This window comes from Dyella sp. BiH032, from assembly GCF_031954525.1.
Taxonomy (GTDB): domain Bacteria; phylum Pseudomonadota; class Gammaproteobacteria; order Xanthomonadales; family Rhodanobacteraceae; genus Dyella_D.
Window position 1 is genome coordinate 3,137,207 of the sequence record NZ_CP134867.1, and the last position, 230,686, is coordinate 3,367,892.

195 protein-coding genes, 6 tRNA genes and 1 pseudogene (1 of these 202 only partly in view) are annotated in these 230,686 nt (G+C 67.2%); 91 read left to right on the plus strand and 111 right to left on the minus strand.

All coding sequences use genetic code 11. The annotated features are described in order from the left end of the window. Both RKE25_RS13770 and RKE25_RS13775 read right to left on the minus strand, forming a co-directional pair. On the minus strand, positions 1–442 hold the beginning of the coding sequence (locus RKE25_RS13770; RefSeq protein ID WP_311838676.1) for a phosphoglycerate mutase. Its footprint begins 473 nt before the window's first position; only the first 442 of its 915 coding nucleotides appear in the window; the start codon lies at positions 440–442; its stop codon lies beyond the left edge, outside the window. Positions 443–446: 4 nt separating this feature from the next. Continuing rightward, positions 447–2,342: an ATP-binding cassette domain-containing protein gene (locus tag RKE25_RS13775; RefSeq protein WP_311838677.1), complete on the minus strand. Its 1,896-nt coding sequence runs from the start codon at positions 2,340–2,342 to the stop codon at positions 447–449. A gap of 299 nt (positions 2,343–2,641) precedes the next feature. Here RKE25_RS13775 and RKE25_RS13780 point away from each other — a divergent pair, with 299 nt between their 5' ends. From RKE25_RS13780 to RKE25_RS13805, 6 genes are all read left to right on the plus strand, one after another. Next, entirely contained in the window at positions 2,642–2,980 is a 339-nt protein-coding gene (locus RKE25_RS13780) for a hypothetical protein (protein ID WP_311838678.1), read from the plus strand. A gap of 146 nt (positions 2,981–3,126) precedes the next feature. Beyond that, positions 3,127–4,164, plus strand: a complete 1,038-nt coding sequence (locus RKE25_RS13785) for an agmatine deiminase family protein (protein ID WP_311838679.1) — start codon at positions 3,127–3,129, stop codon at positions 4,162–4,164. 110 nt (positions 4,165–4,274) lie between these two features. Then, positions 4,275–5,054: a helix-turn-helix transcriptional regulator gene (locus RKE25_RS13790; protein WP_311838680.1), complete on the plus strand. Its 780-nt coding sequence runs from the start codon at positions 4,275–4,277 to the stop codon at positions 5,052–5,054. A gap of 86 nt (positions 5,055–5,140) precedes the next feature. Then, on the plus strand, positions 5,141–5,668 hold the full coding sequence (locus RKE25_RS13795; protein ID WP_311838681.1) for a YbhB/YbcL family Raf kinase inhibitor-like protein: 528 nt from the start codon (positions 5,141–5,143) through the stop codon (positions 5,666–5,668). Positions 5,669–5,783: 115 nt separating this feature from the next. Beyond that, on the plus strand, positions 5,784–6,674 hold the full coding sequence (locus RKE25_RS13800) for a carbon-nitrogen hydrolase (RefSeq protein ID WP_311838682.1): 891 nt from the start codon (positions 5,784–5,786) through the stop codon (positions 6,672–6,674). 77 nt (positions 6,675–6,751) lie between these two features. After that, positions 6,752–7,987: a TraB/GumN family protein gene (locus RKE25_RS13805; protein ID WP_311838683.1), complete on the plus strand. Its 1,236-nt coding sequence runs from the start codon at positions 6,752–6,754 to the stop codon at positions 7,985–7,987. Positions 7,988–8,043: 56 nt separating this feature from the next. On the opposite strand, the gene RKE25_RS13810 is transcribed toward RKE25_RS13805, so the two are convergent. Further along, positions 8,044–9,186, minus strand: a complete 1,143-nt coding sequence (locus RKE25_RS13810; RefSeq protein WP_311838684.1) for a glycoside hydrolase family 18 protein — start codon at positions 9,184–9,186, stop codon at positions 8,044–8,046. Positions 9,187–9,318: 132 nt separating this feature from the next. On the opposite strand from RKE25_RS13810, the gene RKE25_RS13815 reads away from it, so the two are divergent. Together RKE25_RS13815 and RKE25_RS13820 are read left to right on the plus strand one after the other, a co-directional pair. Then, positions 9,319–9,642, plus strand: coding sequence for a cytochrome c (locus RKE25_RS13815; protein WP_311842390.1), 324 nt, complete (start codon positions 9,319–9,321; stop codon positions 9,640–9,642). A 27-nt stretch (positions 9,643–9,669) separates the two neighbouring features. Beyond that, a complete protein-coding gene (locus RKE25_RS13820) occupies positions 9,670–10,026 on the plus strand; it encodes a cytochrome c (protein ID WP_311838685.1) in 357 nt (118 codons plus the stop codon). Positions 10,027–10,084: 58 nt separating this feature from the next. Here RKE25_RS13820 and RKE25_RS13825 read toward each other — a convergent pair whose 3' ends face one another. Then, positions 10,085–10,693 (minus strand): NfuA family Fe-S biogenesis protein, encoded by a 609-nt coding sequence (locus tag RKE25_RS13825; RefSeq protein WP_311838686.1) that lies wholly within the window; start codon positions 10,691–10,693, stop codon positions 10,085–10,087. A 151-nt stretch (positions 10,694–10,844) separates the two neighbouring features. On the opposite strand from RKE25_RS13825, the gene RKE25_RS13830 reads away from it, so the two are divergent. After that, positions 10,845–11,186: a 4a-hydroxytetrahydrobiopterin dehydratase gene (locus RKE25_RS13830; protein ID WP_311838687.1), complete on the plus strand. Its 342-nt coding sequence runs from the start codon at positions 10,845–10,847 to the stop codon at positions 11,184–11,186. A gap of 2 nt (positions 11,187–11,188) precedes the next feature. After that, a complete protein-coding gene (locus RKE25_RS13835; protein WP_311838688.1) occupies positions 11,189–12,694 on the plus strand; it encodes a CPBP family intramembrane glutamic endopeptidase in 1,506 nt (501 codons plus the stop codon). On the opposite strand, the gene RKE25_RS13840 is transcribed toward RKE25_RS13835, so the two are convergent. Next, positions 12,672–13,664 carry an RluA family pseudouridine synthase gene (locus tag RKE25_RS13840; protein ID WP_311838689.1) on the minus strand — a complete coding sequence of 331 codons (993 nt, stop codon included), beginning with the start codon at positions 13,662–13,664 and terminating at the stop codon, positions 12,672–12,674. The genes RKE25_RS13835 and RKE25_RS13840 overlap by 23 nt on opposite strands. Before the next feature lie 337 nt (positions 13,665–14,001). Between RKE25_RS13840 and RKE25_RS13845 the strand changes: the two genes are divergently transcribed. Beyond that, a complete protein-coding gene (locus RKE25_RS13845; protein WP_311838690.1) occupies positions 14,002–17,151 on the plus strand; it encodes an Rne/Rng family ribonuclease in 3,150 nt (1,049 codons plus the stop codon). A 69-nt stretch (positions 17,152–17,220) separates the two neighbouring features. On the opposite strand, the gene RKE25_RS13850 is transcribed toward RKE25_RS13845, so the two are convergent. From RKE25_RS13850 to RKE25_RS13915, 14 genes are all read right to left on the minus strand, one after another. Next, positions 17,221–17,874, minus strand: a complete 654-nt coding sequence (locus RKE25_RS13850; protein WP_311838691.1) for a response regulator — start codon at positions 17,872–17,874, stop codon at positions 17,221–17,223. Positions 17,875–18,542: 668 nt separating this feature from the next. After that, positions 18,543–18,770: a hypothetical protein gene (locus RKE25_RS13855; protein ID WP_311838692.1), complete on the minus strand. Its 228-nt coding sequence runs from the start codon at positions 18,768–18,770 to the stop codon at positions 18,543–18,545. A 238-nt stretch (positions 18,771–19,008) separates the two neighbouring features. Further along, positions 19,009–19,095 (minus strand) — tRNA-Leu (locus tag RKE25_RS13860). Positions 19,096–19,277: 182 nt separating this feature from the next. Beyond that, positions 19,278–19,351, minus strand: a tRNA-Cys gene (locus RKE25_RS13865). An 81-nt stretch (positions 19,352–19,432) separates the two neighbouring features. Beyond that, positions 19,433–19,508 (minus strand) — tRNA-Gly (locus RKE25_RS13870). A gap of 159 nt (positions 19,509–19,667) precedes the next feature. Next, positions 19,668–19,743, minus strand: a tRNA-Gly gene (locus RKE25_RS13875). Positions 19,744–19,791: 48 nt separating this feature from the next. Then, positions 19,792–20,409, minus strand: a complete 618-nt coding sequence (gene pgsA, locus RKE25_RS13880) for a CDP-diacylglycerol--glycerol-3-phosphate 3-phosphatidyltransferase (protein ID WP_311838693.1) — start codon at positions 20,407–20,409, stop codon at positions 19,792–19,794. A 63-nt stretch (positions 20,410–20,472) separates the two neighbouring features. Beyond that, positions 20,473–22,299, minus strand: a complete 1,827-nt coding sequence (gene uvrC / locus RKE25_RS13885) for an excinuclease ABC subunit UvrC (protein WP_311838694.1) — start codon at positions 22,297–22,299, stop codon at positions 20,473–20,475. A gap of 65 nt (positions 22,300–22,364) precedes the next feature. Then, a complete protein-coding gene (locus tag RKE25_RS13890; protein ID WP_311838695.1) occupies positions 22,365–22,832 on the minus strand; it encodes a low molecular weight protein-tyrosine-phosphatase in 468 nt (155 codons plus the stop codon). Further along, positions 22,829–23,605 (minus strand): 3-deoxy-manno-octulosonate cytidylyltransferase, encoded by a 777-nt coding sequence (kdsB, locus tag RKE25_RS13895; RefSeq protein WP_311838696.1) that lies wholly within the window; start codon positions 23,603–23,605, stop codon positions 22,829–22,831. Before kdsB ends, RKE25_RS13890 begins: the two co-directional genes overlap by 4 nt. A 57-nt stretch (positions 23,606–23,662) precedes the next feature. Then, positions 23,663–24,967 carry a 3-phosphoshikimate 1-carboxyvinyltransferase gene (gene aroA / locus RKE25_RS13900; protein ID WP_311838697.1) on the minus strand — a complete coding sequence of 435 codons (1,305 nt, stop codon included), beginning with the start codon at positions 24,965–24,967 and terminating at the stop codon, positions 23,663–23,665. Positions 24,968–25,009: 42 nt separating this feature from the next. Beyond that, a complete protein-coding gene (gene pheA / locus RKE25_RS13905) occupies positions 25,010–26,098 on the minus strand; it encodes a prephenate dehydratase (protein ID WP_311838698.1) in 1,089 nt (362 codons plus the stop codon). Between the two features lie 83 nt (positions 26,099–26,181). Continuing rightward, positions 26,182–27,267 carry a 3-phosphoserine/phosphohydroxythreonine transaminase gene (gene serC / locus RKE25_RS13910; protein WP_311838699.1) on the minus strand — a complete coding sequence of 362 codons (1,086 nt, stop codon included), beginning with the start codon at positions 27,265–27,267 and terminating at the stop codon, positions 26,182–26,184. Positions 27,268–27,344: 77 nt separating this feature from the next. After that, on the minus strand, positions 27,345–28,115 hold the full coding sequence (locus RKE25_RS13915; RefSeq protein ID WP_311838700.1) for an FHA domain-containing protein: 771 nt from the start codon (positions 28,113–28,115) through the stop codon (positions 27,345–27,347). 98 nt (positions 28,116–28,213) lie between these two features. Between RKE25_RS13915 and RKE25_RS13920 the strand changes: the two genes are divergently transcribed. Beyond that, on the plus strand, positions 28,214–28,489 hold the full coding sequence (locus RKE25_RS13920) for a polyhydroxyalkanoic acid system family protein (RefSeq protein WP_311838701.1): 276 nt from the start codon (positions 28,214–28,216) through the stop codon (positions 28,487–28,489). Positions 28,490–28,572: 83 nt separating this feature from the next. Continuing rightward, positions 28,573–28,791, plus strand: coding sequence for a translation initiation factor IF-1 (gene infA / locus RKE25_RS13925; protein WP_019466733.1), 219 nt, complete (start codon positions 28,573–28,575; stop codon positions 28,789–28,791). Positions 28,792–28,911: 120 nt separating this feature from the next. Here infA and clpA read toward each other — a convergent pair whose 3' ends face one another. Both clpA and clpS read right to left on the minus strand, forming a co-directional pair. Further along, positions 28,912–31,182 carry an ATP-dependent Clp protease ATP-binding subunit ClpA gene (gene clpA, locus RKE25_RS13930; protein WP_311838702.1) on the minus strand — a complete coding sequence of 757 codons (2,271 nt, stop codon included), beginning with the start codon at positions 31,180–31,182 and terminating at the stop codon, positions 28,912–28,914. Positions 31,183–31,245: 63 nt separating this feature from the next. Then, entirely contained in the window at positions 31,246–31,572 is a 327-nt protein-coding gene (gene clpS, locus RKE25_RS13935; protein ID WP_311838703.1) for an ATP-dependent Clp protease adapter ClpS, read from the minus strand. Positions 31,573–31,708: 136 nt separating this feature from the next. Between clpS and RKE25_RS13940 the strand changes: the two genes are divergently transcribed. From RKE25_RS13940 to hflD, 3 genes are read left to right on the plus strand one after another with little or no spacing between them, the layout of a single operon-like run. After that, positions 31,709–32,197 (plus strand): NUDIX hydrolase, encoded by a 489-nt coding sequence (locus tag RKE25_RS13940; protein WP_311838704.1) that lies wholly within the window; start codon positions 31,709–31,711, stop codon positions 32,195–32,197. After that, a complete protein-coding gene (gene mnmA, locus RKE25_RS13945; RefSeq protein WP_311838705.1) occupies positions 32,194–33,327 on the plus strand; it encodes a tRNA 2-thiouridine(34) synthase MnmA in 1,134 nt (377 codons plus the stop codon). The genes RKE25_RS13940 and mnmA overlap by 4 nt, the downstream gene beginning before the upstream one ends. A gap of 10 nt (positions 33,328–33,337) precedes the next feature. Further along, positions 33,338–33,961, plus strand: coding sequence for a high frequency lysogenization protein HflD (gene hflD / locus RKE25_RS13950; RefSeq protein ID WP_311842391.1), 624 nt, complete (start codon positions 33,338–33,340; stop codon positions 33,959–33,961). A gap of 11 nt (positions 33,962–33,972) precedes the next feature. Here the strand turns inward: hflD and RKE25_RS13955 are convergent, their stop codons facing one another. Together RKE25_RS13955 and acnB are read right to left on the minus strand one after the other, a co-directional pair. Further along, positions 33,973–34,881, minus strand: a complete 909-nt coding sequence (locus RKE25_RS13955; RefSeq protein ID WP_311838706.1) for a LysR family transcriptional regulator — start codon at positions 34,879–34,881, stop codon at positions 33,973–33,975. A 277-nt stretch (positions 34,882–35,158) separates the two neighbouring features. Further along, on the minus strand, positions 35,159–37,750 hold the full coding sequence (gene acnB / locus RKE25_RS13960) for a bifunctional aconitate hydratase 2/2-methylisocitrate dehydratase (protein WP_311838707.1): 2,592 nt from the start codon (positions 37,748–37,750) through the stop codon (positions 35,159–35,161). A 383-nt stretch (positions 37,751–38,133) separates the two neighbouring features. Here acnB and acnA point away from each other — a divergent pair, with 383 nt between their 5' ends. Continuing rightward, entirely contained in the window at positions 38,134–40,884 is a 2,751-nt protein-coding gene (acnA, locus tag RKE25_RS13965) for an aconitate hydratase AcnA (protein WP_311838708.1), read from the plus strand. Between the two features lie 69 nt (positions 40,885–40,953). Here acnA and RKE25_RS13970 read toward each other — a convergent pair whose 3' ends face one another. Beyond that, positions 40,954–41,388 (minus strand): hypothetical protein, encoded by a 435-nt coding sequence (locus tag RKE25_RS13970; protein ID WP_311838709.1) that lies wholly within the window; start codon positions 41,386–41,388, stop codon positions 40,954–40,956. Between the two features lie 137 nt (positions 41,389–41,525). Between RKE25_RS13970 and RKE25_RS13975 the strand changes: the two genes are divergently transcribed. Next, positions 41,526–43,214, plus strand: coding sequence for a long-chain-fatty-acid--CoA ligase (locus RKE25_RS13975; protein WP_311838710.1), 1,689 nt, complete (start codon positions 41,526–41,528; stop codon positions 43,212–43,214). 63 nt (positions 43,215–43,277) lie between these two features. On the opposite strand, the gene RKE25_RS13980 is transcribed toward RKE25_RS13975, so the two are convergent. Together RKE25_RS13980 and RKE25_RS13985 are read right to left on the minus strand one after the other, a co-directional pair. Further along, positions 43,278–43,646 (minus strand): PilZ domain-containing protein, encoded by a 369-nt coding sequence (locus tag RKE25_RS13980; protein WP_311838711.1) that lies wholly within the window; start codon positions 43,644–43,646, stop codon positions 43,278–43,280. A 78-nt stretch (positions 43,647–43,724) separates the two neighbouring features. Continuing rightward, complete coding sequence (locus RKE25_RS13985) at positions 43,725–44,900, minus strand: DNA polymerase IV (RefSeq protein WP_311838712.1); 1,176 nt, start codon at positions 44,898–44,900, stop codon at positions 43,725–43,727. A 570-nt stretch (positions 44,901–45,470) separates the two neighbouring features. Here RKE25_RS13985 and RKE25_RS13990 point away from each other — a divergent pair. From RKE25_RS13990 to arsC, 4 genes are read left to right on the plus strand one after another with little or no spacing between them, the layout of a single operon-like run. After that, positions 45,471–46,295 (plus strand): ScpA family protein, encoded by an 825-nt coding sequence (locus RKE25_RS13990; RefSeq protein WP_311842392.1) that lies wholly within the window; start codon positions 45,471–45,473, stop codon positions 46,293–46,295. A gap of 36 nt (positions 46,296–46,331) precedes the next feature. Then, a complete protein-coding gene (scpB, locus tag RKE25_RS13995; RefSeq protein ID WP_311838713.1) occupies positions 46,332–47,228 on the plus strand; it encodes an SMC-Scp complex subunit ScpB in 897 nt (298 codons plus the stop codon). Then, positions 47,225–48,655 (plus strand): pseudouridine synthase, encoded by a 1,431-nt coding sequence (locus RKE25_RS14000; protein WP_311838714.1) that lies wholly within the window; start codon positions 47,225–47,227, stop codon positions 48,653–48,655. The genes scpB and RKE25_RS14000 overlap by 4 nt, the downstream gene beginning before the upstream one ends. A gap of 14 nt (positions 48,656–48,669) precedes the next feature. Beyond that, complete coding sequence (gene arsC, locus RKE25_RS14005; RefSeq protein ID WP_311838715.1) at positions 48,670–49,020, plus strand: arsenate reductase (glutaredoxin); 351 nt, start codon at positions 48,670–48,672, stop codon at positions 49,018–49,020. A gap of 111 nt (positions 49,021–49,131) precedes the next feature. On the opposite strand, the gene RKE25_RS14010 is transcribed toward arsC, so the two are convergent. From RKE25_RS14010 to RKE25_RS14020, 3 genes are read right to left on the minus strand one after another with little or no spacing between them, the layout of a single operon-like run. Further along, entirely contained in the window at positions 49,132–49,932 is an 801-nt protein-coding gene (locus RKE25_RS14010) for an amidohydrolase (protein ID WP_311838716.1), read from the minus strand. Further along, positions 49,920–51,065, minus strand: a complete 1,146-nt coding sequence (locus RKE25_RS14015) for a pyridoxal phosphate-dependent aminotransferase (protein ID WP_311838717.1) — start codon at positions 51,063–51,065, stop codon at positions 49,920–49,922. Before RKE25_RS14015 ends, RKE25_RS14010 begins: the two co-directional genes overlap by 13 nt. Before the next feature lie 50 nt (positions 51,066–51,115). After that, positions 51,116–52,081 (minus strand): LysR substrate-binding domain-containing protein, encoded by a 966-nt coding sequence (locus RKE25_RS14020; protein ID WP_311838718.1) that lies wholly within the window; start codon positions 52,079–52,081, stop codon positions 51,116–51,118. A 118-nt stretch (positions 52,082–52,199) separates the two neighbouring features. Between RKE25_RS14020 and RKE25_RS14025 the strand changes: the two genes are divergently transcribed. After that, positions 52,200–52,784 carry an NAD(P)H-dependent oxidoreductase gene (locus RKE25_RS14025; protein WP_311838719.1) on the plus strand — a complete coding sequence of 195 codons (585 nt, stop codon included), beginning with the start codon at positions 52,200–52,202 and terminating at the stop codon, positions 52,782–52,784. Positions 52,785–52,835: 51 nt separating this feature from the next. Here the strand turns inward: RKE25_RS14025 and RKE25_RS14030 are convergent, their stop codons facing one another. The 4 genes from RKE25_RS14030 to RKE25_RS14045 form a co-directional block, all read right to left on the minus strand. Next, entirely contained in the window at positions 52,836–54,515 is a 1,680-nt protein-coding gene (locus RKE25_RS14030; protein WP_311838720.1) for an amidohydrolase, read from the minus strand. 81 nt (positions 54,516–54,596) lie between these two features. Then, positions 54,597–54,836: a hypothetical protein gene (locus tag RKE25_RS14035; RefSeq protein WP_311838721.1), complete on the minus strand. Its 240-nt coding sequence runs from the start codon at positions 54,834–54,836 to the stop codon at positions 54,597–54,599. Positions 54,837–55,421: 585 nt separating this feature from the next. After that, a complete protein-coding gene (locus RKE25_RS14040; RefSeq protein ID WP_311838722.1) occupies positions 55,422–55,967 on the minus strand; it encodes a putative glycolipid-binding domain-containing protein in 546 nt (181 codons plus the stop codon). Continuing rightward, positions 55,964–56,455, minus strand: coding sequence for a GNAT family N-acetyltransferase (locus RKE25_RS14045; RefSeq protein ID WP_311838723.1), 492 nt, complete (start codon positions 56,453–56,455; stop codon positions 55,964–55,966). Before RKE25_RS14045 ends, RKE25_RS14040 begins: the two co-directional genes overlap by 4 nt. 550 nt (positions 56,456–57,005) lie before the next feature. On the opposite strand from RKE25_RS14045, the gene RKE25_RS14050 reads away from it, so the two are divergent. After that, on the plus strand, positions 57,006–57,662 hold the full coding sequence (locus tag RKE25_RS14050; protein ID WP_311838724.1) for a DUF6766 family protein: 657 nt from the start codon (positions 57,006–57,008) through the stop codon (positions 57,660–57,662). A 160-nt stretch (positions 57,663–57,822) separates the two neighbouring features. Here RKE25_RS14050 and RKE25_RS14055 read toward each other — a convergent pair whose 3' ends face one another. From RKE25_RS14055 to tpiA, 5 genes are all read right to left on the minus strand, one after another. Continuing rightward, entirely contained in the window at positions 57,823–58,347 is a 525-nt protein-coding gene (locus RKE25_RS14055; RefSeq protein ID WP_311838725.1) for a hemerythrin domain-containing protein, read from the minus strand. 135 nt (positions 58,348–58,482) lie between these two features. After that, positions 58,483–58,935, minus strand: coding sequence for a nuclear transport factor 2 family protein (locus RKE25_RS14060; protein WP_311838726.1), 453 nt, complete (start codon positions 58,933–58,935; stop codon positions 58,483–58,485). Between the two features lie 316 nt (positions 58,936–59,251). After that, positions 59,252–59,336 (minus strand) — tRNA-Leu (locus RKE25_RS14065). A gap of 10 nt (positions 59,337–59,346) precedes the next feature. Continuing rightward, on the minus strand, positions 59,347–59,808 hold the full coding sequence (gene secG / locus RKE25_RS14070; protein ID WP_311838727.1) for a preprotein translocase subunit SecG: 462 nt from the start codon (positions 59,806–59,808) through the stop codon (positions 59,347–59,349). A 24-nt stretch (positions 59,809–59,832) separates the two neighbouring features. Then, positions 59,833–60,582 (minus strand): triose-phosphate isomerase, encoded by a 750-nt coding sequence (gene tpiA / locus RKE25_RS14075; RefSeq protein ID WP_311838728.1) that lies wholly within the window; start codon positions 60,580–60,582, stop codon positions 59,833–59,835. Positions 60,583–60,710: 128 nt separating this feature from the next. Between tpiA and RKE25_RS14080 the strand changes: the two genes are divergently transcribed. Beyond that, the gene (locus RKE25_RS14080; protein WP_311838729.1) at positions 60,711–61,523 is read left to right on the plus strand and encodes an SDR family oxidoreductase; all 813 of its coding nucleotides are present in this window, start codon (positions 60,711–60,713) and stop codon (positions 61,521–61,523) included. A gap of 6 nt (positions 61,524–61,529) precedes the next feature. Here RKE25_RS14080 and RKE25_RS14085 read toward each other — a convergent pair whose 3' ends face one another. From RKE25_RS14085 to orn, 6 genes are all read right to left on the minus strand, one after another. Continuing rightward, positions 61,530–62,228 (minus strand): VIT1/CCC1 transporter family protein, encoded by a 699-nt coding sequence (locus RKE25_RS14085; protein ID WP_311838730.1) that lies wholly within the window; start codon positions 62,226–62,228, stop codon positions 61,530–61,532. Between the two features lie 73 nt (positions 62,229–62,301). Next, a complete protein-coding gene (locus RKE25_RS14090) occupies positions 62,302–62,790 on the minus strand; it encodes a hypothetical protein (RefSeq protein WP_311838731.1) in 489 nt (162 codons plus the stop codon). Positions 62,791–62,870: 80 nt separating this feature from the next. Continuing rightward, complete coding sequence (locus tag RKE25_RS14095; protein WP_311838732.1) at positions 62,871–63,812, minus strand: 2-oxoglutarate and iron-dependent oxygenase domain-containing protein; 942 nt, start codon at positions 63,810–63,812, stop codon at positions 62,871–62,873. Between the two features lie 127 nt (positions 63,813–63,939). After that, the gene (gene glmM / locus RKE25_RS14100) at positions 63,940–65,289 is read right to left on the minus strand and encodes a phosphoglucosamine mutase (RefSeq protein ID WP_311838733.1); all 1,350 of its coding nucleotides are present in this window, start codon (positions 65,287–65,289) and stop codon (positions 63,940–63,942) included. Between the two features lie 41 nt (positions 65,290–65,330). Beyond that, on the minus strand, positions 65,331–66,239 hold the full coding sequence (gene folP, locus RKE25_RS14105) for a dihydropteroate synthase (protein WP_311838734.1): 909 nt from the start codon (positions 66,237–66,239) through the stop codon (positions 65,331–65,333). A 33-nt stretch (positions 66,240–66,272) separates the two neighbouring features. Then, positions 66,273–66,833 carry an oligoribonuclease gene (gene orn / locus RKE25_RS14110; RefSeq protein ID WP_311838735.1) on the minus strand — a complete coding sequence of 187 codons (561 nt, stop codon included), beginning with the start codon at positions 66,831–66,833 and terminating at the stop codon, positions 66,273–66,275. Between the two features lie 125 nt (positions 66,834–66,958). Here orn and sbcB point away from each other — a divergent pair, with 125 nt between their 5' ends. Beyond that, entirely contained in the window at positions 66,959–68,410 is a 1,452-nt protein-coding gene (gene sbcB / locus RKE25_RS14115; protein WP_311842393.1) for an exodeoxyribonuclease I, read from the plus strand. A gap of 15 nt (positions 68,411–68,425) precedes the next feature. Continuing rightward, entirely contained in the window at positions 68,426–69,112 is a 687-nt protein-coding gene (locus RKE25_RS14120; RefSeq protein ID WP_311838736.1) for a DUF2461 domain-containing protein, read from the plus strand. A 51-nt stretch (positions 69,113–69,163) separates the two neighbouring features. Here the strand turns inward: RKE25_RS14120 and RKE25_RS14125 are convergent, their stop codons facing one another. Further along, complete coding sequence (locus tag RKE25_RS14125) at positions 69,164–70,477, minus strand: MFS transporter (protein WP_311838737.1); 1,314 nt, start codon at positions 70,475–70,477, stop codon at positions 69,164–69,166. Positions 70,478–70,682: 205 nt separating this feature from the next. On the opposite strand from RKE25_RS14125, the gene aqpZ reads away from it, so the two are divergent. Continuing rightward, entirely contained in the window at positions 70,683–71,381 is a 699-nt protein-coding gene (gene aqpZ, locus RKE25_RS14130; protein WP_311838738.1) for an aquaporin Z, read from the plus strand. A 71-nt stretch (positions 71,382–71,452) separates the two neighbouring features. Here the strand turns inward: aqpZ and RKE25_RS14135 are convergent, their stop codons facing one another. The 3 genes from RKE25_RS14135 to ligA form a co-directional block, all read right to left on the minus strand. Continuing rightward, positions 71,453–71,614, minus strand: a complete 162-nt coding sequence (locus RKE25_RS14135) for a DUF5668 domain-containing protein (RefSeq protein ID WP_311838739.1) — start codon at positions 71,612–71,614, stop codon at positions 71,453–71,455. 135 nt (positions 71,615–71,749) lie between these two features. Next, positions 71,750–72,736: an EF-P lysine aminoacylase EpmA gene (gene epmA, locus RKE25_RS14140; protein ID WP_311838740.1), complete on the minus strand. Its 987-nt coding sequence runs from the start codon at positions 72,734–72,736 to the stop codon at positions 71,750–71,752. Further along, positions 72,733–75,123 (minus strand): NAD-dependent DNA ligase LigA, encoded by a 2,391-nt coding sequence (gene ligA / locus RKE25_RS14145; RefSeq protein WP_311838741.1) that lies wholly within the window; start codon positions 75,121–75,123, stop codon positions 72,733–72,735. The genes epmA and ligA overlap by 4 nt, the downstream gene beginning before the upstream one ends. Before the next feature lie 102 nt (positions 75,124–75,225). On the opposite strand from ligA, the gene RKE25_RS14150 reads away from it, so the two are divergent. After that, positions 75,226–75,864, plus strand: a complete 639-nt coding sequence (locus RKE25_RS14150) for a phosphatase PAP2 family protein (RefSeq protein WP_311838742.1) — start codon at positions 75,226–75,228, stop codon at positions 75,862–75,864. Here RKE25_RS14150 and RKE25_RS14155 read toward each other — a convergent pair. Then, positions 75,861–76,328: a GreA/GreB family elongation factor gene (locus tag RKE25_RS14155; protein WP_311838743.1), complete on the minus strand. Its 468-nt coding sequence runs from the start codon at positions 76,326–76,328 to the stop codon at positions 75,861–75,863. The genes RKE25_RS14150 and RKE25_RS14155 overlap by 4 nt on opposite strands. A gap of 197 nt (positions 76,329–76,525) precedes the next feature. On the opposite strand from RKE25_RS14155, the gene RKE25_RS14160 reads away from it, so the two are divergent. The 4 genes from RKE25_RS14160 (at position 76,526) to RKE25_RS14175 (ending at position 80,640) form a co-directional block, all read left to right on the plus strand. Continuing rightward, positions 76,526–77,995 carry an MFS transporter gene (locus RKE25_RS14160; protein ID WP_311838744.1) on the plus strand — a complete coding sequence of 490 codons (1,470 nt, stop codon included), beginning with the start codon at positions 76,526–76,528 and terminating at the stop codon, positions 77,993–77,995. A 140-nt stretch (positions 77,996–78,135) separates the two neighbouring features. After that, entirely contained in the window at positions 78,136–79,341 is a 1,206-nt protein-coding gene (locus RKE25_RS14165) for a cation:proton antiporter (RefSeq protein WP_311838745.1), read from the plus strand. 211 nt (positions 79,342–79,552) lie between these two features. Continuing rightward, positions 79,553–80,251, plus strand: a complete 699-nt coding sequence (locus RKE25_RS14170) for a GNAT family protein (RefSeq protein ID WP_311838746.1) — start codon at positions 79,553–79,555, stop codon at positions 80,249–80,251. Further along, complete coding sequence (locus tag RKE25_RS14175; RefSeq protein WP_311838747.1) at positions 80,248–80,640, plus strand: hypothetical protein; 393 nt, start codon at positions 80,248–80,250, stop codon at positions 80,638–80,640. Before RKE25_RS14170 ends, RKE25_RS14175 begins: the two co-directional genes overlap by 4 nt. Before the next feature lie 30 nt (positions 80,641–80,670). Here RKE25_RS14175 and RKE25_RS14180 read toward each other — a convergent pair whose 3' ends face one another. Next, complete coding sequence (locus RKE25_RS14180; RefSeq protein WP_311838748.1) at positions 80,671–82,089, minus strand: deoxyribodipyrimidine photo-lyase; 1,419 nt, start codon at positions 82,087–82,089, stop codon at positions 80,671–80,673. A 195-nt stretch (positions 82,090–82,284) separates the two neighbouring features. Here RKE25_RS14180 and RKE25_RS14185 point away from each other — a divergent pair. After that, positions 82,285–82,374: transfer RNA gene (locus RKE25_RS14185), tRNA-Ser, on the plus strand. 457 nt (positions 82,375–82,831) lie between these two features. On the opposite strand, the gene serS is transcribed toward RKE25_RS14185, so the two are convergent. From serS to RKE25_RS14220, 7 genes are all read right to left on the minus strand, one after another. Then, positions 82,832–84,112, minus strand: coding sequence for a serine--tRNA ligase (gene serS / locus RKE25_RS14190; protein WP_311838749.1), 1,281 nt, complete (start codon positions 84,110–84,112; stop codon positions 82,832–82,834). Between the two features lie 115 nt (positions 84,113–84,227). Next, entirely contained in the window at positions 84,228–84,803 is a 576-nt protein-coding gene (locus tag RKE25_RS14195; protein WP_311838750.1) for a hypothetical protein, read from the minus strand. 89 nt (positions 84,804–84,892) lie between these two features. Next, a complete protein-coding gene (locus RKE25_RS14200) occupies positions 84,893–85,519 on the minus strand; it encodes a DsbA family protein (RefSeq protein ID WP_311838751.1) in 627 nt (208 codons plus the stop codon). A gap of 46 nt (positions 85,520–85,565) precedes the next feature. Beyond that, the gene (locus RKE25_RS14205; protein WP_311838752.1) at positions 85,566–86,900 is read right to left on the minus strand and encodes a replication-associated recombination protein A; all 1,335 of its coding nucleotides are present in this window, start codon (positions 86,898–86,900) and stop codon (positions 85,566–85,568) included. Positions 86,901–86,971: 71 nt separating this feature from the next. Next, positions 86,972–87,637, minus strand: coding sequence for a YoaK family protein (locus tag RKE25_RS14210; RefSeq protein WP_311838753.1), 666 nt, complete (start codon positions 87,635–87,637; stop codon positions 86,972–86,974). 10 nt (positions 87,638–87,647) lie between these two features. Next, a complete protein-coding gene (gene lolA / locus RKE25_RS14215; RefSeq protein WP_311838754.1) occupies positions 87,648–88,307 on the minus strand; it encodes an outer membrane lipoprotein chaperone LolA in 660 nt (219 codons plus the stop codon). Positions 88,308–88,377: 70 nt separating this feature from the next. Further along, positions 88,378–90,645 (minus strand): DNA translocase FtsK 4TM domain-containing protein, encoded by a 2,268-nt coding sequence (locus RKE25_RS14220; RefSeq protein ID WP_311842394.1) that lies wholly within the window; start codon positions 90,643–90,645, stop codon positions 88,378–88,380. A 473-nt stretch (positions 90,646–91,118) separates the two neighbouring features. On the opposite strand from RKE25_RS14220, the gene trxB reads away from it, so the two are divergent. From trxB to aat, 4 genes are read left to right on the plus strand one after another with little or no spacing between them, the layout of a single operon-like run. Next, on the plus strand, positions 91,119–92,075 hold the full coding sequence (gene trxB, locus RKE25_RS14225; protein WP_311838755.1) for a thioredoxin-disulfide reductase: 957 nt from the start codon (positions 91,119–91,121) through the stop codon (positions 92,073–92,075). After that, positions 92,075–92,734 carry a DsbA family protein gene (locus RKE25_RS14230; RefSeq protein ID WP_311838756.1) on the plus strand — a complete coding sequence of 220 codons (660 nt, stop codon included), beginning with the start codon at positions 92,075–92,077 and terminating at the stop codon, positions 92,732–92,734. Before trxB ends, RKE25_RS14230 begins: the two co-directional genes overlap by 1 nt. Next, entirely contained in the window at positions 92,735–93,934 is a 1,200-nt protein-coding gene (locus RKE25_RS14235; RefSeq protein ID WP_311838757.1) for a GNAT family N-acetyltransferase, read from the plus strand. Between the two features lie 2 nt (positions 93,935–93,936). Continuing rightward, positions 93,937–94,674: a leucyl/phenylalanyl-tRNA--protein transferase gene (gene aat, locus RKE25_RS14240; RefSeq protein ID WP_311838758.1), complete on the plus strand. Its 738-nt coding sequence runs from the start codon at positions 93,937–93,939 to the stop codon at positions 94,672–94,674. 191 nt (positions 94,675–94,865) lie between these two features. Here the strand turns inward: aat and RKE25_RS14245 are convergent, their stop codons facing one another. After that, the gene (locus tag RKE25_RS14245; protein ID WP_311838759.1) at positions 94,866–95,510 is read right to left on the minus strand and encodes a cysteine hydrolase family protein; all 645 of its coding nucleotides are present in this window, start codon (positions 95,508–95,510) and stop codon (positions 94,866–94,868) included. 109 nt (positions 95,511–95,619) lie between these two features. Here RKE25_RS14245 and RKE25_RS14250 point away from each other — a divergent pair, with 109 nt between their 5' ends. Further along, positions 95,620–96,582, plus strand: coding sequence for a helix-turn-helix domain-containing protein (locus RKE25_RS14250; protein ID WP_311838760.1), 963 nt, complete (start codon positions 95,620–95,622; stop codon positions 96,580–96,582). Positions 96,583–96,586: 4 nt separating this feature from the next. On the opposite strand, the gene RKE25_RS14255 is transcribed toward RKE25_RS14250, so the two are convergent. The 3 genes from RKE25_RS14255 to ispG all read right to left on the minus strand — a co-directional run bounded on the left by RKE25_RS14255 (position 96,587) and on the right by ispG (position 99,464). Further along, entirely contained in the window at positions 96,587–97,399 is an 813-nt protein-coding gene (locus tag RKE25_RS14255) for an HD domain-containing phosphohydrolase (protein ID WP_311838761.1), read from the minus strand. An 84-nt stretch (positions 97,400–97,483) separates the two neighbouring features. Then, a complete protein-coding gene (locus tag RKE25_RS14260; protein ID WP_311838762.1) occupies positions 97,484–98,173 on the minus strand; it encodes a methyltransferase domain-containing protein in 690 nt (229 codons plus the stop codon). Positions 98,174–98,204: 31 nt separating this feature from the next. Beyond that, the gene (ispG, locus tag RKE25_RS14265; RefSeq protein ID WP_311838763.1) at positions 98,205–99,464 is read right to left on the minus strand and encodes a flavodoxin-dependent (E)-4-hydroxy-3-methylbut-2-enyl-diphosphate synthase; all 1,260 of its coding nucleotides are present in this window, start codon (positions 99,462–99,464) and stop codon (positions 98,205–98,207) included. A gap of 202 nt (positions 99,465–99,666) precedes the next feature. Between ispG and RKE25_RS14270 the strand changes: the two genes are divergently transcribed. The 9 genes and pseudogenes from RKE25_RS14270 to RKE25_RS14310 all read left to right on the plus strand — a co-directional run bounded on the left by RKE25_RS14270 (position 99,667) and on the right by RKE25_RS14310 (position 108,126). Then, the gene (locus RKE25_RS14270; protein ID WP_311838764.1) at positions 99,667–100,446 is read left to right on the plus strand and encodes a helix-turn-helix domain-containing protein; all 780 of its coding nucleotides are present in this window, start codon (positions 99,667–99,669) and stop codon (positions 100,444–100,446) included. 678 nt (positions 100,447–101,124) lie between these two features. Continuing rightward, a pseudogene (gene ccoN, locus RKE25_RS14275) lies at positions 101,125–102,568 on the plus strand (cytochrome-c oxidase, cbb3-type subunit I). Between the two features lie 5 nt (positions 102,569–102,573). After that, entirely contained in the window at positions 102,574–103,248 is a 675-nt protein-coding gene (gene ccoO, locus RKE25_RS14280) for a cytochrome-c oxidase, cbb3-type subunit II (RefSeq protein ID WP_311842395.1), read from the plus strand. Beyond that, positions 103,245–103,424, plus strand: a complete 180-nt coding sequence (locus RKE25_RS14285; protein WP_311838766.1) for a cbb3-type cytochrome c oxidase subunit 3 — start codon at positions 103,245–103,247, stop codon at positions 103,422–103,424. Before ccoO ends, RKE25_RS14285 begins: the two co-directional genes overlap by 4 nt. After that, positions 103,421–104,344, plus strand: a complete 924-nt coding sequence (ccoP, locus tag RKE25_RS14290; RefSeq protein WP_311838767.1) for a cytochrome-c oxidase, cbb3-type subunit III — start codon at positions 103,421–103,423, stop codon at positions 104,342–104,344. The genes RKE25_RS14285 and ccoP overlap by 4 nt, the downstream gene beginning before the upstream one ends. After that, entirely contained in the window at positions 104,341–104,829 is a 489-nt protein-coding gene (locus tag RKE25_RS14295) for a hypothetical protein (protein WP_311838768.1), read from the plus strand. The genes ccoP and RKE25_RS14295 overlap by 4 nt, the downstream gene beginning before the upstream one ends. Next, on the plus strand, positions 104,826–107,234 hold the full coding sequence (locus tag RKE25_RS14300) for a heavy metal translocating P-type ATPase (protein WP_311838769.1): 2,409 nt from the start codon (positions 104,826–104,828) through the stop codon (positions 107,232–107,234). Before RKE25_RS14295 ends, RKE25_RS14300 begins: the two co-directional genes overlap by 4 nt. Continuing rightward, positions 107,231–107,410, plus strand: coding sequence for a cbb3-type cytochrome oxidase assembly protein CcoS (ccoS, locus tag RKE25_RS14305; RefSeq protein ID WP_311838770.1), 180 nt, complete (start codon positions 107,231–107,233; stop codon positions 107,408–107,410). Before RKE25_RS14300 ends, ccoS begins: the two co-directional genes overlap by 4 nt. After that, entirely contained in the window at positions 107,407–108,126 is a 720-nt protein-coding gene (locus RKE25_RS14310; protein WP_311838771.1) for a sulfite exporter TauE/SafE family protein, read from the plus strand. Before ccoS ends, RKE25_RS14310 begins: the two co-directional genes overlap by 4 nt. A gap of 1,024 nt (positions 108,127–109,150) precedes the next feature. Here RKE25_RS14310 and RKE25_RS14315 read toward each other — a convergent pair. The 6 genes from RKE25_RS14315 to RKE25_RS14340 all read right to left on the minus strand — a co-directional run bounded on the left by RKE25_RS14315 (position 109,151) and on the right by RKE25_RS14340 (position 118,142). Continuing rightward, positions 109,151–111,415 carry a heavy metal translocating P-type ATPase gene (locus RKE25_RS14315; protein ID WP_311842396.1) on the minus strand — a complete coding sequence of 755 codons (2,265 nt, stop codon included), beginning with the start codon at positions 111,413–111,415 and terminating at the stop codon, positions 109,151–109,153. A 338-nt stretch (positions 111,416–111,753) separates the two neighbouring features. After that, positions 111,754–112,179 (minus strand): heavy metal-responsive transcriptional regulator, encoded by a 426-nt coding sequence (locus RKE25_RS14320; RefSeq protein WP_311838772.1) that lies wholly within the window; start codon positions 112,177–112,179, stop codon positions 111,754–111,756. Positions 112,180–112,444: 265 nt separating this feature from the next. Beyond that, positions 112,445–114,400, minus strand: coding sequence for an acyl-CoA synthetase (locus tag RKE25_RS14325; protein ID WP_311838773.1), 1,956 nt, complete (start codon positions 114,398–114,400; stop codon positions 112,445–112,447). A 2-nt stretch (positions 114,401–114,402) separates the two neighbouring features. After that, complete coding sequence (locus RKE25_RS14330; protein ID WP_311838774.1) at positions 114,403–115,356, minus strand: fumarylacetoacetate hydrolase family protein; 954 nt, start codon at positions 115,354–115,356, stop codon at positions 114,403–114,405. Between the two features lie 27 nt (positions 115,357–115,383). Beyond that, positions 115,384–116,454 carry a VOC family protein gene (locus RKE25_RS14335; protein ID WP_311838775.1) on the minus strand — a complete coding sequence of 357 codons (1,071 nt, stop codon included), beginning with the start codon at positions 116,452–116,454 and terminating at the stop codon, positions 115,384–115,386. Next, positions 116,451–118,142, minus strand: a complete 1,692-nt coding sequence (locus RKE25_RS14340; protein WP_311838776.1) for a bifunctional 3-(3-hydroxy-phenyl)propionate/3-hydroxycinnamic acid hydroxylase — start codon at positions 118,140–118,142, stop codon at positions 116,451–116,453. Before RKE25_RS14340 ends, RKE25_RS14335 begins: the two co-directional genes overlap by 4 nt. A 119-nt stretch (positions 118,143–118,261) precedes the next feature. On the opposite strand from RKE25_RS14340, the gene RKE25_RS14345 reads away from it, so the two are divergent. The 7 genes from RKE25_RS14345 to RKE25_RS14375 all read left to right on the plus strand — a co-directional run bounded on the left by RKE25_RS14345 (position 118,262) and on the right by RKE25_RS14375 (position 126,671). Next, entirely contained in the window at positions 118,262–119,014 is a 753-nt protein-coding gene (locus RKE25_RS14345; protein ID WP_311838777.1) for a TetR family transcriptional regulator, read from the plus strand. A gap of 590 nt (positions 119,015–119,604) precedes the next feature. Beyond that, on the plus strand, positions 119,605–120,621 hold the full coding sequence (locus RKE25_RS14350) for a glycosyltransferase family 9 protein (RefSeq protein WP_311838778.1): 1,017 nt from the start codon (positions 119,605–119,607) through the stop codon (positions 120,619–120,621). Further along, entirely contained in the window at positions 120,621–122,372 is a 1,752-nt protein-coding gene (locus tag RKE25_RS14355) for a glycosyltransferase family 39 protein (protein ID WP_311838779.1), read from the plus strand. The genes RKE25_RS14350 and RKE25_RS14355 overlap by 1 nt, the downstream gene beginning before the upstream one ends. A gap of 221 nt (positions 122,373–122,593) precedes the next feature. Further along, the gene (locus RKE25_RS14360) at positions 122,594–123,322 is read left to right on the plus strand and encodes a DUF3348 domain-containing protein (protein ID WP_311842397.1); all 729 of its coding nucleotides are present in this window, start codon (positions 122,594–122,596) and stop codon (positions 123,320–123,322) included. Between the two features lie 10 nt (positions 123,323–123,332). Beyond that, positions 123,333–125,426, plus strand: a complete 2,094-nt coding sequence (locus RKE25_RS14365) for a DUF802 domain-containing protein (protein ID WP_311838780.1) — start codon at positions 123,333–123,335, stop codon at positions 125,424–125,426. After that, complete coding sequence (locus RKE25_RS14370; RefSeq protein WP_311838781.1) at positions 125,423–126,070, plus strand: OmpA family protein; 648 nt, start codon at positions 125,423–125,425, stop codon at positions 126,068–126,070. Before RKE25_RS14365 ends, RKE25_RS14370 begins: the two co-directional genes overlap by 4 nt. Further along, a complete protein-coding gene (locus RKE25_RS14375) occupies positions 126,063–126,671 on the plus strand; it encodes a DUF2894 domain-containing protein (RefSeq protein ID WP_311838782.1) in 609 nt (202 codons plus the stop codon). The genes RKE25_RS14370 and RKE25_RS14375 overlap by 8 nt, the downstream gene beginning before the upstream one ends. A gap of 27 nt (positions 126,672–126,698) precedes the next feature. Here the strand turns inward: RKE25_RS14375 and RKE25_RS14380 are convergent, their stop codons facing one another. Further along, complete coding sequence (locus tag RKE25_RS14380; RefSeq protein WP_311838783.1) at positions 126,699–127,775, minus strand: LacI family DNA-binding transcriptional regulator; 1,077 nt, start codon at positions 127,773–127,775, stop codon at positions 126,699–126,701. A gap of 427 nt (positions 127,776–128,202) precedes the next feature. Here RKE25_RS14380 and RKE25_RS14385 point away from each other — a divergent pair, with 427 nt between their 5' ends. The 8 genes from RKE25_RS14385 to RKE25_RS14420 are packed head-to-tail and all read left to right on the plus strand — an operon-like array spanning position 128,203 to position 136,655. Further along, entirely contained in the window at positions 128,203–129,402 is a 1,200-nt protein-coding gene (locus tag RKE25_RS14385) for a Gfo/Idh/MocA family oxidoreductase (protein WP_311838784.1), read from the plus strand. Beyond that, on the plus strand, positions 129,399–130,604 hold the full coding sequence (locus tag RKE25_RS14390; protein ID WP_311838785.1) for a nucleoside permease: 1,206 nt from the start codon (positions 129,399–129,401) through the stop codon (positions 130,602–130,604). The genes RKE25_RS14385 and RKE25_RS14390 overlap by 4 nt, the downstream gene beginning before the upstream one ends. 53 nt (positions 130,605–130,657) lie before the next feature. Continuing rightward, a complete protein-coding gene (locus tag RKE25_RS14395; protein WP_311838786.1) occupies positions 130,658–131,551 on the plus strand; it encodes a sugar phosphate isomerase/epimerase in 894 nt (297 codons plus the stop codon). A 43-nt stretch (positions 131,552–131,594) separates the two neighbouring features. Next, positions 131,595–133,289, plus strand: coding sequence for a GMC family oxidoreductase (locus RKE25_RS14400; protein ID WP_311838787.1), 1,695 nt, complete (start codon positions 131,595–131,597; stop codon positions 133,287–133,289). An 11-nt stretch (positions 133,290–133,300) separates the two neighbouring features. Continuing rightward, the gene (locus RKE25_RS14405; protein ID WP_311838788.1) at positions 133,301–133,891 is read left to right on the plus strand and encodes a gluconate 2-dehydrogenase subunit 3 family protein; all 591 of its coding nucleotides are present in this window, start codon (positions 133,301–133,303) and stop codon (positions 133,889–133,891) included. Between the two features lie 3 nt (positions 133,892–133,894). Next, complete coding sequence (locus RKE25_RS14410; protein ID WP_311838789.1) at positions 133,895–134,950, plus strand: sugar phosphate isomerase/epimerase; 1,056 nt, start codon at positions 133,895–133,897, stop codon at positions 134,948–134,950. Beyond that, positions 134,947–135,852 carry a TIM barrel protein gene (locus RKE25_RS14415; protein ID WP_311838790.1) on the plus strand — a complete coding sequence of 302 codons (906 nt, stop codon included), beginning with the start codon at positions 134,947–134,949 and terminating at the stop codon, positions 135,850–135,852. The genes RKE25_RS14410 and RKE25_RS14415 overlap by 4 nt, the downstream gene beginning before the upstream one ends. A gap of 20 nt (positions 135,853–135,872) precedes the next feature. Further along, positions 135,873–136,655 (plus strand): DUF1080 domain-containing protein, encoded by a 783-nt coding sequence (locus RKE25_RS14420; RefSeq protein WP_311838791.1) that lies wholly within the window; start codon positions 135,873–135,875, stop codon positions 136,653–136,655. A 241-nt stretch (positions 136,656–136,896) separates the two neighbouring features. On the opposite strand, the gene RKE25_RS14425 is transcribed toward RKE25_RS14420, so the two are convergent. Continuing rightward, on the minus strand, positions 136,897–138,882 hold the full coding sequence (locus RKE25_RS14425) for a peptide-N4-asparagine amidase (RefSeq protein WP_311838792.1): 1,986 nt from the start codon (positions 138,880–138,882) through the stop codon (positions 136,897–136,899). Between the two features lie 358 nt (positions 138,883–139,240). On the opposite strand from RKE25_RS14425, the gene RKE25_RS14430 reads away from it, so the two are divergent. Continuing rightward, positions 139,241–140,407 carry a phosphatidylinositol-specific phospholipase C1-like protein gene (locus tag RKE25_RS14430; protein WP_311838793.1) on the plus strand — a complete coding sequence of 389 codons (1,167 nt, stop codon included), beginning with the start codon at positions 139,241–139,243 and terminating at the stop codon, positions 140,405–140,407. A 78-nt stretch (positions 140,408–140,485) separates the two neighbouring features. Continuing rightward, positions 140,486–141,781, plus strand: coding sequence for a histidine-type phosphatase (locus RKE25_RS14435; protein ID WP_311838794.1), 1,296 nt, complete (start codon positions 140,486–140,488; stop codon positions 141,779–141,781). 540 nt (positions 141,782–142,321) lie between these two features. Here the strand turns inward: RKE25_RS14435 and RKE25_RS14440 are convergent. The 6 genes from RKE25_RS14440 to RKE25_RS14465 form a co-directional block, all read right to left on the minus strand. Beyond that, positions 142,322–144,724: an excinuclease ABC subunit UvrA gene (locus RKE25_RS14440; protein ID WP_311838795.1), complete on the minus strand. Its 2,403-nt coding sequence runs from the start codon at positions 144,722–144,724 to the stop codon at positions 142,322–142,324. Between the two features lie 993 nt (positions 144,725–145,717). After that, positions 145,718–146,011, minus strand: a complete 294-nt coding sequence (locus tag RKE25_RS14445) for a hypothetical protein (RefSeq protein ID WP_311838796.1) — start codon at positions 146,009–146,011, stop codon at positions 145,718–145,720. 113 nt (positions 146,012–146,124) lie between these two features. Further along, complete coding sequence (locus tag RKE25_RS14450) at positions 146,125–146,544, minus strand: hypothetical protein (protein ID WP_311838797.1); 420 nt, start codon at positions 146,542–146,544, stop codon at positions 146,125–146,127. 162 nt (positions 146,545–146,706) lie between these two features. Continuing rightward, positions 146,707–147,060 (minus strand): GIY-YIG nuclease family protein, encoded by a 354-nt coding sequence (locus RKE25_RS14455; RefSeq protein WP_311838798.1) that lies wholly within the window; start codon positions 147,058–147,060, stop codon positions 146,707–146,709. Beyond that, positions 147,057–147,401 carry a DUF2239 family protein gene (locus RKE25_RS14460; RefSeq protein WP_311838799.1) on the minus strand — a complete coding sequence of 115 codons (345 nt, stop codon included), beginning with the start codon at positions 147,399–147,401 and terminating at the stop codon, positions 147,057–147,059. Before RKE25_RS14460 ends, RKE25_RS14455 begins: the two co-directional genes overlap by 4 nt. Beyond that, the gene (locus RKE25_RS14465) at positions 147,398–147,841 is read right to left on the minus strand and encodes a DUF1330 domain-containing protein (RefSeq protein WP_311838800.1); all 444 of its coding nucleotides are present in this window, start codon (positions 147,839–147,841) and stop codon (positions 147,398–147,400) included. The genes RKE25_RS14460 and RKE25_RS14465 overlap by 4 nt, the downstream gene beginning before the upstream one ends. A 233-nt stretch (positions 147,842–148,074) precedes the next feature. Between RKE25_RS14465 and RKE25_RS14470 the strand changes: the two genes are divergently transcribed. Next, entirely contained in the window at positions 148,075–149,016 is a 942-nt protein-coding gene (locus RKE25_RS14470; protein WP_311838801.1) for a helix-turn-helix domain-containing GNAT family N-acetyltransferase, read from the plus strand. A gap of 4 nt (positions 149,017–149,020) precedes the next feature. Here the strand turns inward: RKE25_RS14470 and RKE25_RS14475 are convergent, their stop codons facing one another. Beyond that, a complete protein-coding gene (locus tag RKE25_RS14475) occupies positions 149,021–150,139 on the minus strand; it encodes a sensor domain-containing diguanylate cyclase (RefSeq protein WP_311838802.1) in 1,119 nt (372 codons plus the stop codon). A gap of 191 nt (positions 150,140–150,330) precedes the next feature. Here RKE25_RS14475 and RKE25_RS14480 point away from each other — a divergent pair, with 191 nt between their 5' ends. The 3 genes from RKE25_RS14480 (at position 150,331) to RKE25_RS14490 (ending at position 152,222) form a co-directional block, all read left to right on the plus strand. After that, the gene (locus tag RKE25_RS14480) at positions 150,331–150,636 is read left to right on the plus strand and encodes a TetR/AcrR family transcriptional regulator (RefSeq protein ID WP_311838803.1); all 306 of its coding nucleotides are present in this window, start codon (positions 150,331–150,333) and stop codon (positions 150,634–150,636) included. Next, positions 150,633–151,241, plus strand: a complete 609-nt coding sequence (locus RKE25_RS14485) for a DNA-3-methyladenine glycosylase I (RefSeq protein WP_311838804.1) — start codon at positions 150,633–150,635, stop codon at positions 151,239–151,241. The genes RKE25_RS14480 and RKE25_RS14485 overlap by 4 nt, the downstream gene beginning before the upstream one ends. Before the next feature lie 123 nt (positions 151,242–151,364). Continuing rightward, the gene (locus RKE25_RS14490) at positions 151,365–152,222 is read left to right on the plus strand and encodes a hypothetical protein (protein ID WP_311838805.1); all 858 of its coding nucleotides are present in this window, start codon (positions 151,365–151,367) and stop codon (positions 152,220–152,222) included. Here the strand turns inward: RKE25_RS14490 and RKE25_RS14495 are convergent. After that, positions 152,210–153,007: a MipA/OmpV family protein gene (locus tag RKE25_RS14495; RefSeq protein ID WP_311838806.1), complete on the minus strand. Its 798-nt coding sequence runs from the start codon at positions 153,005–153,007 to the stop codon at positions 152,210–152,212. The genes RKE25_RS14490 and RKE25_RS14495 overlap by 13 nt on opposite strands. Before the next feature lie 88 nt (positions 153,008–153,095). Then, positions 153,096–153,638 carry a 2Fe-2S iron-sulfur cluster-binding protein gene (locus RKE25_RS14500; RefSeq protein WP_311838807.1) on the minus strand — a complete coding sequence of 181 codons (543 nt, stop codon included), beginning with the start codon at positions 153,636–153,638 and terminating at the stop codon, positions 153,096–153,098. A gap of 181 nt (positions 153,639–153,819) precedes the next feature. Here RKE25_RS14500 and RKE25_RS14505 point away from each other — a divergent pair, with 181 nt between their 5' ends. From RKE25_RS14505 to RKE25_RS14515, 3 genes are all read left to right on the plus strand, one after another. Further along, the gene (locus RKE25_RS14505; protein WP_311842398.1) at positions 153,820–154,452 is read left to right on the plus strand and encodes a response regulator transcription factor; all 633 of its coding nucleotides are present in this window, start codon (positions 153,820–153,822) and stop codon (positions 154,450–154,452) included. Beyond that, entirely contained in the window at positions 154,452–155,882 is a 1,431-nt protein-coding gene (locus RKE25_RS14510; RefSeq protein WP_311838808.1) for an ATP-binding protein, read from the plus strand. Before RKE25_RS14505 ends, RKE25_RS14510 begins: the two co-directional genes overlap by 1 nt. A 130-nt stretch (positions 155,883–156,012) precedes the next feature. Further along, positions 156,013–157,170 carry a hypothetical protein gene (locus RKE25_RS14515; RefSeq protein ID WP_311838809.1) on the plus strand — a complete coding sequence of 386 codons (1,158 nt, stop codon included), beginning with the start codon at positions 156,013–156,015 and terminating at the stop codon, positions 157,168–157,170. Between the two features lie 9 nt (positions 157,171–157,179). Here RKE25_RS14515 and RKE25_RS14520 read toward each other — a convergent pair whose 3' ends face one another. Beyond that, a complete protein-coding gene (locus RKE25_RS14520; RefSeq protein WP_311838810.1) occupies positions 157,180–158,742 on the minus strand; it encodes an alpha-L-arabinofuranosidase C-terminal domain-containing protein in 1,563 nt (520 codons plus the stop codon). 338 nt (positions 158,743–159,080) lie between these two features. Between RKE25_RS14520 and RKE25_RS14525 the strand changes: the two genes are divergently transcribed. Then, a complete protein-coding gene (locus tag RKE25_RS14525) occupies positions 159,081–161,456 on the plus strand; it encodes a xylulose 5-phosphate 3-epimerase (protein ID WP_311842399.1) in 2,376 nt (791 codons plus the stop codon). Positions 161,457–162,051: 595 nt separating this feature from the next. Beyond that, positions 162,052–163,029, plus strand: coding sequence for a hypothetical protein (locus tag RKE25_RS14530; protein WP_311838811.1), 978 nt, complete (start codon positions 162,052–162,054; stop codon positions 163,027–163,029). A gap of 1,418 nt (positions 163,030–164,447) precedes the next feature. On the opposite strand, the gene RKE25_RS14535 is transcribed toward RKE25_RS14530, so the two are convergent. Genes RKE25_RS14535 through wecB form a run of 4 tightly spaced genes read right to left on the minus strand, consistent with a single transcriptional unit; the run spans position 164,448 to position 171,615 of the window. Further along, positions 164,448–165,347, minus strand: coding sequence for a DUF4434 domain-containing protein (locus RKE25_RS14535; protein WP_311838812.1), 900 nt, complete (start codon positions 165,345–165,347; stop codon positions 164,448–164,450). After that, positions 165,341–168,238, minus strand: a complete 2,898-nt coding sequence (locus tag RKE25_RS14540) for a tetratricopeptide repeat protein (RefSeq protein ID WP_311838813.1) — start codon at positions 168,236–168,238, stop codon at positions 165,341–165,343. Before RKE25_RS14540 ends, RKE25_RS14535 begins: the two co-directional genes overlap by 7 nt. Then, positions 168,235–170,478 (minus strand): glycosyl transferase family protein, encoded by a 2,244-nt coding sequence (locus RKE25_RS14545; protein ID WP_311838814.1) that lies wholly within the window; start codon positions 170,476–170,478, stop codon positions 168,235–168,237. The genes RKE25_RS14540 and RKE25_RS14545 overlap by 4 nt, the downstream gene beginning before the upstream one ends. Before the next feature lie 24 nt (positions 170,479–170,502). Next, entirely contained in the window at positions 170,503–171,615 is a 1,113-nt protein-coding gene (wecB, locus tag RKE25_RS14550) for a UDP-N-acetylglucosamine 2-epimerase (non-hydrolyzing) (protein ID WP_311838815.1), read from the minus strand. A 399-nt stretch (positions 171,616–172,014) separates the two neighbouring features. Here wecB and RKE25_RS14555 point away from each other — a divergent pair, with 399 nt between their 5' ends. Beyond that, a complete protein-coding gene (locus RKE25_RS14555; RefSeq protein WP_311838816.1) occupies positions 172,015–173,820 on the plus strand; it encodes a polysaccharide deacetylase family protein in 1,806 nt (601 codons plus the stop codon). Positions 173,821–174,636: 816 nt separating this feature from the next. Here RKE25_RS14555 and RKE25_RS14560 read toward each other — a convergent pair. From RKE25_RS14560 to RKE25_RS14600, 9 genes are all read right to left on the minus strand, one after another. Next, positions 174,637–175,722: a hypothetical protein gene (locus tag RKE25_RS14560; RefSeq protein WP_311838817.1), complete on the minus strand. Its 1,086-nt coding sequence runs from the start codon at positions 175,720–175,722 to the stop codon at positions 174,637–174,639. A 1,075-nt stretch (positions 175,723–176,797) separates the two neighbouring features. Beyond that, complete coding sequence (locus RKE25_RS14565; protein WP_311838818.1) at positions 176,798–177,268, minus strand: hypothetical protein; 471 nt, start codon at positions 177,266–177,268, stop codon at positions 176,798–176,800. Positions 177,269–177,786: 518 nt separating this feature from the next. Then, on the minus strand, positions 177,787–178,116 hold the full coding sequence (locus RKE25_RS14570) for a hypothetical protein (protein WP_311838819.1): 330 nt from the start codon (positions 178,114–178,116) through the stop codon (positions 177,787–177,789). 1,760 nt (positions 178,117–179,876) lie between these two features. Continuing rightward, the gene (locus RKE25_RS14575; RefSeq protein ID WP_311838820.1) at positions 179,877–181,100 is read right to left on the minus strand and encodes a TolC family protein; all 1,224 of its coding nucleotides are present in this window, start codon (positions 181,098–181,100) and stop codon (positions 179,877–179,879) included. Then, complete coding sequence (locus RKE25_RS14580; protein WP_311838821.1) at positions 181,097–181,405, minus strand: DUF3240 family protein; 309 nt, start codon at positions 181,403–181,405, stop codon at positions 181,097–181,099. The genes RKE25_RS14575 and RKE25_RS14580 overlap by 4 nt, the downstream gene beginning before the upstream one ends. Beyond that, entirely contained in the window at positions 181,402–184,482 is a 3,081-nt protein-coding gene (locus RKE25_RS14585) for a CusA/CzcA family heavy metal efflux RND transporter (RefSeq protein ID WP_311838822.1), read from the minus strand. Before RKE25_RS14585 ends, RKE25_RS14580 begins: the two co-directional genes overlap by 4 nt. Before the next feature lie 7 nt (positions 184,483–184,489). Beyond that, on the minus strand, positions 184,490–185,545 hold the full coding sequence (locus RKE25_RS14590; RefSeq protein ID WP_311838823.1) for an efflux RND transporter periplasmic adaptor subunit: 1,056 nt from the start codon (positions 185,543–185,545) through the stop codon (positions 184,490–184,492). Positions 185,546–185,608: 63 nt separating this feature from the next. Next, positions 185,609–187,036 (minus strand): ATP-binding protein, encoded by a 1,428-nt coding sequence (locus tag RKE25_RS14595; protein WP_311838824.1) that lies wholly within the window; start codon positions 187,034–187,036, stop codon positions 185,609–185,611. Further along, positions 187,023–187,688: a response regulator transcription factor gene (locus RKE25_RS14600; protein ID WP_311838825.1), complete on the minus strand. Its 666-nt coding sequence runs from the start codon at positions 187,686–187,688 to the stop codon at positions 187,023–187,025. Before RKE25_RS14600 ends, RKE25_RS14595 begins: the two co-directional genes overlap by 14 nt. 107 nt (positions 187,689–187,795) lie before the next feature. Between RKE25_RS14600 and RKE25_RS14605 the strand changes: the two genes are divergently transcribed. From RKE25_RS14605 to RKE25_RS14630, 6 genes are all read left to right on the plus strand, one after another. Further along, positions 187,796–188,263, plus strand: coding sequence for a nuclear transport factor 2 family protein (locus RKE25_RS14605; RefSeq protein WP_311838826.1), 468 nt, complete (start codon positions 187,796–187,798; stop codon positions 188,261–188,263). A gap of 130 nt (positions 188,264–188,393) precedes the next feature. Beyond that, entirely contained in the window at positions 188,394–189,086 is a 693-nt protein-coding gene (locus RKE25_RS14610; RefSeq protein WP_311838827.1) for a sigma-70 family RNA polymerase sigma factor, read from the plus strand. Then, positions 189,083–189,445: a hypothetical protein gene (locus tag RKE25_RS14615; RefSeq protein ID WP_311838828.1), complete on the plus strand. Its 363-nt coding sequence runs from the start codon at positions 189,083–189,085 to the stop codon at positions 189,443–189,445. The genes RKE25_RS14610 and RKE25_RS14615 overlap by 4 nt, the downstream gene beginning before the upstream one ends. Beyond that, the gene (locus RKE25_RS14620) at positions 189,442–190,008 is read left to right on the plus strand and encodes a hypothetical protein (RefSeq protein ID WP_311838829.1); all 567 of its coding nucleotides are present in this window, start codon (positions 189,442–189,444) and stop codon (positions 190,006–190,008) included. Before RKE25_RS14615 ends, RKE25_RS14620 begins: the two co-directional genes overlap by 4 nt. 36 nt (positions 190,009–190,044) lie before the next feature. Continuing rightward, positions 190,045–190,401: a hypothetical protein gene (locus tag RKE25_RS14625; protein ID WP_311838830.1), complete on the plus strand. Its 357-nt coding sequence runs from the start codon at positions 190,045–190,047 to the stop codon at positions 190,399–190,401. 108 nt (positions 190,402–190,509) lie between these two features. Next, entirely contained in the window at positions 190,510–192,330 is a 1,821-nt protein-coding gene (locus RKE25_RS14630; RefSeq protein WP_311838831.1) for a S41 family peptidase, read from the plus strand. A gap of 71 nt (positions 192,331–192,401) precedes the next feature. On the opposite strand, the gene RKE25_RS14635 is transcribed toward RKE25_RS14630, so the two are convergent. From RKE25_RS14635 to RKE25_RS14645, 3 genes are read right to left on the minus strand one after another with little or no spacing between them, the layout of a single operon-like run. Beyond that, positions 192,402–192,749 (minus strand): hypothetical protein, encoded by a 348-nt coding sequence (locus tag RKE25_RS14635; RefSeq protein WP_311838832.1) that lies wholly within the window; start codon positions 192,747–192,749, stop codon positions 192,402–192,404. A 31-nt stretch (positions 192,750–192,780) separates the two neighbouring features. Further along, positions 192,781–193,551, minus strand: a complete 771-nt coding sequence (locus RKE25_RS14640; RefSeq protein ID WP_311838833.1) for a LytTR family DNA-binding domain-containing protein — start codon at positions 193,549–193,551, stop codon at positions 192,781–192,783. Then, a complete protein-coding gene (locus RKE25_RS14645) occupies positions 193,544–194,797 on the minus strand; it encodes a histidine kinase (RefSeq protein WP_311838834.1) in 1,254 nt (417 codons plus the stop codon). The genes RKE25_RS14640 and RKE25_RS14645 overlap by 8 nt, the downstream gene beginning before the upstream one ends. Before the next feature lie 226 nt (positions 194,798–195,023). Here RKE25_RS14645 and azu point away from each other — a divergent pair, with 226 nt between their 5' ends. Continuing rightward, positions 195,024–195,473 (plus strand): azurin, encoded by a 450-nt coding sequence (gene azu / locus RKE25_RS14650; RefSeq protein ID WP_311838835.1) that lies wholly within the window; start codon positions 195,024–195,026, stop codon positions 195,471–195,473. Between the two features lie 19 nt (positions 195,474–195,492). Further along, positions 195,493–196,623: a PLP-dependent cysteine synthase family protein gene (locus tag RKE25_RS14655; RefSeq protein ID WP_311838836.1), complete on the plus strand. Its 1,131-nt coding sequence runs from the start codon at positions 195,493–195,495 to the stop codon at positions 196,621–196,623. Between the two features lie 55 nt (positions 196,624–196,678). On the opposite strand, the gene hemN is transcribed toward RKE25_RS14655, so the two are convergent. Then, complete coding sequence (hemN, locus tag RKE25_RS14660) at positions 196,679–198,079, minus strand: oxygen-independent coproporphyrinogen III oxidase (protein WP_311838837.1); 1,401 nt, start codon at positions 198,077–198,079, stop codon at positions 196,679–196,681. A 1,503-nt stretch (positions 198,080–199,582) separates the two neighbouring features. Further along, positions 199,583–200,068 carry an Lrp/AsnC family transcriptional regulator gene (locus RKE25_RS14665; protein WP_311838838.1) on the minus strand — a complete coding sequence of 162 codons (486 nt, stop codon included), beginning with the start codon at positions 200,066–200,068 and terminating at the stop codon, positions 199,583–199,585. A 166-nt stretch (positions 200,069–200,234) separates the two neighbouring features. Between RKE25_RS14665 and ald the strand changes: the two genes are divergently transcribed. Then, positions 200,235–201,353 (plus strand): alanine dehydrogenase, encoded by a 1,119-nt coding sequence (ald, locus tag RKE25_RS14670; RefSeq protein ID WP_311838839.1) that lies wholly within the window; start codon positions 200,235–200,237, stop codon positions 201,351–201,353. Between the two features lie 289 nt (positions 201,354–201,642). Beyond that, positions 201,643–202,959 (plus strand): hypothetical protein, encoded by a 1,317-nt coding sequence (locus tag RKE25_RS14675; RefSeq protein ID WP_311838840.1) that lies wholly within the window; start codon positions 201,643–201,645, stop codon positions 202,957–202,959. 120 nt (positions 202,960–203,079) lie between these two features. Here the strand turns inward: RKE25_RS14675 and RKE25_RS14680 are convergent, their stop codons facing one another. The 10 genes from RKE25_RS14680 to RKE25_RS14725 all read right to left on the minus strand — a co-directional run bounded on the left by RKE25_RS14680 (position 203,080) and on the right by RKE25_RS14725 (position 221,974). Continuing rightward, complete coding sequence (locus RKE25_RS14680) at positions 203,080–205,518, minus strand: GH92 family glycosyl hydrolase (protein WP_311838841.1); 2,439 nt, start codon at positions 205,516–205,518, stop codon at positions 203,080–203,082. Positions 205,519–205,564: 46 nt separating this feature from the next. Further along, complete coding sequence (locus tag RKE25_RS14685; RefSeq protein ID WP_311842400.1) at positions 205,565–206,977, minus strand: glycoside hydrolase family 125 protein; 1,413 nt, start codon at positions 206,975–206,977, stop codon at positions 205,565–205,567. A gap of 26 nt (positions 206,978–207,003) precedes the next feature. Beyond that, the gene (locus RKE25_RS14690; RefSeq protein WP_311838842.1) at positions 207,004–209,655 is read right to left on the minus strand and encodes a glycoside hydrolase family 2 protein; all 2,652 of its coding nucleotides are present in this window, start codon (positions 209,653–209,655) and stop codon (positions 207,004–207,006) included. Positions 209,656–209,807: 152 nt separating this feature from the next. Continuing rightward, positions 209,808–211,163, minus strand: a complete 1,356-nt coding sequence (locus tag RKE25_RS14695; RefSeq protein WP_311838843.1) for an alpha-L-fucosidase — start codon at positions 211,161–211,163, stop codon at positions 209,808–209,810. Between the two features lie 89 nt (positions 211,164–211,252). Next, positions 211,253–214,153, minus strand: coding sequence for a TonB-dependent receptor (locus RKE25_RS14700; RefSeq protein WP_311838844.1), 2,901 nt, complete (start codon positions 214,151–214,153; stop codon positions 211,253–211,255). 81 nt (positions 214,154–214,234) lie between these two features. Then, positions 214,235–216,451 carry a family 20 glycosylhydrolase gene (locus RKE25_RS14705; RefSeq protein ID WP_311838845.1) on the minus strand — a complete coding sequence of 739 codons (2,217 nt, stop codon included), beginning with the start codon at positions 216,449–216,451 and terminating at the stop codon, positions 214,235–214,237. Further along, on the minus strand, positions 216,448–217,494 hold the full coding sequence (locus tag RKE25_RS14710; RefSeq protein WP_311838846.1) for a glycosyl hydrolase family 18 protein: 1,047 nt from the start codon (positions 217,492–217,494) through the stop codon (positions 216,448–216,450). The genes RKE25_RS14705 and RKE25_RS14710 overlap by 4 nt, the downstream gene beginning before the upstream one ends. Continuing rightward, complete coding sequence (locus RKE25_RS14715) at positions 217,494–219,134, minus strand: alpha-L-fucosidase (RefSeq protein ID WP_311838847.1); 1,641 nt, start codon at positions 219,132–219,134, stop codon at positions 217,494–217,496. The genes RKE25_RS14710 and RKE25_RS14715 overlap by 1 nt, the downstream gene beginning before the upstream one ends. Then, positions 219,109–220,704, minus strand: a complete 1,596-nt coding sequence (locus tag RKE25_RS14720) for an alpha-L-fucosidase (protein ID WP_311838848.1) — start codon at positions 220,702–220,704, stop codon at positions 219,109–219,111. The genes RKE25_RS14715 and RKE25_RS14720 overlap by 26 nt, the downstream gene beginning before the upstream one ends. Positions 220,705–220,828: 124 nt before the next feature. Further along, on the minus strand, positions 220,829–221,974 hold the full coding sequence (locus RKE25_RS14725; protein ID WP_311838849.1) for a glucokinase: 1,146 nt from the start codon (positions 221,972–221,974) through the stop codon (positions 220,829–220,831). 305 nt (positions 221,975–222,279) lie between these two features. On the opposite strand from RKE25_RS14725, the gene RKE25_RS14730 reads away from it, so the two are divergent. The 6 genes from RKE25_RS14730 to RKE25_RS14755 are packed head-to-tail and all read left to right on the plus strand — an operon-like array spanning position 222,280 to position 228,435. Then, on the plus strand, positions 222,280–223,308 hold the full coding sequence (locus tag RKE25_RS14730; RefSeq protein ID WP_311838850.1) for an aldo/keto reductase: 1,029 nt from the start codon (positions 222,280–222,282) through the stop codon (positions 223,306–223,308). Then, positions 223,305–224,180 carry an amidohydrolase family protein gene (locus tag RKE25_RS14735; RefSeq protein ID WP_311838851.1) on the plus strand — a complete coding sequence of 292 codons (876 nt, stop codon included), beginning with the start codon at positions 223,305–223,307 and terminating at the stop codon, positions 224,178–224,180. The genes RKE25_RS14730 and RKE25_RS14735 overlap by 4 nt, the downstream gene beginning before the upstream one ends. A gap of 37 nt (positions 224,181–224,217) precedes the next feature. After that, positions 224,218–224,964 (plus strand): SDR family oxidoreductase, encoded by a 747-nt coding sequence (locus tag RKE25_RS14740; RefSeq protein ID WP_311838852.1) that lies wholly within the window; start codon positions 224,218–224,220, stop codon positions 224,962–224,964. A 10-nt stretch (positions 224,965–224,974) separates the two neighbouring features. Continuing rightward, entirely contained in the window at positions 224,975–225,841 is an 867-nt protein-coding gene (locus RKE25_RS14745) for a fumarylacetoacetate hydrolase family protein (protein WP_311838853.1), read from the plus strand. A 48-nt stretch (positions 225,842–225,889) separates the two neighbouring features. Further along, positions 225,890–227,221 (plus strand): L-fuconate dehydratase, encoded by a 1,332-nt coding sequence (locus RKE25_RS14750; protein ID WP_311838854.1) that lies wholly within the window; start codon positions 225,890–225,892, stop codon positions 227,219–227,221. Between the two features lie 14 nt (positions 227,222–227,235). Continuing rightward, positions 227,236–228,435 carry an alpha-hydroxy acid oxidase gene (locus RKE25_RS14755; RefSeq protein WP_311838855.1) on the plus strand — a complete coding sequence of 400 codons (1,200 nt, stop codon included), beginning with the start codon at positions 227,236–227,238 and terminating at the stop codon, positions 228,433–228,435. A gap of 55 nt (positions 228,436–228,490) precedes the next feature. On the opposite strand, the gene RKE25_RS14760 is transcribed toward RKE25_RS14755, so the two are convergent. The 4 genes from RKE25_RS14760 to RKE25_RS14775 form a co-directional block, all read right to left on the minus strand. Continuing rightward, a complete protein-coding gene (locus tag RKE25_RS14760) occupies positions 228,491–229,015 on the minus strand; it encodes a DNA-binding protein (RefSeq protein ID WP_311838856.1) in 525 nt (174 codons plus the stop codon). A gap of 3 nt (positions 229,016–229,018) precedes the next feature. Beyond that, entirely contained in the window at positions 229,019–229,258 is a 240-nt protein-coding gene (locus tag RKE25_RS14765; protein ID WP_311842401.1) for a hypothetical protein, read from the minus strand. A gap of 248 nt (positions 229,259–229,506) precedes the next feature. After that, positions 229,507–229,959: a phytanoyl-CoA dioxygenase family protein gene (locus tag RKE25_RS14770; RefSeq protein ID WP_311838857.1), complete on the minus strand. Its 453-nt coding sequence runs from the start codon at positions 229,957–229,959 to the stop codon at positions 229,507–229,509. Between the two features lie 334 nt (positions 229,960–230,293). Continuing rightward, on the minus strand, positions 230,294–230,596 hold the full coding sequence (locus RKE25_RS14775) for a hypothetical protein (protein WP_311838858.1): 303 nt from the start codon (positions 230,594–230,596) through the stop codon (positions 230,294–230,296). Between the last annotated feature and the right edge of the window lie 90 nt (positions 230,597–230,686).

The following is a 230,686-nucleotide window of genomic DNA, read 5'->3' on the forward strand; positions in this document are numbered from 1 at the left end:
GCTCGGGCGAAGCGAACGGAGGCAGCCGGGCATCGGGCGGCAGGCGCACATGCCAGCGGTCCGGAGAACTCACTTCCAGCGTCATGCCGGCGTCGCCGAAGACCGGCTTCAAGGGTCGCGCCAGATCGAGCGCGTCGTCCATGCTCAGTTGCATCTGCCCACAGGCCAGCAGTCGCGCGCCGTTGAGGTCGGGCTGGATCCAGGCCGGGTCGGCGCTCAGCCAGGCGGCGTCCGCGGCGTCGCCGGCCAGCAGTTCGCGGGTGAGCGCGGCCGGCGCGAAACCGCCCACGCATTCGAAGTAGCTGGCCAGGCCGGCAAGGTAGCCACGCGGTGCGTCGCCGGCCCGGTCCGCGCGCGCCAGCCAGGCGCGCAGCGGATGCCCTGGCTCGAAGCGCGGCAGGTCGGGCAGCCAGAGTTCGAGCGGTCTCGCCGTGTCCGCCATGCGCTCAGGCCTCCAGTTGTTCGTAGAGTTCCAGCCACTCGCCCTCGAGCATTTCCTTCTCGCGGCGCAGCTCGCTCTGGCGCTGGCCCAGTTTCATCAGTTCGGCCGTGGGGCCGTTGTAGGTGTCCGGGTCGGCCAGTTTGGCTTCCAGCTTGGCCAGTTCGTCGTCGATCGCGGCGACCCGCGTCTCGATCTTCTTCACGCGCTGGCGCGTGGCTTTCTCGTTCTCGCGCTGCGCGGCGGCGGCGCGGCGGCGATCGGCGGCGGATACCGCCGGCGCACCTTCCGGTTCCTCGGCTTTCTTCTGGGCGTTGCCGCGCGCGCGGAGCCAGCGCGCGTAGTCGTCCAGGTCGCCGTCGAAATTCTCGACCCGGCCATCGGCCACGCGCCAGAAGCTGTCGCAGACCATGCCCAGCAGGTGCCGGTCGTGCGAGACCAGCACCAGGGCGCCGTCGAACTCGGCCAGCGCGTCGGCCAGCGCCTCGCGCATGTCCAGGTCCAGGTGATTGGTGGGCTCGTCGAGCAGCAGCAGATTGGGCTTGTCCCAGGCGATCAGCGCCAGCGCCAGTCGCGCGCGCTCGCCACCGGAGAAACCGTCCACCGATTCGAAGGCGCGGTCGCCGGCGAAGTTCCAGTTGCCGAGGAAATCGCGCAGCACCTGCGCGCCCACGCCGGGGGCCTTGTCCTGCAAGTGGTCGAATGGGCTCGCGCCCTCGCGCAGGCTTTCCACCGTGTGCTGGGCGAAGTAGCCGATCTTCAGGTCCTTGTGCGCCTTGCGCTCGCCGCCCAGCGGCGCCAGCTCGCCGACCAGGGTCTTGACCAGGGTCGACTTGCCCGCGCCGTTCGGGCCCAGCAGGCCGACGCGGTCGCCGGCTTCGAGGCGGAAGCGCACGTCGCGCAGGATCACTGCGGGTGCGGCGCCCTGCTCGCCCGGATAGCCGGCGTCCACCTCTTCCAGCTGCAGCATGGAATCCGGCAGGCGGTCGGGGACAGCGAACTGGAAGCGGAACGGTCGTTCTGCGCGCACTGCCTCGGTACCGGCCATCTTCTCCAGCCGCTTCATGCGCGACTGCGCCTGCTTGGCCTTGCTGGCCTTGGCCTTGAAGCGGTCGATGAAGGATTGCAGATGCGCGCGCTCGGCCTGTTCGCGTTCGTGGGCGATCTGCTGCAGGCGCAGCTGCTCGGCGCGCTGGCGCTCGAAGGCGCTGTAGTTGCCGGTGTAGAGCTTGGCCCGGCCTTCGTTCAGATGCAGGGTGTGGGTAATCACGCCGTCGAGGAACTCGCGATCGTGCGAGATCACCAGCAAAGTACCCTGGTAGCGGCGCAGCCATTCTTCCAGCCACAGCACCGCGTCGAGATCGAGGTGGTTGGTGGGCTCGTCCAGCAGCAGCAGCTCGGACGGGGCCATCAGCGCGCGGGCGAGGTTCAGGCGCACGCGCCAGCCGCCGGAGAACTCGCGTACCGCGCGCTCGTGCGTCTCCGGCGGAAAGCCCAGTCCGTGCAGCAGCCGGCCGGCGCGCGCGCGGGCGTCGTAGCCGTGCAGTTCCTCGATGCGGTGGTGTGCCTTGGCCATCGCCTCGGTGTCGCCGCGGGCCTGGGCATCCAGTTCGTCGCGCAGTGCGATGGCCAGTTCCTCGTCGCCCCCCATCACGTAGTCGATGGCCGGATCCGGCAGCGCCGGCGTTTCCTGGGCCACCGAGGCCAGGCGCAGCCTGGCGGGCATGTCCAGCTCGCCCGCGTCGGCCTCCAGCTTGCCCTGCAGGGCGGCGAACAGGCTGGACTTGCCGCAGCCGTTGCGGCCGACCACGCCCAGCCGCCAGCCGCTCTGGATCACCAGGTCGATGTCGGAAAGCAGCAGCCGGGCGCCGCGGCGCAGGGCGAAATGGCGAAAAGAAATCATGGGAACAACGTATCCGGCATAGCGATGGGAGGGGGCGTCCAGCCGCCCGCGGCCGACCATGATAGCGGACGCTTCGCGCCCTCCCGCGGCTGTCCGCCGCGCCGCCCACACCCGGAATGCCCACCGCATCGCAGTCGCGCATCCTGCACGTAGCGCCCCCGGGGCGGTTCTGCTACAACGACGCCGCACTGCGCAGCGGCCACGTACCGCTGCCGCTTGGGGGCATCGAGATAATCGACATATAGATAACGTGCGGAGGCGCAGCCTTGGCTGGTCTCCGTTGCCGTGGAGAGGGGACCATGACCAAGTTCAGCATCAGCCTGCCGATGATCGCGCTGCTCGCCGTCGGCGCCGCCGCGCCGCAGGCCGTCCGGGCGGACAATCTGCTGATCAACCGCGTGAAGCAGGAACAGGGCATGGACCTTCCCGCCCGCGGCATGAGCATGGCGCAGGTGGAGCAGAAATACGGCGCGCCCAAGCGCAAGCTGTCGCCCCGCGGCGGCGACACCGCCAAGCATCCGGTGATCAATCGCTGGGACTACGCTAGCTTCATCGTGTACTTCGAGCACAGCCACGTGATCCATGCCGTGCTCAACACGCCGGCCGGCAACAACAAGAGTCCGGAATCGGTCAACTGAGGCCATTGCCCCGGGCCCTCAGGCACGCCGGGCAAGCGTAAGGCCGGCGCTGCCGGCTCGGGGCCTCTGGCGTCGGCCCGATCCATTCCCTATTCGCGGCCCCCTCGCCCTACAATTCGCGTTTCCCTCTGAAACGCGAGTCCCCCATGAGCCAATCCACCCTGCGCCTGCCGGCGGAATGGGAGCCGCAGTCGGCCGTCCTGATCGCCTGGCCGCATGAGGACACCGACTGGGCCGATCGTCTGGCCGAGGTGGAGACCACTTACGTGGCCCTGGCTGCCGCGGTCACGCGCTTCGAGCCGCTGATCGTCGTGGTGGCCGATGCGGCGCTGCGCGCTCATGTCGAGAAGGAACTGCGCGCAGCGGACGTGGACCTGGGCCGCATCCGCTTCGTCGAGCTGCCGTATGACGACACCTGGCTGCGCGACTCCGGGCCGATCACGCTCAAGGACGCCCAGGGGGCGTTCCAGCTCACCGACTTCCGCTTCACCGGCTGGGGCGGCAAATTCGGCGCCGAGCAGGACGACGCCCTGGTGGCCGGCCTGGTGCAGGCCGGCGTGTTCGGCGGCGCGCGGCACAAGCGCATCGACTGGGCGCTGGAAGGCGGCGGCATCGAGAGCGACGGCGCCGGCACGGTGCTGACGACCTGGCGCTGCCTCGTGCAACGCCATCCGGAGCAATCGCGCGAGGAGATGAGCGCGATCCTGCGCGACGGCCTGCATGCCGAGCGGATCCTGTGGCTGGACTACGGCTATCTGGAAGGCGACGACACCGACGCGCACATCGACACGCTGGCGCGCTTCGCGCCGGGCGAACGCATCGTGTTCCAGGCCTGCGACGATCCTTCCGACCCGCATCACGAGGAGCTCGGTCGGATGGCCGCCGAACTCACCGCGCTGCGCACGCCCGAGGGCAAGCCCTATCAGCTGTATCCGCTGCCCTGGGCGCGGCCGATCATCGACGAGGGGCGTCGCCTGGCCGCGTCGTATGCCAATTACCTGATCGTCAACGGTGCCGTGCTGGTGCCCGCGTACGGCGACGCGGCGGACGACGAGGCGGCGCGCATCATCCGCGAGGCGCATCCGGGGCGCGAAGTGGTGCAGGTACCCTGCCGGCCGCTGATCTGGCAGAACGGCAGCCTGCACTGCATCACGATGCAGCTGCCGGCAGGCATCGCCGGCTGAGACGACGGGGCGCCTGCGGGCGTCCCTGCTTTTTCGCTCGGAAACGACGACCCGCCACGTGCGCCCGCCGGGCATACACTGATCGCCCCTTTCATGTCGTGCATTCGCGCATGAGCAGCCTCGCCCGCCTGGACGTCTACACCCGGCATCGCCAGCGCATTGCCTCCGCTCCATTCGCGGAGCTGAGCGTCGTGCGGATTCTCCGCGGCAGCAAGCGCGTCGATGACGGCCACGACATGGCCGAGGTCATGGCCGGGCAGTATCTCGTGGTGGCCCCGGGGCAACTGTTGAATGTGGAGAACCTTCCCGCGGAAGGTGTCTACGCGGCCAGCTGCCTGTGCATTGCCGCCGATGTTCCGCGGCCGCGCGTCGACGTTCCGCCGCGACGCTGGGCCGGAATGCCGGCGCGCACCGTCCTCGACCAGGCGTTCGATCACGCCGAGCAAGGACTGCGGGAAGGGCTCGCGCCGTCGCTGCTGTCCTATCGCATCGGCGAACTGCTCGAAGCCCTGGCGCTGTGCGGTTTCGTACCGCTGCCCAGTGATGGCGAGCCGACCACCGAGCGCGTCCGCATGCTGCTGGCGATGGCTCCCGCCGAAGACTGGCGTGCCGAGACCGTGGCTTCCCGCCTGGCGATGAGCCCGGCCACCCTGCGCCGGCGATTGGCGGCCGAGGGCTCCGGCTTTCGCGACCTCCTGGAAGAGGTTCGCCTGGGGCATGCGCTCGCGCTCGTGCAGGGAAGCGCGCAGCCGCTCAAATGGGTGGCGCACGCCTGCGGCTATCAATCCGCCTCGCGCTTTGCCGAACGCTTTCGCGAGCGGTTTGGCTGTCTTCCATCGGAACTGCGCGGGGACGATGCCGGCACCATCCGGAACGGCGTCGCCGCCTGAGCGTTTCAGGCGACCGCTTGCGCGTTCGCGGGCACGCGCCGTGCGGGCGGGAGCGCATGATGCGCGCCACCTGACGGAGGAACCCCATGCGCAAGTTACTGAGCGTTTTTCTTTTCGCCGCCGCACTGTCGGCCCATGCCGAGGACTTCAGACTCAAGGTCGATGCCGATGCACCGAACGGCGGCATCGCGCCACGCTTCACCTATCACGGCTTCGGTTGCACCGGACAGAACCTGGCGCCGGCCGTGCATTGGGAAGGCATGCCCGCGGGCACGAAGAGCCTGGCGCTCACCGTCTACGACCCGGATGCCCCTACCGGCAGCGGATGGTGGCACTGGGTGGTGATCGATCTGCCGACCGCCACCGCGGGCCTGCCGCAAGGCGGCGCCCTGCCTGCGGGAGCGCATGCGCTACGCAACGATTACGGCGATGCGGCCTGGGGCGGCCCTTGCCCGCCGCAGGGCGACAAGCCGCATCGCTACGTGTTCACCGTGCATGCGCTGGACGTCCCCAGCCTGGGCTTGCCGGCCGATGCCTCGGCGGCCAAGGCGGGCTTCCTGATCGGGCAGCACACCATCGGCAAGGCGCAGGCGACGCTGCGCTACGGGCGCTAGCAGCCTACGGGCGTCGCTGCCCTTACCTGCGGTCGCGCCGGCGTGCTTGACGGAACGCCGGAGCGACTCCGGTACACTTGCGTCCTTTTCGCCCCCAGCGAGCAGGACATCCCCCATGACCCGCAAGACCCTCAAGGTCGCGCTGCTGCAGGAAACCCACCGCGGCAGCCGCGACGCCAATCTCGACGCCATCGAGGCCGGCCTGCGCGAAGCCGCCGCGGCCGGCGCCGAACTGGTGCTGCTGCAGGAACTGCATAACGGCCCGTACTTCTGCCAGCACGAGTCGGTGAGCGAGTTCGACCTCGCGGAAACCATTCCCGGCCACAGCACCGAACGCATCGGCAAGCTGGCCGAGGAGCTGAAACTGGTCGTGGTCGCCTCGCTGTTCGAGAAGCGCGCCACCGGGCTGTATCACAACACGGCGGTGGTGTTCGACCGCTCGGCGAAGATCGCCGGCAAGTACCGCAAGATGCACATCCCCGACGACCCGGCGTTCTACGAGAAGTTCTACTTCACGCCGGGCGACCTGGGCTTCGATCCGATCGACACGGCGGTCGGCCGCCTCGGCGTGCTGGTGTGCTGGGACCAGTGGTATCCGGAGGCCGCGCGCCTGATGGCGCTGGCCGGCGCGGAGCTGCTGCTCTATCCCACCGCGATCGGCTGGGATCCGAACGACGAGCAGGCCGAGAAGGATCGCCAGCGCGAAGCCTGGGTCACCGTGCAACGCGGCCATGCGGTCGCCAATGGCGTGCCGCTGCTGGCCTGCAACCGCACGGGATATGAGCCGGACCCCGCCGGCGTCGGCGCCGGCATCCAATTCTGGGGCACCAGTTTCGTGGCCGGACCGCAGGGCGAGTTCCTAGCCCGTGCCGGCACCGATCAGCGCGAGCTGCTCGTGGTCGAGATCGACATGGCGCGCAGCGAGCACGTGCGTCGGATCTGGCCATTCCTGCGCGATCGCCGCATCGACGCGTATGGCGACCTGCTCAAGCGCTTCCGCGACTGAGCAGCCGGTTTCCGGCCGCTTGCGCCGCGCGGAAACCGACCCCATGCAGTGACTCTCCCGACATCGACGAACGACGCATGAGCCTGGACGCCTCCGCCGAACCACTCCCCACCGCCCTCGAAGGCCAGCCCATCGAACGGGTCGTACGCGATGGCGTGGAGTATGTGGTGCTTGGCACCGCGCACGTTTCCCGCGCCAGCGTCGATGCCGTGCGCGAACTGCTGGTGCGCGAGTCGTTCGATGCCGTGGCGGTAGAACTCTGCCCAAGTCGCGCGCAGGGCATGCGCGATCCGGACGCGCTCAAGAAGATGGACCTGTTCCAGGTGATCCGCCAGGGCAAGGCCGGCATGGTCGCCGCGAGCCTGGTGCTGTCGACCTTCCAGAAGCGCCTGGCCGATCAATTCGGTATCGAACCGGGCGCGGAAATGAAGGCGGCCATGGATGGCGCCGAACAGCGCGGAGTGCCGGTGTGGCTGGTGGACCGCGAAGTGGGCACCACGCTCAAGCGCGCCTGGCGCAGCGTCGGATTCTGGCAGCGCTTCGGCCTGATGGGCGGCCTGTTCGCCAGCGTGTTCGAGCGCGAGGCGATCGAAGAAAAGGAAATCGAGAAACTCAAGCAAGGCGACATGCTGGAAAGCGCCTTCAGCGAATTCGCCAGCCAGTCCGAACCGCTGTATCGCAGCCTGATCGCCGAGCGCGATGCCTATATGGCGGCGCGCCTGCGCGAGGAAGCCGGCCGCGCGGGATATAGCGGTGAGCCTCGCCGTGTGCTGGTGGTGATCGGTGCAGGCCACCTCAAGGGACTAAGCGAACAGTTGCGCACGCAGGAAGGCGATCCGGGCGCGGAGGCCACGGAACTGGCGAAGCTGCCTGCGCCGTCCAAGTGGCCGAAGTGGATCGCCATCGGCTTGGTGTTGCTGGTCTTCGCAGCCATCGCGGTGGCGTTCCACCGCAACGCTGCGCTCGGCGCGCAAGCCTTGCGCGACTGGGTGATGTACACCGCCGGCTTCTCGGCACTGGGTGCTGTCGTCGCGGGTGGGCATCCCTTGAGCGTGTTTGCGGCGGCCGTGGCCGGGCCGATCAAGCCGTTCCGCCCCGGCGTTCCGTCCGGCGCGATCAGTGCGATGACCGAAGCCTGGGTACGCAAGCCGCGCGTGGCGGACTTCGAAACCCTGCGCGACGACATCGGCCACTGGACCGGCTGGTGGAAGAACCGCGTGGCGCGCACGCTGCTGAATTTCCTGCTGGTGTGCGTTGGCACCATCGCCGGCGAGTACACCGCCGGCATCCATATCTTCAAGAGCTTGTTCTGACGCCTCCGCGGCGCACGCCGCACCAGGGTACGCTGCGGCCCGTTCGAGTATTCCGTTTACGGGTGATGCAAGCCCGCATCGAGGACGTCCAGCAGTTCGTCGTCCTTGTCTAGGCTCTGTTCCCAGTACATCGCGCCGCCTAGGCGATGCTGCCGGATGAAGGCAGTCTTGATGCGCAGCGATGCCGGATCCTCGTAGCTGACGAAGGTGCGCGTCTTCGCGTTCCACAAGAACGGGACCTGCGCCTGTTCGTCCCAATGCCGGGCATAGCCATTCTTGCCGATATAGTCGGCCACCAGTTCGCGCCACGATGGCGCGCCGAAGAATTTGCCGTAGGGCTGCTGCAGTCCATCGTGGTCCGGCGCGACGTCGGTGAACGCCCTTCCGTAAAACGGCACGCCCAGCACGAGCTTGGCGGCAGGCACGCCGGCGTCGAGGTACTGGCGCACAGCCTTGGACGCAGCGCGATCGCCGGGCGGATCGGCCTTCGACGGATACAGGCCCGCATGGTGGCCGGTCCTTGGGGTCAGGCTGTTGTGGAAGTCGTACGCCATCAGGTTGAACCAATCCAGCGAACGCGCCACGCGCGCCAGCTCGATGCCGGCGACGAATTCGTTGTCGGCCGAGGCGATGGTCAGGAAGTAATGCCGGCCGCCATGCTGCTTGCCTAGCTGGTCCAGACGGTGGCGCACGGTTTCCATCAGCAGGCTGAAGTTGCGCTTGTCTTCGGGACGATGGCTGATGCCGCCGCCGGGCAGCGTCGGGTATTCCCAGTCGACGTCCAGGCCGTCGAGCTCGTGCTGCTCGATCAGCCGGGCAGCATCGTCGGCGAACTGGCGGCGCGACGCCTCGCTGAGCGCCGCTTCCGAGAAGTGTCCGGCGCCCCAGCCGCCCACCGAGAGCAGCACCTTCAATCCGGCGTTGTCGCGGCGCAGGGCGACGAGCCTGGCCAACGAGGCCTCGGCATGCGGACTGCGCAGCACGATGCGGGCCTGGTCGTCCAGCGTGCCAAAGGCGTAATTGATGACGTCGAGCTTGGACGCGGAAATGGGCGGCAGCGGATCGGCGTCGGCCACGTAACCGACGATGCGGTAACTACCGGACGTCTCCCTGGCACCCAGCGCGCCGGCGAACGATGCAAGCAGCACCGCCCAGAAGCGCCCGGCCGCCAGGCGACCCATCGACCACTTTCCACGCATACCCCTCTCTCCTCTCCGTCCCTGCCGGCGGGGCCCGCGGACTACCGTCGGCGTTATTGTCCCTGCTCGGACCGTCCCACTATACTTCCGAGACTTTAACGCCATGTACCCGCCGGAATCGTGGGAATGATGATGACTCGACTGCACATGCTCGGCCTGACCGTCGCTGCCGCACTACTCGTCACTGGCAGCGTTCATGCCGAAGGCGACAAGGCCGCCGGCCGCAAACTGGTCTATACCTGCAACGGCTGCCACGGCGTCACTGGGTACGAGAACGCCTATCCGCGTTATCCGGTACCGAAGATCGTCGGCCAGAACGCTCAGTACATCGTTAACGCCCTGCACGGCTACAAGAACGGCGACCGCCACCATCCGACCATGGTGGCCCAGGCGCAGAGTCTGTCCGACAAGGACATCGACGATATCGCCGCCTACCTGTCCAGCCTCGCCAAGTAAGTAGCCCCCGGGAACCAAGGATTCCGCATGAATCGTGCGCTCACCCTGATTTCGTTCGGCGCCGCCCTGGCGTTCGCTTCCGTCCAGGCGCAGGCCGCCGGCAACATCGAAGCCGGCAAGCAGAAGGCCGCCGCCTGCTTCGCCTGCCATGGCACCGACGGCAACGCCATCGACCCGCAGTACCCCCGCCTCGCCGGCCAGTACAACATGTACATCCAGCAGGCGCTGCACGAGTACAAGAGCGGCCAGCGCAACAACGCGATCATGAAGGGCTTCGTCGCCACTCTGTCCGACCAGGACATCGAGGACGTCGCCGCCTACTTCTCGTCGCTGCCGACCAAGCTGGACAATCTCGACGGCCACATCCAGGGCGACAAGAAGTAATTGCGTCGCCACGAAAAAAAGGCCCGCGCGAGCGGGCCTTTTTTCTTGCTGCCAGCGCTCAGCCCATGGCTGAGCGCCCTTCCCGCTTGTCGTAGTAAGGATTGGCGCCGCCCGCATGGTCGGTCGCGTCGCGCACCTCAGTGACTTCGGGAATGCGCTCGCGCAGCGTCTTCTCCACGCCATGCTTCAGCGTAACGTCGACCATGCCGCAGCCATGGCAACCACCGCCGAACTGCAACACCACGACCCCCTCCGCGCTGACTTCCAGCAGGCTGATGCGTCCGCCGTGCGCGGCGACGCGCGGATTGATCTCCGCGTCGAGCACGTAGCGCACCCGCTCCACGAGGCTGGCTTCCATCCCCGGCATGTCGCCCTTGATGCGCGGCGCGCGGATGTTGAGCTGGCCGCCGGTGGCATTGGGTTCGTAGTCGATGCTCGCGCCATCCAACCAGGGTGCACTGGCACCTTCGACGTGGAAGAGGAAGCCTTCGCACTCGATGGTCCATTCGTCGCCGGAGAGTTCGTCCGGCTCGCAGAACTCCAGCTCGCAGTTGGCTGCCGGGGTGCCTGGCGCGGTGACCCGCACGCGGATGCTCAAACCCTCGATGCCCTGCTGGGAAAGTAGGCGCAGGAAGTGCTGCTGCGCGCGTTCGGAAATATCGATCATGCCTGCTCCGGAAAGACGGCCGGCCTTGCAACACGTCGCTGGCCGGAAAACAGCACCATTTTAGTCCTCTTTCCGCTGGACTGCATGGTTTTGACTTTTTCGCGCGCAGCTTCGACGCTTCGCGCTTTCGATAACGCCCGGAGCCTCGACCATGAGCCAAGCCGAACTCGCCAGCCAGCACTGCACTCCCCGTCGAGGCAAGGAGCACGCACTGGACCGCGCCCAGGTCGACGCGATGCTTGCCGACCTGCCTGGCTGGCAGCTGGCGGACGGGGGCAAGGCCATCGTGAAGGACTTCAAGTTCAGCGATTTCCACCACACCCTGGGCTTTATCAACGCCGTCGGCTTCATGGCCAACCAGGAAGACCATCATCCGGACCTGGAAGCGGGCTACGGCCATTGCCAAGTGCTGTGGTCGACGCATGACGTCGGCGGCCTCTCGCTGAACGATTTCATCTGCGCGGCACGCGTCGAGGCCTTGCTGGCGCGCTGAGCTTGGATGCCCGCCTGCCAGCATGGGCCCGCGCTGCCGGATTCGTGCTGGCAGCCGTGTTGCTGTCGTTTGGACTGCGTGCGCTCGCGGGATTCGTGGTGGAAACCCGATTGCGCCACGACGCCGAGCGCGAGCTGGACGCCCTGCAGAAAGGCGAGCCGCTGTGGCGCTGGACGCTACGGCAACCACGCGACCTCGTCGCGGGACGACCGTTCGGCAACGCCACGGCTGACGGCACCGCATCCGGACTGCGCCTGACCAGCCGCGACGGTCAGCCCTTCGAAGTGGGGCTGCCCGTCATGCAGCCGCTTGACCTGGCACATTGGCCGCTGCTGCGCCTGGACATGCCGGTGATCGAGAGAGCGGGAGCACTCTCGCTCATCGTGCAGAGCCGACCCGGCGAGGCGGTGTGTTCGTCGGCTGGTCTCGCGATACCGGCGCACGGCGACGGCTTCACGGTCGATCTGCGCGGCTTGGCCTGGAAGCGCGAAAACGGCGAAGCCTGCCCGCCACCGGGCGTCGTCACCTACATGCTGCGGTTGCGACTGCAGCTTCCGGCTGGCGGGACGGTCGAACTTCGCGAGGCGGCGCTGCTCGCCGCCGGGACCATTGCTCCGCCTAGCCAGACCGCTGGAACATTACCGACCGACAATGCCTCAGCCTTCCTGGCGTCGCTGGGACGTTCCTCGCCGTCGATGCCGGCCGCCCCGCTCCTGTTGCTGCCACACGACGCCCCGGTAGAAACCTGGCTCGCCCAGCGCGACCGCATCCGGGATCGTTGGCCGGCTGCGGCCGTCATTCCGGAGGGGGCCGCGCTTGTGCCTGGTACGCGCACAGCCGCGCCGGAGTGGGTGGCCTGGGCGCTCACCGCCGTCTACGGGCTGTTGCTGCTGCATGCCGGCCTGCGTCGGACGCATCCGGCCTGGCAGCTGGCTCTACTGGTCGGGGGTTCGCTGTGGTTGATCGCCGGCATGCAATGGGGCATCCGCGCGTCTCCCCCGGCCGTAGCCGCTTTCGTGGCGGCCCTGGCGTGGGCCGCCTGGCAGGAAAGACGCGATCGTTCCTCGGATTGGCGCTGGCTGGGGGAAACACCTGGGGAGTGGCTGCTGCCCCTGATCCTGATTCCCGTGGCCTGGGGACTGGCGGCCGGATGGGGCAATGGATTCGCTGCCCCGAACGGCAGGCATGCGCTTCTTTATATCGCCTGGGCGGGATTGCAGCAGTGGCTGATGCTCGCGGTCGTGCTGCGCCGCTTGGAACGGTGGCCGGGCGGCCGCGCCCTGCCGATGCTGGCCACCGCCACCTTCTTTGCTCTCCTGCACACCCCCAACGGGGTGCTCATGCAGCTGTGCTTCGTGGCCGAACTCTGGTGGGCCTGGTGTTTCCTGCGTTCCCGGCGCTTGCTGCCGATCGTGCTCGCCCACGCCGGAAGCGCCTTGCTGGTCGAAGCGGGCCTGGTCGGCGGAGCGCTGCGCTCGCTGGAAGTCAGCGCGCGCTTCTTGCTCTAGACGAGGTCGGATTTCCTTTAACGGCAAGCACATCCAGAAAATTCTTCAGGTCATCTGGCAGGGGAGCGGAGAAGCCGTAGGCCCGCCCGTCCAGCTCGAAGCTCATGTGCGAGGCGTGCAGGAACAGGCGATGCAACCCCATTTCCCGGAAGCGCTTATTGGCTTCCTTATCGCCGTATTTGGCGTCGCCGGCCAGGGGATGGCCGACGTGCGCGGCATGCACGCGGATCTGGTGGGTGCGCCCGGTGCCCAGGGTCGCCTGCATCAGGCGGGCTCCCGGGTACTGCTCCATCTCGCGGAAAAAGGTGAGCGATGGCTTGCCGTTATCGGACACTCTTACCATTCTTTCTCCGCCCTGGAGCACCGACTTCTGCAAGGGTGCGTTGACGTCGAACTTGGCCTTGGGTGGATGACCGGCCATGAGGCAGAGGTACTGCTTGGTCACTTCCCCCGAACGGATCAACGCCTGCAGGCCGGTCAGGCCGGCCCGGCTCTTGGCGAACACGAGCACTCCGCTGGTGTCCCGGTCGAGACGATGAACCAGTTCGAGATGGTCTTTCGGGCGCGCGGCCCGGAGCAGTTCGATCGCCCCATGGCTCACACCGCTTCCACCGTGGCTGGCGATGCCGGCCGGCTTATCGATCACCAGGAAATGCTTGTCTTCGAAAATGACCGCGTCCGCGACCGCATGGACCAGTTCGGCCGATGGCGGCTGCTCGCCGGTTTTTTCGGCCGCCATCCGAACCGGGGGAATGCGCAGGATATCGCCTGCCGTGAGACGAGTCTCAGGCTTCGCGCGCTTGCCATTCACCCGCACCTGGCCGGTGCGCAGCAAGCGGTAAATCATGCTTTTCGGCACCCCCTTGAGCAGGGTGACCAGTGCGTTGTCGATCCGCTGGCCGTCCCTCTCCGGGCCGATCTCGACTTGACGCACTCCGTGAGGTGCGTCGTGGGAAGTTGCCGTCTGCATTGAAAAAAACCTGACTAGATAGGATACTCGACCGGCGCTACGCCCTAGCCCGCCGAAGTTCGGTCCGGGCCCGGGGCGCCCGTCCGTGACGCCGGCGAGGATAGCGCCGGCCGCTCTCCCGGCAGCCGGTCGCTGCTCCCTTTCATCGTAACGGTTCGGGTTGCCGTTTGTCCGATGCTTCTTAGGAATCGGCACGGCAGGCGTGATGCCACGAATACCCCGGAGCCGGTAACGGCGCCGTCTTTTCGCCGCTTCACCGCTGCGGCGCGATCCCCGGCAGGCCGCCCCTCGGGCGCCACCGCGGCACGCGACGCGCGGCAAGCCAAGGAACAACACAATGAAACGTATGTTGATCAACGCAACTCAGCGTGAAGAGTTGCGTGTGGCCATTGTCGATGGCCAGACCCTGTACGACCTCGACATCGAAATCCCGTCCCGGGAACAGAAAAAGGCCAACATCTACAAAGGCCGCATCACTCGCGTCGAACCCTCTCTGGAAGCCTGCTTCGTCGATTACGGCGCGGAGCGTCATGGCTTTCTTCCGCTCAAGGAAATTGCCCGGGAATATTTCACCCCGGGTCTGGACCCCAACAAGTCCAACATCCGCGACCTGCTGAAGGAAGGCCAGGAAGTGGTCGTGCAGGTGGAGAAGGAGGAGCGCGGCAACAAGGGCGCCGCCCTCACCACCTACATCAGCCTCGCCGGCCGGTACATGGTGCTGATGCCGAACAACCCGAAGGCCGGCGGCGTCTCGCGCCGGATCGAGGGCGAGGACCGCCAGGCGCTGAAGGAAGCCCTGGAACACCTCACCGTGCCCGACGACGTCGGCCTGATCGTGCGCACCGCCGGCATGGGCCGCGACGCCGAAGAGCTGCAGTGGGACCTGGACTACCTGCTCCAGCTCTGGAAGGCCATTTCGGCCGCCGCCAGCGCGCAGAAGGCGCCGTTCCTGATCTACCAGGAATCGAAGCTGTTCATCCGCGCCCTGCGTGACTACCTGCGCAACGACATCGGCGAGATCCTCATCGACGAGGAAGCGCTGTACAACGACGCGCGCGAGTTCATGCAGCAGGTCATGCCCAATGCGCTGCGCAAGCTCAAGCTGTATCGCGACGACACCCCGCTGTTCTCCCGCTACCAGATCGAGACCCAGATCGAGAGCGCGTTCGACCGCCAGGTGCGCCTGCCGTCCGGCGGCTCGATCGTGATCGACCAGACCGAAGCGCTGACCGCGATCGACATCAACTCCTCGAAGGCGACCAAGGGCAGCGACATCGAGGAAACCGCATTCAACACCAACTGCGAGGCGGCGGTGGAAATCGCCCGCCAGCTGCGCATCCGCGATGCCGGCGGCCTGATCGTGATCGACTTCATCGACATGGACAGCCCCAAGCATCAGCGCGAAGTGGAGGAGCGCCTCAAGGACGCCCTCAAGCTGGACCGCGCCCGCGTCCAGGTCGGCCGCATCTCGCGCTTCGGCCTGCTGGAGATGTCCCGCCAGCGCCTGCGCCCCAGCCTGGGCGAGGCCACGCAGGTGGTCTGCCCGCGCTGCGAAGGCCATGGCCACATCCGCAGCGTGGAATCGCTCGCGCTGTCCACCCTGCGCCTGATCGAAGAACATGCCATGAAGGACAACACCGGCCAGGTGCTGGTGCAGGCCCCGCCGACGGTGGCCAACTTCATGCTCAACGAAAAGCGCGCCGGCGTGGTCGAGATCGAGCTGCGCAACAAAGTCCACGTGGTAATCGTGGCGGACGACAAGCTCGAGACGCCGCATATCGAGATCCAGCGCATCCGCGAGTCGGAGATGGGCGAGCACAGCAAGCCCAGCTACGAGCGCCTCACCGCCGTCGAAGCGTCGCCGGTCCCGAAGATGGGCCAGGCCCTGGGCAGCGGCGAACAACCTGCCGTCAGCGGCATCGTGCCTGCCTCGCCCGCCCCGGTCCGCGAAGACATCGCGCCGGCGCCCGCGCCGCAACAGCCGCAGCCGTCGGCTCGTCAGGCCGCCGCACCGGCGCCGCATGGCGGCCTGATCTCGCGTTTCCTGGGCTGGTTCCGCGGCGCCCCGACCCCCGCCCCCGCTACTGAAGCCAAGCGCGAAAGCGCCCAGCCCGCGCGCCAGCCCCGTCGCGATGAACGCGGTCGCGGCCAGGCGCAGCAAGGTCGCCAGCAGCAGCCCCAGCAGCGTCGTGAGCAGCCGCAGGCCAAGCAGGGCCAGGCTCAGGCGCAGCAGCAAGGCAAGGGCAATCGCCAGCGCGGCAACGAACAGCAGCCGCGGCAGCAACAGGCCCAGGCCCCTGCCAAGCAGGAGCAGCAGCGTCAGCAGCCCAAGGCCGCCGACAACCCGCAGAACGAACGCAAGCCCACGCAGCCCCGCCAGGAGCAAGGCAAGCCCGCACAGCAGCAGGCCTCGCAGGAACCGCGCCAGGCCCGCGCACCGCAGCAGGCCCCGCAACAGCAGCAGGCTCCGGCCCAGCCGCAGCCGTCGCATCCCGCACAGCCGACCCAGCGCCCCGCCGCCGCGCCCGCGGACCAGGCTGCCGAGGAAGCGGCGCTGGCGAACAAGCCGGTGACCGATGCCGTTGCACCGGACGGTATCGATGCGGCGCAGGCGGAGACCGAAGCCGGACAGCCGCGCCGCCGTCGTGGCCGTCGTGGCGGGCGCCGCCGCCGGCGCCATGACGACGCGACCCAGGCCGGCGCACCTGAAGCGCGCCTGGAAGGCGATCTCGATCTGGATGATGAAGACCGCGACGAAGACGTCGCTCCGTCCGCTTCGCCCTCGACCGAAGGCCGCCAGGCTGCTGCCGTATCCCCTGCGATCACCATCGCCGCTGCCGCCGCCGCCGTGACTGCCGAGGCAGCAGAGACGATCACTGCGGAATCGACTGGATTTGCGCGCACTCCCGAGCTGGAGCTTCCGGTGGTGGAGACGCCGGCACCCGCGCCGGTGTCGTTCAACCTCCCCGCGTTGCCGCCGATTCCGGTCAGGTCGGAAGCGCAGGAACCCGTCGCGTCCGAGGCCGAGTCGACGGCTTCGGAGCCGACCGCTTCCGAGTCGGTCGTCGAACCCGGCGAACCCGTCGTCGCGCACGTACCGCCGATCGAAGCCGTGCCTGAAGCGGCCGCCGTGTCGGCAGCGCCGGCGCCGGTCGTCGAGAGCACCATCATCGAAGCCACGCACGTCGAGGTCACCACGCCTGAGTCGGCGCCGTTGTTTGCGCAAGAGGAACCCGCGGTCATCGCGGAGCCTGCGGCGGAGCTTCCGCAGGAGGCCCATGCGGAGACGGCCGCCCCCCGGTTCGAAGAGCCGCAGGTGACGCAGAATCACGAACCCGCCGCCACGCCGGCCCCACAGTCTCCCGCCCAGGGCGATCTGCTGGGTCATGTGGACAGCCATGCTTCGCCGTCGCAGGAAGCGACCGACGCCGAAGGCGCCGCGAACGACCTCGAAGAGAAGAAGGACGGTCACGCCTCTCACGGATAAGAGGCGGATCATCGCGAAACAAACAAAAAAGCCGGGCTGATGCCCGGCTTTTTTGTTTCGCCCCAGCGGTCAGCCGCCGATCTGATTGTTGTACGTATCGAGCAGGCCGTGGATCGTCATCAAATGGGCGAGGCTCACGATGTGATCCACCTGCAGTTTCTCCATCAGGCGTTGCTTGTAAGTGGAGACGGTCTTGGGGCTCAGATTGAGCTGCTCGCCGATCGTCGTCAGCGCCTTGCCCCTGACCAGCATCATGGCGACTTCCAGTTCGCGGCTGGACAGCGCATCGAAGGGTGATGCCTCGCCGTCCAGGGTCGCCAGAGCGAGTTGCTGCGCAACCGCAGGTGCAAGGTACCGGCGACCACTGGCGACCTGGCGCACCGCGCACAGAAGCTCTTCGGCGGTGCAGCCCTTGGTGAGGTAGCCGGTGGCCCCTGCCTCGAGCAGACGCTTGGGAAAGCGCGCATCGTCGACCACGGTGATGATGATGATCTGTGTGGCGAGCTTGGCACGCGCGACGCGCTCGGTGAGCTCGATGCCGCTCATGCCGGGCATGTGCACATCGACCAGGGCGATATGCGGATCGTGGGCCCGGATCAGTTTGAGCCCATCCTCGGCCGTACCCGCCTCGCCGCAGATATGTACGTCGGGCTGCTGCTGCAAAATCATTCGAAACCCGGTGCGGACGAGCTCGTGATCGTCGATAAGCACAAGATTGATCACTTCGCCGCCCTCCGTGGGTCAAGATTCTGAAAGTAGGCGGCATGCGCAAGCGATGCAAGCGCCCCCCTGTAAGTGGCGTCCAACAACATAGATGCTTCTTCTAGCCTCCCTTTCCCGGACAGCCCGCCCGCCGCCTGTTCTTGTGCGTAAGTATCTTCGATCCCCTGCGCCAGGTCTGTCAGTCATGGCCTACGGAATGTCGTCATAAGCCGGCGCGCGTTATGTCTTCGTGACGACGTTCGCGCTTTCTGCTTCTCCGCAAAACCGCTTGGCACAAGGCCACGCCGCCGTTTTCGTGAGCGCATCTGCCTACAGGCAATATCCGAAGAGGCTGCCGCATTTAGGAGTGGTCCCAACCTCAAAATGAGGTCATGGGGCCGGACGCCCCCGCCTCTGCGAGATAGACGCACTGGGGGCATGCGGGAGGTGCCGCCGATTAGCAGGACATATGCCGAGCGCCTGTCTGTTTCGCCCATCCGCGTCCAGCAATCGGCCGAATGAGCACGAACAGTGCTCCCAATCTCCTATCCCGCTCCGCGGCGACAACCGTCAATGGATCCGGCAGGCCATATCCCGGGATACGGTATTGCCCCCAAATGCATGAGCCCGCCAAGGCCTCGCCGACGGAAACTCAAACGTTCGTTGGCGGACCATGGCGCGCGTGCTCTTTAGGGATGTGGGGCCGATCCCGCCCAGCGATCGATGTGATCCTGGATCGCCTGCCGAATAGCTAGCTCCCCCTCCACTCCTGCGGGAAGCTGATGGAAGATTTCAGATCGTAAATCGACGATTTCTCCTCCGTAGGCAATGGCAAAAACGCAGATGGTTTTCTCGCCATCGGGAATGAAGGACATGTCGTATTGAAAGCCGTTGTACTCGCCCGTGAGTTCTCTCATCAGCAACCTCCATGGACCATTGTCCGCAGGCGCGAGCCAGGGGCAACGCAGGTTGTGAAGGAATACGAACAAGGACGCTCGTCGTGTTCACCATCGTGATCGCGCGTTCCCGAGCCCATTGACGCGCGCACAACGAGCCGGCCAGGACAGCTTCAGCAGCGTAGTGCCGATGTGGAAAAACAATGTGGAGACCGGACGATGCGAATCAGCATCGAAGCGGCAGGGAGAATCCGATGCCTGGTGCCCGGAGCGGGGATCGAACCCGCATAGCCTTTCGGCTGAGGGATTTTAAGTCCCTTGCGTCTACCAGTTTCGCCATCCGGGCGTGTGGATGACTGCCACATACAGGGCTTTATCGCGGTGCGGCATCCTAGCATGCGCAAATCACCCCGGGTCCCGGTCGATGCATCCGTGCCGTCGCCCTGCACGCGGACGCGCGAAGGAAATGGGCCGTGCGACATCCCAATAAAAAAGCCCGCGCTTGGCGGGCCGAAAGAACTTGGGCAATGGAGGCCAGGGTCGGAATCGAACCGGCGTACACGGCTTTGCAGGCCGCTGCATGACCACTCTGCCACCTGGCCATTGCCGGCGAATCGTAACCGGAAAGGTCACGCTTCGCCTTAAAAAACAAAACCCCGGTGGTCCGAGGTTTTGCTGAAGACTGGAGCGGGAAACGAGACTCGAACTCGCGACCCCGACCTTGGCAAGGTCGTGCTCTACCAACTGAGCTATTCCCGCATCGGAGTCAGAAATCATAGCAGAAGATCCGGGTTTGTGAAGAGGCTGCGACGGCTTTTTTTACCGGCGGTTACCGCCGCCTTCTGCCGTCGAACTTCAATTCCGGAGCATCGCCCAAAACGAAAAAGCCCCGGGGTTACCGGGGCTTTCATCGAAATCTGGAGCGGGAAACGAGACTCGAACTCGCGACCCCGACCTTGGCAAGGTCGTGCTCTACCAACTGAGCTATTCCCGCATCGGAGTCGCGCATTTTAATGGCTAAATGGCGGTCGTCAACCCTCCGTCACGAAGATCCGGCATCGTCATTGGCCGGCGCGCGGATCGGCGGTTCGCCGCGCAGCATCGGCCACGCCGCGCGCAGGTAATACAGGCCGGACCAGATGGTCAGCACGCCCGCCACGACGAGCAAGGCCTCGCCGATGTGATACAGCCGCAGCGCCTCGGCGCTCTTCTCATGCTGCACGATCAGTACGACCAGGGCGACCATCTGCATGGCCGTCTTCAGCTTGCCCACGAAGGCGACCTTCACTGCCGCGCGCATGCCGATTTCGGCCATCCATTCGCGCAGCGCCGAGACGCTGATTTCGCGCCCGACGATGACGGCCGCCGTAACCGCCATCAGCACACCCGACCAGCCACCGCGATGCGATTCCACCAGCAGGAACAGCGTCACCGCCACCATCAGCTTGTCGGCCACCGGATCGAGGAACGCGCCGAACGCCGACGTCATGTTCAGACGACGCGCCAAGTAGCCATCCAGCCAGTCGGTGATGGCGGCCAGCAGGAACACGATCGCCGCGGTGATGTTGTGGCCCGGAAACTGCCAGTAGAACACCACCACCATCACCGGCAGCAGCGCCACGCGGAACAGAGTGAGCCAAGTAGGCAGGTTGATGCGCATAGGTTCCTTGGTCCTCATGAACGCAGTGTCGCATGCGTCCGGCTTGGCCATGACAACGGGCGTTCAGCCGTGCAGCGCCGCATAAATGCGCTCCGCCAGCCCGCGATCGATGCCTTTGACCTTCGTCAATTCCTCCACACCCGCCGCTTCGACGCCGCCCAGGCCGCCGAACGCCTTCAACAGCGCGGCGCGTCGGCGCGCGCCGATGCCGGGGACTTCTTCCAGCACACTGCGCTCTCTCGCCTTCTCGCGCCGCTTGCGGTGGCCGCTGATGGCGAACCGATGCGCCTCGTCGCGCACCGCCGCCACCAGGTGCAACGCCGGCGATGCCGGTCCCGGATGAATCTCGCGGCCGGCGTCGGCCAGGATCAGCGTCTCTTCGCCAGCCCGCCGTCCCGGCCCTTTCGCCACGCCGACCACGCGCACGCCGGTCACCTCTAGCGCCTTGAGCACATCCAGCGCCTGTGCCACCTGCCCCGCGCCACCGTCGATCAGCAGGATGTCGGGGCTGGCCCCGTCACCTTCCGCCACCTTGCGAAAACGCCGCGTGAGCGCCTGGTGCATAGCCGCGTAGTCGTCGCCCGGGGTGATGCCGGCGATATTGAAGCGGCGGTAATGCGACTTCTCCGGCCCTTCGGGACCGAAGACGACGCAGGACGCCACCGTGGCCTCACCCATGGTGTGGCTGATGTCGAAGCATTCGATGCGCCGCGGGGACTGGTCCAGTTCCAGCAGTTTCTGCAAATCGTCGAAGCGGGCGCCCAACGTCTGCCGGCTGGCCAGGCGCGCCGTGAGCGATGCCTGCGCGTTGCGTTCGGCCATCTGCAGGAACCGCGCCCGCTCGCCGCGGACGCTGGACTTCAGCTCGACGGCATGGCCGGACTGCTGGGTGAGCAGCTCGCCCAGGATGTCCTGGTCGGGAATCGCCTCGCACAACACCAGCTCCCGGGGCACGGGGCGATCGAGGTAGTACTGGGCGATGAACTGCGCCAGCACGTCGGCCGGCTCGGCATCCAGCGGCAGGCGCGGGAAGAAATCGCGCGTGCCCAGACTGATGCCATTGCGGAAGAACAAGACGCTGACGCACGCCATGCCCGCCTCGATGCGGCAGGCGATGACGTCCATGTCCGCGCTGGCGCCGTGCACGTGGTGCTGCGCCTGCAGGCCGCGTAAGGCGGCTACCTGGTCGCGCATGGAAGCGGCACGCTCGAACTCCAGCGACTTGCTGGCCTGCTCCATGGAGACGACGAGCTCGTCGATCACTGCACTGCTGCGTCCCTCCAGGAACATCTCCGCATGGCGCACGTCGCTGCGGTAATCATCCACAGTGATCAGCTTCACGCACGGCGCCGTGCAGCGCCCGATCTGGTGCTGCAGGCAGGGACGCGAGCGGTTGCGGAAGTAGCTGTCCTCGCACTGGCGGACCTTGAACAGCTTCTGCATGAGATTGAGGCTTTCGCGTACCGCGAACGCGCTTGGATACGGCCCGAAGTAACGGCCCGGCAGGTTCTTGGCGCCGCGATGAAAGGCCAGGCGCGGGTAATCTTCCTTGCTGGAAAGATAGATATAGGGGTAGCTCTTGTCGTCGCGCAGCAGGATGTTGTATCGCGGCTTCAGCGATTTGATCAGCTGCGACTCGAGCAGCAGCGCCTCGCCTTCCGTGCGCGTGACAGTGATTTCTGCGCGCGCGATCTGCGACACCATGGAGGCAATGCGCGGCTCCATGCGTGGCTTGAGGAAATAGCTGCCGACGCGCTTCTTGAGATTGCCTGCCTTGCCCACGTAAAGCAGGTCGCCCTCCGCGTCGAAGTAGCGGTAGACGCCGGGCGAAGTGGTCAGGGTGCGGACGAAGGCCTTGCCATCGAAGACCTGCGGCGGAGTGGGCTGCATGAGGGGAATTCTAGCGGGATTCGCCTCGTTCTTATGGAGGCCAACCGCCGCATTGCAATGCCCAGTCAGCGCTGCCGCAGCCGCCTGATCAGGCCGGCTACGCCTTGTTCGGCCAGGGCCACCGACGCCGTGAAGCCATCGAATGCCCCGTGGTAAGGATCGGGGAAATCCTCCGGAGGCGCCGCGCCCGTCCAGGCCAGGAACAAGCCCGTCTCGGCCCGAGAGCGAGGCGACACGTGGCTTGCGATGCCGCGCAAGTTGTCCCGGTCCATCGCCAGCACCAGGTCGTATCCGTCCAGGTCCGCCGCCTGCAGCTGCCGCGCGCGATGCGGCATCAGGTCGTAACCGGCCGCAGCCGCGGCGCGCACCATCCTCGGGTCCGCGCCATGGCCGACGTGCCAGTCGCCCGTGCCGCACGAGGCGACCTCCACGGCCAGCCCGGCCTCGGCGCAGCGCTGGCGCGCCACGGCCTCCACCAGCGGAGAACGACAGATGTTGCCCAGGCAAACGAAAAGAAGGCGCGGCGCACTCATGGCTGCGTCGCCAGCCACTGCTCCGCGCGCGCCAGATCGGCTTCGGTATCGATGCCCGGCGGGAACGGCTCGGGTGTGAGCCGCACGGCGATGGCATGGCCATGTTCGAGCACGCGCAGCTGCTCCAGGGATTCGGCCTGCTCCAGCGGGGTGCGGCCGAGGCCGGCATAGCGCTTCAGGAAACCCGCGCGATACGCATAGATGCCGATGTGCCGCAGGAAAGGCACGCCCTGCGGCAGCGCGTCGCGGTTCGCGGCGAAGGCGTCGCGCGCCCATGGCAGCGGCGCACGGCTGAAATACAACGCCCGTCCGGACACGCTCCGCACCAGCTTGACCGCGTTCGGGTCGAATAGCTCGTGCATGTCGGCAATGGGCGTGGCCAGCGTCGCCATCGGCGCGTCGTCCTCGGCCAGCGCGCGGGCGACCTCGCGGATACCGGCGGCTGGCGCGAACGGTTCATCGCCCTGCAGGTTCACCACGATGACGTCGTCCGCCCAGCCGTAATGGCTGGCGCATTCGGCCAGGCGGTCGCTGCCCGAGGCATGATCGCTGCGGGTCATGCAGATATCTACGCCCTGCCCGCTCAACGCATCGGCGACACGCGGGTCGTCCACCGCCACCACCACCCGCGAGGCACCGGCCTGCAGGGCACGCTCCGCCACGCGCACCACCATCGGTACGCCTGCGATGCGGCGCAAGGGCTTGGCAGGCAGACGGGTCGACCCGTAGCGGGCGGGAATGGCGACGATGAAAGGCGGAACCTGGACGGACATGGCGACCTCTGCTGCGGAGGCCGCCAAGCCTACCCCAATGAGACTCTCGCGAGCGCCTCAGCCAGCGCGGAGGTCGAAACCGCAACCGTTGGCGAGTTCGAGGAAGCCGGGGAATGAGGTGGCAACGTTGGCGCAGTCCGCAATGCGGATCGGCCCGCCTGCGCGCAAACCGGCCACGGCGAAGCTCATGGCAATGCGGTGGTCGCCGTGGCTGTCCACGTCGCCGCCGCGCAGGGTGCCGCCATCGATGATCGCGCCGTCCGGCGTTTCCTCGATCGCCGCACCGATCGCCTTCAGGCCTGCCGCCATGGTGGCGATGCGATCGGATTCCTTCACCCGCAACTCCGCTGCGCCGCGCACCACGGTACGTCCATCGGCGACGGCCGCGGCCACGAACAGGGCCGGGAATTCGTCGATCATGTCCGGTACCAGTGCCTCCGGCAGTTCCACGCCGTGCAGGCGGGCATGACGCACGATCAGGTCGCCCACCGGCTCGCCACCGCTTTCACGTTCGTTTTCCACGCGGATATCGGCCCCCATCAAGCGCAAGGCCTGGAGCAATCCGGTGCGGCGGGGATTGAGGCCCACCGCCGGCAGGCGCAGCTCCGAGCCCGGCACGATGCTGCCGGCGACCAGGAAGAACGCGGCCGAGGAGAAATCGGCGGGGACCTCCACGTCGGTGGCGCGCAGGCGGTGACCGCCCGAAAGCCTGGCCCGGCCCGGCGCGAAGTCGATGGGCCAGCCGAACGCGGCGAGCATGCGCTCGGTGTAGTCGCGCGTCGGATGGGGCTCGATCACCTCGGTCTCGCCGTCCGCGTAGAGACCGGCCAGCAACAGCGCCGACTTCACCTGAGCGCTGGCCACCGGCAGCGTGTAGCGGATGCCCTTGAGCTTCTGACCGCCGCGCACCTGCAGCGGCGGCAGGCCGTCCTGCGTGTCGATGCGCGCGCCCATCGCAGCAAGCGGCTCAGTGACGCGCCGCATGGGGCGCTTGGACAACGATTCGTCGCCGACCAGCGTGCTGTCGAAAGCCTGCCCTGCGAGCAGGCCGGCGAGAAGACGCATGCCGGTGCCGGCATTTCCGCAGTCGAGCGGGCGGTCCGTGCCGCGCAGACCATGCAGGCCCACGCCGTGCACTACGCGTTCGCCTTCGCTCGGCGTCTCGATCTGCACGCCGAGCTGCTGTAGCACCGCCGCCGTGGCGCGAGTGTCTTCGCCTTCAAGGAATCCGCGGATGCGGGAGCGCCCTTCCGCCAGGGCGGACAGCATCAGCGAGCGATGGGAAACGGACTTGTCGCCCGGCACGCGCACATGGCCGTGCAGCGCGCGGGCGGGCTGGCTCAACCAGTCAATTCGACTCACGAACGATCTCCGGGCGGCGACGCCAGGCCGCCGCGCAATTCATCAGGGCAAGGCCACCGGGTAGGAACCGAGCACGCGCACCTGGGCAGCGGCGCCATCCATTTCCTGCATCGCGGCCTGGATCGGCGCGTCCTGCACGTGGCCGGACACATCGATGAAGAAGGCGTACTGCCATTTGCCGGTATGCGCCGGCCTCGACTCGATGCGATTGAGGCTCACGTCGTGCTTGGCGAACGGACTGAGCACGTCGTACAACGCGCCCGGCTTGTCGTTGACAGTGATCAGCAGCGAGGTGCGGTCGTTGCCGGACGGCGGGAACAGCGAGCGGCCGATCACCAGGAAGCGGGTGGTGTTGTCCGCGCGGTCCTCGATGCCGGAGGCCAGCGTCTTCAGTCCGTACACGCGCCCGGCGGTCTCGCCGGCGATGGCGGCCGCGTCGTCGGCATGGCGCGCCAGCCGTGCGGCCTCGGCGTTGCTGGCGACGGCGATGCATTCGACGTTGGGCAGGTTGATGCGCAGCCAGGTCTTGCACTGCTGCAGCGATTGCGCGTGCGCGTAGACGCGGCGGATGTCCTCCATCCGGCCGCTCTGCGAATGCAGGCACTGGTGTACCCGCAATTCGATCTCGCCGCAGATGGTGGCCTCGGAGGTAAGGAACATGTCCAGCGTCACCTGGATCATGCCCTGCCCCGAGTTCTCCACCGGCACGACACCGAAGTCGGCATGGCCGGCGGCGACCTCCTGGAACACCTCTTCAATACTGCCGAGCGGCAGCCCGTAGGCGGCGTGGCCGAAGTGCTTGCGCACGGCCTGCTCGCTGAAGGTGCCCTCAGGACCGAGGAAGCCGACCTTCAGGGGATCTTCCTGGGCCAGGCAGGAGGACATGATCTCGCGGAACAGCCGCACCATCTCCGTGTCCGACAGCGGCCCCTTGTTGCGGTCGACCACCATGCGCAGCACGTGCGCTTCGCGTTCGGGACGGTAATAGTCGATCGCCGAGAGGCCCTCGCCCTTCACGCGCGCCACTTCCTGCGCCCAGGTAGCACGCTCGGCGATGAGCTCCTGGATCTGGCGGTCGATGCTGTCGATGCGGTCGCGCACCTTCTCTAGCGAGAGCTTTTGGTCGGTCATGAGCAGCGTGGTAGGAGTAAAGATGTCCAAACGGGGAAACGCATAGTGCCTCATCCCCGCCGGGAATAGCACGTCGCCGGCGCTCAGCCGTGGCGGGCGGCGAAGTCCTTCATGAACTGCACCAGCGCCTGCACGGCTTCCGGCGGCACGGCGTTGTAGAGCGAGGCTCGCATGCCGCCGAGCGCTTTGTGCCCCTTCAGCGCCAGCAGGCCGGCGGCCTCGGACTCGCGCAGGAAGTCGGCATCCAGCGCGCTGTCGTGCAAGGTGAAAGGAACATTCATGCGCGAACGGGCGGCCGGATCGACCGGGTTGCGGTAATACCCGCCGGACCCGTCGATGGCCTGGTAGAGCAGCGCCGCCTTGGCCTGATTGCGCTGGGCCATCGCTTCGAGTCCGCCCTGCTCCTTCAGCCACTGGAAGGTCAGCCCGGCCAGATACCAGCCCCAGGTGTTGGGCGTGTTGAGCATCGAATCGTTCGCCGCCTGCTCCGCATAACGGAAGATCTTCGCCATCGGGCGCGAAACACGCTGCAACAGGTCGCGACGCACGATCATCACCACCAGTCCGGACGGTCCGATGTTCTTCTGCGCGCCGGCGTAGATCAGGCCGAAGCGGCTGACGTCCAGTGGTTCGGACAGGATGTTCGACGACATGTCCGCCACCAGCGGCACATCGCCGACAGCGGGGGCGTCGCGGTATTCCACGCCGTGAATGGTTTCGTTCGACGTGTAGTGCACGTAGGCAGCGCGCGGGTTCAGCGTCCACGTCTCGTGCGCCGGCAGGCGCAGGTAGCTGTCGCTCTTGCTGGTCGCGGCGATGTTCACGCGCACATAGGGCGCCGCTTCGCTGGCGGCCTTCTCGCCCCAGTGACCGTTGACGATGTAATCGGCGCTGTCGCCCTCGCCCGCGAGGTTCATGGGAATCTGCGCGAAATGCTGCGTCGCCCCGCCCTGCAGGAACAGCACGGCGTAGTCGGCCGGGATCTTCAGCAGCTCGCGCAGGTCGGCTTCCGCCTGCTGGGCCAGGCCGATGAACAGCTTGCCGCGGTGGGACAGCTCCATCACCGAGGCGCCACTGCCGTTCCAGTCGAGCAATTCGCGTTGAGCGCGTTCCAGCACTGCCGTGGGGATGGCGGCCGGCCCTGCGCTGAAATTCCAGACCCTGCTCACGTATGACGCCTCTCGAGGGATAAGCCCAGCATTATGCCGCGCCGCAACAACCCAGCGTCAACCGTGAAATGGTTGCGTCAGAAACGAACCAACAGGATGAGCGCGATGCCGAGCGCCAGTACCGCGGCCGTGATGATCAGCCACCACACTTCGCCGCGCGGGCCGGCGTCCTCTTCGGGCAGATGCAGCGGCGCGGGCGGTGCGGCCGGCGGCTCCGGTTCGCGTTCCATGCCGGGCGCGTCCACCACGAAGCGATGCATGGCCAGCCCGATCTGGTCGCACGGGTGCAGGACGCCTCCCTCGGTCGGGACACCGTTGATGCGCAGCGGATAGCGCGCCGAAGCCTGCAACAGCTCCAGCCGGAGCTGGCCGTCCTTCCAGCTCACCCGCAGTGAGGCCGATTCGCCTTGCGGAAGCTCCAGCGGATAACGCCCCAAGGGCCCGAATTCGATCGCGCCACCCAGCGGCAGCACTTTGCCGGACAGCGGGCCGGCCACCGCACGCAGGGCCACGGCGCACCGCTCCGGCCCGGGCAGGCCATCGAGCGCGGCACGGGAGTCCGGCGCCTGATCGGCACGCAGCATCATCCGGCAGTCGCCGACGCTCAAAATGTCGCCCGGCCGCAGCAGGGCCCGCTCGCGCACGGGGCGGGCATTGACGTAGATGCGATTGCCCTGCGGCAGCACCTGCAGCACCCAGCCGCGGCGGTCCTGGTGAATGCGCAGATGGTGGCTGCCGGCCTGCTTGGCGGCCAGCACGAGATCGTTATCCGGCGCACTGCCGATCCTCAGCAGCGGCTGCTCCCAATGGAAGTCTTCGCGGGCCGAATGAGGAAACTCGATGCGCATCTGTGAACCAGTCGATAGACGGCGGGACTCTAGCAGATGCATGCGACGAGTCGACGCGATCGTCGCTACCATGTGCGGTTTCTCGTCAGGAAACACCCATGCCCAAGATCGATATCCGCCGGCCGCACCAGCTGTCCATACCCGAGGCGCGTGCCGTGGTCGAACAGGTGGCGGCCCGCATGCGCGAAAAGTTCGGCATGGAAGGCCAGTGGGAGGGCGATACCCTGCGCTTCGCCCGCTCGGGCGTCAGCGGCTCGATCGAGGTCGGCGCCGAGGCCATCCAGGTCCGGGCCGAGCTCGGCATGATGCTGGCGCCGCTCAAGGGCATGGTGGAACAGGAGATCCGCCGCAAGCTGGACGAGCATTTCGGCTGATGAATCTTTAACCATCCCCGATTCCGTGGCATAATCGCCCGCTTACGCGGCCGCGACGGCCGCTCCTTCATCGACCGGAACGCATGGCCAAAGACGACGTCATCGAAATGGAAGGCACGGTCCAGGAGACCCTGCCCAACACCATGTTCCGCGTGCAGCTGGAAAACGGGCACGTGATCACCGCCCATATCTCCGGCCGCATGCGCAAGCACTACATCCGCATCCTCACCGGCGACAAGGTGAAGGTGGAGATGACCCCGTACGACCTGACCAAGGGCCGCATCACCTACCGCATGAAGTGAGCCTCGTCTTGCGGGCGGGCCCGGAGATCCAGGGGGATATCCAGGGAACCGTTCCAGGACCAAGAAAAAGGCCGCGCTGAGCGCGGCCTTTTTCGTTTCCCTATCGCTTCCGGCCTCGCGTCAGGAGACCACTGCCGGCAGCTTTTCGGCCGCCTCGGTATCCACCTTCAGCTCGCCCTCGGCGACGCTCAGCTTCACCTTGCCGCCATCGGCCAGCTTGCCGAACAGCAACTCGTCGGCCAGCGGGCGCTTGACCCTCTCCTGAATCACGCGGGCCATCGGGCGCGCACCCATCTGCGGATCGAAGCCGTGCTCGGCCAGCCAGCGGCGGGCATCGGCATCCACGTCCAGCGCGACGTGCTTCTCCGACAGCTGGGATTCCAGCTCGATCAGGAACTTGTCGACCACGCGCAGGATGTGTTCGAAATCCAGCGGGTTGAACTGGATGACCGCGTCCAGGCGATTGCGGAATTCCGGGGTGAAGGTGCGGCGAATCACTTCCATCGCGTCGGTGACATGGCTCTGCTTGACGAAACCGATGCCGCGCCGGGCCGCCTGCTGCGCACCGGCATTGGTCGTCATGACCAGGATGACGTTCTTGAAGTTGGCTTCGCGGCCGTTCGTGTCCGTGAGCACGCCGCGATCCATGACTTGCAGCAGGATGTTGTACACGTCCGGATGCGCCTTCTCGATCTCGTCCAGCAGCAGCACTGCGTGCGGATGCTTGGTCACCGCTTCGGTCAGCAGGCCGCCCTGATCGAAACCGACATAGCCCGGAGGCGCACCGACCAGGCGCGAGACAGAGTGCGCTTCCATGTACTCGGACATGTCGAAGCGGATCATCTCGATACCGAGCTGCATCGCCAACTGGCGCGTGACTTCCGTCTTGCCCACGCCGGTCGGGCCGGCGAGCAGGAAAGAACCGATCGGCTTCGCCGGATCGGCCAGGCCGGAGCGAGCCATCTTGATCGACGAGGCCAGGGCCTCGATTGCAGCATCCTGCCCGAACACCACCATCTTTAGGTTGCGCTCGAGGTTGCGCAGCACGTCGCGGTCGGAAGCCGACACCTGCTTGGCCGGAATGCGCGCCATCTTGGCCACGATGTACTCGACTTCGGGCACGTCGATCTTCCCGGTGCGCTGGTCGACCGGCAGCAACCGCTGGCGGGCACCGGCTTCATCGATCACATCGATCGCCTTGTCCGGCAGCAGCCGGTCGGGAATGTGCTTCACCGACAGATCCACCGCGGCCTTCAGCGACTCGTTGGTGTAGACGACGTTGTGGTGTTCCTCGAAGCGCGAGCGCAGCCCCTTGAGGATCTCGATGCTGTCGGCCACGGTGGGCTCGACCACGTCGATCTTCTGGAAGCGGCGGGCCAGCGCGCGGTCCTTTTCGAAGATGCCGCGGAATTCCTGGAACGTGGTCGAACCGATGCAGCGCAGCTCGCCGGAAGCCAGCATCGGCTTGATCAGGTTCGATGCGTCCATGGTGCCGCCCGAGGCGGAACCGGCGCCGATGATGGTATGGATCTCGTCGATGAAAAGGATCGAACCCGGCTGCTTCTTGAGCTGGGTGATCACGGCCTTCAGCCGCTTCTCGAAATCGCCGCGGTACTTGGTCCCGGCCACCAGTGCGCCCAGGTCGAGCGACCAGATGGTGGCGTTCTCCAGCACCTCGGGCACGTCGCCGTCCACGATGCGCTTGGCCAGGCCCTCGGCCAGGGCCGTCTTGCCCACTCCGGCTTCACCCACGTACAGCGGGTTGTTCTTGCGACGGCGGCACAGCACCTGGATGGTGCGCTCGATCTCGTCCTGGCGGCCGATCAGCGGATCGATCTTGCCTTCCAGCGCCAGTTCGTTGAGGTTGCTGGCGTACTCGCTGAGCGGGTTGCCCTTGGGATCGCCGCCTTCCTCGCCATCGCGGTCCGTCCCCGGCATGCCGGAGGACGGCTCGTCGCCGATCTTGGCGATGCCGTGCGAAATGTAGTTGACGACGTCCAGCCGGGTGATTTCCTGCTGGTGCAGGAAGTACACCGCGTGTGAATCCTTCTCGCCGAAGATCGCTACCAGCACGTTCGCCCCGGTAACTTCCTTACGCCCGGAGGACTGCACGTGGTAGACGGCACGCTGCAGGACGCGCTGGAAACCCAGCGTGGGCTGCGTGTCGCGCTCGTCGCCGTGCGGCAATACCGGCACGGTCTCGGCGATGATCTTTTCCAGCTCGTGCGTGAGCCGCGGCAGGTCGACGCCGCAGGCGCGCAGTGCCCCCAGGGCCGACTGGTTTTCGGTGAGCGCGAGCAGCAGGTGCTCCACCGTCATGAATTCGTGGCGCTGCTCGCGGGCCTGCTTGTAGCACTGGCCGATGGTGACTTCGAGATCCTTGCTGAACATCCGGACCTTCTCCGCTTGGATGGCAGGGCGGCTGACGCCGCGATGACCACGAAATGGGGGCGCTCAGAGCTTTTCCATAGTGCACAACAACGGGTGCTGATGAGCACGTGAATATTCGTTCACTTGGGTCACCTTGGTTTCGGCCACCTCCCTCGTGAAGACCCCGCACACACCCTTGCCGCGAGTATGCACGTGAAGCATCACCTGCACCGCACGTTCCTGGTCCAGGCCGAAGAAGCTGCGCAGGACCTCAACCACGAAATCCATAGGGGTGAAATCGTCGTTGAGCAGGACCACCTGGAAGAGCGGCGGCCGTGCCACCTCCGGCCGGGAGGTTTCCAGCGCCAGGCCATGTCCGGTGCCCTGCTCGTGTTCGGGTTCGTGCGCCATGAGTTCCGATGTCTCGATCTTGTGGGCCAGTATACCGCCCGACCCGGGGAATGGTTTCCGCGGGTCGGAATAGCTCTTTCAGGTAATGGCACAATGTCGCCTTTTCCAGTGCGGCTTTCGGCGCCATATACCGCTCATGAATCACCCGTCGTCCTCCACCAAAGTCTGGTGTCCCCGCGTCACCGTCGCCTGCGTCGTCGCCGACGGGGGGCGCTACTTGATGGTCGAAGAGGAAGTGAACGGCCGCCTCGCCTACAACCAACCGGCTGGCCATTTGGACGACGGCGAAAGCCTTGCCAGCGCCGCGGTGCGCGAAACGCTCGAGGAAACCGGCTGGACGGTCCAGCTCGATTCGCTGGTAGGCGTACACCAGTGGCGCAGCACCGAGCATGGCGAAAGCGTCCTCCGTTTCACCTTCTCCGCCCGGCCCCTGCGCCACGATCCCGACCGTCCGCTGGACGATGGCATCCGCCGCGCGCTGTGGCTGAGCCGCGCCGACGTCGCCGCGCTGGGCGACCGGTTGCGCAGTCCGTTGGTGCTCCAGAGCATCGATGCCTGGCTGGCCGGCCAGCGCCTTCCGCTGTCCGCGCTGGGCAGCTTGCTGGCCGAGGACCGCTATCCGTGAAAGTCATGCTCGGCATCTCCGGCGGGGTCGATTCCTCGGTGGCGGCCTTGCTCCTGCAGCAGGCCGGCCATGAGGTCGAGGGCCTGTTCATGCAGAACTGGGAAGAGGACGACCGCGCCGGCCCCTGCACGGCAGACGCCGACCGCAAGGACGCCGTAGCAGTATGCGGGCGCCTGGGCATTCCCTTTCATGCCCGCAATTTCGCCGCCGAGTACTGGGACGGCGTGTTCGAGCATTTTCTTGCGGAGTACCGCGCCGGTCGCACGCCCAACCCCGACGTGCTGTGCAATCGCGAGATCAAGTTCAAGACTTTCCTCGACGAAGCGCGCGCCCTCGGCGCGGAAAAGATCGCCACGGGCCACTATGCGCGCGTCGATTGCCGGGACGGCCGGTACCGCCTGCTCCGCGCGATCGATGCGGCGAAGGATCAGACCTACTTCCTGCACGCCCTCGGCCAGCGGCAGCTGGCGGCCACGCTGTTTCCGGTCGGGGAGATCGAAAAATCGGACGTCCGCCGCATGGCGCTGGAGGCCGCACTGCCTACGCATGCGAAGAAGGACTCCACGGGTATCTGCTTCATCGGCGAGCGAGATTTCCGCGAGTTCCTCGGCCAGTACATCCCGGCCCGCCCGGGCGAGATGCGCACGCCGGAAGGCCTGCGCATCGGCGAACACCAGGGCGTCATGTACTACACGCTGGGCCAGCGCAACGGCCTGGGCATCGGCGGCCGCCAGGGCGCCAGCGGGGAGGCATGGTACGTGGTGGGCAAGGATGTCCACGCGAATGTGCTCTACGTCGCCCAGGGCGGCGAAAACCATTGGTTGCACTCGCATCGCCTGTACGCGGAGACGCCGACCTGGGTGGACGGTGACCCACCCGCGCGCGAATTCCGCTGCACGGCGAAGACGCGCTATCGCCAGCAGGATCAGGCGTGCACCGTTCGCATCGAAGCCGCCGGACTGGAAGTGCGTTTCGACGAACCGCAGCGCGCGGTCACACCCGGGCAATCCGTCGTCTTCTACGATGGCGAGGCCTGCCTCGGCGGCGCCGTGATCGCCCGCACCGACGCCCCCTACGGCGGCTGGAACGCCGCCGCCTCTGTCCCCGAAGAGTCCGCACAACGTGTTTGAAGCCTATGCCATGACCGAGGAGCGCGTGCTCGCCCTCGCCGGCCTGTTCCAGGCCACCGCGCTCGCCCAGCAGCTGGCCAACGACGGCCGCTGCGACGAGAACGCGTTCGAGAGCAGCCTGAGCAGCGTGTTCCGCATCGATGCTCCTTCGGTGGTCGGCGTCTACGGCAACGTCGGCGGCGTGCGCCTGGGCCTGCGCCAGCTCATCTCGCAACTGGACGACACCGGCCGCGACATGGCCGTCACCCGCATGGCCGTCACCGTGATGCGACTGGAGCGCAGCCTGTCGCGCCAGGGGCACCTGCTGGACGACCTGCAGAAAGGCATCGTCGCGGCGCAGCGCCAGGTGGAGCACTTCGGGCAAGACTCCCCCCAGGTGATCAAGCGCCTGGCCGAGCTGTATGCCTCCACGCTGTCCACGCTCAAGCCGCGCGTGATGGTGACGGGCAATCCCCAGCAACTGCAGCAGCCCCGGGTGGTGGAGAAAGTCCGGGCGAGCCTCCTCGCGGCGGTGCGTTCGGCGGTGCTGTGGCGCCAGATCGGCGGCCGCCAGTGGCAGCTGCTGGTTTACCGGCGCCAGTGCAGCATGCTGGCGCGCGGCCTGCTGACCGGCGTCACCCTGGACAACGGCTGACGCGCCGCCGCTCAGGCGGCATCGATCACCTTGAGGCCCGGTCGCTGCCGGGCCAGCTTGCGCAGCAGGCCGGCGAAGGCCTGCAGGTCCGCCTCCCAGGGTGAGGCTTCGCGCCAGTAGAGCGCGATTTCCCGCCCCGGAGCCTGTCCCTTGAATTTGGCCAGTGCCACGCCTGGCATCGAGGCGAGCCGCTCGTGCGCCAGCGCAGGCACCAGGGCGTAGCCGCCGCGCAACCCCACCAGGGCGGCCAGGCTTTCCAGGCTCACATCCTGTACGTGGCCGCCGCCGAGCACGTCGTCGGCGCGGCTCTCCGCCATGAGCGTGGCATCGGCCGCGTCGAGCTGTTCCAGGGTGATGGCGCGGCGGTTGGCCATGGGGTGGTCGGTCCGCAGCATTACCTCCCACGGCTCGAAGAACAGCGGCCGTACCGCGATGCCGCTCACCGGCGGCGAGGGCTGCGCCAGCACTGCATCCAGCTCGCCTTCCTGCAACCGGCGCAGCAAGCCGCGCGGCTTGCCCTCGGACAGGCTCAGGCGCGCCCCCGGGAAATGCTGGGGAAACGGCGCAATCAGATGCGGAAGCAGATAGGGACCGAGCGTGGCCAGCACCCCAAGACGCAGCTCCCCGCCGAACGCGGTCTCGCCGGCCCGCGCAGCCTGCTGCAGATGCTCGGCCGCCAGCAATACGGCATCGATCTGCTCCAGCAGCCGCTGTCCACCGGCGGTTGGCACCACGCGCCGGCCGCCGCGCTCGAACAGGGGCGTGCCGAGCGCCTGCTCCACTTTCTGCACTTGGTGCGAAAGACCAGAGGGGCTGATGTGCATGGCGCGCGCGGCGCTGTTGAAGCTGCCGTGCCGGCGCACGGCCTGCACCAGGATCAGGTCGCGCAGGGAGACGGCCGATAAGTGGGTGGAGATCATCCTGCAGCCTGCGCCTTGTCGCCTGCCCCGCATCGAGGCGGCGCAAAGCATAAACGACGAAGCCCGGCACAGGGCCGGGCTTCACCTTCGCTCCCTCTCCCTTGCGGGGAGAGGGTCGGGGTGAGGGGAACTCACGGAGCGAATGAAGCGGACGCTTTAGAGCACGCCACGCTTCATCGCATTTCTTCCGCAAGCCCCGCCGCCCTCATCTGTTGCGACCCACGGGATTCCCCGTGGGATCGACATCTTCTCCCCCGGAGGGGAGAAAGTTTCACGATCAAGCAGTAACAGTGTCCGCCACGTCCTTGAAGTCGGCGATCTGATCGAAGTTCATGTAGCGATAGATCTTCTCGCCATTGGCATTGATCACGCCGATGTCCGCCATGTACTCCTCCTTGGTCGGGATGCGGCCGAGGCGCGAGCAGATCGCCGCCAGCTCCGCGGAGCCGAGGTACACGTTAGTGTTCTTGCCCAGGCGGTTCGGGAAGTTGCGGGTGCTGGTCGACATCACCGTGGCGCCCTCGCGCACCTGCGCCTGGTTGCCCATGCACAGCGAACAGCCCGGCATTTCCATGCGCGCACCCGCCGTGCCGAGTACGCCGTAGTGGCCTTCCTCGGTCAGCTGCTGCTGGTCCATCTTGGTCGGCGGGGCCACCCACAGGCGGGTCGGGATGTCGCGCTTGCCTTCCAGCAGCTTCGATGCCGCGCGGAAGTGACCGATATTGGTCATGCAGGAGCCGATGAACACCTCGTCGATCTTGGCGCCGGCCACGTCGGACAGCGACTTCACATCGTCCGGGTCGTTCGGGCAGGCCACGATCGGCTCGTGCACGTCGGCCAGGTCGATCTCGATCACCGCCGCATATTCGGCGTCCGCATCCGGCTCGAGCAGCTGCGGATTAGCCAGCCACTCTTCCATCTTCTTGATGCGGCGGCTCAGCGAGCGGGCGTCCTGGTAGCCCTGGGCGATCATGTACTTCAGCAGCGTGATGTTGCTGTTGAGGTATTCGATGATCGGCTCCTTGGCCAGGCGCACCGTGCAACCCGCGGCCGAACGCTCGGCCGAGGCGTCGGACAGCTCGAACGCCTGCTCCACCTTGAGGTTCGGCAGACCTTCGATTTCCAGGATGCGGCCGGAGAAGATGTTCTTCTTGCCCTGCTTGGCGACCGTGAGCAGACCCTGCTTGATCGCGTACAGCGGGATCGCGTTGACCAGGTCACGCAGCGTCACGCCCGGCTGCAGCTCGCCCTTGAAGCGCACCAGCACCGATTCGGGCATGTCCAGCGGCATCACGCCGGTGGCGGCAGCGAAGGCCACCAGACCGGAGCCGGCCGGGAACGAAATGCCGATCGGGAAGCGGGTATGGCTGTCGCCGCCGGTGCCGACGGTGTCGGGCAGCAGCATGCGGTTGAGCCAGGAGTGGATCACGCCGTCGCCCGGACGCAGCGAGATGCCGCCGCGGGTGGAGATGAAGGCCGGCAGCTCGTGGTGGGTCTTCACGTCCACCGGCTTCGGATACGCCGCCGTGTGGCAGAACGACTGCATCACCAGGTCGGCCGAGAAGCCCAGGCAGGCCAGGTCCTTCAGCTCGTCGCGGGTCATCGGGCCGGTGGTGTCCTGGGAGCCGACCGAGGTCATCTTCGGCTCGCAATAGGTCCCCGGACGCACACCCTCGCCTTCGGCCAGGCCGCAGGCGCGGCCGACCATCTTCTGCGCCAGCGTATAGCCCTTGCCGGTATCGGCCGGGTTCTGCGGCAGGCGGAACAGCGTCGACGGCGCCAGGCCCAGCGCCTCGCGCGCCTTGGCGGTGAGGCCGCGGCCGATGATCAGCGGAATGCGGCCGCCGGCGCGCACTTCGTCGAACAGCACGTCGGACTTCACCTGGAACTCGGCGATCACCTGCCCGTTCTTCAGCGCCTTGCCTTCATAGGGGCGCAACTCGACCACGTCGCCCATCTCCATCTTGGAGACGTCGAGCTCGATCGGCAGCGCGCCAGCGTCTTCCATGGTGTTGTAGAAGATCGGGGCGATCTTGCCGCCCAGGCACACGCCACCGAAGCGCTTGTTCGGAATGAAGGGGATGTCCTCGCCGGTCCACCACAGCACCGAGTTGGTGGCGGACTTGCGGCTGGAACCGGTGCCCACCACGTCGCCCACGTAGGCGACCAGGTGGCCCTGCTTGGCCAGGTCCTGGATCTGCTGGATCGGGCCGCGCTTGCCATCTTCTTCCGGTTGGAACGGCGCGCCTTCGCGCTTGTTCTTCAGCATCGCCAGCGCATGCAGCGGGATGTCCGGGCGCGTGGTGGCGTCGGGGGCCGGCGACAGGTCGTCGGTGTTGGTCTCGCCCGGCACCTTGAACACGGTGACGGTCAGGCTCTGCGGCACTTCCGGACGGCTGGTGAACCATTCCGCGTCGGCCCAGCTCTGCAGCACGGACTTGGCGTGGGCGTTGCCCTTGTCGGCCTTGTCCTTGACGTCGTGGAAGGCGTCGAACATCAGCAGGGTCTTCTTCAGCGCTTCGGCAGCGATGCCGCCGACCTGCGCATCGTCGAGCAGATCGATCAACGGATGGATGTTGTAGCCGCCGAGCATCGTGCCCAGCAGTTCCGTCGCCTTCTCGCGGCTGATCAGCGGGCACCGCTCCTTGCCGAACGCCACAGCGGCCAGATACGAAGCCTTGACCTTGGCCGCATCGTCCACGCCGGCCGGCACGCGGTGGGTGATCAGGTCCACCAGGAAGGCCTCCTCGCCTGCCGGCGGGTTCTTCAGCAGCTCGATCAGGTCGGCGGTCTGCTGGGCCGTCAGCGGCAGCGGCGGAATCCCGAGGGCGGCGCGCTCGGCGACGTGTTGGCGATAGGCATTGAGCATGTGGTTCTCGTCCGTTGAATGGCGGAAGGCGGGTCCGGCGCGCGTGGACGCGGCGGCCTCTGAAGAACGATGCCCTTGTGCGGCGAGGGAGCGCAAAGCCAGTCCCCACGCCGTTTCCGGGTGTCATTTCAGCCGCTCATTTTGCCAGCCGCACGCCATGCGCCGCAACGCAAGACGTTGTTTCCGGGAGCGTTCGATATCTTGCAATGACGATGGGGCGAATTAGCCCAATGGGTAACTTGCGCATAGCGCCTTTTGCCTCAAACTCCCCCGAATCGATGGAACGGGATGCGCCGCCTCTGCGCCTTCCGCTCACGTCCGCTGCTCTAGGATCCCCCGGCCACGCACCCGTGCGCCGCAGACTCAAGCAACAGGAGCTACCCATGCTGGACTCATTCGCCACCCGCGACACCCTCAAGGTCAACGGCAGCTCGTACCAGATCGCCAGCCTCGCCAAGCTCGGCCAGCGCTTCGACATCAGGCACCTGCCGTACTCGATGAAGATCCTGCTGGAGAACCTGCTGCGCCACGAGGATGGCGTCAACGTCACCGCCAAGGAAATCGAGGCGGTCGCCCGCTGGAACCCAAAAGCGGAGCCGGACACCGAAATCGCCTTCATGCCCGCCCGCGTGGTGCTGCAGGATTTCACCGGCGTCCCTTGCGTGGTCGACCTGGCGGCGATGCGCGACGCGGTGGTCAAGCTCGGCGGCGATGCGAAGCAGATCAACCCGCTGGCGCCGGCCGAGCTGGTGATCGATCACTCGGTGCAGGTGGACGTGTACGGCTCGCCCTCGGCGCTGGACGAGAACGTCAAGATCGAATTCCAGCGCAACCAGGAGCGCTACGCCTTCCTGCGCTGGGGCCAGAAGGCGTTCGACAACTTCAAGGTGGTGCCGCCCCGCACGGGCATCGTGCACCAGGTCAACCTGGAACATCTGGCGCGCGTGGTGTTCACCACGGACAAGGACGGCCAGCCATGGGCCTATCCGGATACCGTGTTCGGCACCGACTCCCACACCACCATGGTCAACGGCGTGGGCGTGCTGGGCTGGGGCGTAGGCGGCATCGAGGCGGAGGCCGCCATGCTGGGCCAGCCCTCGTCGATGCTGATTCCGCAGGTGGTGGGCTTCAAGCTCACGGGCAAGCTCTCCGAGGGCGTCACCGCCACCGACCTGGTGCTGACCGTCACCCAGATGCTGCGCAAGCTCGGCGTGGTGGGCAAGTTCGTGGAGTTCTTCGGCCCCGGCCTGAAGGATCTCGCGCTGGCTGATCGCGCAACCATCGGCAACATGGCGCCGGAATACGGCGCGACCTGCGGCATCTTCCCGATCGATCAGGAGGCCCTGAACTACCTGCGCCTGTCCGGCCGCAGCGAGGAACAGATCGAACTGGTGAAGGCCTATGCGCAGGCCCAGGGCCTGTGGCATGACGAGAACACGCCCCACGCGCAGTTCACCACCACGCTGGAGCTGGACCTGGGCGACGTGCGTCCCTCGCTGGCCGGCCCGAAGCGCCCGCAGGACCGCGTGCTGCTGCAGGACGTGGAAAAGAGCTTCCGCGACGCGCTCGGCCCGCTCACGGCCAACCGCCGCCCGCGCAATGGCGAGACGTCCAACTTCATCAGCGAAGGTGGCTCGGCGGCGATCGGCAATCCCGCCAACGCCGTGTCCGACAGTGGCGTGCTGGTGGAGAAGGACGGTGAGAGTTTCCGCCTCACCGACGGCGCCGTGGTGATCGCCGCGATCACTTCCTGCACCAATACGTCCAATCCGGCCGTGATGCTCGGCGCCGGCCTGCTCGCCAAGAAGGCGGCCGCCAAGGGCCTGAAGGCGCAGCCGTGGGTGAAGACCTCGCTCGGGCCGGGCTCCAAGGTGGTCACGGATTATCTGGAGAAGACCGGGCTGCTGAAGGAGCTGGAGAAAGTCGGCTTCTATGTCGTCGGCTACGGCTGCACTACCTGCATCGGCAATTCCGGCCCGCTGCCGGTGGAGATCAGCAAGGGCATCGCCGAGGGCGATCTGGCGGTGGCGTCGGTGCTCTCCGGCAATCGCAACTTCGAGGGCCGCGTGCATCCCGAGGTGAAGATGAATTACCTCGCCTCGCCGCCGCTGGTGGTGGCCTATGCGCTGGCGGGCTCGCTGGACGTGGACCTCAGCAAGGACCCGCTCGGCATCGGCAGCGACGGCCAGCCGGTCTACCTGAAGGACATCTGGCCGAGCAACCAGGAAATCTCGGACACCATCGCGGGCGCGATCAGCCCTGCCATGTTCGCGAAGAACTACGCCGACGTGTTCAAGGGCGACGACCGCTGGAACCACATCGCCTCTCCGGACGGCGCGGTGTACCAGTGGGGCGATTCCACCTACATCAAGAACCCGCCTTACTTCGAAGGCATGACCCGCGAGGTCGGCACGGTGGACGACATCCACGGCGCCCGCGTGCTGGGCCTGTTCGGCGATTCCATCACCACCGACCACATCTCGCCGGCCGGCTCGATCAAGAAGGACAGCCCGGCGGGCCGCTTCCTGATCTCCAAGGGCGTGGAGCCGAAGGACTTCAATTCCTACGGCTCGCGCCGCGGCAACGATGACGTGATGGTGCGCGGCACGTTCGCCAATATCCGCATCAAGAACCTGATGCTTCCCGGCGTCGAGGGCGGCTACACCCTGCACGTGCCCACCGGCGAGCAGATGGCGATCTACGACGCGGCCATGAAATACAAGGCGGAAAAAACGCCGCTGGTGGTCCTCGCCGGCAAGGAGTACGGCACCGGCTCCTCGCGCGACTGGGCGGCCAAGGGCACCCTGCTGCTGGGGGTCAAGGCGGTGATCGCCGAGAGCTTCGAGCGCATCCATCGCTCCAACCTGGTCGGCATGGGCGTGCTGCCCTGCCAGTTCCAGGATGGCGAGAACGCGCAGACGCTGGGCCTGACCGGCAAGGAAGTCTTCGACATCACCGGCTTGAACGACGGCGAGTCGAAGGAAGCGAAGGTGACCGCCACCGCCCCCGACGGAAGCCGCAAAGAGTTCACCGTCAAGGTGCTGCTGCTGACGCCGAAGGAGCGGGAGTTCTTCCGCCATGGAGGCATCCTGCAATACGTGCTGCGCCAGCTGGCAGGGCGGAAGGCGGCCTGAGCACGCCCCCGCCTTCGACGAAGACGCCGCCCGAGGGCGGCGTCTTTCGTTGCGGCGCCTCCGTCGTCGCTACAGCTGGTGTTTCCAGCGCGCGGTATAGCAGTGCCATTCGCGCCCTTCCCTGCGCCAGCCGGTCTCCACTTCGAAGACGCCGAGCTCTGCGGGAAAGAGCTTGCCTCCGCTGCCGAGCGTGATCGTGAACGTCGCCACGTAGCGGTCGCCGCGCGGCTCCACCGTGATGGGCCCCATGACCGCGCGCACGCTCTCGCCGCGGAACCGGGCCAGGCGCAGCAGATTGCCCAGGTCCTTGCGGCTCATCGTGCCGTCGTTGCCGTCGAAATCCTCGCTCAGCACGTCGGTCAGCCGACCCGCATCCGTTTCGGTGGCCGCGAGGCGCGCCGATTCGATGGCCTGGCGGATGCGCACCTCGTCGGGCGCGCGATGACAACCGGCAAGACCGGCTGCCAGCACGATGGAAAACAGCGCAGAAAAAACCTTCCGCATCACTCTGGATGTCCCCGAAATCCCGCTGCGGCGCGGCTTGCCGCTGTACGCGGGCGTATGCTCCAATGCCGCGTCACCATGATGCCCTACGCGCGCGCCGGCGGCGAAGGCATCCGATACAGGAGCAGGGAACAAACATGAGCAACGAGCGTCCGTGGCTGGCCCATTACCCGGAAGGCGTACCCGCACAGATCGACCTCAATGCCTACGCCTCCGTCGCCGCGGTGCTGGACGAAGCGTTCTCGAAGTTCCGCGACCGCCCCGCGTTCCACAGCTTCGGCAAGGAGCTGAGCTATGGCCAGATCGATGAGATGAGCCGTCAGTTCGCCGGCTATCTCACCGGTGTGCTCAAGCTAGTCAAGGGCGACCGCGTCGCCATCATGATGCCGAACGTGCTGCAGTATCCGATCGCGCTGTTCGGCGCGCTGCGCGCCGGCCTGGTGGTGGTCAACACCAATCCCATGTACACGGCGCGCGAACTCAAGCACCAGCTCGAGGACTCCGGGGCCAAGGCCATCGTGGTGCTGGACAACTTCGCCGCCACGCTGCAGCAGGTCGTGGCCGAGACGGAAGTGAAGCACGTCGTCACCACCGGCATCGGCGACCTGCTGGGGCTCAAGGGCGCGGTGATCAACTTCGTGCTCAAGCACGTCAAGAAGATGGTGCCGCCGTACCACCTTCCGCAGGCCGTGCGCTTCCGCGACGCGCTGGCGCAGGGCGCCGCGCATCCGGTGCCGCAGGTCGCGCTCACTCATGACGACCTCGCCTTCCTCCAATACACCGGCGGCACCACCGGCGTGGCCAAGGGCGCGATGCTCTCCCACGGCAACATGGTGGCGAACATGCTGCAGGCCGGCGCCTGGATCGGCGGCAACGCCAAGCCGGGCGAAGAGGTGATCATCACGGCGCTGCCGCTGTACCACATCTTCTCCCTGACCGCGAACGGCCTGGTGTTCATGCGGCTGGGCGGGCTGAACTGGCTGATCACCAATCCGCGCGACATGCCCGGCTTCGTGAAGGAACTCAAGAAATCCCGCTTCACCGCCCTCACCGGCGTCAACACGCTGTTCAACGGGCTGCTCAATACACCCGGTTTTTCCGAGGTGGATTTCTCCCGCCTGCACCTGACCCTGGGCGGCGGCATGGCCGTGCAGCGCGCCGTGGCGGAACGCTGGAAGAAGGTAACCGGCGTGACGCTGGCCGAGGCCTACGGCCTGACGGAAACCTCGCCCGCGGCGTGCATCAACCCGCTGGACCTGAAGGACTACAACAGCTCCATTGGCTTGCCCATTCCCTCCACCGACGTGGCCATCTGGTCCGAGGAAGGCAAGCCGCTGTCGGTCGGCGAAGTGGGCGAACTGATGGTGAAAGGCCCGCAGGTGATGAAGGGCTACTGGAACCGCCCGGACGAGACTGCCAAGGTACTTGGCGACGACGGCTGGCTGCATACCGGCGACATCGCGCGGATGGACGAGAATGGCTACTTCTATATCGTCGACCGCAAGAAAGACATGATCCTGGTGTCCGGCTTCAACGTGTATCCGAACGAAGTCGAGGACATCGTGATGACCCACCCGGGTGTCGCGGAAGTCGCCGCGGTGGGCGTGCCGGACGAGCATTCGGGCGAGGTGGTGAAGCTGTTCGTGGTCCGCAAGGACCCGAACCTCACGGTGGAGACGCTCAAGGAGTTCTGCCGCGAGAACCTCACGGGCTACAAGCGTCCCAAGATCATCGAGTTCCGCGATTCGCTGCCCAAGAGCAACGTGGGCAAGATCCTCCGCCGCGAACTGCGCGAAGAGAAGAAGCCGGCCGCCTCGGCGGCCTGAGGCCTCGACGAAAGGCCACGCTGCACGGCGCGTGCCTCAGCTCTGTAAAGACGCGACGACTGCTCAGTCGTCGTGCCATGTCTCCAGGATATCGGCGTAGCCGCCCAGCAGGTTCCACAGCGGGACCTGCTTGTCCTCCGGAATGCGCGTGTAGGCGAAGCCGACATGGCGATCGGAAATCCGCGCTACCTGGGCTTCCAGATGGATATGCAGGTCGTGGCCGAAGATCATGTCCAGCATCCAGCTCTGCCCCACTTCGCCCTGCCATCCCAGCGGCCGGCGCAGCAGCGCGCCCGTCGCCGAGATGTCCACCAGCTCCGTCGGCTGCGACTGGCTGCCGCGGCTCATCAGTACGGTCGTCTCGATGCGCATGCGCGCCGGGCGCAATTGCTCCGGACTACCGTTGTGGTGCTTGCCGCCGGCTTTGGTCATGCACTTCCCTCCCATCCCACTGCTGCGCAGTGTCCACCCAACTTATCCGCGACCGGCGAAAAGCGGTCGTGAACGGGTCTATCCTCGCCCTCGCGTGCGCAAACTCCCCGCGCGCACCAGGCTGCCCGTGCCGAAGCGCAGATTGATCCGGTCCTGCACCTGGTCCGTCGCCGCCGCCATGGGCGCCGAGGCGAACATATCCTCCTGCGGACGCCGGTCGAAACCCGACAGGCTCACGCCGAGCAGGCGCAGGCGCGGGGTGGGCTGCGTCTGCCACCACACGTTAAGCAAGCGTCGTGCCACGTCATAGATGTCCGCCGCCGACGCACTCGGCGCGCCCAACCTGGCCTGGCGCGTGTGCGTGACGAAAGGCGGCTCGCGCAGCTTCACCGTAACCGTGTGGCCGGCCAGGCCGCGGGCACGGGCGCGCTCGGCCACACGCTCGCATTGGCGCAACAGCCAGGCTTCGGCCATGTCCAGGCGCACCACGTCTTCATCGAAGGTGTGCTCGGCGCCGATCGACTGCTCCGCCCGGACCGGCTCGACTGCACGCTCGTCCTCGCCGCGCGCCAGCGCCTGCAGCAAGGTGGCCTGACGCCCCAGCGCCCGGGTCAGACGCGCCGGGTCACATGCTGCCAATTCACCGATGGTGCGGATGCCCAGGCGGTGAAGCGCCTGTTCGGTCACCTTCCCTACGGTCCACAGTCGTCCGATCGGCAGTGGAGATAGCCGCGCCGGCGCCTCGTCCGCCCGGATGCGCAGCAAGCCGTCGGGCTTGGAGAGTTCGCTGGCCAGCTTGGCCAGCCATTTGTTGGGTCCGATGCCGACCGAGGCGGTCAGGCCGGTACGGTCGCGGATGTCCTGCTTGATGCCCCGGCCGATCGCTTCCACCCCACCCAGCAGGCGCAGGCTGGCGGTCACGTCCAGGAAGGCCTCGTCGAGGGACAAGCCCTCGATCTGGGGCGTGATGCCCTCGAAAACGGCGAAGACCTCCGCGGATACCTCCTCATAGCGGTCCGCCCGCGGGCTCAGGTAGACGCCATCGGGACACAGGCGCCGCGCCTGGGCGGTGGGCATGGCCGACCGGACGCCGTAGCGCCTTGCCTCATAGCTGCAGGTAGAAACCACCCCGCGCCGCCCCAGCCCGGCGACGATGACGGGAAGGCCCCGCAACTCCGGACGGTCGAGCTGCTCCACCGACGCATAGAACGCGTCCATGTCGACGTGGATGATCGAGCGCTCGGCGGTTGGCATGCGCGGCATTCTGCCGATGCGCCATGGCGCTTGGTAGCCGGCCATGCGCAAGCGGCACACTGGACTTGGCCGGATGCAACCGCTAACCTTGATCGCACGTGGGTCAAAGGGTGCGCCTGCCGATCGAGCCAGCGGCGACCGGAGCACCCGCCCGATGCACTCAGCAGACCTCTTGTTCAGTCCGTGACGCAGTCCATCGCGCGTCCCGGTTCGCCTTTGCTGCGGATCGTCTCCCGGCGCAGGCATGCAGAGGTCGCTCACGGCCAGCCTGATCGATGCCGCCGCCGGTGCGGTCTCGTCATGCAATCGCCGCGACGGGCGCCATCGCGCCACGGCTGATGATCGAGCCAAGGGAAATTCACGGGTGTCCGCCGGATGGCCGCCACCCAAGCGGGGGACATTCCTCGAGCGAATGCCGGTGGAATCTATCGGTTCCGAACGTGTTGAACGCACTGCAAGCCGTCTCAGGCGGCCCAACGACATGCATTGATGAGTACTGAGCCAGTCGAGCCTCAGCAGCCGGTCGCAGCGCCGCAGGACGCTTTCGCGTCCGTTCCGCAACAGCAGGAAATGCCGCTTGCCATCGTGCGCGGCGAGCCCGTGCTGCAGATGCCGCAGGACCTCTACATCCCGCCGGATGCGCTGGAAGTCATCCTCGAGGCGTTCGAGGGGCCGCTGGATCTGCTGCTCTACCTGATCCGCCGGCAGAACATCGACATCCTGGACATTCCGATTGCCGAGATCACCCGGCAGTACATGGAATACATCGACATGATGCGGGACATGCGGCTGGAACTGGCCGCCGAGTACCTGCTGATGGCCGCGATCCTGGCCGAGATCAAGTCGCGGCTGCTGCTGCCGCGGCCGCCGGCGGAAGAAGGCGTCGAGGAGGACCCCCGCGCCGAGCTGATACGCCGGCTGCAGGAGTACGAGCGCTTCAAGAAGGCCGCGGAAGACATCGACACCCTGCCCCGCGTGGAGCGCGACACGGTGGTGGTCCATGCGGACAGCGGCGAGCGCACGGTGGTGAAGCTGCCGCCGCCGCTGGACCTGAAGGAAATGCTGCTGGCGCTCAAGGACGTGCTGCGCCGCGCCGAACTGTTCGGGCACCACGCCATCAAGCGCGAGGCGCTCAGCGTGCGCCAGCGCATGGGCGAACTGCTCAGCAAGCTCAACGACACCAGCTTCCATCGCTTCGAGACGTTGTTCGACGTCAACGAAGGCCGGCTCGGCGTGGTGGTCACCTTCCTGGCCATGCTGGAACTGGCCAAGGAAATGCTGGTGGAAATCGTGCAAGAGGAGCCGCTGGCTCCGATCTACGTGAAAGCTAAGGTCATCCAGGCCGAGGAATCCGTCGAAGCCGATGCGCCCGAACGCGCCTCGGCCGCCGACTGAGGCCGGCTCCCGACAGCATCCGCATCCGACAAGGCCATGCAGATCGAGCAACTGAAAAACATCATCGAAGCGGCGCTGCTCGCCGCCACCCAGCCGCTCACCGTACAGCAACTGGGCGACCTCTTCGGCGAAGAGGACGAGATCGACCGCGAGCAGATCGCGCGTGCGCTGGAAGTCCTGGCCGAGGATTGCGCCGGGCGCGGCGTCGAGCTGCGCGAGGTGGCTTCGGGCTTCCGCTACCAGGTGCGCCAGGAGGTCCATCCGTGGATCTCGCGCATGTGGACCGAGAAACCCAGCCGCTATTCGCGCGCCCTGCTGGAGACCCTCGCGCTGATCGCCTATCGCCAGCCGATCACGCGCCCGGAAATCGAGCAGATCCGCGGCGTGGTGGTGTCCTCCAACATCATCAAGACGCTGGAGGAGCGCGAGTGGATCCGCGTAGTCGGCTACCGCGACGTCCCCGGCAAGCCCGCGCTGTTCGGCACCACGCGCGCGTTCCTCGACTACTTCAACCTCAAGTCGCTGGACGAGCTGCCGCCATTGTCGGAAATCCGCGACATGGAAGACCCGCAATTGCGCTTCGCCGAAGAGCCCCTCCCCGTCCGCGTCGCGCGCGACCTGCCGATCGATCCGGATGCGGAGGCCGAGCAAGCCGGCGAACAGCCGGCCGAGACGGCCGCTGCGGAAAACCAGGGCGGCCACGTCGAGGGCGATGCGGAGTTCCACGTGGCCGGCGAGCATCCGGAACAGGAAACCGCCGTCGCCGAACCGCCCCATGAACACGACGACGTCGCCGCGATCGAAGCGGCGCCGTCCCCCGCCGGCGAGGAAGCCCCCGCCGAACCTTCCACCGTCACTGCCGCCGAGGCAGAGAACCCAGCGGACGCCGACCACGGCGCCGCCACGAAAGATACCGAGGAGTACCGCGCATGAATGCGCCGCAGAAATCCGTCCTGACCCTCAAGCGCGACACACGCCCGACCGCGCCCGCGATCGAAGAACGCCTCCATAAGGTCCTCGCCAACGCCGGCCTCGGCTCGCGCCGCATGCTGGAACAGCGCATCCAGGCCGGCGAGGTCGAAGTCAACGGCGCGCCGGCTGGCATCGGCGCCAGCGTCCACGCGGGCGATCGCGTGGTGATCGACGGCAAGCAGTTCGTCGTCGCCACCGACAACCGCGACGAGACCGAGGTGCTGGTCTACCACAAGCCGGAAGGCGTCGTGACCACCCGCGAAGACCCCGAAGGCCGCCCCACCGTGTTCGAGCAGCTGCCGCGCCTGAAGGGCGCGCGCTGGGTCGCCGTGGGCCGCCTGGACATCAATACCACCGGCCTGCTCCTGCTCACCACCGATGGCGAGCTGGCCAACGCGCTGATGCATCCGCGCAGCGGCATGGAACGCGAGTACCTGTGCCGCGTGCATGGCGAAGTGCCGGACGAGATCATCGAGAAGCTGAAGTCCGGCGTGGAGCTGGAAGACGGCCCCGCCCGCTTCGACGAGATCGGCATTATCAGCAGGGGCGGCAGCCACAGCTGGTTCCGCGTGGTCATCCGCGAAGGCCGTAACCGCGAGGTGCGCCGCCTGTGGGATTCTCAGGGTTTCCTGGTCAGCCGCCTCAAGCGCATCCGCTACGGCAGCGTGGAACTGCCCCGCGCCCTGCGCCGCGGCGATTGCGAGGCGCTCGGCGAAGAGGCGGTCAAGGAGCTGCGCCAGGTCAGTGGCCTGGGCGCGCCCCAGCCCGTGCTGACGCTGAGCCCGGTACTGCATCAGCGCCGCGCTACCCGCAACGTCACCGAATACCGTCCCGAGCGTGGCGCTGGCGGCTCCTGGAGTGGCGCGTACCACGACGAAGCACGCGAACTGCGCGCCTTCGACCGCATCCGCGAGGAGCCCGCGCGCGGCAAGCAGCAGCGCCGCCGTCCGGGCAAGGAAGTGAATGGCAACGTCGCACGTCCCGAGCGCACGCCCAACGCCAACGCCGGTCGCCGCAAGGGCAAGCGCGGCGTCGCGCCGGGCCAGGAATTGCCCTCCGTGCGCACCTGGTTTGCCGGCGAGAGCCGCGAAGGCGGTAGCCAGGGCCAGGGTCAGGGCTACGGTGGCGGCGGCAACCGTCGCGGCGGCGGCAAGCGCGGCCCGGCCGGCCAGGCCCAGGGCGGCGGCAACCCCTATAGCGGCTTCGGCGGCGGTGCCAACCGCGGCCAAGGCGGCGGCAAGGGCGCCGGGCGTCCGCAGGCACGCGGCGGCAATCGTCCCGGCCAGGGCGGCGGCAATCGCCCGGGCCAGGGTGGCGGCAATCGCCAAGGTGGCGGCGGGCGTCCCCACGGCGGCGGTCGCGGTGGCCCGCGCGGCGGCAACCGCTGAGGGCAGCACCGGCGATGAATGCGGTCCGCATCTATCACAACAGCCGCTGCTCCAAGTCGCGCGCGACGTTGGCACTGCTGCAGGAGCGCGGCTGCCAGTGCGAAGTGATCAACTACCTCGACACCCCGCCGAGCATCGAGGAACTGGCCCAGTTGCTCGGCCAGCTCGGCATGACCGCGCGCGAGCTGATCCGCAAGGGAGAGACGGAGTACGCCGAGCTGGGGCTGGACGATCCCGCGCTGAGCGAGCACGACCTGCTCGCGGCGATGGCGCAATATCCGCGCCTGATCGAGCGGCCCATCGTGGTCGCCAATGGCAAGGCCAAGCTTGGACGTCCTCCGGAGTCGGTGCTGGGCATCCTCTGATACCGCGCTCCGTTATCCGAGCCCGCACGAGTCTGCGATTCGCTCATCCAAGCTTCGCGAACCATAAAAAAAGGCCGCCCCAAGGCGGCCTTTTTTTCCTGCTCATGAAGCTTACGGCTGCAGCGTGAACTCGTCCGCGTCCATCCATGCGGGAAAGCGTTCCCGATGCGCCAGCAGCGGCGCCGGATCCAATGTCACCGTCGCCACCTGCTCCTGCGGCCCCAACTCGATCAGCGGTTCGCCGACCGCATCGATCACGGCGCTGTCGCCCGCATACGGCAAGTCATTGCCGTCCACGCCGACGCGATTCAAGCCCACCACATAGCTAAGATTCTCGATCGCGCGCGCGCGCAGCAGCGTGCGCCACGGCTGACGGCGCGGGGCCGGCCAGTTGGCGACGAACACCGCCAGGTCGTAGTCCATGCCCCCGACAGCCTCCTCCATACGCCGGTTGCGCAGCCATACCGGAAAGCGCAAGTCATAGCAGACCTGAGGAAGGATGCGCCAACCTTTGAGCTCCACGATCAACCGTTCGCGGCCGCCGCCATAGCGGGTATGTTCGCCGGCCATGCGGAATAGGTGGCGCTTGTCGTATTGCGCATAGCTACCGTCCGGGCGTACCCACAACAAGCGGTTGTACACGCTGTCGCCCTCGCGGATCGCAAGGCTGCCGCACAGCGTCGCTTCCACGTCGACGGCCAGCGCGCGCAGCCAGGCCACGCCCTCGCCTTCCATCGTTTCCGCACTGGCGCGCGTGTCGTTGCTGAAGCCGGAAAGAAACGTCTCCGGGAGCACGATCAGGTCGCTCTTTCCGGCCAGCGGCCGCACCAGCGCGCCGTAGTATTCGCGGTTGGCGGGCGCGTCGTGCCAGCGCGTGGCTCCCTGCACCAGGCTGACGGTCAGAGCTTGCATAGACGCTCCGCCGCGGCTTCCATGGTGGCGTCGCTCTTGGCGAAACACAGGCGAACCAGCCGCGTATCCGGCGCTGTTTCGTAGAACGGCGCCAGCGGGATCGCCGCCACGCCGCCTTCCTTGACCAGCCATTCGCAGAAGGCGACGTCCGCCTCGTCGCGGATCGCCGAGTAGTCGACCAGCTGGAAATAGCCGCCGGGCACGTCCAGCAGCTTCAGGCGAGAGGGCTTGAGCAGCGCGCGAAAACGATCGCGCTTGGCCTGATAGAACGCAGGCAGTTCCAGGTAGTGCTCCGGCGTACTCGCCATGAATTCGGCGAACGCCACCTGGGCGGGATGGAAGGTGCAGAAGGTCAGGTACTGGTGCACCTTGCGGAACTCGGCGGACAGCGCGCGCGGCGCCACGGCGTAGCCCACCTTCCAGCCGGTGCAGTGGTAGGTCTTGCCGAACGAAGACACCACGATGCTGCGCTCGGCCAGTTCGGCATGCCGCAACACGCTCTGGTGCAGCGCGCCGTCGAACACGATGTGTTCATAGACCTCGTCGGAGAGCACCACGATCTCGGTGTCGCGCACGATGGCGGCCAACTCGTCCAGATCGCCCGCCGACAGCACGGCACCCGAGGGATTGTGCGGACTGTTGACCAGGATCATCCGCGTGCGCGGCGTGACGGCATCGCGCACGCGCTGCCAGTCGACGCCGAAGCTGGGCACGGTCAGCGGGATATGCACCGCCTTCGCGCCCTGCAGCTCGATCGCCGGTTCGTAGCTGTCGTAAGCCGGATCGAACACGATCACCTCATCGCCCGCACGCACCACCGCGGCGATCGCTGCGAACAAGGCCTCGGTGGCACCGGAGGTCACGGTCACATCGGTGTCGGCGCTGATGCGGCGCCCGTACATGCGCTCGGTCTTCAGCGCGATCTGCTCGCGCAGCGGCGGCAGGCCGATGCCGGGTGCGTACTGGTTGCGCCCTTCGGCCATCGCGCGCGTGATGGCTTCGCGCAACGCTTCCGGCGGTTCGAAATCGGGAAAGCCCTGCCCCAGGTTGACTGCACGGTGCTCGACGGCGAGCTGGCTCATCACGCTGAAGATGGTGGTGCCCACCTTCGGAAGCTTAGTGTCGATATGCATGGGACTCGGTGTTTGGATGTCTAAACGAAAATGCTAGCACGTCCGATGTTTCAGACTTCCGGACAGGGCCGCTTGCGACACTCTTCGTGCTTCTGCAGGGTCGTCTTCGGCAGGCGGTCGGCCAGGAAATCCACGAAGGCGCGCACGCCCGGCAGCAGGCCGCGCCGGCTGGGGTACACGAAGTGCATGGTGCCTTCGGGCAGGCTCCAGTCCGGCAGCACCACTTCGAGATCGCCCCGGGTAATTGCCGGCGCGCAGACGAACTCGGGCAATAGCGTCACACCGATGCCGCGCCGGGCCGATTCCAGCAGCACGGAGAAATCGCCGCAGACCAGGCGCGGCTGGATGTCGACCACGACGCGCTCGCCGTCAGCGCCGATCAGCTCCCAGCTCTGCGCGCCCTCGTGCTCGTTCATGGCGAGCGCAGGAATGGTGGACAGGTCGGACGGGACTTTCGGCCGCCCCGTCTGCTTGAGCAGCGTGGGGCTGGCGACCAGCAGCACGCGCGACTGCCCGAAGGTGCGCATCACCAGGGTCGCATCCGTATCGAGCTTGCTGCGCACACGGATCGCCACATCCACACCTTCACCGATCAGGTCGACGCGGCGATTGGTGGCTTGCAGGCGCACCTGCACCTTGGGATGTTGCGCGAGGAAGTCGGGCAGGACGTGCGCCACGATGGTCTGCGCCAGCGAATTGGGGCAGCTCACGCGCACCACGCCGCGCGGTTCGGCGCGCAGCTCGTCCACCGCGTCCTGCGCGGCGCGCGCCTCTTCCAGCACGGCGCGGCAATGGGTGTAGAAGCGCTCACCCACCTCGGTGACGACGAAGCGGCGCGTGGTCCGCTGCAGCAACCGCACGCCCAGGCGCTCCTCCAACTGCGCGATGCGCTTGCTGAGGCGCGATTTCGGAATGCCCAGCGCCCGCCCGGCGGCCGAGAAGCCGCCATGCTCCACCACGGAGGCAAAGAAGTAGAGGTCGTTGAGATCCTGCAGGGCGCCGTCGAGTACGGTCATCTTCGTTTCCAATGAGAAACAATTTGTTCGATATCACCCATCTTATCGGGCGATTGTTCCAAGAATATCGTTATTCCCGTCGCCGGCATACCGCCCGGCCCACGATTGAGGAATAGCCATGAAGCTCCTGCACATCGATTCCAGCGCCCTGGGCAACCATTCCGTCTCCCGCGGCCTGACTGCCGCCATCGTAGCCGAGCTGGTCCGTGAGCAGCCCGGTCTGCAAGTGACCTACCGCGACCTGGCTGCCCAGCCCCTGCCGCACTGGAGCCCGGTGGCCGATGCCGCTGATCCGGCCGCCATGCTTGGTACCGAGGTGCTCGAAGAGTTCCTGGCGGCCGACGTGGTCGTCATCGGCGCCCCCATGTACAACTTCTCAATTTCCAGCGCCTTGAAGGCTTGGATCGACCGCGTCGCGGTCGCCGGCAAGACCTTTCGCTACACCGCCAACGGCCCCGAAGGACTGGCGGGCGGCAAGCGCGTGATCATCGCGTCGAGCCGCGGCGGCTTCTATGGCGAAGGCAGCGCCGGCCAGCCCATGGATTTCCAGGAGCCGTACCTGCGGGCGGTGCTGGGCTTCCTGGGCGTCACCGACATCGAGTTCGTCCGCGCCGAAGGCGTGAACGTGAGCGCCGATCACAAGGCAGAAGCCTTGAAGACCGCGCAGGCCAGCATCGGCGTCGTCGCCCGCAAGGCGGCCTGAGCCGCCTCCCTCCCCGGTATCGATCGTCCCCCCCAGCCGACGCCGCGCAGTTCATCGCGCGGCGTCGGCCCGTTCGCCGGCGCGATAGACCGTCTTGCCGTCCACCCAGGTGCTGAGCGGCTTGAGGTCAGCGATCTGGCGCGGCGAAATGGTCAGCGGATCGGCATTAAGCACCACGAAGTCAGCGCGCATGCCCTGCTTCAGCATGCCGACCTCACGCTCCATGAACGCCGCGTACGCCGCGGTGCGGGTGAAGCCCGCCAGCGCCTGGATGCGGCTCACCTTCTGGTCGGACAGCCATCCGCCCGGCGGCTGGCCCTTGAGATCCTGGCGGGTGACCGCCGCATAGATACCCAGCATCGGGTCGGGGCTTTCCACCGGGAAGTCGGAGCCGAACGCCAGCGGCACCTGCTCATGCAGGAAACGCTGCCACGCATAGGCGCCTTTCAGGCGCTCGTTGCCCAGGCGCTGCGCGGCCCACGGCATGTCGGACGTGGCGTGGGTCGGCTGCATCGAGGCGATCAGGTGCAGCTTGGCGAAGCGTGGGATGTCGTCCAGCGCCACGATCTGCGCATGCTCGACGCGCCAGCGGTGATCGCCCGCGGCCTCCTGTCCCAGCACCGCCTGGTAGGTATCGAGAACCATGCGGTTGCCGCGGTCGCCGATGGCATGCGTCGCCACTTGAACGCCGCAGCGATGCGCCTTGTCCACGGCGACGCGGTAGTCCTCCGGCGAAGTGACCAGGATGCCGCGATTGCCGTGGTCGTCGCTGTAGTCCTGCAGCAATGCCGCGCCGCGGCTACCCAGTGCACCATCCATGTACAGCTTCACCGTGTGCATGCGCAGGCGGCCACTGGCGTCGATCCATTGCCCGCCCTGCATGCACAGCCATTCCAGCGCGCCATGATTGCCATCAGCCATTTCGTACAACCGCAGCGGGATGTCGCCCTCCTTCGCCATCTGCTGCAGCACTTTGAAGTCGTTCATGCTCACGCCGGCGTCGTGCACGCCGGTGAGGCCCTGCGCCACCAGTTCCTTGAACGCGCGGCGATACGCATCGCGGGTCTGCGCCGGCGTCAGCGGCGGCACTGCATCGGCAACCAGCGCCTGCGCACCGTCGATGAGAATGCCGGTCGCGCGCTTGCCAACGCGGACGATGCGGCCACCGTCCGGTTGCCAGTCGCCATCGAGCGACTTAGCCGCATGCTTCATCGCCGCCGTGTTCGCCCATGAGGCGTGGCCATCGATACGCTCGAGAAAGACCGGGCGATCCGGGAATGCCTCGTCCAGATCTCCCGCGCTGGGAAATTGCTTATCCGCCCACCGGTTCTGGTCCCAGCCATGGCCGATCAGCCAGACGTCCTTGGGCAGCTTGGCGGCGAAGTCCTTCAGCCGCTGCAGCACCTCGGCCTTCGAGTCCGCGCCGACCAGGTCGGCCTGGCTGCGGATCTTGCCCAGGCCCAGCACATGACCGTGGGCGTCGATCAGCCCTGGTATCACCGTGGCGCCATGTGCGTCCGTCGCCGCCGCACCCGGGTATTTGGCCTGCAGTTCGGCGGTCGTGCCCACGGCCAGCAAGCCGCCCTGGTCGTCCCAGGCCAGTGCGGTGGCTTGGGGATTGTCCGGATCCATCGTATGAATGCGGGCGTTCACCAGCAGCGTGGCGGCCTGCAACGGCGCGAAGGCGAAGGCCAGCAGCGCGGCTGCGGCAAGACGGCGTGGCATGGGCATGAGCGGCTTCCTGACGACGGATCGCCGCACTTTGCCCGGCCCGGGGCGGAAATGACAAGAAGCGGATGGCGCGGCGCCGGTTCAGACGGCGTCCGCGACGGCAGCCATGGCGCACCGGTCGTAATGCGCCAGCCGTATCGCCGAACCCAACCCCGGCATCTCGACGCAGACCGACCGCCCCGAGCGCGCGTGTTCGTCGCGGGCCACTTCGCGGGCCAGCGTGATCGCCGGTCCCAGGCGGAGGCCGCTGAACAGGCAGAAGCCGGAACGGCAGATATTCCACTGGCCTTCCATCGACGGCTTGAGCGTGTAGATGATCATCCGCACCCCCGCGAGATGAAGAAATAGCGTCGTCCCCGGTGGGCTTCCATAGCCCAGCCGCCGACCAAGTAAGCATGCCCCGATGCCGCTTACGGTCCTATCAGCGTCTTGCACGATGTGTTGTAGGGATGGGCCTACATCGGCGTCAGTCGAGGATGAGCGAGCGCGGAGCGCGCGATCTTCTGCGCAAGCGCCATGTTTCTTGCTGCCATGACAGTAAAGACATTTCCTTCACCACAAGTCGCTGCGCTTCAGATATCGCGACGACGGCGCGCACGTGCGCGCCACCCCGGAATGACCGAAGAACGAACGCAGAGGTGTTGGCGCCCCATAAAAAAGCGCCCCGATCACGGGGCGCCAAGTCGGGCTCAGGGGCGTGAGCCATACAGAAGAACGCCCCGGTCATCGGCTGTCGCGAGTGATCGAACTCACCGCCTGACTCGCGGGGCAGACATAGACTGCGCCTTTTTCGCAGTGACCACCTAGCGGCGAATAGCGCATGTTCGTGTAGGGGATTTCCGATTGCGCGCCTCGGCTTCGGCCGGCGGCGCCGGCCGCACGCTGCGACATGGCTCGACGGCAGCTTCAACATAGAGACCACAAGCCCGGGTATCGGGCGACGACGCCATGATCCGCCAGCTCCAGCAAACCCTGATAGCCCGCGGTAGGCGCTTCGTACCAAAAGCAGTTTTCGCCTCGCCGCTCGTAGCGTTGCGGCAGGACGTCCAGCCGTTCCATGCCGATGTCGAACCAGGCGACCGGAAGCTCGACTGCCGGCCCGCCGTCGAGTATGACGCGCTGCATCTGCTGCAAATTGGTCGCCGGCGTGAAGCCGAAATCCAGATCGACCAGCGCTTCCAGCCCTGCCTGACGATGCCCGTCCAAGTACCAGCCATCGGGCCGGCGCTCGATGCGATGGTGAAAGAGCCGCCCTTCCTGATGGCCCCGAAGCTCGCCCCGGCGAGTCGACCAGTCCTGTGCCAGGGCTACTTCGTAAGCGACACAGGTCGCGCCGGCGCCATGACCGAAGACCGCCATGCCGCGCAGCATCCTGTCCTCGCCCGCCGTCGTCACGAAAGCCGCGTCATGGCCTGGCACGTCCAGCCGGCGCCATAGCGCATGGATTCTCATGCGGGAGCGCCTAAGGCTGCCAGCCGCTTTTCGTACCGCCACACCTTCAGGTCGAACGGGCCTGCTGACGTTTCCAAGCGCGAAACGAAAGGTCCCACATAGGTCCACCCACGTTTCCGATAAAAACGCGCCGCGCGTTCGTTGCCGATGGCACAGGCCAGCCAGGCAGTGACATGTCCGCGCGCCGCGAGACGGGCTTCGCCATCATCCATGAGCGTCGCCGCCACGCCCCCGCCGCGCGCCTCGGGGGCCACGAAGAGCTGGTACAGCTCGTCGTCCTTGAGCATGCAGAAACCCGTCGGAGCTCCTGTCGAGCCAGCGACCCGGACATCCTCAAGACGTACGGCCAGGCGCTGCGCGAAACTTTCCAGAGTGCGCAGCCGCGCCAGCTCCTTCGGCAGGATGGCCGCGTGGGCGTCCTGCCATCCGTCATGCCACAGGCGCGCCAGGGCGGGAATGTCACTGGGCAGCGCGGCACGGAGGGTCATAGCGGGTCTCGGCGCGGTGGTAGCACGCGCCAAGGTAATCGAGCACGATCGGCCTCACTAGAGGTGCCGGCGGGAACACCGTTTGCCGGAACCTGGCCCAGCAGCAGCGCGTGGCCTTCGGTCACCGCGCCCGGCGGTGCCGCGCCCAAAGCGGACTCCCACCCCTCGAAAAAGAAAAAGCCCCATCCATGGGGCTTGCAGCCATCCTTAGCCGCTACGTCCTGTGTCCGGGGCATCGGCAAAGGAGCCTGACTTACCGGACAAGGACAGTTTGCGGTTTTGTCCGAAGTCCGTGTAGAGGTGAACGTCGCGTCGACGTGTAGGGGAATTCCTACAAGATCTTCCTGAGCTCTTTTGAGCCCTCGGGGATGGATAGCCGATGGCCCGGAAGACCATCCGGGGCAACAGCCTTTCCGCCATAAGGCCAGGCCCCGCGACTGCTCGCCACGCCAGGCATACCGCACCTTCATGCCCTCTTCCTATGGCCTACGCGTTCTCCTAGCGACCGCGGAACGATGATGAAGCCGACAGGACCGCGGCAATCATCACCATGACCGAATCTTCGTTCCTGAAACGCAACGGCTTGAGCATCGCCGCCATCCTCATGATGCTCGCCGCCTGGCTCGGACAGGCCGCGATGGGCCATACGGCGCACAACGACGAGCTGCGGGAGCACGGCCAGGCGGCGATCGGCTTCGCGGCCTACCTGGCTGGCGGAGACTTCTGGTCCGCCACTTTCGAGAACTGGGAAAGTGAATTCCTGCAGATGGGCGTCTATGTGCTGCTGACAGTCTGGCTTCGACAAAAGGGCTCGGCCGAATCGAGGCCTTTCGAAGAAGATGAAGAGCCTTCCGCGCCGACGCCTCTCTCTTCACAGCCCAGGGCATGGCGGCGCACCGGTTTCGTACGCTTGCTCTATGCCAATTCGCTGTCGATCGCGTTCCTGACGCTATTCGTCCTCTGCTTCGGTGGCCACTTGATCGCCAGCTGGCACAAGGGGCTCGGTGAAGCCGCGGCGCATGGAGAGCCAGCCATGACCTTAGCTGCCTACGCCATGGGCCCGGAGTTCTGGTTCGAGTCCTTCCAGAATTGGCAAAGCAAATTCCTTGCCGTCTTTTCGCTGATCGTGCTTTCCATCTTCCTGCGCCAGAAGGACTCTCCCCAATCCAAGCCGGTGGATGCTCCGCATAGCCAAACCGGCGGTTGAGTCAGGAAGCCGGCATTCCATGTTGCGAAGCACCCGTGCTTGGCCAGGAACGCCTTGCCCATACCTGTGCGAAGCCCAAGACGAGGAGCCGCGGCGATGCACGGTCAATGGCGCGCCATCGAGAGACTAGCGGGCCTGGTGCATTCCGGTGGCTATTCGCTCAGCCGGGCGACTGAGGCGAATGCATCGTGCCCTTGATGGCAGTCTTTACCTTGGCAAAGCCGCTGACCGCCGCCGCTGCGGAGGACTTCTTCCACTCCGCATACTTGGTATCGAAGTCGGCGAGCTCGGCCGCACTGAACAGCTGGCGGGCGGCCGCGAACATGACGGTCTCTTCCTCGTGGGCATGGTGCTCGATCATCTGCGAAAGCACCTTCACCGAACCGGCGAACTGGCGCGAGTCGAAATCCGCGGCATGGATGTCCGGCAGGACAGCTTTCTCGACCGCGCGATGCTCCTGGATCGCCTCAGCCTGGATGAGCTGCTCGTCGAACGTGGCGCGCTCGGCGAATGCCGGATAGAACACGGTCTCTTCCCACTTGGCGTGCGGAATCAGCGCAGCTTCGATCTGCTTGAGCAGATCCTTGCGTGCATCCTTCTCGCTGTCGGCAGTGGCGTTGATCTTGGCGAAGAGCTCGCGCAGTGCACCGTGTTCCTGCTTCAATGTATCGAGAATGTCGGTCATGGGAGTTCACCTGGAGAAAGGCGACGCTCCCATTCCACATCCGCGACCGTCATCCGGCTGTGAACCTTATCTCGCGTGCTCGGCGATGGAGGCGCAGCTTTCTCGCACGGCAAGCTGGACCAGAAAGCTGCATCTTCATTCGGCGATCCGCGTCGTCTGCACATTCACCACTTTCCAGCCACCGCCCTCCTTCACGTAGGTATCGGTATATCGATAGTGGAGGCGAAAGGGCTTCCCTTCGTAGGTGCCGTGCATGTCGGTAACGCCGTTGATAAGCGCGGTGTTCCCGTAGGTGCGGATCTTGAAGTCTTCGACCGTGTACGGAGCGATCACCAGCTCGGGCGACATGATGTTCTGCAGGAACTGCGTCTTGTCCGCCGTCTTTCCATCGCTGCCGATCTGAAAGAACGTCTCGGACATATTCTTCGCGATCGCTTCCCGATCCTTCCTGATGATCGCGGCATCCCATGCATCGGCTTGCGCTTTCAACGCGGCATGAAGATCCGCGTGATCGTCGTTCTTGGCGGCCACGGACGTGGAAACCAGCGACACGACAAGCGATACGAACGCGGCTTTGAACATGGCCATCGATGTTCCTCCTTCATTAGGCACCCGGATCGGTCGAACGTAAGGGAAGTTGAAAGGCTTTCGCCTGCATCCACACATCGGCGATGGCGCGATCGATGCGCGCCCTCAAAAAGCGGTAGCCCATGAAGTGCCGACTCCCAGTGGCTTCAACCCCAAAAGACTCGACCGGTGCCACCTCGCACCGCAAGTGCCGCACCCATCTCGTGATGCCGAATCCAGACGCCCGCGTCGCTAGGACAAACAAAACAAAACCCCGCATCGCTGCGGGGTTTCGTGTATTCCCAGGGATGTCCTGAAGACGTCCTGGAACTTCGATTGGTGCCCAAGGGGGGACTCGAACCCCCACGACTTGCGTCGCTACCACCTCAAGGTAGTGCGTCTACCAATTCCGCCACCTGGGCAGGTGTCTTGTTACTTCTTCTGCGAGGCCGGGGCTTCGCCGTTGGCTTTTGCCGGGGCGGTCGCCGAGGGGACTTCACCGCTGTTCTGGGCCGGCGTCGTCGCCGTGGGAACGTCGCCTACCGGCTTGGTGGCCTGCGGGACGCTGGCCGGCGCCGAGGGCTGCGCATTCTGCGTGGCCGCCGGCGGATTGGCAAGCCCGGACATCACGCCGAGATCGGCGCCACTGTTCTGCGGCGCACCATGCCGGCTCAGGTAGATACCCATGCCGAGGCTCAGCAGGAAGAACAGCGCGGCAAGCACGGCCGTCGCGCGCGTCATGAAGCTCGACGAACCACGCGCGCCGAACACCGTGGCGGAGGCACCGCCGCCGAAGCCCGAACCCGCGTCGGCACCTGCGCCGCGCTGCATCAGGATCAGCACGATCATCGCGGCGGCGATCAGGATGTAGAAGACGCTGAAGATGACGAACATGGGTTTCCAGAGAATCCGTGCGCGTTAGTTCGCTGCGGCGCAGATCGCGAGGAAGTCCGCCGAGGTCAGGCATGCACCCCCGACGAGCCCCCCATCCACGTCCGGCTGCGCGAACAATTCCGCGGCATTGGCCGGTTTGACGCTGCCGCCGTAAAGCAGCCGGGTCAGACGGGCAATCATAACATCCTCTTTCGCCAATTGGCTACGGATGAACGCGTGCACCTGCTGGGCCTGTTCCGGCGTCGCGGTGCGCCCGGTGCCGATGGCCCAGACCGGTTCGTAGGCGATTACCGCCGTGTCGAAACTGGCCACGCCGTTGAGAGCCAACACCGCCTGCAGCTGGCGGCCGATCACCGCCTCGGTCTCGCCTGCCTCGCGCTGTTCCAGCGTCTCGCCCACGCACAGCACCGGGGTGAGCCCGCCGGCGCGGGCGGCGGCAAATTTGCGGGCGACCAGATCGTCGCTCTCATGGTGGTATTGCCGGCGCTCGGAATGACCTACCAAGGTCCAGTTGGCACCGACGTCGGCGAGCATGGCTGCGGAAACCTCACCGGTGTAGGCGCCCTGCCCCTCGTGCTCACTCACGTCCTGTCCGCCGAAGCCCAGGCCGGAGCCCGCGTGTTGCCCAGCCAGTCCGGCAATGTACGGAAAAGGCGGAAACACCACCACGTCGACCGCCGACGGCATGCCGGCCGCGATATCGCCCGCCAGGGCCTCGGCCATTGAGCGGCTGCCGTGCATCTTCCAGTTACCGGCGACGAGCTTCTTGCGCATGGCGTGCTCCCTCATCCAAAACGCAAAAGCTTACTGAGCGCCCCCGGAGGCGGCAACGGAGCGCCCGCTGGCGCATTCGGCAAACTGACAGCAAGATCGCGCTTCCCATCGGCCCACAAGGAACCGGCATGTCGCGCTCCCGCCCTCTCAGTCTCGTCACCGGCGCCTCCGCGGGCATCGGCGCGGCTTTCGCGCGGGAGCTGGCCGCACGCGGCCATGACCTGGTACTCACTGCCCGCCGCGCGGACCGCCTGGAGGAGCTTGCCGCCGAACTCCAGGCCAGGCATGGGACCCACGCAACGGTGCTGCCGCTGGACCTGGCTGACCCGGATGCTCCCCGCCAGCTCGCCGAAACCCTGGCCGCACGCGGCCTCGCCGTGGACTGGCTGATCAACAATGCCGGCTACGGCGTACCCGGCACGTTCGAGGCGAACGCCTGGGAAACCCATGCCGCCTTCATCCAGGTGCTGATGACCGCGCCGACCGAGCTCGCATGGCGCCTGCTGCCGGGTATGCGCGAGCGCGGCTATGGCCGCATCGTCAATGTGGCCTCGCTCGCCGGCCACGTGCCCGGCACGGCGGGCCATACGCTCTATGGCGCTTCCAAGGCCTACCTGATCAAGTTTTCGCAATCGCTGGCGCTGGAGAACCGGCACCTTGGCGTGAACGTCTGCGCGCTCTGCCCCGGCTTTACCTGGTCGGAGTTCCACGACGTCACCGGCACCCGCGACCTGATGAACCAGATGCCGCGCTTCATGTGGCAGACCGCCGAAGACGTGGTGCGCGAAGCCTGCGAAGCGGTCGAGCGCGGCGACATCGTGCGCGTGACCGGACGCGTCAACCGCTTCATCAAGTCGCTGGTCAAGCTGATGCCGGACCGCCTCGCGCTATGGCTTTCGGCGCGCGAATCGCGACGGTACCGCCACGCCGCCTCGCACTGAAGCCGATCAGCCGCCGATCAGGCGCGCCAGCAGGAAGGCCGCCGCGGAAGCGAGTCCGCCCACCAGCATAGTCTGCATCGCGCCGCGCAGCATGCCGATGCCGGTGAACTTCGCCTTGGCGGCGCCGAACAGGCCCAGCGCGATCAAGGTGCACACCACGGACAAAGGCAAGGCGCGCGACATCTCGCCGACCAGCATGTACGGCAACAGCGGCACCAGGCCGCCGATGATGTAGGCCCCGCCGATCGTCAGGGCACTGCGCAAGGCGCGCCCCGGCTCGGGCTGGTCGAGCCCGAGTTCGAAACGCATCATGAAATCCACCCACTTGTCGGGGTGCGCGCGGAAATGGGTGAGGATCGGTGCGCATGCCGCCCGGTCCAGGCCGTAGTGGGCAAAGATCTGCACCACTTCGTCCTCTTCGCGATGCGCGAGCTCGCGTACCTCAAAATGTTCCCGCGCCCGCTCCGCGCGGTAGTGGTCCGCGTCGCCACGGGCGGCCAGATAACCCCCAAGCCCCATCGCGATCGCGCCGGCCGCGATCTCCGCCACGCCGGCCACCACCACCAGCCGGCTCGCAGCCACGGCGCCGGACAGGCCGGCCGCCAGCGCGAACGGCACGGTCAGGCCGTCCGCCATGCCGATCACCAGATCGCGAACGGTGTCCGAAGCGGTGAAGTGCTTTTCCGTGTACGGGGTCACGGGCATGGTGGCGCTCCCTGGTGAAATTGCCCGCCACTCTAGCGCCGGCTTTGCCGGCCCGCCGGCATAAGAAAACGAATTACTGGCGTTTGCAGGTCAGCGTGTCGCCCACCACGAATTGGTTGCCACGCATGATCTGCCAATCGACGCGCAACGCGCCGCCCGCCTCGCGTACATAGATGAACTTCTGGGCCGGCTGGACGTCGGGCGCCGAGGTCCAGGTCAGCGTGTCGCCTTCCCAGCCCGGCGCACTGAACAGGCGCATGCCGCCCGAGCCGTCCACCACCGCGGCGCGGAACTGTCCGGCCTTGGCGTCGTACGCCCAGGTTTCCAGTGCGCGATAGGTCGACGGCGGCAGATCGTCATGATGCTTGAGCACGACCGCGCCACCCAGCGAGGATTCCAGGCGCAGGGTCGAAGCGATCCTCTTGCCGCTGATGGGAAAGACGCCCTCGCACTTCCAGCTGCCGAGCAACGGGTCCATGGCGCGGATGGGCAAGACGGATTCCGCGGCGCAGCAGATGCCGCCGGCGAGCAGGAGGGCAAGGGCAGGCAGGGCGCGCAGCATGGCTGTTCCACGGCAAGGAAGAGCCATGAGGCTAGCGGACTCCCGGCCGGCGCGAACCGACCGGAAGTCACGGCCGCACGTCAGATCAGCTTGATCTCGCGCAGGCGCTGCTGCAGGTACTCGTGCGAGGTGATCGACGTGTCGTAGCGGCGGGGATTGTCCGGCGTCACGCACTGCGGCAACGGGTCCAACACCACGTCCGGGTTGGGATGCAGGAAGAACGGCACCGAGTACCGCGGCTTGCGCGCGTTCTCGTTCTGCGGGTTCACCACGCGATGCGTGGTGGACGGATACACGTGGTTGGTCAGGCGCTGCAGCATGTCGCCGATGTTCACCACGATGGCATCGCCCTGGGTGGTGATCGGCAGCCACTCGCCCTCGCGGGTCAGCACTTCCAGGCCTTCGGCGCTGGCGCCCACCAGCAAGGTGATGAAGTTGATGTCCTCGTGGGCACCGGCGCGCACGTTCGGGATGTTGTCCTCGGTGATCGGCGGGTAGTAGATCGGGCGCAGGATGGAATTGCCCTGGTCGGTCTTGTCCTCGAAATAGTTCTCCGGCAGGCCGATATGCAGCGCCAGCGCGCGCAGCACGCGCGTGCCCAGATCGTCCAGCGCCTCGTACAGCCCATAGCCGTACGGCTTGAAGGCGGGCACTTCTTCCGGCCAAAGGTTCGGCGCCATCACGTCCGCGAAGCGCGAGTCGCGCGGAATCTCGCGGCCGACGTGCCAGAACTCCTTGAGGTCGGCGTGCTTGCTGTCCTTGGCCGTTTCCACCTTGAACGGCGTGTAGCCGCGCGCGCCGCCGGTGCCGGGCACGTGGTACTTCATCTTGGTCTCGGCAGGCAACGCGAAGAACTGCTGGAACGCCTGGTAGGCGTGGTCGATCAGCTCGGTGGGGATGCCGTGGCCGCTGATGCCGCAGAAACCGTATTCGCGGTAGGCCGCGCCCAGTTCCGCCACGAAGGCCTCGCGGTCGGTGTCGTAGCGGCGGATGTCGAGGGTGGGAACCCGTTTGGTCGTCATGGTGTCGTGATCCACAGGTAGGCGTGCGGTCGATTTATCGAACCCGCCACCGCAGGGGCGGGGCACGTCGGGCCAATCCTTGGCGACCTGGGCAGGACGCGGGTCTTGCAGACCCCGCCCCGCTGGCTCACGAGCGTTCGGCGACGGATTTTACGACCTCGGCCAGCTTCTCCGCCATCCGCCTCACCTCGGCCTCGTCGGCCGCCTCCACCGTCACCCGCACCAGCGGCTCGGTGCCGGAGGCGCGCAGCACTACCCGGCCGCGGCCGCGCAGGGAGGCTTCCGTGTCCGCCAGCGCCTGCTTCACTTCGTCGCTCTGCAGCGATTCGCGCGCACCCTGGGCACGCACGTTGATCATGATCTGGGGCATCTTGTGCAGGCCCTGGCGCGCTTCCGCCAGGTCGCGTCCGCCCAGTGCCTCCAGCACGGCAAGCGCCGAGACGATGCCGTCACCGGTGGTGGCGCGGTCCAGGCAGAGAATATGGCCGGAGGTCTCGCCGCCGAGCTGGCCGCCGTGCTCCTTGAGCTTCTGCAGCACGTAGCGGTCGCCCACATTGGCTCGGATGAGCTCGACGTCCAGCGCGCCCAGCGCCTGCTGCAGGCCGTAGTTGCTCATCAGCGTGCCCACCACCGGCCCCTGCAGGCGGCCCTGGGCCTGCCACGCGCGGGCGAGGATGAACAGCATGTCGTCGCCGTCGGCCAGTACGCCTTCGCGGTCCACCATCTGCACGCGGTCACCGTCGCCGTCGAAGGCGATGCCCAGGTCCGCATGGTGCTCGAGCACGGTCAGCTGCAGCGTCTGCGGATGCGTGGACCCCACGCCGCGGTTGATGTTGAAACCGTCCGGCCGATCGCCGATCGCGATCACTTCCGCACCCAGCTCGGCGAATACCTTCGGCGCCACTTGATAGGTCGCGCCATTGGCGCAATCCAGCACGATGCGCAGGCCGCGCAAAGTGAAGTGTTCGTCCACCGTGGCCTTGCAGAACTCCGCATAGCGGGCCACGGCGTCGTCCACGCGGCTGGCCTTGCCCAGGCGCTCCGAAGGCTCGGTGGTGAACTCGGCGTCCAGCTCCTGTTCGATCGCCAATTCCAGTTCGTCGGAGAGCTTTTCGCCGGTCGCCGAGAAGAACTTGATGCCGTTGTCCTGGTGCGGATTGTGCGAGGCGCTGATGACGATGCCGGCCTGGGCGCGCAGCGAGCGGGTCAGGAACGCCACCGCTGGCGTCGGCATCGGGCCGAGCAGGCCCACGTCCACGCCGGCCGCCACTAGGCCGGCTTCGAGCGCCGCTTCGAACATGTAGCCGGACACGCGCGTGTCCTTGCCGATCAGCACTTTCGGCCGGCGGCCCTTGGTATCGCGCGCCAGCGCCACGCCGGCGGCGCGGCCCAGCCGCAGCATGAAGTCCGCGCTGATCGGCCACTGGCCCACCGGACCGCGGATGCCATCGGTGCCGAAGTACTTGCGTTCGCTCATAGGGGATCCTGTCGGCGCGCCACGTGGGCGCGGTTGCATGTTTATTCGTCGTCCGGCCAGCGAGGCGCGGCCGGACGCGTTTCCCGGCGCACCGTAGGCTCCCCTGCAGCCACGGCATGCCAAACGGCCAAAGCGTCGACCGTAGCGATCACATCATGTACGCGCACCATACGCGCGCCACGTTGCACGGCGATGAGCGCCGCGGCCACCGAACCGGCCGCCCGCTGGGCGGGCTCCTCGCGACCGGTCAGCCGGCCGATCATCGATTTGCGCGAGAGGCCGACGTAGCAGCCACTGCCGAGGTTGCCGAAGCGCTCGATCGCGCGCAGGAGGGCCAGGTTGTGCTCCAGCGTCTTGCCGAAGCCGAAGCCCGGGTCGACCATCACCTGCCGCTTGTCGATACCCGCCAGCTCGCAGGCGAACAGGCGATCCGCCAGGAACCGGTGCACCTCGCCCACCACGTCGTCGTAGCGCGGCTCGTCCTGCATCCCGCGCGGCTCGCCCTGCATGTGCATCAGGCACACCGGCACGCGCAATTCGGCTGCCGCGTCCAGCGCGCCTTCCCGGCGCAAGGCGTAGACGTCGTTGATCATGCCCGCGCCGGCCGCCACCGCGGCGCGCATCACTTCGGGCTTGGAGGTATCGATCGCGATCGGCAGCGACGTACGCGCGGCCAGCTGCTCGATCACCGGGATCACCCGGCGCAGCTCCTCGTCGAGCGGCACGTCCTCGGCGCCCGGGCGGGTCGACTCGCCGCCCACGTCGAGCATGTCGGCACCCTCTTCCGCCAACCGCAGGCCATGCGCGACGGCCGCGTCGACGGTGGCGTGGCTGCCGCCATCGGAGAACGAATCGGGGGTGACGTTGAGGATGCCGACCACGCGCGGGCGGTCCAGCACCAGGCGGCGGCCGGCGCAATCGAGTACGGGGGCGAGAAGATCGGCGGACATGGCGGCTCCTGACTCGGGTGCGCGGGCGGAACGTCAGCCCGCGCCGCCCAGCGCGCCCATGAACTGCCGGTAGTACCGCAGCTCCTCGATGGAGTCGCGGATGTCCGACAGCGCGGTGTGCGCGGATTCCTTGCTGAAATTCTTGCAGATGCTCGGTGACCAGCGGCGCGACAGCTCCTTGAGCGTGGACACGTCGAGGTTGCGGTAATGGAAGTAGCGCTCCAGCCGCGGCATCTGCCGATGCATGAAGCGGCGGTCCTGGCAGATCGAATTGCCGCACATCGGCGATTTGCCGGCGGGCACCCAGGCCTTGAGGAAATCCAGCGTGGCCTGTTCGGCGGCGGCATGGTCGTCGGCGGACGCCAGCACCTGGTCCCACAAGCCGGATTTGCGGTGCTGGTTGCGGTTCCAGGCGTCCATCGCCTCCAGCCGGTCCACCTCGTGGCGGATGGCGAACACCGGGCCTTCGGCCAGGATGCTCAGCTCCTTGTCGGTCACGATGGTGGCGATTTCCAGAATGGAGTCGTTGTCGGTGTCCAGACCGGTCATCTCCAGATCGATCCAGATCAGGTTCTCTTCGTTAGGTTGGCTCATGCTCCCTCCTGGCCGCGCAGTCTAGCAGCAGGCGCCGCAAGGCCCGAGTCCGGCAAAGCTGCCCGGCGCGCCGGGCCGTGCGCGCGGTCGCATGGTGGCTGGTCCGCCGTGCGATCATCCGCGCCATGCAGACCTTCTTCTGGCACGACTACGAGACCAGCGGCGCCGACCCTTGGCGCGACCGTCCGCTGCAGTTCGCCGGCATCCGCACCACCATGGACCTGGAGATCGTCGGCGAGCCGGTGATGTTCTACGGCCGCCCGCCGCGGGACATGCCGCCCCACCCGGACGCCTGCCTGATCACCGGCATCACGCCGCAGCGGGCCGAGCGCGAGGGACTGTCCGAAGCGGCCTTCGCGGCCCGCGTGCACGAACAGCTGGCGGCGCCGGGCACCTGCGGCGTGGGCTACAACTCGCTGCGCTTCGACGACGAATTCACGCGGCAGATGCTCTACCGCAATTTCTATGAGCCCTACGGCCGCGAATGGGAGAACGGCAATTCCCGCTGGGACCTGATCGACCTGGTGCGCATGTGCGCGGCGCTGCGCCCCGAAGGCATCGAATGGCCCAAGCGCGACGACGGCGCGCTCAGCTTCAAGCTGGAACACCTGGCCGCGGCCAACCACCTGCGCCAGGAACGCGCGCATGACGCGCTCTCCGACGTCTACGCGCTGATCGACCTGGCCCGGCTGATCCGCGTCCGCCAGCCACGGCTGTGGGACTGGCATTTCGCGCTGCGCCGCAAGCAGAAGGTGTTCGAGCTGCTGGACGTGGTGAACATGACGCCCGTCCTGCACGTCTCATCCCGCTACCCGTCCAGCCGCTACTGCCTGGCCATCGTCGCGCCGATCGCGGCGCACCCGACACGGCAGGGCGAAATCATCGTGTACGACCTCTCGGCCGATCCTTCGCCCTTGCTGGCTCTGGGCGAAGAGGAGATCGCCGATCGCGTCTTCACCGCCCGCGCCGATCTGCCCGAAGGGGTGGAGCGCATTCCGCTGCGCACGGTGCGCGCCAACCGTTCGCCGGCGCTGGCGCCGCTGTCGGTACTCAAGGGCACGGACACCGCGCGCCTCCAGCTCGACGTCGACCAATGCCTCGTCCACCGCGACGCGCTGGCCGCCATCGACGGCCTCGCCGAGAAGCTGCGCCGCGTCTTCCAGCGCGCCGCCGACCTGCCCCCGCCGGCCGATCCGGAACTGGCGCTCTACGGCGGCTTCCTGCCCGACGCCGACAAGCGCCTGCTCGCCGAGGTGCGCGCCACGCCGCCGGAACAACTGGGCACCCGCGCGTTCCCGTTCCGCGACGGGCGCTATCCAGAACTGCTGTTCCGCTACCGCGCCCGCAACTGGCCCGAAACGCTGTCCGCCGAGGAACGCGAACGCTGGGACGCCTTCCGGCGCGACCGCCTGCTCAAGCCCACGCCGCTGACCGCTCTCACCCTCACCGATTACTTCGCGCGCATCGCCCAGTTGCGCACGGAGCATGCAGGCGATGCCGGCAAACTCGCCCTGCTCGATCAGTTGCAGGTCTGGGGCGACCAGCTCGCCGCCGACCTCGCCCCTCTGCCCGCCTGACACCACACGATCTCCATGGCCAACGCTTACTTCACGCCCGCCACATTCCGCTTCCTCCGCGCGCTCGAGCGCAACAACAATCGCGAATGGTTTCTGGCGCACAAGCCCGAGTACGAGCGCGACGTGCGCGACCCGTTCCTGCAGCTGATCGCCGACATGCAGGCGCCGCTGACGAAGATCAGCAAGTATTACCGTGCCGACGCGCGCAAGAACGGCGGCTCACTGTTCCGCATCCACCGCGACACGCGCTTCTCCAACGACAAGCAGCCGTACAAGCCCTGGCAGGGTGCGCGCTTCTTCCACGAGCGCCGGCATGAAATACCGGCGCCCTCGTTCTATGTACACATCCAGCCCGGCGACTGTTTCGCCGGCGGCGGCATGTGGCATCCAGAGCCGGACGCCCTCAAGCGCATCCGCGCCTTCCTCGCCGACAATCCCGCCGCCTGGAAGCGCGCCACGCAGAGCAAGACCTTCCGCGAGCACTTCGGCTTCTGGGGCGAAGCGCTCACCCGTCCGCCACGCGGCTTCGATCCGGCGCACGAGCTGATCGAGGACATCAAGCGCAAGGATTTCGCGGCCGGCGAAGGCTTCGACGAAAAGCTGGCCTGCTCGGCGGAATTGCGCCCGTGGCTGGTGGAAACCTACAAGCGCCTGGCGCCGATGATCGACTACCTCTGCGCCACCCAGGAACTGGATTTCTGAGCGCTGCCCGCGGCCGGGGCAAAGCCGGCCGCGGCCTACGCGCATACGGCGTCAGCGCTCGTGAAAAGCGCGCCGCGTGGTCAGCAGGTACAGCGCGCACAGCACGCCCACCACTGCGGTGATCGCGACGTAGTGCGCCGGCGCCATCGGTCCCAGCCGGGCGGCGAGATAAGCAATGAGCGGCGGCGTGATGGCGCCGAAGATCGCGTAAGCGACGTTGTACGAGAACGACAGGCCCGAAAAACGCACGGCCGGCGGGAACGCCGCCACCATCACGGCCGGCACCACGCCAACCACGCCGACGCACAGGCCGGCCAGGGCGTACAGCGCCATGAAATGCGCGCCCCCCTGCTGCAGATCGCGATACAGCAGGTACGTGCTGGCCAGCAGCGCCAGCGACCCGACCAGCAATGAACGGCCACGGCCGAAACGGTCCACCGCCAGCCCGCCGAGGATGCAGCCGAAGCACAGCATCAAGGCAGCCAGGCTGTTGCCGTGGAACGCCAGCGACTGCGGCAGGTGGAAGCTGCTCTGCACCAGGGTCGGCGTCATCAGGATCACCACCACGATCGCCGCGGTGAGCATCCAGGTCACCATCATGCTCAGCAGTACGCCATCCAGGTGGCCGGTCACCGCCTGCTTGAGAGGCAGTTCGCGCGCCAGCTCCTTGCGCTCGCGCAGGGCGGCGAACACCGGCGTCTCGCTCAGCCAGCGGCGCAGCCACACCGCGAAGAAACCGAATACGCCGCCGAGCACGAACGGGATGCGCCAGCCGTAGGCCAGCACCTTCTCCGTCCCCATGCCGGCGATGCCCGCGGCGACCAGCGAGCCGATCAGGATGCCGGCGGTCAGCCCCGAGGTGAGGCTGGCGCAGGCGAAGCCGATGCGGCCGACCGGCGCGTGTTCGGCCACGAAGACCCACGCGCCGGGCACTTCGCCGCCGATCGCTACGCCCTGCACCACGCGCAGCAGCAACAGCAGCATCGGCGCCAGCACGCCCAGCTGCGCGTACGTGGGCAGCAGGCCAATGCACAAGGTCGGCAGCGCCATCAGGAAGACGCTCAGCGTGAACATCCGTTTGCGTCCCGAGCGGTCGCCGAAATGCGCCATCACGATGCCGCCCAGCGGACGCGCCAGATAGCCGGCGGCGAAGATGCCATACACCTGCACCTGCGCCAGCCATTCCGGCATATCGGCCGGGAAAAACAGTTGGCCCAGCGTCTTCGTGAAGAACACGAACACGACGAAGTCGTAGAACTCCAGCGCGCCGCCGAGCGCGGCGAGCGCCAGAGTGCGCAGATCGTTGCGGGAGAGCGGCGAGGCGGACGTATCCACCGAGGAAACGGACGGAGCGGCTTGCGTCATCGTCGGAAGCGGGGACGGTCGGAAAGGTCCGCGGACCATAGCACCGGGACGCCGCGATTGCTGCCGCTTCTTTTGGATCATTGCGATGTCGCTTTATTTCTGCCGTTTGCTAGGCTAGCGACCGCGCCGGACAGGACGACCGGGGCCGTAGGGGCAACAAGCACATTCCGACTTTCCCTTCCTGCCTTCGCAAGGAGACCTGCTCATGAGCATTGGCAAGCGTTTGACCGCCGAATTCTTCGGCACTTTCTGGCTGGTATTCGGCGGCTGCGGCAGCGCGGTCCTGGCCGCCGCGTATCCGGACCTCGGCATCGGCTTCGCGGGCGTGGCGCTCGCGTTCGGCCTTACCGTGGTGACCATGGCCTACGCCGTCGGCCACATTTCCGGCGGCCACTTCAATCCCGCCGTCACCGTCGGTCTGTGCGCCGGCGGCCGCTTCCCGGCCAAGGACGTGCTGCCTTACGTCGTGGCGCAGGTGATAGGCGCCATCGCCGCGGGCGGCGTGCTGTATCTGATCGCCAGCGGCAAGGCCGGCTTCGATGCCAGCGCGGGTTTCGCCTCCAACGGCTACGGCGAGCACTCCCCCAACGGCTATTCCCTGCAGGCCGCCATCGTGGCGGAACTGGTACTCACCGCGTTCTTCCTGCTGGTGATCCACGGCTCGACCGACAAGCGCGCCCCGGCCGGCTTCGGCCCGCTGGCGATCGGCTTGGCGCTGACCCTGATCCACCTGATCAGCATCCCGGTCACCAATACCTCGGTGAATCCGGCGCGCAGCACCGGCGTGGCCATCTTCCAGGGCAGCTGGGCACTGCAGCAGCTGTGGGTGTTCTGGCTGGTGCCGCTGATCGGCGGCGCGATCGGCGGCCTGATCTACCGCCATCTGCTGGAAAGCAAAGACTGATTCCAGCAGAACGAAGGCCGGTCGCCTGGCATCGGGAGGATGCCAGGCGACCGGCCTTTTTCATGAGCGCATCAGCTGGTGCGGCGGAACATCATGCCGGCGCCCAGCGCGATCAGCGCCACCGGCCACCAGGTAGCGAACAGCTGGCCTAGCCTCAGGTCGAAGCCCAGGTTGCGCAACAGGAACAGCACGCCGATCACGATCAGGATGACGCCGGGTACGCTGGGTTTCATTGCAGCCTCGCGGTGATTAAGCACGGCGGCCACTCTGCGGGCGCGTCGCGAACGAGTCAATCGGACGGCTGCCGCTCATTCACGCAAGCCGTGGAATCCGAGCCACCGGGGCTGCTTCGGCCTGACCCATACCGGTCACGCTTCGGCAAACGGGAACGCCAGCACATCCGCGATCGCGTCCGTCCCGGCCAGGCACATCAGCAGCCGCTCCATGCCCAAGGCCACGCCTGCGCAATCGGGCATGGCGTCCAGCACCGCCAGCAGGTGCTCGTCCATCGGGACCTCGCGCAGGCCGCGCTCACGGCGCACCGCGTTGTCGCGCTCGAAGCGCCGGCGTTGCTCGGCGCCGTCGTTCAACTCGTGATAGCCGTTGGCCAGCTCGTAGCGTCCCAGGAACAGCTCGAAGCGCTCGGCCATCGGCGGATCGCCCGGCCGGATCTTCGCCAGCGCGCACTGGCTGGCTGGGTAATCGTGGATCACCGTGATGCGGTCGCGCGGAAATACCGGCTGCAGCTTGTGCGTGATCAGCAGGTCCAGCCAGTCGTCGCGGCCCAGCCCTTCCGGCCCGATGCCGTAGTCCTCCAGCGGCGCCCGCAGTTCGTCGATCGGCGCATGGAGCGGGTCCAGCCCCAGTTCGTCCAGGAACAGCTGGCGATAGCTTTCGACGACTACTTCCGCACGCCGACCAACCAGGGCCAGCCCCGCCTCGACCAGGGCAATGGTCTCTTCCATCAGCTGCCGGTGGTCCCAGCCCACGCGGTACCACTCCAGCATGGTGAATTCGGGATTGTGCCGCCCGCCAGCCTCGCCGTTGCGGAAGACCCGTCCGAGTTCGTAGCAATCGCCGATGCCTGCGGCCAGCAGGCGCTTGAGCGGGTACTCCGGCGATGTGCGCAACCAGCGTTCGCGCGCGCCTGCGTCGACGTGCCCGTTGAAGGACACGGTGAAGCTTTCGATGTTCGGATCGGTGTTACCCGCAGCCGAAAGGATCGGCGTCTCCACTTCAAGCACGCCGCGTTCGGCGAAGAACTGGCGCACCATCGCATTCAGCCGCGCGCGCAGCTGCAAGGACGAGCGATCGCGCGGGAGCGGCACCACGCGCGGCGTTTCCCTGGCCGTCATGCACCGCCCTCGTGTTCGGCCAGCAGCGCCACCAGCCGTGCTTCGTCCCACACCTCCACGCCGAGCTCCTGCGCCTTGTCCAGTTTGGAGCCGGCCGCCTCGCCGGCGACCACGAAACTGGTCTTCTTGGACACCGAGCCGGATACCTTGGCGCCGAGCGCTTCCAGCCGCTCCTTGGCCTCGTCGCGGGTCAGCGACGACAAGGTGCCGGTGAGCACCACGGTCTGCCCCTCGAGCGGCGCTGCGGCCGTGCTGGCGGATTTCGGAATAGCCTCCAGCAGGCGGTGCATCGCCGCCTCGGCCTCTTCCAGCGCGGCCAGGTTTTCCTTGTCGGCGAGGAAGTTCTCCAGGTTGCCGGCGGCAGCGGAAGGCACGCCCGCCACCACCCAATGCGCGGCACCGGCACGGACCAGTTGCTGCAGCGTCGGATAGTGCTGCGCCAGGAGCTGCGTGCTCTTCGGCCCGAGCTTGGACACCCTGGCCGTATCCAGCAGCACGTCCAGGCCGAGCTTGCCGCGCAGCTTGGGCGACGGCGTGCCCTCGTCGCTGAACACGATGCCGGAGGCGAGCAGCTGATCGACCACGTTCTGGTTGCCTTCCTGCGCGAAGAAACCGTCGATGGAACTGGCCACTTCGTCGCCGATGTCGGGCAGCACGCGCAGCACCGGCGCCGGCGTCGAACGCACCAGGTCCAGCCGCCCGAGCCAGGTCGCCAGGGTCTTGGCCGTGCTTTCGCCGATGTGCATGATGCCCAGCGCATAGAGAAAACGCGGCAGCGTGGTGCGCTTGCTGGCCTCGATCGCCTCGATCAGGTTCTCCGCCCACTTGGTGGCGACCTTGCCCTGCTTCACGGTCTCCGGCGTGGTGCCGTCGCGCTCGTCGGCGCGGCGCTTCATCTCCAGGAAATCGTCCAGCGTCAGCTTGTACAGATCGGCCGGCGTGTGCACGTAACCGAAATCCACCAGCGCATCGACGAAGCGTTCGCCGATGCCTTCGATGTCCATCGCGCGGCGCGCAGCGAAGTGGATCAACGCCTCCTTGCGCTGCGCCGCGCAGATCAACCCGCCGGAACAACGCCACACCGCCTCGCCCTCTTCGCGCAGCAGTTCCGAGCCGCATACCGGGCAATGGGATGGCATGTGCCAGGCCTTGGTGTGCGGCGGCCGCAGCTCCGTCATCACGCGCACGACTTCGGGGATCACGTCGCCCGCGCGGCGCACGATCACGGTGTCGCCCACGCGCACGTCCAGGCGCGCCACCTGGTCGGCGTTGTGCAGCGTGGCATTGCTGACCGTGACGCCGCCCACCTGCACTGGCGTCAGGCGCGCCAGCGGCGTAGCCGCGCCGGTACGGCCGATATTGATCTCGATGGCTTCGACGACGGTCGTCTGCTCCTGCGCCGGGAACTTGTGCGCGATGGCCCAGCGCGGCGCGCGCGAAACGAAGCCCATCTCGCGCTGGCCCTCGTAGTCGTCCAGCTTGTAGACCACACCGTCGATGTCGAACGGCAACTGGTCGCGCTTCTCGCCGATGCGGCGGTAATAGGCGATCAGGCCTTTGAGGCCGCGCGCCGTGCCCACTTCGTGCGAAACCGGAAAACCCCAGTCGCGCAGTTTCTGCAGCGTGGCCGAGTGAGTGCCGGGAATCTCGCCGCCCTCCACCACGCCGATGGCGTAGGCGAAAAAGCTCAGCTTGCGCTTCTTGGTAATCGCCGGATCCAGCTGCCGCAGCGAACCGGCCGCGCCGTTGCGGGGATTGGCGAGTACTTTCTCGCCGTGAGCGCGCGCATGGGCGTTGAACGCCTCGAAATCCTTGCGCAGCATGATCACTTCGCCGCGCACTTCCAGCACCTTCGGCCAGTCCTCGCCGCGCAGGCGCAGCGGGATCGCGTCCACCGTGCGCAGGTTGGCAGTGACGTCCTCGCCGGTTTCGCCGTCGCCGCGCGTGGCACCCTGCACGAACACACCGTTTTCGTAGCGCAGGCTGATCGCCAGGCCGTCCAGCTTCGGCTCGACCGAGAACACCGGCTCGCGTCGATGCAGAGTCTGCTCGATGCGCCGTTCGAAATCCGCCACTTCGCGGAAACGCTCCTGGTCGGTCTCACCTTCCTGCTCGAACGCATTGCTGAGCGAGAGCATGGGAATCGCATGCCGCACCTCGGCGAAGCCGCCCACCGCCCGGGCGCCCACCCGCCGGGTCGGCGAATCGGGCGTGGCCAGCGCGGGGTATTGGTTCTCCAATGCCTCCAGTTCGCGCAGCAGGCGATCGAATTCGGCGTCGGTGATCTCCGGCTCGTCGAGCACGTGGTAGCAATAGTTGGCACGCTCTATCTTCTCGCGCAGCTCGGCGGCGCGGGCCTGGACGTCGGGGGCGGGGGGATGGCTCATGCGGGGCTCCTCATGCCGCGGAGTTTAGCGAGTAAGCGGACCGAAAGCGGCGGGGATTACCGTAGTTCCCGGGGGTGTCCGAGCTTTTCCGGAGGTTCGGTTATGCGTGCCACCAGCGTTACGGTCCGTCTGCTCGCGATCGCTGCGGCGGCCTTTTGCCTACCCCATTCTGCTCTAGCGGCCGGGGGCCCCTTCGGCATCGATCACAAGCTCCACTACGACGACAGCGGTATCTGGAAACGCCGCAACCAGAACATCGTCTACTACGGGACCATTGTGTCCGCAGGAGCCGGCGCCCTCTGGCTGGGCGACGACGACGAACTCGGCGATACGCTCTGGCGCTCGGTCGATTCCATGGTGGTCACCGCCGTCGGGACGCAGGCGTTGAAATGGACGTTCCAGCGTGAACGCCCCTCGCAGACCGACAGCCCCAACCAATGGTTCAAGGGCTGGCACGCGCAGAGCTTTCCCAGCGGCGAGGTCGCCGCGATCACAGCCGCCGTCACCCCGATCATGGCCCACTACGGCGGGGAGCACCCGGCCATCTACGCCCTGGCCCTCCTGCCGGCCTACGACGCCGTGGCTCGCGTAAAAACTCACGGACATTGGCAGAGCGACGTCCTGGTCGGCGCGGCGATCGGCGTGGGCGTTGGCCTATGGGCCGAGCATCGAAAATCCCCATGGATCGTCAGTTTCCTGCCGCATGGCGTGCAGGTGGGTTTCTCCAAGCATTGGGATTAGGCGTGACGGTGCGAGGCGTCTTCACGTTTCCTGCACGACGTCAGCGATGGAAATCCCCGGCCGCCTCCGGCTGGTAGCCGATGTCGCCCCGCAGCAGCCGCGCGGCCGTCCGGCATCGGCCAACCTAGGTGCTGCTCCTTCGCCAGGCCCAGCAGCGCGCTCCCCACCGGCACCAGTATCGAGACGCGCCCCGCCTCGCCGGCGCCGGCCGGATACACCAGGGTGGGCGCGACTCGCTCGCCGGTGGTTTCGTCCCCGGCGGTGACCTGCGAATTCATCGTCACTACGTCCGGTGGGATCTCCGTCGGCTCGCGCACTTCCGCACGGTCCAGTTCGGCCTGCGGGACGATATGCCCCTGCGCCTCGGCGGTAGACATGCGTTCGAGCAGGGCTTCGGTGCGCTCCAGGTCGGCCGAGGCTGGAAATGACGATCGGCGGCTGCTGTTCAATAGCGGGGCGATCATGACGTGGTCATGGCGATATCCCGGCAAGGTTCCATCCGCGACGCATGCGCGCCGTGTACAAAAAAATTCGCGCCGGACGCTGGAAGCGCCCGGCGCGGGAAATAACGGTGGCCGGCAAGCGGCCCTAAGACGAGTGCCCAACCCTGGCCATCGCGTCCACGAAAAGCAATTGCTGTAGCCGCTATCATGCACGGGTCATGTCCGATACCCCCGCAGCCACGGAAGTGCCTCCCCAGCTCGGCACGCCCGGCAACACGCCTCCCGCTCCGCCGACGCTTTCCTCGCGCGAACGCTACCGCGGACTCATCTGGCTGGTCGCCGCGGCGTTCTTCATGCAAGCGCTGGACTCCACCATCGTCAACACAGCGGTGCCGGCCATGGCCGAAGCGCTCGGCGTCACGCCGCTGGGCATGCGCATCGCGCTCACCAGCTACGTGCTGACGCTGGCGATCTTCATCCCCGCCAGCCCCTGGATGTGCGACCGCTTCGGCACCCGCCGCATCTTCGCCGCCGCCATTGCCGTGTTCACGGTCGGCTCGCTGCTCTGCGGCGTGTCGCAGACCCTGCCCCAGCTGGTCGCCGCCCGCGTGCTGCAAGGCCTTGGCGGTGCCGCGCTGATGCCGGTCGGGCGTTACGTGCTCGTGCGCAGCATCGACAAGCGCGACTTCGTGCGCGCCATGAGCACAGTGGCCACCGTCGGCCTGCTCGGCTCCGTGATCGGCCCGCTGCTGGGCGGCGTGCTGGCCGAGTACACCTCGTGGCGCCTGATCTTCCTCATCAACGTGCCGGTCGGCGTGATCGGCTACTGGATGAATGGCCGGGAGATGCCCGATTACCGCCTCGCGGATCCGCATCGCTTCGATCTGCCCGGCTTCCTGTTGTTCGCCACCGCGTCCGCCATGCTGCTGACCGCCTCCGAGGTCGCCAGCGGCGGTGGTGGCCAATGGCCGCAGATCGCCATCAGCGGCACGCTCGCGCTGATCTTCGGCGGCGTCTATGTGTGGCACAGCCGGCGCACTGAGTACCCGGTGGCGGACCTCACCCTTCTGCGCATCCGCAGCGTGTGGGTGTCGCTGGCCGGCAATCTGTTCACGCGTTTGGGCGTGTCGGGCATGTTCCTGCTGCTGGTGCTGTTCCTGCAGGTGGGCTGCGGCTGGTCGCCGACCATGGCCGGCCTGATGATGGTGCCGCAGGCGCTGGGCTCGATCTGCGCGAAGTGGGTAATCAATCGCCTGCTGCAGCGCATGGGCTACCGCCGCTTCCTGCTTTCCAACACGCTGATCGTGGCGGTGCTGCTGGCATCCTTCGCCCTGCTGGGCAAGGACTCGCCGATGTGGGTGATCGCCCCGATGGTGTTCGTCTACGGCGGCTTCATGGGGCTGCAGTACACCGCCATGAACACCCTGATCTACAACGACCTGGACGTGAAGTACGCCTCCATGGCTTCCTCGATGGCTTCGACGGCGCAGTACCTGTCCATGAGCTTCGGCATCGCGCTCGCCTCGCTGCTGATGGAAGCCCTCCTGCAAGGCCATGCGCACGACGACTACGTGGCCTCCTTCCGCTGGACGGTGCTGCTGCTGGGCGTGGTCACCGCCACCGCCAGCTGGGTCTTCAGCCGCCTGGACCGCCAGCCGGCGAAAGCGCCGGCCGAAACCGCGACCTGATCCGCGGAAGACATCCTGGCCGGTACGCCGGGTGAAGCATCCGCGTTCCCGCCGTGCGTCCTAAGCCGGACCAAGAGGCGCCCCAACACACTTGCCAGCATGTAGCATGGACCGGTTCGCGCCTCCGGAAGGACCCCTGCATGCATCACGCAGCCGACATCCTGCTCACCCTCTTCATCGTGTTCGTCGCCGCGCAGATCGGTGGCGAAATCGCCCAGCGGTTCAAGCTGCCCGGCGTGGTCGGCGAGATCGCCGCCGGCTGCGTGGTCGGCCCCTCGGTGCTGGGTTGGATCACCCCCGAGCAGATCGCCACCGGCACCCCGCTGGACGTGCTGGCCGAGATCGGCGTGGTCCTGCTGCTGTTCGCGGTGGGTCTGGAAACCCGCCTGGAGGACTTGAAGAAGGTCGGCAAGGTCGCCTTCCTCGTCGGCGTGCTGGGCGTCCTCGTGCCGTTTGGCCTGGGCGGCATGTGGGCGCATACGAGCGGCTACGACTGGGGCAAGTCGCTGTTCATTGCCGCCGCCTTCGTCGCGACGTCCGCGGGCATCACTGCGCGCGTGCTGCAGGAACTCAATGCGTTGCAGCGCGTGGAGAGCAAGGTGATCCTCGGCGCCGCGGTGATCGACGACATCCTCGCGATGCTGCTGCTCGGCGTGGTGGTGTCGCTGCAGGGCGGCGAAGGCTTCAACGCCATGCATCTGGTCACCACGCTGGTCGGCGCGATCGGCTTCATCGCGGTGATCGGCTTCGGCGGTGCGCGCGCCATGCGCTGGAATTCCAGCTGGCTGGACAAGCCGCGCGCGCAGAACTCCGCGCTGGGCATCGTGCTGGCGCTGTGCCTGGGCCTAGCCTACGTCTCCACGCTGTTCGGGCTCGCCGCCATCATCGGCGCCTTCCTGGCCGGCATGATCGCTTCGGAAACCCGCCAGCAGCACACGCTGGAAAAGCAGGTCCAGCCACTGCTTTCGCTGCTCACGCCATTCTTCTTCGTCATCACGGGCAGCAAGATCGACCTGCAGCAGCTGGCCAGCGGCGACGCCATCCTCACGCTCTCCATCGTCACCGCCATCGCCATCGTGTCCAAGCTCGCCGGCGGCTTCCTCGGCGCACTGTCGCTGGGCAAGCGCAGCGCCACCATCGTGGGTTTCGGCATGGTGCCGCGCGGCGAGGTGGGCGTGGTGATCGCCAGCCTGGGCCTGGCGGCGGGCGTCTTCAGCGACCGCACCTACGCCATCATCGTGGCCATGTCGCTGCTGACCGCGATGGTCACGCCGCCGGTGCTGGCCTGGATGCTCAAGCGCAGCGGCAGCGCGAGCGCCGTGGCGGAGCCCGATACGCGCGGTTGATAGCCACGCCGGCGTGTGCGATTCCACACGGCGCCGTGACGGAAAGCTCTCAGCCGGCGTGTCGCCGATCCGCTGAAATGGCCTGAATTCGCGGCAGAACGCGCTCCGGGCACCTGGCACGCCTTTTGATTCCTTCCATGCAAACGCCCCGGGCGGCGATGGTCGCCGCCGATGGCAAGCGCATGAATGGAAACCCATGAACGCAGGGACGATGGCAGCCGCGCCAAGTCGGGGCAATCGCTTCGCCGCAAGCGATGAGCCGGCTTCCGGCGAGCTGCGGTTGCAACGGCTGGCGCACGCCGATGTCGAGCATTTCCATCGCCAGTACGCCGACCCGGCGATCGCCGCCCTGTGCTGCTGGCCCAAGTTCGCGGGCGCCGACGCATGGCACGACTGGCTCGACGCCATCCAAGCCGCGCCGGAGCACGCCTTGTTCGGCATATGGCACCGGCAGCAGGGATTCATCGGTTGCGCCGGATTGGTCCTGCACGACGGCCTGGGCTTCTTCCATTACTGGCTGGGCCGCGACTTCCGCGCGCAGGGCCATGGCACGCGAACGGGCCTCGCGCTGCTCGCCTTCGCGCGCGAGCACTGGGGTCTGCGCGCCTGCTACGCCAAGGTTTTCGCAAGCAACCATGTTTCGCGGCGAAGCCTCGGCAAGATCGGCTTCCACGACACGGGCGTGCCGATCACCAGCCCCGCGGCACATGAAGAGCAGCTGCTGCGCTGGCCATCCAATCGCCACGACGCAGCCGACGAGGCGCGACGACTGTTCGCCGCCCTGGAGGCCGATGTCCACGTGGCCGACCGACCATCCGACAACAGCCCGCCGCCAGATGTTCTCCACCTCGCGGAGACCGCCGCGAGCCCATTCCGTCCCATGACGTTCGAGGGAGCGAAAACACCATGAGCTTCTTTCAGAAGATGGCCAGCAAGATTCTCCCGCCCGCGGCAGCCAAGCATCTCGCCGAAACCGCCACCGCCGCGGTTCAGGCCACCCTGGCGCGCAAGAACATCCCTCACACCAATACGGTGATCAATCCGACAACTCATTACACCAGCGGCCAACACCACCACGTCGGCGGACAGGCCTGGAACGTGATTTCCGGTCCGGAAAAGGGAGGCCAGCGGGCCTTCATGATGGTGCAGAACCTGGGATACCAGCTCAACAAGTTCCTGACCGGCGGCGTAGGCCATCGTGTGGGCAACAGCAATGCGCTGGTGCCATACCAGCCGAAGTCGACCGCACTGACGGTGCGCAACGACTCGAACGCGCCCGGCAAATTTCCCAAGCTCTAGCCCGCAGCGTGCTTGCGCAGGCGCGAGCGATCAGCCGCGCCCGCGCATGGCCTGGTAGGCAGCGAGCGCGTCATGGCGCGAAGCCGCCAAGTCGATCATCGGTGCCGGATAGCCGCTGCGCGCGAGCAGCGCGGCATCTTTCCATGGCTCGTGCAGCAGCGGCAGCGGTGCGTCCTTCAGTTCCGGCAGCCAATGCCGCAGATAGTCACCCTCCGGATCGAACTTCTGCGCCTGCGACACCGGATTGAACACGCGGAAGTACGGCGCCGCATCCGCACCGCAACCGGCCACCCATTGCCAACCAAGCGTGTTGTTGGCGAGGTCCGCATCCACCAGCGTGTCCCAGAACCAGCGTGCACCCTCCCGCCAGTGCTGGCGGAGATTCTTGGTGAGGAAGCTCGCCACGACCATGCGCACGCGGTTGTGCATCCAGCCGGTATGCCATAACTCGCGCATGCCGGCGTCGACCAGAGGAATGCCGGTACGGCCTTGGCGCCAGCGTTCCAACAGCGCCTCGTCGGGCTCGGCCCAGCGGAAACTGGCGAAGCCGGGGCTGAAGTTCTCGGTAGGTGTCTGCGGAAAATGGAACAACAAGTGGTGCGCGAACTCGCGCCAACCCAGCTCGCGCAGGAATGGCTCCAGATCGAGCCTACGTTTCGCATCGAGCCGCTGCGTGTCTCGTTGCAGGATATGGTGAATCTGACGCGGGGAAATCTCGCCGAAATGCAGGTGCGGCGACAACCGCGAAGTGCCATGTCGTGCTGGCAAGTCACGCAGCCGCGCATAGCCGTTCAAAGCGTCGTCCGCGAAGAGCTCCAGCGCATCCAGCGCCCCCTGCTCGCCCGGCGTCCACGATTCGCGCAGGCCGCCGTCCCAGCGGATGCGCGGCAGCAGACCCAATGCTTCGAGCTGGAGGCCGCCCGACACCGTGGCGAACCGCATCGCCTGCGGCGCGGGGAGTGGCGCATCCGGCGCCAACTGCGCCCGCACGCTCCGCCAGAACGGCGTGAACACGCGGTACGGACCGTCCTGCTTCGTCGCCACCTGCCACGGCTCCACCCACAAGGCAGCGTTGAAGCTCTTCGCATCGATGCCCTGCTCCCGCAACGCCGCCTTGATGCGCTTGTCGCGCGCGATAGCGCTGGGCTCGTAGCAGCGGTTCCAATACACCGCGGTGGCGCCCGAAGCCTTGCACAGTGCGAGCAGCGTCTCCAGGGAGTCACCCGCGCGCAGGTGCAGGCTCCCGCCATGACCCACCAGCGCCCCTGACAGCGCCTCCAGCGAGCCATGCAGCCACCACCGGCTGGCCGCACCGGGCGCCCACTCGCCATCCTCGTCCGGCGCATGGATGTAGACGGGCAACACGCGCTCATGCGCCGCGCAGGCAGCCGAGAGGGCCGGGTTGTCAGCCAGGCGGAGATCGCGGCGGAACCAGACGATGGCGGTCATGTCGTGGGTGATATCGAAAAGACTGTCGCTTATACGCGAAACCTGCCGGAATAGTTGCGCCGTTCCCTCAGCGCTACCCATGCCGCCCTTTTTCGGCGCGATACCCTCGCGCACCGGAGCTCACCACCATTCGTAGACCGGGCCATTCCTGATAGGATGTCCGGCCTGGATACCCCTGGTATCCACAGCGCTTACGGAGAGATGGCCGAGCGGTTTAAGGCACCGGTCTTGAAAACCGGCGAAGGGTCAAACCTTCCGTGGGTTCGAATCCCACTCTCTCCGCCAGATACCAGAACGCCCCCGATTGGGGGCGTTCTGGTATCTGGCGGAGAGACGGGGTGAGCACCCACCCGGGTTCGACGAATTCCCCGGGAGCGAATTTGGACAGCCGCAGGCTGGCCCCGTAGCGCGCAAGCGCGGAGGGGTTCGGCCCACGGATGGGCCGAACCATCCCACTCTGCACGGCAAAGCGCGCCCGCCATCGAGGCCGAATGCAAAACGCCCCGAGAGGGCGTTCTGGTATCTGGCGGAGAGACGGGGTAAGCACCCACCCGGGTTCGACAAATTCGCCGGGAGCGAATTTGGACAGCCGCAGGCTGGCCCCGTAGCGCGCAAGCGCGGAGGGGTTCGGCCCACGGATGGGCCGAACCATCCCACCCTGCACGGCAAAGCGCGCTACGCAATCAAGCTAAAAAAGAGCCCGGCGAACGCCGGGCTTTCTCATGTCCGGACCCACGCCCTTTCAGGCGATCTTCTCCAACCCACGCATATACGGCCGCAACACCTCCGGCACCGTGATCGAACCATCGTCGTTCTGATAGTTCTCCATCACTGCCACCAGCGTGCGGCCCACGGCCAGGCCGGAGCCGTTCAAGGTGTGCAGGAGTTCCGGCTTGCCGGTGGCGGGGTTGCGCCAGCGGGCCTGCATGCGGCGGGCCTGGAAGTCGCCGCAGTTGGAGCAGGAGGAAATCTCGCGGTACGTGTTCTGGCTCGGCAGCCACACTTCGAGGTCGTAGGTCTTGATTGCGGCGAAGCCCATGTCGCCGGTGCACAGCAGCACCTTGCGGTACGGCAGACCCAGCTGCTGCAGCACCTTCTCGGCGTGGCCGACCATTTCCTCGAGCTGCGCGTGCGACTGCTCGGGCGAGGCGATCTGCACCATCTCGACCTTCTCGAACTGATGCTGGCGGATCATGCCACGCGTATCGCGGCCGTAGCTGCCGGCCTCGGCGCGGAAGCACATCGAATGCGCGGTGAGGCGCATCGGCAGCGCGTCGGCCTCGACGATGGTGTCGGCCACGAGATTGGTGAGCGCCACTTCCGCGGTCGGAATCAGGTAGCGCTTGCTGTCGCCGACCTGGGTCGAAAACAGGTCTTCCTCGAACTTCGGCAACTGGCCGGTGCCCTGCATGGTCTCGGCATTGACGATCAGCGGCACGCTGCATTCGAGGTAGCCGTGCTCAGCCGTGTGCAGGTTGAGCATGTATTGCGCCAGCGCGCGATGCAGCTGCGCCAGCTGACCGCGCAGCACGGTGAAGCGCGCGCCCGAGAGCTTGGCGCCGGCGTCCGCGTCCAGCCAGCCGTGGCGGGCGCCGAGGTCGACGTGGTCCTTCACCTCGAAATCGAACGCGCGCGGCGTGCCCCAGCGCAGCTGTTCGACGTTCTCGGTCTCGTCCTTGCCCAGCGGCACGGACTCGTGCGGAAGATTGGGAATGCCCAGCGCGATCTGTGCGAGCTTGGCCTGCACCTCGGCCAGGGCATGTTCGTTGGCCTTCAGCTTGTCGCCGATGCCGGCGACCTCGGCCATCAGCGCCGCGACGTCCTCGCCCTTGGCCTTGGCCTGGCCGATCGCCTTGGAACGCGTATTGCGCAGGTTCTGCAGCTCCTGCGTCTCGGTGGCCAGCCGCTTGCGCTCGCTTTCCAGCGCTTCCACGGCAGCGACGTCGAGGTCGTAGCCGCGGGCTTCCTTAAGGCGCGCGGCCGTATCGGCCAGGCGCGAACGCAGCAGTGCGGGGTCCAGCATGATCGGATCCGGGTGATGGCTTGAGAACGCCGGATTATGGCGGCCGGGCCCGCATGGCCGCAATGCGACAAGGCCGCGGCGGAGCGATCTCCGCCGCGGCCCGCAAGCGTTTCGCTCAGATCGTCCGGCGCTCCCCGCGCCCCAGCCACCACGCGATCGCGGCGCCGGCCAACAGCCAGCCCACCAGCTGCTCGACCAGCGCGGCCAGGGTGAAGTCCAGCGGGAAGCGGTACCAGTTCCAGTACGGCACCATGCCGCTCAGCCAGGCGAACAGCGCCGCCGCCGCGGCGATCGCCAACCGCTTGCGGAAACCGAACGCCGCCAGGCCCATCACGAAAGCCAGCGCCAGCGCGGAAAGGGTGTCGGAAGCCCATTGCCGGCCAAGCTGCGGCCCCATCTGCATCATGTCGTCGCCTTGCGGCATATAGACGACCCATGCGTACGGCGCGGCCTTCGCCTTCTCGCTATACGCCTTGGCCACGGCCGGATCGGACAGCTTCGCCGGATCGACGGACGGCAGGATGTAGACCCCCGCCTCCATCCCCAGCCCCTGGTGCAACGAGCCGAGCACGGTGTCCTCGGCGACGGGCTGCCGGATACCTACGTTGCCCAGCCCCAGCGCCATGTGCGCCACGGCACCCCAGATGAACATCACGATGCCGCCGATCAAGGCGGCCACGAGTACGCGCATATCCCTTCCTCCCCCCGGTCGAAAACGTTGCGGTGGCCGGAATCTATGCCCGGCCGCCGAAATCCCGCAAGGGTGGTCGCAACAGGCGATCAGAGACGCGATGCGCCGACCGGCAGGTGGGCCACGCGGTGCATTTCCGCTTCTTCCCACAGGTCCGGATCGCGCAGGCAGGCCAGCGCGAAATCATGGGCGTCGCTGCCCCAGAAAAGCCTTCCATCGATCGACAGCGTCGGGACGCCGAATACGCCTTCGGCCATGGCCGCTTCGAAGTTGGCCTTGAGCTGCGCCTTCACCGCGGGATCGGCCACGGCGGCCGCCGGTTCGGCGATACCCAGGCCGGTCGCCACGGGGGCGAGCGCCTCGATCGTGTCGCCTTCGCGCCCCTGCCCCCAGATCCAGTCGAAGATCGCTTCCGTCGCCGGCACGCCGCTGCCCGCGGCGATGCACAGGCGCAGCGCGGCCAGCGGATTGAACGGATGCCGCGGCGGGAAATGCAGCGGATACCCGGCCTGCCGCGCGCGCCACAGCACGTGGCGATAGATGAATTCGCGCTTGGCCGGAATCTCCGCCGGCCCCTTCTGCCCGACGCGATCCAGGACCCCGGCGAGCAGCACCGGGCGTAGCGTCACCGGCCGTTCTTCCGCCAGCGCCTTGATGTGCGGCCACTGCAGCCAGGCGAAGGGAGAGATGAAATCGAAATACCAGACGACGGACATGCGGGCCTCGTTGGTTCGCCGCGCGACGCCATGCCGCGCCGTGGCGTTACTCGCTCTTCGCTCGCGCCTGGCGTCGCGCTTCGCGCAGGCTCAGCAGCTTCTCGCGCAGCTTCAATTCCAGGCCGCGTTCCACCGGCTCGTAGAACACAGTGCCTTCGAGCGCCTCCGGCAGGCATTGCTGGTCCAGCGCAATGCCGCCGACGGCGTCGTGGTCGTACTGGTAGCCCTTGCCGTAGCCCAGACCCTTCATCAATTTGGTGGGCGCGTTGCGCAGGTGCATGGGCACGTCCAGGGTGCCGGTCTCGCGCACCACCGCGCGGGCCTGGTTGTAGGCCGTGTAGGCCGCATTGCTCTTCGGCGCGATGGCGAGCCAGATCGCGAGCTGTGCCAGCCCCAGCTCGCCCTCGGGGCTGCCGAGCCGTTCGTACGTATCCCACGCGTCCAGCGCCATGCGCCATGCGCGCGGCTCGGCCAGGCCGACGTCTTCTACCGCCATGCGGGTCATGCGCCGCGCGAGGTACAGCGGGTCCACGCCGCCGTCCAGCATGCGGCACAGCCAGTACACAGCCGCATCCGGATCGGACGATCGCACGGACTTATGCAATGCCGAGATCTGGTCGTAGAACTGCTCTCCGCCCTTGTCGAAACGGCGCGTGCGATCGGCCAGCACCTGCTCGAGCGTCGCCTCGTCGATGCGGCCGTCCTCGGCCAGCTCGGCGGCGATTTCCAGCAAGGTCAGCGCACGCCGGACGTCGCCGTCGGCGGCTCGCGCGATCAGGTGCAGCGATTCGTCGCTGACCGAAAGCCCCTGCCCGCCCAGGCCACGCTCCGCATCATCGAGCGCTCGCTTCAGCGCACTGACGATGTCGTCCGCCGATACCGCCTCCAGCACATGCACGCGGCAGCGCGACAACAGTGCGGAATTGAGTTCGAACGAGGGGTTCTCGGTGGTGGCGCCGATGAAGATGATCACGCCGCGCTCGATGTGCGGCAGGAACGCATCCTGCTGCGCCTTGTTGAAACGGTGCACCTCGTCCACGAACAGCACCGTGCGCCGCCCCTGCGCGAAGTTGGCCTCGGCCTCGGCCAACGCCTTGCGTACCTCCGGCAAGCCGGACAGCACGGCGGAGATCGCGCGGAAATCGGCATCGGCGTAGCGCGCCACCAGCAACGCCAGCGTGGTCTTGCCGCAGCCCGGCGGCCCCCACAGCACCATCGAATGCACGCGGCCGGCTTCCAGCGCGCGGCGCAAGGCCTTGCCCGGCGCGAGCACGCGCTGCTGGCCCACGATCTCATCCAGGCTGCGCGGCCGCATGCGCTCGGCCAGCGGCTTGAGGTCGTCGGATTCGGGGAAGAGGTCGGAGGAACCGCGGGCGGACATGCGGGGAATCATAACGCGGGGAAGCCGCGGGGCGCGGCAAGGGCTGGGTTCCCCCCAGGCGATTTCGCTACTCAATCCGTCAGATGGCGATGTCGATACACGGCATAGACCAGCCCGATCGCCCCGGTCATCACTGCCGGCAACAGCAAGGTACGCTCGGCCAGCGTGCCGAATGCCAGCGCGCCCACCGCGCTACCTGCGATAAAACTGCCGGCCACCAGCACGCACACCTGGATGCGCAGCATGTCCACCTCCAGCCCGCGCAGGCGTTGGCCGAGATAGATGCCCAGGTCGGTGAAGATGCCCGAGAGATGCGTGGTGCGGAACGTGGCGCCGCTGTAGGTGCTGGCCATGGCGTTCTGCAGGCCGCAGGCGATCGAGGCCAGGTACAGGCCGATGTCGTTGCCGGCGTGGATCAAGGGCACCGCCGAAAACAGCAGGGCCGATTCCACCATCAGTGCCACGCCGTAGCGCCGCCCGAGCTTCAACGTATGCTGCTGCACGATGAAGCCGCTGAGCACCGCGCCGGCCAGGAACGCCGCGATGGCCAGCGCCCAGTGCAGCAGCTCGCCGCGGTTGCCTTCGGCCGCGGCCACGCCCATCAGGGTGGCGGTGCCGGTGAGATGGGTAATCGCCTGGTGGCGGAATCCCATGAAGCCGACCGCGTTGATCATCCCGGCGATGAAGGCCAGCAGGCCTCCGCCGATCCAGGCCCAGCGCGGCAGCTGGCGCAGCATGGGAGTGCGATCAGTCCTTCAGCGGTTGGGTCTGGATCACCGGAGCGTCGCCGATCACGTCGGCGCCCTTCGGCGGCACGAAATTGAACGTCGCCGGCGGAATCGGCGGATTGCGCTGCCAGCCGGAAAAACGAATCTCGGTCACGGCGCCGAGCTGGTCGCGGAAGGTCATGCGCGCCAGGCCGCTGGCGTCGAAGCCGAGGTCGGCGTAGTCGAACTGCGGGTCCTTGGCGGCCGAGGTGAGGCGCAGCCAGGCCAGGCCGTCGTGCTCGCCCTGCTCCGCCACCTTGAAGTCGCGGTCCATCTGCTTGAGATCGGTGAGCACGGTGAGCGGACTGTGCGCTTCTTCGGTGCTCTGCACGCGCACCGTCACCTGCTCCAGGTCCGGGTCGTACAGCCACACGCGGCTGCCGTCAGCGACGATGGTCTGCTTGTACGGCGTCAATGTCTCCCAGCGGAACTGGCGCGGGGCTTCCAGCGCCAGCGTGCCGGAACTGGTCTTGCCCTTGCCGCCGTTGGCGTCTGTCAGCGTCTGCGTGAAGTTGCCGGTCAGCGAATGCAGGCCGTTGGCGAAGGCGTCCAGCCGCGCGCGGGCCGGGCCGGCCGCGGCGTGGACGGCGCCGCCGACCGTGAGGGCCAGGGCGGCACAGAAAGCGAGGAAGCGGTTCATGGAAGTCCCTGTTGCTTGGATCGGCGATGGCGGCGGAGTGTGCGCCGCCATCGCTTAATGGAAAGGCCGGTCACTTCGGCGGCGGCGGCGCCAGCACCTCGCGGTTGCCATTGTGCTGCGGGGCGCTCACCACGCCGTCCTGCTCCATCTGTTCGATCAGGCGGGCGGCGCGGTTATAGCCGATGCGCAGGTGGCGCTGCACGCCGGAGATCGATGCGCGCCGCGTCTCGGTGACGATGCGCACCGCCTTGTCGTACAGCTGGGTATCGGCATCGCCGCCTTCCTCGCCGTCCTGCGGCAGGCCGGAGTCGTTGATGAATTTGCCGTCGGCGGTGGCCTGCACCTCTTCGAGCACGCCTTCGATGTACTGCGGCGCACCCTGCGACTTCAGCCAGGCCACCACGTTGTGTACCTCATGGTCGTCCACGAAGGCGCCGTGCACGCGCTCGGGCGTGGCGGTGCCGGGCGGCAGATGGAGCATGTCGCCGTGGCCCAGCAGCGTTTCCGCGCCGGACTGGTCGAGAATCGTGCGCGAGTCGATCTTGGACGACACCTGGAACGCGATGCGCGTCGGGATATTGGCCTTGATCAGGCCGGTGATCACGTCCACCGAGGGGCGCTGCGTCGCCAGCACCAGGTGCACGCCGGCCGCGCGCGCCTTCTGCGCCAGGCGGGCGATCAGCTCTTCGACCTTCTTGCCGACGATCATCATCATGTCGGCGAATTCGTCGATGATGACCACGATGTACGGCAACGGCTCCAGCGGCTCCGCGGCCAGGTTCGGCATCTCCGGATTCGGGCGGAACAGCGGATCCAGCAGCGGCTGGCCGGCGTTCTCCGCGTCCTTCACCTTCTTGTTGAAGCCCGCCAGGTTGCGCACGCCCACCGCGGCCATCAGCTTGTAGCGGCGCTCCATCTCGGCCACGCACCAGCGCAGCGCGTTGGCGGCTTCCTTCATGTCGGTGACGACCGGCGCGAGCAGATGCGGGATGCCCTCGTAGACCGAGAGCTCCAGCATCTTCGGGTCGATCATGATCATGCGCACGTCCTTGGCGCTGGCCTTGTACAGCAGGCTCAGCACCATGGCGTTCACCGCCACCGACTTGCCCGAACCGGTGGTGCCGGCCACCAGCAGGTGCGGCATCTTCGCCAGGTCTGCCACCACCGGGCGCCCGGCGATGTCCTTGCCCAGCGCCAGCGCCAGCGGCGACTTGGTCTGGTCGTACCGCTCCGAGCGGAGAATCTCCGAGAGGTACACGATCTGCTTCTTGGCGTTGGGGATCTCCAGGCCGATCACGTTCTTGCCCGGGATCACGTCCACCACGCGCACGCTCACCACCGACAGGCCGCGCGCGATGTCCTTGTCCAGGCTCGACACCTGCGAACCGCGCACGCCCGCGGCGGGCTCCAGCTCGAAGCGGGTGATCACCGGGCCCGGATACACGCCCACCACCTTGGCCTCGATGCGGAAATCCTTGAGCTTCAGCTCGACCTGGCGCGACAGCACTTCGAGGGTTTCCTCGGAATAGCCCGGCCCCTGCGGCGGCGCTTCGTCCAGCAGCGACAGCGGCGGCAGCTCGCCCGCGGACGATGCCCCGGTGAACAGCGGGATCTGCGTCTCCACCTTGGCGCGCTCGCTCTTGGGCGCCGGCGGCGGCGGTGCCTCGATACGCACCGGCTCGCGCTTGGCCTGCTTGACCGCCTCGACCTTCTTGACCACTTCGCGCTCGGCGCGGGCCTGGCGCGCCGCCAGCACTTCGGGCGCCTCTTTCAGCTTGCCGCCGAACCAGCCGGCGATCTTCAGAATGCCCTGCCCGGTCAGATCCATCAGCTTGAACCAGGACAGCCCGGTGGCCAGCGTCACCGCGATCAGGAAGATGGCCAGCAGCAGCAGCGGCGCACCGGTATCGCCGAAGGCATGCAACAGGCCGCGGCCCACCCACATGCCGATGATGCCGCCCACGCCCTGGGGCAGCACCGGTTCCGCGGGGAACTTCAGGTACAGCAGCGCCGGCGCGGTGATGAAGAAGAACACCGAGCCGATCAGCCGCAGCGATGGTTCCCACGGCTGCACCGTGCGCACGCCGCGGTTGCGCAGCACCTGCACGCCCAGCCCCAGCAGCAGCAGCGGGAAGCAGTACGCGACGAGGCCGAAGATGTAGCGCAGCAGGTTGGCGATATTGGCGCCCACCTCGCCGCCGAAGTTGCGCGCATGCTCCACCGTGCTGGCATGGCCCCAGCTCGGGTCCTGGTCGTTGTAGCTGAACAGGCAGACCAGCAGGTACAGCGCCAGCGGCAGCAACAGCAGCGCCCCCGCCTCGCGCAGCCGGCGCTTCAGCTCCTCGCTGAGGCCAGTGCGTTCCTTTTCCTTCACTTTCTTGACGTTCGCGCTACGCGCCACCGTATTCCTCGCGTGCCGGCCTCAGCGGCCAGCTTCTACTGCTTCGCCCGGGCAAAAGCCAGGACCCCGGTCTCACGAACCTTGTCCCCACGCCCCCGCGGGACCCAAATCAACGCCCCGGCCGGAGCCGGGGCGAAACGCAAGCGACCGATCCTCGGCGCCGGCCCTTGAGCGCGGGATGAACCCCGCCGGCCGTGCGCGAACGATGGGGACGCCTCGATCCTTCGACCTCGAATCGCTCAGCCCCATCATTCAACCTTGAATCGGCCATCCGTCTTCCCCATTCTGTCGGGCTCCGACTGCCGGGCTCCGACGTTTCGCCGCGCCCTTGAACCGGTGTGAGGAAACCGCCGTAAAGGCCGGAACGAATAGCAATTCCAAGTTGCAAATAACACCCAAGGATTATAACCATGAGCACCCCCAAGCACAGCCGCCTGCTGATCCTCGGCTCCGGCCCCGCCGGCTACACCGCGGCCGTGTACGCGGCCCGCGCGAACCTCAAGCCGACTCTGGTCACCGGCCTGCAACAGGGCGGCCAGCTCATGACCACTACCGACGTGGAGAACTGGCCTGGCGACAAGGCTGTGCAGGGCCCGGAACTGATGACGCGCCTGGCCGAGCACGCCGAGCACTTCAAGACCGAGATGGTGTTTGACCACATCCATAGCGCCGACCTGAGCCAGCGCCCGTTCCGCCTCAAGGGCGACTCCGGCGAATACACCGCTGACGCGCTGATCATCGCCACGGGCGCCACCGCCAAATACCTCGGCATCGAGAGCGAGCAGCATTTCAAGGGCAAGGGCGTCTCCGCCTGCGCCACCTGCGACGGCTTCTTCTTCCGCGAGCAGGAAGTGGTGGTGGTCGGCGGCGGCAACACCGCCGTGGAAGAGGCGCTGTACCTGTCCAACCTGTGCAGCAAGGTCACCCTGGTGCACCGCCGCGACAAGCTGCGCGCCGAAAAGATCATGCAGGACAAGCTGTTCGAGAAGGCCGCCGCCGGCAAGATCGAGCTGGTGTGGAACCACACCATCGACGAGGTGCTGGGCGACACCAGCGGCGTCACCGGCGTGCGCGTGAAGGACGTCAACTCCGGCGCCACCCGCGACATCCAGGCCACCGGCTTCTTCGTCGCCATCGGCCACACGCCCAACACCGGCATCTTCGAAGGCCAGCTGGACATGCAGGACGGTTACCTGAAGATCCGCAGCGGCCAGAACGGCCTCGCCACCATGACTTCGGTGCCGGGCGTGTTCGCTGCCGGCGACGTGGCCGACCACGTCTACCGCCAGGCCATCACCTCCGCCGGCTTCGGCTGCATGGCCGCGCTGGACGCCGAGCGCTGGCTGGACCAGCAGACCCCGGCCTGATGAGCACTCCGCTGGCCACGCTGCACTACATCCACGACCCGCTGTGCGGCTGGTGCTACGGCGCCCAGCCGCTGGTGAGCGCCGCGGTCGCCATGCTCGGCGACCGTCTCGCGCTGCGCCTGCACGGCGGCGCCCTGTTCGCCGAGCCGCAGGAACTGACCCCGTCGATGGCCGAGCACATCGTCCGCGCGGACGAGCGCATCGAGCAGATCAGCGGACAGCCGTTCGGCGACGCCTACACCGAGGGCCTGCTCGCCGAGCAGAGCACCGTGCTGTATTCGCTGCCGCCGATCGCGGCCATCCTCGCCGCCGAATCGCTGCATCCCGAGGCCGCCTACCCCATGCTGGCGGCGATCCAGAACGCGCACTACCAGCGCGGCCTGCGCGTGGTGGAACACGACGTGCTAACCGAGCTGGCCGAGGAGATCGGCTTGCCCGGCACGCGCTTCGCCGAGGCGCTCGAAAGCGCGCTCGCGCACGACGTGATCGAACACGTCCAGGCCAGCCGTCGCCTGCTGGGCGACGTCGGCGGCCAGGGCTTCCCCACCCTGGTGCTGGAAATCGGCGGCGCGATGCAGCTGCTGACGCACCACCAGGACTTCGGCCGGCCCGATGCCTTCGTCGAACGCATCGCGGCCCGCCTGCCGGCGGTCCACTGAATGACGCGCGGCCATCGTCCACCGGTGGCCGTGGAACGGCAGGCCGTGCTGGAAGCTCGTTTTCATCCGCGCATCGAAGAGATGCCTGCCGGCGCCTGGGATGCACTGCGCGCCGACGGCAACCCCTTCCTCTCGCATGCCTTCCTCGCCGCGCTGGAAGCCACCGGCTGCATCCGCGAGGACTGGGGCTGGCGCGCCCACCACCTGGGCCTCTACGAAGAGGACCGCCTGGTGGCAGCCGCGCCGCTCTATCTGAAGGGCAACTCGCACGGCGAATTCGTGTTCGACTGGAGCTGGGCCTCCGCCTGGGAACGCGCCGGCGGCGACTATTACCCCAAGCTGCTCAACGCCGTGCCCTACTCGCCCGTGCCTGGCCCGCGCCTGCTTGCCGGGCATGGCGAGGACGCGCCGCACCGCCGACGGGCGCTGGTGGCAGCGATGCGCGAGCTGGCGGACCGGCACGGACTTTCCTCCGTGCATGCCAACTTCCTCGCGCCCGACGACCTGCCCGCCTTCGACGGCGACTGGCTTGTGCGCTCCGACGTGCAGTTCCACTGGCCCAACCGCGACCAGAACGGCCACGGCTACGACAGCTTCGAGGACTTCCTCGCCGCGCTCAACCACAAGAAGCGCAAGAACATCCGCCAGGAGCGCGCGCACGTCGCCCGCGCCGGCCTGCGCCTGGAATGGCGCCGTGGCGACAGCCTCGGCGAGGACGAGTGGCGCGAAGTGCATCGCCTCTACGAGAGCACCTTCGACGCCAAGGGCAATCACGCGGCGCTGACCCGCCGCTTCTTCCTCAGCCTCGGATCGGCGCTCGGCAAAGCCACTCATCTCGCCCTCGCCTGGGACGGCGAGCGCATGGTGGCGATGGCGCTGTTCCTGCAGAGTACCGACGCGCTGTACGGCCGCTACTGGGGCAGCCACATCGAGGTACCCGGCCTGCATTTCGAACTTTGCTATTACCAGGGCATCGAGCACGCCATCCGCGAAGGCCTCCAGCGCTTCGAGCCCGGCGCCCAGGGCGAGCACAAGCTGGCGCGCGGTTTTCTGCCGGCACGTACCCATTCGCGCCATTACCTGGCTGATCCGGCGTTCCGCAAAGCCGTGCGCGCGGCGCTTGCGCGCGAAGCCGAAGCAGTCGACGCTTATGCCGCCGACCTGCTCGACCACAGCCCGTACGCCCACCGCGACGCCTGACCATGATCCGCCTGCCCCTGCTCGACGCCGCCCATCCCGAGCAGTTCCCCGATCCCGGCCGGGCCATGGCCGATCCCAATGGCTTGCTCGCCTTCGGCGGCGATCTGTCGCCGCGCCGGCTGCTGGCGGCGTACGCGCGCGGCATCTTCCCCTGGTACAACGAGGACGAGCCGATCCTGTGGTGGTCGCCCGATCCGCGCTGCGTGCTCCATACCGACCGGCTCAAGGCCAACCGCAGCCTGCGCCGGCAGATCGGACACAAGTCCTGGCGCATCACCCTGGACCACGCCTTCCCCGTCATCGTCGAAGCCTGCGCGGCCCCACGCCCCGGCCAGCTCGGCACCTGGATCGTGCCGGCGATGGTCGACGCCTACACGCAACTGCACGACATGGGCCATGCGCACAGCGTCGAGGTGTGGGAAGGCGAGCGCCTCGTCGGCGGCATCTACGGCGTCACGGTAGGACGGCTGTTCTGCGGCGAATCGATGTTCAGCCGCGAGAGCGGCGGTTCCAAGCTGGCCTTGCTCGCGCTGGGGCAGCTGCTGCACCGCTGGGACTATCCGCTCATCGACGCGCAGGTCACCAACAGCCATCTGCTCAGCCTGGGCGCGGTGGAATACCCGCGCGAACAGTTCCTCGGCACCGTGCGCCAGCTGGTGCGCCTGCCCGGTCAGCCGGGGAACTGGAAGCGCTTCACGCCGTTGGTGGAAGAGACGATGGCGGGGTTGAGGAGAGGGTGATTCATGGCACGCATCTCTCCTCTGGGGTGAAGATGACGGCCCCATAGGTGTTCGTTGGTCGCAATGTGATGAGAGGCCGGGGCTCGCCGGAAAGGCTCTTCACGCGAGGCTCGATATCGCTTTCCGCTTCCACGCTCCGCTCGGCCCCTCACCCCAGCCCTCTCCCCGGAGGGGAGAGGGGGCAAAGTGCGTTACGCCGCCTTGGCCTCGCGCAGCTTCCGCGCATTCGCATACGAAGCGAGGATGTCCTCGCGCACCGGCGCCTCGCCGGTCGCCAGGCAGCGTTCCCACTCCTCTACGCTCAGCACCGCCGCGAAGCGCGACTGCTCCACCACCATGAACACGCGGTGGATCTCCTCTGCCGTCGCGTGCCCGGCGCGGTTGGCATAGGAGACGGCGCCCGAGGCGTCGTGCAGGAATTCCACGGCCATGCCGCGATCGAACGCATGCTTCATCGTGGTGTCGTTGCAGTTGTGCGTCATGTAGCCCACGACGGTGAGCGTGTCGATGCCCTGCGCATCCAGCCACGCGGCCAGGCCGGTATCGGCGAAGGCACTCGGCAACGGCTTGCCGAAGAAGGCGTCGCGATGGCGGCGCGCTACTTCCGGATGCAGCTCCCAGCCATGCGAGCCCTCGGCAAAGGCCGGGCCGCCGGCGGGTGAGTTCTGCTGGATGACGATCACTGGAATGCCGGCCGCTGCTGCTACATCCATGGCGCGTGCGATCTTCGGCAGGCTGTCGGACACCGGCGGGTATTCGATCTGCAGGTTGCCGCTGAAGTACTCGTTCTGCACGTCGATTACGATCAGTGCGCGACGGGGGGACTTGGCGTTCATGGCATGGCTCCTTGCGTTGGAAAGTGTGCACATGCTGCGCTTCCGGCCACTTGCGCAGGAGTGGCCTGAAGGACAATCATCGATGCGATCGGGCCAACCGGAAACTCGCATGCGCAAGATCCGCATCGCCGTCGTGGCGTTCAACGACATTCTCCCCTTCCATCTCTCCGTGCCTTGCGGCGTGTTCGATGCCGTGCTGCGCCAGCAGGATTCGCCATTCCGGCTGCGCGTGTGCTCGGCCGAAGGCAAGCGCTTGCGCAGCGCCTCGGGCTTTCTCCTCGCCACCGATTACGGATTGGACGAACTGCGCCATGCCGACGTCGTGATCGTGCCTTCCTGGCGCGATGCGCAGGAACGCCCGCCGCAGGCCTTGCTGGACGCCCTCCGGCAGGCCGCCGCGCGCGGCAAGCGCATCGTGGGCCTGTGCATGGGCGCCTTCGTCCTCGGCCACGCAGGCCTGCTCGACGGACGGCGTGCCACCACGCACTGGATCGCCACCGATGAGTTGGCCAGGCAGTTCCCGACCGCGAAAGTGGACCCGGACGTGCTCTATGTGGATGCCGGCCAGGTGGTCACGTCCGCCGGCGCGGCCGCCGGCATCGACTGCTGCCTGCACCTGGTGCGCCAATTGCTGGGCAGCGAACACGCCAACCGCATCGCGCGCCGCATGGTGGTCTCGCCGTTCCGCCACGGCGGGCAGGCGCAATTCATCGAGCAGCCGGTGCCGGCGATGGCCGGGGACGAACGCCTGGGCAAGCTGCTGGAGAACGTCCGCCGCAAGCTGCACCAGCCGCACAACCTGGATGAGATCGCCGAGCGAGCCGCGATGAGCCGGCGCAGTTTCACCCGCCATTTCCGCCAGCTCACCGGTACCAGCTTCGGCGAATGGCTGATGTCGCAGCGGCTGAGCGAAGCGCAACGCCTGCTGGAAACCACCAACCTGCCGTTGGAACGCATCGCCGGCGCGATAGGGCTGGGTTCGCCGGTCACGCTGCGCCAGCATTTCCAGCGCGCGTTCCGCACGTCGCCGGCCCAGTATCGGCGGACCTTCAACGCGGCGAAAGCGGCTTGACGCGCTATGCCTCCGGCGCCATGCCCGCCCGCTTGATGTCGTCGTAGTTGGCCAGGAACAGCGCCACCAGCGCCGGATCGAGCTGGCTGCCGGCGATCTTGCGCAGGTAGGCGATCACTTCGTCTTCCGGCCAGGCCGGTTTGTAGACGCGCGGAAAGCTCAGCGCATCCCAGACGTCCACCACGCTGAACACGCGCGCGGCCAGCGGAATCTGCTCGGCGCGCAAGCCGCGCGGATAACCGCCGCCGTCCCAGCGCTCATGATGGTTGTACGGGATGTCGACCGCATCGCGCAGGAAATCCACCTGCTGCAGCAGGTCGTAGCCAAGCCGCGGATGCGTGCGCATCACCGTGATCTCCTCTTCGGTGAGCGGACCGGGCTTGATCAGGATGGCATCCGGCAAGGCGAGCTTGCCGATGTCGTGCAGCAAGGCGCCGAAACGGATGCGGCGCAGCTCCTCGCCGCCGATGCCGGCCAGCCGCGCCAGCGCCAGCGTCATCCGCATCACGCGGTCGGAGTGGTCGCGCGTTTCCTTGTGGCGGATGTCCATCGCGTGGACCAGCGCCCGCAGCGCCTCCTCGTTGCCCTGGAGCAGGCGCAGGTTGGACTGCTTCATGCGGCGGTAATCACGGTCGAGCATCACGTACAGCAGCGCACCGGTGACGACGACGAAGACGGTGCCCTTGACGCTTTGCCACAGGCCCAGCGCTTCCGTATTGCTCACCAGGTGGCGCAGCACGAGATTCGACAGCCAGATCCAAGCGCTGGCCGCGATCACGTACGCAAGCACCGTGCGTACTTGAGGCTTCAGTGCCATTCCATCCCCCTTGCCGCCCAGGAACCTCCTGTCCGCGGGCGTGAGCGGAGAGCTTAGCGCCAACCAGCCGCCGGCGGGTGTGCGTCAGGTCGTGGGCCGGCTGGCCGCCAGCGCGAACAGGATCGATGCCGGCCGGCCGCTGTCCGGGTGCAACGGTTCCTCGATGCGCAGCAGATGCAGGCCGCAGGCGGTGAAGGTGTCGAGCCAGCCGCCGAGCGTGCGGAAATACCATGGCGCCGCCTCGCCGAAGCCATCGCCGCAACCGGCCCACGAACCTTCGCGCCAGCCGTCGCGATACGGCAGCTCGCCGCACGCGGTGACGGGGTGCAGCGTCTGCACCAGCAGTACGCCGCCGGGTTCGAGCAGGGCCGGTACGGCGGCCAGCACGGCATCCGTGGACGCCTGCCCCAGCAAGGAAAAATTGCACACCGCCACGTCGGCTTTCGCTCGCAGTTCGCCCGCGCCGATCTGCTCGTACGTCATGACCTCGAACCGGCCGCCGCCCTGCGTACGCGCCGCCTCCACCAGCGCCGGCACCGCGTCGACGCCGAGCACGTCCACGCCCCGTGCCGCCAGCGCGCGGGCCAGCCAGCCCTCGCCGCAACCCAGGTCGATGACGCAGCGTGGCGACTGCGCCAGCACCGCCTCCAGGATGACGGCATCGGTGACCCGTTTGCGGCTCTCGATGCGCTGCGCGCGGACAGCCTCGGCCCACGGCCCGGCGTTCTGGCGCCAGGCCTGCAGGATGGCTTCTTCAGGGAGCGGCGTGGTCATGCGGGAAATCCTCGTGGCCGCGCCGCCTCGGTCAGCCGCCGCGCGCCGCGTAGCGCCGGGCGACGTAGTCGTCCAGGATGCCGATGAACTCTGCCGCGATGTTGTCGCCGCGCAGCGTCATGGCCTTCTCGCCGTCGATGAACACCGGCGCGGCCGGCGCTTCGCCGTTGCCCGGCAGCGAAATACCGATGTTGGCGTGCTTGGATTCGCCCGGCCCGTTCACCACGCAGCCCATCACCGCCAGGGTGAGGTTCTCCACGCCGTCGTACTTCACGCGCCACTCCGGCATGCGCTCGCGCACGTGCCCCTGCACCGTCTTGGCCAGTTCCTGGAAGAACTCGCTGGTGGTGCGGCCGCAGCCCGGGCAGGCGGTGACCAGCGGAGTGAACGCGCGCAGGCCCATGGTCTGCAGCAGTTCCTGCGCCACCACCACCTCGCCCGTGCGCGAGGCGCCCGGTTCCGGCGTGAGCGAGATGCGAATGGTGTCGCCGATGCCTTCCTGCAACAGCACCGCCAGCGCCGCGCTGGACGCGGTGATGCCCTTCGAGCCCATGCCGGCCTCGGTCAGGCCCAGGTGCAAGGCATAGTCGCAGCGCTCGGCCAGGTCGCGGTACACCGCGATCAGCTCCTGCACGCCGGAAACCTTGCAGGAAAGAATGATGCGCTCGCGCGGCAGGCCGATCTCCTCGGCGCGGATGGCCGAGTCCAGCGCGGAACGGATCAACGCCTCGCGCGCCACCAGCGCCGCATCCCACGGTTCGGCACGCTGGTGGTTCTCGTCCATCAGCGCGGCGACCATCGACTGGTCCAGCGATCCCCAGTTGGCACCGATGCGCACCGGCTTGCCGTACTGGATGGCCTTCTCGATGATCGCGGCGAACTGGCTGTCCTTCTTCTTGCCGAAGCCGACATTGCCCGGATTGATGCGGTACTTGGCCAGCGCCTCGGCGCAGGCGGGCTCCTGCTCCAGCAGCTGGTGACCGTTGTAATGGAAGTCGCCGATGATCGGCACCTCCACGCCCATCATCTCCAGCCGCTCGCGGATGCGCGGTACCGCCGCTGCCGCGGCCGGCGTGTTCACCGTGATGCGCACCAGCTCGGAACCGGCGCGGGCCAGTTCGGCGATCTGCTTCGCGGTGCTGGCCGGATCCTCGGTGTCGGTGTTGGTCATCGACTGCACCACGATCGGCGCGCCGCCGCCCACCGTGACCTTGCCGATGCGCACGCCCACGCTAGGGCGGCGCTGACCGGGCTCGGCCGGACGGGGAATGGAAGAAGACTTGTCGCTCATGGAGAAACCGGCTGGATGAGAAGGCCGCCACCTGCGCGCGGCAAGCCGCAAGGATACTTCAACCGGCAAGGCGGCTTCATGACCGCGGAGGCCCCCGGAAAGGCGCGTCGGAACGCCGCGCGGCATAACCGCGCACGGACATGCCGCGCGCGCAGTGGGTACTCATCATGGTTGACGACGCAACGCCCCAGGGAGATCCGGCATGTCCGTCGCCTACGCCATCGAGAACGCCCCCCTCGAACACCGCGCCACCGGCCCCGCCTCGCCCCCGCGTTCCGCACGCCCGCCTATCGCCCCGGGCTGCGCCGGCTGCGCCCACGTCCCGGCCTGCCAGGCCGGCGGCTACGGCAAGGAAGAACTGGCCGGCCTGCGCTGCATCGTGGAGCGCGTGGGCATGCTGCGCGACGGCGAATACCTGTACCGCCCGCGCACCCCGTTCCGCGCGCTCTACGCCGTGCAGGCGGGCATGGCCAAGACGGTGACGGTGGACCGCGCCGGCCGCGAGCGCGTGCTGGCTTTCCATCTCCCCGGCGAATGGTTCGGCCTGGACGCGATCTGCCTGGGCTACCACGACAACGCCGCCATCGCCCTCGGCCGCGCCCGCTTTTGCCGCTTCCCCTTCGACACCCTGCGCACCCTCGCCACCCGCCAGCCCGAGATCCAGACGCACCTGCTCCACGCCATGAGCCGCCAGATCCACCAGCGCCAGCTCAGCGGCAGCGACTACTCCGCCGAGGAACGCATGGCCGCCTTCCTCATCGACCTGCTCGACCGCCGCGCCACGCTCGGCCTCGCCCCCGACCACCTCCCCCTCCCCATGTCCCGCGCCGACATCGGCAACCACCTGCACCTGGCCACGGAAACCGTGAGCCGGCTGTTGGCAAGATTTCGAGACGCCGGGTTGATCCGCATCGAGAGGCCTGGGTTGGAGGTGCTGGATGCGAAGGGGCTGCGGGTGATTGGGGAGTATTTGTTGCAGTAGCGGCGCCGTCGCGAGCACCCGCCCCTCATCCCGCCTTCTCCCCGGCGGGGAGAAGGAGAAGTGCGGTACCGAGGCGAAAACTAAACAAGAGCGAGCGAAGCGACGCTCCGTACAGCTCTTGATCTCCCGGGTTCCCTTCGCGGCGGTGAGGGCTGGACGATCAGGCCGCCAAAGGCGGGCGGGGACAGGACGTCCCCGCCTTTTCGATTCGGGCAAGGATGCCCGATCGAAAAGCCCGGCCAGCCCTCAACGCACCCGCAGCAGCGAAGGCTGCGGAGGGCGCCGCGCAGGGGGCCCTTCTTCTTGGTTACTTCTTCTTGGGCAAGCAAGAAGAAGTAACTCGCTCTCCGGCAGGAGAGCGAAACCCTCGCCCCGCGAGGGGCGAGACAAGACTGGCGACCACGTCGCGACAACCGAGCGAAACCGCCACTGGATGACTCGCTACGCTCGCCCCTTCGGAGCCACCCTCCGGTCGTTCTCCCCGCTACACAAACAAAAACGCCCCATCGAAATCACGGGCAAATCCTCACGCGCGCAACGCACACAACCCTCCAGCGACATAACGCCGCACACCCCCACCAACCGCGACAAACCGCCCACCCCAATTGACCAGCATCAATAACGCCCCCACCCCCACTCCTTACCCTGCGCGCCAACACCACGCAGGCACCGACGCCCATGGGCATCTCACCACCGGAACCACTGACCTATAACGACAAGGTCGTGCGCCAGTTCCTGGCCGCGGCCGTCTTCTGGGGCATCGTCGGCATGGCCGTCGGCTTGCTCGCCGCGGCCCAGCTCGCCTGGCCCGCCCTCAACTTCGACATCCCGTGGCTCACCTACAGCCGCATCCGCCCGCTGCACACCAATGGCGTGATCTTCGCCTTCGGCGGCAGTGCGCTGATGGCCTCGTGCTACTACGTGGTGCAGCGCACCTGCCACGCCCGCCTGTTCTCCGACAAGCTCGCCAGCTTCACCTTCTGGGGCTGGCAGGCGGTGCTGGTGGCGGCGGTGATCACGCTGCCGCTGGGCATCACCCAGAGCAAGGAATACGCCGAGCTGGAATGGCCGATCGACCTGCTGATCGCGGTGGTCTGGGTCGCCTTCGGCTGGAACTTCTTCGGCACCCTGGCGCGCCGCCGCATCCGCCACATCTACGTGGCCAACTGGTACTACGGCGCCTTCATCATCGCGGTGGGCCTGCTGCACATCGTCAACAACATCGCCATCCCGGTGTCGGCGACCAAGTCGTACATCGTGTACTCCGGCGCGGTCGATGCGATGGTGCAATGGTGGTACGGCCACAACGCGGTGGCGTTCTTCCTGACCGCCGGCTTCCTGGCGATGATGTACTACTTCGTGCCGCGCCAGGCCGACCGGCCGCTGTGGAGCTACCGCTTCTCCATCGTCAACTTCTGGGCGCTGATCTCCATGTACATGTGGGCGGGCTCGCACCACCTGCTGTACACGGCGCTGCCGGACTGGGTGCAGTCGGTGGGCATGATCTTCTCGCTGATCCTGCTGATGCCCAGCTGGGGTTCGGCCGCGAACGGCCTGATGACCTACAACGGTGTCTGGTACAAGCTCAAGACCGATCCCATCTCCAAGTTCATGGTGATGGCGCTGGTGTTCTACGCCGCGGCCACCTTCGAAGGTTCGATGATGGCGATCAAGAGCGTCAACGCGCTCTCCCACTACACCGACTGGACCATCGCCCACGTGCATTCGGGCGCGCTCGGCTGGGTGGCGATGATTACCATCGGCTCGCTCTATTCGATGGCCCCGCGCGTGCTCGGCCGCGAGGAAATGCATTCGGTGCGCGCCATCAACGTGCATTTCTGGATGCACGTCGGCGGCACCATCATGTACGTGTTCGCGATGTGGACCGCCGGCGTCACCGAAGGCGTGATGTGGCGCCAGACCCTGCCCAGCGGCTCGCTCGCCTACAGCTTCATGGACAGCCTGCGCGCCATCCAGCCGATGTACATCATCCGCGCGATGGGCGGCGCCATGATCGTCGCCGGCATGGGCGTGATGGCCTGGAACATGTGGCGCACCTGGGCTCCCGCGCGCGAGCGCGGCGTCGAACCCGTCGCCATCCCGCAGGGAGCCTGAGCCATGAGCGACATGCAGAATACCGGCTTCCGCCGCTACCGCTACTTCGAGTTCATCGAGACCCACGCCGGCCTGCTCGGCGTGCTGATCGCCCTGGCCGTCTCCTTCGGCGGCCTGGCCGAGATCATCCCGCTGTTCTTCCAGGCCCACGTGGTCAAGCCGCTGCCCGGCGTGGAACCGCGCGACCCGCTGCGCCTGGCCGGCTTCGACACTTATGTGCGCGAAGGCTGCTACGGCTGCCACTCGCAGATGATCCGCACGCTGCGCGCCGAGACCGAACGCTACGGCCACTACTCCGACGCGGGCGAGTCCGTGTACGACCACCCGCACCAGTGGGGCAGCAAGCGCACCGGCCCCGACCTGGGGCGCGTCGGCGGCAAGTACAGCGACGACTGGCAACGCCGGCACCTGGTCGACCCGCGCAGCGTGCCGGGCGGCAAGGACTCCAACATGCCCGGCTATCCCTGGCTGGCCGACCGACCGCTCGACGCCGCTGACGTGCAGGCCCGCATGAAGGTGCTGCGCCAGCTGGGCACGCCTTATACCGACGCCGACATCGCCGCCGCACCCGCCGCACTCAAGGGCAAGACCGAGATGGACGCCATCGTCGCCTACCTGCAAGGCCTGGGCACGGCCCTGCCCGCCGCCGGCGTGCACGCCGCCGTCCCCGCGGAGAACGCCCCATGACCGCCAGCTGGATCGGACATCTGTACGGCATCAGCATCCTGGTGCTGATGAGCCTGTTCCTCGGCATCTGGGCCTGGGCCTGGAGCCGCCACAACAAGAAGACCTTCGACGACGCCGCGCGCCTGCCGCTGGAGCACGACCGCGTCCTGCCGCGCACCGAGGAGAACGCCCGATGAGCCTGTTCTGGAGCATCTACGTCGGCGTGCTGATTACCAGCAACATCGGCCTGGCGATCTTCCTGTACTTCTACGGCACGCGGGTGAAGATCCCGATCGAGGGCGACGGCACCACCGGCCACGCCTGGGACGGCGGCAAGCTGCGCGAGTCCGTGCGCAGGCTGCCGCGCTGGTGGGCCATCATGTCGCTCGCTTCGCTGGCCGTGGCGATCGGATACCTGGTGCTGTTCCCCGGCTTCGGCAGCTACAAGGGCGTGCTGGGCTGGACGTCCGAACAGCAGGTGGCCGAAGCGCGCGAGGAGAACGCCAGGAAACTCGGCGAGCTGTTCGCCCGCTATCGCCAGTACCCGGTGGACCGCCTGTCGCAGGATCACGTCGCCCTGCAGTACGGCGATCGCCTGTTCCAGGACAACTGCGCCGCGTGCCACGGCACCAAGGCCGAAGGCGGTTATGGCTTCCCCGCGCTCACGGTGAACGGCGACGACGGCGACTTCGTGGTGGCCACGGCGATGAACGGCCGCGATGGCGTCATGCCCCCGTGGGGCGCGGTGCTGGGCGACCAGGGCGTGAACGAGGTGGCCAACTACGTGTTGCGACTGTCCGGCGCGCCGCACGATACGGCCCGCGCTCAGGCCGGCGAGACCCGCTTCAAGGAAACCTGCGTCGCCTGCCACGGCGCGGACGGCAAGGGCAACAAGGCCCTGGGCGCACCGGACCTCACCGACCGCAGCTGGATCTACGGCGGCGAGCTGGCCAGCGTCACGCAGAGCATCCGCGACGGCCGCAACGGCCACATGCCGGCCTGGAAGGACCGCCTGGGCGAGGATCAGGTGCGCATGATCGCCGCGTGGCTGCGCCACAACGCACTGCGCGATCGTGCCCAGCAGGCGGCGCCGGTGGCGGCCGCGGCGGCGCCATGAGCGCGGTCGCCGCGCGCGCCTTCCGCTGGTACCGCGAGCCGGTGGTATGGCTGGGCGCCGCGGTACTGGCGACCGCGATCGGCGGGTGCATTTCGCTGATACGCACGGCGTCGCGCCACGTCGACGCCGAACTGCCCGACCCCGTAGACCGCCGCGCACGCATGCAGGTGTCCGCGCAGCGGCTGTCCTCCGTGCTGCCTTCACGAGCACGGCTGGCGCGCGAAGACGGCCGCCTGATCATCCGCGCCGGCACGGCGGAGGCGGCGCCCGCCTCGCTGCAACTGCTGTTCTGGACCACCCGTGCGGAACACGACGTCACCGTGCAGCTGCGCCGCGAGCCCGATGGCAGTTATGCCGCCCCGCTTCCCGCACTGCCGCCGCTGGCCATGCACGTGCGCATCGATACACCACAGCGCGACGACGCCCTGATCGGCGAATGGCCGGCCGGCGCCGCTTTCGCCGATCTGCGCGAGCCGGCGCGATGAACGCCGCCTGCCACCACTGCCACGAACCGCTGCCGCAAGATGAGCCGATCCTCGCCCGCATCGGCGGCGAGACACGCGCATTCTGCTGCATCGGCTGCCGCGCCGCCGCCGAGTGGATCGAACAGCTCGGCCTGGGCGACTACTACCGCTTGCGCAGCGCACCAGCGCGCAAGGCCGACGACCTCGCCGAAAGCGGCGTCTGGCCGCGTCCCGAACTCGACCGCCACGTGGTCCGCCAGGTGGACGGCGCGCGCAGCGAAGTCTGCCTGCTGATCGAAGGCGTGCGCTGTGCCGCCTGCGTCTGGCTGATCGAGCGCAGCCTCGGCGCCCTGCCCGGCGTCGCCGACGTGCAGGTGAACGCCGCCGCGGCGCGCGCGCGCGTCGTATGGGACCCTGCGCAGACCACGCTGGCCGCGCTGCTCGACACGCTTTCCCGCACTGGCTACCGCGCGCTGCCGCTGGATGCGCGCGCGCTGGACGACGCGCGCCGCCGCGAAACGCGAGCCGCGCTCAAGCGCCTGGCCGTGGCCGGCTTCGGCTCCATGCAGGCCATGATGTACGGCGTCGCGCTCTACATCGGCGCATTCCAGGACATGGATGCCAGCACCCGCGACCTGCTGCGCTGGATCGGTTTCCTCGTTGCCACCCCGGTAGTGCTGTACGCGGCTGGCCCGTTCTTCGCCGGCGCCTGGCGCAACCTGCGCGCGCGCCGCCAGGGCATGGACGTGCCGGTGGCGCTGGCGGTCAGCCTGATCTACGCGGCAAGCCTTGCCGAAGCGCTGCGCGGCGGTGCGGAGGTGTACTTCGACTCGGTCAGCATGTTCGTGTTCTTCCTGCTGCTGGGCCGCTTCCTCGAAATGCGCGCGCGGCACCGTTCGGGCGACCTGGTCGACGCACTGGCGCGCCTCACGCCGGTATTCGCGGACCGCTGCCGCGCCGACGGTTCACTCGAACGCGTCGGTGCGGCCGAACTGCGGGTGGGCGATGTGGTGCACGTCGCGGAGGGCGGCAGCGTGCCGGCCGACGGCGTCCTGCTCGAAGGCGCCTGCCGCGTCGACGAATCGCTGCTCACCGGCGAATCCGCACCGGTCGCTCGCCATCCGGGCGATCTGCTGATCGCTGGCAGCGTGCTGCAAGGCGGCCCGGTGCGCCTGCGCGTGGAACGTATCGGCGCGGACACCGCGCTGGCCGGCATCGTCGCACTCGTCACCCGCGCGCAGACCGAACGCCCGCGCCTGGCCCTGGCCGGCGAACGCGCGGCGGCACGCTTCGTGGCGCGCGTGCTGGCGCTCACCGCTCTCACCGCGCTGGGCTGGAGCCTGCTCGATCCTTCGCGCGTGCTGACCGCCACGCTGGCCGTCCTGGTGGTGTCCTGCCCCTGCGCCTTCGCCCTGGCCGTGCCCGCCGCCATGACGCGCGCGCTGGCGGTGCTTGCGCGCCGTGGCGTGCTGGTGGCGCATCCCGACGCGGTCGAGAAGCTTGCCGAGGCGGACCACGTGGTGTTCGACAAGACCGGCACACTCACCATGCCCTACTTCCAGCAGCTGGCCGGCGACCGCGATGCGCTGCCGCTGGCCGCCGCGCTGGCGCGGGCCAGCAGTCATCCGCTGGCGCGGGCCATCGTGGAAGCGGCCGGCGACTTCGCCGCGCGACCGGTAGCGGAACGCATCGTCGCCTACGCGGGCCTCGGCGTGGAAGGCGCGATCGAGGGGCGCATCCTGCGCCTGGGCCGCGCCGACTTCGCTCTGCGCGGAACCGTGGCGGAAGGTGCGCTCGCCGACGCCGTGGTATTGGCCGATCGCCACGGCCTGCTCGCCACCTTCCATCCGCACGAACGGCTGCGCGAGGGCGCCGTGGCCTGCGTGCGCGAGCTGCAGGCGCAGGGCCTGGCGGTCGACGTGCTCAGCGGCGATGCGCCGCAGCGCGTGCGCAGCATCGCCTCGTCGGTGCGCGCCGGCGAATGGCATGCGCGACAGACACCCGCGGACAAGCTGGCCCACCTGCAATCGCTGCGCGCACGCGGCGCGCGCGTGATCGCCGTGGGCGACGGCATCAACGATGCCCCGATCCTGGCTGGCGCCGACGTCGCGGTGGCGATGGGCAACGGTACGCCGCTGGCCCAGGCCAGCAGCGACATCGTGCTCACCGGCGGCCGTCTGCAGGCGCTTCCCGAAGCGCGACGCCTCGCTCGGCAGACCTTGCGCATCCTGCGCCAGAACCATCGCTGGTCGCTCTGCTACAACCTGTGCGTGGTCCCCCCCGCCGCGCTCGGCCTGGTGCCGCCGTGGCTGGCGGCGATCGGCATGTCGGCCAGCTCGCTGCTGGTGGTGCTCAATGCGCTGCGCATCGGCCGCGAACGCGCGGAACCGGCAGTCGCACTCCCATTGCAGGAGGTACGCGCATGACCACCATGCTGATCCTCATCCCGCTGACCTTCCTGTTGCTGCTGGTCGCCGGCGCCGCGTTCTTCTGGGCGGTGAACCACGACCAGTTCGACGACATGGACAGCGCCAAGCTGCTGCCATTGACCGATCACGCCCGGGAAAGCGGACAAGACCCGCCTTCCACCGGCACGCCATGAGCCAGGGCCTCGGTCTGCTCGCCGCGCTGTGGCTGGGCCTGGCCGCATCCGGCCACTGCGTGCTGATGTGCGGCGGCATTTCCGGCGCGCTCGCGCTGGGCACGAAGCGCGGTGCGAACGGCCGCCCATCGCCGCATCTGCTGCTGGCCTACCAGTGCGGCCGCATCGGCGGCTACGCACTGGCGGGTTTGTTGTTCGGCTCGATCGGCGCCGGTCTGTACGTCCTGCTGGATCACGACGGCCTGCGCGCCGCCCTGCGCGTGCTCGCCGCCCTGGCGTTCGCCACCGCCGCCATGGCCCTGCTCGGCGGCCGCGGCTGGCTGGAGCGCGCCATCGGCGCGCGACTGTGGCAGCGCCTGGCGCCGAAGGCGCGCGCGCTGTTTCCGGTGAACACCGTGCCGCGCGCGCTGGGCGTGGGCCTGCTGTGGGGATGGATGCCGTGCGGCTTCGTCTACACGGTGCTGTTGCTGGCGCTGGCGAGTTTCGATCCGTGGCGCAGCGCGGCGAGCATGCTCGCGTTTGGGTTGGGGACGTTGCCGTCGATGTTGGCGGCTGGCGTTGGCAGCGGGGTGTTGTCGCGTTGGCTGGGGTGGGTGGGGTTTCGGCGTGCTGGGGCGGTGTTGTTGTTGGTGATGGCGGTTGGCACGGTGGCTGGGCCGTTGGTGGCGCGTTGGGGGATGCCTGTGTTGGGGAGGTGGTTGCCGTTTGATTGTTAGGGTGGTGGGGGTTGTTTTTTGGGTCGCACTAAGCAGTGGCTCCGGTGATCTGGCCGCTTATGCAGCGGGCATGTCGGACGCCTGCCGGCGCCCGAGTTACTTTCTCTTTGCTGGCCCAAAGAGAAAGTAACCAAAGAGAAATGGCCTCAAGTCAAAGGCTCGCGGCGGGGGATGGCAGGGCACGGTGTGTTTTCTTACTTTGCTGGACCGCGCGACTCGAAGGGACACTGAGGTGCGTGACGGGGACGTCGAGGCGCCGAAGCGGAGAGGACGGAGAGCGCAGTGTCCGCTCTTAATGTTCTGGCAATAGCACTACACTTCTCCTTCTCCCCGCCGGGGAGAAGGCGGGATGAGGGGCGGGTGCTCGCGGGGACGTGGCTAGAGCGGTGTGGGGTGTGAAGTTGAAGCAAGACTAGTTTTGCGAAACGGCTGACTGCAGCGAGATGAAAGGCGCTGGCGGCAAAGGACTTAGCTCGCTCGTACACCTAACAGTACCCGAGAGGAACGGCCCAACCCCTCGCTCCGTAGGACCCCTCACCCCGCCCTCTCCCCGGTGGGGAGAGGGAGAAGTGGGGTGCTATCGCCAGAGCAAAAACACGCTCACGCACCGCTCCCCGTCCTCTCCGCTTCGGCGCCTCGACGTCCCCTCCACGCATCTCAGTCCCACTTCGAGTCGCGCGGTCCTGCAAGGTAAGAAAACACACCGTGCTCTCCCCACCCCCGCCGCGAGCCTTTGATCTGAGGCCATTTCTCTTTGGTTACTTTCTCTCGAGGCCCCCCTTGAGGGGGTTGGGCCAGCAAAGAGAAAGTAACTCGGGCGCCGGCAGGCGTCCGACATGCCCGCTGCATAAGCGGCCAGGTCGCGAAAACCTAACCTTAGTGCCAACGCCACACCATCACCGCAAACCACCAACAACTAACCTCACACACCAGCAGAAATCCGTACCACCCACTACACAAACGGACAGATCACTAAACGCCACCCACCACTCACCCAACAACAAACAAAAACCACACCTCCAATTCACAACTTCACCCTATTCAACCTCAACGCATTACTCACCACCGACACCGACGACAAACTCATCGCCAATGCCGCGATCATCGGCGACAACGTCACCCCCAACCACGGATACAACACCCCCGCCGCCAACGGCACCCCCAACGCGTTGTAGATAAACGCGAAGAACAGATTCTGGTGGATGTTCGACACCGTCGCCTGCGACAAGGCGCGTGCGCGGAGGATGGCGGTGAGCTCGCCCTTCACCAGCGTGATCTGCGCGCTCTCCATCGCCACGTCCGTGCCGCTGCCCATTGCGATGCCGATATCGGCCGCAGCCAGAGCCGGCGCATCGTTGATGCCATCGCCCGCCATCGCCACGCGGCGGCCTTCGGCGCGCAGCGCGTTGACCACTGCCGCCTTGTCGGCCGGCGATACGTCTGCGTGCACCGCATCGATGTTCAGCGTCTTCGCCACCGCCTGCGCGGTCACCGCGTTGTCGCCGGTCAGCATCACGATGCGCAGGCCCGCTTCATGCAGCCCGGCGATCGCTTGCGGCGTGGTTTCCTTGATGCGGTCGGCCACCGCGAGCAAGCCCGCCAGCGCGCCGTCCACGGCGAGGAACATCACCGTCGCGCCTTCCTTGCGCATCGCATCGGCACGCGCCAGCGTCTCCGCGCCCACCGCGATGCCGAGCGTCTCGAACAGGCGCGCGTTGCCCAGCGCCGCCTCGCGGCCCGCCACCCTGCCCTGCACGCCGCCGCCCGTCAGCGTGCGGAAATCACTGACTTCCGGCGTCTTCACGCCGCGCGCTTCCGCGCCGGCCAGGATCGCGCGGGCCAGCGGGTGCTCGCTGGGCCGCTCCAGCGCGGCCGCGACGGCGAGCAGCTGATCCCACGGCATCGCGCCGACGCTCACCACGTCCTTCAACGCCGGCTTGCCTTCGGTCAGCGTGCCGGTCTTGTCTACCACCAGCGTGTCGACCTCGCGCAGCGATTCGATCGCCGCGGCATCCTTGAACAGCACGCCGTAGTGCGCGCCGCGTCCGCTGGCGACCATGATCGAGATCGGCGTAGCCAGGCCCAGCGCACAGGGACAGGCGATGATCAGCACGGACACCAGCGCGATCAGCGCATGCGCCAGCCGCGGATCCGGTCCCCACACCGCCCAGGCAACGAAGGCCAGCACGGCGACCGCCACCACCGCCGGCACGAACCACGCGGCCACGCGATCGGCCACGCGCTGCAGTGGCGCCTTGCTGCGCTGAGCCTGTGCCACCAGCGCGACGATCTGCGACAGCATGGTTTCGGCGCCGACTCGTTCCGCGCGCATCGTCAACGCACCGTCCTGGTTCACCGTGCCGCCGGTGATGCGGTCGTCCTTGCCCTTGCCGACCGGCAGCGGCTCGCCCGTGAGCATGGATTCATCGACATGGCTCGCGCCGTCGATCACCACGCCATCCACCGGCACTTTCTCGCCGGGGCGCACGCGCAGTACGTCGCCAGCGCGCACCTCGTCCAGGGGCACGTCATGTTCGCTGCCGTCGCCATTCACGCGGCGCGCGGTCTTCGGCGCCAGGCCGAGCAACGCCTTCAAAGCAGCGCCGGTGCGGCGGCGCGCGCGCAGTTCGAGGAAATCGCCCAGCATGACCAGGGTGACGATCACCGCGGCGGATTCGAAATACACCCCCACCTGCCCGTGCTCGTCACGGAAACCCGCGGGGAACGCCTGCGGCAGGAAGAAGGCCACCATGCTGTACAGCCAGGCCACGCCGGTGCCCAGCGCGATCAGCGTGTACATGTTGGGCGACCACGGCTTCAGCGAACGCCAGCCGCGCACGAAGAACGAGGCACCGCCCCACAGCACGACCACGGTCGAGAACACCGCTTCGGTCCATGCGGCGATGCGATCCCACGGCGCGGGCAGATGCCAACCGAACAGATGCGGCCCCATCGCCGCGAGCAGCGCGGGCACCGTGAGCGCCACCAGGGTCCAGAAACGGCGCGACATGTGCCGCAGCTCGCCGCCATCGTCCTCGTCCAGGGTCGGCATCATCGGCTCCAGCGCCATGCCGCACTTGGGGCAGTCGCCGGGGCCGACCTGTTGCACTTCCGGATGCATCGGGCAGGTGTAGATGGTGCCCGGCGGCGCGGCGACAGGTTGGGGGCGTTCGCCCAGGTAGCTCGACGGATCGGCTACGAATTTCTCGCGGCAGCGCGCCGCGCAGAAATAATAGGTATGCCCTTCGAACTCCGCGCGCTGCTTCGCCGTATGCGGATCGACCGTCATCCCGCAGACGGGATCCTTCACGCCGTGCTGGGCGTGCGCATGGTGGTCGTGGTCATGGCCGTGATCGTGGCTATCGCCATGCACCTGCCCATGAGCTGCCGGCGCGGCGGGCGTGCCGTGCGCAGCGTGATCGTGCCCCGCGTGATCCTTGGCCTTCCCGCCGCAGCAGCCCGCCGATGTTTCGGCGGTCGTCGCCGGCTTGGCGCAGCAGGATTCCTCGCCATGCCGCTCATGCCCCGACGCATGCCCTTCACGCCCTTTCGCCTCCGATGAGCAGCAGGAGGGCGGGGTTTCCGTAGCCTTCTCGCGCGAGCCGCAGTCGTTGTGTTCCTGACCGCTCATGCCTGGCCCTCCTCGTCCGTGAGCGCCCGCAGGATCGGGCATTGGTCCGGCGAACCATGGCCGGGGCAGGCGTCGATCAATTCCTCCAGTCCGTTGCGCACGCGGGTAAGCTCGGCAATGCGCGCGTCGATCGCGGCCAGGCGCTCCTGCGCCCGCTGCTTCACCGCCTTCACGCCGCGGTGCCGGTCGGCGGACAGCGCCAGCAGGTCGCGGATTTCCTCGAGGGTAAAGCCCAGGTCTTTGGCGCGGCGGATGAACCGCAGCTGCCGCACCGCACCCTCGTCGTAGCTGCGATAGCCCGACGCCCGGCGCACCGGCTCGGGCAGCAGCCCTTCGCGCTCATAAAAACGGATCGTGTCGATCCCCACGCCGACGCGCTTGGCGACGGCACCGATGGTCAGGGAAGAAGTGTTCGTGTTCATGAGGGTAAGTCTAGACCTTTGATCAAGGTCCAGAGTCAACCCTTTCCCCGACCGGTCCTGTCGAGGTCCTTAACCCTGGCGCTCAAGCCCATTACCTTGGCACGGGCCCTTAACGATGACGTTTTCTGGCTAGCCCAAGTACGGCACTACCCCCGATAACACCGGCCCATCGCCCCCAGGCTTCCTGAGCCGAGAAAGCTGCTTGGCGCCATAGTCGGCTCGGCTATTAATCGGCCTTACTTGCGGTCTAGTCATTTATGACACCTCACGCCACACCTCGCGGGCAGACGTGAATGGGAAACGGATACCGTCCCAGTGCTTCCTTGGCCGAGATGGCTTGGTGCGGATGCACCAGCCCCACGTCTACCGACAAGCCCTCGCCACCTTCACCCTCGCGCAACTGAAGAAATTCGATAGCGATGTGCGCATCGGCCAGGGCCTCGCTGAGTACGCTCTCGATCTGCAGCCGCTTCAGGGCAGGCTTATGGATCTTGCCCACCGCCGTCAGCGGCATGTCGTCGGTGAAGAAGATCGCTTTCGGCGTGGCAGCGCGTTCGCCAACATGCTTGCTCACGTGAGCGAGCAACTCCTCCGCCGTGGCCTGATGCCCACGCTTGAGCTGGACATAGGCCACCGGTACCTCGCCTGCATAAGCGTCAGGCCTGCCGACAGCAGCCGCCAATTGCACGGCTGGATGGTCATAGAGGGGCTGCTCGATACACGACGGATCGATATTGTGTCCGCCGCGGATGATCAGTTCCTTGGTGCGGCCGGTCAGCCAGAAATATCCTTGCGCATCACGGTATGCAAGGTCGCCCGTATGCAGCCAGCGCTTGCCGTCGCCCAGGTTCAACCAGAGACCTTCGCTTTGCTGGCTGCCCATGTAGCCGGCAAAGACATTCGGGCCGCTGATGGCCAGAACGCCGGACTCGCCCACGAGAGCTTCTCGCAGGTAGTTGCCGTCCCTGCCGAGCTGCACGATTCGCATGTCCTGGCCGGGCACCCTCAAGCCGACCGAGCCCGCCCTGCGCTCTCCCAGTGGCGGATTGACGCTGCTGACGCAGGTGCCCTCGGTAAGTCCGTAGCCCTCAAGAATCTTGATGCCTGTTTCGTCCTGAAAACGATTCATAAGTTCGCGCGGCATGGGGGCTGCTCCGCACAGGCCATACTCGAGCGAGTCCAGGCAATACTGCTTGCGCGGCACCCCAAGCAGTGCACCATAGAGGGTCGGCACCGCGCTGAAGAAATGGATGCGGTGGCGTTCCACCATGGCCCAGAAGTTCTCGATGACGCCCTTGCCCCGGTAGCCTTGCGGCGTACCGAGCAGCACGTGCGCTCCCTTGGAAAAAGGAAGCAGGCCAGTCACCAGTACGCCATTGACGTGAAACAGTGGCAAGCCGCAGAAGACATTTTTTCCCGGCCCGATGCCTTGGCCGAGGAATTGCGCAACGCTCCATGCATTGGCGACTTCGTTGCGATGACGCCGCATGGCGATCTTGGGCGTGCCGGTGGTGCCGCCGGTGCAAAAGAAGGATGAGAAATCCTCCGGATCGAAGCGTCGGCCACTGAGCAGCCGGTCAGCTGGCTGCCGGCGCGCACATCGTCCAAAATCGTGGATCGCGTAGGTTCTGGTGGGCTCCGTTGTGCTCGTATCGCGCGAACGCCACCTTTCGCGCAGGCGCATCAACCGGACCGCTACGCCTTTGATACCGCGAACCCGGTCGGCAAGGTCCACCAGCACGACGTGACGCAAGCTAGTCACCGTGTGCAGCACAGGCTGAAGCTTTTGCCAGATATCGGTACCCGGAAACGGAGCCAGAGTGATCAGGATGCTGGCCTTGGCGGCATCGAGCAGCTTGGCGATCGCCTGCGGCTTCAGCAATGGATTGATGGCCAGGGTAATGCCCGCCGCCTGCCCGCCCCAGATCACGAAGTGCGTTTCCGGCAGGTTGGGCAGCACAAAGGCGATCACGCTGTCTTTATTGGCGCCAAGGTTGTGGAAGAAATTGGCGGTGCGGTTGATCTGGGCGAAGAATGCCTGATAGTTCCAGCTTTCCGGGCGAGCGTGATCTTCCGCGCGCAGGAAGAACGACAGTGCCGGCGCCTGGGGATGGCGCGCAGCGGCCTCGCGCAGCATGTCGTAAGTGCTGGCCGGGAGATTCTGCATCTCCCCTTGCGCCTCGATCGCCTCGACGTCGGCGTTATTGGCAATGCCGCGCATGTCTAGCTCCCCTGGACCACGCGGTTGCGCTGCACACCGAGATCGATGAGCCCGTTCGAGCTACGGATGCGTGCCTCCACGGTGTCTCCCGGCTTGAGGTATTGCGTACGCCGCGCCTGGATTTTCATGAACATGGCCCATTTCCTCTGCTCGGGCAGCAGCCCGGCCAGCCGTTGTTTTGCCGGGGAAGGCACCGACAGCGCGCAGCCCGACGGCGTGCCGGTTGCCAACAGGTCGCCGGCGTACAGGTCATGCACCTGGGAAAGCTCGGTCAACGTCTCCGCTGGCCCGAACACCAGATTGCCGGTGTTGTCGTTCTGGCGAACCTCGCCATTCACCGATAGCGTGAGTTGCAGATCGCCCAGCAGCGCCATGTCGCTCTCGTCAAGCAGGCACAGATAAGGACCGACGGGACCAAATCCGCGATAGCTCTTGCCCTTATAGAACTGCATTTGGGGAATCTGGATGTCCCGGGCCGAGTAATCGTTGACGATCGCCAGGCCGGCCACGTATTCATGCAAGTTGTGCGCGGAGATAGTCACCGGTGCGGTGATGTCGCGTTTCAGCACCAGGCCAAGCTCGATCTCATAATCGAGGAAGCGCACCTGCTTCGGCCGAACCACGTCCGCATTGGCGGATGCGATACAGCTCGAAGCCTTGGTAAAGATCATGTTGAAGGCTTTCGCGTCCGGATCGATGCCCGACTCGATCATGTGCTGCCGATAGTTCGCCCCTTGGCAGATGAATTGCTGATTACTGGTGACGGGCGACAGCAGCTCCAGTTCGGATTCCAGAAGCCGCGGACCGCGAAGCTCCGCCAAGTCCTCCATCGTATTCATGCGGAGAAAATCCGCCGTGGTGGCAAATTCGCCCGGGACCGGGACCACGCGGCCGTTACGGACGACACCCCATTGGGGGCGGTCGCCATATTTGAAATGCATGACGTTCAAAGGCATGGGGGTTATCCAGAGCGAGGGAAAGTGCTAGCCGAAGATCTTCGCGAGCATGCGTAGCTTCGCGAAGGTCAAATCAGGACTTCGGCGCAGGTGACGGACCACCTGTACCAGGGTCGACAACTTCAGCTTGGGCCGGGTGAAGCTCGATGGCATGGTCTGCCCCCATTGCGACATCGCTTCCCGGCTTACGGCGTGAACGCCCATGGGTACGGCATCGGTGAACAGGTCACCGTCGCAATAGTGCTCGTGCTTATCCCCCCAAGGGTCCTGCCAGTAGTCGAAGATTTGACTGCCGAGGATGTGCCGACCGATACCCCACGCGTGCCTCCAGCCACGCTCTCTGAGCGCGCGCTGCCCCATGCCTACGGCGTCGGTATCGATGACTTCGTAGGCGCTGTGGCTATACATCGGGGCGAAGCCCTGGGCCAAGGCCAAGGTGTGGTGATCCGCCGGCTGGTCGCCCAGGTCGAGTCGCATGAAGGTGACGGCGGGAGAGCCGTCCGGCAGCACCTGGACGTCGCTGGGAATGAAGCCGAAGTGTTGCGTGTACCACGCGCAGGTGGCTTGAAAATCGGCGAGCTCGAGCACCACGTGCCCCAGCCGGAGCACTTCGGGGGCTTTGGCTGCGGGCCGTTGGGTTCGATCGATGCGGGGCGTTGCATGCGCGGAATTGATCGGCAAGGGAGCGCGATGCGATAACACTTCGACCGGCAGTTGTCCTTGCACGACGTCCACCTGGAATCCGGACGGGTCGCGCAGGCGAACCCGCCATCCGCCACCCGGCCAATCCAAGGACTCGACGGTGGAGGCGCCGGGCAAGCGCGCTAAAACGTCCAGATCCTCGCGGTGCCTCACGCGCAGGCCGAAACCGACGAACTTCGGCTTTGGCGCCTTTCGCACCACATAGCAGAACGGAGATGTGTCGGCAGCGCGGAGAAAAAGCAGGTCATTGTCACGCCCGACCGTATGCAGGCCGAAATCGAACAGAAACCGTTCCGCCTCTTCCAGATCCGGACGATCGAACATGACATAGGCAAGCGCGATCGCCTTGACGGTCGGATGGGCATGCCGGGCGGGCTGGGCAGTAGTCAGCTTCATGGCGTGGGCATCTCGCGTGAATGACATTCGGTAGTCGCGACTTCAGACTCGCCGGCCGTCGTCTCCAGCAGGGCAAGGCTTTCGCGGACAAGTTGATTCACCGTGGCGAGGGGGCCGTCATGAAGAATGGTTCGGTCTGGCCGCACCATGACGACCCATCCGATAGGCGCAGTACCTGGCAGGAACACTCCCTCCAGGTCTTCCCATACGCGGTCGAAGGGCGCCTTGACCTGCTGTCCGCGATGCGCCAGGTGCACGATCTTTCCGCCTGCCGCCAGGAATCGATCGCGTAAACCGGTGTCGAGCGAAGGGTGGGGGTCGCAACCGAAGCCGATCAGTGCGAGCGAATCGCCGAAAGCGTTGTCGCTGAGCGTGATTTCGCCCTTGGCGCTGCGGACATAGCCTTGCCGCAGCAAGCTCCCGCGGACCAGCCTCGCCCCGGAGCGTCCCCTGACGAAGAGGCCCTCGGCGAAGAGGTTCTTGGGCTTGATGCCGAGCTCTTCGAAATATCTGCGCAGCGGCGGAATCCACCTTATCGCGCGCATGATTCCGTGAGTCAGCAGGGCGACCGCGGCACTGCGCGGCATGACCAGCCGCCCTGCGAATTTGGCCATGTTGATCATGGCGCGCGCATGCGGGCGCCGTTCCTGATCGTAACTTTTCAAAATCGAGGCGCCGGCTCGGCCATGCACCACCCACGCGAGCTTCCAGCCGAGATTCGCGGCATCACGCAATCCCGAGACCAGCCCCTGGCCGACAAACGGCGGCGTGATGTGCGCGGCATCGCCCACCAGGAAAACCTGCCCCCTGCTGAAAGCGTCGGCCGCGCGGGCATGGAACCGGTAGACCGCCCTTCGCTCGATGTCCATGTCATCAGCGATGCCCCAGGGCGCCAGCAGATCGCGGATACAGGCATCGGATTCCATCTGCTCACGGGTCTCGCCCGGCCGCAGCATGAACTCCCAGCGCTCACGCCCGCCGGGAGCCATCATGTGCGGCGTCGGCCGACGGTGGTCGCAAAGGAACTCCACATGATCGATGGGCCGCGCAACCCGGCGGGCATCCACGACCAGCCAGTCTTCCGCATATGTCTTGCCGTCGAAGTGCTGGCCGATGAGCTCGCGGACGCGCGACGAGGCGCCGTCTGCGCCGATCAGGTAACGCGCGCGGCATTCCGTGTCGCGTCCGGGTCCTTCCGAGATCTGCGCCACCACGCCATCCGCGTGCTCGGTAAAGCCGGTCAGCGTCGCCCCCAGGCTCAGCTGCACGCTCTCGTGCACCCTTAGCTTGTCGCGCAAAGCGCGCTCAAGATCCGGTTGATAAAAGGTCACGAGCTTGGGATGGCCATCCAGGCCGCCGAGCGTATTGATGCGCGCGAACTCGCGCAGCCAGGGGGAACGCATGCGGACATGCGGAATGCCGACCTTATCGAAATCGCCTTCCTCCAGGCCCACCCACTGCAGGATGCGCAACGCCTCGTTGTCCAGGGCGATTGCCCGCGGCGCCGCCAGGATCTCGGCGTTTCGCTCGACCACGACAACGCGTACGCCCAGGCGTCCCAGCAAATTGGCTAACGCAGCACCCACGGGTCCTAGGCCGACGATCAAAACATCCGTCTCGCGATTCGCCCTGCTTGCGGGGGGCGTCCCACTCACGGTGGGCCCATATTCGTTATAGCAAAGCGCCATCGCGCACACCCTCGCCGGACCGTTCCGGGCCTTGTGATGCGATGCTCCATCATAACTGATAGTTTTGTCAATTATGACAATGAGAGCTAAGATGTGCTCGTATTCAGACTTGAGCTGCCATGGCCGCCGCCCCGAAACGCCCAAAAACCTCGACCACGCCCCCTACAAATCCCGCCGCCACAGAGCGGGAGCCACGCGGGGCGCGCCGCAAGCGGGAGACGCGGCAGCGATTGATGGAGGCGGCCCTGGCGCTGATGGCCCACAAGGGCATGGAGGGCGTGGCGATCAACGAAATCACCGAAGCCGCCGACGTAGGCTTCGGGTCGTTCTATAACCACTTCGAATCGAAGGAAGCGATTCATGCCGCCCTGATCGACTGGGCCTTCGAGAGCTTCGCCGACGCGCTCGACCAGCTGGGTCGGCATATCTCCGATCCAGCCGAAGTGCTGTCCCTATCGATGCGATACGCCATGCTCCGAGCGCAAAGAGAGCCCCTATGGGGGCAATTCCTCATCAAGGAGGCGCTCTCGATCCGCGTCCTTACCCGTGGACTGGGTCAGCGGCTGCTGCGCGACATCCAGCGGGGCATCGAGGCGAAGCGATTTCGCGGCGACGATCCACTCATGAGCTTCACGGTCGCAGGCGGCATCGTGCTTGCATCCTTGTCGGTCTACCTGCACCTGACGCCATCGAACGCATTGCCTGCCACGCCCCTCCCTCTCCCTTCCTTCAATGCGGATCATTTGCCGGAACGGGCGGCGACCGAGCTGCTGCTGGCACTTGGGCTTTCGAGATCGGAGGCCGAGGAGATCGCCCGCCGCCCGCTTCCTCCGATGAATGACTCCTCTTTGGCGGCGCGAACGGAACCATAAGCAAGTCCGTGCCTATCCAAACGATGGAGCTACACAGTCGAATCCGCGAGCTAGTCGCCTGGGCTTGAACCATCATCGGCCGCATGCACGGCAAAGCGAACTTCACTTCGCGAACGTCGTCCTGCGTCGATAACGCGTCGGCTCTTCGAAGAGGTCCGCCGTGTCGCTATCGATGGAAGAAACAGACAGAGACGTCGACGTCTTAGGTACGGAACCGCAGTGCTCCGTGTGATGATCGAAATCCATCCGATCCTCTCTCCGGCGCGGAACGCATCCTTGTCATTCCCCGTAAATCGGAACGCAAAAATAACATCCGACTCGAGAATTACTTGTCGTGGGTGGTTATGCGTACCGCCGAAACCCCATAAGCTAAACCAAGGACGAGTTCCGCCTGCTTTCGTCGCGAGCCCATCGCGAGCCATGGTCGACCGGCGATGCCTGCCTTGCCGGCGACTTAAATTCTCTTTGTAAGCACCCACTGGTGAAGCTTGAACCATGCTCTCGTGAACGCTGGGCAGGAGCCCATTCCGAGAAAGGGAATTTATCGCATCCTCGTCTGCCGACCGAACCACCGGCTGGGAAACACCATTTTGCTGACGCCGCTCATCAGCGAATTGGAACGCGTCTATAAAGGGGCCGAGATCGACGTCATTTCCGAAGGCGATATCGCCCGCGAAGTGTTCGAGAGTTTCTTCAGCGTCAAGAACGTCTATGGCCTTCCCAAGCGCGGCTTCAAGCATCCCGTGCCGTTCCTCGGCATGTTGCTGAAGGTGCGCAAGACCACCTACGACCTGATCGTGGATCCCTGCGTGGGCTCCGGCTTCGCGCGTGCGCTGACGAAGTTCTTCCGCGGCCGTTACAAGCTCGGCTTCAGCGACGCGCTCGAAGGCTCGGGACTCACCCATGCCGTGCCGAAGGCGGTCGCCATGCGGCATATGGCGCAGCGTCCGGTGAACCTGCTGCGGGCCGCGCTCGCACCCGGGAAGAGCGGCGGCGAGACCTACCCTTCGCTGGATATCCGCCTGACCGATGCCGAGCGGATGCAGGGCCGGGCGGCGATCCGCCGACTCCTTTCTGATTCCGCACAGACGGTGACGCCTCCCGTGGTGGGCATTTTCGCCAACGCCACCGGTGCCAAGCGTTATCCGGCGAGCTGGTGGAGCGAGTTCATCGCTGCCTTCAGGGAGGCCAGCCCGCTCTCGAACATCATCGAGCTGATCCCCATGCACGGGCATTCCATGCTGGGCGGAGCATGGCGAGGCTATTACTCTTCCGATCTCCGCCGCATGGGCGCCGTGATGGCCGGGATGGACCTGGTAATCAGCGCAGATTGCGGCGTGATGCACCTGGCCGTTGCGTCGAAGGTGCCGACGGTAGGCATGTTCTGCGTCACGGACGTGGATGTGTATTCCCCTTACGGGCTCGGCAGCTGTTCGATGAATACCCAGGACCTCTCCGCCCGCGAGGCCGCGCTGAAAGTGGCGGCCGCCTTCCCGGCGCTGCTCGCGCGGGAGCGGCATGCCGAACATCGTGGAACCGCGCACGCCGCCGATGTCGCCGGCACCGGAACCATCGCCGCACCGCGGAACGAGGCGTTACCGCATTGATGGCAGGGCCAGGACACGCCGGCCCGGCCGGCCGCACGCGGCGCGATGCCATCGAGCGATGGCTGCTGATGCTGGGCGCCTTCCTGGTGCTGGCGGCGGGCATCGGCCTGCGCGGCCCGACGCCGTCGGACGAACCGCGCTTCGCGCTGGTCGCGCAGCAGATGGTGGCATCCGGCAACTGGCTGATTCCGCATCGCGGCACCGACTGGTACGCCGACAAGCCACCGGCGTTCATGGCGATGCAGGCGTTGTCGTACAAGCTCAGCGGCGACTGGTGGATCGCCTTCCTGCTGCCCTCGCTGCTGTTTTCGCTGGGCACGCTCTGGCTGGTGTACGACCTCGGGCGCCGGCTGTGGGGACACCGCGCGGGCATGGGGGCGGCGCTGGGGCTGCTATGCACCGTGCAGTTCGTGTTCCAGGCCAAGCGCGGCCAGATCGATCCCACGGTGACGTTCTTCCTGACCCTGGCGAACTACGGCCTGCTGCGCCACCTGCTGCTGGGCCCCGACCGCTCCGCCTTCTGGCTCGGGTGTTTCGCCGCCGGCCTCGGCGTGATCACGAAGGGCGTGGGCGTGCTCGCGGTCCTGATGTTCCTGCCCTGGCTTTATGCCCGCAGCCTGCCGTGGGAACACCTGGCCGCCACCGACCGTCGCTACGGCACCTGGCTCGGCGGCGGCGCGGCGTTCGCCCTGGCCATGGCGCTGTGGCTGGTGCCTCTGCTGTGGTATGTCCACCAGCACGACAGCGCCGAAGCGCGCGCCTACCTCGACGACATCTTCTTCAACCAGACGATGCATCGCTACGTGCATCCATGGAACAGCTTCCAGCCGCCCTGGTTCTATCTCGAGGTGATCTTCACTTCGTGGCTACCCCTCAGCCTCGCCTTGCCCGGCCTGTTGCCGGCGTGGCGCACCCGGTTGCGCGAACGCGATGCGCGCTACCTGCTGCCGCTGGCCTGGTCGGTGCTGGTGATCGTGTTCTTCAGTCTCACGCGCGCCAAGCGCGACGTGTACATCATGCCGGCGCTGCCCTTGCTCGCGCTGTGCGCGGGGCCGTTCCTGCACGACATCCTGCAGCGGCGCTGGGCGCAGTGGACCGCGCTGGTGTTCCTCCTCCTGCTCGCCTTGCCCGTGCTGGTGCTGGGCCTGCAGGGGTTGTGGTTTCCCACGGCGTGGACGACGCGCTTCGCTGCCGCACGCCAGCTGGGCGAACAGTCGGCCTCGTTTTGGCTGATGTTCGTGGTGCTGGGTGCTTGGATCCTGCTGTGCATCGCCGGCCTGCGCCTGCGCCGCGCCGGCGCCGCGCTGCTGGCCAGCCTCGCCGGCCTGTGGCTGCTGTGGGGTCTCTGGGCCGCGCCCATGCTGGCCAGGGCCAGCTCGCCGAAGCCGCTGGCTCAGCGCGTCGAGCAGTGGGTCGGGCCGGACGGGGAACTGGCGCTCGTCGCCTGGAAAGAAGAGTTGCCGCCAGTCTTCACCCGCCGGCCCGTCGACTTCGGTTTCGTCACGCCATGGCATCAGCAGCTCGCGAATGCGATCCGCTGGCAGGAACAGGCGCCCCGCACACGTTGGGTGCTTATCCTGAGCGACGTGATGGCCCCCTGCGTGGATCGCGACGCCTCGATCGACGCCGGCGTCACGAGCGGCCGCAACTGGCGCCTCTATCGGCTCGATGCCGTCGCCGCGGCATGCCGTGGCGGGGTGGTGCCGGAAGGCGCGGTGGAGGACTGGGGTGGCGTGGATCGCCGCCGCTGACGCATGAAGCGTGGGCGATGGCACACCCCTGATGGACCACTTGTCGAAGGCCGATCGCCCCGTGCGCACACTGTCCGTGGCGCAGCCAGCCGGCGCCCTCTCTCTACAGCCTGCCCTGCAGCGACAAGCCGCTGCCGTGGAAACGGGCAGCCCACCGGGCGTTTTTCATCGACCCGTTGCGTATTGCGTGTAAAATCAACGTTTTTTTGTCAACCCGCAGCATGGTGCAAGCCCCTCGACGGACGGTGGTCCGTGGCCCGACATTCGTCCGTCTGCTGGCTCGCCTGGCGGACGGCGCCGTCGCGTCTGCCGCCCCGCCCCTGGCGGACCGGCTGAGCCAATGGCTGGACTGGAACCAGGCGATCGCGCTGTCCACCGCGCTGGACGGCAAGCCGGCCGGCACGACCTTTCCGGGCTCGCCGGCAGGGGACGAGGTCGAGGCGGAAGCGTGCGTCCACGCGCGGACTTCGCTGACCCAGGCCATCGCGCAGGCACCCGAGCTGGCCGCGCCGGCGGCGGGCAAGGGCGACGACGCGGCAGCAGGCCCGAATGCCATCGCCGAAGCCGACCTGGACTATGCCGTCTTCCGCCAGCGCTACCTCACCCTCCAGCGCGCCATGCAGGCGGCTACCGGCCGGCTGCGCGGGCGGCTGCGGGACCGGCTCGCGCAGCGTTCGACCGAGCTGGCGCGGCTGGCCGACGTCGACGCCGTCATGGAACAGGCGCTGAGCCCGCGCGAACAGACCTTGTTCGCCACCATCCCCACCATCCTCGGCACGCATTTCGAGCGCCTGCGCGAGGCGGCCCACGCCGCATCGCCGGAAGACGCGGTGCCCGCTGGCGCCTGGCTCGACGTCTTCCGCAAGGACATGCAGAGCGTGCTGCTCGCCGAACTGGACGTTCGTTTTCAACCGGTGGAAGGGCTGCTTGCCGCCCTTCGCGCCAGCTAACTGGATTCGCATGCTGAAACATTCGCTTTACTTCGCCGTCTTTTTCGTGGGCCTCGCTGCCGTGTGCTGGATCGGCGGCGGCTATCTCGGCTCCAACCCGCTCGGCGCGGCGGTCGCGCTGGCGATCGGCGCCGGTTATCTCGTCGGCGCATTCGAGTTGTTCCGTTACCGGCAGGCCACGTTCTCGCTGCGCGAAGCCGTGTCGGACCTGACGACGACACCGCCCTCCCTCGGCGCTTGGCTGGACCGCCTGCATCCGAGCCTGCGCAACGCGGCGCGCCTGCGCATCGAAGGCGAACGCGCGGTGCTGCCGGCGCCGGCGCTGACGCCTTATCTGATTGGCCTGCTCGTGCTGCTGGGCATGCTGGGCACGCTGCTGGGCATGATGGCGACGCTGCGCGGCACCGGCCTCGCGCTGGAAAGCGCGGCGGACCTGCAGGCCATGCGCGGCTCGCTCGCAGCGCCGGTGAAAGGCCTGAGCTTCGCCTTCGGCACCTCGATCGCGGGCGTCGCCAGCTCCGCGATGCTCGGCCTGCTCTCCGCGCTGTGCCGCCGCGACCGGCTCCAGGCCGTGCAGCAACTGGATGCGCGCATCGCGACGACGCTGCGCCCCTACTCCCAGGCGCACCAGCGCGAAGAGGCGTTCCAGCTGCTGCGCCGGCAGACCGAGCTGATGCCGGTCCTGGTCGACCGGCTGCAGGGCATGATGGCCGCGCTGGAGCAGCAGAACGTCGCTGCGCACGAACGCCAGCTGGCCAGCCAGGATGCCTTCCACGCCCGCACCGAAGCGACCTATGCGCGCCTCGCTGCCTCGGTGGAGCAATCGATGAAACAAGGCGTCACCGACAGCGCCCGCGCCGTCAGCGCGTCGATCGAGCCACTGGTGGAAGCGACCATGGCCGGACTCGCGCGCGAGACCTCCGCGATGCGCGATGCCATCGTGCGCGGCGTGCAGGCGCACCTGGATCACGTCTCCTCCGGTTTCGCGGCTACGACCGCGCGCGTGGCGGACGTCTGGAACGATGCCGTCGCCCTGCAACGCCAGTCGGGCGAAGCGCTCACCCGCGATGTCCAGGTGTCGCTGGAGCGCTTCGCCGAGACCTTCGAACAGCGCTCGGCCGGCCTCGTCGACACTGTTTCATCGCGCCTCGACGCCACGGCGGACCACGCGCAGCAAGCTTGGCTCGATGCCCTGGCGCGGCAGGAAGCTGCCAACGACAAGTTGACATCGCGCCACCACGCGGCGATGACCGACGCCGTCGCCGCTTTCGAAGAGCACGCAGCCGCCCTCGTCGGCGTCGTGCGCCAATCGCACGAGGACCTGCAGTCCGCACTGGCTTCGCGCGATGAGGCGCGCCTGCATACATGGTCGGAAACGCTCGGCTCGATGACTACCGCCCTGCGCGACAGCTGGGCGCAGGCGGCCGACCATGCCGCCGATCGCCAGCGCGACATCTGCGACACGCTGGCGCGTACCGCGAACGACATCGCCGCGCAGACCCAGGCACATGCCGGCGAGACGATCGCGGAGATCTCTCGCCTGGTGCAGGCGGCCTCCGAAGCGCCCAAGGCGGCGGCGGAAGTGGTGGCCGAGCTGCGCCAGAAGCTCTCCGAAAGCATGGTGCGCGACACCGCGATGCTGGAAGAACGCAGCCGCCTGCTCGCCACGGTCGAAACGCTGCTGGATGCGGTCAACCATGCGTCCACCGAACAGCGCGAAGCGGTGGATGCGCTGGTCGCCACGTCGGCGGACCTGCTCGACCGCGTCGGCACCCGCTTCCAGGAGCACGTCGAGGCGGAGACCGGCAAGCTGGGCACCGCCGCCGCGCACATCGCCGGCGGCGCGGCCGAAGTAGCGAGCCTGGGCGAAGCGCTCGGCGCGGCCGTACAGCTGTTCGGCCAGTCGAACGAGGCGCTGATGGAACGCCTGCAGCAGATCGCCGGTGCGCTCGACGCCTCGCTCGCGCGCAGCGACGAACAGCTTGCCTACTACGTGGCCCAGGCCCGCGAAGTGATCGACCTGAGCATGCTGTCGCAGAAGCAGATCGTCGAAGAAATACAGCAGCTTGCCGACCGGCGCGCGTCCGGAGCCGAAGTCGCATGAGCGACGACATCGAATTCGACGCGGAAACCGGCGCGCCGATCTGGGCCGCCTTCGGCGACCTGATGTCGGTGCTGCTGGGCGTATTCGTGCTCATCCTGGTGGGCATGATCGGTGTGCAGCAGCAGCTCTCGCAGCGCCTGGACGAAGAAGTGAAGCAGCGCCAGCTCGAGGCGCAGAAGCGCCAGACCCTGGAGCAGGCCCTGGCCGTGCCGCTCGCCGCCGGCCAGGTGACGCTGGTCGACGGGCGCATCGGCATCCGCGGCAGCGTGCTGTTCGCGCTAAACTCGGACCAGTTGCAGCCGGAAGGCCGCGAAGTGCTGCGCAGTCTTGCCGGTCCGCTGTCCGGTTACCTGAAATCGCGCGACGAAATCCTGATGGTCAGCGGCTATACGGACGACCGCCAGGTGCGCGACGGCAACCGCCAGTTCGCCGACAACTGGGAGCTGTCGGCCGAGCGCGCGCTCACCGTGACGCGCGCGCTGATCGCCGAGGGCGTGCCGGCTTCTGCCGTCTTCGCCGCCGCCTTCGGCGCGGAGCAGCCGGTGGGATCGAACGCCACCGAGGAAGGACGGGCGAAGAACCGGCGCGTGGAGATCGCGCCGATTCCGCGCACGTCGTCACCCACGACGCCGGCGCATGAGTAAGCGCACCGTTAGCGTGCGCGAGCGGCTGGACGCGTGGCGCGAGCAGCGCGCCGACCGGCTCGATCCCGTGGGCTTCCATCACATGGATGCGCTGGAGCGCCGCGCCGCGCGCCACGAAGGCGACGTCCGCCGGCTGCTGGACGAACGCCTGTCGACACTGGTCGCTGCCTATGCCGCAAAGGTAGAACGCGCCACCTCCGCGCCGGCGAACGGCGGCGCCGCGCGCACGCCGCTCGGCCCGCTCGTCGATACGCTCGCCGCGCATGCGGCAACCCGCGGCGCGGACCGCTACCCGGAACTCCCGGCGCTCGATGACTTCAAGGAACTGTGGACCCGGCTGCGCACCGAAAGCCAGCTGCGGCAGTCGCTGGAACAGGTGCCCGCGAACGCCGGCCCGCTCAATTCAAGCACTCTGGTGCATCGCTCGATCGCCTTGATGCGCGAGGTAGCGCCGGGTTACCTGCAGCACTTCGTGGCCTACGCGGATGCGCTGTCGTGGATGGAGCAGATGGGCTACGGCGCGCCTGCCGTCGCCGAAGCGCCGCGTGCGCCGGGTGCCGGCAGGAAGCGCGCCGCCAAGTCGCGCGCGCGCCAGGACTGAAGCGGCTCTCCCGGATGTCCCGCGCCGCTATCCGCGCCTGGCGCCGGGCGGCGCGGTCGAGCCACGCACGACCAGGTCCGCCGACAGCACCCGCTTGCGCGGCGGCACGGCGGCATCGCCGAGCAATTCCAGCATCATGCTCATCGCCTCGCGCCCCAGCGCGTTCTTCGGCTGTGCAACCGTGGTGAGCGGCGGCGAGGTATAGCGCGCGAAGCGGATGTCGTCGAAGCCGACGACCGAAACGTCTTCGGGCACGCGCAACCCGTGCGAGATGAGCGCGCGCATGGCGCCGATCGCCATCTCGTCGTTGGAACAGAACACCGCGGTAAACGGCTTGCCCTGTGCGATGAGCAATTCGACGGCGCGCTCGCCGGATTCGATCGAGAAATCGCCCGCCACCACCAGCGCAGCCTGGGCCGGCAACTTCGCGCGCTGCAACGCGAGCCGGTAGCCCTGCTCGCGATCGACGCTGATGGGGCTGGACGGCGGTCCGGCGACGAAGGCGATGTCGCGGTGCCCCAGCATCACCAGGTAATCGACCGCGACACCGGCCGCCGCGACATTGTCGATGTAGACGCTGGAAACCTGCCCGTCCTTGACGTACTCGCAGGCGTTGACCACCGGCAGCCGGCCCTGGATCGGAATCGCCGGCACGCGCGGCGACATGGTGATGATGCCGTCGGCCTGGCGCGCGGCGACCATGTCGGCATAGGCCTGCTCGCGCACGAGACTGCCCTGCGTTTCTCCCAGCAATACCGAGTAGCCGTTCTCGTGGGCCACCTGCTCGATGCCGCGGATCACCTCGGAGAAGAACGGATTGGCGATGTCCGGCAGCAACGCGACGATCAGCCGCGTGCGCGCCGTGCGCAGGTTGCGCGCCAGCGCATTGGGCGTGTAGCCGAGTCGCTTGACCACGTCGTGGATGCGCTGGCGCGTGGTCTCGTTGACGATCTCCGGCCGCTGCAGCGCGCGCGACACGGTGGCCACCGAAACGTTGGCGGCGGCGGCGATTTCCTTCACCGTGCGGACGCGGTTTTGCTGCGGTGCGGTCTTGGCCCGGCCGCCCTTCGCGCCCTTCCCGCGCTTGGAATCTCCTGCACTCACGCGCTTCCCACTCCTTTATCCCCTTAATCCCCGCTGCGGGCGGGCCGATGCGGCCTGCGCAACCGCCGACGTGCGGCGCCCAGAGCATATCGCCTCGGAACCGTCGCGGCGCGCATTGGTGCAATGCAATGTAATGGATTACATAAAATCGTTGCGCCTGCGTTCACTCATCTGCTACATACCAGCGCATCGATTTGTACCGATCCAGGCGTCGGCGACATCGGGGGAGATGCCGCCGCGCCCAGGATGAAGCTTTCCGCAGAACCGCGAAAGAATGCCGGTTTCATGCGGATGTAATCGAATACATCGCAGCGGCAGCGAGCACCGTGGAGGGGTTCATGGCAAGCCAGTCCGTATCCAGCAGCGGCGACCGAGCGCAGGGCCTTTCGCCCGTGCCGCCGCCCTTCCCCCGCGGAGATTCCGCGCGATGACGAAGCTCGGCATGGGCTTGGTCGGCCCGGGCTTCATCGCCACGCACCATATCGACGCCGTACGCCGCCTGGGCGACGTGGAGATCGTCGGCATCGCCGGCTCCAGCCTCGACTCGGCCAAGAAGCGCGCGCGCGAACTCGGCGTAGGCCACGCCTACGAAAGCTATCGCGAACTGCTGGCCGACCCGGCCGTGCAGGTAGTGCACAACACCACGCCCAATCATCTGCACAAGGAGGTCTCGCTGGCCGCGCTGCGCGCCGGCAAGCACGTGATCTCCGACAAGCCACTGGCCGCCAGCCTGGAAGAAAGCCGCGAACTGCACGAAGCGGCGAGCAAGGCCGGCGTCGCACACGTGGTCACCTTCAACTATCGCGGGCATGCACTGATCCAGCAGGCCCGCGCGCTGATCGCCAAGGGCAAGCTCGGCGCGCCCGTATTCGTGCACGGCTGCTATCTGCAGGACTGGCTCACCGACGAGCGCGCCTACTCGTGGCGGCTCGATCCCAAGCTGGGCGGCGCCAGTTCGGCGCTCGGCGACATCGGCTCGCACTGGTGCGACCTGGCCGAACACGTCACCGGCGCGCGCATCGTCGCCGTGCTGGCGGACCTGCACACCGCGGTACCGGTGCGCGAAGCCCCGGCCGCTTCGCCGAAGGCTTTCGCGGGCGCGGCGAAGAATGCGCCACGGCGCAAGGTCAAGGTGACCAGCGAGGATCTCGCCAGCGTGCTGCTGCGTTTCGACAACGGCGCGCGCGGCTGCGTCACGGTGGGCCAGGTGTTGCCGGGTCACAAGAACGACCTGCGGCTGGAAGTGAACGGCCGCCTCGCCTCGCTCGCGTGGCGGCAGGAAGAACCGAACTCGCTGTGGCTCGGCCACCATGCACAGGCCAACACCGTGCTCGCGCGCGATCCGGGCCAGCTCGACGCTTCCGCACGCGGCTACGCGCACCTGCCGGCCGGCCATCCGGAAGCCTGGGCGGACGCCTTCCGCAATCTCATCGCCGACGCCTACGCCTGGATCCGCCAGGGCGGCGCGCCGGCCAAGAAGCCGGCCGCGCTGCCGACCTTCGCCGACGGCTACCGCAACAGCCTGGTGATCGACGCCATGCTCAAAAGCCACGCCGCCGGCGGCGTGTGGCAGGACGTCGCCGACCCACGCGCAACCACACCACGCAAAAGGGGAACCCGCGGATGAAGTGGCGCCTTAGATTGATGATGCTGTTCGAGTACGCGATCTGGGGCGCATGGTACGTCACCGTCGGTACCTGGCTCGGCCAGACCCTGCACTTCAGCGGCAAGGAGATCGGCGCCGTGGCCGGCACCACGGCGATCGGCGCGATGATCTCGCCGTTGTTCGTCGGCCTGCTGGCCGATCGCCTGTTCGATACGCGCCGCGTGCTCGCCGCGCTGCACGTTCTCGGCGCCGTGCTGCTGGTCGTGGCCGCTCGCCAGACGTCGTTCGCGACGGTGTACGGCACCCTGCTCGCATACAGCCTCTGCTACATGCCGACCCTGGCCCTGACCACCTCGCTGGCGATGCGCCACATCACTGACCCGCAGGAGGAGTTCGGCGGTATCCGCGTACTCGGCACCATCGGCTGGATCCTGGTCGGCCTCGTGGTCGGCGCATGGGGCGTCGAAGCCACGGCTACGCCACTGCACCTGGCCGCTGGCCTGTCGGTGATCACGGCGATCTACTGCCTCAGCCTGCCGCCGACGCCGCCGCTCGCGCGCAACCAGCGCTTCGAACTGCGCCACGCGCTGCCGCTGGAATCGCTGCACCTGCTGCGCAACCGCTCGATGGCGGTGTTCGCGCTCGCCTCCTTCCTGATCTGCATCCCGCTGCAGTTCTACTACGCGTTCACCAATCTGTTCCTCAACGAGGTCGGCGTGGTCAATGCCGCGGGCAAGATGACCGGCGGGCAGATGTCGGAAATCCTCTGCATGCTGCTCATCCCCTGGTTCTTCCGCCGCCTGGGCGTGAAGTACATGCTCGCGGTGGGCATGCTGGCCTGGGTACTGCGCTACGTCATGTTCGCCTTCGGCGCGCCGGGCGAGCTGATGTGGATGCTGTGGCTGGGCATCGTGCTGCACGGCATCTGCTTCGATTTCTTCTTCGTCGTGGGCCAGATCTACATCGACCGCGAGGCGCCTACCGCCCTGCGCGCCGCGACGCAGGGGCTGATCACCTTCCTGACCTATGGCCTGGGCATGTTCGTCGGCTCCTGGCTGTCCGGCGTGGTGGTCGACACCTACGCCGCGACGGGCACGCACGACTGGCGCTCGATCTGGCTGATCGCCAGCGCCTTCGCCGCGGGCGTGCTCGTGCTGTTCGTGCTCGCCTTCAAGGACCGCAAGAGCACCGCCGGCCAACCAGCCGTCGCGGCCACCGACTGACCCTTTCCGTCCCGCCCTCCCCCCCTACCTATCGGCCGCCCGAGAACAACGACATGAAGATGACTCGCAGGCAGTTCCTTTCCCGATCCGCCATGTGCGGCGCCGCGGCGTGGCTCGCTGCCAGCCCCTCCGGCCGGCTGCTCGCCGCCGGCGCGCCGGGCAAGCCGCTCGGCATCCAGCTGTACATGGTGCTGAAGTCCTACCAGGACGATCCGATCGGCACGCTCAAGACGCTCAAGTCGATCGGCTATACGGAGATCGAAGCCATCATCACCACCACGGCGAAGACCTTGCGCGACCAGCTGAAGGAAGCCGGGCTGCGCAGCCCCAGCATGCATATCGACAGCCTGGGCGTGGAGCCGGGCATCGAGGCCGCGCACACGCTCGGTTCGCAGTTCGTGGTCAGCAGCATGCTGCCCTCCATGATGCAGAAGGAGCTGGCCGCCCAGGGCAAGCCCGCACCGGAGCCGACCTATTCGCTGGACGAGGCCAAGCGCACCGCCGAATACGCCAACCGCATCGGCGAGCAGGCGAAGAAGGCGGGCCTGCAGTACGCCTATCACAACCACCACAAAGAGTTCACCGACGTGGGCGGCGGGCAGACCTTCTACGACGTGCTGCTCAAGGAAACCGACCACCAGCTCGTGCAGTTCGAGCTGGACTGCGGCTGGGTGCACATGGGCGGCAAGAATCCCGCCGACTACTTCAAGGCCAATCCAGGCCGCATTCCGCTGATGCACGCCAAGGATTTCCTCCCCGGCGCCGGCGGCAACGACTTCCCGGGCGCCGAGCTCGGCCGCGGTACGCTGGACTACAAGCCGATCATGGCCGCGGCCAATGCCGCGGGTCTCAAGCACTGCTTCGTCGAACAGGAAGGCCCGTTCGCCCGCATGAGCCAGCTGGAGGCCGCGCGCGTGGACTACGCCTACCTGCGGCCGCTGCGCTGACCTTTCCCTCCTCCCGATCCACACCACGCTCCAAGAGATACGCATGGAAAAGAATACGTACGACGCGATCGTCGTCGGCACCGGCGTCAGCGGTGGCTGGGCGGCAAAAGAGCTGACCGAGCAAGGCCTGAAGACCCTGGTGCTCGACCGCGGCCCCATGGTCAAGCACGGCGACTACCCCACCGCCATGAAGGCGCCGTGGGAGCTGCCCTACGGCGACGAGCCCACGCGGCACGACATCGAGCGCCACCCGATCCACACGCGCCCGTCCTTCTACGGCATCACGCAGTCCACCAAGCACTGGTTCGTCGACGACATCGACAACCCCTACGTGGAAACCCGTCCGTTCGACTGGTTCCGCGGCTACCACGTGGGCGGACGCTCGCTGATGTGGGGACGCCAGAGCTACCGCCTGAGCCCGATGGACCTAGAGGCGAACGGCAAGGAAGGCGTCGGCGTGGACTGGCCGATCCGCTATGAGGACATCGCGCCCTGGTACGACTACGTCGAGCACTTCATCGGCGTCAGCGGCTCGGTCGAGCACCTGCCGCAGCTGCCGGACGGCGACTTCCTGCCGCCGATGGAGCTGACCTGCGTCGAGAAGGACTTCCGCGACAAGGTCTCCGGCAAGTTCGGCGGCCGCAAGCTGATCATCGGCCGCACCGCCAACCTTTCCGCGCCGCTCAAGCACGACAAGAGCCCGCAGCGCGCGCCGTGCCAGTACCGCAACCTGTGCATGCGCGGCTGTCCGTTCGGCGCGTACTTCAGCAGCAACTCCTCCACCCTGCCGGCGGCGGAAAAGACCGGCAACATGACCATGGTGACCAACGCCATCGTCTACGAGCTGATCTACGACAACGACAAGGGCAAGGCCACCGGCGTGCGCGTGCTGGATGCCGAGACCGGCCACCAGACCGAATACTTCGCCAAGGTCATCTTCATGTGCGCGTCGACCTTCGGCACCACGCACATCCTGCTCAACTCCACCTCCAGCCGCTTCCCCAACGGTTTCGGCAACGACAGCGGCGAGCTGGGCCACAACATCATGGATCACCTGTTCGGCACCGGCGCACACGCCGTGGTCGACGGTTTCGAAGACCGCTACTACAGCGGCCGCCGCCCCAACGGCTTCTACATTCCGCGTTACCGCAACGTCGGCAATGACAAGCGCCCGTACCTGCGCGGCTTCGGCTACCAGGGCGGCGCCAGCCGCCGCGACTGGACCCGCCTGGTCGACACGCCGATGATCGGCGCCTCCCTCAAGCGCGCCGCGCAGGACCCAGGCCCGTGGACCATCTCCATGATGGGCTTCGGCGAGATGCTGCCCTCGCACCGCAACAAGGTGACGCTGGATCACAGCCGCAAGGACAAGTACGGCCTGCCGCTGCTCAACTTCGACGCCGCGCACGAGGAGAACGAAAAGGCCATCGCCAAGGAGATCATCGACGACGCACTGGAAATGTTCAGCGCCGCGGGCTACCGCGACGTGCGTTCGTTCGCGGTCCAGGCCAACGTCGGCGCCGGCATCCACGAGATGGGCACGGCACGCATGGGCCGCGATCCGAAGACCTCGGTGCTCAACGGCTGGAACCAGATGCACGCCTGCAAGAACGTGTTCGTCACCGACGGCTCGTTCATGACCTCGTCCGGCTGCCAGAACCCATCGCTCACCTACATGGCGATGACCGCGCGCGCGGCCAAGCACGCGGTGGACGAACTCAAGCGCGGCAACATCTGAGGAGAGACGCCATGAACCGTCGCGAATGGTTGAAAAGCATGTCCGCGCTGGCCGTCGGCGCCCTCGCCGCGCCCTCGCTGCTGGCCGTCATGGACGCCCACGCCGCCGCCAAGGCCGGCGGCCCGGCGATGCAGTTCTTCAGCGTGCCGCAGGGCGATGTGATCACCGGCGTGGTCGATATCATCGTGCCGCGCACCGATACCCCCGGCGCGGTCGACGCGGGCGTGCCGCGCTTCATCGACCAGATGTTCAAGGACGTCTATACGCCCGAAGAACAGAAGCGCTACCTGGCCGCGCTGGCCGCCTTCGACAAGGCGGGCAGCAAGCCCTTCCTCCAGCTGGGCGCCGCGCAGCGCACCGCGCTGGTGACCAAGCTGCACGAGGAAGCGCTGGCCACGGGCCAGAAACTCGACCCGGTCTCGGCGCCCGCGTTCGTGCTGATGACCAAGAAGCTCGCCATGTCGGGCTTCTTCATGTCCCAGCCCGGCTGCGAGCAGGTACTGCAATACATCGCCGTGCCCGGCGCCTATCACGGCGACATCCCGCTGTCGAAGGCGGGCAATGGCCGCGCGTGGGCGGTCGAGACGGTACTGAGGATCTGACGCATGAAGACGCTCAAGGGCCCCGGCATCTTCCTCGCCCAGTACGCAGGCGATGCCGAGCCGTTCAACTCACTGCCGGCGATCGCGCGCTGGGCTTCCTCGCTCGGCTTCGTCGGCGTGCAGATTCCGTCCAACGACAAGCGCCTGTTCGATCTGGAACAGGCGGCGGCGAGCAAGACGTACTGCGACGAGATTGCCGGCACGCTTGCCGAGCACGGCCTGGCGGTGACGGAGCTGTCTACGCATCTGCAAGGCCAGCTGGTCGCCTCGCACCCCGCCTATGACCGCCTGTTCGACGGCTTCGCGCCCCCGGCCCTGCGCGGCAAGCCGCAGGAGCGCCAGGCCTGGGCGGTGGAGCAGCTCAAGCTGGCGGCCAAGGCCAGCCGGAACCTCGGCCTGACCGCGCACGCGACTTTTTCCGGCGCACTGGCCTGGCACCTGTTCTATCCCTGGCCGCAACGCCCGGCCGGTCTGGTGGAAGAGGCGTTCGCCGAACTCGGCCGGCGCTGGCGCCCCATCCTCGATGCCTTCGACGAAGCTGGCGTCGACGTCTGCTACGAGCTGCATCCGGGCGAAGACCTGCACGACGGCGCCACCTTCGAGCGCTTCCTCGACGCCGTCGGCCAGCATCCGCGCGCGAACATCCTCTACGACCCCAGCCACATGGTGCTGCAGCAGCTGGACTACCTGGAGTTCATCGATTTCTATCACCAGCGCATCCGCGCTTTCCACGTGAAAGACGCAGAGTTCCGGCCGAACGGCCGCGCCGGCGTGTACGGCGGCTACCAGAACTGGATCGATCGTCCCGGCCGCTTCCGCTCGCTGGGCGACGGGCAGATCGATTTCCGCGCGATCTTCAGCAAGATGGCGCAGTACGACTATCCCGGCTGGGCCGTGCTGGAGTGGGAGTGCTGCATCAAGGACTCGCAGCAAGGCGCGAAGGAAGGCGCGGCCTTCATCCGCGATCACATCATCAAGGTTACCGAGCGCGCGTTCGACGACTTCGCCGCCACCGGCGCCGACCGCAACTTCAACCGCCAAGTGCTGGGACTCGAATGACCACTTCCGATTCCGCAGGCCTCACCCGCCGCGCCGCGCTCGGCCGGCTTGCCGCCGCCGCGGCTTTCGGCGCCACCGCGGCCATCGCCCCGGGCCAGGCCGCCTTCGGCACGCCGGCCCCCGGCAAGGCCGGGCCCGGACGGCTGAAGCAGTCGCTCAGTCGCTGGACCACCAAGGCACCGCTGCCGGAGGTATGCAAGCGCCTGAAGGCGCTCGGCTTCGCCGGGGTGGACCTGCTCTATGCGGACGAATGGTCGGTGGTGAACGACCACGGCCTGACGGTCTCGATGGGCTATCCGGCCAAGCGCGACAACTTCATCGAGATGGGCTTCAACGATCCGGCCAACCACGCCACCTTGCTGAAGGAACTGGAGACGACCATTCCGCTCGCCAAGAAGGCCGGCGTGCCGAACCTGATCACCATGTTCGGCAACCGCAAGGACGGCATCGGCGAACAGCAGGCGATCGACAACTGCGTCGCGGGGCTGTCGAAGATCGCACCGCTGGCAGCCGAGAACGGCATCACCCTGCACGTTGAGCTGCTCAACAGCAAAGTCGACCACCACGGCTACCAGGGCGACAGCACGCGCTTCGGCGTCGCCGTGATGAAAGGCGTGAACTCGCCCAACGTGAAGCTGCTCTACGACATCTATCACATGCAGATCATGGAAGGCGACGTGATCCGCACCATCCGCGACAACTTCCAGTGGCTCGGCCATTTCCACACCGGCGGCGTACCCGGGCGCCATGAGATCGACGGCACCCAGGAGCTCAACTACCACGCCGTGGCCAAGGCGATCGCCGACCTGAACTACCAGGGCTTCATCGCGCACGAGTTCATGCCCGCCGGGCCGGACCCGTTCGCGTCCTTCGCCGAAGCCTTCAAGATCTGCACCGTCTGACCGCCCAACGGACCCACGCCATGAACTCGCGTATAGCGCTCGCCCTCCTCCCCATCGCGCTCGCCGCTTCCGCCGCGGCGGCGCAGAACACGCCGCCGGCCGGCGACCCCAAGGCCACCGAGCAATGGGAACCGGTACCGCCGGTAGTGACGCCCGGCCAGCGCGATGCCGCGCCGCCTTCCGACGCGGTCGTACTGTTCGACGGCCGCAGCCTCGACCAGTGGGAGGCCTCGAAGGACCACTCGCCCGCGCATTGGAAAGCCCATGACGGCATGCTGACCGTCGACAAGGCTACCGGCAACATCCAGACCAGGCGCCGCTTCAAGAGCTACCAGCTGCACCTGGAATGGCAGATACCGAAGAACGTCACCGGCGAAGGCCAGGCGCGCGGCAACAGCGGCGTGTTCCTCGCCTCGACCGGCCCGGGCGACGAAGGCTACGAAGTCCAGATCCTGGACTCGTACAACAACAAGACCTACGTCAACGGCCAGGCCGCCTCCATCTACAAGCAGACGCCGCCGCTGGCCAATGCCATGCGCCCGCCGGGCGAATGGCAGGCCTACGACATCGTGTGGACCGCGCCGAGCTTCGCCGCCGACGGCAGCCTGAAGTCGCCGGCCTACGTCACCGTGTTCCACAACGGCGTGCTGGTGCAGAACCACACCCAGCTGCAGGGCGAGACGTTCTACATCGGCAAGCCGGTCTACAAGCCCTACGTCGATGCGCCGATCAAGCTGCAGGCGCACGGCGACCCGTCGGCGCCGATCAGCTTCCGCAATATCTGGGTGCGTCCGCTCGACTGAGCGAAGCCACAGCCGGCCCATGCGGCGCCTGCTCGACAAGCTCGCGAGCAGGCGCAAGCAAATGCAGAAGACGGACATGCCGCAGCTGGATGGCGCCGGAGCGCCCTGTCGTCCCAGCGAGCGCCGCCAGCCAGCCGACGTACTGAGCCACTCGCAGTCATTGTGACGGTCTGGCCGGGGAAACGATTCCCCGGCCGATTGGCTGTCCGATAGCGGCTGTTATCTGGCCGCATTCACGCGCTTACGGATAACCGAGCCACCCCAGCGCATCCGGCGACCCGTCCGGCCGGCTCTGCCAGAACAGGCGGTTCTGCCCGTCCGTGCAGCTGCCGCCGGTGTTCCACGTCGCCAGCTTGCCGTCGCGCGTGGTGAGCATGGTGTCGTAGCAGCTGCCCAGCGAATCGTTGAAGCGGAAGGTCTGCCAGCTGTTGCGGTCGTTGACCTTGGTGAACACGCGGTACGGATAGAGGCCGGTCGTGACGTCGAGTTCGCCGCCGGTGAGGTTCTGCGTGACCGCGCTGTAGACCGTATTGCCGTTCGCGCGGCGCACCAGCTGCAGGCCCACGTCCTGGCGGAACTTCTTGATCTCGCGCTCCACCGTCGGGTCGTGCCACAGGTAGTAATAGCTCGACATCGGATAACCGTAGTTGGTGATGTGCTCGTCGGCCAGCACACCGTTGAGATAGGTGCGCGTCTTGCCGGACTCCGTGCTTTTCAGGGTGATGGTCTTCTCGTAGATCCGGCGCGACATCGAACCGACCCGCTCGCTCGACACGCTGAACTGCTGCGTGTTGTCGAAGTTCACCCAACGCTCGACGCGATGGCGGATGCGCCCCTTGGAGCCATCCACGTAGCCATCGATCACGAAGTGCCGGCGCAAGGCCGTGGTGAGGCTGCCGCCGAGGTTGCCCTGGCGATCGCGCGCCAGAGTGCTGGTCGACCGCGGCGTGGCCGGCAGGCCGGCGAGATCATTGCGGGTGACCATGCCGGTTACCTGCTTCAGGCGATGGTCCTGGTAGAGCAGCAGGTTGGCCGTCGCCCACACGCCCGCTACGGGATTGTTGGTCAGCGCCGCACGGCTGTTGCTGGCGATGCCCACCGCCACCGTATGCGGCGCGCCATCGCTGAGCATCGCCGCGAACGGACTCAGATCGACGCGGTGCGGTACGTACAGGAACTCCTGCGGCTGCATGGAGGAACGCCACAACTTGGCATCGCCCTCGCTCATGGTGGGATAGGACGGATACAGCGGCACCACGCCGGCGGGGCGGCCATCGATGCTCACCTCCGCCTCGCGGAACGCGCCGCCGATGCAATGCGCCGCAAAGTTGCGCTTCTCGTCCAGCACGAGCCGGGGAAACGCCGCGGCCAGCGGGAACGGCACGCAGGTGAACCAGGGATCGTTGGTGTCGAGATAGCCGGTCTGCGTGCTGGTCGGTACGTAGTTGTAGGTCGAGGGACGCACGATCACGTCCAGATACGCGCGCTCGATGTTCCGTGGCAGCGATGCCTGCCCAGCCTTGTTGAGCGTGACTTCCAGGCGATCCGCGGTGGTGCGCAGGTCGGCCAGCACACCGAGGGCGTAGCTGTCGTTGGAGAACTGGGCAGCGCCAAGCGGGATCACCGTGTCGGGCGCCACCGGCACCGGCTCAGTGGCCGTGGGCGGGTAGTACTTGAGGCGAGCGACGCCGAAGAAGCTCGGGCCGCTTTTCGTGGTTTCGTCGCCCACGCCGGCGATCCAGTTGCCCGAGGCCTGATGCGTGCCGCCGCGGTAGCGGAGCAGCGAGGCGTAATCGGTCACGTCGCGCTCGAGATGGCCGCAGTACACCTCGTTGCACGGAGCCATCACATCGTGGTTGCTGGCCAGCGCGATGCTGCCGAAGTAGAGGTTCACGCCATCCAGCCACACCGTCAGCGGCAGCGGTACGCGATTGCCTGGCCTGTCGTCGGTGAGGTTGAAGTCCATCTCCAGCACGATCTTGGCCCACGGGCCCGCGCCGCAGTGGTAGGGCGAATAACTGAAGAATCCATAGCCCTCGCCGATCGTCGATACGTTGGCCAGCTCTTCGGTGCACGGCGTACTCGACGGACGCGGCACGGAAGGATCAGCGCGCACCAGGAAATCGGTCCCTGGCGTCGGCGCATCCGCGGCGACGGCGCACGCGCTCCAGGCAAGGCAGGCAAGCAGGACAGACACGGCGAAGCGGCCGGCGAATCCGGGGAACATGACCATCTCCAAGTGATTCCCCCCTGCGCCGGCGATGGTAAAAGCCGTGGCCGGGAAAAAGCGTGATACGTGCCGCATGGAGGCGACGCGTCGTGTTCATGCGTGCACATCGCGGGCTCGTTGTCAGCGCTTCGCAAGCCACGCATCCGCTCCGCTCACATTGCGCCAGTGCATGTCATCGCTGCGAGGCAGTCCGCCGCGCCTCGATGACGGCCCGCCATTTAGACGTCCAAATGCCGAGCGCAGCCTTCACACCACCGTCACCGAAATGCAAAACCGAGATCCCAGAATCGCCCGGATATCTCGATCAAAACGCCGCGACACGTACATCGGGCCGGCCCACACGCAGCGAACCACCATGACCGATCTGTGTCCGTCGCCAGGAATGCGGCCTTCCTCTCGCCATCTACGTCGACGCTTCCGCACCGGCGCGCTCGGCGCCTTGCTCTACGTTCTTGCCGCCGGTACGAACGCCGGCACCGCCGCGCCGCTGCGGCTCAACCAGCTCCAGTACGTCGGCAGCCACAACAGCTATCACGCCGGACTCGCGCCGGGCGAGGCGGCGGTGCTGAAGACATTCGACCCGGCCCTGTTCGCCGCACTCGACTACCGGCATCCGCCGCTGGCCCGTCAGTTCGACGACGGCGTGCGCCAGATCGAGCTGGACATCTATGCGGATGCCGCCGGCGGGCGCTATGCGCATCCTGCCATCGCCGCGCAGGTGGCCAAGGCCGGCCTGCCACCCGATCCGCCTTTCGCCGCGGCGGACGTGATGAAGCGTCCGGGTTTCAAGGTGATGCACATGCAGGACCTGGACCAGCGCAGCACCTGCCAACCCCGGGTGGCCTGCCTGCGCGAGGTGCGCGCCTGGTCGAAGGCGCACCCGCGCCATTTGCCGCTGTTCGTGCTGCTGGAAACCGAGCAATCGCCGCAGCACCTGCCTTTCCCTGCCGTATCGCCCGAGCCCTTCGACGCCAAGACGCTCGACGCGCTGGATGCGACCCTCCGTTCGGTGTTCGCGCGCGAGGAATACCTCGCCCCCGACGACGTGCGCGGCGGCTTCGCCACGCTCAACGCCGCCATTCTCGCCCAAGGCTGGCCGACGCTGGAGAGCGCGCGCGGCAAGGTGATCTTCCTGCTCGACCAGCGTGTCGTTGGGCCGGCCTATCTGCAGGGACATCCCTCGCTGCGCGGCCGCGTGATGTTCACCAACGCCGTACCCGGCACCGACGATGCCGCCTTCACCGAACTCAACGACGGCGATGCGGATAGCATCGCGCGCCTGGTGCGGCAGGGTTACCTGGTCCGCACCCGCACCGATGCGGACCTGAAGGAAGCGCGACGCAACGACACCGCGCGGCGCGATGCCATGCTCGCCAGCGGCGCGCAGTTGCTGAGCACCGACTTTCCCGCAGGCGAGCCCGCGGCCAACGGCTATGCCGTCGGCTTTCCCGATCATCACCCTGCGCGCTGCAATCCGCAGTTCGCGCCATCGCGTTGCGGCGCCGCCGACCTCTCACCCTGAAACGCAGCGCCGCCGTCCATCGCAAAGCGCTGCTCGTCCGGCACCCACGCCGGTGCTTTCCTGCAAGGACCCCATGCCATGGCAATCCGTATCACCACGTACCGGTGGCTGCCGCACGCGCTGGGATGGCTGCTGCTCGGCGCCTGCCTGGCGGTGCTGTCGGCGCGGGCCGACGCGATCGACGATGGCGACCTGCGCCTGGAGCGCGTCATCCTGCTCTATCGCCATGGCGTCCGCACGCCGCTGCCCGGCGAAATCCAGCTCGACGAGGCGTCCGGCAAACCCTGGCCCCGCTGGACACAACCGCCCAGCCAGCTGACACCGCACGGCGTGGCCGGCGTGAAGCAAATGGGTACTTATGACCGCCGTCGCCTGGCCGCGCAGGGCCTGTTCGCCGAACGCGGCTGTCCTCCCGCGGGCCAGTTATGGTTCTGGGCCAATACCGACCAGCGCACCATCGACAGCGCCGCCGCACTAGCGGAAAGTTTCGCGCCCGGTTGCCATGTGACGGTCCGCCATTTGCCGCAAGGCAGTGAAGATCCGCTGTTCCATCCCATCGAAGCCAAGGCGACGGACTGGCGTGCCGCCGATGCGATCGCCTCCATCCAGAGCGAAACGGGCGGCCCCGATGCCCTCCTCGTTCCCCACGCCGACGCGCTGGCCGCCATGGCCCAGGTCATGGGCTGCGGCGGCGATCGCGATCCGGCGTGGTGCTCGCCCACGCATTGGCAAGGCGACCTTTCGCTTTCCCCCGACATCGGCGACATGACCCTGACCGGCCCCATCGCCACCACCTCCGGCACCGCCGAAGCCATCCTGATGGCGTACGCCGAAGGGCGGCAGCTCGACCAGGTCGGCTGGGGCCGCACCGACGTCTTGCGCAGGCAGCAACTCTCCCAGCTCCACGCCCTGCTCTTCGACATCCACGCCCGCCCGCGCTACCAGTCCGAACGCGTGGCCTCGGTCATGAGCCGGCGCGTACTCGACCTGCTGACCGCCCCCACCGCACCGAAACTCAACGTGCTGGTCGGCAGCGACAACAACATCGTAGCCCTGGCCTCCGTACTCGGCATGCATTTCCAACTCGCCGGCTACGCCAAGGACGACCCACCGATCGGCGGCGCACTGGGCATCGAACTGTGGCGCCGCCCATCGGACGGCAAGCGCTATGTACGCGCGTTCTACCAGGCGCAGAGCCTGGACCAACTGCGCAACCTGAGCCCTCTCGACGACACCTCACCACCGGCCATGCAGGTGCTGCAGCCGAGTGGGTGCATGGCTGGCGAACATGGGGTATGCCCGGTGGAGAGTGTGGTGCCGGCGTTGCAGCGGGCGGCGACGCATGTGAGGGAAGGAGTGCGGGAAGGAGTGTGAGGCGAGCGGGTCAAGTTGGCTGCACGGGCTCGCTTGGCTGGCAGAGCTATCGAAACCTTATCGCCAGCACCCGCCCCTCATCCCGCCTTCTCTCCCACGGGGACTACCTTCGGGTCGCCCGGAGGGGAGAAGGCGAAGTGAATACCGAGGCAAGAACAAACAAGAGCGAGCGAAGCGACGCTCCGTAACGCTCTTGATCTCCCGGGTTCCCTTCGCGGCGGTGAGGGCTGGACGATCAGGCCGCCGCAGGCGGGCGGGGACAGGACGTCCCCGCCTTTTCGATCAGGGCAGGATGCCCTGTCGAAAAGCCCGGCCAGCCCTCAACGCACCCGGAGGTGGCGAAGGCCACCGGAGGGCGCCGCGCAGGGTGCCTTTTCTTCTTGGTTACTTCTTCTTTGGGCAAGCAAAGAAGAAGTAACTCGCTCTCCGGCAGGAGAGCGAAACCCTCGCCCGCCGGGCGAGACAAGGCTGGCCACGAGGCGACCTACGCCGGAATCACGGCGATGAAACGACGAACCCAAAAACAAGCGCCCACCGTCGTCACAAACGACCACCCAACCTACGCCCCCACATAAACCGCCAAATGCCCCCCGTCACCGTCCCCCGCCCCTCTACCAACGCCCGCGGCGTCCCCTCGAACACCACCCGTCCCCCATCGTGCCCCGCCCCCGGCCCCAGATCGATGATCCAGTCCGCATGCGCCATCACCGCCTGGTGATGCTCGATCACGATCACCGACTTCCCACCGTCCACCAGCCGGTCGAGCAAGCCGAGCAACTGTTCGACGTCCGCCAGGTGCAGGCCCGCCGTCGGTTCGTCGAGAACATAGACGTCGCCCTTCTCCGCCATCGCCGTCGCCAGCTTCAGGCGCTGACGCTCGCCGCCCGAAAGCGTCGTCAACGGCTGCCCCAGGCTGAGATAACCCAGGCCCACGTCAGCCAGCCGCTCCAGCACCGCCACCGCCGCCGGCACGCGCGACTTGGCGTGGTCGAAGAACGCCTTCGCCTCGCTTACCGACATCGCCAGCACCTCGCTGATATCGCGCCCGCCGAAGCGGTACTTCAGCACTGCCGGCTGGAACCGCTTGCCTTCGCAGGCCTCGCACACCGTGGCGGTGCCGGCCAGCATGCCCAGGTCCGTATAGATCACGCCTGCGCCATTGCACTCGGGACACGCGCCCTCGGAGTTGGCACTGAACAGCGCGGGCTTCACGCCATTGGCCTTGGCAAACGCGTTGCGGATCGGATCGAGCAGGCCGGTGTACGTGGCCGGATTGCTGCGCCGCGAGCCGCGGATGGGCGTCTGGTCGATCGATACCACGCCCTCTTGCGTGGATACCGAACCGTGGATCAGCGAACTCTTGCCCGAACCGGCCACGCCCGTCACCACCACCAGCACGCCTAGCGGAATATCGACGTTGACCTTCTTGAGGTTGTGCAGGTTGGCGCCGCGCACTTTCATGGCGCCGTTCGGCTTGCGCACCGAGCGCTTCAGGGCGGCGCGATCGTCCAGGTGCTTCCCGGTCAGCGTGCCGCTCTTCCGCAGGCCGCCGACGTCGCCCTCGTACACCACCTCGCCGCCCGCCGCGCCGGCGCCCGGCCCCAAGTCGACCACGTGGTCGGCGATGGCGATCACTTCCGGCTTGTGCTCCACCACCAGCACGGTGTTGCCCTTGTCGCGCAATCGCAGCAGCAAGGCGTTCATGCGCTGGATGTCGTGCGGATGCAGGCCGATGGTCGGCTCGTCGAACACATAGGTGACGTCGGTGAGCGAAGAGCCGAGGTGGCGGATCATCTTGGTACGCTGCGCCTCGCCGCCCGACAGCGTGCCCGACGACCGGTCCAGGCTGAGGTAACCCAGCCCGATCTCCACGAAGGCATCGAGCAGCGCGCCCAGCGACGACAGCAGCGGCGCCAGCGCGGGCTCCTTCAGGCCGCGTATCCACGCAGCCAGGTCGCTGATCTGCATTGCACAGGCGTCGGCGATGCTGATGCCCTTGATCTTGCACGAACGCGCCGCTTCGCTGAGCCGCGTGCCGCCGCAGTCGGGGCAGGTGCTGAAGGTGATCACGCGCTCGACGAAGGCGCGCACGTGCGGCTGCATGGCCTCGACGTCCTTCGACAGCATCGACTTCTGGATCTTCGGGATCAGGCCTTCGTAGGTCAGGTTGATGCCGTCGACCTTGATCTTGGTAGGTTCCTGGTAGAGCAGCGCGTGCAGCTCCTTCTTGGTGAACTTGCGGATCGGCTTGTCCGGGTCGAAGAAGCCGCAACCGGTGAAGATGCGCCCGTACCAGCCGTCCATGCTGTAGCCGGGCACGGCAAGCGCCCCCTGGTTGAGCGACTTGCTGTCGTCGTAGAGCTGTGAGAGGTCGAAGTCGGTGACCGTGCCGCGGCCTTCGCAGCGCGGACACATGCCTCCGGTGCGCTCGAAGGTCTGCTTCACTGCTTTGGTCTTTTCACCGCGCTCGACGGTGATGGCCCCCACGGCTTTCACCGAGGCTACGTTGAAGGCGAATGCGCTTGGCGGCCCGATGTGCGGCTTGCCGACACGGCTGAACAGGATGCGCAGCATGGCGTGCGCGTCGGTGGCGGTACCGACGGTGGAGCGCGGATCGGACCCCATGCGCTCCTGATCCACCACGATCGCGGTGGTCAGGCCGTCGAGCACATCGACCTCCGGCCGCGCCAGCGAGGGCAGGAAGCCCTGCACGAAGGCGCTGTAGGTCTCGTTGATGAGGCGCTGCGATTCGGCGGCGATGGTGTCGAACACCAGCGAGCTCTTGCCCGAGCCGGACACGCCAGTGAACACGGTGAGCCGGCGCTTGGGAATGGCGACGCTCACGTTCTTGAGGTTGTTTTCGCGGGCGCCGTGGACGCGGATCAGGTCGTGGGAGTCGGCGGCGCGGGGCGCGGGGGATGACGGGGTCTTCCTCGTGGCCATGTTGGGGTGGGTTCCTTGCGGGCTGACGGGTGACCGGGTGGGTCGAGGTTGGCGGGAGTTTAGTGGGGTGTGGGGGATGGTGCTTCTTGATTTCTGATGGGGGTGTTGGGGGATGGGGTTGTCGCGCGTGTCGCCAGTCGTGTCTCGCCCCTCGCGGGGCGAGGGTTTCGCTCTCCTGCCGGAGAGCGAGTTACTTCTTCTTGCTTGCCCAAGAAGAAGTAACCAAGAAGAAGGGCCCCCTGCGCGGCGCCCTCCGCAGCCTTCGCTGCTCCGGGTGCGTTGAGGGCTGGCCGGGCTTTTCGACAGGGCATCCATGCCCTGATCGAAAAGGCGGGGACGTCCTGTCCCCGCCCCGCTTCGCGGGCCTGATCGTCCAGCCCTCACCGCCGCGAAGGGAACCCGGAAGATCAATAGCGGCACGGAGCGTCGCTTCGCTCGCTCTTGTTGGGTCGTTGGCTGCTTGCCTCGGTACCGCACTTCTCCTTCTCCCCTCCGGGCGACCCGAAGGTAGTCCCCGTGGGAGAGAAGGCGGGATGAGGGGCGGGTGCTCGCGAAGGCCCGGCTAGAGCAACTCCACATGTTGAGATGCGCCGCAGGCGCATCTCAACGAAGCGATATGCATGAAGATGGCGTGTGTTGGGGTTTGCTGCGTTTACTCCGACAGCATTCGCGTGGGGAGCGATGGAAGGTTTCGCTCCGTAGGGCCCCTCACCCCGGCCCTCTCCCCGGAGGGGAGAGGGAGAAGTGAGGCGTGTCGCTACGGGAAAGAGCAGCCTCAGCGTTCCTGGATATCGCTAATCAGCCACTGCCATTGCTGTTGCTGTTGCTGTTGCTGTTGCTGTTGCTGGCTACCACGTACTTCCTGCCATCCATCTCCTACCCTTCTCTCCAACTCCATCCGCCACATCGACGTCTGAGCACTCCGATGCTCAGCGCTTCAAAACTCCACAACATCAAAGCCCCAACGTTCCGGAGCTTCTAAATCCCAGCACCTCAACCCCCAGCCCGCCGAAGCGGCGTGAACCCCGCCGGTGGTACGTCGTTGTCGATGTGCCGATTCCGGTGGAGCGCGATCAGGCGGACGGCGCGGTAGGTCATGCGCAGGTGGACGATGCGTCCGTTGGCTTCCATTCTTGCGGGGGCCAGTGCGGCGAGGCCGGCTTCGACGGGGGCGAGGTAGCCCATCAGCATCAGCCGTGCGGCGGGGGCGCGGGCGATCAGGGGGCGTTTGCCTGCGTCGATCAGCAGCAAAGTGTCGATGTCGGTCTGGTCGGGTTCGATGGGCATGGCCATCGCCCTCCTTCTTCTTCTGAACCAAGGACAGGAATTTAGGCACCCAGGCAGCGTCGTCGGCGCGTACCGGGTAGCCGATCATGGCCGATGGCCATGACAAAGCCTTTTCAGGCCGCCAGCTGTCGCAGGGCGATGCCCATGGCAATGCGGTAGCTGGCCGAGAGGTCGCCGTTGATGACGATGGTGGCCAGCGGCGCATGATGAGGACTATCGGGGGACGCCATCGCGGCGCCGCTGTCATCATGAATTTCGATGTAGGGGGTCGGCAGAGCATCCAGCGCTTCGTGCAGGCTGGCTTCCGGCTGGCGGCTGACCTGGCCTGCCAGTTCGCCAGGATCGAACACGACGAACTCCGTATCGCCTGGACGCAGCGAGCGGATGCAGCCGACCATTTCGCGCAGACCGGCGCAGGAAAGGACTGCGAGCGTATGCCCCGCCGCCTGCACGGCGCGCTGCAATGCCACCACGAAATCGCCGCCTACGGCGTGGCCGTCGGCGTGCGGTCCTTGAACGATCAGAATGGTCATGGTCGATGCGCCGTGCCTTGGGAGAAGCGAGGCTCATCATGCCGGGAGCGCGAATAAAGGTTCCGCCAAGCGCGGGCGGCGCCGCATAAATTCCGCGCATTTTTTTCGCGATACGCGGCGCGCAACAGCGGCTTTTTCCGATGCGCCGCGCACGGCGGCCCGTCAGAGATACGACGCTTCCGAACCCGGCGGCATCCGCTCGCGCCATCGCTGCAGCCGCCGTGCCAGCTCCGCGTCGTAGTCGAACGCCGGGTCCGCCTGCTCCTCCACCGGCTCCAGCACTTCGAAGACGAAGGCCGCTTCGCCCTGCTCGTTCCACTCCTGCTGCAACGCCCGGATGCGATGCAATCCAAGGCGCAGTTCGGCGCGATGGCGGTTGAGCGCGGCCGTGGTGTTGATGCTGCGGTCCACCAGCATGCGACCGGTCGCGAGGTGGCGCACGGCGTAGATGCCCATGGGCGGAAAGGCGAGCTTGTAGGCGGCGGTCAGCGCCTTGCGCCGGGCGCGGTCGGTCATCGCTGCTCTCCTGCGTCGTCCAGCAACATGGCAATGCGTAGGCGGACGTCCTCGGGCCAGCCGGCGACGAGCATGCGCAGCCGTGGCCGATCATCGGCGAACAATGCGCGCACGGCCTCCTCGAAATGCGGGCGGTCGCCGGCCGCGTCGCGCATGTGCACATAGCAGGCGTCCCGCGCGGCGGCGCGGCGATAGCGGCCATCGGCGTCGCGGCTGGCGTCTTCCACGAGGCGGCGCAGGCTGGCAGCGGCGCCGAGCGGTTGCGCGTCCAGCCAGGTCCAGTGGCGGTCCAGCAGGCGCACGGCGCGGCTGGCGTGTCGGGGCGAAGTGGCTTGCGTCATGCGTGTCTTTCCATCGATGGCGTGGTCATGACCGCCAGCGGCAGGAGGCGTGAGTCCTCCAGCGCGGCGGTGCGGTGGCCGAGACCGGCGAGGTAGCTCTCGTGCGCGGCGAAAGCGAGGAAGGCATCGACGCTGTCCTGCCGGACCAGCATCGCCATGTCCCAGCGCTCTCCGTCCGGACCGATCAGCCATGGCCCGCCCGCACCGAGAAAGACGACATCGCCGCCGCTGGCGCGCAGATAAGGGAGCGTGTGCTCGACGTAGCGGCGGAACGCCTGCTCGCCGCTCACCGGTACGGCCGGCGCGAGCGACGGCGCACCGGCGTAGTCGGCGACGGCGCGGAAGCGCAGCAGGTTGAGCATGTGCACCGGCCCTTCCAGACCGCGCATGACAAAGGCGCGGCCGGCGGCCTGGGAGGGCTCCAGATGGGAGATGGGCATGGGGGGATCCTTGTTGGCCACAGGTCGGGCGGCACGAATATATACCCGGGCAAATTGTGACGTCAATTAAAACCGGGTCAAATGTTCAAATGGCTGGGATCACCTGCCGGCCCATCTCGATTTACCCGCCAATAATCCTTGACTACCAGATACCTAGGGAGCATTCCTGCCAACAGAGCCCTCGATCACCAAAAGGTTGTACGATGCAACTTAACGACCGCCGGAGGGTTCCCATGATCGATCCCATCGACCGCATCCGCGCCGCCTCCCGCCAGATGGCGCGCGAATGGGGCTTCCTGCGCCCCACCCTTGCCGGTACCGCCTATTCGCCCTCCGCGGTACACGCCATCGTCGAACTGGGCCGGCGCGGTTCGCTCACCGCCGCCGAGCTGGTCGACGTATTGGGGCTCGACAAGTCCAGCGTCAGCCGCATGCTCGCGAAGCTGATCGCGGCCGGCGAAATGGCGCCGATCGAACAAGGCGCCGACGCGCGCAGCAAGCCGCTCGCGCTCACCGAACAGGGTCGCCGCACGCTCGCGGCCGTCGACGCGTACGCACGCCGGCAGGTCACCGCGGCCACGGCGCATCTCCCGCCGGCACAGCTCGACACGGTCTGCGCCAGCCTCGCCACGTATGCGGAGGCGCTGCGCGCCAACCGGCTGGGCGCGGAACCCGCCCGCGAAGAGCTGCGCATCGAAACCGGATATGCGCCGGGCGTCATCAGCCAAGTGACGGCCTTGCACATGGCGTACTACGCGGAGCACCTCGGTTTCGGCCAAGTGTTCGAAGCGCGCGTGGCGACCGCGCTGGCCGACGTCACCGCACGACTGGACCAGCCCGGCACACAGATCTGGCGCGCCATGCTGGGTGACGCGCTGGTCGGCTCGGTCGCCATCGACGGGCAAAGCCTGGAACCGGGCATCGCCCATCTGCGCACCTTCATCGTCGATGCGCGCGTGCAAGGCCAGGGCGTCGGCCAGCGCCTGCTGGACGAGGCCTTGCGCTTCTGCGACGCACATGGCTTCCGCGAAACCCGCCTGTGGACCGTGCAGGGACTCGATGCCGCGCGGCATCTCTACGAGCGCGCGGGTTTCCGCCTGCAGTCGGAAACGCAAGGCACCCACTGGGGCAAGACGATGATCGAGCAGAACTTCGCGCGCCCGCGGCCGGCGTGATGCGCTATCCGCGTGCGCTTTCGCCCCAGCGCACGCGGTTGCGCCCGGCAGCCTTCGCCTCGTAGAGCGCCCGGTCCGCTTCGCGCAGCCATTCCGTGGCGGACTGCGCCGACGGACGGACCACGGCGACGCCCTCGCTCACCGTCAGCGGACGATGTGGCCACGCGGCGCGCTGCACGGTGCGGCGGATGCGTTCGGCGATCACCAGCGCCGCTTCGCGCGGCGTGCCGGGCAGGATGACCGCGAACTCCTCGCCGCCGTAACGCGCGACGAAATCGTAGTCGCGGCAGGACTCACGCAACAGCACGGCGAGCTGACGCAGCGCGGCGTCGCCGGCCGGATGGCCGAAGCGGTCGTTGTAGTCCTTGAAGCCATCGGCATCGAGCAGGATCAGCGCCGCCGGCACATGCTCGCGCCGGGCGCGGGCGAATTCCTGCTCCAGGCGCGCGTCGAAGGCGCGGCGGTTGAGCAGGCCGGTCAGCGCGTCGGTGACGCTGTGCACCTCCAGCTTCGCGCGCTCTTCTTCCATCAGCTTCTGATAGTGCTCCAGCCGTTCCACGTAGCGTCCCTGGTGCGCCACCGTCTGTTCCAGCAGGTGCAGGCCCCGTTGCAGTTCCAACTGCGCCATCACCTGCCGAGCCAGCGCGCGCAGCATGTCGAGCTGCTCGGCGGAGAGCTGGCGCGGCCGGCGGTCGATCGCGCACAGCGTGCCCAGCGCTTCGCCATAGGGTGTCACCAGCGGCACGCCCACGTAGAAACGGATGTGCGGGTCGCCCGTCACCAGCGGGTTGTGCTCGAAACGCGCGTCCTTCCCCGCGTCCGGCACCACCATCACGTCGTCGGGCTGGAGGATCGCGTGGGCGCAGAACGCCTGTTCGCGCGGCGTCTGCGCGGCATCCAGCCCGACCCTGGCCTTGAACCATTGCCGGTCGCGGTCGACCAGCGAAATCAGCGAGACCGGCGTGCCGCAGATGAACGACGCGAGCTTCACCACATCGTCGTAGGCCTGCTCCGGCAGCGTGTCGAGTACGGCGTACTCGTACAGCGCGCGCAACCGCTCCGCTTCGTTGGGCGGCAGCGCCGCGGGTGTGTAGCCGCCGGAAGTGGGTTCGTTCCGCTGCATGGCGAGCCTCTTCGTCCGGCCGGCAGCGGCCGGTGCCATCCGGCCCCGAGGCCGGTCGCGCACAAGCATAGGACGGTCGCCCGCAAGGCGGCGTCTACGTGCGCACGGTCCGCCCTCTTGATGGCCTGGGACGTGCGTCCTAGTGTTCGCCCTGCGTTAGGACAGCCGTCCTAGCCGGACGGGAGACGAGCGTGCAGAAAAGGACGACCATCCGCGAGCAGATCGTCGCCGCGGCCGACCCGCTGTTCTATCGCCAGGGCTTCGAGTACACCTCGTTTGCCGACACGGCCGGCGCGGTGAATCTCTCTCGCGGCGGCTTCCATCAGCACGTCCGCGGCAAGGACGACGTCCTCGGCACCGTGCCCGAACGCCGCCTGCCCGACACGCGCGCAATGCCGTTCGTGGCCGGGGACGTGACCGGCGCCGAACTGGCGGAGCTCGCGCCGGGGATATCCGACGTCCGCCTCGCCTTCCTGCCCGGCGGAGCCGCGCCATGAGCGAGACGATCACCGGGCCCGACGGCAAGCCGCGCTGCCGCTGGAGCGGCGCGGCGCCGGACTTCATGCACTATCACGACACCGAATGGGGCTTTCCGGTGGCGGACGAGCGCCGGCTGTTCGAGAAGCTGAGCCTGGAAGGTTTCCAGTCCGGACTCAGCTGGCGCACGATTCTCGCCAAGCGGGAAAACTTCCGCGCGGCCTTCCACGATTTCGACTTCCACCGCATCGCGCGCTTCACCGAGCGCGACGTGCAGCGCCTGCTCGGCAACGAGGGGATCATCCGCCACCGCGGCAAGATCGAGGCGGTGATCAACAACGCCCGGCGCGCCGTCGACCTGATCGAGCGCGAGGGTTCGCTGGCGGCCTTCCTGTGGCGCTACGAGGCGCCGCCGCGCAAGGCGCCGACGCAGGCCATCGCCACCTCGGCCGAATCGGTCGCCTTGTCCAAGGCACTGAAGAAGGACGGCTGGAAGTTCGTTGGCCCCACCACGATGTACGCCTTCATGCAGGCGATGGGGCTGGTGGACGACCACGTGGAACATTGCGCGATCCGCGCGAAGGTGGAGAAGGCGCGCAAGGCGTTCAAGCGGCCGGGACGCTGATCGGGTACAACCACGGCCGCTCCGCCCCCCGTCTTCCGGCGCATGCGCGGGCGGCCGTGCCAACCGTAAGTTGCTGCGGATGCTCGGACCTCCCCGCTCCGTGCCCCGTCCGAGGACCCCGCCATGCGTCGCGCCTTCCTCTTCGCTTCCGCCCTGCTCGTCGCTCCGTTCGCCGCGATGGCGCTTGCCGCGAACGCGGCCGGCGACGCCGTCGCCAAGGCCGAACGCGCCATGTATGCCGGCGACTTCGCCACTGCCCGGGCCGCGTTGCGGCAGGCGCTGAATGATCGGCCTTCGCCGCCCGCACAAGCGGAACTGCTGCTCCAGCAGGTACGCGTGCAGCAGGCCGCGCGCCTGTCCGGCCTGCCGGATGCGCAGGAAGACGCCACGCTGGCCGCACTCTCCGCCATCGCGGCGCAGGCCGATGCCAGCGCGGACCTGAAGGCGCGCATCCGCTTCGCGGCCACCGTCTCCGAGTACTTCAAGCGGCTCACTGGCGCTGCGCTGGGCGACCTCAAGCCGCTGCAGGCCGCATTCGACACCGCCGCGCCGCAGCTGGCCGATCCCTGCCGCCGCGCCGACGCGATGTTCTTCGCCGCCCTGATGTTCCAGATGCAGGACCGCGTCGCCGATTCCGCGCCGGGCCTGCGCCAGGCGCGGCAGCTCGCCGAAACCAACCATTGCGACCTGGAGCTCTCATACGACCTGCGCCACCTGGCCGAAGTCGCCGAACTGGATGGCGACCTTCCGGGCGCGCGCCGCTTCGCCGCAGACAGCCTGGCGCTGCGCCAGCGCATCGGCTTCCAGGTGTACGTGCCTTATTCCATGCTGCAGGTCGCCGAACTGGACCAGAAACTCGGCGATGCGAAGGCCGCCGAGCGGCAGCGCCGCGAAGCGCTGGCGCTGGCCGAGCGGCTGCATCTGCCCGCGCAGGCCAAGGCCGCGCGCGAAGCGCTCGCCGCAGGTGTTCAGAAGCGATAGGCCGCGTACGCCACGTAGGTGTTCTGCATGCGCTTCTCCACCAGCGGGCTGTCCGCCGCGTCGCCCTGCAGGCGGGCGGCGATGGCGCGTACGCCGGCGCTCCAGTGCGGGTTGAAGCGATAGTCGGCGCCCAGCGAGAAACGGATCGATTCGAGACCGGAACCCGGACGGTAGGCCGCATAGCCCGAACGCAGGCTCTGCAGCGCATCGACGCCGTAGAAGGTGCGGTTGTGCCGGCCATCGGCCCAGGCCACGCCCGGCCCGGCGACGAAACTCAGCCGCTCGTTCCAGCGATAGCGGCCTTCCGCGTCGAGCGATGCCGTGGTGCCCTGGTCCTTGCCGCCAATGTCGGACGAAACGCTGCCGCGCACGGTCAACCAGTCGGCGGTATAGCTGCCGAACAAGGTGGCGCGCGCCGTGCGGTCGATATCGCCCATGCCGTGCAGCCGGCGCCGGTCGTCGGATTCCTTGCGCGGTTGCACGAAGTCGTAGGCGAACGAGATGCCCGCGCGCCACTGCGTGTCCTGATGGAAGTACATGCCCAGTCCCGCGGGCGAGCCCGAGCCCGGCACGCCGCCGAGGAAAAAGCGCCCGTAGGAGGCATTCAGCACCGGCACGAGCCGGCTGCGGCGGTCCGCGCTGCCGGGATAGCGCGGCATGTCCAGTCCGCCCGCGCCCACCGTGACGTGCCAGCCGTCGTCGGCGGCGAAGACGGCGGTCGAGCCAAGCAGCAGGCAGGCAAACGAAGACACGCGAAGACCGCGTCGTGCAGGCAGGGAAAGCATGGTGGACTCCGTGGCGGGAAAGACGGGCGTGGGAAAGACGAGCTGGGGAAAGACGAACTGGGGAAGATGGGGTGCGCCGTACGCCGCGTCACCAGGAACGCAAGTGCTCGGCCAGGGAACGGATCGCGCGCAGCGCGTGGGGACGGACGCCGCAACCGCAGCCCAGGAAGACCGCTGCCTCGATCTCGGCCTCGCTCGGGTCCGGGTTGTCCATCAGCAGCGCGGTTGCGGCCATGATCATGCCGGCCTGGCAGGGGCACGGCGGCACGTTGCATTCGATCCAGGCGCGCTGCACCGCGTGCAGCTCGCCCGGCGGCAGGCCTTCGCGCGCGGCCAGCCCCTCGATCGTGACGATCTCCGCGCCCTGCACCACGTGGACGGGAATGCGGCAGGCGCGCGTCGGCCGGTCGTCCACATGCACGACGCAGGCGCTGCAGCGGCCGTTCGTACAGCCGTACGCGGCGCCGGTCAGGCCCAGGTCCTGGCGCAGGACGCGCAGCAGCGGCAGGTCGGGGTCCACGTTGATCGGGCAGGCGCGGCCGTTCACACTCAGGCACATCGCGCGGCGCGGCGAAGGCGCCTCGTCGAGCTCGGACACGGGGGCGGAGATGCTGCTGGGATGAGCGCTCATGGACTCGCCTCTTCGCGGGGAGACCGGCCTCGACGGAGCACGCCTGACCGGACATCCGGCAGTCTGGCCGTCCGGATTTAAGAATTCTTTAAAGCCGCGCCCCTAGCCTGCATGACTGACGACACGGCTGCCGAGCCACGAGGGGACCTTGCCGAACATCCTGCTAGTCGAAGACGACCGCATGCTGGCCGACGCCATCGCCGCCGCACTGCGCCAGGACGGCTGGCGCGTGGACTGCGCGCATGACGCCGCCGCGGCGCGGATCGCCCTCACCGACCATGGCTATGCCGCCGCCCTGCTCGACCTCGGCCTGCCGCAGGGTTCCGGCCTGGATGTGCTGCGCGCGATGCGCGAGCGCTACGACACCACGCCGGCGCTGATCATCACTGCGCGCGACCAGCTCGGCGACCGCATCCGCGGGCTGGACGCCGGCGCGGACGACTATCTGGTCAAGCCTTTCCAGGTCGACGAACTGCTGGCGCGGCTGCGCGCGGTGATCCGGCGCAGCGAAGGCCGCGTCGCGCCGGTGCTGAGCTGGAAAGGCATCCTGCTCGACCCTGCCCGCCGCACGGTCACCCGCGACGGCGCGCCGGTGCGTCTGGCCGCGCACGAATACCGCACCCTGCTGGCCCTAATGGAACGCCAGGGCCGCGCGGTGGCGCGCGACCTGCTGGAAGATCTGGTGTACGGCGGCCAGGGTTCGATCGAGAGCAACACCATCGCCGTCTACGTGCATCAGCTGCGCCGCAAGCTGGGCGAAGATGTGATCGCCACCGTGCACGGCTACGGCTACCGGCTGGGCGAGGAACGCTGATGCGCTCGCTGCGCCTGCGCCTGTTCATCGTGCTGCTGGCCACCTTCGCGGTGGCGTGGGGCGTGACCCTCACCATTCTCGGCCTGCAGTTCTCCCGCGAGCGCACCGGGCTGTGGGACCGCAACCTCGACGACATCGCCCGCGAGATCCTCGTCTCCATGCCGGCCGACGTCAGCCGCCTCGACGGCAATACCAACCTGCGCCTGCCGGACGAAGCGGCGCCGCCGCCCGGGCGCCACGGCAAGCTGGGCCGCCTGATCTTCCAGGTCTGGGCGAAGGGTCGCCGGCACCTCGTCGTGCATTCGCTCGATCCTTTCCGCGTTCCGCTGAGGCCCGACTTCGCGGATGGCTTCGTCACTCGCAGCATCGACGGCGAGGAGTGGCGCATCGTCGCCATCTCCGATGCGCGCGGCGAAGTACAGGTGCAGGTTGGCAAGCCCACCGCGGACCTCGCCGCCGAGCTGCGCCGCGGCGTGCGCATCGGCCTGGTCACCACCGCGCTGCTCCTGCTGGTGCTGGCCGTGGCGATGAAGCTGGTGATCCATTGGACGCTGCGCCCGGTCACGCGCGTGCAAGAGGCCATCACCGCGCGCGACTCGCTGGACCTCAAGCCCCTGCCCGGCGAACGTCTGCCCGACGAGGTGCGCCCCTTGGTGGAATCCTTCAACCGCCTGCTCGGCCGCCTGGACCGGGCCATGCGCAAAGAACGCCAGTTCCTGGCCGAGGCCGCGCACGAACTGCGCACGCCGCTGGCCGCCCTGCTCGCCCACGCCCAGGTGGCGCAGCGCTCGCGCAGCCTGGAGGAAGCCAAGGCGCCGCTGGAACAGCTCGTGCGCGGGGTCCAGCGCAGCGCGCGCCTGTCGCAGCAATTGCTGGATTCGGCGCGCCTCGAAGCCGAGCGGCCGGTCGGCGAACGCAGCCAGGTGGAACTGGCCGACCTCGTCGCGGTGATCACGCGCGAGTTCGAGACCGTGGCCGCCACGAAGTGCCAGACCATCGCGCTGGATACCTGTCCCAGTCCGATCGAGGGCGACATCGACGAACTGGGCATCCTCATCGGCAACCTCATCGACAACGCGCTGCGCTACACCCCGGCCGGCGGCCGCGTCGCCGTGCGCTGCCGGCATGACGGCCACGCGGTGCGGCTGGAAGTGCGCGACAACGGCCCGGGCGTGCCGCACGAAGAGCGCTCGCGCATCTTCGACCGCTTCTTCCGCGTCGCGGGCAGCATCGAACGCGGCAGCGGCATCGGGCTGTCGCTGGTGGCGCGCATCGCCGAATCGCACGGCGCCCTCATCGAGACCGGCGATGGCCTCGACGGCGGCGGCTTCGGCATCGAGGTGGTGTTCACGGCGGCGCGCGAGCAGGCAGCGATCGAGGAAACGGCCGCATCCCCCACGCCCGAGCGTGAACGCGCCTCTTCCGCATGACCTATTGACTTGGCCGTCCGTTCGTCGGACATAGCGCACTGGGGAATCCATACGCACAGGTCAACGTATGGGGCCGGGCAAGCCGGCCGTGCAAGCTGACCGGTCGCATTCAGAGCAAGGAGAGACGGATATGCGAATCGCATATGTGTTCGGCTGTGCGTGTCTTGGGCTCGGAGCGATGTTCGGCGGAAAAGTGCATGCCGACGGCACGGTGATCGTGCCGCTCGTCAATGTCACGCCGACATGCATCGACGCCAGCAAGAAGACGGTGGACCTGTGGGTGCTATCGGCACGCGTGCCGTCCGACGCCAACTGGTTGCGCCAGACCAAGGGCGTCGGCGCCCGCGTCGACGTGACGCTGCGCTCCAAGGACGGCCAGCGGGTCAGCTTTCCCGCCGCCGCGGCCATCGACACGCGCGATCTCGGCGGCAAAGTGGTGCGCGCGTCGCTGCAATTGCACGTACTGGCCGATCAGGATCTCTGGAACACCGCTGCCGACCAGCCGATCCGCACGGCGGACGTGAGCGTGCCGCTGACCTTCATCCGGCGACAGGGCAAGTCCGACGCCGTGAAGGTGTTCCAGGCGCTATTGGCCTTCACCAAGTCGGCCTCGGGCGTGATCCCGGCCAACCCCTACGTCAAAGGCGCCGAGCTGGTGGGGCAATTGAGCGATTCGATCGGCAATGCCTTTGCTGCCGATCCCAACGACATCTTCGACCCGAACTTCTCGCTGGCTTTCAGCATCGCGCGCGGCTCGTCCACATGCAGCCCGCAGGACCTGCACGACAACGTCGGCGTCGCCATCGCGGATTTGAACGGCGGCAAGGAAAAGGACGGCTATGTCGCCACCGCCGACGTCGGCCGCTACTGCTTCTACAAAGCCGGCCACGACAAAGATCCGGACATCGTCTTTGCTGCCCGCAACAGTGGCGCCTGCCCGGCGTCGGCGCCAGCCACGGCCACTGTGCTGGCCAATCCCCAGTTCATCTGGATGGCCTACGGCCACTGCAAGGAAGGTGTCCGCTGCGCGGGCGATCGTCCGCCACCGCCACTGGCCCTTGCCGTGGGACGCGATGCGCTGCCGTCGGGCGACAAGGCGCTCGCGCTGGTGAGCCAGCGCCTCGATGCCAAGGACAGCAAGGCGCTGCTCAAAGCACTCGAGGCCAAGGCGAGCGAGCCCTTGCCGGATCGCCCGCGCGAACTGCTCGACGCCCTCGCGATGTGCCGCAGCGTCGGCATCGACGAAACGCACTGCCTGGACAAGTCCTTCTCGTCGAACGACGGCTAGGCGGTTCGCCTAGCGCAGTTCGAGCACCACCACCGCTTTCGACGGCATGGCCACCGCGACGGCGCCATCGGCGCCGATCGCGGCGCCGGTGAAGGCGGCGGGTTTCACCGCGTCCGGCCGCTCGAACGTGTTGACCGTATCGATCGCCGGCGCGCTGAGCATGCGGCCGCGCACCGCCTTCGCCTTCAGGCCCGGCAGGGCGAGCGCCACGCGCACCGGCCTCGCCGGATCGGGATTCACCAGCGCGACGTGCACCGCGCCGTCCGTGCCGCGCGCGGCGGTGGCGTAAAGGCCGGGGATGCGCACGTCGCCGAACGCGTAGTCGCCGGCGCGCACGTCCACCGGCAGCGCGGTAGCGCCCTGGAACGGCTGGTACAGGTCGAACACGTAATAGGTCGGCGTCAGCACCATCCGTCCGTGGTCGGTCAGGATCATCGCCTGCAGCACGTTGACCATCTGCGCGATATTGGCCATCCGCACGCGGTCCGCATGCGCGTGGAAGATGCCCAGCGTGACCGCGGCGACCATCGCATCGCGCAGGCTGTTCTGCTGGTACAGCGCCGTGGCGCCCGGCTCGTTGTCGTACCAGGTGCCCCACTCGTCCACCGCCAGGGTGATGCGCTTGGCGGGGTCGTACTTGTCCATGATGGCGCTATGGCGGGCGATCAGCTCGTCTATATGCAGCGCAGCTTTCAGCGTGGCGATCCACGCCTTCTCGTCGAAGCCGGTGGCGGCGCCCTTGTGCTTCCAGTCGCCGGTCGGGATCGTGTAGTAATGCACGCCGAAGGCGTCGATCTGCTTCGCGGCGCCGGCGATGACCGCTTCGGTCCAGGCATAGTCGTCCGCATTGGCGCCGCTGGCGACCTTGACCAGGGTCTGCCCGCCGAGCGCCCGCGCGAAGGTGGCGTACTGGCGATACTGGTCCGCGTAGTACGCGCCGCGCATCTCGCCGCCGCAGCCCCAGCTTTCGTTGCCGATGCCCAGGTAGGTCACCTTCCACGGCTTGTCGCGCCCGTTGGCGCGGCGCTCGCGCGCCAGGGTGGTCTGGCCGTCGCCGGTGAGGTATTCCAGCCAGTCGCTCATCTCGCGCGGCGAACCGGTGCCCATGTTCGCGGCCAGATAGGTCTCGGCGCCCACCAGCTCGGCGAAATCCATGAACTCGTGCGTGCCGAAGGCGTTGCGGTCTTCGCCACCCCAGGAATGGTTGGGCCGCACCGGCCGCTGGCCGCGCGGGCCAATGCCGTCGCGCCAGTGGTATTCGTCGGCATAACAGCCGCCGGGCCAGCGGATCACCGGCACGTGGATCGCCTTGAGCGCGTCGAGCACGTCCTTGCGGAAGCCGTGCACATTGGGGATCGGCGAGTCCTCGCCCACCCAGATGCCCTCGTCGATGCCACGCCCCAGCTGCTCGGCGAACTGGCCGTAGACCTCGCGGTGGATCACCGGACCGGGCCGGTCCACATGCACCGTCACCTCGGCTGCGGCCGGTGCGGACGGCGCGGCGGCCGCGTGTCCCGTCAGGCCTAGCCACAGGGCCAGGCCCCAGATCGTCGTCCACGCGCGATAACTCATGTGTTCTCCCCAAGGCGGCGGTACCCGCGATGGCGCGGGCCTGGTCCGCGATCATCGGCAACCTGGCGTTGCGATTTCCAGCAGCGGCGCTTGCGTTTTTTCCGCGATGCGACGCAGGCACGCCACGCCCTTCACCCGCCTTGCACCGCACCATGACGAGCTCTGTTCTTGGCCCAGATCAAGATCGCCCTCGACAGCCACCAGCAGAATCGAGCCATTCGAGATCGAACCGTTCGAGCCCGCGCCACCGCCCCGGCGCCCAAGGAGATCGCATGAACATGTACGCCTCGGCCAGTGTGGCCAGCGAACTGGAGCCGCGCGAGCGGCACGTGGTGGAGATGCGGGCGCGGCGCCTGCGCGAGGCGCATGCGGAGTTCGCCGCCTGGGCCGAAGGCTATGGCGTGATCCAGCACGACCCGCTGACCCAGGTGCGCGTGCACGCCTGGGTGGAAGAACTGGCGGCGCGCGGTTGCGTGGTCGACGCCAGCGAAGCCTACCGCCGCTTGCGCGCGGCCGACCGCGTAGCCAGCGCCGGGATGTGGCTGGTCGCGCACATGACCTATGCCCGCCGCGTGCGCGCCGACGGCGCGCCGTTGGGAGCGGAAGACTTCAAGGAGCATCCGGAAGGCCATACCGGTGGTTCCCTCAATATGGTTCCGGCCTACGTGGGCTATCTCGTCATGAACGCGCTGGACGGCGTCACGCGCTCGTGGCTGATGGGCCAGGGCCATTGCGTGGCGGCGATCGATGCGGTCAACCTGCTGGTGGACAACATGCTGCCCGCGCACGCCCAGCGCTACGACCGTAGCGATGCCGGGCTCAGCCGCTTCGTCAACGACTTCTACGCTTACACGATCAATCCCGATGGCACGCCGGCGTCCCCGCTCGGCTCGCACGTCAATGCGCACACCGCGGGCGGCATCATGGAAGGCGGCTATCTCGGCTTCGCGGAACTGCAATACGTGCACGCGCCCCTGCCGGACGAACACCTGGTCGCCTTCCTCAGCGATGGTGCCTTCGAAGAACAGCGCGGCAGCGACTGGGCGCCGCGCTGGTGGCGTGCGGAAGATTGCGGCCTGGTCGCGCCGATCATCATCCTCAACGGCCGGCGCATCGAGCAGCGCAGCCAGATCGCCCAGCAAGGCGGCGAGCGCTGGCTGGAAAACCACCTGCGCCTCAACGGCTTCGATCCGCTGGGCCTGGACGGGCGCGACCCGGCGAGCATCGCCTGGGGCATCGCCTCGATGGAACTGCGCGCCAGCGCCAATGCGCAGGACGAAGAACTCGACGTGCGCCTGCCCTACGGCATCGCCGAGACCGTGAAGGGCTACGGCTTCCCCAACGCGGGCACGAACGCCGCGCACAACCTGCCCCTGCCCGGCTCGCCAGCCACGCATGGCGAGGCGCGTACGCTGTTCAACCAAGGCTGCGCCGCGCTGTATGTGCCGGAGCGCGAGCTGACTGAGGCCGTGGCCGCTCTCAACACGCACGATGCCCAGCGCCGCGTGCGCGAACGCGACCATGCGCTCGCCACCCGCGACGTCGCCCCGCCGATCGTGCCGCTGGTGCCTGACCGCCCGCCCGGCGGCGAAAGCTCGCCGATGGAAGCGCTGGACGAGCAGTTCGTCACCATCGTCGAGGCCAATCCGAAGCTGCGCGTGCGCGTGGGCAATCCCGACGAACTGCGCAGCAACAAGCTGGACCGCACCCTGGACTTCCTCAAGCATCGCGTGCAGGAGCCCGAGCACGGCGTGGCCGAATCGCGCACCGGCAAGGTCATCACCGCGTTGAACGAGGAGACGGTGGTATGCGCGGCGCTGGCCAACAAGGGCGGGCTGAATCTCGTCGTCACCTACGAGGCGTTCGCGCCGAAGATGCTCGGCGCCATCCGCCAGGAACTCATCTTCGCGCGCCATCTCGGCCAGGCCGGACGTCCGCCGGGCTGGCTGGGCATCCCGGTGGTGCTCACCTCGCACACCTGGGAGAACGGCAAGAACGAGCAGTCGCACCAGGATCCGACCTTGCCCGAAACGCTGCTGGGCGAGATGGCCGACGTCTCGCGCGTGGTGTTTCCGCCGGATGCGCAGGGTGCCGCCGCTGCGCTCGCTCATGCGTATGCGCAGAAGGGTTGCATCACCGCGATGGTCGTGCCCAAGCGCAGCGTGCCGCACGTGCTGACGCGCGAACAGGCCGAGGCGCTGGCCAGCGACGGCGCCGTGTGGTTGCTGGGCGACGCCCTGGCTCCGCTGCAGCTGGTCGCCACCGGCGCCTATCAGTTGCAGGAAGCGATGCGCGCGCAGGCGCGGCTGGCCGAACGCGGCGTCGCCGCATCGCTCGTCTACCTGGGCGAGCCCGGCCGCTTCCGCAACGCGCGCGACGCGACCGAAGCCGCCTACGTGCACGGCGACGCCGCGGTCGCGCGCTTCTTCCCTGCCACGCCACGCGTCTTCCTGACGCATACGCGGCCCGAGCCCTACCTCGGCGCGCTGCGCCGCATCGACGAAGGCCCGGACCGGACCATCGCACTCGGCTACATCAACCGGGGCGGCACGCTGGATGCCGCGGGGCTACTGTTCGCCAACCGCTGTACGTGGGCACACGCCGTCGCCGCCGCAGCGCAGGTGATCGGGCATCCGCGCGAACACCTGTTGGGCGGGGACGAATGCGCCGCCATTGACGGCCTCGGCAATCCGCACGTTCTGTTCGCGCCCTAGCGGCGATCGACACACGCGTCGCGTGCGCACGGCGTGAAGCCGGCCGCGCGCGACGTAACATGAACGATTCGCGTGTCACATTGCTGTTACACCTGTTGTCTGCACGCACACGCAAGCTGCTGAAAAATCACGTGCGCCACCCCGTGTCGTCAGGCTGACGACAGCCTCGTGCGCCGTTCGAGCGGTTTGCCACGATCCATCCTTCACGTCCTAACCAAATCTTCATCACTCGTGAAGTCGATTGACTAGACTCACCGGCGCCAGCGAAGCCCGGTGCGTTGTCTCCCGGGTGTTACGGTCCGGCCCGCTCCCCAGGACGGGCGGAGCCGCGCGGAACGACCGAAAGTCTTTCGTCCCGCGCTGCGCTCCCGGTGGTTCCAACCGTTTTCGCCGGCTCCCAGCGGTGACCTCACGTTGCTCTCAAGCGCCTCGCTTGGGGAGGGGGTTCCGTTGTACGGAAGAACTGCACCTGTGCGCGGAAGCACGACCTAAGCCCGGCCGCGCCGATTTCGGGGGGCGGCCGCCGTATCGCTGCGGCCCTGTTTCGCCGCGGCTCACCGGGTAAGGGATCGCCCACGCAAGCGAATTGAACTCGATGAATAAACTCGCCTACGCCGCTAAGACGTTCTTTGCTTCACTACTCGCATCACTCGCGCTGTACGCCGGCTCCGCGCCGCTCACGCCAGCCGCCCACGCCCAGGCCGCCACGACCATCAAGGCACCGATCTACGGCGTGACCCTGGACGACCTGTCCAAGCTCAACGGCATCCTCACCTCTCTCAGCAAGCTGCCGTACCGTCCGACGGTGCGCGTCGTGTTCGACCCGGACATGAGCGCGGCCGACTACTACCCCGCCCTGGTCAAGCTGCATTCGGTGGCTTACGTGATGGGCGAGATCATGGACTCGTACTACTTCCCCACCGACATCAACACCTACACCGCACGCACCAAGGAACTGGTGTACGGGCTCAACGGCCTGGTCGACGTGTGGGAGATCGCCAACGAGATCAACGGCGAATGGCTGCGCGCGAATCCGAACGGCAGCAACACGGTGGTCAATGCCCAGGAAACGCAGATCGGCCAGATGGTCGCCGCCGCCAGCTCGATCGTGAAGGGCGTGGGCGGCAAGACCGCCGTGACGCTGTATTACAACGACGACAGCAAGGGCAACAACTGCTGGGAGAAGCCGGTCGATTACTGGAAGACGTGGCCGACCACGTTCCTGCCGCTGACCGTGCGCCAGAGCGTGGACTACGCCCTCTTCAGCTACTACCCCTACCAGGACTGCCCCGGCCTGTCCCCGTCGTGGTCGACCGACTTCGCCGCGCTCGAAAGCATTTTCCCGAACGCGAAGGTGGGCTTCGGCGAGATCGGCACGTCGAGCATGAGCGCGCCGACTTCGGTGCAGACGAACATGATCAAGACGTACTACCCGATGGTGAATACGTTCAAGGATCCGCGCTTCATCGGCGGCTTCTTCTGGTGGTACTACGCCGAGCAGATGGTGCCGTACACGAATTCGTACTGGACGACGCTGTATCAGACGATTGCGCCGTTGAAGGTGCCGCAGTAAGCGGGATGGTTTTCTCGCATGGGATGCGAGGTGGCTGATGGTTTTTGGCTGTTGGCCGTGTTGATGAGAGACGCCCCCGTTTGGGGGCGTTTTTTCTTTTTGGGGGTTTTGGCTCGGGAGTTCCGGTGGTGCTGAGGCTCGCCTCGCCCCACCTTTCGTCATTTCGGCGCAGGCCAGACGGAGCGCGTAGCGCGGAGAACGCCCGGAGGGCGGCGCCGAAGGGGCGAGCGCAGCGGAGTCATCCAGTGGCGACAGCGCCCGGTTGTCGCGTGTGTCGCCAGCCTTGTCTCGCCCTCGCGGGCGAGGGGTTTCGCTCTCCTGCCGGAGAGCGAGTTACTTCTTCTTTGCTTGCCCAAAGAAGAAGTAACCAAGAAGAAAAGGCACCCTGCGCGGCGCCCTCCGCAGCCTACGCTGCTCCGGGTGCGTTGAGGGCTGGCCGGGCTTTTCGATCGGGCATCCCTGCCCGAATCGAAAAGGCGGGGACGTCCTGTCCCCGCCCGCCTGCGGCGGCCTGATCGTCCAGCCCTCACCGCCGCGAAGGGAACCCGGGAGATCAAGAGCCACACGGAGCGTCGCTTCGCTCGCTCTTGTTTTTGCTTTGCTTGCCCCGGTACCGCACTTCTCCTTCTCCCCGCCGGGGGAGAAGGCGGGATGAGGGGCGGGTGCTCGCGGGAGCGCGGCTAGAGCGGACGTGACTTTAAAAGTCGAAGCAAAAATATGTACGCGCGGCTTGCTGCGAGAGGAAGTGCGAAGGGCTCTCTGAGCAGCGGACAGTAGGCACAAGGAACGACCATCCCCTCGCTCCGTAGGCCCCCTCACCCCGCCCTCTCCCCGGAGGGGAGAGGGAGAAGTGCGGTGCTATCGCCAGAACAAGACACGCTCACGCAACGCTCCGCGTCCTCTCCGCTTCGGCGCCTCGACGTCCCTTCCACGCACCTCAGTTCCTCTTCGAGTCGCGCGGTCCAGCAGCCGAGAAAACACCCCGTGCTCTGCTCACTCCCGCCGCGAGCCTTTGACCTCAGGCCATTTCTCTTTGGTTACTTTCTCTCGAGGCCCCCCTTGAGGGGGTTGGGTCAGCAAAGAAAAAGTAACTCGGGCGCCGGCAGGCGTCCGACATGCCCGCTGCATAAGCGGCCAGGTCGCGGATACGTAACCTTAGTGCAAACGACGAAGAGCAGCCCCGCACACCGACGAGCCCCGACATGCCCGCTGCATAAGCGGCCAGATCACCGAGCGGTGGCTTAGTGCAAACCACCAAGAACCAACCCCACAACCAGCACACAACCAAAACACCTGCCACATAACCGACAACTCACCCAACCGCAACCGAGCACCAACAACAACCAACAACAACCACCAACCACCAACCACCACACACCACCACAATCGCAACGAACAACGACAACACCCCACCCCGCTCAATCCCCCCTCAACACCCCCATCCCCTCCAAATACCGCAACTCAAAAAACAAACTATCCCCCCCGCACGGCGCCCGCTGCGCCAACGCCACACCCAACTCCCGCTCACCCAACGGCACCGCCTTGAACGCCGCATCACTGCCAACCTGGCGAAACACCTCATAAACCACCCCCACCGCCCCCTGCCCATCGCAGGAAGCCGCCGCCGCAAGATAAACCGCACTCTCGCCGCGACTGAGGCGACCCGTGCCCGCACCATCCTGCACCCACGGCCGCACGCCGGCGCGACGCACATCGGCGAGCAACGCCGCATAGCCCGCAGGCGCCATATGTCCGGCGAAGAACGTGCTCACGTAGACCGGCCGGACCGCGACACGATCGAGCTGCCGCCGCTCCAGCGCGAGGTAATCGCGCAGCGCCTCGCGCGCTTCCGGCTCGCGCCAGCGGCGGTCGTCGATCTCCATCGGCAGGTACCAGCCGGCGATCGGGGCCTCGCCCAGATCCGCCAGCCAGCGTCGCGCCACTTCGGCATCCTGGCGGGCCAGCGTACGCAGGTAGTCATCCAGCGAGGAAACAGGCATTTCCTGGCGCTGGAAGAACGCCGGATCGCTGTGCAGCCCCAGCACGATGCGCAGCCCGGCGGCGTGCGCCTCGCGAACCCGCTGCAGCAGCCACGCATGCCCGGCTTCGTCGCCGAAGGCATCGCCGTACTGCGTCCACTGAACCACCAGGGTGTCGAAGCCGCGTCCGCGCACCTGCGCGAAGACCCCCGGCCATTGCGCGGCCGCCACGTCGCGGTCGCGCAGTTGCGGCTGATAGAACAGCGCCGTGGCGGCGTCGGCCAGCCACGAGGCTAGCAGCAACACCAGCGCCAACGGCCAGCGCAGGCGCGTCACCATGCCGTCCTCACGATCAGGAACAGCGCGTTCTTCTCGCGCAGGTAGCTGGTGAAGGCATGCTGCCCTTCGATCGCCACGCTGACGCGATGCGGATAGGCGTCGTAGCGCGTCTCCCCGTACCACAGGTTCCACTGCACCCCCAGGCCGACGCGGCCGTCGCGCTGGAAGCTGCCGCGGTTACGGTCGATGCCGGTGTACTGCAACCGCGCGTACGGCTGAATCGACTGGCCATCGGCGAGCTTGTGATGCCAGCCGAGCTGGTAGTCGGCGGTGAACACCGTCTGCTTCGCGCGCAGGTAGCGCGCCACGTCCACGTAGAAGTTCTGCGACCACCAGCCGCGCCCGCCGGGGTGCCAGTCGTCGTTGAGACGAGGGCTGAACGACCACGACCCGGCCGCGCGCAGCATGGTGTCGTTGCGGGTGAAGCGGCTGCCCGACACCGGCGTCTGCTGCTCGGCCGACAGCACGATGTTCTGGGTGAGGAAAGGCTTCCAGTGCAGGCCCACGCCCAGCATCCAGCCGTGGATCGGCCACACCGCGCCGCTGTCGCCGCTGCCGGCGAAGACGCGCGCGTAGGCCGCCAGCGTGTTGATGTCGCCGCCGGTCCAGCGCGGGTCGAAGCGGTACTGCCCTTCCATCTGGAAATAGCTGCGGTACGAGGTGCCGGGATTGGCGGCGTTGGCTGCCGACGAGACGGTGTCGCCCAGCGTCATGTCGGCGTTGAAGCGCCACTTGCGCCCCAGGTCTTCGTGCAGGCGGCGCAGGTCGTAGCGCTGCTGCCCCTCGTCCTGCGGCACCGTGCCGCCGTCGGTGCCCCCCATGCCGCCGGCATCGAGCTGGTCGATCGCCTGTGCGGCGTAGCTGCGCGCCTGCGCGTTGTCGCCCAGTTGCTGGTGTACGTAGAGCAATTGCCAAGTGAGCTTGGGATCGTCCGGATTGGCCTGGTGCGCGCGCTCGAACTGCGCCACCGCCAACTCGGGCGAGCCGTTCTGCAGATAGGCGTAGCCGAGCTGCGCGGCGAGCTTGTCGTCGTCGGGCGCCAGCACGGCCGCATGCTGCAGGGATGCCAGCGCGAGCTTCGAGTCGCCGGCCTGGGTCTGCAGGGCGGCCAGGCGCTGGTAGTAGCGGGCTTGCGGGTGCTGCGCGATGGCATTTTCCAGATCGGTGCGCGCCAGTGCGGGATCCCGCGGCTCGTCGGCCTGCGCGCGCAACCACCAGTAGGCATGGTCCTGCCGCCCGCCCTGACCCGCGTAACTGTCGAGCCAGGCGCGCGCGACGGCCGGCTGGTCGGCGGAAAGCGCGGTGGTGGCGGCGGCCAGCAGGTCGTCGGTTTTCATGCGCTCGACCGGCACCGCGCGCCACGCCTGCAAGGCCGTGGCGTAGTCCTTCGCGCCGTAAGCCTGGTAAGCCAGCGCGCGCGTGGTGTCCGGATCGGGCTTGCGCTTGTTGGCTTCGGCGTAGGCGTATTCGGCCAGGCCCGGACGATCGCTGCCGTAGCAATCGCCCAGCTGGCGCCACAACTCGGCCGGGTAATCGGGGGACAGGTCGGACATGACCTGGCGGATGCCGTCGCAGTCGCGCAAGGCGGCCAGGATCGGCACCTGGGCGATGCGCAGCGGCACGCTCTCCAGCGGCCGCGCCAGACGGACGCGATCGTCGGCGGAGAACGCCTGCGCCTGCTTGGCTGCGAGTACGGCCAGCCGCGCGAACAGCGTGCCGGCTTGCGGATGGCCGCCGAAGGGATAGGACGCCAGCAGCAGCCGCTGTGCCTCGTCCGGCGCGCCGGCTTCCATCAGCCGGTAGCTCAGCGGATCGAGCAGGCGATGCCCGTCCGCCTGCGCCACCATCGCCTCGGCCTGCTGTCGCGCTTCGGCGTAGCGCCCTTGCTCCAACGCCAGGGAAAAACGCTCCTCGCGATAGCTGTCCTTCGGCAGTCGCGCCAGCAGGCGCTGCACGGCCGCCTCGTCATGGCGCGCGGCTGCCAGCGGCAAGGCGGAACGCGCCTGCCAAGCGCTGTTGGCCGGGAAATGCGCGGGGTAGAGGTCGAGCAGCTCCGGCCGCTCCCGCCCCACCTGCGCGAGCAGGTTGATCCATTGCCGTTCGCTCTTCTCGTCGTCGAACGCCGGCTGGTGCAAGGCCAGGTAATCCGCCAGCGCCCGCCGTTCGTTCGCCGCGGACAAGGCCAGCGCCACGGCCAGCTCCTGCGCCGGGGCGCCCAGGCCGCCGCGCGCCTGCAGGTCGCGCGCCTCGATAGCCCTGCCCTGCATCAGCAGCAGGTTGAACCATTGCGCGCGCTCGTCGCCGCCGAGCTGGCCCAGCGCGTCCAGCGCCGCCAGCTGCGCGTCGGCGCGGGGGCGGTCGCCCAGATAGATCGCGCGCTGCACCAGCGCACGGCGCAAGGCGAGACCTTCCGGCGAGCGCGCGAAGTCCGCGGCGGCCAGTTCCGCCTGCGCCTGATCGAGATGGCCCGCCTGCAAGGCATCGAAACCCCGCTGCGCCCGGCATACCGGACGGTTGTCGACCTTGCAGTCCACCGCCGCCTGAGCCGGTGGCGGTGCGCGCAGGCGCGGATCGTCCGGCGTGTAGCGGCGCTGGTCGTCGAGCACCGCGCGCGCGCGGTCGGCGTGGCCGAAATGGCGGTACGCCTCGGCCAGGTCCAACGCGGTGTCGATGTTGCGCGGCGCCAGCTGGCGCGCGCGCTCGAACTCGGCCAGCGCAGTGCGCTCGTCGCCCGCGCGCAGCGCCGCGAAACCGGCCTGCCGGTGGGGATACAACAGGAATTGCTGATAGCGGCTGGCGCTGTCGGGCTGCTGGCCCGCCGCGCAAAGCGGCAAGGCCGGTGCCATCGCGAACAGCGCGGCCGCACAACGTGTCGGCCATGGGCGTTTCATGCCACGCGCTCCGTCCACTGCTTGACCAACTGCACCGGGGGCGCGGCCTCCTTGTCCAGGAGCGTCGCGATATCCGGCTGCAGCGTCGTTTGCAGGGCCAGCAGGCGGTCGAGCGTGTCCTGGCTGATGACACCTTGTTCCACCAGGAAAGCGCCCAGCGGCTTTCCGCTGCGCGCATGGCTCAACAGCAATGCCTTGAATGCCACCTCGTCCAGGTGCCCCTGCGCCACCAGGATCTCGCCCAGCATCACCTGCCGGGATACATAACTGTCCCACAGCGAATGCGCGCGCCCGGCATCGATGCGCCCGCTGCGCGTGGCCGCGTCCAGCAGGCTGCGCGGATCGCGTTCCTGCCCGGGCGGCGGCGCGTACCAGTGGCGCAGGCCGACGGTGACCTGCCCCTTGTGCGCGATGACGTAGCGCACCGGCCGGTCCAGCTTGCGCGCGATCGCCGCCAGCGATACCGGATCGACGTACGCCTCGCTCGCCAGCACCAGCGTGCCGCCCTCCACCCGCAGCGGCAGCACGGCGTAGTGCAGCGCCACCTTGGCGGGCACCGCGTCGATCAGTTCGCGCGGCAACGCTTCCGGGTCCACCGGTTCGCAGGCCACGCCGATCTGCTCGGCGACCGGCCGCGCCAGCTGCGCCGGCGTGATCACGCCTTCGTGGATCAGCGCGCTGCCCAGCTGCAGGCCTTCCACCGGATGCGCCTTGATCTCGCGCAGCCGCGCTTCCGACACCGTGCCTTCGGCCACCAGCATCTCGTCGAGCGAGCGCTTGGCGCGGTTCTCGCCGCCGATGCTGGGAAAATCGTGCGTGGTCTTGTCCCAGGCCACGCGGCGCGGGTCGCCCGTCTGCACGATCTGCTTGATCGCGCGCCAGTTGGCGAGGAAGTTGACCAGGTTGCTCCACAGCAGCCGCGGGATCGCGAGCAGTCCCTGCTTCACGCCGTAGTAGCCGGAGACGAACACGATGCGCTGCAGGATGCGGTTACACATCAGGCCGGCATTGGCTGCCAGCACCGCGCCGAACCAGGCCTGTCCCTCGAAGATCGAGATGAACCGCGGCGCCGCCGGCCAGGCCTGCTGCAGCAGCCAGATCAGGCCGAGCTGGATCGCCACCAGCATCGCGCTGAAGCTGACGAAGTTGGCGATGGCGCCCTTGCGGTCGCGCCACAGGAAATAGTTCAGCACCAGGCCGTGCTTGCGCTTCCAGCCGTGCGTGCGATAGCCCTGGTAGACGATGCCGATGATCCAGCGCGATTTCTGCCGCACCGCGGTGGACAGGCGATCGGGGAAATACTCGCGCACGCAGATCACGTTCGATTCGCGCCGGCTCTGCCCGAACGGCTGCGGACGCGCGTGCCGCCGGTAGCGCAGCACTGGGAAGCGCACGAAGATCTCCTGCATGCCGCGCGCCTTCAGGCGCAGGCCGATGTCGTAGTCCTCGGTCAGACTCTGCACGTCGAAGGCGATGCCGTTGCCCTCTTCGATCAGCGCCAGCACCGCGCGGCGGCTGAAACAGGTGCCCACGCCGGCGCTGGGCACCTGCCCGGCCAGCGCCTCGCGTACCGGCACGTCCTTGCCGTGCAGCTCGGCGAACTCGTCCAGGTAATGCAGGCTGGTGAAGTTGTTCCACTGCCGCTCGAACGGGTACACCGGAATCTGGATCAGATCCTTGCGCCCCACCAGGAAGTTGAACAGGCGCAGCTCCAGCTGGCAGACCACGTCCTCGGCGTCGTGCAGAATGAAACCCTCGAAGCTGATCTTGGCGCGCCGCTCGAATTGCATGATCGCGTCGAGCACGTTGTTGAGGCAGTCCGCCTTGCTGGTCGGGCCTGGGCGCGCGCACACCACTTTGTGGACGTTGGGGAAGCGCGCGCTCACTTCGTCCACGTCGCGCTGCGTGTCCGGATCGTTCGGATAGGTACCGACGAAGATGTGGTAGTTCTCGTAATCCAGCGTGCTGGCCGCCAGCTCGGCCATGTGGCCGATCACGCCAGTCTCGTGCCAGGCCGGCACCATGATCGCCAGCGGCTTCTCCGCCGGGCGGTACAGCTCGTGGTAATAGGTGCGGTCATGCTTGCGGTAGACCACCAGCGCCTTCCACGCGCGGCGCGTCCAGTACACGCAGTCGATGAACAGGTCGTCCAGGCCGCTGATCAGCATCAGCACGGCAATGACCGACACGGCCACGCCCAGGCCGTAGAGATAGGTCGTGAAGATATCTAGCCACCACATCCTGGTGTCCCCTGTTCCGCCCGGTCAGACGGCTTCGCGCCGCCGCTCGCTGCTTTCCAGCGCCCCCTGCAGCCGATCGACGATGCGCTCGCTGGCCCGGCCGTCGCCGAACGGGTTGCCCGCGTGCGCCATCGCCGCATAGGCAGCATGGTCCTCCCACAGTTGTTCGATCTGGCCCACGATCGACGCGCGGCGCGTGCCGGCCAGGCGCGCGCAGCCGGCTTCGATCGCTTCAGGCCGCTCGGTCTCGGTGCGCAACACCAGCAAGGGCACGCCGAAGGTCGGCGCTTCCTCCTGCAGGCCGCCGGAATCGGTCAGCACCAGCCAGGCATCGATCAGCGCCTGTTGCATGCGCAGGTAATCGAACGGCCCGCTCAGGTGCACATTGGCCAGCTCGCCGAGAATGGCGTGCACCGGCTTGCTCACCGTGGGATTCAGGTGCACCGGGAACAGCACGTCCAGCTCCGGGTGATGGCTGGCGACGTCGGCGATGGCATAGCAGATCTCGCGCAGGTCGCTGCCCCAGTTCTCGCGGCGATGCGCGGTGACCAGCAGGTGGCCGCGGCCCGTGGCATGGCGGCCCAGGCGGCGGTGGCGCGTGACCCAGTGCTGCGCGTCGATCACCGTGTTGCCAGTGACGGAGACGCCATCGTCCGCGATGCCTTCCGCCCGCAGCGCCTGCGCGGCGCGATGGGTCGGCGCGAAATGGAAGGTCGCGATGCGGCTGACCATCTGGCGCAGGCCTTCCTCCGGAAACGGCCGTCCGAGGTCGTACGTGCGCAGCCCGGCTTCCACGTGCGCCACCGGCACGCGGTGGTAGAAGCCGGCGAGCGCGCCGAGGAAGGTGCTTTCGGTATCGCCCTGCACCATCACCAGCGACCAGGGCTGGCTGGCCATGACGCCGTCCAGCAGGGTGCGGCAACGTGTGCTGAACTCGCCCAGGCTTTCGCCGCCGCGTTCCAGCTCGATGTCCGGCTCGATGTCGAAACAGGCCAGCATCTGCCGTGCCATGTCGCCGTGCTGGCCGGTGTGCAGCCAGCGGGGCCGGGCCCAGCCGGTGGCGCGCAGGGCGTGGTACACCGGCGCCAGCTTGATGATCTCCGGGCGTGTACCGCAGACGATCAGGATGTCTTGCATACGCTTCCTTCCCCCTCAGGATGATGCGCTGGCCCAGGTGAGACGACGGTCGTACCGGACGCCTCCCCCTCGGGGATGTCCGGTCGTCCGGGGCCCTGGCACCCGGAAAGACGATGTCGGCTGAAGGAGTCTGCGCGGGATGGCTGGACTGGATCAGGCGCTACGTTTTCGGCCCGCATATTGGCCGCGTGCCCGGCGTCTGGCGATTGACTGAAAGCCATACCTCCACAGGACAGTAAAAACGCGTCGCGCGGCCCCTTAAGCTGCATGCTCGGGGCGATGCCGCTCCATCTCGGGAACAGGGACCTGGGTCATGGCATGCGATCGTCCAGCCACCGCGCGCACGTGCACGGCTCCCGTGCCGCGCGCCGTCTCCATCGCAGCATGTGAGGAACTCCCATGACCAGGTCCCGTTTCAAGCCTCCCGTTCTGAGGTCGATCCTCGCCACTGCCGCCCTGGTATGGGCCGCAGGACTGGCCTCCCTCTCCCACGCGCAGACGGCCGAACACGCCGGCATGAGCACCTTGCCGGCACCACCCGCGCCGCCGTCGGCAACGCTTCCGGACAGCCAGATCCGGAAGACCACGTTGTCGTCGCTATCGACGCTTTCCACGTCGTCGACATCCACGAGTTCCGGCACGACGTTCCGCCTGTCGCTGTCCGCCAACCTCCTCGGCGGCGTACCGAACGCCTTCGCCGGCGCGCCCGGTGCCAACGCCAACCAGAACACCCTGGTGCTGTACGACAGCTCCGGCACCTGGGGCTGGCTGGGCGAGGCCTACGGTGTGATGGCGGGCCAACTCGTATCCCACGGCAGCAAGTTCACGCTGCATAGCGCTGCCAGCTACGTGGCCGGCGAACTGAACGGCTACACGGGTCTGGTCTACGTCGGCTCCACGTATGACGAGCCGTTGCCCACGGCGTTGCTGGACGACGTGCTAGCCACCACCAAACCGGTGCTGTGGATGAACCACAACATCTGGCAGCTGGCCGCACGCTCGCCGAACTTCGGCGCGCAGTACGGCTTCACCCCGATGTTCTTCGACTTCAGCAATACGCTGACGATCAACTACAAGGGCGTGGCGCTCCAGCGCAACGCGCTGGCAGTGGCCTCGGGCCTGCTGCAGACGACGATCGTCGATCCGGCGAAGGCGCAGGCGCTTGCGGTGGCGTCCAACGACGTGGGCGGCACGGTCAACTGGGCCACCAAGGGCGGCAATCTCACCTACATTGGCGAGATTCCCTTCAGCTACACCGGCCCCAACGACCGCTACCTGATCGCCGCCGACCTGATCGGCAAGGTCTCCAATCCGGCCATGCCGGCGCGCAAGCGGGCACTGGTGCGCATCGAGGACGTCAACGCGGATACCGATCCGGCCGAACTGCGCGCGATCGCCGATTATCTCGCCAGCAAGAAGGTGCCGTTCTCCGTCGCGGTCATTCCCGTCTACAAGGACCCGAATGGCTTCTACAACAACGGCGTGCCGCTGACGCGGCGGCTGTCCCAGGCGCGTGGCGTGGTCAATGCGCTCAAGTACATGCAGTCCAAGGGCGGCACCTTGATCATGCACGGCTACACGCATCAGTACTCGAACGTGGCCAATCCCTACAGCGGCGTATCGGCCGATGACTTCGAGTTCTTCCGCGCGCATATCAGCGCCGACAACTACGTCGTCTACGACACGCCCGTGGCGGAGGACTCGGCGCTGTGGACACAGATGCGCCTGACCAGCGGCCTGCTGGAATTCGCCGCCGCGGGTTTCCTGGCGCCGACCATCTTCGAACCGCCGCACTACGCGGCCTCGGCGGTCGACTACCAGGTGATCCACAACCAGTTCGGCGTGCGCTACGACCGCGGTCTTTACGCGGCCGGCTGGTGCCCGAACGGTGCCTGCGGCACGGGCACGCCGGATTACACGAGGATCTACGGCCAGTTCTTCCCGTACCTGGTGCGCGACATCTACGGCTCCACGGTGATCGGCGAGCAGCTGGGCAACGTGGAGACGCAGGAGTTCAACCACAATCCGCCCCGCTTCCCTGCGGACATCCTCTACAGCGCTCAGCGCAACGTGGTGGTGCAGGACGCGGTGCAGAGCTTTTTCTTCCATCCCTACGTGAACATCAGCTACCTCAAGCAGATCGTCGAGGGGCTGCAGGCGATGGGGTACACGTTCGTTCCCGCCAATACGGTGAAGCAGGGGTGACGGTTTTTGTCTGACGCCGTCCGGCGGGTTCTTCTCCCGAGGGGAGATGGAGCCGGCTGGCGGATGAGGGGCCCTGAGGGAGCGGTGAGTTTGTCCCGCTCCGGATGGGGCCCCTTTTTTTGGCTAGGGTGTAAGTCGGGGTGGGTTTGTGGGGCTTGGCTGGTGTGGATGGGGGCTGGCTCGCCGGCTGAATCGGCGTAGGTTGGGGTGAGTTCGCGAACCCCAACGGACGCGAAGGGACGCCTCACGCTCACATCTTCGTCATTCCGACGTAGGCCGGAATCTAGTGACGACAGCGCTCGGTTGTGGCCTCGTGGCCAGCCATGTCTCGCCCCTCGCCGGGCGAGGGTTCGCTCTCCTGCCGGAGAGCGAGTTACTTCTTCTTGCTTGCCCAAGAAGAAGTAACCAAGAAGAAGGGCCCCCTGCGCGGCGCCCTCCGCAGCCTACGCTGCTCCGGGTGCGTTGAGGGCTGGCCGGGCTTTTCGATCGGGCATCCCTGCCCGAATCGAAAAGGCGGGGACGTCCTGTCCCCGCCCGCCTGCGGCGGCCTGATCGTCCAGCCCTCACCGCCGCGAAGGGAACCCGGGAGATCAAGAGCGCGACGGAGCATCGCTTCGCTCGCTCTTGCTTTGTTTGTTCTTGCAGCGGTACCGCACTTCTCCTTCTCCCCTCCGGGGAGAAGGCGGGATGAGGGGCGGGTGCTCGCGACAACGCGTCTAGAGCGACGTCACTTGAAAACCAATCCTCACCGCCAGCGCTGGCAAAAAAACACCTTCATCCTTCGCAACCGGCCAATCTCGAAACCAAGCAACTTTTTTACGGCTGCTGATAAGCCCCAATATCGATCACCCCCGTACTACTCAACCGCGGCAGCCCGTCATAGTCCACCGCACCCACCGTCGAAGCAGGCAGCACCAAGCCCGTACCACGCGCCGCGGACGAGCTGCTCACGTGCAAGTCGGGCACGGTAAGGCTGGCGAATTGCGGGTTGACGAGCCGCGTGAGCTTGTCCGCACCGCTGGCGGCGCGGTAGTTACTGATGCTGGTGTAGGTGCGGCCCAGCCATACCCAGTTGGCATTTCCTGCCCCACCGTCGGCGAAATACAGGTTGTGATCGATGGTGCCGGGGTTGGCGTAGCCGGTGTTGTTCGTGGTGCCGGGCCAGAAATTCACCAGCAGCCCGTCCGTGGTCGCATACAGCAGATTGTTTTCGAACACCGTGCCGCTGACGTGGAACTGGATCTGGAACTCGCCGCTACCCGTGGCCTGCGTGTCATTGCGGAACAAGGTGTTGTTGACGACGGTGGCGTTCTGCGTGCCGCCGTTGCCGGAGGCCGCGCCGCCCAGGGAAATGCCGGTGACGTTGGAATACATCACCAGGTTGTTGCGCGCGATGACATCGCTGGTGAACTTGCCCTTGGTCTCGCAGGCCAGCTCAATGCCGAGGTCCGCCTTGTTGACTAGGTTCCGCTCGATGACGATCCGCGTGCCGCCTTCCACGTAAATGCCATCGGCGGAGAAATCGCCGGCTGGATAAGCGGTATTGCCCAGCGAACTGATGTTGTACACCGAGTTGCCGCTGATCACGCCGTCGCGCGCCTGGCTCTGGAAAGTACCGCCGTTGCGGCCGGACATGGTCTCGAAACCAAGCGCGGCGATGCCGATATTATCGTTGTCGTGCACGACATTGCCGCTGATCGTCCACTGCTCCACGTTGCCGGTCAGCGAAAGCGATTCGCTGCAGCCGGTGCGCAGGTGATCCACTTCGTTGCCGCTGATGGTGAGCTGGTTGATCGAATTCGCCGCGTCGTTGGCATACACCTCGATGCCGAAGGCATTGCCGTTCGGACAGCTTTCGATCCAGTTGGCGATGTCGTGCACGCGGTTGTCGAGAACCTTCACCTGCGTGCCGCCACCGTTGACATAGATGCCCTACCGGCGTCGCGGTGGTGCTGGACGTGCTGTAGTAGCCGATGTCAAAGCCCTGCACCGTCACGTAACTGACGTTATTGAGGTTCCAGAGGCCGCGCATGGCGCCGGCAGGCACCGTCAGTCCCGCACCGCTAACCGCAGCCTTCTCGCCCGGATAGCTGGCGAACACGATCGGCCCGGCCGCGGCGGAGCCGGACGTATTGATGTCGATCGTCTCGCCGTAGGTGCCGCCGCGCACGTACACGGTGTCACCCGGCGTCACGCTGCGGGCAGCGCGGCCGATGGTGCGCCACGGCGCATCCAGCGTGCCGGCCGCGCTGTCGCTGCCGCTGGTGGCGACGTAATAGACGTGACCTTCGGCGCGGGCCGGCGTCCAAGGCCCGGCGGCGAGCAGTGCACAGAAAACGGGGGCGAACTTCCATGCGGGGGAATGCGTCATGCCGATCTCCAGTGGGTGCGATCCAAACGGCGGAATGGGGACGTCCGAACGGACGGGAACCGCATCCGCGCACCCGGACGAAAAAGCATCGGTGGGGACGCGGACGGCGCAGTCTGCGCGTATGCCGCCGCGCAGTCCTTGACGGGCGTCGCAGGCGAGCGCCGACGCGTGTGCGCATCGCTCTTGCGCCGAGATGGATGCGAACTATGGCTCGACCGTGGAAAGTGCCGCGGGCTTCAGGAGGCGTGCATTGCGGAAAGGCGACTTTCGTCAAGCTGACGCCAAGGAGCGGGCCACCCATCAGCCGCAACGAAGTGAAGAGCCTTCGTGCTTCCGATGGTGAGAAACGACAGGATCAGTCGAAGTGGCGACTAGCAGTAGGCCGAGCGCATTAGCGGCCCGGATGAATTCATCGGTGCGTATCGCCACATCGCCGCAGAACGAAACGTCGCATGGCTGAAGAATGGGGCATGCGACCCGCGACGCGTCTGGCGCTGGAGAGCGTATGACCGATCGTCGATTGCCCCGTACGACAAAGATTCCAATGAAAGCCCGGGATTCGCGCGGTCAGGCCCGCCCGGCCATACGACCGGGCGGAACGGCCGATCAGGCGTAACGCCGCTGCGTCGATTTCTCGACGATCAGCTCCAACTCCTCCGCCAGCGCGAGGACGCGCGGCATGTCCTGGCGCTTGATTACCAGTGCCGCAAGCTCGTCGTTGAAGGAATCGGGCAGCATCATCACCGCGTACCCGCGCGCGGCGACGATCTCGTCCAGCCATTCGAAGTAGTCTTCGGACCAGAAGTTCTTCCGGTCGCTAGGAAACGGCGGGAGCGGCTCTTCGAACGATTCGCTAATGCGCTCGTGCAGTTCGTCGAGCTTGCCGCTGGTCAGCGCCACGTCCTGGAGCCGCAGCAGCAGAGCGGCCTGCCTGATGTGCTTTTCCTCGTCGCCGTGCATCCAGGCGAGTTCGGGATCGCGGACGGCGTCGCGCACTTGCTCATAGCGGCGCGAGAGTTCGGTGCGCTCCAGCGCGCCACGGGTGAGCAGATCGATGAGGGTTTCGAGTTTATCCATCGCTGGCCGGTTCTCCTTAAGGCGGTTTAGGGACGGAAGACAACGTACACATGGCGGCTCGGCATCCATGCAACGCATGTCGGGTGATGCGCATGCCAGCGCGTGCGGCGCGATGCGGACGTGACGGCGGTGTGATGCCGGCAACACATAGTGGGCGTTCCCGCACGACACACGGGCGCATCGTGTTTTTCCGCAATGCAGCGCACTAAACCACAGCAGGACGCGTGGCGGAAGTAGTTATTCGGCGAAGATTTTTACTTCCTCGCAAGTTAGGAAAAGTCGCGTTGAACCATCCCATTACCGTTCAACTAAGCGATGCTTCAACCAGCTCGGGACATCGATTAAGCACAGCAAGCGAGCATTCGCTGCATTCGCCTGCTGATGCCGTCGCCCGTTTCGCCGACAAAGGCGGCACGTCATTTGACGTGCCGCTTCTCTTCTCGCTCTTTGCCCCGGGCGATCCGAAGGCCGTCGAGGGTCAGGGTGATGGGCCGTACGTACACCGGCCCGCTGTCGGCCTACTCACCCAACCGATAGCTGAGCGACTCTCCATACCGACTCAGGTAATGCACCGCCGCAAACACGCCTTCCACACACATCGGCGGCAACGGCCACTCCCCTTCCTGCTCCGGCACGCCACACGCCTGCCGATCACGAAACGCCTCGCTGTTCGCCAGCAGCCCGTTCAACACGTTGATCGCCATGCTGATGCCCGCCAGGTCGGCGCTCAGGTTCACCTGCGGAGGTGCGTCGTCATCCATGGGATAGAAAGAACGCCCGAGCGGGCTGGTACGCGGTTCCATCGGAACCTTCGGGCAAACGACTGCCGTATCATCGCTGATAGCCATGACTAACTCCTACGTAGTTGGTTGTGGTCAGCGGGTCGTGTGGGCGGCCGCCCATGCGATCCGCGCTTCTTTGCTTCATTGCTGAAGGTCGCCGGTGTGGGTCCTGGGATATGGGACGCCGGCGACCTAGAGAGGCTACGGGGGAAGGTGGGGGAAGTCTTGACGGGTGAGGGAGTGGAGATCTGTAGGGGATCGCTGTTTTTCTGTAGCTGGTGAAGAAGAAACCACTCGCGCACCCTGGTTGACCCGCCTCCCTGAGCGAGCCTCACCGTCTACGAATTTATGTTGCAGAAGCATTCGACATCATGTCTGCGCGAACTCATCGCCCCACAGACCAAACCTTGAAGCCGGATGCGCACCGTGGAGATAAGCGTTCGGATGCGCGGATTCAGATGGGCCACCGGTGAAGCGACATCACCACCTTTGAAAGTGGTACGTGGCGAACAACCATCGACAGATTGATGGCCGCTTCGGTCCAGCAAGTAGATTCCGCGTACAGGCTGAGGAAATGCGCTTAGGCGAACAACGCAGCTCGATGGCAAGCTCCTCCTCATCGTGGCATCACGTGCCCGTTCTCACACCCTCTTGCTTGGAAACAAAGTTATCTAGCTCTTCTTCGCATCATTCTTTTGAACCATCTCCTTAATGACTCTCCTCACTGAATCCAGCGCGTCCTTACTTTCACCATATATATAAACATGCTGCTTGTTCTGAGGGCAGAACAGACCTAGCGGCAACGCCTTCCTCGGAAGACCCTCTGGAATTGCTGACAATACAGCTCTACAAACAGGACACTCGAGGTTTACCCCCTCTTGCCACAGACGGAAGACGGTACCGCCAGCCATACTTTTAGCATCGTAAATCACTTAGCCATCCCATGATTTAATCGGCAATTTCCCAAATGGAAGAGGCTTGTACTCTGGGGTTCGGCCTATCGCCTGCCAAATACTTTGACGCTCAACCAACGTAGGCCTACGCCCCAAGTTAAATACAGCAGAAAAGGGGCGGATTCACTTTTAAGCAGCGGGCGTCAACATAACGCCAACTTCCGTCATAAGCGACTTCAGCTTGCGCGATGTTTTCGCGAGCCCCCGCCCCTCATCCCGCCTTCTCCCCTGAGGGGAGAAGGAGAAGTGAAGTACTGAGGCAAGCAGCCAGACAACAACCTGCTCTCCGAGAGCGAGCGAAGCGACGCTCCGTGACGCTCTTGATCTCCCGGGTTCCCTTCGCGGCGGTGAGGGCTGGACGATCAGGCCGCCGCAGGCGGGCGGGGACATGGATGTCCCCGCCTTTTCGATCAGGGCAGGATGCCCTGTCGAAAAGCCCGGCCAGCCCTCAACGCACCCGCAGCAGCGTAGGCTGCGGAGGGCGCCGCGCAGGGGGCCCTTTCTTCTTGGTTACTTCTTCTTTGGGCAAGCAAAGAAGAAGTAACTCGCTCTCCGGCAGGAGAGCGAAACCCTCGCCCCGCGAGGGGCGAACAAGGCTGGCGACACACGCGCGACAACCGAGCGATATCGCCACTGGATGACTCGCTACGCTCGCCCCTCCAGGGTCGTCCTGCGGGCGTTCTCCGCGCTTCGCGCTCCGTCGGGGCCTGCTCCGGAATGACGAGTTAGGTGGAAGCGACGCGATCTTAGGCGCCCGGCGTTGGGGTTCGCGAGCTCCCCCCAACCTACATTCCGGCTAACACCAGAGACATGGCACCAAGCAGTGCAGCGGAAAATAAAAGCAGCTGTCAGAGACACGCAGAGGCGCCAGCCTCACTCCCCATGCCACAACTCATGCCCATCCACCCTCACCCTCAACACCGCCTCCCACGCCTGCGCCCGCGCCAACACCTCCGCTAACGCCCGCTCCCCCGCACTCCGCTCCGCCAGCAACAACTCCGCCATCCCCACCTCACCCAAGGCATAAGCCTTCCGCGTCCGCTCGGTACTGCGCACGGTCGCATCCCGCGCATCCCGCGCCGCCTGCCACTGCGCCACTGCCGCGCGCGCACGTTCCACTACGATCCGCGCATCGCGGCCGATGTCGCGGCGCACCGCGTCGAGCTGGCTGTAGGCGCCATCCGCTGCGGCTGCCTTCTCCTGTGCCTGCGCCGAGCGCAAAGCGCCGCCGATCGGTATTGTCAGCACGACGCCGATGCCGCGCTCCTCGCCGCCGCGTTCGTTGAATACGCGCAACCCCACGGTCGGGTCGGCCACGCGGTCCGCGCGGGCGCGGCGGGATTCGGCCTCCATCTGCTTGGCGGCTTCTTCCGCCGCGCCGATCTCGTGGCTGCGTTGCACGATCAGGTTCATGCCATCCTCGCCGGGCACGTCCGCCGGGCCCGGATCGGGCAGGATGGGCGGCTGCTCGGGTAGCGGAATGTCGGGAAAGCCAGCGCGCAACGCCAACCGCTGTTCGGCCGCATCCGCTTCCCGCGCGCGCGTGTCGGCCTGGGCCTGGGCCACTTCGGCGCCGATCAGCTCGACCTCCCGCAGCGAGGCATCGCCCAGCTGCTGACGCCGCACCACGGCATCGCGTTCGCGGGTCAACGAGCTTTCCCTGTCGCGCGCCTGCGCCAGCGCCGCCTCGGCCTGCAGCCAGCCCATCCATTCGCCAAGCAAGAGGCGCGCGGCCTGGTGTTCCGCATCGCCCTGACGCATCTGCGCCGCGGCGACGGCGTGGTCGCCGGTCTCGCGGTCCAGTGCCGCCTTGCCGGGCAGGCGGATGCCGCGGCTGGCGATCACGTCCCACTCACGGAAGGTCGGGCCGTTGCGGATGCGCCGCTCCTGGGGAATCACCTGCAACTGGGTTTCGTGCGGGCCGACGCGCAGGGCGCGCGCCTTCGCCTGCGCTTCCATCACGGCGCTGTCGGCCGCACGCACTTCCGCATACGCCGAGATAGCAGCTTTCACCCGATCTTCCGGCGGAAGAAAGGATTGCGCGCCGGCGAAGGATGGCAGCGCGAAGCAGGCGGCGAGCAAGGCGCGGTATTTCATGCCAGCCTCCCGAACGCTTCCACCGGCTCGATCCACCACAACACAGCGGTCGAGCGCACCTTCGCGCGCAGGCTTTCCACCACGCGTTCGGCTTCGTCGCGGTCCAGCACCATCCACAGCACGCGGCGGTTGACACGGCCTTTCACGCGTTCGGCGATGGAAGCGTGCGCGAAGTCGCTGCTGTGTCCTTCGGCGTGCAGCAAGGTGAAGCCGGGCAGCGGCGGCTCGTGCTCGATCAGTGCGGTGGTCACCGCGTCTTCGTAGGCTGGAGCGAACACCAGGTTCAAACGGCACAGACGGTTCATGCGCGACTCTTTTCGGCGACGGTGCCGAAGCGGCGATACAGCAGAGGCAGCAACAACAGGGTGAGTGCGGTGGAGGTGACCAGGCCGCCGATCACCACGATGGCCAGCGGGCGCTGGATCTCCGAACCAGGTCCGGTGGCGAACAGCAGCGGGATCAGACCCAGCGCAGTGATGCTGGCGGTCATCAGCACGGGGCGCAGGCGGCGGCGCGCGCCTTCGCGGACCACGTGCTCCATGTCGTGGCCTTGCGCGTAGAGCTGGTTGAAATAGGAGATCAGCACCAGGCCGTTGAGCACCGCGATGCCGAGCAGGGCGATGAAGCCGACCGACGCCGGCACGGACAGGTACTGCCCGCTGGCCCACAGTGCCAGCAGGCCGCCCACCATCGCGAACGGCACGTTGCCCAGGATCAGCAGCGCCTGCCGCACGGAACCGAAGGTGGAGAACAGCACCAGGAAGATCATGCCGATGGCGATCGGCACTACCAACCCGAGGCGCGCGGCGGCGCGCTGCTGGTTTTCGAACTGGCCGCCCCACACCACGCGATAGCCGGCCGGCAGCGGCACTTGCTTCGCCACGGCGGCGCGCGCTTCATCGACGAAGCCGACCAGGTCGCGGCCGGTGACGTTGGCCTGCACCAGCGCGAAGCGCGAACCGTTCTCGCGATTGACCTTCACCGGCCCGGTGGTCGGGCGAAGCGTGGCCAGCGCGCTCAGCGGCAGCTCGCCGCCCTGCCCGTTCGCCAGTGTGAGGCGGGCGAACGCGTCAGGGTCTTTGCGCAGCCCGGCTTCGCCGCGCACCAGAATCGGAATGCGCCGGTCCGGCTGGATCACCTGGCCGGCAGAAAGACCTTCCAACTGCGCGCGCAGTTCGTCCTGCACCTGCGACACGCTCAGGCCCGCGCGGCCGGCGGCTTGCGCATCCACGGCCACGCTGAGGTACTGCACGCCCTCGGTGGTCTGCGCCAGCACGTCCTGGCTGCCGCGCGTGCGTTCCAGCACGCCGGCGACACGCGTGCCCAGCTCGGTCAGCGTGGCGAGATCGGGGCCGAAGATCTTCACCGCCACGTCGCCGCGGCTGCCGGTGAGCATTTCGGCGACGCGCATCTCGATCGGCTGGGTGAAGCCGATCTCCCAGCCGGGAAAGCGCTCGGCGACCTTGCGCAGTTCCTCGGCCAGCCAGGTCTTGTCGGATCGGCGCCACTGATCCTTGGGCTTGAGCTTGAGGAACTGGTCGGTCTCGTTGAGGCCCATGGGATCGAGGCCCAGCTCGTCGGAACCGAGGCGGCCGACCACGTGTTCGACTTCCGGTACCTCCGCCAGTACCGCCTTCTGCAAGGCGAGGTCGCCGTCGCGCGAACTCTCCAGACTGACCGACGGCAGCTTCATCACCTGCAGCAGCAGGTCGCCCTCGTCCATGGTCGGCATGAAGGCCTTGCCGGTGAACAGATACGCGCCGACGCCCAGCAACAGCGCAGCGCCGGCCGCGGCCACCGAGCGGCGCGGATGCGCGAGCACGGCGTTCAGCAGCGGCATGTAGGCGCGATCCAGCTTGCGCATGAGCCAGGCCTCGTGATGCGGCCGTTCCTTCAACAGCCACGAGGACAGCACCGGCACCAGGGTGAGCGAAAGCAGCAGCGAACCGGCCAGCGCGAACACGATGGTCAAGGCCACCGGCGCGAACAGGCGTCCCTCCAGCCCCTGCAGGCTCAGCAACGGCAGGAACACCAGGCAGATGATCAGCACACCGGCCGCCACGGGCGCGATCACTTCGCGCACGGCGGCATAGATGCGGTGCAGACGCGGCAGGCTGCCGCCGGGTACGGTGGGATCGAGCCGGCTCACGGTGTTCTCCACCACCACCACGGCGGCGTCGACCAGCAGGCCCACTGCGATGGCCAAGCCGCCCAGGCTCATCAGGTTGGCGCTCATGCCCATCGCATGCATCAGCAGGAAGGTGAGCAGTGCAGCGAACGGCAGGATCAGCGCCACCACCAGCGCGGCGCGCACCTCGCCCAGGAACACGAACAGCAGCAGCACCACCAGCAGCGAGGCTTCGATCAGCGCGCGCGTCACTGTGCCCACGGCGCGCTCGATCAGCGCGCTGCGGTCGTAGAACACATCGATCTTCACTCCGGCCGGTAGGCTGGGTTGCAGTTCGCCCAGGCGCGCGCGCACCGCTTTCACCAGCGCCCCGGCGTTGGCTCCCCGCAGCGCGACCACGATGCCCTCCACCGCTTCCCCCTGCCCGTCGCGCGTGACCGCGCCGTAGCGCGTGAGCGCGTCGAGTTTCACCTGGGCGACGTCGCGCAGGCGCACCGCGTTGCCGCCGCGCTCGGCCACGACGATGTCGCCCAGATCGTCCAGCGTGTGCACCGCGCCCTCGGCGCGCACGATCAAGGCCGCTTCGCCTTCGGTCAGCCGGCCGGCGCCGTCGTTGCGGTTGTTGCGTTCGACGGCATCGACCACGTCTTTGAAGGCGAGGCCCGCGGCAGCGAGCTTGGCGCGGTCCGGCAGCACGGCGAAGCTGGTCGCTTCGCCGCCGAGCACGTTGACGTCCGCCACGCCGGGAATCGTGCGCAGCGCGGGACGCAGGGTCCAGTCCATCAGCGTGCGCCGCTCGGCCAGGCTCAGGCTGCCGCCTTCGATGGTGAACATCAGCATGTCCGACAGCGGCGTGGCGATCGGCGCGAGGCCGCCGGTCACGTCGCCGGGCAAGGACGGCGCGACGTTGCCGTAGCGCTCGGCCACCTGCTGGCGCGCCCAGTAGATGTCGGTGCCCTCGGCGAAATCGAGCGTGATGTCGGCGACGGCGTACTTGGCGATGGAACGCAGGACCGTGGCCTTGGGCAGGCCGAGCAGTTCCATTTCCAGCGGCACGACGACGCGGGATTCCACTTCCTCCGGCGTCATGCCGGGCGCCTTGAGGATCAGCTTGACCTGGGTGGGCGCGATGTCCGGATAGGCATCGATGGGCAGCGCGCGGAACGCCCACAGGCCGCCGGCGGCCATACCCAGCACGGCGACCAGCACCAGCAGGCGCTGCGACAGCGAGAATGCGACGAGACGGCTCAGCATGGCAGCGTCACTCGCCCAGCAGCGGCTTGAGCGCGCTGGCGCCGCGCGTCACCACCGTGGCGCCGGCCGGCACTGCGCCGCGCACCACCGCGCGCTCGCCGTCGGCACCCAGGCGTTCGACACGCACAGCGGTGTAGCGGTCCCCCTGCACGGTGAGGAGCATGGCGTGCTCGCCGTCGGGCAGTACCGCGCTCGCCGGCACGGCCACCGCATCGGCCGGCGCGGGTATGTCCAGTCTCAACGAAGTGCGCTGTCCGATCGCCCAAACCGCATCGGGCGCCAGCCGCGCGCGCAGGCGCAGGCTCTGGCTGCCGGCATCGGCCATGGCGGATACGGCGGTGACTTCGCCCCGCGTACCGTCTTCCATCGCCACGCCCAGGCCCGGCCGAAGCGCCGCGCGCAGTGTGGCCGGCACCTGGAACTGCACGTCCATGCCGCCGTCCCGCGCGATGACGAAGGCGCTGTCCAGCGCGTTGGCGCCCTGCCCGGGCGCGAGCATCCGGCGCAACACGCGACCGTCCTGTGGCGCGCGCAGCACGTACTCGCCCGGAGCGCCCTGAGCGGCCGCGGCGTCGCCCATGCTGTCGCGGAACTGCACCAAGCGCGCGCTGGCGTCGTCGGCGCGGGCGCGGCTCTCCTCGGCGCGAGTGCGCGCGATGATGCCTTCGGCCAGCAAGCTGGCGTCGCGCGCAGATTGGCGCTGGGCCAGGGAAGCGTCGATCTGCGCGCGGCGCAGTTCCGCCTGCGCGGCGAGGAAGTCGCGGCTCTGGAGGGAGGCCAGGACCTGCCCGGCCTTCACCGTGGCGCCGTCGTCGACGCGTACCGCCAGCACCGTACCGGCGAAGGGCACGCTGACGGTGCGCACGCCGTCCAGCGGCATGACGATTTCCGCGGGCAGCCGGCTCACCGGCACGGTCGCGGCGCGTTCCGCGCGCGCCGTCGCGATGCCGAGCAGCTTGACCTGGTCGGCGCTCAACCGGGCGGAGGACGCGGCCGCAGGGAAAGCGAGCAGCAGGCACAGGCCAAACAGGGCGCCGCCGTGAAGGGAGGAAGGAAGGGACATGAGCGTGGGCATCGAGAGGGACGCCGCAAGCTTGTCCACGCCAGCTTTGAGGAAGCTTTGACCTCAATCCATGGACAAGTCCGGCAACGGCCCCAGCCGCGCCGCCAGCCATCCGTCCCGCAATTCGAACGTCAGCGCCAGCCCCAGGCTGGCCGCCAGGGCGCGCGCCAGCGCCAGGCCAAGGCCGGCATGCGCGGCCGTGCCGCCGGCGGGTGCCTTGCGCCAGAAACGCTCGCCGAATTGGTCCAGGTCCGCCGCGTCCAGGCCGGGGGCCGGGTTGTCCACTCGCAGAAAGCAACCGCCGCCGGACGTCTCCGCGCCAAGCCGGATAGTGCTGCCCTCTGGCGCGTAGGCGATCGCATTGCGCAACAGGTTGGACAGGATGCGCTCCAGGCTGCCGACGTCCGAGCGTACCCACAGCGCGGAGGGCAGCGCGTCGTCGATGCGTACGCGCCGCTCCGCCGCATCCGGCGCCAGCGATGCAAGCAGACGGCGTGCCAGCGCCGCGGCATCGAGCGGATCGGTGGCCGGGCGATCCTGCCCCGCTTCGTAGCGCGCGAGCTGCAGCAGCGTGTCGATGGCGCGCTGCATGCGTTCCACCGCGGCAATGGACGTGCCGTACGCCGCATCGCGCGCGGCGTCGTCGCCCGGGCGGCGCGACGACGCTTCGATCGACGCGCGGATTTCGGTCAGCGGCGTGCGCAACTCGTGCGCCACGTCGTGGGAGAAGCGGCGTTCGCGCTCGATGGTCGCGTACAGGCGGGCGAAGGCGTCGTCCAGCGCCGCGGCGAACGGCGCCAGTTCGCGCGGCAGCGCGGCATCCGCCATCGGCGCTGGAGATGGCGCTGGGATCGGGGAAGCGCCGCCGCGCGCCACGCGTTCGCCAAACCGCAGCACCGGCCTGAGCCCGCGCCGCACCGCAAGCAAGGCAATGCCCACCGCCAGCAGCAGCGCGAGCGCCACGCCGCCCATCAGGCTGTAGTGGATGCGACGCTCTAGCCGGTCCGCCTCGGTGCGCTCGGTGGCCACCGCCAGCGTCACTTCGGTGGGCTTGCCGCCGAGCCGCGCGAGCACCGGCATAGCCAGGCCGCGGCCGGCGTGACCATCGGGCAGGTCGAGATCGTAGTAACGCGGCCCCTGCCCGCCCATGGGCGGATGCTGCAGCGGCCGGTCGGCGCTGGACGCGGAGCGGAACAGCGTGCTGCCGTCCGCGCCCCATACCTCGAAGAAGTCGGCGTGTCCGGGGAGTTCGTACTCGGGCATCAGCCGGCGCAGCACGCTCAGCTCGCCGGCGTCCGGCCCGTTTTCCAGGTAGACGGCGATCGCGCGCGCGTGGTCCTGCAGTGCATGGTCCAGGCGGCCGTAGAGTTCGCGGTCGATCAGGCTGTCCAGCACCACGAACAGGCCGATCAGCAGCGCGCCGAGCGCGACGGCCAGTTCCAGCGCCATGCGCCGCTGCAGCGAGGGCCGGCGCACCTCAGGGGATGACATAGCCGAAGCCGCGCCGCGTTTCGATCAGGTCGCCCGCACCCGCGCGCGTCAGCTTCGCGCGCAAGGTACTCATGATGACTTCGATCGCCTTGTCCGAGGTCTCGCTGGCGCCGGCGTAGAGGCGCTCGAAGATCTGGGCGCGAGAGAAGACCCGGCCGCGCTCGCGCAACAGCACCTCCAGCAGGCCGAATTCCTTGGGCGAGAGATCGAGGTCCGTGCCGTCGCGGCGCACCGTGCGCGAACGCGGATCCAGCTCCAGCGCGCCGATGCGCAGCACCGGCTCGGCCTGCTCCAGCGGCCGGCGGCGCAGCGCGCGCAGGCGCGCGAGCAGTTCGTCGAACACGAAGGGCTTGATGAGGTAGTCGTCCGCGCCGGCATCGAGTGCGGTAACACGGTCCACCACGTGGTCCCGCGCCGACAGCACCAGCACGCGCGTCGCCTCCTGCCGGCGGCGCAGCTGGCGCAGCACTTCCAGGCCGTCGATGCCGGGCAGCATCAGGTCCAGCACGATGAAGTCGTAGGCGAACTCGCGCAGGAAGGCCAGCGCCTGTTCGCCGGTCGCCGCCTCGTCGCAGGCATAGCCTTCCGCCGCGAGTCCGCGCACCAGGGCCTGTGACAAGGGTTCGGAGTCTTCGACGATGAGCACGCGCATGGCCGGTAGTCTCGCCGCGCGGCGGCGCCGGGCGCAATGCGCGGCGGCTTGCCGCGAAGCGGACTACCATGAGCGGCCTGATGCAGCCCACGCCGCCGAGGTCGCCCATGAACACCCGTCCGCCCCTCCCGCCCTTCACCCTGAAAACGGCCCGGCAGAAGGTGCGCCTGGCCGAGGATGCCTGGAACACGCGCGATCCCGAACGCGTCGCGCTGGTCTATACGGAGGACACGCACTGGCGCAACCGCGCCGAGTTCCTCGACGGCCGCGAGGCGGTGAAAGCCTTCCTGCGCCGCAAGTGGGACCGCGAGCTGGATTACCGCCTGATCAAGGAGCTGTGGGCCTTCGGCGACCACCGCATCGCCGTGCGCTTCGCCTACGAATGGCACGACGACGCGGGCCAGTGGTACCGCAGCTACGGCAACGAAAACTGGGAATTCAACGACGCCGGCCTGATGGTCTACCGCCACGCCAGCATCAACGACAAGCCGATCGCCGAGACCGAACGCAAGTACCACTGGCCAATGGGACGGCGACCGGACGGGCATCCGGAATTGAGCGAGCTGGGGTTCTAGCCCACCTGGCGTCGTGACCGGGGCGTTCGAGGCGCCTCTCGTCCTTCGCCTGCCGCGCCAGCAAGGGGTTTAACCCCATCCCGGCGAATCCGGCGAATACATCAGGGACGCCCATCGAGAACGGATGCCCATGACCGCTCATGCCTTGTCTCGCGACTGGACGGCCGACGGCGCCGGCGTGCTCGGCCTCCTGCACGCTCAATGGCCCTGGCTGGCCAAGGACGAGGCCATCCTGCCGCCGCCGCTGCGGGTGGACGCGCTCACGGACGAGGATTGCATGGCGCGCTACCGCGACGGCGACGAGCGTTCCTTCCGCGTGCTCTACCTGCGCTACCGCGACAGGCTCTACCGCTACACGCTGCGCCTGGCGACGCATCCGCAGGAAGCCGAAGAAGTGTTCCAGGACGTCTGGCTGGCGGTGGTGCGCGGCAAGGCCGGTTATGTGCCGGGCGCGTCGTTCGCCGCCTGGCTGTTCTCCGTCGCGCACCGGCGCGCCGCCGACCGCTGGCGTGCGCTGGGCCGGCATGCGCCCGACGGCATCCATGCGGCAGGCGGCGAGGAAACGGAGGCCGTGTACGGCACCGTCCCTGCCGGCGCCCTCTCGCCCGAGGGACATGCGCACAATGACGCGCTCGGGGACGCGCTGCAGCGCGCCGTGCGCGCCTTGCCGCTGCCCCAGCGCGAAGCCTTCCTGATGAAGGCCGAAGGCGGCCTGGCGCTGGAAGACATCGCGCTCGCCACCGGCGTGCCGCGCGAAACCGTGAAGAGCCGCCTGCGCTATGCGCAGCAGCGGCTGCGCGAAGCCCTGGAGCCGTGGCTATGAATGACGACAGCCTGGACGAACTGGTCGCCCTGTACCGGCAGAGTGCGAACGAAACCGCGCCGCGCCGCGTGGATGCGCGCGTGTTCCGCGCCGTCGAGACACAGGCCTCGCGGGGTCGCCTGCGCCGGGCCTGGCCCTGGCTGGGCCTGGCCATGGCGGCGAGCTTCGCCATGTGGCTGGGCGTTTATCACGCCACGCCCATGCGCGGCGCAGCGGCCCTGGGCGACGACCCGACCAGCCTTTACCTGCTCCACATGGACGTCACGCCGCCAGCTGCGCGGCGCGACGTCTACGCATCGCGCAGCGACGGCCTCCGGCCCGCGATGACGGACAGCGACACTCTCAAGGAGATTCCATGATCCGACGCCCCGCCTTTTTCCTCGGTCTCGTGCTGCTGGCCGGCCATGCCCACGCGGGCGACCTGCCCAAGGGCTGGTTCCGCGCCGGCTCCACGCCGGCCGCCTACGACATGGGCGTGCAGGCCGGCGACCGGCATCCGGGCGACCGCAATGCCTACATCCGCTCGCTGCCGAAGGACGGCGGCTTCGGCACGCTGATGCAGACGATCGACGCCAGCGCCTATCGCGGCAAGCGCATGCGGCTGTCCGGCTATCTGCGTGCGCGCGACGCCACCAGCGCGGCCATGTGGATGCGCCTGGACGGTTCCGGCCAGCGCGTCGTCGGCTTCGACAACATGGGCGACCGCTCGCTGCATGGCACCACCGACTGGAAGCGCTGCGAGATCGTGCTCGACGTGCCGGACAGCGCCAGGACCATCGCGTTCGGTTTTCTGCTGGAAGGCAAAGGCGAAGTGCTGGCCGACGATTTCCGCCTGGAGGAAGTCGGCAAGGACGTCCCGGTGACCGGCAAGGGCGAGCCGGCCTTGCCCGTCGCGCCGGTAAACCTGGACTTCGTGCAATGAAATAAGCCGCCGGATGCCGCCCCCCGAGGAAAGCCCATGAGGACCTTGCGTTCGCTCATCCTGCCGCTGCTCCTGCTCGCCGCGTCCGCGGCCTGGGCGGGCAGCAGGGACCACGCTGCCGACCGCCATCGCGGCGAGCCGGCGTGGAAGCCCGCGGCGGCAGACATGTTCCGGCACGGGAACGATCCGCTGTCGCCATGGGCCGGCTTCGCTGATGCGGCGGCCGGCCATCCTGCGGTGACCGATGCCGCCACGCGCACCGGGTGTGGGGAGAACGAGCTGGCGCGCGCCATTCGCCTGCCGGTCCGCCTGGTGGAGCACTACGCCGCGACGACGCTCGCCTTCCTCGCGAAGCTGTGCGCGCAGGCGATCTTCGGCCTGCGCGAGGACTAGCGCCGCGGTGCGTATTCAGGCGATGCGGCAACACGCATCGCCTGGCAGGAAAGGCTTCGCTCGATCGAACGCAAGGCTCATCGCAGTCGCATGCCACGGAGAGCAGTCATGAAGCTGATGCGGATCTTGGCCCTGTTGTTGCCTCTCGCCACCACCGTCCATGCCGACACCGCCGATGCCGGCGGAGGCATGCGCGACGCCGAACAAGTCGCGGCCTTCGCCCGCCTGTACGGCGTGGTGCGCCACTTCCATCCCGGCGATGCGCTGCAGGAGATGGACTGGAACCGTTTCGCCGTCTATGGCGCGCAGCAGGCGCAGGCGGCGCAGGGAAGCCGTGCGCTGGGTCAGACGCTGCGCGAGCTGTTCGCGCCGATCGCCACGGGCGTGCAGATCCTGCCGGAGAGCCAGCCCTACCCGCCGGCGTCGCCGCCGATCCGTGACCCGTCGCGCATCCTCTGGCAGCACCGCGGCTACGCCGACGGCGTCAGCCCGTATACGAACTACCAAGCCAAGCGCACGCATCGCCCAGGCGTGGCCGCATCGTACCCCACCACGCCCACACCGCCCGGCTCGGACTACGACGGCGCCGAAGCTCTGCTCTACCCCGTGCCCGATGCACTCGGCCGCGTGGTGGATTTCCCGCTCGGCGACGGCTGGAAGGCGCGCGTTCCGCTGGACCTGGCCGCCGTCGATGCCACAGTGACGCCCGCCCAGCGCATCGCGCTGGATGTGCTCAAGGCACGCATGGATGCCTCGGTGCCACCTCCGGACGCCACGCCGCTGATACCCGCGCAGCGCGAAGCCGACGTGCTGGTGGCGTGGAACGTGTATCGCCACTTTTATCCATACTGGATGGACGTGGACGTCGACTGGGATGCACAGCTGCTGCCGCTGCTGCGCGAAGCCGACCGCCCCGCGGAACGCGCCGCGCATCGCGATCTGCTGCGCCATCTGGTGTCGCTGGTACAGGACGGCCATGGCCAGGTGATCGACCGGCGCCAACCGCTGGCGAGCCTGCAGGTCCGCGTCGAGCCTGTGGAAGGACAACTGCTGATCACTGACAGCCGTGATCCGCAGGTGAAGGCCGGCGACCGCATCGTCGCCATCGCCGGCAAGCCGGCGCGTCTGTGGCTGGACCGCGAGGTGCGGCTCGCCTCGGGTTCGGCTCAGTGGCGCCCGTGGCGGGCCATGCTCGAACTGACCTCAGGCCCGAAAGGCAGCGCACTGCCGCTGCGCCTGGAGCGCGACGGACGCCGCTTCGACGCCACGCTACGTTATGAACGCACCTCCGTCTCCGACATGTCCAACGCCGTGCTGCCGGCCCCCGTGGCGGAGTTGAAGCCGCGCGTGTGGTATGTCGATCTGTCGCGCGTGGTACGCAACGACCTGCAGCCGTATATGGACCGGCTCGTCTACGCCGATGCCGTGCTGTTCGACATGCGCAGATATCCGAAGGACGTCGCCGCCACCTTCGATCTGCTGGGTCAGCTGATCGATCACGAGGAACACGCGAAATGGGCGCACCTCGCCTTCGTCGATGGTCCCTTCCAGCAGGTTTCCGGCTACGACAGCCAGGGTTGGGACCTGCAACCGGCGATGCCGCGCTTTCGCGGCCGTATCGTCTTCCTCGCCGGCGGCAATACGGTGAGCTTCGGCGATTCCGTACTCAGCTACGTGGACGACGAGCATCTCGGCCTGATCGTGGGCTCGCGCACCGCCGGCACCAGCGGTGACATCCAGGGCTTCAACACGCCGTCCGGTTACTTCGTGCGATTCACCGGCCTTCGCGTCACCCGGCATGACGGCCACACGCCCATCCACCTGGTGGGTACCGCGCCGGACGTGTGGGCCACGCAGACCGTCGCGGGCTTCCGCGCCGGGCGCGACGAGGTGATCGAGCGGGCCTTGCAGGCCATCGGCAAGGACTGACGAACATCCGGCTGGCAGAACGCGGGCAAACGCCTGCGGCAGTGGCGCGGTTCGCCGTGGCTCACTCCAAGCTACGGTTTGCAGTCGGGGCGTACCGGCATGTCGGCCGTGTTCACACAAGGCTTGAAGTCCATGGGCAAGCCGACGATCTCGCGGCTCTCGCCGCGGGCGAGGGCGAAGCGTTCCGGCGGCTTGTCGCACGTACTGGCCGGGGCTGCACAGGAAGGATCGAACAGCGAGAAGTGGCATTGCCCGCTGGAGCTCGCCAGGCATTCGAAGCGGGCGACGCCGGCGCGCTGCTCGATCCTGCCGTGCAGTACGTCGCCGCCATCGGCTTCGCTGCGAATCTCGGTCACGCGGCCGCCGGAACAACCGACCACGGCGAACAGGTAATACAGCATGGCCAGTACGTTGCGCATCGTTGCATCCTCCGCGCGCTTGCCGCGCGCGTCACATGTGGCGGAACAGGGTCATGAAGGGCTGGCTCACCAGCAGCGTTTCCGGGCGCTGCTTCAGGCGCAGCGTGCCCTTGCCGGTGTCGTCGCGGATCACCGCGGCCACCGCCTTGAGGTTGACGATGGTCGAGCGGTGGATCTGCTTGAACACCGACGGATCGAGTTCGGCGAGCAATTCGCGGATGGGCTTGCGCAGCAGCGCTTCGCCATCGGTGGTCATCACGGTGGTGTATTTGTTGTCGGCGCGGAAATAGATCACGTCGTCGACCATGATCAGCCGCGTCTCGCGCCCCGCGCTGGCGGTGATCCAGGTCAGCGGCGTGCGCGCCGCGGCGGCGAGGCGCCCGGCATCGAATTCGCGCAACAGTGCGGCCAGCGCCTCGTTCGACGCGGCGCCGTCGGACAGGCGCGACTGGATGCGCCGCACCGTGGCCGCGAGGCGGTCGGGGGCGATCGGCTTGAGCAGGTAATCGACGGCACCGCGCTCGAAGGCATCCACGGCGTACTGGTCGTAGGCGGTGACGAACACTACCTGCGTCGCTGGACTCGCTTCCGCGGCGCCGGCTGCCACCTCCAGGCCGGTGAGGCCGGGCATGCGGATGTCCAGGAAGGCCACCTCGGGGCGATGCGCGGCGATGGCTTCCAGCGCCTCCGCGCCGTCCTCGCACTCGGCAGCGATCTCCAGCGCCGGCCAGGCCTTCTCCAATTGCTCGCGCAGCGACTGGCGCAGCAGCGCTTCGTCTTCGGCGATGACGCACTTAGCCATGGGTGGCCTCCGCGGCCAGCTTCGCCGGCACCGTGATCGTGGCGGCGACGCCGCTGGGGAAGTTGCCGACGATCGACAGCGAGGCCGCGCCGCCGTACACCAGGGCGAGGCGCTCGCGCACATTCTTCAGGCCGATGCCGGTGCCGCTGCCGGCTTCGGAGAAGCCCAGGCCGTCGTCGGCGACGGTGACGGAGACGGCGTCGTCCTTGGTCCGCCCGAGCAGCCAGACGGTGCCGCCGCCGGGCTTGGGCTCCAGGCCGTGCTTGATCGCGTTCTCCACCAGGGTCTGCAGCATCATCGGCGGCAGCGGCGTGGACAGCAGGTCCGGCGCCACGTCGACCTGCAGCTTGAGGCGCTCGCCCATGCGAATGCGCAGGATCTCCAGATAGGCCTTCGAGCGTTCCAGCTCGTCGCCCAGCGTGGACAGCGCTTCGTCCGTGCGCGGCAGCGAATGGCGCAGGTAGGTGATGAGGTGGCCCAGCATCTGGTCCGCGCGCGCCGGGTCGGTGCGCGTGAGGTACTGCGCGCTGGCCAGCGTGTTGTAGAGGAAGTGCGGCTCCACCTGCGCATGCAGCAGGTTCAGCCGCGCGACGGTGAGTTCCTTCTCGGTCGCCGTCTGCCGTGCCTCGGCCTGCTCGCCGCGGCGGCGCTCGGCCACGCGGCGGGTGATGGCGCGGGTGATCGCCTCGGCGTTCTCCAGGTTGGTGCCATCGTCCACGCGGAACCAGTCGCTCCACGCACCGCTGCACGGTTCGCAGATCAGCGTGACACTGCTGCTGCCGTCGCCGGGCGTCACCGTGGCGAGGATCTGGTTGTCGCGATGGGTGAACCAGCCCGGCAACGACCAGCGGCGCGGCTGTTTGTTGCCGTAGGGGTCGAGGCGGCGCACCTTGGCGCGCACCTGCAGGCTGTCCGGCGCGCTCTCGATGGCTTCGGTGCGCGGCAGTTCGCGGATGGCCGCGTCCAGCACGCCGAAGGCCTCGCCGGCATCGAAGGGAATTTCCACCTGGCGGCGCTGGCGGCTGCTGAGCGTGGCGGCATCCACGCGGCCGGCGATGAGCCGTACGCGGCGCACATGCGAGAAGCCGCCGGTGATCACCATGCCCAGCAGGATCCAGGCCGCGAGCACGAACGGCCAGCCCGGTCCGTGATACCCGTTGTTCGAGGCATTCCACACGATGACCGCGAACAGGTAGGCCAGCATCCAGGCCACGGCCAGGCGGATCACGAAGAAGAAACCGGTCATCGGAGCTTTCCCCAAGAGCGTCAGTGGGCGGAGCATAGCCCGCTCCCTGCGCGCTTTCGCCGCAGCAGCGACGAAACCGGCCACAGGCCGACGAAAGCCCGCGATCAGGCGACGAATGGCGCGCCGCCGCGGCGATTCGCCCTTGCCGGCATTGATCCAGATCAAGGCGGCCGGCCCGCCGCGCACCGATGCTCGCGGCGCCTTCGTCCACCGAGGATCACCCAACATGTACCGCAAGCTCGCCGCCCTCGCCCTGCTGGGCCTGGCGGCCTCCCCCGCCTTCGCCGCCGATTGCGCGGCCACCGTCGAAGCCAACGACGCGATGCAGTTCAACCAGAAGAGCATCGAGGTGCCCAAGACCTGCAAGCAGTTCACGGTGACGCTCAAGCACACCGGCAAGCTGCCCAAGGCCGCCATGGGCCACAACTGGGTGCTGGCCGCCACGGCCGACGAAGCCGGCATCAACGCCGACGGCGCCAAGGCGGGCGTGGCCAGCGACTACCTCAAGCCCGGCGATACGCGCGTGCTCGCGCATACCAAGCTGATCGGCGGCGGCGAGAGCGCCACGGCGACGGTGCCGGTGGCCAAGCTGAAAGCTGGCGAGACGTATGCGTTCTTCTGCTCCTTCCCCGGCCACGCGGCGCTCATGAAGGGCACGCTGTCGCTGGCCAAGTGACGGGACGGGAGCGGCGCGCATGAGCATGCCGATGCATCCGCACGCCGCTCCCGAAGTCCTGCCGCGTTTCGGCCGGGGCCGCCGCTGGGTGCACGAGGCGCTGGAACGCCTCGCGCAGGAAGCGGCGCGCTCGGCCGACACGCATCTGCTGAAACTGGCGCTTCCCGGTTTTCCGCAGATTCCGTTCTATTTCAAGGACGAGTCCTCTCATCCCAGCGGCAGCCTGAAGCACCGGCTGGCCCGTTCGCTGTTTCTCTATGCGCTGTGCAACGGCCGCCTGGCGGAAGGCCAGACCGTGGTCGATGCCTCTTCCGGCAGTACCGCGATCGCCGAAGCCTGGTTCGCGCGCCTGCTCGGGCTGCCCTTCGTAGCCGTGATGCCGGCGAGTACCGCGCCGGGAAAGATCCGCGACGTGCAGGCGCTGGGCGGCCACTGCGATCTGGTCGACGATCCCGCACAGGTGCACGCGCGCGCCGCCTGGCATGCGGAACGCGGCGCCTGTCACCTCGACCAGTTCGGCCTGGCCGAACGCGCCACCGATTGGCGTGGCAACAACAACATCGCCGAATCCATCCTCGGCCAGCTGCGGCTGGAGCCCTCACCGGTGCCGTCCTGGATCGTCTGCGGCGCGGGCACCGGCGGCACCTCGGCCACCATCGGTCGCTACCTGCGCTATCGCCGGCTGGATACCTGGCTGTGCGTGGCCGAGCCGGCCGGCGCCGCCTTCGCCGGAGGCTGGCGCGCGCAGGATCGTGCCGCCTGCGCCACGCGGCCGACGCTCATCGAAGGCATCGGCCGTCCACGCGTCGAACCGGGCTTCCTGTTCGACGTGGTCGACCACGTGATCGAAGTGCCCGACACCGCATCGATCGCCGCCACGTTGTTCCTGGAGGAATGTCTCGGGCGCCGCTACGGCGGCTCCTCCGGCACCAACCTGATCGCCTGCATGCAGCTGGCTGCGGCCATGCGCGCCTGCGGCGAGGCAGGCGGCATCGTCACCCTGCTCTGCGATCGCGGCGAGCGCTACGAGCAGACGCTGTTCGATCCCACGTGGCGCGCGGAACATCGCATCGACCCGGAACGCTGGCTCGCAGCCCTGCGCGCCTGCGCGCACGACGGCGAATGGCGGGCGCCGCCGGAACGTCCCTGAGGGCGGGGCGCTGCGGGCAGCCGGCCCGGCGGGAGGACCGCGTTCGTGGGATGGCTCAAATGGTGCGCGAATAACGCGGCGCAGCCTGCGCCTCGCCCAGGTAGGCATCGAAGCACATGGCGATGATGCGCGAGAGCATGCGGCCGCGCGGGGTCACGCGGATCTCGCGCGCATCCATGCTCACCAGGCCATCCGCCTGCATCGGCGCGAGCCGTTCCAGCGCGTCGGCGAAGTACACCTCGAACAGCAGGCGGTGGCGTTCGCCGAAGCCCGCCTTGTCCAACCGGCCGTGACACATCAGCTGGTTGATCGCCTCGCGGCGGATCAGGTCGTCCTCGCTGAGCGCAATGCCGCGCGCCACTGGCAGGCGGCCGCCGTCCAGCGCCGCGTAGTAGCTGACGAGGTCGCGCGCGTTCTGGCTGTAGCTGTCGCCAATGCGGCTGATCGCGCTGACGCCCAGGCCCACGATGTCGCAGCCGCCGTGGGTCGAATAACCCTGAAAATTGCGCTGCAGGCTGCCGGCCTGTTGCGCACGCGCCAGTTCGTCGTCGGCACGGGCGAAGTGGTCCATGCCGATGTAGATGTAGCCGGCGGCCGTCAGCATCTCCAGCGCGGCGCGCAGCAGCGCCAGGCGCGTGGCCGGATCGGGCAGCTCTGCCGCGTCGATCTGGTTCTGCGCCTTGAACAGCGTCGGCAGGTGCGCGTAGCCGTAGACCGCCACGCGGTCGGGATCGAGATCGACGACCTGCTGCAGCGTACGGCGGAAGCCATCGACCGTCTGCCGCGGCAGGCCGTAGATCAGGTCCACGCTGGCCGAACCGAAACCAGCGTCGCGCGCGGCCTCGAGCACTTCGCGCGTCTGCGCCTCGGTCTGGATGCGATTGACCGCCTCCTGCACGACCGGATCGAAGTCCTGGATGCCCACCGAGACGCGGTTGAAGCCGAGCCGCCCTAAGGCGCGCACGTAGCCGGCATCGGCGAAGCGCGGATCCAGTTCGATGCCGTATTCGCGGTCGTCGCTGCGCAGGAAGCTGAAGTGCCGCGCCAGCGAATCCATCAGCTCGCCCATGCGGCGGATGTCGAGGAAATTCGGCGTGCCGCCGCCGAAATGCAACTGCCGCACCGGCCGGTCGCGGTCGAACATCGGTGCGGCCAGCTCGATCTCGCGATAGAGCTGTTCGAGGTAGCGGTCGGCCTTGGCGACGTCGCGCGTGATCACGCGATTGCAGCCGCAGTAGAAGCACGGACTGAAACAGAACGGCACGTGCACGTACAGCGACAGTGCCCGCGGAATGAGCTCGTCATTGGATGCCTCCGCCGCCGCGCGCAATGCCGCTTCATCGAAGCCGTTGTGGAACTGCGGTGCGGTCGGGTAGCTCGTATAGCGCGGGCCGGTGCCGTCGTAGCGGGCGATCAGGTTCGGATCGAATTCGAGGCTGTCGAGAATGGGGCTCATGGTCCGAGAGCTTGGGCACCGGTGCTTCCCGGTGCCTTGACCTGGATCAACCGCGCGCGGTGGGGGCGCTGAGGGGGGCGCGGTCTGGTGACGCAGTGCGCCTTGGGTTGCCGCTTGCCGGTTGCCAGGTCGGCGAATGGTGCGCGATGGGGCATGGTGATTCGCTGGCGACGGTTGGGTGGAGGGCTGCCGATTTTGTGGGGTTGGGTTTTTCGTGTCGCGGGGCGGCGATCTGGCTGCTTTTGCAGCGGGTGGTTCGGACGTCTGCTGGCTTGCGAGGTTGGGGCTTGGTGGTTCGCACTAAGTCACTGTTCCGCGACTTGGCCGCTTATGCAGCGGGCACTTCGAATGCCTGTCGGGATGTGAGGTTGGTGATTTGCACTAAGCCACGGCTCGGTGATCTGGCCGCTTATGCAGCGGGCACTTCGAATACCTGTCGGGATGTGAGGTTGGTGGTTTGCACTAAGCCACGGCTCGGTGATCTGGCCGCTTATGCAGCGGGCACTTCGAATGCCTGTCGGGATGTGAGGTTGGTGATTTGCACTAAGCCACGGCTCGGTGATCTGGCCGCTTATGCAGCGGGCATGTCGGACGCCTGCCGGCGCCCGAGTTACTTTCTCTTTGCTGGCCCAACCCCCTCAAGGGGGGCCTCGAGAGAAAGTAACCAAAGAGAAATGGCCTGAGGTCAAAGGCTCGCGGCGGGGGTTAGGAGAGCACGGTGTGTTTTCTTACTTTGCTGGCCCGCGCGACTCGAAGGGGGACTGAGGTGCGTGGAGGGGACGTCGAGGCGCCGGGGCGGAGAGGACGCGGAGCGTTGCGTGAGCGTGTCTTGTTCTGGCGATAGCACCGCACTTCTCCCTCTCCCCTCCGGGGAGAGGGCGGGGTGAGGAGGCCTACGGAGCGAGGGGATGGTCGTTCCTTGTGCCTACTGTCCGCTGCTCAGAGAGCCCAGCTTCTGCTGCTCCTTCGCACTTCCTCTCGCAGCAAGCGGCGCGTACCCATTTTTTTGCTTCGACTTTAAAAGCCACGTCTGCTCTAGCGACGTTCCCGCAAGCACCCACCCCTCATCCCGCCTTCTCCCCGGAGGGGAGAAGGAGAAGTGCGGTACCACGGCAAGCAGCCAATAACCAAAACAAGAGCGAGCGAAGCGACGCTCCGTCGCGCTCTTGATCTGCCGGGTTCCCTTCGCGGCGGTGAGGGCTGGACGATCAGGCCGCCGCAGGCGGGCGGGGACAGGACGTCCCCGCCTTTTTGATCAGGGCATGGATGCCCTGTCAAAAAGCCCGGCCAGCCCTCAACGCACCCGCAGCAGCGTAGGCTGCGGAGGGCGCCGCGCAGGAGGCCCTTCTTCTTGGTTACTTCTTCTTGGGAAGCAAGAAGAAGTAACTCGCTCTCCGGCAGGAGAGCGAAACCCTCGCCCCGCGAGGGGCGAGACAAGGCTGGCGACGCACCCGCGACAACCGAGCGATATCACCACTGGCCACGCCAACCGGCGCCACCAACTCACACCGGCAACGCCGTCGTCCTCTTCACCGTTCGTAACGCCAACGTCGATTGCACCCTTACCACCCCAGGCAACTGCGTCAGGATGTCCGTATGGATCCGCTCGAAATCCGCGGAATCCGCATACACCACGCGCACCATGTAGTCCGCAGCGCCCGCCAGCAGGCAGCACTCCGTCACCTCCGGGTGGCGCTGGATCGCTGCCTCGAACGCGTCGAGCGCCGCGCGGCCCTGCTGGTCCAGCGTCACCAGCACGAAGGCTGTGCCGGCCAGGCCCGCGGCCTTTTCGTCCAGCAGCATCACGTAGCGTGAGATCAGGCCGCGCTCCTCCAGCAGCTTCACCCGGCGCAGGCAGGCCGAGGGGGAAAGGTTGATCCGGGTGGCCAGCTCCAGGTTGGTCAGGCGGCCGTCTTCCTGGAGGAGTTTCAGGATGGCGCGGTCGCGGTCGTCGAGGCCCGGATCGCGACTTGGATCGTGGCTTGGCATAACTTTCCAGTAATCAGCCGATCAATCGAACAAAGTTCGACATTTTAGCGACAAACCTGCCCAAATGAGCGAGAAATTGCTCAGTCCACCGATCATACTGCTGCGTCCCCGGCGCCCGCGTCGGGACCAGCCGAAAACCTCACTTCTGATAGAGAGATTCCCAGCCATGCGCATCGGTGTACCGAAAGAGATCAAGAACCACGAATACCGCGTCGGCCTCGTTCCGTCGTCGGTGCAGGAACTGGTACACCACGGGCATGAAGTGCTGATCGAGGCGGGCGCCGGCCTCGGCGCCGGGCTGGCGGATGCCGACTACGTCGCCGCGGGCGCGAAGATCGTCGAAGGTCCGGATGCGATCTTTGCCCAGGCCGACATGATCGTGAAGGTGAAGGAGCCGCTGGCCGTCGAGCGCAAGAAGCTGCGCAAGGGCCAGATCCTCTTCACCTACCTGCACCTGGCGCCCGATGCGGAGCAGACACAGGACCTGATCGCTTCCGGCGCGGTCTGCATCGCCTACGAGACGGTGACCTCGCCGAACGGCTCGCTGCCGCTGCTGACCCCGATGTCCGAGGTCGCCGGCCGCCTCGCCCCGCAAGTGGGCGCGCATTCGCTGGAGAAGGCCCAGGGCGGCCGCGGCGTGCTGCTCGGCGGCGTGCCGGGCGTGCCGGCAGCGGAAGTGGTGATCCTGGGCGGCGGCGTGTCCGGCACCCACGCGGCGACGATCGCCGTGGGCATGGGCGCCAAGGTCACCGTGGTCGACCGCTCGGCCGAAGCGCTCAAGCGCCTGGCCACGCAGTTCGGCACCTCCATTTCCACCGTGTTCTCCACCCGCTCGGCGATCGAGGAACTGGTGCGCCGCGCCGATCTGCTGATCGGCACCGTGCTGGTGCCGGGCGCCGCCGCGCCGAAGCTGGTGACGCACGACATGGTGCGCACCATGAAGCCGGGCTCGGTGATCGTCGACGTGGCGATCGACCAGGGCGGCTGCGTGGAGACCTCGCATGCCACCACCCACTCCGACCCGACCTACGTGGTGGACGGCGTGGTGCACTACTGCGTGGCCAACATGCCGGGCGCCGTGGCGCGCACTTCCACCTTCGCGCTGAACAACGTCACCCTGCCCTTCGCCCTGGCGCTGGCCAACAAGGGCTGGCAGAAGGCGCTGGCCGAAGACGTGCACCTGCGCAACGGCCTGAACGTGATCGACGGCAAGGTGGTCTGCGAGCCGGTCGCGCAGGCCCACGGCCTGCCGTACGTGAAGGCGGAAACCGTGCTGGGCCTGTAAGGACGGCGGGAGCGCACCATGCTCCCGAACGGATCGAAAGACGGCGCCGCGAGGCGCCGTCTTTTTTTGCGCCTCACGCACGCCAACGCTCGCCTGGATGAACCGCTGCCATGCGCATGGCGCCGCCGGGGCGACAAACGCGGCCTTTCGACGCACGGCATCGCTGCTCGCGAACGCAAGCGCGGCGACAGCATGAAATCGCCCTGAATCTTCGCCGCCGCGGCGTCAGCGCCGATTCCACCGCGCCGTTCTAAACCCACGCAACGTCGCCGTTGACGAGGAGTCCCTCATGTCCTTTGCACCGACCCGCGTTTCGTTCCGCCAGCAGGCGCGTGTTTCGTTGTCGCGCGGATTGCTGGGATGGGCGCTGCTCGCCGGCGTCGCCCTCGCGCTGCCCCAGCCTGCCACAGCGGGCGTGTTCGTCTCGGTCAACATCGCCCCGCCGCCCCTGCCCGTCTACGTACAGCCGCCGATCCCCGCGCCGGGCTATCTCTGGGTGCCGGGATACTGGGCCTACGACGACGACGGCGGCTATTACTGGGTGCCCGGCACCTGGGTGCTGCCGCCGTTCTCCGGCGCGCTGTGGACACCCGCATGGTGGGGCTGGGACGACGGCGTATACGTCTTCCACTCCGGCTACTGGGGCCCGCACGTGGGCTTTTATGGCGGCATCAACTACGGCTTCGGCTATACCGGCGTGGGCTATGCGGGCGGCTACTGGGACCGCGACCGGTTCTATTACAACCGCAGCGTCAACCACATCACCACCAACATCACCAACGTCTACAACAAGACGGTGATCAACAACGTCACCGTCAACCGCATCAGCTACAACGGCGGCCCCGGCGGCACCGCGGCGCGCGCCACGCCACAGGAACTGCAGGCCGAGCGGATGCAGCGCAGCGGCCCGATTGCTGCGCAACGGCAGCAGATGACGCAGGCCGCGCAGAACCACGACCTGCGCGCGCAGTTCAATCACGGCGCGCCAGCCATTGCGGCGACACCGCGTCCGGGCGCATTCGCCGAGCGCGGCATCACGGCCGCGCACGGTGCGCCCATCGCTCCGCGTGGCCCGGCGGCGGCGCCCAATATCGCATCGCCGCGCGCGCCGGAAGGTGCGGTGCCTTCGGCCTCGTTCGCTCCGCACGGCGGGCGCGGAGCGCCGATACCGCAACCGCGAACGGTGGATGCCGGCGCGCGCCCCATGAACGACGCCGCGCCGCGCGCAGGCGCTCTGCCCTCCGCATCGTTCGGGCCGCACGGTAACCATGGTGCGATGGCGCAGCCGCGCACACTCGAAACGGCACCGCCACGGCCGGAGAACGTCCAGCGCGGTGGCGGCGCCACACACATGAATGAACCTGCGCCGCGCATCAGTGAACACGCGCCACACATGAGCGAGCCGGCTCCGCGCATGTCGTACCCGCAGGGCAATGGCGCCGAACGCGCCGCGCCGCGCGCGATACCGGAGCGCAGCTATGCGCCGGCGCCGGCCTATCATCCGGCCATGCCAGCCAATCGTCCGACGCCGGCGCCGCATGCCGCGCCCGCGCAGCACGCGCCGGGGCAGCGCGGGCATGGCGAAGAGCCGCATGAGGGGCGTTGAGGATTTTGGAGGAGTGGGAAGGGCTCGCGATAAGAGCTGTTGCGCTCCGTAGGGCCCCTCACCCCGGCCCTCTCCCCGGAGGGGAGAGGGCGTTCTCTTTCCAGGCTCTCTAGCGAGCCATCAGGCCTTCATCGGCGCGCCGAACGACGGCGGACGATCGGCCGGCGCAGCGCCAAACTGCTTGTTCGGCGTCTTGCCCATCTGGAACACCAGCGTGCCGCCGGCGGCGAGATCGGCGTGAGTGATCCAGCTCTTGCTCCAGGGCTGGCCATTCCAGGTGACGGACTGGATGTAGGGGCTGTCGGGGCCGTTGTCCTTCGCTTCCACCACCAGTCGCTTGCCGGCGACGTCGATTTCCGCGCGGTCGAGCACCGGGCTGCCGAACACGTAGTACGTGCTCACCGGATCGACCGGATACAGGCCCATCGCGCCGAGCACATACCACGCGCTCATCTGGCCGCAATCCTCATTGCCGGCGAGGCCGTCAGGATCGGCGCGGTACATCTCCGTCAGCAGCATGCGTACGCGCGACTGCGTCTTGTAGTGCGCGCCGGTGTAGGCATACAGGTAAGGCATGTGATGCCCCGGCTCGTTGCCGTGCGCGTACTGGCCGACCAGGCCGGCGATGTCCGGCGGCGCGTCCGCCGGCAGTTCGGAGCTGGTGGTGAACAGTTCGTCCAGCTTGTGCTCGAACGCCGGCTGCCCGCCGAACAGTTCCATGTAGCCGTACAGGTCGTGCTGGTTGAGAAAGGTAGCCTGCCAGGCGTTGGACTCGGTGAAGTCGCGCCACTTCTTGCTGTGGCCGATGCTGCGCGGATCGAACGGCTCGAGCCACTGGCCGTTCTCGCCGCGCGGGCGCATGAACGCCACGCTCTTGTCGAACACGTTGCGATAGTTGCGCGAGCGCTGGCGCAACGCCTCGGCGTCGGCCTTCGCGCCGGCCGCGTCGGCCAGGTGCGACAGCGCCCAGTCGTCGTAGGCGTATTCCAGCGTCTTGCTGACGGCTTCCCACTCCTTGTCGGCGGGGATGTAGCCGAGCTTGCGGTAGTACGTGAGGCCGCGATAGTCGTCCTCCATCGCGCGCTTGCGGAACAGCGGCCAGGCCTGCTTCGCGTCGACGCCGGGGAAGCCTTTCGCCACCGCTTCGGCGACGACCACCGCGGAGTGGTAGCCGATCATGCAGCCGGTCTCCACGCCCTGCAGCGGCCATACCGGCGGGCCGTCCGGGCTTTCCGCGGCCATGCGCAGCAGGCCGTTGACCAGGTCGGGCACGCGCTCGGCCTGGTACAGCGTGTACAGCGGATGCGCCGCGCGATAGGTGTCCCACAGCGAATAGGTGCTGTAGTTGTGCGCGCCTTCCGGCAGCTGATGCACCTTCAGATCCATGCCGCGGTAGCGGCCGTCCACGTCGCTGAACAGCGTGGGCGCGAGCATGGTGTGGTACAGCGCGGAATAGAAGATGCGCTTGGTGTCCTCCGCGGCGGCATCGACACGGATGCGGCCCAGCTCCTTCTCCCACGCGGCGGCGGCGGCATCGCGCGCGCCGTCGAAGTCCCAGCCAGGCACTTCGGCGTCGAGGTTGCGCAGCGCGCCTTCCACGTCCACGCCGGAGATGCCCACCTTCACCAGCAGCGGTGCCTTCGATGGGTTCTTGTAGTGCAGCGTGGCCTTGAGGTTGGTGCCCGCCGCCTCTTTCGCGCCGGCCAGCGGCGCGTCGGCGCTGTACAGCACGGCGCGATCGAACGGGTGCGAAACCTTCAGCGCGAAGTGGATGTAGCGGCCATTCGCCCACTGGTGCACGCGGCGGCTGCCCACCAGAGTGTCCTTGCCGACGAGGCGTAGCGAGGCGTCGCTGACCTTGGTCGGCGTCGCCGGGTCGTCGTGGAAGCCGTGCGCGAAGTCCACCAGCAAGTGGCCTTCGTCCTTGCCATGGAAGGTGTAGCGATGCAGGCCGGCGCGCAGCGTGGCGGTCAGCTCGGCGAGCACGTCGTAATCCTTCAGACGCACGCTGTAGTAACCGGGCCGCGCGTGCTCGTCGGCCGTGTCGTAGCGCGAACGATAGCCGCGCGTAGCTGGTTGGCCCTGCTGCGAGGGCGACGGCGTGTTGGTGGGCGGCACGCCGTCGTAGCGCGAACGGTAATTGGTGCCGCGATACTCGCGATCGCCCGGCTGCAGACGCACGGGGCCGGTGCACGGCATCACCAGCACGTCGAGCATGTCGCTGGCGCCGGTGCCGCTCAGGTGGGTATGCGAGAAGCCCATGATCGAGCCGTCGCCCTGGTGGTAGCCGGACGAGGCATCCCACTGCGCGTCGTAGGTGTCCGGGCTGAGCTGCACCATGCCGAACGGCAGCGACGGACCGGGATAGGTGTGGCCGTGGCCGCCGGTGCCGATGAAGACGTCGACATAGCGCGAGACGCCGGTCACCGCGCCCGCGCCGTCAACGGCGACCTTCGCGCCCGCCGCGCGCGCGTCGGCGATGCTGCCGAACGGATCGAGCCGGTTGCCGAGCAGGGCCGCGGCCACTGCGCCTTGCAGGAATCGCCTGCGTGTCACCATGAGGGAAACTCCAGAGGGGGATGGAGGGGGAACGACACGGTTCGCCTCAGCCGCGCAACAGCGCGGGTCGCTTGTCCGCCAGCTCGACGATCAGCTCGCCGAACAGCGTATTCGCCCAGGCAAACCAGGGACGGGTGAAATGCGCGGGGTCGTCCTGGTCGAACGCCTCGTGCATGAAGCCGGTGCCGGCATGCGTGGTCTTCAGCCAGTGCAGGCACTGGCGGATTTCCGCGTCGTCGCGGCTGGTGAACGCGCGCATCATGATCGACATCGGCCAGATCATGCGCAGCCCTTCGTGCGGGCCGCCGACGCCTTCGGCCGCCTTGCCCTTGAAGAAGTACGGATTGCGCGTACTCCAGGCAAGTTCACGCGTGCGGCGGAAACGCGCATCGTCGAGCGGGCAGCAGCCGAGATAGGCCAGGCTCAGCAGGCCCGGCGCGTTGGCGTCATCCATGAAGAGCTGGTTGCCGTAGCCATCCACTTCATAAGCCCAGAACTCGGCGCCCTGCTCATCGCGCATCACGCCGTACTTCTCGGCAGCGTGCTGCACTTCGTCCGCCAGGGCCTTGCATTCGTCGGCGAACGCGGTGTCGCCGAACAGCGCCTGCGTCATCGGCCCCAGCTCGCGCAACGCATAGACCGCGAAGAGGTTGGCGGGGATGAACAGCGGATACAGGCAGGCATCGTCGGAAGGACGGAACATCGAATGGATCAGCCCCACCGGCTTGGCCGGGCTGCCGTAGCCGCCGAGGAACAGGCTTTCGGTGGGAATGGGCGAGCGCCGCTGGAAGTGGTACGGGCCGTGGCCGTCCTTGCGCTGCTGCTCGCGGAAGGTCTTCACCACCAGCCGCATGGCGGCGCGCCAGTCGTCGTCGAACGGCTCGCGGTCGCCGGTGGCTTTCCAGTACGCCGCGGCGAGCCGGATCGGATAGCACAGCGAATCGATCTCCCACTTGCGCTCGGCCACGCCGGGGCGCATGTCGGTGATGTCCTGCTGGGCCCAGTCCAGGTTGGTCTTGGCCGTGGGGTCGGGCAGGAAGGCGTTCGCATAGGGATCGATCGCGATGCACACCGCCTGGCGGCGGATCAGGCCACGGAACAGCCGGCGCAGATCGGCGTCTTCCTTCGCCAGCGACACGTAGGGCCAGACCTGGGCAGAGGAATCGCGCAGCCACATCGCGTCGATGTCGCCGGTCACCACGAAGGTGTCCGGCTTGCCGCGCAGCGTGCCCAACTCCACTGTGGTGTCGAGCGTGTTGGGAAAGCAATTCTCGAAGATCCAGGCCAGCTCCGGATCGGCGATCTTCGCCTTGGTCCGCGCGATCAGCTGCTCCACCGACTTGCTGACGAACTTGCGTTTGCCCGGCACTGGGCGCTTGCTGGCGAAGGACGACGCAGACTTGGCGAGACTCAGGCCCGGCGCACCAAGGGTGGCGGCGCCGAGCGCGAAGGACATCATCTTGAGGGCATCGCGGCGGGACGTGTTCACGGCTTGGTCTCTCCCTTGGTGGCCCCGGCCAGCGAACGCACGCGCAGCGCACCGCGCAGGGCGTCGATGCCGGCCTGGCTGTCGACACGCAGCTCGCGCGTCTCGCCCGGCAGCAGATCGAAGGCATTGTCTTCCAGCGTGGCATCGAGCGCACCGAAGTTCACCCATACCTCGCGCGCCAGGCGCTTGGCGCTGACCACCAGCACGCCGCCCTGCCCGTTGTCGCGCAGCTCGGCCTTCAGGTCCGGATCGGGCAGCTTCAGGTCGATCGGCGGCTTCACGAACAGCAGATGGCGCGACAGGAGATCGCCCTTGTCGTCGAGCAGGTCGTACACCACGAAGCTGTCGGCGGGATCGGCCTTGCGCAGCAGTTCGGCGTCGGTGGGGCTGGCCACCTTGGCGCTGGCCAGCGGTTCGACCTTGAGCGGCTGCTTGCGCTCGCGCAGCACCTTGCCTTCCATCGTCATCACGCGGCTGCGCAAGGTGGCCTGGAACGGCGCGGTGCGGTCGGATACCACGAACACATCGCTCTTCCCGTCATTGTGGATCGCCACCACGCGCACTGGCGCGTAGAAGCGCCGCGCGTGGAACTGCAGCGCCTTCCAGCGGCCGAAGTAGTCCACGCTGGACCAGGACGCGCCCGGCCACACATCGTTCAACTGCCAGTACAGCGAGCCCATCGCCTGCGGACGCACGCTGCGCAGGTGCTCGGCGGCCAGCTCGATGCCCTCGGCCTGCATCACCTGGCTGAGGTAGACGAACGACTCGAAGTCCTTCGGCTCGCCGTAGTACTTGCGGATGTACAGCAGCAGGCGGTCGTTGCCGTCGCCGTTGGCGAACTTCTGGTGCGCGCGCATCACCGGCGAGTTCGGCTCCATGTCGCGGTCCTCGGCGAAGGCGCGCACGGTGGCCATCACCGGGAAGGACTGCAGGCCGTATTCGGACTGGAAGCGCGGCGTTTCGCTCAGGTACTGCTCGATCGGCTTGGAGCCGGACCAGACGCTCCAGGAATGGTAGTCGCCGTCGGTCAGCTGGTTGGCCGGGCCTTCGTAGTCGGTGCTGGGCGAGCTGGCCCAGTACGGCACTTCCGGCGTGTTTTCCTTCACCACGTTGCGCAGGGTGTCGTCGAACAGCGCCTTCATGCCGTTCTCGATGCGCGCGACTTCGTCGGGAGCCAGCGATTGCCGCAGCGCCTTGCGGTCAGGCCACGCTTCCCATCCAGTCTGCACTTCGTTGTTGCCGCACCACAGCACGATGCTGGGATGGTCGCGCAGACGGCGCACCTGTTCCACTGCTTCGACCCGGGTGTTTTCACGGAAGGCTTCGTCGTAGGGCGGGATGGCGCCGCCGAACATGAAGTCCTGCCAGATCATCAGGCCGAGCTTGTCCGCTTCCTCGTAGAAAGCCTCGCTCTGGTAATGGCCGCCGCCCCACATGCGCAGCATGTTCATGTTGGCGTCGCGTGCCGAGCGCAGGATCTGCGCCATGCGCTCATTCGTGACGCGCGTGGGGAAGCTGTCGAACGGGATCAGGTTGGCGCCCTTGGCGAACACCGGCACGCCGTTGACCACGAAGGCGAAGCCGCGGCCCCACTGGTCCTTGTCTCGGCGCAGCTCCACGCTGCGCAGGCCGGTGGCGCGGCTGGCGGTGGCCAGCGTTTCGCCGTCGCGGCTGAGCGTGGCTTCGAAGCGGTACATGTCCTGCGCGCCATAGCCCACGGGCCACCAGCGGCGCGGATGCTCGATGCGGATGGGCAGGCTGAGCGCATTCTCGCCCTTGCGCAGCTCGACCTCCTGGCTGGTCTCCTGGCGGCTGCCGTCCGGCGCCGTCCAGCTCACGGACCACTTCGCCGTGCCGGCCTGATCGGCCTGCACAGCGGCCTCGGCGCGCAGCTCTGCGGCGTCGGCATCGACGTGCGGCTGCGCGACATGGAAATCGCTCATGCGCACGTCGTCCCAGCTTTCCAGCCGCACCGGCTGCCAGATGCCGAGGGTGACGTAGCGCGGACCCCAGTCCCAGCCGTACTGGTAGTTGGCCTTGCGGATGTAGTTGGCGGTCTGCTTGCCCTTGGGCTCGTCGCCGAAGGCGGAATCGAACTCGCCCGGCAACGCATACGGCTGCTTGAGCAGCCACGGCTGCAGGCGCGCGATGGGCGAATGCAGGTGCACTTCCAGCTTGTTCTCGCCGGCGCGCAGCGCGCCCTTCACCGGCACGCGCCAGCGCCGGAACATGTTGTCGGCGGCGAGCAGCTTGCGGCCGTTGAGGGTGACGTCGGCGAACGTGTCCAGGCCGTCGAAGACCAGTTCCACGTGGCCGCGCTTGAGCGTGGCCGGGTCGACCTTGAAGTTCAGGCGATAGTCCCAGTCGGCCAGCCCGATCCACTGCAGGCGGCCTTCGTTGTCGCGATAGAACGGGTCACCGACAACGCCTGCCGCGAGCAGGTCGGTCTGCACGCTGCCCGGCACGGCGGCGGTGCGCCATTCGGCGGCCTCCGGATGCGTCTTGGCTTCGGCGGACTTCGGTGCGATGTGGAATTGCCAGCCCTGTTCCAGGGGTTGCGTACTCAGCTGCGCGGCGGCGGCAGGGCCGGCGAGCGACAGTGACAGGGCCCATGCGGACCATGAAGGGAACGTGGCGCGTCTCTGCATGAAAGGTTCCGATGTAATCGTCAATTTCCAGTGGGGATCCTTCTCCCTGGGGAAGAAGGCGGCGGCAGCCGGATGAGGAACCGGGCGACGCGGCCATCACGCCGCCCGTGCCTTCACCCCGCCCCTCTCCCGGCGGGAGGGGGATCCTGGCGTCAATGCCCGCGCGCGTCGAACACCTGGAATTCGCGGATACGCGCGACTCCGGCGCTGGACAGGATATGCAACCGTACCTTCTGTGCCGTGACGGGTGCAAAGGTATCGATCTTCTTGTGGCCGATCGCCTCGGCCTGGGCCACGGCCTTCCAGGCGTGGCCGTCCCAGATCTCCACCGCGTAGCGGCGCACGGCCTGGCCTTCGTCCAGCCATTCCATCGCCAGCGTGCGGTCGAAGGTGACCGGCTTGCCGAAATCCACTTCCAGGGTGGCGCTGCGCGCATCCGCCGGCGCGGACCAGAAGGTGTCGCGGTTGCCGTCGAGCGCGCGCTCGGCGTTCTCGTCCGTCTTCGCGTGCTTGCGCGCGAGATTGGCGGCGTCGCCGTAGCGCGCCTCCACGGCCTTGCCGAACTCTTCCAGCCGCTTCACGTCGGCCTCGGGCAGCAGGCCGTGGTTGTCCGGTGCGATGCCCAGCATCAGCTGGCCGCCCCGCCCCACGCTGCTTTCCCAGATGTCCATCAGCTCGTCCACGCTCTTGAGCGTGGCCTCGTCGTTCGGGTGCCAGAACCAGTGCAGCTTGTGCAGAGGAGTGTCCACCTCCACCGGGCGCCAGCGCTGGTAGCCGTGGCGGTCGATCACGTTCCAGTTCTCGTAGCGGATGTGCCCGTCTTCCTGGCCGACCCAGCGGGCATCGCCGTACTCGAACAGCGCCATGTCGGCGAACACCATCGCGTTGGGCTGGTAGGTGCGCAGTTCCTCGATGTAGCGCTTGAAGTCGTAGACGTGTCCGGCGCTGCCGGCGCCGTCCAGCCACCATTCGACCAGCATGCCGTAGTGCTGCACCAGCTCGCCCAGCTGGGCCACGTAATAGTTGTCGTAGGCCTTGGAGTCGGCATAGCGGGGCTCGTGGCGGTCCCACGGCGACAGATAGATGCCGAACTCCAGTCCTTCCTTGGCCGCGGCATCGGAAGCCAGGCGCACCAGGTCGCCCTTGCCGCCCATCCACGGACTGCTCTTCACCGAATAGTTGCTCTGCTCGGTGGGCCACAGGGCAAAGCCGTCGTGGTGCTTGGCGACCATCACCATGTACTTCGCGCCAGCCGCGCGGCTGGCGCGCGCCCATTGCACGGGGTCGACCTTGTCCGGATTGAACACCTTGGGGTCGGCCTTGCCGTCGCCCCACTCGCGATCGAGGAAGGTATTGGTGCCGAAGTGCACGATCACGCCGAACTCCAGGTCCTGCCAGTGCGACTGTTGCGGCGAAGGCACCAGCGTCGGCGCGTTCTGCGCAGCGGCGGTGAAGGCCAGGCCCGCGCCGAGCGCCAGGCAGAGGAGACGTTGCGACCACTTCGACATGCTGTTGTTCCTGCGTTTGTTGTCATGAACCGGCCGGGGCAGCCGGACCTGCCGGCGGGACGCGCCGAAGCGCGCCCCGCCGCCTTGCCTCAATCGAGCTTGTATTCCACCTGCAGCGAGATCTCCCGGCCGTTGTAGTTGGCACCCTGCAGCGTCGGGATGAACTCGAAGCCGCCCGCGTAGTACGGGATCTGACCCACCTTGTCGAAGATGTTCGACACGGTCAGGCCCACCCGCAGCTTCTCGTCGAAGCGGTAGCCCACGGTGCTGCTGAAGGTGACCCACGGCTTGGTGTAGTCGTGGTAGACCACGCACGCCGGATCGTCCAGCGACGGCGTGATGCCATTGGCCAGCACCTCGCAACCGCCGTAGCGCGGCGCGCGCACGCCGCCGGCGCGATCGCCGTACAGCGTCACGTCCCACGGACCGTACAGCCAGTTCAGCGTGGCGCGGGTACGCGTGGCCACGCGGTCGTAGCGGGTGTTGAGCAGCGGATCGCTGGCGTACTTGCGCAGCTTGTAGGAGAGGTTGTCGGTCCAGTCCAGCGCGAAGTTGAACGAACCCCAGTCGCGCGTCTTCCAGCGATAGGTGATGCTGGCGTCCACGCCACTCACGTACAGCTTGTTCTGGTTGATCGGACCGGTGTACACGGCCGTGACGTTGCCCTGCGCATCGCGAATCACGTTGGCGACGATCTGCTTGCAATACTCCGAACCCTGCGAGTGCAGCGTGTACGGCGCGCCGCCCACCTGCAGGCCCGTGCGGCAGCCGGCTTCGTCCTGCAGCACAGTGTCTTCGCTGACGTTGTCGATGGCGTTGTCCACGCCCATGTGCCAGTAGTCGGCCGAGATCGCCAGGCCCTCGACCCAGTTGACGTCCCACACGAAGCCGTAGGTCCAGGCGTGGCCCTTCTCAGGCAGAAGGTTGTGGCCGCCCGCGGCATGCAGCGTGTAGTACGTGGTGTGCTGCACGGCGGGACAGACGGAGTCCTTCGCCTGGATACACTGGTAGTAGTCCTTGTAGATGCCGACGGTCGACAGCGAATCCTGCTTGTACAGGTACTGCATGTCCGGCGCGTGGAAGTTGGTGCCGTAGGTGCCGCGCAGCAGCAGGCCGTTCAACGGGCGCCACTCGATCGCCGTGCCCCAGGTGCGGGCGACGTCGGCGCTGCTGGCATCGCGGTACTTGTCCAGGCGGCCGGACAGGCTCCAGGTCAGCGTGTCGGCCAGCGGCACGCGGAACTCGGTGCCCGCGGACAGGCGCGTGCGGGTGCCGCCACCGGCGTTGTAGTCCTGGAAGGGGTCGCCGAAGGTGGTGGTGTTGCCACGCGGATCCGGCGTCAGCTTGTAGCCCTGATGGTTGGCCTCCAGCACGCCGGCGAAACCGACTGGGCCGGCCCAGGTGCTGAACAGGTCGCCGGTGAGATTGAACGAAGCCTGGTCCATCCACGACACCGCGGTGTTCTGGCCGCTGACGCCGAAGCTGCGGTAGTCGGCGGTGGAGATCGGGTTCCAGAAACGCTGCTGGTTGATCGTATAGACCGGGTACTCCTCGCCGCCCACCGTGGTGGTGCCCTGCTGGGGGCCGAAGAAGTAGTCGAACATGCCCTGCTCGTTCAGGCCGGTATAGCTCTCGCGCACGATGTACTTCGCGTGGCCGAGGTTGAGGTCCCAGTTGAAGCGGTTGTCGAACAGCGTGCCGCGCAGGCCGGCGTGGATGTCCCAGTTCTTCTCGTCGTCGTGCGTGTTGCCGTAGCCGCCCATTTCAGCCGGCGTCAGCTGGCGGAAATAGTTGGTGATCACCTGCCCCGTACCCTGGTCGTAGAACGAGCCGGGGATGCCGCCCATCGGGTACAGGAACGGCAGTTCGGTATTGGAGACGCCGTGGGTTTCCCAGTAGCCGACCGAGCCGTAGGCCTGCACGCCGCCGCCGAAATCGTAAGTGCCGGCGATGAAGGCATCACGGTCGTCGCGTCCAGGCGTCAGCACCCAGTTGCCGAACAGCGCGTTCTGCGCGCAGTACGTGCCGCCGTCGGTGATGTTGGTGGGGTCGACCGTGTTGCCGTTGGTCGCCACGGTCTGCTTGTGATACTGGCTGAAGTTGTTCTTGAAGCCGGCCTGCGAACACGCGCCCGCCGGAGGTGCGATGAAGTTGCCGTTCGCGTCGGCCAGCATCAGACCCGTGTAGCGGGGATAACCGAACATGCGCGCGTTCTGGTCCCAGGCGCCATAGCCGGCGTCCGCGTCCGAATCGGTGTAGCGGCGGTCGCGTCCCCACAGCGGCGTGCGGTGGCTGCGCTGCAGGTTGTACACCACGCTCCAGTTGTCGCCCGAACGGCCGCCGACGAAGTTGATGTCGCCGAAATCGCGGCCGCCGCGGGTGGACGTGCCCAGCTGCACCTTGATGTCGTCACCCTGGTAGTTCTTCTTAAGGATGATGTTCACCACGCCGCCGATGGCATCGGAGCCGTAGATCGCCGAGGCGCCGGTGGCCAGCACCTCGATGCGGTCGATCATGCCGGTGGGGATGTTGTTGTAGTTCTGGAAATTGGTCTTGCCGTTGGCCGGCATCGGATAGTCGGTGACGCGGTGGCCATCGATCAGCAGCAAGCTGCGGTTGGAGCCGAGGTTGCGCAGATTGAGCTGGCGCGCGTTGACCGACGTGCTGCCCCAGCTCGGCGGCGTCTCGGCGATGCCGGCCTGGGTGATCGAGTTCATCACCTCGTAGACAGTGTTGAAGCCCTGCTTCTGGATCTCATCGCCCTTGATGACGTTGACCGGCGCCGGGCCTTCCACCTCGGCGCGCGCGATGCGCGAGCCGGTGACCACGACCTTGTCCAGCGTCTTGGCTTTCTTGTCCGCTTGCGTGGACTGATCCTGGGACTGTGCCTGGCCGGTGCCAGCGTCCTGCGCGTGCAGCGCGAACGTTGGCAGGAGTACCAGCGCGAGCGCGCTGGCCAGCCTGTGACGGCGTAATGCGATATGCGACATGGTTAACTCCTCCCCGTTAATGGACTGCCTTCCCCCGAAGGCGGGTGTACAGCGTCTTGCTCCTGTTAGCTGGCGCGCCCTTCAGCGCGCCAGGATTTCGTCGACGAACGTCCACGTATGGCGTCCGTCTTCCGCCGGATGGCGGGTCAATTCGATACGCAGATAGCGTGCGCGGAACGGCCGCGAAGCCGTATAGGCCACACGCTGTATATGGCCCACGTGGTCGCGCTCGATCGGCTTGATCTTCACCTCGCGCAGGGTGCTCCAGTGCTTGCCGTCCTCGGAGGCGGCGAAGCGCACCTTGCGTGGCCACCAGATCCACGATTCGTCCTGCTGAAGCACGCCCACACTGACCTCGTGCAGCTCGGTGACGCTGCCCAGGTCCAGGCTCAGCTTGGGATCGATCTCCTCCCAGCCCAGCCAGGCGCCGGTCTTGAACTCATCGCTGCCCAGCACGCCGTCGGTGAGCGTGGCGGCGCCGTGGCCGCTGTAGGCGGCGTCCGGGGCCGGATCGACGCTGGCGGCGGCGCCGAAGGCGGCGCTGCGTTCGAGCTGGAACGAGCGCGGATGGTCGTAGGCACGGCCGCGGCGGAACGGAACCACGCGAAGCGTACCGGGTTGTTTCAGATCCAATACATCGGTGAACGACGGCGAGCTGGCGGTCGGCTCGCTGCCATCGGTGGTGTAGTGGGTGACTACGTCGTCGAAGCCGCGCTGCGCGCTGACCCGCCAACCGTCGTGGGCGGCATTGGCGCTGATGGCGTAGTCGGCGGTGTTGCGGTCTTCCGGTGCATAGGCCACCTGCCACGCGTCCAGCCGCGGGTATTGCGCGGCCAGGCGCTGGTGGAAATCCGCATAGGCCGCCGCGTCGGCGCTGCCGCCGCGCCACAGGCGCTCGGCGAAGGCGAGCAGGCGCGGATACAGGCGCTGCTCGGCATTCAGCGGATCGGCCCGTTCGCTCCACAGCGGCGCCTCGGCGCCCCATACCAGTTTGCTCTGCGCGAAGTCGGCGTTGCCCAGCGGATCGACCAGGTAGAGCTTTTCCACGGCCAACCGCGTCAGCGGAGAGTCGAGGTAGTAGGGACTGGCATTGATGACCCGGTTGCCATTGGCGAACGCCTTGCCCAAGCCGGCGTCGCCGCGCCAGACCTCGACCACCGCGGCGGGGTCCACGCCGCCTTCCAGGACTTCGTCCCAGCCGATCATGGTCTTGCCCTTGCCGGCCAGGTACACCTGCATGCGCCGGATGAAATAGCTCTGCAGGCCCGCCTCGTTCTCCAGGCCCTGCTCGCGGATCAGCTTGTCGCAGTCATCGCAATGGTCCCAGGCGCCGGCCGGCACTTCGTCGCCGCCGATGTGCACATAGGGCGACGGGAACAGCGGCAGCACTTCGTCCAGCACGTTCTGCAGGAATACGTAGACGTTCTCGTCGGCGGGACAGAACACGTCACTGAAGACGCCCCAGCCGATCGGCACGGGGATCGGTTTCTTCGCGCAGGACAGCTCCGGATAGGCCGCCACCGCGGCCGAGCTGTGGCCCGGCATTTCGATCTCCGGAATCACCATGATGTTGCGCTGGCGCGCGTATTCGACCACCTCGCGGATCTGGTCCTGCGTGTAGAAGCCGCCGTAGCGGCTGCCGTCCGCCTCGGTGCGCCAAGCGCCCACCTCGGTCAGCTTGGGATAGCGCTTGATCTCGATGCGCCAGCCCTGGTCCTCGGTGAGGTGCCAGCGGAACACGTTGAGCTTGTAGTAGCTCATCAGGTCCAGCTGCTTCTCGATGAACGCCACCGGATAGAAATGGCGGCCCACGTCGAGCATGTGGCCGCGATAGGCGAACGCCGGAACGTCCTCGATGCGCACCGTTGGTATCGTTACCTTGACCGACCCGGAAGCACCCACAGGCAGCAGCTGGCGCAGCGTCTGCACGCCCCAGAACAGGCCCTTGTCCGTCGACGCGCGAATCTCGATGCCGCGGGGATTGACGTCCAGCCGATAGGCCTCCTCGCCCGTCACGGCCGGGTCGAGTTTCAGCACGATGCGCCGCCCTTTGCGGACGGCGTGTTCGGGCAGGTCGATGCCCGCCTGCGCCTGGACCGCGTCACGCAGGAACGCGGCAATCTCCTGCGAGCGCGCATCGGCCGGTGCCTCGATGCTCACCTGCTTGTCCAGGACGAAAGCACCCTTCCCTTCTTCCACGTGCGCCGGATAAGGCACCAGCGCCAGTTCCGCGTGCGCGAGGGCGCCCCAGGCCAGCGCCATCGCGAGCAGGCAGGCCCGCCACGTATTCCGTTTCATCGCTGCGCCTCCGGCAGTTCGTCCCATACCTTCGGGTCCTCGGCGCCGAGCACCCATGAGCAGAAGCCTTGCAGGCCGTATTGCTTCACCAGCGCCACGCGGTCGCGGAACGCGCGCGCGTCGGGCAGGAAGACCCATTCGCGCATGCCGTCGCGGTAGAACCAAAACCAGGATTCGTGCTCCACCGGATCCCACTGGATGGTGGCGCCGTACTGCCTTGCCAGCGGCAGGGACTCGTCCGCGTCGATGTAGCTGGCGGCGATGTTCGATGCCTCTTTGCCGTCCTCGCGGCGCGGATCGCCCGCGTACCAGTGGTAGCCATAGCTGGGAATGCCCACGGAGAGCTTTTCTTTCGGCACCTGCGTGAGCGCATACTCCAGGTGTTGCACGGTCCACGGCATGCCGGCCACGGGGCCGGGCGTGGTCCAGCGCGTGTGCTGGTCGTAGGTCATCAGGCAGATCAGATCGGCGGACTGGCTCAGCGCCTTGAGGTCGTACGCGCCGCGCCAGAACTTCCACATCCATTGCGAGAAACCGCCGCCGCCCGCATAACCCGGCGCGTTCGGCACCACGGCGATGGACAGCTGCAGGCCCTTCTTGTGCAGCGCTTCAGCCGTCTGCTTGGTCATCAGGCTGAGCGCGTCGCGGTCGGTCCAGTCGATGTTCTCGAAGTCGAACTGGAAGCCGAGGTAGCCGTGCTTCGTGCCCTGCTCGACCAGTGCGGCGATCATCGCCTTCTTCGCCGCTTCGTCGTGCAGCAATTGATGGAACTTGTCGCGCTTGCCGTCCGCGGAAAGGATCGGCATCACCGGCACGCGATGCTGTTTGGCCAGTTGCATGACCAGCGGATTCGGCTCGCCCGAGACCAGTCCGCTTTCGTCCACGTGGTACCAGGTAGGCACGACCACGCCGATCTTGTCGGCGTGGGCCTCGAACGAGGAAAAGGACTTGGGCGACTCCATCAGATAGAACATCGCGCCCGGGATACGTGCCCAGGCGAGCGTCGGCAGGAGCAGCAAGCCGAGGAAAAACGCACGCCGCATTACTTCGCTCCTTGCCCGGTCAGCTCGATGCGCAGCACGTAGGCGTACTCGCCCACCGGCTTGGCCGGCATCGTCAGATGCAAGCCGTCGTCCTCCTGCTTGAAGGGCACCGCCTTGCCGTTGGCGAGCAGGCTCACCGCCTTCACGCCGTCGGCGGGCTTGAGTGCATGAATCACCGCCTTGCCGTCGGCCGGCCAGGCCAGTTCGATCGCATAGAGGGTGTTGCCGTGCGTGGTGAAGCGGAAATCCTGCGCCGTATTGGGCTTGGTCTTGGTTTCCTGGAACGAGCCGCCGACCACTTCGGTCGGGCCCTCGCCAAACTGGCGCCACGGCTTGCTGCCGTAGATCGCTTCCCCGTTGGTCTTCAGCCAGCGACCGATCGAGCGCAAGGTGTCCTGCGCCCCCTGCGGAATGCTGCCGTCGGCGCGCGGACCGATATTGAGCAGCAGGTTGCCGTTCTTGCTCACCACGTCGACCAGCAGCTGGACCAATTCCTGCGGCGGCTTGTAGGTGTCGTGCTCGATATAGCCCCAGGAGTCGTTGCTGATCGAGGTGTCGGTCTGCCAATGGGTGGGATGGATGCCGGCCAGGCGGCCGCGCTCGATGTCCAGCACGCCGGCGCCTTCGGCGAATTCGCCCAGCTTGTAGTTCACCACCACGCCGCCGCGCTTGGCGCCTTCGTTGTAGTAATAGGCCAGCATCGGCGGCAGCGAGTTGCGGAAGGTGGGATGGCCGATCCACCAGTCGAAGTAGATGAGGTCCGGGTGGTAGTCGTCGATCAGCTCGGCGGTGCGCGCCAGCCAATCGTCCAGCCAGGCCGGCGAGACATAGGTGAAATCGGTCGAAAGAGCATCGCTGTCCGAGCCGGCCATGCGCAGCTGCGCCGGGCCATAGAACTCGGCGTACTTCGGATCGTTCACGTCGGAGGCGAACTCGCGGCCGTTGCCCATGAACCAGTCGTGCTCGGCGCGGTGCGAGGAAAGACCGAAGTGCAGGCCCTCGGCGCGGATCGCCTTGGACAGCTGGCCGATGACGTCGCGTTTCGGCCCCATCTTCGCGGCCGTCCAGTCGCTGAGCTTGGAGTCGTACATGGCGAAGCCGTCGTGATGCTCGGCCACCGGCACCACATAGCGCGCGCCGGCTTCGCGGAACAGCTTCGCCCACGCAGCCGGGTCGAACTTCTCCGCCTTGAACAGCGGAATGAAGTCCTTGTAACCGAACTTCGCCTGCGGGCCGTAGGTGGCCACATGATGAGCGAACTCCTTGCTGCCCTGCACGTACATGTTGCGCGAATACCACTCGCTGCCGAATGCCGGCACCGAATACACGCCCCAGTGAATGAAGATGCCGAACTTAGCGTCGTCGTACCACGCCGGCGAGCGGTAGGCCTGCAGCGACGCCCAGTCGGCGCGGAATGGGCCGGCGTTCTCGCCCTTCGCCACCTTGTCCAGCAGCGCGCGGCGCTGCGGCTCGAACTTGGCGCTGGCCTTCTCCCAGATCTCGCTGTTCTGCCGCGGGCTCTGCGTCTTCGCCGTGGGCGCGGTGGCGTCCTGCGCGTGCGCGGCGGCGATGCCTGCCACCGCGCAAAGCAACGCGAGGGCGAGGCGGCGGGGCTTACTGCAGTTCGATGCGATAGGCATAGGCATGCAATCCGGTGGGGGTCGTGGGAAGGTGCAAATGCAGGCCATCGGCCTGCTGCTCGAAGGGAACCTCGGCGCCGGTGGCGAGCAAGGTGACGCGACGCACGCGAAGCTCGGCGCCGACGGAACGGATCTGTGCCCGGCCGTCCTTCGGCCAGCCCAGCTCGATCGCGTAGAGGCGGCCGTCGCGCGTGGTGAAACGGAAATCCTCGGCGGTATAGGCGCCGGTCTTACTGTCCTGCATGGTGCCGGCGGCGACCTGGGTCGGGCCTTCGCCGAAGCGGCGCCACGGACGCGTGCCGTAGATCGCTTCGCCGTTGGCGCGTAGCCATTGCCCGACTGCGCGCAGGATCACGACCGCCTGCGGCGGCATGCTGCCGTCGCCCTTCGGGCCGACGTTCAACAAGAGGTTGCCGTTCTTGCTGACCACGTCGGCCAGCAGATGGACGATCTCGTCCGGGTCCTTGTAGCTGTCGCCTTCGGCATAGCCCCAGGAGTCGCGGCTCACCGAAGTCTCGGTCTGCCAGGGATCGGGGCGGATGTCCGCGGCCTGGCCGCGTTCGATGTTGAGCGTGCCGCTGCCGGCGCGCATGCCGTCGAGCTTGTAGTTGAGCACCACGCCCTGCCCGCGCGCGGCGGCCTGGTTGTAATAAAACGCGGCGAAACGGGCGAGCGCGCCGCGGAAGCGCGGTTGGTCCACCCACCAGTCGAAGTACATCAGGTCCGGCTGGTAGTCCTGGACGATTTCGCCCGAACGCGCGAGCCAATCGTCCAGGTAGGCGTCGGAGACGAAGGTCCAGTCGTGTTCCTTGCCGTCCTCGCCCTTGGCGCCGCGCAACGGGTGCGCCGGACCATACAGCGCGGCGTAGCGCGGATCGCTCACGTCCGTATCGAACTGCCGGCCGTACTCGAAGAACCAGTCGTGCTCGGCGCGATGCGAGGAGAGCCCCAGCTTCATGCCCTGCGCGCGAACGGCCTTGGCCAGCTCGCCGATGACGTCGCGCTTCGGGCCCATCTTCACCGCGGTCCAGTCGCTCAGCTTCGAGTCGTACATGGCGAAGCCGTCGTGGTGTTCGGCCACCGGCACGACGTAGCGCGCGCCGGCATCGCGGAACAGCTTCGCCCACGCAACCGGGTCGAACTTCTCGGCCTTGAAACGGGGAATCAGGTCCTTGTAGCCGACCTGCGGCATGGGGCCGTAGGTGCCCACCTGATGCTGGTGATAGTCCGCGTACTTGCCGTCGCGCTCGTACATGTGGCGCGGATACCACTCGCCCTTGTACGCCGCCACCGAATACACGCCCCAATGGATGAAGACGCCGAACTTGGCGTCGCGGTACCAATCGGGCGCACGATAATTCGCCAGCGTTTCCCAGTCGGGCGAGAACGGGCCCTGCCAGGCCTGTGCGTCCACGTCCTTCAGCAGCGCCGCGCGCGCACCGTCGTAGGGTCGGTTGGCTTCGCGCCACTGCGCCTCGATGGTGCGCGCGTCGGGCGCGCCCGCGCTTGCCGCGCCGGCGGAACCCATCAGCGCGCAGGCCGCCAACGCCAGGGCACCGCGGCGATGCATCGATGCGCGCCTCACCGGTTCAGCACCCGGGGCGGCGGATAAGGCGAATGGCGGCTCGACGCATGAAAACCTCGACAGCTGTGGGTGGTACGACCGACGCGATGTTTCCTCGATGAACCTCGGGCTATCCGATAGGAATGCCCGGCGGTTTCGCCGGCCGGTCGAGGAACCAGCTGGCCGCGCCGATCACGCCGAGCTGGCCGTGGTCCACCACGCGCACCGGCACGTTGTCCAGGAACGGGCGCATCACGCCCTTGTCGAGGAAGCGCGCGACGAACGTGCTGCCGCGCAGATACGCGGCCATGCGCGAGAGAAAACCACCGGCCAGATAAATGCCGCCGGTCGCCTGATAGAGCATGGCCAGATCGCCCGCGAACGAACCGAGCCAGCCGCAGAACAGATCCAGGGTCTCGCGCGCCTGGGGATCGTTCCCGTCGATCGCCGCCGCGCTGACCGCCGACGGCTCGGCGCATGCCGGTCCGCGGCCGGCTTCGCGGCAAAGCGCTTCGTAGACGCGCAGCAGCCCAGGGCCCGACAGCACGGCCTCATAAGAGAGATGTTCGTCACGCCCGGCGAGCAGGCGCATCACGTCCTGCTCGCGCCCTACCCGCGCGCCGAGTTGCATCTGGCCGGCCTCGCTCGGCAGCACCACCGCCGGCGAGCCTGGCAGGCGCACGGCGGCGCCCAGGCCCGTGCCGGGGCCCACCACCACGATGGGGCCCGGCGCGGCGGCGGCGCGCATGGGCGCGTGCAGCAGCGGCGAGCGCTCGGTATCGATGTACGGCGCCGCATGCGTCAGGGCGACGAAATCATTGAGCAGATGGACTTCGTCCAGGCGCAATTCGGCGGCCAGTGCCGCCGTCTCGATCCGCCAGGGCAGGCTTTCGTTGATCAGCACGCCTTCGTGCGCGCAGCCCGTGCAGGCCAGCACCAGCTGCCGCGGCCGGGTGGCCAAGCCAGCGAGAAACGCGCGCACGATCGACGTGAGACTGGCGTGCTCGCCACAGCGGAACACCCGGTAGGCCTGCACCAGCGGGCCGCGGACACCCGGCGCCATCAGCGCCAGCCGGGCGTGCGTACCGCCGACGTCGGCGGCGAGAAAAGGCGGCTGCCCGGCCACGCTGGACATCGCGGAAAGACCTTCGGTCGAGGACGCTGCGGGTGGAGCGGGAGTACGGTCGGTAGTCGACGACGCGGCCCATCCGCCCGATCGCGCCGGCGGCCCGGCGAGGTCGCCGGCAAACGCGGAAGTGGTTTCGTGCCGGTCCACGCCAAGCCTCCCCTTCATCCCCAGATGATCGTCGCCGCGCTGGCCCCGCGGCTGCGGAACCTTGGGCGGCTTTCATCGGCGAACCGATGTTTCATATTTACTTAGATCGTTTCAAGTCGCGTTGCAACACAAATTTCGCCACTCGACGGCCTAGCCATATTCTCACTTGTAAATATGCGTTTCATAGGTGCACACTGATTCGATCCCCGGCGCGGGGCATTTGAGAGGGAGCCGCGCATGGGCCAAAGTCCCCCGCGGAGCGCCTTCCGGGCGTGCGCCGGCGACCAGCGAAGCGGAGTTTCTGCATGGCGGATCCAGGTATTCCCAACCCGCACGGCGCCCCGACGCGCCCGACCCGGCTTGCCCGGGCGATCTCGCCGCTGGCTTTCGGCGGCGCGCCCATCGGCAATCTGTACGCGGGTGTGGATGAGGACCTGGCGCGACGTGCGGTGGAACGCGCCTGGCAGCACGGCATCCGTCATTTCGATACCGCCCCCTATTACGGCTACGGCCTCAGCGAAGCGCGCCTCGGCGCGGCGCTGGCGACCATGCCCCGCGGCAGTTACACGTTGTCCACCAAGGTCGGCCGCCTGATCCAGGACGCGCCGGGCCGCGATCCGCTCGCCGACGGCTTCGACGTGGCCGGCAAGCGGGCCGTGTTCGATTACAGCCGCGACGGCGTGCGCCGCGCGGTGGACGACAGCCTGCGGCGGCTGCGCACCGATCGCGTCGAAGTTCTGCTGCTGCATGACATCGGCGCCCTCACGCATGGCGCGGACCATCCGCGCGTCCTGCGCCAGGCACTGGACGAAGCCCTGCCCGCGCTGGCCGAGCTGCGCGCGCAGGGTGTGTGCGACGCGATCGGCCTGGGCGTCAACGAGGAAGAGGTGTGCCTCGAGGTGATGCCGCGCTTCGAGTTGGACGTCATCATGCTCGCCGGCCGCTATACCTTGTTCGAGCAGGCGCACAGCGCGCGCGTCATGGCCGAGGCCACACAGCGCGGCATCGCCATCTTCGCCGCGGCGCCGTACAACTCCGGCCTGCTCGGCGGCGACAAGCCGGGCGATACCTACAACTACGCGCCGGCCGACGAGGCCACGCGCGCACGGGCCCAGCGCTTCTACGACGCCTGCGGCGCGCTCGACGTCAGCGTGGGCGCCGCCGCCCTGCAATTCCCGCATTTCCATCCCGCCGTCGCCACCGTGGTCTGCGGCATGCGCACCCCGGCCGAGGCCGACGCAGCCGCCGCGCGGCGCGATACGCCGATTCCGGCAGCGCTGTGGGACCGCTTGCGCGACGAAGGTCTGCTCGGCCAGTACGCGGTGACGCCGTGAACGTGATCGACGCCCACCAGCACTACTGGCGCGTCCAGCGCGGCGACTACGGCTGGCTGGCCAGCGCGCCGGCGGTGCTGAAACGCGATTTCCTTCCGTTCGAACTGAATCCGCACCGCGCGGCCGCCGGCGTGGAGCGCGCGATCCTGGTGCAGGCAGCACCGACCGAAGCGGAAACACGCTTCTTGTTCGAGCTGGCCCGTGCCGACCGTGCCGTGGCCGGCGTGGTGGGCTGGGTGGATTTCGAAGCGCCCGACGTGGAGGCGCGAATCGCCGCGCTCGTGCGCGATGGCGACGGCCTGCTGGTCGGGTTGCGCCCAATGGCGCAGGACATCGAGGACCCGGACTGGCTCGCCCGTCCCGCGCTGGATGCCGCCTTCGCCAGCCTGCAGCGCCATGGCCTGGCGTTCGACGCGCTGGTGCGCCCCGACCAGCTGCCCGGACTGCTCGCGCGGCTGGAGCGCGAGACGCAGTTGCGCGCCGTCCTCGACCACGGCGGCAAGCCGGTGGTGGACGGCGCATCCGGCTTCGACGGCTGGGCCGCGCAGATCGCGCTGCTGGCCGCACGCACGTCGCTCCACTGCAAGCTGTCGGGCCTGCTCACCCAGCTTGCGCCGGGCGTGTCCGAACACGCGCTGGCGCCGTATGTCGATCACCTGTTCGCCTGCTTCGGACCTCAACGCCTGATCTGGGGCAGCGACTGGCCGGTGGTCACTCTGCGCGGCGACTACGCGCGCTGGATCGAACTGGCGCGCTCGTACGTGCGCCGTCTCGCTGCGGGACACGAGACGGCCATCTTCGGCGGCACCGCCGCCGCTTTCTATCGCCTCGCCCAGCCCTCCCCTTCAGCCCGCCAGGAGAACCCGCCATGACCTCTCGCTTCGTCCGCGCCGCCTGGGAGCCGCTGGCATGAGCGGCCGTCTCGCCGGCAAACATGCCTTGGTCACCGCGGCCGGCGCCGGCATCGGCCGCGCCACCGCGCTCGCCTTCTCCCGCGAAGGCGCCCGCGTGCTGGCCACCGATATCGACGAACAGGCGCTCGCCTCGCTCGCGGCCGCATGCCCCGAGCTGCGCGCCGAACGCCTGGACGTGACCGACCCGGCGCAGATCGATCGCCTCGTCGCCGCCCATGCGCCATTCGACGTGCTGTTCAACTGCGCCGGCTACGTGCACGCCGGCACCATCCTGGACACCGACGACGCGGCCTGGAAGCGTTCCTTCGGCATCAACGTGGACAGCATGTTCCACCTGTGCAAGCGCGTGTTGCCGGCCATGCTCGAACGCGGCGGCGGCAGCATCGTGAACATGTCCTCGGTGGCGTCCAGCATCAAGGGCGTGCCCAACCGCTTCGCCTACAGCACGACCAAGGCGGCGGTGATCGGCCTGACCAAATCCGTCGCGGCGGATTTCGTCGCGCGCGGCGTGCGCTGCAACGCGATCTGCCCCGGCACGGTGAAGACTCCATCGCTCGGCGACCGCGTGCGCGCGCTCGGCGGCGACGAGGACGCCGTGTGGCGCAGCTTCGTCGAGCGCCAGCCGATGGGCCGCCTGGGCAGCCCGGAAGAGATCGCCGCACTGGCGGTGTACCTGGCCTCCGACGAATCCGCCTTTACCACCGGCACCGTGCACATCGTGGACGGCGGCTGGTCCAACTGAGGAACCGAAGATGAAACTGGTCCGCTACGGCGCCCATGGCAGCGAGAAACCCGGCCTGGTCGACAAGGACGGCGTGCTGCGCGATCTGTCCGTGCACATCGCCGACGTCGATCCGTACGTGCTTCACCGCGAGAGCCTGAAGCGGCTCGCCGCCATCGACCCGGCCACGCTGCCCAAGGTGGAAGGCGAGCCGCGCTTCGGCGCGCCCGTGTCGCCGGTCGGCAAGATGATCTGCGTCGGCATGAACTACGCCAAGCACGCCGCGGAAACCGGCCAGGCCGTGCCGGAGCAGCCGGTGCTCTTCATGAAGGCCACCAGCGCGATCCAGGGGCCGAACGACGACGTGGTGATTCCGCGCGGTTCCACCCGCACCGACTGGGAAGTGGAACTGGGCGTGGTGATCGGCGAGACCGCGCGCGACGTATCCGTCGACGACGCGATGGCGCACGTGGCCGGCTACGTGGTGGTGAACGACCTGTCCGAGCGCGAGTTCCAGTTCGAGCACGGCGGCCAGTGGGTGAAGGGCAAGAGCTGCGACACCTTCGGCCCGATCGGCCCCTGGCTGGTCACCACCGACGAAATCGCCGACCCGCAGAACCTGCACCTGTGGCTGGAGGTCAACGGCCACCGCTACCAGGACAGCAACACCGCCGACATGGTGTTCGGCGTGGCCAAGCTGGTGAGCTACATCAGCCGTTACATGACGCTGATGCCGGGCGACGTGATCAGCACGGGCACGCCTTCCGGCGTGGGCCTGGGCCTGAAGCCGCCGACGTACCTGCGCCCTGGCGACGTAATCGAGCTGGGTATCGACGGCCTGGGCCGCCAGCGCCAGCTCGTCCATGCTCATCCGGCCGACGCCCGCGCCGCACGATGACTAACGTTCCATTCTCTTCCTCATCACCGGTATAGGGAGGCCGGCCGCATGGCGAAGCATCATCCGGTGACGATCACCGCGCTCGACACTTACGACATCCGTTTTCCCACGTCGCGTGAGCTCGACGGCTCCGACGCCATGAATCCGGACCCGGACTACTCGGCCGCCTATGCCGTGCTGCGCACCGACGACCCGTCGGGTCTGGCCGGCTATGGCCTGGCCTTCACCATCGGGCGCGGCAACGACGTGCAGAAAGCGGCGCTCGATGCGCTGCGTCCGTACGTGGTCGGCCTGACCCTGGACGAAGTCACCCAGGACCTCGGCGGCTTCGCTGCGCGCATGGTCGGCGATTCGCAGCTGCGCTGGCTGGGCCCCGAGAAAGGCGTGATGCACATGGCGATCGGCGCGGTGATCAATGCCGCGTGGGACCTCGCCGCCCGGCGGGCCGGCAAGCCGCTGTGGCGCTTCATCGTGGACATGACGCCGGAGCAGATCGTCGCGGCGATCGACTTCCGCTACCTCAGCGATGCGCTGACGCCGGAGGAGGCGCTGCAGATGCTGCGCGCGGCCGAGCCGGCCAAGGCCGCACGCATCCAGCAGCTGCTGGACGAAGGCTACCCCGCCTACACCACCTCGCCGGGCTGGCTGGGCTACAGCGACGAAAAGATGCTGCGCCTCGCCCGCGAAGCCGTGGCCGAAGGCTTCCGCACCATCAAGCTCAAGGTCGGCCTGAACGTGGAAGACGACGTTCGCCGCTGCCGCCTGGTGCGCGAGGCGCTGGGCCCGGACATCGCGGTCGCGGTGGATGCCAACCAGCGCTGGGACGTGCACGCCGCGATCGAATGGCTGCGCCGCCTGGAAGGCTTCGACCTGGCCTGGATCGAAGAACCGACCAGCCCCGACGACGTACTGGGCCACGCCGCCATCCGCCGCGCAGTCTCCGTGCCCGTCTCCACCGGCGAGCACACCCACAACCGCACCATGTTCAAGCAACTGTTCCAGGCCGGCGCGGTGGATCTGGTGCAGATCGACGCCGCGCGGGTGGGTGGCGTCAATGAGAACCTCGCCATCCTGCTGATGGCTGCCAAGTTCGGGGTGCGCGTGTTCCCGCATGCCGGCGGCGTCGGCCTGTGCGAGCTGGTACAGCACCTGGCCATGGCCGACTTCGTGGCCATCACCGGCAAGAAGGAAGACCGCGCGATCGAATTCGTCGACCATCTGCACGAACACTTCGACGACCCGGTGACGATCCGCGACGGCCGCTACCGCGCACCGACCGCGCCGGGCTTCTCCGCGCGCATGCACGAGCGCACGCTGGTCGAGTACGGCTTCCCGGACGGCCCGGTGTGGCGCGAGCCTGCCACCGTGGCCGCGGGCTGAGGAGAGGCTTCGCCATGGCCACGCCGATCACCAACGTGCTGGACCTGCGCGAACTGGCGCGCCGCCGCGTGCCGCGCGCCTTCTTCGAGTATGCCGACCGCGGCGCATACGACGAGATGACCCTGCGCGGCAACCGCGCCGCGCTGGAGCGCCTCAAGTTCCGCCAGCGCGTAATGATCGATGTGGACCAGCGTTCGCTGGCCACCACCGTGGTGGGCCAGCCGATCTCGATGCCGCTGGCCATCGCACCCACCGGCCTCACCGGCCTGCAACACGGCGCCGGTGAGATCCTCGGCGCCCGCGCCGCCCTCAAGGCCGGTATTCCGTTTTGCCTGAGCACCGTGTCGATCTGCTCGATCGAGCAGGTGCGGGACGCGGTGAAAGCGCCGTTCTGGTTCCAGCTCTATGTGATGCGCGACCGCGGCTTCGCGCGCGACCTGATCCGCCGCGCGAAGGACGCCGGCTGCTCCGCGCTGATGCTCACTGCCGACCTCACCGTGCAGGGCCAGCGCCACCGCGAGATCAAGAACGGCCTCTCGGTGCCGCCCAAGGTCACTCTGCGCAACCTGTTCGACATCATGAGCAAGCCGCGTTGGGCCTGGAGCATGCTGCACGCGCCGAGCCGCTCGTTCGGCAACCTGGCGGGCCGCATCGAGGGCACCGACAGCCTCACCACCCTGGCGCAGTGGATCGCCAACCAGTTCGACCCGACCCTGAGCTGGAAGGACCTCGAATGGATCCGCGAGCTGTGGCCCGGCAAGCTGATCCTCAAGGGCATCATGGACGAGGAAGACGCGCGCCTCGCCGCGTCGCACGGCGTGGACGCCATCGTCGTCTCCAACCACGGCGGCCGCCAGCTCGATGGCGCGCCGGCGAGCATCGACGTGCTGCCCCGCATCGCCGACGCGGTCCGCGACGATCTCGAAGTACTGTTCGACGGCGGCATCCTCAGCGGCCAGGACGTGCTCAAGGCCCTCGCCTGCGGCGCCCGCGCCGGCCTGATCGGCAAGGCGTTCCTGTACGGGCTGGGCGCGATGGGCGAGGAAGGCGTGGCCCGCACCATCGAGATCATCCGCCGCGAACTGAGCGTGAGCATGGCGCTGACGGGACAGACGGACGTGCGCAAGATCGGCCGCGACGTGCTCTGGACGGAAGGAAGGACCGCGACGGGCATCCCTCCCATTCCTTCCCTCGACCATCGGCTGCGGCCCTAAGCAAGCCACCTGACAGGATCGGCAGAGCCGCCGCGGGCGAAGAGTCCGCTGCGGCTCAAGCCACCAGGGTCGTCCACGGCCTTGGGGATCTTCCGCGCAGCCGGCATTGCTCCTTGGCCACGTTGACCAGGTGCGCCACCCGCGCCACTTCCACGACGCCTCCGGGCAGTTCGTAGGTGCCACGCTCCTGCAGCCAGGCCAGTACGTCGGCCAGATGCCAGATCGAAGTGCTGCCTTCGTGGATCGGCGCCGGAAAGCTGGCCGGATACGCCAGCATCAGCTTACGCATGTTCTGCCGCGACATGCCCACGATATCGGCCACGTCGGTCAGGCCGACGAGATCGGGAGACATCTCGATCAGCCGCACCGCGGGCGCCGCACGGCGCACATCCTCCAGCGCGCTGCGCACCGCGTCCTCCGCACTCCCCGCCTCGCGGGTGAACTCCAGCGCCAGACGCCCTGGCTGGCCGATGCCAGCCAGGGCGTCTTCGCAGCCGGCCTCAGCCAGCCTCTCCAGGAGGTCGTCCATGTCGCCCTCGTCCTCGGCGAGCCGGTACTTGAGAGTGAAGGTGTACTCCATGGGCTACTCCTCGGGGCAAAGCGTGTTCAGAAGGCGGTGAATGGCGCAGTGATCGATCACCCGCCGCAGCGCACGCGCATGGTTGACCGGGCACTTGGGCGTGCTCCACACACTGGCGATGCAGAATTCGCCGCAGCGGCATGTGTCGTCGTTGTAGGGGCAGTAAATCTTTCCCCACGCGTGGCTTCCGCCGATCTCCACGCGCCATCCATGCCGCTCGAGATAACACAGGGCCTCTTCGATCTCTTCTTGGGTGCGCCGTCCGCCGCAAGACGGTCTCCACCATGCCGATGCCGAATGTGGTTGTCATATGACAACTCATGCGCAAGGTTAGTGGTTTCCCGGATTCCGGGTATCGGCGCGCCCCTGCTTTTTGCGAAATTCGAAAGCTTTTTCGAAGGGGATCGGAAGCTTCGTTAGGAAATTGGAGCGGATACCGTGAGCGCCGAAAGTCAGCGAATGATCACCAAGACCATGGCTTCACCATCGGCTCAAACCGCATCCAGCCATGACACGCCGCTATCCAGAGGTGGTCCGTAGAGGAAATGCAATACGCGACGCCGCCCCTCTCCGCGCAGCTTGCCAGAGGCGTGGATGAGCAGTGGCCGCATGACTAGCACGCCGCCCTTGGGCACGGAGCATGGCACCCGCTTCGTCGACACGAGCTGCGATATCTTCGACGCCGTCAGGCGTCCCATCGCGTGCGAGCCGGGCGTGACTTCGAGCGGCCCCGTAGCTTCGCCTCCGCTATCAAGTTGCAGACGCACGGCGACCAGCCTCTCGAGGACTTCTTGTGGCGGTTGCGCGAAAGTCACTCCTTCCTTGACGCACCACGCGGACCAGCCAGTAGCATTGACGCGCTCCCGGACCGGCACACTCAGGTCCTGATGCGGCGTTACTGACCAGTTCGTATCGAGGTCCTTGGTGAATAGGGTGCACTGCACAGCGCGTGCATCCTGAGGCAGCAAAGGCCGAATCGCCGGATGTGTTCGGAGGCTTCTGGCTACTTTCGCCACGCCCTCGATTCGCAACCAGCGTCACGAGCCTGGCCGGTGTGTTTCATGATTCGCCTCGATAACGCCGATCAGCTCATTGCATCCAGCCTCCGGCATAACCTCCGGGAGAACCGTGTAGCCATCGGACTCAAAGGCTTTTTGAAACTCCCCAACGCTCCCTGCAGCACCCATTCCCCGCCTCCCTTCCTTACCCGTGCGCGCAGTACAGCAGGACAGGGGCGAGACGTCGATGGCCTCGTCAGTGCCATCCCTGGCATCCACCCTAAGGCCCCCAGTAATTGAAGGTGAAGATCACGCCTTCCGGCACGTGGAACGCGATGGGGCCGCCGCATTCGATGATGTGCCGGCCCGGCTCGACCGGGCCGGGTTCGCCGATCTTGTGGGGCCAGTCCCTGTCGTCGACGCGGATCGAGGGGCATTCGCCGCCGCCGTTGTCGGCCACGATCAGGTAGGTGCGGCCATCGACCGAAGGCACGCCTTCGCCGCGCAGAGGGTGATCGCTGCAGGCGGTCAGGCAAGCCTGACCGACGAAAAGCAGGCTGACGAGGAAGGACAGACGCCGCAAACGAGCCTCCATCGGTACGCTGATGGTGCTTGCGACTTTTACGGATGGCGAGAGACGGCGCGGTGAAAAGGATGTCGCGACGCAGTCACG

Coding starts and splice junctions, on each gene's coding strand:
- RKE25_RS14640 (WP_311838833.1), bottom strand. CDS start 193,551: ATGGCTAAGTGCGTCATCGCCGAAGACGAAGCGCTGCTGCGCCAGTCG.
- ccoS (WP_311838770.1), top strand. CDS start 107,231: ATGACCACCATGCTGATCCTCATCCCGCTGACCTTCCTGTTGCTGCTG.
- clpA (WP_311838702.1), bottom strand. CDS start 31,182: ATGTTCAGCAAGGATCTCGAAGTCACCATCGGCCAGTGCTACAAGCAG.
- RKE25_RS14715 (WP_311838847.1), bottom strand. CDS start 219,134: ATGCCTATCGCATCGAACTGCAGTAAGCCCCGCCGCCTCGCCCTCGCG.
- RKE25_RS14490 (WP_311838805.1), top strand. CDS start 151,365: ATGCGTCGCGCCTTCCTCTTCGCTTCCGCCCTGCTCGTCGCTCCGTTC.
- RKE25_RS14530 (WP_311838811.1), top strand. CDS start 162,052: ATGAATAAACTCGCCTACGCCGCTAAGACGTTCTTTGCTTCACTACTC.
- RKE25_RS14575 (WP_311838820.1), bottom strand. CDS start 181,100: ATGAAATACCGCGCCTTGCTCGCCGCCTGCTTCGCGCTGCCATCCTTC.
- RKE25_RS14755 (WP_311838855.1), top strand. CDS start 227,236: ATGGCCACGCCGATCACCAACGTGCTGGACCTGCGCGAACTGGCGCGC.
- RKE25_RS14355 (WP_311838779.1), top strand. CDS start 120,621: ATGGCAGGGCCAGGACACGCCGGCCCGGCCGGCCGCACGCGGCGCGAT.
- RKE25_RS14695 (WP_311838843.1), bottom strand. CDS start 211,163: ATGTCGAAGTGGTCGCAACGTCTCCTCTGCCTGGCGCTCGGCGCGGGC.
- kdsB (WP_311838696.1), bottom strand. CDS start 23,605: ATGTCCGTCCAGGTTCCGCCTTTCATCGTCGCCATTCCCGCCCGCTAC.
- RKE25_RS14730 (WP_311838850.1), top strand. CDS start 222,280: ATGGCGGATCCAGGTATTCCCAACCCGCACGGCGCCCCGACGCGCCCG.
- RKE25_RS14340 (WP_311838776.1), bottom strand. CDS start 118,142: ATGGCGCTTTGCTATAACGAATATGGGCCCACCGTGAGTGGGACGCCC.
- RKE25_RS14520 (WP_311838810.1), bottom strand. CDS start 158,742: ATGAGTTATCGCGCGTGGACGACGATCTGGGGCCTGGCCCTGTGGCTA.
- aat (WP_311838758.1), top strand. CDS start 93,937: ATGATCCGCCTGCCCCTGCTCGACGCCGCCCATCCCGAGCAGTTCCCC.
- RKE25_RS14245 (WP_311838759.1), bottom strand. CDS start 95,510: ATGAACGCCAAGTCCCCCCGTCGCGCACTGATCGTAATCGACGTGCAG.
- RKE25_RS14335 (WP_311838775.1), bottom strand. CDS start 116,454: ATGAAGCTGACTACTGCCCAGCCCGCCCGGCATGCCCATCCGACCGTC.
- RKE25_RS14295 (WP_311838768.1), top strand. CDS start 104,341: ATGAGCGCGGTCGCCGCGCGCGCCTTCCGCTGGTACCGCGAGCCGGTG.
- RKE25_RS14625 (WP_311838830.1), top strand. CDS start 190,045: ATGAGGACCTTGCGTTCGCTCATCCTGCCGCTGCTCCTGCTCGCCGCG.
- lolA (WP_311838754.1), bottom strand. CDS start 88,307: ATGAACCGCTTCCTCGCTTTCTGTGCCGCCCTGGCCCTCACGGTCGGC.
- RKE25_RS14615 (WP_311838828.1), top strand. CDS start 189,083: ATGAATGACGACAGCCTGGACGAACTGGTCGCCCTGTACCGGCAGAGT.
- RKE25_RS14760 (WP_311838856.1), bottom strand. CDS start 229,015: ATGGAGTACACCTTCACTCTCAAGTACCGGCTCGCCGAGGACGAGGGC.
- RKE25_RS13920 (WP_311838701.1), top strand. CDS start 28,214: ATGCCCAAGATCGATATCCGCCGGCCGCACCAGCTGTCCATACCCGAG.
- RKE25_RS14460 (WP_311838799.1), bottom strand. CDS start 147,401: ATGACGCAAGCCACTTCGCCCCGACACGCCAGCCGCGCCGTGCGCCTG.
- RKE25_RS14410 (WP_311838789.1), top strand. CDS start 133,895: ATGAAGACGCTCAAGGGCCCCGGCATCTTCCTCGCCCAGTACGCAGGC.
- RKE25_RS14235 (WP_311838757.1), top strand. CDS start 92,735: ATGACGCGCGGCCATCGTCCACCGGTGGCCGTGGAACGGCAGGCCGTG.
- RKE25_RS14750 (WP_311838854.1), top strand. CDS start 225,890: ATGGCGAAGCATCATCCGGTGACGATCACCGCGCTCGACACTTACGAC.
- RKE25_RS14655 (WP_311838836.1), top strand. CDS start 195,493: ATGAGCATGCCGATGCATCCGCACGCCGCTCCCGAAGTCCTGCCGCGT.
- RKE25_RS14210 (WP_311838753.1), bottom strand. CDS start 87,637: ATGCTGCGCCAGCTGCCGCGCTGGGCCTGGATCGGCGGAGGCCTGCTG.
- RKE25_RS14415 (WP_311838790.1), top strand. CDS start 134,947: ATGACCACTTCCGATTCCGCAGGCCTCACCCGCCGCGCCGCGCTCGGC.
- RKE25_RS13855 (WP_311838692.1), bottom strand. CDS start 18,770: ATGAGAGAACTCACGGGCGAGTACAACGGCTTTCAATACGACATGTCC.
- RKE25_RS14260 (WP_311838762.1), bottom strand. CDS start 98,173: ATGACCACGCCGCTCCCTGAAGAAGCCATCCTGCAGGCCTGGCGCCAG.
- RKE25_RS13915 (WP_311838700.1), bottom strand. CDS start 28,115: ATGCGCATCGAGTTTCCTCATTCGGCCCGCGAAGACTTCCATTGGGAG.
- tpiA (WP_311838728.1), bottom strand. CDS start 60,582: ATGCGCAAGAAGCTCGTCGCCGGTAACTGGAAGATGCACGGCAGCCGC.
- RKE25_RS14375 (WP_311838782.1), top strand. CDS start 126,063: ATGAGTAAGCGCACCGTTAGCGTGCGCGAGCGGCTGGACGCGTGGCGC.
- RKE25_RS14060 (WP_311838726.1), bottom strand. CDS start 58,935: ATGGCCATGTTCAAAGCCGCGTTCGTATCGCTTGTCGTGTCGCTGGTT.
- glmM (WP_311838733.1), bottom strand. CDS start 65,289: ATGAGCGAACGCAAGTACTTCGGCACCGATGGCATCCGCGGTCCGGTG.
- pheA (WP_311838698.1), bottom strand. CDS start 26,098: ATGACCGACCAAAAGCTCTCGCTAGAGAAGGTGCGCGACCGCATCGAC.
- RKE25_RS14535 (WP_311838812.1), bottom strand. CDS start 165,347: ATGGTGACGCGCCTGCGCTGGCCGTTGGCGCTGGTGTTGCTGCTAGCC.
- RKE25_RS13785 (WP_311838679.1), top strand. CDS start 3,127: ATGAGCCAATCCACCCTGCGCCTGCCGGCGGAATGGGAGCCGCAGTCG.
- RKE25_RS14250 (WP_311838760.1), top strand. CDS start 95,620: ATGCGCAAGATCCGCATCGCCGTCGTGGCGTTCAACGACATTCTCCCC.
- RKE25_RS14320 (WP_311838772.1), bottom strand. CDS start 112,179: ATGAACACGAACACTTCTTCCCTGACCATCGGTGCCGTCGCCAAGCGC.
- wecB (WP_311838815.1), bottom strand. CDS start 171,615: ATGCAAGACATCCTGATCGTCTGCGGTACACGCCCGGAGATCATCAAG.
- RKE25_RS13845 (WP_311838690.1), top strand. CDS start 14,002: ATGAAACGTATGTTGATCAACGCAACTCAGCGTGAAGAGTTGCGTGTG.
- RKE25_RS14525 (WP_311842399.1), top strand. CDS start 159,081: ATGCGGGCGCGGCGCCTGCGCGAGGCGCATGCGGAGTTCGCCGCCTGG.
- RKE25_RS14135 (WP_311838739.1), bottom strand. CDS start 71,614: ATGAAACCCAGCGTACCCGGCGTCATCCTGATCGTGATCGGCGTGCTG.
- RKE25_RS14545 (WP_311838814.1), bottom strand. CDS start 170,478: ATGTGGTGGCTAGATATCTTCACGACCTATCTCTACGGCCTGGGCGTG.
- RKE25_RS14160 (WP_311838744.1), top strand. CDS start 76,526: ATGTCCGATACCCCCGCAGCCACGGAAGTGCCTCCCCAGCTCGGCACG.
- RKE25_RS14610 (WP_311838827.1), top strand. CDS start 188,394: ATGACCGCTCATGCCTTGTCTCGCGACTGGACGGCCGACGGCGCCGGC.
- RKE25_RS14370 (WP_311838781.1), top strand. CDS start 125,423: ATGAGCGACGACATCGAATTCGACGCGGAAACCGGCGCGCCGATCTGG.
- secG (WP_311838727.1), bottom strand. CDS start 59,808: ATGTTCGTCATCTTCAGCGTCTTCTACATCCTGATCGCCGCCGCGATG.
- RKE25_RS14540 (WP_311838813.1), bottom strand. CDS start 168,238: ATGAAACGCCCATGGCCGACACGTTGTGCGGCCGCGCTGTTCGCGATG.
- RKE25_RS14155 (WP_311838743.1), bottom strand. CDS start 76,328: ATGATCGCCCCGCTATTGAACAGCAGCCGCCGATCGTCATTTCCAGCC.
- RKE25_RS14635 (WP_311838832.1), bottom strand. CDS start 192,749: ATGCGCAACGTACTGGCCATGCTGTATTACCTGTTCGCCGTGGTCGGT.
- RKE25_RS14685 (WP_311842400.1), bottom strand. CDS start 206,977: ATGATGTCCTTCGCGCTCGGCGCCGCCACCCTTGGTGCGCCGGGCCTG.
- RKE25_RS14465 (WP_311838800.1), bottom strand. CDS start 147,841: ATGCCCATCTCCCATCTGGAGCCCTCCCAGGCCGCCGGCCGCGCCTTT.
- RKE25_RS14705 (WP_311838845.1), bottom strand. CDS start 216,451: ATGAAACGGAATACGTGGCGGGCCTGCCTGCTCGCGATGGCGCTGGCC.
- RKE25_RS14720 (WP_311838848.1), bottom strand. CDS start 220,704: ATGCATCGCCGCGGTGCCCTGGCGTTGGCGGCCTGCGCGCTGATGGGT.
- RKE25_RS14025 (WP_311838719.1), top strand. CDS start 52,200: ATGAAGCTCCTGCACATCGATTCCAGCGCCCTGGGCAACCATTCCGTC.
- scpB (WP_311838713.1), top strand. CDS start 46,332: ATGCAGATCGAGCAACTGAAAAACATCATCGAAGCGGCGCTGCTCGCC.
- RKE25_RS14230 (WP_311838756.1), top strand. CDS start 92,075: ATGAGCACTCCGCTGGCCACGCTGCACTACATCCACGACCCGCTGTGC.
- RKE25_RS14095 (WP_311838732.1), bottom strand. CDS start 63,812: ATGACGACCAAACGGGTTCCCACCCTCGACATCCGCCGCTACGACACC.
- RKE25_RS14400 (WP_311838787.1), top strand. CDS start 131,595: ATGGAAAAGAATACGTACGACGCGATCGTCGTCGGCACCGGCGTCAGC.
- RKE25_RS13970 (WP_311838709.1), bottom strand. CDS start 41,388: ATGCGGAAGGTTTTTTCTGCGCTGTTTTCCATCGTGCTGGCAGCCGGT.
- RKE25_RS13990 (WP_311842392.1), top strand. CDS start 45,471: ATGCCGCTTGCCATCGTGCGCGGCGAGCCCGTGCTGCAGATGCCGCAG.
- RKE25_RS14445 (WP_311838796.1), bottom strand. CDS start 146,011: ATGCCCATCGAACCCGACCAGACCGACATCGACACTTTGCTGCTGATC.
- RKE25_RS14745 (WP_311838853.1), top strand. CDS start 224,975: ATGAAACTGGTCCGCTACGGCGCCCATGGCAGCGAGAAACCCGGCCTG.
- RKE25_RS14170 (WP_311838746.1), top strand. CDS start 79,553: ATGGCAGCCGCGCCAAGTCGGGGCAATCGCTTCGCCGCAAGCGATGAG.
- RKE25_RS14485 (WP_311838804.1), top strand. CDS start 150,633: ATGAGCGAGACGATCACCGGGCCCGACGGCAAGCCGCGCTGCCGCTGG.
- RKE25_RS14505 (WP_311842398.1), top strand. CDS start 153,820: ATGCTGGCCGACGCCATCGCCGCCGCACTGCGCCAGGACGGCTGGCGC.
- ligA (WP_311838741.1), bottom strand. CDS start 75,123: ATGAGCCATCCCCCCGCCCCCGACGTCCAGGCCCGCGCCGCCGAGCTG.
- RKE25_RS14580 (WP_311838821.1), bottom strand. CDS start 181,405: ATGAACCGTCTGTGCCGTTTGAACCTGGTGTTCGCTCCAGCCTACGAA.
- RKE25_RS13790 (WP_311838680.1), top strand. CDS start 4,275: ATGAGCAGCCTCGCCCGCCTGGACGTCTACACCCGGCATCGCCAGCGC.
- RKE25_RS14630 (WP_311838831.1), top strand. CDS start 190,510: ATGAAGCTGATGCGGATCTTGGCCCTGTTGTTGCCTCTCGCCACCACC.
- RKE25_RS14475 (WP_311838802.1), bottom strand. CDS start 150,139: ATGCAGCGGAACGAACCCACTTCCGGCGGCTACACACCCGCGGCGCTG.
- RKE25_RS14055 (WP_311838725.1), bottom strand. CDS start 58,347: ATGACCGACATTCTCGATACATTGAAGCAGGAACACGGTGCACTGCGC.
- RKE25_RS13800 (WP_311838682.1), top strand. CDS start 5,784: ATGACCCGCAAGACCCTCAAGGTCGCGCTGCTGCAGGAAACCCACCGC.
- RKE25_RS14555 (WP_311838816.1), top strand. CDS start 172,015: ATGACCAGGTCCCGTTTCAAGCCTCCCGTTCTGAGGTCGATCCTCGCC.
- RKE25_RS14180 (WP_311838748.1), bottom strand. CDS start 82,089: ATGACCGCCATCGTCTGGTTCCGCCGCGATCTCCGCCTGGCTGACAAC.
- RKE25_RS13775 (WP_311838677.1), bottom strand. CDS start 2,342: ATGATTTCTTTTCGCCATTTCGCCCTGCGCCGCGGCGCCCGGCTGCTG.
- RKE25_RS14090 (WP_311838731.1), bottom strand. CDS start 62,790: ATGCTGCGCGCCCTGCCTGCCCTTGCCCTCCTGCTCGCCGGCGGCATC.
- RKE25_RS14085 (WP_311838730.1), bottom strand. CDS start 62,228: ATGCCCGTGACCCCGTACACGGAAAAGCACTTCACCGCTTCGGACACC.
- RKE25_RS14495 (WP_311838806.1), bottom strand. CDS start 153,007: ATGCTTTCCCTGCCTGCACGACGCGGTCTTCGCGTGTCTTCGTTTGCC.
- RKE25_RS13985 (WP_311838712.1), bottom strand. CDS start 44,900: ATGCCAACCGCCGAGCGCTCGATCATCCACGTCGACATGGACGCGTTC.
- RKE25_RS14500 (WP_311838807.1), bottom strand. CDS start 153,638: ATGAGCGCTCATCCCAGCAGCATCTCCGCCCCCGTGTCCGAGCTCGAC.
- RKE25_RS14200 (WP_311838751.1), bottom strand. CDS start 85,519: ATGTCCGTCGTCTGGTATTTCGATTTCATCTCTCCCTTCGCCTGGCTG.
- RKE25_RS14325 (WP_311838773.1), bottom strand. CDS start 114,400: ATGCGCGGCATTGCCAATAACGCCGACGTCGAGGCGATCGAGGCGCAA.
- RKE25_RS14450 (WP_311838797.1), bottom strand. CDS start 146,544: ATGACCATTCTGATCGTTCAAGGACCGCACGCCGACGGCCACGCCGTA.
- serS (WP_311838749.1), bottom strand. CDS start 84,112: ATGCTGGACCCCGCACTGCTGCGTTCGCGCCTGGCCGATACGGCCGCG.
- RKE25_RS14195 (WP_311838750.1), bottom strand. CDS start 84,803: ATGCGCGTACTCGTGGCCGCCTTGATCGGCGGCATCGTGATGTTCATC.
- RKE25_RS14425 (WP_311838792.1), bottom strand. CDS start 138,882: ATGTTCCCCGGATTCGCCGGCCGCTTCGCCGTGTCTGTCCTGCTTGCC.
- RKE25_RS14385 (WP_311838784.1), top strand. CDS start 128,203: ATGACGAAGCTCGGCATGGGCTTGGTCGGCCCGGGCTTCATCGCCACG.
- arsC (WP_311838715.1), top strand. CDS start 48,670: ATGAATGCGGTCCGCATCTATCACAACAGCCGCTGCTCCAAGTCGCGC.
- RKE25_RS13820 (WP_311838685.1), top strand. CDS start 9,670: ATGAATCGTGCGCTCACCCTGATTTCGTTCGGCGCCGCCCTGGCGTTC.
- RKE25_RS14565 (WP_311838818.1), bottom strand. CDS start 177,268: ATGGATAAACTCGAAACCCTCATCGATCTGCTCACCCGTGGCGCGCTG.
- ccoO (WP_311842395.1), top strand. CDS start 102,574: ATGCAGAATACCGGCTTCCGCCGCTACCGCTACTTCGAGTTCATCGAG.
- acnA (WP_311838708.1), top strand. CDS start 38,134: ATGCTGGACTCATTCGCCACCCGCGACACCCTCAAGGTCAACGGCAGC.
- acnB (WP_311838707.1), bottom strand. CDS start 37,750: ATGCTCAATGCCTATCGCCAACACGTCGCCGAGCGCGCCGCCCTCGGG.
- RKE25_RS14585 (WP_311838822.1), bottom strand. CDS start 184,482: ATGCTGAGCCGTCTCGTCGCATTCTCGCTGTCGCAGCGCCTGCTGGTG.
- RKE25_RS14645 (WP_311838834.1), bottom strand. CDS start 194,797: ATGACCGGTTTCTTCTTCGTGATCCGCCTGGCCGTGGCCTGGATGCTG.
- RKE25_RS14595 (WP_311838824.1), bottom strand. CDS start 187,036: ATGTCATCCCCTGAGGTGCGCCGGCCCTCGCTGCAGCGGCGCATGGCG.
- RKE25_RS14510 (WP_311838808.1), top strand. CDS start 154,452: ATGCGCTCGCTGCGCCTGCGCCTGTTCATCGTGCTGCTGGCCACCTTC.
- RKE25_RS14365 (WP_311838780.1), top strand. CDS start 123,333: ATGCTGAAACATTCGCTTTACTTCGCCGTCTTTTTCGTGGGCCTCGCT.
- RKE25_RS14285 (WP_311838766.1), top strand. CDS start 103,245: ATGACCGCCAGCTGGATCGGACATCTGTACGGCATCAGCATCCTGGTG.
- hemN (WP_311838837.1), bottom strand. CDS start 198,079: ATGAGCCCCATTCTCGACAGCCTCGAATTCGATCCGAACCTGATCGCC.
- RKE25_RS13795 (WP_311838681.1), top strand. CDS start 5,141: ATGCGCAAGTTACTGAGCGTTTTTCTTTTCGCCGCCGCACTGTCGGCC.
- RKE25_RS14000 (WP_311838714.1), top strand. CDS start 47,225: ATGAATGCGCCGCAGAAATCCGTCCTGACCCTCAAGCGCGACACACGC.
- RKE25_RS13890 (WP_311838695.1), bottom strand. CDS start 22,832: ATGAGTGCGCCGCGCCTTCTTTTCGTTTGCCTGGGCAACATCTGTCGT.
- RKE25_RS14205 (WP_311838752.1), bottom strand. CDS start 86,900: ATGTCCGCCCGCGGTTCCTCCGACCTCTTCCCCGAATCCGACGACCTC.
- RKE25_RS14515 (WP_311838809.1), top strand. CDS start 156,013: ATGCGAATCGCATATGTGTTCGGCTGTGCGTGTCTTGGGCTCGGAGCG.
- RKE25_RS14430 (WP_311838793.1), top strand. CDS start 139,241: ATGACCGATCTGTGTCCGTCGCCAGGAATGCGGCCTTCCTCTCGCCAT.
- RKE25_RS14020 (WP_311838718.1), bottom strand. CDS start 52,081: ATGACCGTACTCGACGGCGCCCTGCAGGATCTCAACGACCTCTACTTC.
- RKE25_RS14675 (WP_311838840.1), top strand. CDS start 201,643: ATGTCCTTTGCACCGACCCGCGTTTCGTTCCGCCAGCAGGCGCGTGTT.
- orn (WP_311838735.1), bottom strand. CDS start 66,833: ATGAGCCAACCTAACGAAGAGAACCTGATCTGGATCGATCTGGAGATG.
- folP (WP_311838734.1), bottom strand. CDS start 66,239: ATGTCCGCCGATCTTCTCGCCCCCGTACTCGATTGCGCCGGCCGCCGC.
- ald (WP_311838839.1), top strand. CDS start 200,235: ATGCGCATCGGTGTACCGAAAGAGATCAAGAACCACGAATACCGCGTC.
- RKE25_RS13840 (WP_311838689.1), bottom strand. CDS start 13,664: ATGCAGACGGCAACTTCCCACGACGCACCTCACGGAGTGCGTCAAGTC.
- RKE25_RS13815 (WP_311842390.1), top strand. CDS start 9,319: ATGACTCGACTGCACATGCTCGGCCTGACCGTCGCTGCCGCACTACTC.
- RKE25_RS14605 (WP_311838826.1), top strand. CDS start 187,796: ATGAACACCCGTCCGCCCCTCCCGCCCTTCACCCTGAAAACGGCCCGG.
- RKE25_RS14120 (WP_311838736.1), top strand. CDS start 68,426: ATGGCCAACGCTTACTTCACGCCCGCCACATTCCGCTTCCTCCGCGCG.
- RKE25_RS14045 (WP_311838723.1), bottom strand. CDS start 56,455: ATGACCCTCCGTGCCGCGCTGCCCAGTGACATTCCCGCCCTGGCGCGC.
- RKE25_RS13975 (WP_311838710.1), top strand. CDS start 41,526: ATGAGCAACGAGCGTCCGTGGCTGGCCCATTACCCGGAAGGCGTACCC.
- pgsA (WP_311838693.1), bottom strand. CDS start 20,409: ATGCGCATCAACCTGCCTACTTGGCTCACTCTGTTCCGCGTGGCGCTG.
- RKE25_RS14310 (WP_311838771.1), top strand. CDS start 107,407: ATGAGCCAGGGCCTCGGTCTGCTCGCCGCGCTGTGGCTGGGCCTGGCC.
- RKE25_RS13825 (WP_311838686.1), bottom strand. CDS start 10,693: ATGATCGATATTTCCGAACGCGCGCAGCAGCACTTCCTGCGCCTACTT.
- RKE25_RS14420 (WP_311838791.1), top strand. CDS start 135,873: ATGAACTCGCGTATAGCGCTCGCCCTCCTCCCCATCGCGCTCGCCGCT.
- RKE25_RS13780 (WP_311838678.1), top strand. CDS start 2,642: ATGACCAAGTTCAGCATCAGCCTGCCGATGATCGCGCTGCTCGCCGTC.
- RKE25_RS14315 (WP_311842396.1), bottom strand. CDS start 111,415: ATGACGGTCGATCCGCATACGGCGAAGCAGCGCGCGGAGTTCGAAGGG.
- infA (WP_019466733.1), top strand. CDS start 28,573: ATGGCCAAAGACGACGTCATCGAAATGGAAGGCACGGTCCAGGAGACC.
- RKE25_RS14050 (WP_311838724.1), top strand. CDS start 57,006: ATGACCGAATCTTCGTTCCTGAAACGCAACGGCTTGAGCATCGCCGCC.
- RKE25_RS14395 (WP_311838786.1), top strand. CDS start 130,658: ATGAAGATGACTCGCAGGCAGTTCCTTTCCCGATCCGCCATGTGCGGC.
- RKE25_RS14030 (WP_311838720.1), bottom strand. CDS start 54,515: ATGCCCATGCCACGCCGTCTTGCCGCAGCCGCGCTGCTGGCCTTCGCC.
- RKE25_RS14435 (WP_311838794.1), top strand. CDS start 140,486: ATGGCAATCCGTATCACCACGTACCGGTGGCTGCCGCACGCGCTGGGA.
- RKE25_RS14010 (WP_311838716.1), bottom strand. CDS start 49,932: ATGCAAGCTCTGACCGTCAGCCTGGTGCAGGGAGCCACGCGCTGGCAC.
- RKE25_RS14040 (WP_311838722.1), bottom strand. CDS start 55,967: ATGAGAATCCATGCGCTATGGCGCCGGCTGGACGTGCCAGGCCATGAC.
- RKE25_RS14710 (WP_311838846.1), bottom strand. CDS start 217,494: ATGCGGCGTGCGTTTTTCCTCGGCTTGCTGCTCCTGCCGACGCTCGCC.
- hflD (WP_311842391.1), top strand. CDS start 33,338: ATGACCGAGGAGCGCGTGCTCGCCCTCGCCGGCCTGTTCCAGGCCACC.
- uvrC (WP_311838694.1), bottom strand. CDS start 22,299: ATGCAGCCCACTCCGCCGCAGGTCTTCGATGGCAAGGCCTTCGTCCGC.
- RKE25_RS14600 (WP_311838825.1), bottom strand. CDS start 187,688: ATGCGCGTGCTCATCGTCGAAGACTCCGAACCCTTGTCACAGGCCCTG.
- epmA (WP_311838740.1), bottom strand. CDS start 72,736: ATGACGGCCAGGGAAACGCCGCGCGTGGTGCCGCTCCCGCGCGATCGC.
- RKE25_RS14740 (WP_311838852.1), top strand. CDS start 224,218: ATGAGCGGCCGTCTCGCCGGCAAACATGCCTTGGTCACCGCGGCCGGC.
- RKE25_RS14590 (WP_311838823.1), bottom strand. CDS start 185,545: ATGTCCCTTCCTTCCTCCCTTCACGGCGGCGCCCTGTTTGGCCTGTGC.
- RKE25_RS14390 (WP_311838785.1), top strand. CDS start 129,399: ATGAAGTGGCGCCTTAGATTGATGATGCTGTTCGAGTACGCGATCTGG.
- clpS (WP_311838703.1), bottom strand. CDS start 31,572: ATGGCGCACGAACCCGAACACGAGCAGGGCACCGGACATGGCCTGGCG.
- RKE25_RS14455 (WP_311838798.1), bottom strand. CDS start 147,060: ATGACCGACCGCGCCCGGCGCAAGGCGCTGACCGCCGCCTACAAGCTC.
- azu (WP_311838835.1), top strand. CDS start 195,024: ATGTACCGCAAGCTCGCCGCCCTCGCCCTGCTGGGCCTGGCGGCCTCC.
- RKE25_RS13830 (WP_311838687.1), top strand. CDS start 10,845: ATGAGCCAAGCCGAACTCGCCAGCCAGCACTGCACTCCCCGTCGAGGC.
- RKE25_RS14690 (WP_311838842.1), bottom strand. CDS start 209,655: ATGCAGAGACGCGCCACGTTCCCTTCATGGTCCGCATGGGCCCTGTCA.
- RKE25_RS14360 (WP_311842397.1), top strand. CDS start 122,594: ATGGTGCAAGCCCCTCGACGGACGGTGGTCCGTGGCCCGACATTCGTC.
- RKE25_RS14570 (WP_311838819.1), bottom strand. CDS start 178,116: ATGGCTATCAGCGATGATACGGCAGTCGTTTGCCCGAAGGTTCCGATG.
- RKE25_RS14300 (WP_311838769.1), top strand. CDS start 104,826: ATGAACGCCGCCTGCCACCACTGCCACGAACCGCTGCCGCAAGATGAG.
- sbcB (WP_311842393.1), top strand. CDS start 66,959: ATGCAGACCTTCTTCTGGCACGACTACGAGACCAGCGGCGCCGACCCT.
- ispG (WP_311838763.1), bottom strand. CDS start 99,464: ATGAGCGACAAGTCTTCTTCCATTCCCCGTCCGGCCGAGCCCGGTCAG.
- RKE25_RS13805 (WP_311838683.1), top strand. CDS start 6,752: ATGAGCCTGGACGCCTCCGCCGAACCACTCCCCACCGCCCTCGAAGGC.
- RKE25_RS14440 (WP_311838795.1), bottom strand. CDS start 144,724: ATGGCCACGAGGAAGACCCCGTCATCCCCCGCGCCCCGCGCCGCCGAC.
- RKE25_RS14700 (WP_311838844.1), bottom strand. CDS start 214,153: ATGTCGCATATCGCATTACGCCGTCACAGGCTGGCCAGCGCGCTCGCG.
- RKE25_RS14165 (WP_311838745.1), top strand. CDS start 78,136: ATGCATCACGCAGCCGACATCCTGCTCACCCTCTTCATCGTGTTCGTC.
- RKE25_RS14470 (WP_311838801.1), top strand. CDS start 148,075: ATGATCGATCCCATCGACCGCATCCGCGCCGCCTCCCGCCAGATGGCG.
- aqpZ (WP_311838738.1), top strand. CDS start 70,683: ATGAGCATTGGCAAGCGTTTGACCGCCGAATTCTTCGGCACTTTCTGG.
- RKE25_RS14620 (WP_311838829.1), top strand. CDS start 189,442: ATGATCCGACGCCCCGCCTTTTTCCTCGGTCTCGTGCTGCTGGCCGGC.
- RKE25_RS14015 (WP_311838717.1), bottom strand. CDS start 51,065: ATGCATATCGACACTAAGCTTCCGAAGGTGGGCACCACCATCTTCAGC.
- RKE25_RS13955 (WP_311838706.1), bottom strand. CDS start 34,881: ATGATCTCCACCCACTTATCGGCCGTCTCCCTGCGCGACCTGATCCTG.
- RKE25_RS14680 (WP_311838841.1), bottom strand. CDS start 205,518: ATGGTGACACGCAGGCGATTCCTGCAAGGCGCAGTGGCCGCGGCCCTG.
- RKE25_RS14345 (WP_311838777.1), top strand. CDS start 118,262: ATGGCCGCCGCCCCGAAACGCCCAAAAACCTCGACCACGCCCCCTACA.
- RKE25_RS14150 (WP_311838742.1), top strand. CDS start 75,226: ATGCGTGCCACCAGCGTTACGGTCCGTCTGCTCGCGATCGCTGCGGCG.
- RKE25_RS14080 (WP_311838729.1), top strand. CDS start 60,711: ATGTCGCGCTCCCGCCCTCTCAGTCTCGTCACCGGCGCCTCCGCGGGC.
- ccoP (WP_311838767.1), top strand. CDS start 103,421: ATGAGCCTGTTCTGGAGCATCTACGTCGGCGTGCTGATTACCAGCAAC.
- RKE25_RS14035 (WP_311838721.1), bottom strand. CDS start 54,836: ATGATCATCTACACGCTCAAGCCGTCGATGGAAGGCCAGTGGAATATC.
- trxB (WP_311838755.1), top strand. CDS start 91,119: ATGAGCACCCCCAAGCACAGCCGCCTGCTGATCCTCGGCTCCGGCCCC.
- RKE25_RS14405 (WP_311838788.1), top strand. CDS start 133,301: ATGAACCGTCGCGAATGGTTGAAAAGCATGTCCGCGCTGGCCGTCGGC.
- RKE25_RS14330 (WP_311838774.1), bottom strand. CDS start 115,356: ATGCCTTTGAACGTCATGCATTTCAAATATGGCGACCGCCCCCAATGG.
- RKE25_RS13940 (WP_311838704.1), top strand. CDS start 31,709: ATGAATCACCCGTCGTCCTCCACCAAAGTCTGGTGTCCCCGCGTCACC.
- RKE25_RS13810 (WP_311838684.1), bottom strand. CDS start 9,186: ATGCGTGGAAAGTGGTCGATGGGTCGCCTGGCGGCCGGGCGCTTCTGG.
- RKE25_RS14175 (WP_311838747.1), top strand. CDS start 80,248: ATGAGCTTCTTTCAGAAGATGGCCAGCAAGATTCTCCCGCCCGCGGCA.
- RKE25_RS14125 (WP_311838737.1), bottom strand. CDS start 70,477: ATGACGCAAGCCGCTCCGTCCGTTTCCTCGGTGGATACGTCCGCCTCG.
- RKE25_RS14270 (WP_311838764.1), top strand. CDS start 99,667: ATGTCCGTCGCCTACGCCATCGAGAACGCCCCCCTCGAACACCGCGCC.
- RKE25_RS14255 (WP_311838761.1), bottom strand. CDS start 97,399: ATGGCACTGAAGCCTCAAGTACGCACGGTGCTTGCGTACGTGATCGCG.
- RKE25_RS14665 (WP_311838838.1), bottom strand. CDS start 200,068: ATGCCAAGCCACGATCCAAGTCGCGATCCGGGCCTCGACGACCGCGAC.
- RKE25_RS13980 (WP_311838711.1), bottom strand. CDS start 43,646: ATGACCAAAGCCGGCGGCAAGCACCACAACGGTAGTCCGGAGCAATTG.